This window comes from Luteococcus sediminum, assembly GCF_054783495.1.
On record NZ_BAAGQL010000013.1, the window covers coordinates 167022 to 388589 of the forward strand.

General features: G+C 69.4%; 220 protein-coding genes, 2 tRNA genes, 1 other RNA gene, 2 pseudogenes and 1 riboswitch (2 of these 226 running past the window's edge). Of the genes and pseudogenes, 103 read left to right on the top strand and 122 right to left on the bottom strand.

Features of this window, described 5'->3' with window-relative positions:
• A protein-coding gene (gene gcvT / locus ACYVKA_RS07600) for a glycine cleavage system aminomethyltransferase GcvT (RefSeq protein WP_394274844.1) crosses the window boundary here: on the bottom strand, positions 1 to 1119 show its 5' portion. 21 nt of this gene lie to the left of the window's left edge; only the first 1119 of its 1140 coding nucleotides appear in the window; its start codon is at positions 1117 to 1119; its stop codon lies beyond the left edge, outside the window.
• A gap of 243 nt (positions 1120 to 1362) precedes the next feature.
• Here gcvT and ACYVKA_RS07605 point away from each other — a divergent pair, with 243 nt between their 5' ends.
• From ACYVKA_RS07605 to ACYVKA_RS07625, 5 genes are all read left to right on the top strand, one after another.
• Positions 1363 to 2877 (top strand): leucyl aminopeptidase, encoded by a 1515-nt coding sequence (locus tag ACYVKA_RS07605; RefSeq protein ID WP_460704287.1) that lies wholly within the window; start codon positions 1363 to 1365, stop codon positions 2875 to 2877.
• Positions 2878 to 3025: 148 nt separating this feature from the next.
• The gene (gene sucB, locus ACYVKA_RS07610; RefSeq protein WP_460704289.1) at positions 3026 to 4843 is read left to right on the top strand and encodes a 2-oxoglutarate dehydrogenase, E2 component, dihydrolipoamide succinyltransferase; all 1818 of its coding nucleotides are present in this window, start codon (positions 3026 to 3028) and stop codon (positions 4841 to 4843) included.
• 172 nt (positions 4844 to 5015) lie between these two features.
• Positions 5016 to 5771 carry a DUF4191 domain-containing protein gene (locus tag ACYVKA_RS07615; RefSeq protein WP_460704291.1) on the top strand — a complete coding sequence of 252 codons (756 nt, stop codon included), beginning with the start codon at positions 5016 to 5018 and terminating at the stop codon, positions 5769 to 5771.
• Positions 5772 to 5852: 81 nt separating this feature from the next.
• Positions 5853 to 7667, top strand: a complete 1815-nt coding sequence (locus ACYVKA_RS07620) for an ABC-F family ATP-binding cassette domain-containing protein (protein WP_460704293.1) — start codon at positions 5853 to 5855, stop codon at positions 7665 to 7667.
• Between the two features lie 153 nt (positions 7668 to 7820).
• The gene (locus tag ACYVKA_RS07625) at positions 7821 to 9620 is read left to right on the top strand and encodes a calcineurin-like phosphoesterase C-terminal domain-containing protein (protein ID WP_460704295.1); all 1800 of its coding nucleotides are present in this window, start codon (positions 7821 to 7823) and stop codon (positions 9618 to 9620) included.
• Between the two features lie 56 nt (positions 9621 to 9676).
• Here ACYVKA_RS07625 and ACYVKA_RS07630 read toward each other — a convergent pair whose 3' ends face one another.
• Together ACYVKA_RS07630 and ACYVKA_RS07635 are read right to left on the bottom strand one after the other, a co-directional pair.
• Entirely contained in the window at positions 9677 to 10810 is a 1134-nt protein-coding gene (locus tag ACYVKA_RS07630) for a glycosyltransferase (protein ID WP_394277598.1), read from the bottom strand.
• Between the two features lie 44 nt (positions 10811 to 10854).
• Entirely contained in the window at positions 10855 to 11286 is a 432-nt protein-coding gene (locus tag ACYVKA_RS07635; protein ID WP_460704297.1) for an RDD family protein, read from the bottom strand.
• A gap of 152 nt (positions 11287 to 11438) precedes the next feature.
• Here ACYVKA_RS07635 and glnA point away from each other — a divergent pair, with 152 nt between their 5' ends.
• On the top strand, positions 11439 to 12860 hold the full coding sequence (glnA, locus tag ACYVKA_RS07640; protein WP_460704299.1) for a type I glutamate--ammonia ligase: 1422 nt from the start codon (positions 11439 to 11441) through the stop codon (positions 12858 to 12860).
• 112 nt (positions 12861 to 12972) lie between these two features.
• On the opposite strand, the gene ACYVKA_RS07645 is transcribed toward glnA, so the two are convergent.
• The 3 genes from ACYVKA_RS07645 to ACYVKA_RS07655 are packed head-to-tail and all read right to left on the bottom strand — an operon-like array spanning position 12973 to position 16062.
• Entirely contained in the window at positions 12973 to 13266 is a 294-nt protein-coding gene (locus tag ACYVKA_RS07645; protein ID WP_460704301.1) for a hypothetical protein, read from the bottom strand.
• Complete coding sequence (locus ACYVKA_RS07650) at positions 13256 to 13945, bottom strand: ABC transporter ATP-binding protein (protein WP_394277602.1); 690 nt, start codon at positions 13943 to 13945, stop codon at positions 13256 to 13258. Before ACYVKA_RS07650 ends, ACYVKA_RS07645 begins: the two co-directional genes overlap by 11 nt.
• A 53-nt stretch (positions 13946 to 13998) precedes the next feature.
• On the bottom strand, positions 13999 to 16062 hold the full coding sequence (locus ACYVKA_RS07655) for a hypothetical protein (RefSeq protein ID WP_394277603.1): 2064 nt from the start codon (positions 16060 to 16062) through the stop codon (positions 13999 to 14001).
• Between the two features lie 713 nt (positions 16063 to 16775).
• On the opposite strand from ACYVKA_RS07655, the pseudogene ACYVKA_RS07660 reads away from it, so the two are divergent.
• Positions 16776 to 16901, top strand: a pseudogene (locus tag ACYVKA_RS07660) (hypothetical protein); the annotation flags it as partial.
• Between the two features lie 109 nt (positions 16902 to 17010).
• Here the strand turns inward: ACYVKA_RS07660 and ACYVKA_RS07665 are convergent.
• Positions 17011 to 18024, bottom strand: coding sequence for a LacI family DNA-binding transcriptional regulator (locus ACYVKA_RS07665; protein WP_460704302.1), 1014 nt, complete (start codon positions 18022 to 18024; stop codon positions 17011 to 17013).
• 143 nt (positions 18025 to 18167) lie between these two features.
• Here ACYVKA_RS07665 and ACYVKA_RS07670 point away from each other — a divergent pair, with 143 nt between their 5' ends.
• The 6 genes from ACYVKA_RS07670 (at position 18168) to cobA (ending at position 22275) form a co-directional block, all read left to right on the top strand.
• The gene (locus tag ACYVKA_RS07670) at positions 18168 to 18683 is read left to right on the top strand and encodes a precorrin-2 dehydrogenase/sirohydrochlorin ferrochelatase family protein (protein ID WP_394277605.1); all 516 of its coding nucleotides are present in this window, start codon (positions 18168 to 18170) and stop codon (positions 18681 to 18683) included.
• Between the two features lie 178 nt (positions 18684 to 18861).
• The gene (locus ACYVKA_RS07675; protein WP_460704304.1) at positions 18862 to 19548 is read left to right on the top strand and encodes an energy-coupling factor ABC transporter permease; all 687 of its coding nucleotides are present in this window, start codon (positions 18862 to 18864) and stop codon (positions 19546 to 19548) included.
• The gene (locus ACYVKA_RS07680) at positions 19541 to 19891 is read left to right on the top strand and encodes an energy-coupling factor ABC transporter substrate-binding protein (protein ID WP_460704306.1); all 351 of its coding nucleotides are present in this window, start codon (positions 19541 to 19543) and stop codon (positions 19889 to 19891) included. Before ACYVKA_RS07675 ends, ACYVKA_RS07680 begins: the two co-directional genes overlap by 8 nt.
• The gene (gene cbiQ, locus ACYVKA_RS07685; RefSeq protein WP_460704308.1) at positions 19891 to 20670 is read left to right on the top strand and encodes a cobalt ECF transporter T component CbiQ; all 780 of its coding nucleotides are present in this window, start codon (positions 19891 to 19893) and stop codon (positions 20668 to 20670) included. Before ACYVKA_RS07680 ends, cbiQ begins: the two co-directional genes overlap by 1 nt.
• Positions 20663 to 21505, top strand: coding sequence for an energy-coupling factor ABC transporter ATP-binding protein (locus ACYVKA_RS07690; RefSeq protein ID WP_460704310.1), 843 nt, complete (start codon positions 20663 to 20665; stop codon positions 21503 to 21505). Before cbiQ ends, ACYVKA_RS07690 begins: the two co-directional genes overlap by 8 nt.
• On the top strand, positions 21502 to 22275 hold the full coding sequence (cobA, locus tag ACYVKA_RS07695) for a uroporphyrinogen-III C-methyltransferase (RefSeq protein WP_460704312.1): 774 nt from the start codon (positions 21502 to 21504) through the stop codon (positions 22273 to 22275). Before ACYVKA_RS07690 ends, cobA begins: the two co-directional genes overlap by 4 nt.
• Before the next feature lie 52 nt (positions 22276 to 22327).
• On the opposite strand, the gene ACYVKA_RS07700 is transcribed toward cobA, so the two are convergent.
• The gene (locus ACYVKA_RS07700; protein WP_460704313.1) at positions 22328 to 23434 is read right to left on the bottom strand and encodes a CobW family GTP-binding protein; all 1107 of its coding nucleotides are present in this window, start codon (positions 23432 to 23434) and stop codon (positions 22328 to 22330) included.
• Positions 23434 to 23703, bottom strand: a complete 270-nt coding sequence (locus ACYVKA_RS07705) for a type B 50S ribosomal protein L31 (protein ID WP_460704315.1) — start codon at positions 23701 to 23703, stop codon at positions 23434 to 23436. The genes ACYVKA_RS07700 and ACYVKA_RS07705 overlap by 1 nt, the downstream gene beginning before the upstream one ends.
• Before the next feature lie 126 nt (positions 23704 to 23829).
• On the opposite strand from ACYVKA_RS07705, the gene rpmB reads away from it, so the two are divergent.
• The 6 genes from rpmB (at position 23830) to ACYVKA_RS07735 (ending at position 27425) form a co-directional block, all read left to right on the top strand.
• Positions 23830 to 24066, top strand: a complete 237-nt coding sequence (gene rpmB, locus ACYVKA_RS07710) for a 50S ribosomal protein L28 (protein ID WP_460704317.1) — start codon at positions 23830 to 23832, stop codon at positions 24064 to 24066.
• Positions 24067 to 24095: 29 nt separating this feature from the next.
• Complete coding sequence (gene rpmG / locus ACYVKA_RS07715; RefSeq protein WP_394277613.1) at positions 24096 to 24263, top strand: 50S ribosomal protein L33; 168 nt, start codon at positions 24096 to 24098, stop codon at positions 24261 to 24263.
• Between the two features lies 1 nt (position 24264).
• A complete protein-coding gene (gene rpsN / locus ACYVKA_RS07720; protein ID WP_394277614.1) occupies positions 24265 to 24570 on the top strand; it encodes a 30S ribosomal protein S14 in 306 nt (101 codons plus the stop codon).
• 5 nt (positions 24571 to 24575) lie between these two features.
• Entirely contained in the window at positions 24576 to 24752 is a 177-nt protein-coding gene (rpmF, locus tag ACYVKA_RS07725) for a 50S ribosomal protein L32 (RefSeq protein WP_460704319.1), read from the top strand.
• A gap of 42 nt (positions 24753 to 24794) precedes the next feature.
• Positions 24795 to 25070 (top strand): HU family DNA-binding protein, encoded by a 276-nt coding sequence (locus ACYVKA_RS07730; protein WP_460704321.1) that lies wholly within the window; start codon positions 24795 to 24797, stop codon positions 25068 to 25070.
• Between the two features lie 189 nt (positions 25071 to 25259).
• Entirely contained in the window at positions 25260 to 27425 is a 2166-nt protein-coding gene (locus ACYVKA_RS07735) for a glucose PTS transporter subunit IIA (RefSeq protein WP_460704323.1), read from the top strand.
• Between the two features lie 123 nt (positions 27426 to 27548).
• On the opposite strand, the gene ACYVKA_RS07740 is transcribed toward ACYVKA_RS07735, so the two are convergent.
• The 3 genes from ACYVKA_RS07740 to ACYVKA_RS07750 are packed head-to-tail and all read right to left on the bottom strand — an operon-like array spanning position 27549 to position 31774.
• Positions 27549 to 28019 carry a MarR family winged helix-turn-helix transcriptional regulator gene (locus ACYVKA_RS07740; RefSeq protein WP_460704325.1) on the bottom strand — a complete coding sequence of 157 codons (471 nt, stop codon included), beginning with the start codon at positions 28017 to 28019 and terminating at the stop codon, positions 27549 to 27551.
• 48 nt (positions 28020 to 28067) lie between these two features.
• Positions 28068 to 28820 carry a decaprenylphospho-beta-D-erythro-pentofuranosid-2-ulose 2-reductase gene (locus ACYVKA_RS07745; protein WP_460704327.1) on the bottom strand — a complete coding sequence of 251 codons (753 nt, stop codon included), beginning with the start codon at positions 28818 to 28820 and terminating at the stop codon, positions 28068 to 28070.
• Entirely contained in the window at positions 28817 to 31774 is a 2958-nt protein-coding gene (locus ACYVKA_RS07750) for a bifunctional [glutamine synthetase] adenylyltransferase/[glutamine synthetase]-adenylyl-L-tyrosine phosphorylase (protein ID WP_460704329.1), read from the bottom strand. The genes ACYVKA_RS07745 and ACYVKA_RS07750 overlap by 4 nt, the downstream gene beginning before the upstream one ends.
• A gap of 119 nt (positions 31775 to 31893) precedes the next feature.
• Here ACYVKA_RS07750 and ACYVKA_RS07755 point away from each other — a divergent pair, with 119 nt between their 5' ends.
• Entirely contained in the window at positions 31894 to 32649 is a 756-nt protein-coding gene (locus ACYVKA_RS07755) for a sterol carrier family protein (RefSeq protein WP_460704331.1), read from the top strand.
• Positions 32650 to 32652: 3 nt separating this feature from the next.
• Here the strand turns inward: ACYVKA_RS07755 and ACYVKA_RS07760 are convergent, their stop codons facing one another.
• A complete protein-coding gene (locus ACYVKA_RS07760; RefSeq protein WP_460704333.1) occupies positions 32653 to 33333 on the bottom strand; it encodes a DUF1707 SHOCT-like domain-containing protein in 681 nt (226 codons plus the stop codon).
• Positions 33334 to 33383: 50 nt separating this feature from the next.
• A complete protein-coding gene (locus tag ACYVKA_RS07765; protein ID WP_460704901.1) occupies positions 33384 to 34685 on the bottom strand; it encodes a glutamine synthetase family protein in 1302 nt (433 codons plus the stop codon).
• Positions 34686 to 34810: 125 nt separating this feature from the next.
• Between ACYVKA_RS07765 and ACYVKA_RS07770 the strand changes: the two genes are divergently transcribed.
• A complete protein-coding gene (locus ACYVKA_RS07770) occupies positions 34811 to 35746 on the top strand; it encodes a DUF2510 domain-containing protein (RefSeq protein WP_460704335.1) in 936 nt (311 codons plus the stop codon).
• A 45-nt stretch (positions 35747 to 35791) separates the two neighbouring features.
• Here ACYVKA_RS07770 and ACYVKA_RS07775 read toward each other — a convergent pair whose 3' ends face one another.
• The gene (locus ACYVKA_RS07775; protein WP_394277623.1) at positions 35792 to 36034 is read right to left on the bottom strand and encodes a hypothetical protein; all 243 of its coding nucleotides are present in this window, start codon (positions 36032 to 36034) and stop codon (positions 35792 to 35794) included.
• A gap of 27 nt (positions 36035 to 36061) precedes the next feature.
• On the opposite strand from ACYVKA_RS07775, the gene map reads away from it, so the two are divergent.
• Positions 36062 to 36913, top strand: a complete 852-nt coding sequence (gene map, locus ACYVKA_RS07780; RefSeq protein ID WP_460704337.1) for a type I methionyl aminopeptidase — start codon at positions 36062 to 36064, stop codon at positions 36911 to 36913.
• A 58-nt stretch (positions 36914 to 36971) separates the two neighbouring features.
• Here map and ACYVKA_RS07785 read toward each other — a convergent pair whose 3' ends face one another.
• Entirely contained in the window at positions 36972 to 37367 is a 396-nt protein-coding gene (locus tag ACYVKA_RS07785) for an ArsR/SmtB family transcription factor (protein WP_460704339.1), read from the bottom strand.
• A 161-nt stretch (positions 37368 to 37528) separates the two neighbouring features.
• Between ACYVKA_RS07785 and ACYVKA_RS07790 the strand changes: the two genes are divergently transcribed.
• From ACYVKA_RS07790 to ACYVKA_RS07810, 5 genes are read left to right on the top strand one after another with little or no spacing between them, the layout of a single operon-like run.
• Positions 37529 to 39163 carry an ABC transporter substrate-binding protein gene (locus ACYVKA_RS07790; RefSeq protein WP_460704341.1) on the top strand — a complete coding sequence of 545 codons (1635 nt, stop codon included), beginning with the start codon at positions 37529 to 37531 and terminating at the stop codon, positions 39161 to 39163.
• Positions 39136 to 40191 (top strand): ABC transporter permease, encoded by a 1056-nt coding sequence (locus tag ACYVKA_RS07795; RefSeq protein WP_460704343.1) that lies wholly within the window; start codon positions 39136 to 39138, stop codon positions 40189 to 40191. The genes ACYVKA_RS07790 and ACYVKA_RS07795 overlap by 28 nt, the downstream gene beginning before the upstream one ends.
• Positions 40184 to 41047, top strand: coding sequence for an ABC transporter permease (locus ACYVKA_RS07800; RefSeq protein ID WP_460704345.1), 864 nt, complete (start codon positions 40184 to 40186; stop codon positions 41045 to 41047). The genes ACYVKA_RS07795 and ACYVKA_RS07800 overlap by 8 nt, the downstream gene beginning before the upstream one ends.
• Positions 41044 to 41976 (top strand): ATP-binding cassette domain-containing protein, encoded by a 933-nt coding sequence (locus tag ACYVKA_RS07805; RefSeq protein WP_460704347.1) that lies wholly within the window; start codon positions 41044 to 41046, stop codon positions 41974 to 41976. The genes ACYVKA_RS07800 and ACYVKA_RS07805 overlap by 4 nt, the downstream gene beginning before the upstream one ends.
• A complete protein-coding gene (locus tag ACYVKA_RS07810) occupies positions 41973 to 42590 on the top strand; it encodes an ABC transporter ATP-binding protein (RefSeq protein ID WP_460704349.1) in 618 nt (205 codons plus the stop codon). The genes ACYVKA_RS07805 and ACYVKA_RS07810 overlap by 4 nt, the downstream gene beginning before the upstream one ends.
• A 114-nt stretch (positions 42591 to 42704) precedes the next feature.
• Here ACYVKA_RS07810 and ACYVKA_RS07815 read toward each other — a convergent pair whose 3' ends face one another.
• The 8 genes from ACYVKA_RS07815 to ACYVKA_RS07850 all read right to left on the bottom strand — a co-directional run bounded on the left by ACYVKA_RS07815 (position 42705) and on the right by ACYVKA_RS07850 (position 50119).
• A complete protein-coding gene (locus ACYVKA_RS07815; protein ID WP_460704351.1) occupies positions 42705 to 43577 on the bottom strand; it encodes an urease accessory protein UreD in 873 nt (290 codons plus the stop codon).
• A complete protein-coding gene (ureG, locus tag ACYVKA_RS07820; RefSeq protein WP_460704353.1) occupies positions 43574 to 44194 on the bottom strand; it encodes an urease accessory protein UreG in 621 nt (206 codons plus the stop codon). The genes ACYVKA_RS07815 and ureG overlap by 4 nt, the downstream gene beginning before the upstream one ends.
• An 8-nt stretch (positions 44195 to 44202) precedes the next feature.
• Complete coding sequence (locus tag ACYVKA_RS07825; protein ID WP_460704355.1) at positions 44203 to 44841, bottom strand: urease accessory protein UreF; 639 nt, start codon at positions 44839 to 44841, stop codon at positions 44203 to 44205.
• Entirely contained in the window at positions 44838 to 45308 is a 471-nt protein-coding gene (gene ureE / locus ACYVKA_RS07830) for an urease accessory protein UreE (protein WP_460704357.1), read from the bottom strand. The genes ACYVKA_RS07825 and ureE overlap by 4 nt, the downstream gene beginning before the upstream one ends.
• Positions 45309 to 45387: 79 nt before the next feature.
• Positions 45388 to 47100 (bottom strand): urease subunit alpha, encoded by a 1713-nt coding sequence (gene ureC / locus ACYVKA_RS07835; RefSeq protein ID WP_460704359.1) that lies wholly within the window; start codon positions 47098 to 47100, stop codon positions 45388 to 45390.
• A complete protein-coding gene (locus tag ACYVKA_RS07840; protein WP_460704361.1) occupies positions 47097 to 47789 on the bottom strand; it encodes an urease subunit gamma in 693 nt (230 codons plus the stop codon). Before ACYVKA_RS07840 ends, ureC begins: the two co-directional genes overlap by 4 nt.
• A gap of 79 nt (positions 47790 to 47868) precedes the next feature.
• Positions 47869 to 48966: a DMT family transporter gene (locus tag ACYVKA_RS07845; protein ID WP_460704363.1), complete on the bottom strand. Its 1098-nt coding sequence runs from the start codon at positions 48964 to 48966 to the stop codon at positions 47869 to 47871.
• Positions 48967 to 49198: 232 nt separating this feature from the next.
• Positions 49199 to 50119, bottom strand: coding sequence for a universal stress protein (locus tag ACYVKA_RS07850; RefSeq protein ID WP_460704365.1), 921 nt, complete (start codon positions 50117 to 50119; stop codon positions 49199 to 49201).
• A gap of 596 nt (positions 50120 to 50715) precedes the next feature.
• Between ACYVKA_RS07850 and ACYVKA_RS07855 the strand changes: the two genes are divergently transcribed.
• Complete coding sequence (locus ACYVKA_RS07855; RefSeq protein WP_460704367.1) at positions 50716 to 52914, top strand: multicopper oxidase family protein; 2199 nt, start codon at positions 50716 to 50718, stop codon at positions 52912 to 52914.
• A gap of 125 nt (positions 52915 to 53039) precedes the next feature.
• Here ACYVKA_RS07855 and rnpB read toward each other — a convergent pair.
• The 3 genes from rnpB to ACYVKA_RS07870 form a co-directional block, all read right to left on the bottom strand.
• An RNA gene (gene rnpB / locus ACYVKA_RS07860) (RNase P RNA component class A) lies at positions 53040 to 53444 on the bottom strand.
• Between the two features lie 13 nt (positions 53445 to 53457).
• The gene (locus ACYVKA_RS07865) at positions 53458 to 54936 is read right to left on the bottom strand and encodes an RNB domain-containing ribonuclease (RefSeq protein WP_460704369.1); all 1479 of its coding nucleotides are present in this window, start codon (positions 54934 to 54936) and stop codon (positions 53458 to 53460) included.
• A gap of 34 nt (positions 54937 to 54970) precedes the next feature.
• Complete coding sequence (locus ACYVKA_RS07870; protein WP_460704371.1) at positions 54971 to 55717, bottom strand: zinc ribbon domain-containing protein; 747 nt, start codon at positions 55715 to 55717, stop codon at positions 54971 to 54973.
• Positions 55718 to 55931: 214 nt separating this feature from the next.
• Here ACYVKA_RS07870 and ACYVKA_RS07875 point away from each other — a divergent pair, with 214 nt between their 5' ends.
• Positions 55932 to 57173: a multidrug effflux MFS transporter gene (locus ACYVKA_RS07875; RefSeq protein WP_460704372.1), complete on the top strand. Its 1242-nt coding sequence runs from the start codon at positions 55932 to 55934 to the stop codon at positions 57171 to 57173.
• Between the two features lie 34 nt (positions 57174 to 57207).
• On the opposite strand, the gene ACYVKA_RS07880 is transcribed toward ACYVKA_RS07875, so the two are convergent.
• The 3 genes from ACYVKA_RS07880 to ACYVKA_RS07890 form a co-directional block, all read right to left on the bottom strand.
• Complete coding sequence (locus tag ACYVKA_RS07880; RefSeq protein ID WP_394274708.1) at positions 57208 to 57630, bottom strand: organic hydroperoxide resistance protein; 423 nt, start codon at positions 57628 to 57630, stop codon at positions 57208 to 57210.
• A 108-nt stretch (positions 57631 to 57738) separates the two neighbouring features.
• A complete protein-coding gene (locus ACYVKA_RS07885) occupies positions 57739 to 58299 on the bottom strand; it encodes a histidine phosphatase family protein (RefSeq protein WP_460704374.1) in 561 nt (186 codons plus the stop codon).
• Between the two features lie 40 nt (positions 58300 to 58339).
• The gene (locus ACYVKA_RS07890; RefSeq protein WP_460704376.1) at positions 58340 to 59275 is read right to left on the bottom strand and encodes an acyltransferase domain-containing protein; all 936 of its coding nucleotides are present in this window, start codon (positions 59273 to 59275) and stop codon (positions 58340 to 58342) included.
• 70 nt (positions 59276 to 59345) lie between these two features.
• Here ACYVKA_RS07890 and ACYVKA_RS07895 point away from each other — a divergent pair, with 70 nt between their 5' ends.
• Both ACYVKA_RS07895 and corA read left to right on the top strand, forming a co-directional pair.
• Positions 59346 to 60821, top strand: coding sequence for an aminopeptidase P family protein (locus tag ACYVKA_RS07895; protein ID WP_460704378.1), 1476 nt, complete (start codon positions 59346 to 59348; stop codon positions 60819 to 60821).
• 68 nt (positions 60822 to 60889) lie between these two features.
• A complete protein-coding gene (gene corA / locus ACYVKA_RS07900) occupies positions 60890 to 61927 on the top strand; it encodes a magnesium/cobalt transporter CorA (protein WP_460704380.1) in 1038 nt (345 codons plus the stop codon).
• Positions 61928 to 61992: 65 nt separating this feature from the next.
• On the opposite strand, the gene ACYVKA_RS07905 is transcribed toward corA, so the two are convergent.
• Together ACYVKA_RS07905 and ACYVKA_RS07910 are read right to left on the bottom strand one after the other, a co-directional pair.
• Positions 61993 to 62628 carry an SAM-dependent methyltransferase gene (locus ACYVKA_RS07905; RefSeq protein ID WP_460704382.1) on the bottom strand — a complete coding sequence of 212 codons (636 nt, stop codon included), beginning with the start codon at positions 62626 to 62628 and terminating at the stop codon, positions 61993 to 61995.
• Complete coding sequence (locus ACYVKA_RS07910) at positions 62625 to 63179, bottom strand: YflT domain-containing protein (protein WP_394274702.1); 555 nt, start codon at positions 63177 to 63179, stop codon at positions 62625 to 62627. The genes ACYVKA_RS07905 and ACYVKA_RS07910 overlap by 4 nt, the downstream gene beginning before the upstream one ends.
• Positions 63180 to 63315: 136 nt before the next feature.
• On the opposite strand from ACYVKA_RS07910, the gene ACYVKA_RS07915 reads away from it, so the two are divergent.
• From ACYVKA_RS07915 to ACYVKA_RS07925, 3 genes are read left to right on the top strand one after another with little or no spacing between them, the layout of a single operon-like run.
• Positions 63316 to 63459 carry a hypothetical protein gene (locus ACYVKA_RS07915; protein WP_394274701.1) on the top strand — a complete coding sequence of 48 codons (144 nt, stop codon included), beginning with the start codon at positions 63316 to 63318 and terminating at the stop codon, positions 63457 to 63459.
• A 20-nt stretch (positions 63460 to 63479) separates the two neighbouring features.
• Positions 63480 to 63671 carry a type II toxin-antitoxin system RelE/ParE family toxin gene (locus tag ACYVKA_RS07920; protein ID WP_460704384.1) on the top strand — a complete coding sequence of 64 codons (192 nt, stop codon included), beginning with the start codon at positions 63480 to 63482 and terminating at the stop codon, positions 63669 to 63671.
• A gap of 5 nt (positions 63672 to 63676) precedes the next feature.
• Positions 63677 to 63979 carry a helix-turn-helix transcriptional regulator gene (locus tag ACYVKA_RS07925; protein WP_394274699.1) on the top strand — a complete coding sequence of 101 codons (303 nt, stop codon included), beginning with the start codon at positions 63677 to 63679 and terminating at the stop codon, positions 63977 to 63979.
• A 414-nt stretch (positions 63980 to 64393) separates the two neighbouring features.
• On the opposite strand, the gene ACYVKA_RS07930 is transcribed toward ACYVKA_RS07925, so the two are convergent.
• The 3 genes from ACYVKA_RS07930 to ACYVKA_RS07940 all read right to left on the bottom strand — a co-directional run bounded on the left by ACYVKA_RS07930 (position 64394) and on the right by ACYVKA_RS07940 (position 66538).
• Positions 64394 to 65227, bottom strand: coding sequence for a MerR family transcriptional regulator (locus ACYVKA_RS07930; RefSeq protein WP_460704386.1), 834 nt, complete (start codon positions 65225 to 65227; stop codon positions 64394 to 64396).
• An 81-nt stretch (positions 65228 to 65308) separates the two neighbouring features.
• Positions 65309 to 66223, bottom strand: coding sequence for an HpcH/HpaI aldolase/citrate lyase family protein (locus ACYVKA_RS07935; RefSeq protein ID WP_460704388.1), 915 nt, complete (start codon positions 66221 to 66223; stop codon positions 65309 to 65311).
• Between the two features lie 114 nt (positions 66224 to 66337).
• Positions 66338 to 66538, bottom strand: a complete 201-nt coding sequence (locus tag ACYVKA_RS07940) for a hypothetical protein (protein WP_460704390.1) — start codon at positions 66536 to 66538, stop codon at positions 66338 to 66340.
• A 202-nt stretch (positions 66539 to 66740) separates the two neighbouring features.
• Between ACYVKA_RS07940 and ACYVKA_RS07945 the strand changes: the two genes are divergently transcribed.
• Positions 66741 to 68378, top strand: coding sequence for a phytoene desaturase family protein (locus ACYVKA_RS07945; protein WP_460704392.1), 1638 nt, complete (start codon positions 66741 to 66743; stop codon positions 68376 to 68378).
• A 14-nt stretch (positions 68379 to 68392) separates the two neighbouring features.
• Here the strand turns inward: ACYVKA_RS07945 and ACYVKA_RS07950 are convergent, their stop codons facing one another.
• A complete protein-coding gene (locus tag ACYVKA_RS07950) occupies positions 68393 to 68833 on the bottom strand; it encodes an SRPBCC family protein (protein ID WP_460704394.1) in 441 nt (146 codons plus the stop codon).
• Positions 68834 to 68949: 116 nt separating this feature from the next.
• Here ACYVKA_RS07950 and ACYVKA_RS07955 point away from each other — a divergent pair, with 116 nt between their 5' ends.
• From ACYVKA_RS07955 to ACYVKA_RS07965, 3 genes are all read left to right on the top strand, one after another.
• The gene (locus ACYVKA_RS07955; protein WP_460704396.1) at positions 68950 to 70221 is read left to right on the top strand and encodes a magnesium transporter MgtE N-terminal domain-containing protein; all 1272 of its coding nucleotides are present in this window, start codon (positions 68950 to 68952) and stop codon (positions 70219 to 70221) included.
• A 94-nt stretch (positions 70222 to 70315) separates the two neighbouring features.
• The gene (locus tag ACYVKA_RS07960) at positions 70316 to 70867 is read left to right on the top strand and encodes a DUF1003 domain-containing protein (protein WP_394276964.1); all 552 of its coding nucleotides are present in this window, start codon (positions 70316 to 70318) and stop codon (positions 70865 to 70867) included.
• A 42-nt stretch (positions 70868 to 70909) separates the two neighbouring features.
• Positions 70910 to 72064 (top strand): Mrp/NBP35 family ATP-binding protein, encoded by a 1155-nt coding sequence (locus ACYVKA_RS07965; protein ID WP_394276959.1) that lies wholly within the window; start codon positions 70910 to 70912, stop codon positions 72062 to 72064.
• Between the two features lie 67 nt (positions 72065 to 72131).
• Here ACYVKA_RS07965 and ACYVKA_RS07970 read toward each other — a convergent pair whose 3' ends face one another.
• From ACYVKA_RS07970 to ACYVKA_RS07990, 5 genes are all read right to left on the bottom strand, one after another.
• A complete protein-coding gene (locus tag ACYVKA_RS07970) occupies positions 72132 to 72518 on the bottom strand; it encodes a sec-independent translocase (RefSeq protein WP_460704903.1) in 387 nt (128 codons plus the stop codon).
• 91 nt (positions 72519 to 72609) lie between these two features.
• Positions 72610 to 73563, bottom strand: a complete 954-nt coding sequence (locus ACYVKA_RS07975; RefSeq protein WP_460704398.1) for an anti-sigma factor family protein — start codon at positions 73561 to 73563, stop codon at positions 72610 to 72612.
• A 2-nt stretch (positions 73564 to 73565) separates the two neighbouring features.
• Positions 73566 to 74198: an RNA polymerase sigma factor SigE gene (sigE, locus tag ACYVKA_RS07980; RefSeq protein WP_460704400.1), complete on the bottom strand. Its 633-nt coding sequence runs from the start codon at positions 74196 to 74198 to the stop codon at positions 73566 to 73568.
• A gap of 59 nt (positions 74199 to 74257) precedes the next feature.
• Positions 74258 to 75148, bottom strand: a complete 891-nt coding sequence (gene dapA / locus ACYVKA_RS07985; protein WP_394276956.1) for a 4-hydroxy-tetrahydrodipicolinate synthase — start codon at positions 75146 to 75148, stop codon at positions 74258 to 74260.
• A 3-nt stretch (positions 75149 to 75151) separates the two neighbouring features.
• Positions 75152 to 75373, bottom strand: a complete 222-nt coding sequence (locus tag ACYVKA_RS07990) for a biotin/lipoyl-binding carrier protein (protein WP_460704402.1) — start codon at positions 75371 to 75373, stop codon at positions 75152 to 75154.
• 76 nt (positions 75374 to 75449) lie between these two features.
• Between ACYVKA_RS07990 and ACYVKA_RS07995 the strand changes: the two genes are divergently transcribed.
• The 4 genes from ACYVKA_RS07995 to ACYVKA_RS08010 all read left to right on the top strand — a co-directional run bounded on the left by ACYVKA_RS07995 (position 75450) and on the right by ACYVKA_RS08010 (position 78971).
• Positions 75450 to 76121, top strand: a complete 672-nt coding sequence (locus ACYVKA_RS07995) for an O-methyltransferase (protein ID WP_460704404.1) — start codon at positions 75450 to 75452, stop codon at positions 76119 to 76121.
• 108 nt (positions 76122 to 76229) lie between these two features.
• Entirely contained in the window at positions 76230 to 76520 is a 291-nt protein-coding gene (locus ACYVKA_RS08000) for a hypothetical protein (protein WP_460704406.1), read from the top strand.
• Between the two features lie 91 nt (positions 76521 to 76611).
• Positions 76612 to 77313: an ATP-binding cassette domain-containing protein gene (locus tag ACYVKA_RS08005; protein ID WP_460704408.1), complete on the top strand. Its 702-nt coding sequence runs from the start codon at positions 76612 to 76614 to the stop codon at positions 77311 to 77313.
• 71 nt (positions 77314 to 77384) lie between these two features.
• A complete protein-coding gene (locus tag ACYVKA_RS08010; protein ID WP_460704410.1) occupies positions 77385 to 78971 on the top strand; it encodes a hypothetical protein in 1587 nt (528 codons plus the stop codon).
• A 173-nt stretch (positions 78972 to 79144) separates the two neighbouring features.
• Here ACYVKA_RS08010 and glgC read toward each other — a convergent pair whose 3' ends face one another.
• Complete coding sequence (gene glgC, locus ACYVKA_RS08015; RefSeq protein ID WP_460704412.1) at positions 79145 to 80377, bottom strand: glucose-1-phosphate adenylyltransferase; 1233 nt, start codon at positions 80375 to 80377, stop codon at positions 79145 to 79147.
• A 152-nt stretch (positions 80378 to 80529) separates the two neighbouring features.
• On the opposite strand from glgC, the gene glgA reads away from it, so the two are divergent.
• Entirely contained in the window at positions 80530 to 81741 is a 1212-nt protein-coding gene (gene glgA, locus ACYVKA_RS08020) for a glycogen synthase (RefSeq protein ID WP_460704414.1), read from the top strand.
• A 95-nt stretch (positions 81742 to 81836) separates the two neighbouring features.
• Here the strand turns inward: glgA and ACYVKA_RS08025 are convergent, their stop codons facing one another.
• From ACYVKA_RS08025 to dapE, 4 genes are read right to left on the bottom strand one after another with little or no spacing between them, the layout of a single operon-like run.
• Entirely contained in the window at positions 81837 to 82004 is a 168-nt protein-coding gene (locus tag ACYVKA_RS08025) for a DUF3117 domain-containing protein (RefSeq protein WP_394274756.1), read from the bottom strand.
• Positions 82005 to 82038: 34 nt separating this feature from the next.
• On the bottom strand, positions 82039 to 82380 hold the full coding sequence (locus ACYVKA_RS08030; protein WP_460704416.1) for a DivIVA domain-containing protein: 342 nt from the start codon (positions 82378 to 82380) through the stop codon (positions 82039 to 82041).
• Positions 82381 to 82409: 29 nt separating this feature from the next.
• Positions 82410 to 83183, bottom strand: coding sequence for an LOG family protein (locus ACYVKA_RS08035; RefSeq protein WP_460704418.1), 774 nt, complete (start codon positions 83181 to 83183; stop codon positions 82410 to 82412).
• Positions 83180 to 84295 (bottom strand): succinyl-diaminopimelate desuccinylase, encoded by a 1116-nt coding sequence (dapE, locus tag ACYVKA_RS08040; RefSeq protein ID WP_460704420.1) that lies wholly within the window; start codon positions 84293 to 84295, stop codon positions 83180 to 83182. The genes ACYVKA_RS08035 and dapE overlap by 4 nt, the downstream gene beginning before the upstream one ends.
• Positions 84296 to 84361: 66 nt before the next feature.
• Here dapE and ACYVKA_RS08045 point away from each other — a divergent pair, with 66 nt between their 5' ends.
• On the top strand, positions 84362 to 84988 hold the full coding sequence (locus ACYVKA_RS08045; RefSeq protein ID WP_460704422.1) for an HAD-IA family hydrolase: 627 nt from the start codon (positions 84362 to 84364) through the stop codon (positions 84986 to 84988).
• Between the two features lie 28 nt (positions 84989 to 85016).
• On the opposite strand, the gene trhA is transcribed toward ACYVKA_RS08045, so the two are convergent.
• Positions 85017 to 85691, bottom strand: a complete 675-nt coding sequence (gene trhA / locus ACYVKA_RS08050; RefSeq protein ID WP_460704424.1) for a PAQR family membrane homeostasis protein TrhA — start codon at positions 85689 to 85691, stop codon at positions 85017 to 85019.
• A gap of 58 nt (positions 85692 to 85749) precedes the next feature.
• Here trhA and ACYVKA_RS08055 point away from each other — a divergent pair, with 58 nt between their 5' ends.
• Positions 85750 to 86559, top strand: coding sequence for an isoprenyl transferase (locus tag ACYVKA_RS08055; protein ID WP_394274762.1), 810 nt, complete (start codon positions 85750 to 85752; stop codon positions 86557 to 86559).
• A 24-nt stretch (positions 86560 to 86583) separates the two neighbouring features.
• Here the strand turns inward: ACYVKA_RS08055 and ACYVKA_RS08060 are convergent, their stop codons facing one another.
• The gene (locus tag ACYVKA_RS08060; RefSeq protein WP_460704426.1) at positions 86584 to 88638 is read right to left on the bottom strand and encodes a thioredoxin domain-containing protein; all 2055 of its coding nucleotides are present in this window, start codon (positions 88636 to 88638) and stop codon (positions 86584 to 86586) included.
• Positions 88639 to 88659: 21 nt separating this feature from the next.
• On the bottom strand, positions 88660 to 89469 hold the full coding sequence (locus ACYVKA_RS08065) for an NAD-dependent epimerase/dehydratase family protein (RefSeq protein ID WP_460704428.1): 810 nt from the start codon (positions 89467 to 89469) through the stop codon (positions 88660 to 88662).
• Positions 89470 to 89561: 92 nt separating this feature from the next.
• Between ACYVKA_RS08065 and ACYVKA_RS08070 the strand changes: the two genes are divergently transcribed.
• Positions 89562 to 89753 carry a hypothetical protein gene (locus ACYVKA_RS08070; protein WP_394274767.1) on the top strand — a complete coding sequence of 64 codons (192 nt, stop codon included), beginning with the start codon at positions 89562 to 89564 and terminating at the stop codon, positions 89751 to 89753.
• A gap of 3 nt (positions 89754 to 89756) precedes the next feature.
• On the opposite strand, the gene mca is transcribed toward ACYVKA_RS08070, so the two are convergent.
• Positions 89757 to 90674, bottom strand: coding sequence for a mycothiol conjugate amidase Mca (gene mca / locus ACYVKA_RS08075; protein WP_460704430.1), 918 nt, complete (start codon positions 90672 to 90674; stop codon positions 89757 to 89759).
• Between the two features lie 89 nt (positions 90675 to 90763).
• Here mca and ACYVKA_RS08080 point away from each other — a divergent pair, with 89 nt between their 5' ends.
• Positions 90764 to 91171, top strand: coding sequence for a DUF4307 domain-containing protein (locus ACYVKA_RS08080; RefSeq protein ID WP_460704432.1), 408 nt, complete (start codon positions 90764 to 90766; stop codon positions 91169 to 91171).
• A gap of 62 nt (positions 91172 to 91233) precedes the next feature.
• Positions 91234 to 91740, top strand: a complete 507-nt coding sequence (greA, locus tag ACYVKA_RS08085; RefSeq protein WP_394274770.1) for a transcription elongation factor GreA — start codon at positions 91234 to 91236, stop codon at positions 91738 to 91740.
• A 114-nt stretch (positions 91741 to 91854) separates the two neighbouring features.
• Here the strand turns inward: greA and ACYVKA_RS08090 are convergent, their stop codons facing one another.
• Together ACYVKA_RS08090 and ACYVKA_RS08095 are read right to left on the bottom strand one after the other, a co-directional pair.
• Positions 91855 to 92940 (bottom strand): hypothetical protein, encoded by a 1086-nt coding sequence (locus tag ACYVKA_RS08090; RefSeq protein ID WP_460704434.1) that lies wholly within the window; start codon positions 92938 to 92940, stop codon positions 91855 to 91857.
• 76 nt (positions 92941 to 93016) lie between these two features.
• Positions 93017 to 94333, bottom strand: a complete 1317-nt coding sequence (locus tag ACYVKA_RS08095) for an AI-2E family transporter (protein ID WP_460704436.1) — start codon at positions 94331 to 94333, stop codon at positions 93017 to 93019.
• 85 nt (positions 94334 to 94418) lie between these two features.
• Here ACYVKA_RS08095 and ACYVKA_RS08100 point away from each other — a divergent pair, with 85 nt between their 5' ends.
• From ACYVKA_RS08100 to msrA, 5 genes are all read left to right on the top strand, one after another.
• A complete protein-coding gene (locus ACYVKA_RS08100) occupies positions 94419 to 95681 on the top strand; it encodes an MFS transporter (protein ID WP_460704438.1) in 1263 nt (420 codons plus the stop codon).
• A complete protein-coding gene (locus ACYVKA_RS08105) occupies positions 95678 to 96421 on the top strand; it encodes a uracil-DNA glycosylase (RefSeq protein WP_460704440.1) in 744 nt (247 codons plus the stop codon). Before ACYVKA_RS08100 ends, ACYVKA_RS08105 begins: the two co-directional genes overlap by 4 nt.
• A 25-nt stretch (positions 96422 to 96446) precedes the next feature.
• On the top strand, positions 96447 to 97082 hold the full coding sequence (locus ACYVKA_RS08110; protein ID WP_460704442.1) for a polysaccharide deacetylase family protein: 636 nt from the start codon (positions 96447 to 96449) through the stop codon (positions 97080 to 97082).
• A gap of 9 nt (positions 97083 to 97091) precedes the next feature.
• A complete protein-coding gene (locus ACYVKA_RS08115) occupies positions 97092 to 97229 on the top strand; it encodes a hypothetical protein (RefSeq protein ID WP_460704444.1) in 138 nt (45 codons plus the stop codon).
• Positions 97230 to 97359: 130 nt separating this feature from the next.
• Positions 97360 to 97971 (top strand): peptide-methionine (S)-S-oxide reductase MsrA, encoded by a 612-nt coding sequence (msrA, locus tag ACYVKA_RS08120; protein WP_394277831.1) that lies wholly within the window; start codon positions 97360 to 97362, stop codon positions 97969 to 97971.
• 39 nt (positions 97972 to 98010) lie between these two features.
• Here the strand turns inward: msrA and ACYVKA_RS08125 are convergent, their stop codons facing one another.
• Positions 98011 to 99219 carry a dicarboxylate/amino acid:cation symporter gene (locus tag ACYVKA_RS08125; RefSeq protein WP_460704446.1) on the bottom strand — a complete coding sequence of 403 codons (1209 nt, stop codon included), beginning with the start codon at positions 99217 to 99219 and terminating at the stop codon, positions 98011 to 98013.
• A 57-nt stretch (positions 99220 to 99276) separates the two neighbouring features.
• A complete protein-coding gene (gene mobA, locus ACYVKA_RS08130; RefSeq protein ID WP_460704448.1) occupies positions 99277 to 99879 on the bottom strand; it encodes a molybdenum cofactor guanylyltransferase in 603 nt (200 codons plus the stop codon).
• Positions 99880 to 100053: 174 nt separating this feature from the next.
• Here mobA and ACYVKA_RS08135 point away from each other — a divergent pair, with 174 nt between their 5' ends.
• The 7 genes from ACYVKA_RS08135 to ACYVKA_RS08165 all read left to right on the top strand — a co-directional run bounded on the left by ACYVKA_RS08135 (position 100054) and on the right by ACYVKA_RS08165 (position 111087).
• On the top strand, positions 100054 to 103836 hold the full coding sequence (locus tag ACYVKA_RS08135) for a nitrate reductase subunit alpha (RefSeq protein ID WP_460704450.1): 3783 nt from the start codon (positions 100054 to 100056) through the stop codon (positions 103834 to 103836).
• The gene (gene narH / locus ACYVKA_RS08140; protein ID WP_460704451.1) at positions 103836 to 105488 is read left to right on the top strand and encodes a nitrate reductase subunit beta; all 1653 of its coding nucleotides are present in this window, start codon (positions 103836 to 103838) and stop codon (positions 105486 to 105488) included. Before ACYVKA_RS08135 ends, narH begins: the two co-directional genes overlap by 1 nt.
• 5 nt (positions 105489 to 105493) lie before the next feature.
• Positions 105494 to 106243: a nitrate reductase molybdenum cofactor assembly chaperone gene (narJ, locus tag ACYVKA_RS08145; protein ID WP_460704453.1), complete on the top strand. Its 750-nt coding sequence runs from the start codon at positions 105494 to 105496 to the stop codon at positions 106241 to 106243.
• Positions 106240 to 106998 (top strand): respiratory nitrate reductase subunit gamma, encoded by a 759-nt coding sequence (gene narI, locus ACYVKA_RS08150; RefSeq protein WP_460704455.1) that lies wholly within the window; start codon positions 106240 to 106242, stop codon positions 106996 to 106998. Before narJ ends, narI begins: the two co-directional genes overlap by 4 nt.
• 93 nt (positions 106999 to 107091) lie before the next feature.
• Complete coding sequence (locus ACYVKA_RS08155) at positions 107092 to 108387, top strand: MFS transporter (protein ID WP_460704458.1); 1296 nt, start codon at positions 107092 to 107094, stop codon at positions 108385 to 108387.
• Positions 108384 to 109751 carry an MFS transporter gene (locus tag ACYVKA_RS08160; RefSeq protein ID WP_460704460.1) on the top strand — a complete coding sequence of 456 codons (1368 nt, stop codon included), beginning with the start codon at positions 108384 to 108386 and terminating at the stop codon, positions 109749 to 109751. The genes ACYVKA_RS08155 and ACYVKA_RS08160 overlap by 4 nt, the downstream gene beginning before the upstream one ends.
• Before the next feature lie 109 nt (positions 109752 to 109860).
• A complete protein-coding gene (locus ACYVKA_RS08165; RefSeq protein WP_460704462.1) occupies positions 109861 to 111087 on the top strand; it encodes a molybdopterin molybdotransferase MoeA in 1227 nt (408 codons plus the stop codon).
• A gap of 1 nt (position 111088) precedes the next feature.
• On the opposite strand, the gene ACYVKA_RS08170 is transcribed toward ACYVKA_RS08165, so the two are convergent.
• Genes ACYVKA_RS08170 through moaA form a run of 3 tightly spaced genes read right to left on the bottom strand, consistent with a single transcriptional unit; the run spans position 111089 to position 112825 of the window.
• Positions 111089 to 111571, bottom strand: a complete 483-nt coding sequence (locus tag ACYVKA_RS08170) for a MogA/MoaB family molybdenum cofactor biosynthesis protein (protein WP_460704464.1) — start codon at positions 111569 to 111571, stop codon at positions 111089 to 111091.
• A 1-nt stretch (position 111572) separates the two neighbouring features.
• On the bottom strand, positions 111573 to 111806 hold the full coding sequence (locus ACYVKA_RS08175) for a MoaD/ThiS family protein (protein WP_394277821.1): 234 nt from the start codon (positions 111804 to 111806) through the stop codon (positions 111573 to 111575).
• A 2-nt stretch (positions 111807 to 111808) separates the two neighbouring features.
• Positions 111809 to 112825 carry a GTP 3',8-cyclase MoaA gene (gene moaA / locus ACYVKA_RS08180; protein ID WP_460704466.1) on the bottom strand — a complete coding sequence of 339 codons (1017 nt, stop codon included), beginning with the start codon at positions 112823 to 112825 and terminating at the stop codon, positions 111809 to 111811.
• A gap of 58 nt (positions 112826 to 112883) precedes the next feature.
• On the opposite strand from moaA, the gene ACYVKA_RS08185 reads away from it, so the two are divergent.
• The 6 genes from ACYVKA_RS08185 to meaB all read left to right on the top strand — a co-directional run bounded on the left by ACYVKA_RS08185 (position 112884) and on the right by meaB (position 120249).
• On the top strand, positions 112884 to 113297 hold the full coding sequence (locus tag ACYVKA_RS08185) for a molybdenum cofactor biosynthesis protein MoaE (RefSeq protein WP_394277647.1): 414 nt from the start codon (positions 112884 to 112886) through the stop codon (positions 113295 to 113297).
• A 1-nt stretch (position 113298) separates the two neighbouring features.
• Positions 113299 to 113985: a HesA/MoeB/ThiF family protein gene (locus tag ACYVKA_RS08190; protein ID WP_460704468.1), complete on the top strand. Its 687-nt coding sequence runs from the start codon at positions 113299 to 113301 to the stop codon at positions 113983 to 113985.
• Between the two features lie 120 nt (positions 113986 to 114105).
• On the top strand, positions 114106 to 114537 hold the full coding sequence (locus ACYVKA_RS08195) for a DUF6918 family protein (protein WP_460704470.1): 432 nt from the start codon (positions 114106 to 114108) through the stop codon (positions 114535 to 114537).
• A gap of 164 nt (positions 114538 to 114701) precedes the next feature.
• Positions 114702 to 114942, top strand: a riboswitch (cobalamin riboswitch).
• Between the two features lie 84 nt (positions 114943 to 115026).
• Positions 115027 to 116916: a methylmalonyl-CoA mutase small subunit gene (gene mutA, locus ACYVKA_RS08200; protein WP_460704472.1), complete on the top strand. Its 1890-nt coding sequence runs from the start codon at positions 115027 to 115029 to the stop codon at positions 116914 to 116916.
• A complete protein-coding gene (gene scpA / locus ACYVKA_RS08205; RefSeq protein ID WP_460704474.1) occupies positions 116913 to 119111 on the top strand; it encodes a methylmalonyl-CoA mutase in 2199 nt (732 codons plus the stop codon). The genes mutA and scpA overlap by 4 nt, the downstream gene beginning before the upstream one ends.
• Positions 119112 to 119223: 112 nt before the next feature.
• Complete coding sequence (meaB, locus tag ACYVKA_RS08210) at positions 119224 to 120249, top strand: methylmalonyl Co-A mutase-associated GTPase MeaB (protein WP_394277344.1); 1026 nt, start codon at positions 119224 to 119226, stop codon at positions 120247 to 120249.
• 124 nt (positions 120250 to 120373) lie between these two features.
• Here meaB and ACYVKA_RS08215 read toward each other — a convergent pair whose 3' ends face one another.
• Together ACYVKA_RS08215 and ACYVKA_RS08220 are read right to left on the bottom strand one after the other, a co-directional pair.
• Entirely contained in the window at positions 120374 to 121102 is a 729-nt protein-coding gene (locus tag ACYVKA_RS08215; protein ID WP_460704476.1) for an EcsC family protein, read from the bottom strand.
• Between the two features lie 65 nt (positions 121103 to 121167).
• Positions 121168 to 121512: a hypothetical protein gene (locus ACYVKA_RS08220; protein ID WP_394277342.1), complete on the bottom strand. Its 345-nt coding sequence runs from the start codon at positions 121510 to 121512 to the stop codon at positions 121168 to 121170.
• A 160-nt stretch (positions 121513 to 121672) separates the two neighbouring features.
• On the opposite strand from ACYVKA_RS08220, the gene ACYVKA_RS08225 reads away from it, so the two are divergent.
• On the top strand, positions 121673 to 122686 hold the full coding sequence (locus ACYVKA_RS08225) for a hypothetical protein (protein WP_460704478.1): 1014 nt from the start codon (positions 121673 to 121675) through the stop codon (positions 122684 to 122686).
• Positions 122687 to 122735: 49 nt separating this feature from the next.
• Here the strand turns inward: ACYVKA_RS08225 and ypfJ are convergent, their stop codons facing one another.
• Positions 122736 to 123620: a KPN_02809 family neutral zinc metallopeptidase gene (gene ypfJ, locus ACYVKA_RS08230; RefSeq protein WP_460704480.1), complete on the bottom strand. Its 885-nt coding sequence runs from the start codon at positions 123618 to 123620 to the stop codon at positions 122736 to 122738.
• A 183-nt stretch (positions 123621 to 123803) separates the two neighbouring features.
• Between ypfJ and ACYVKA_RS08235 the strand changes: the two genes are divergently transcribed.
• Positions 123804 to 124499, top strand: a complete 696-nt coding sequence (locus tag ACYVKA_RS08235; protein ID WP_460704482.1) for an NUDIX hydrolase — start codon at positions 123804 to 123806, stop codon at positions 124497 to 124499.
• A gap of 72 nt (positions 124500 to 124571) precedes the next feature.
• Here ACYVKA_RS08235 and ACYVKA_RS08240 read toward each other — a convergent pair whose 3' ends face one another.
• The 9 genes from ACYVKA_RS08240 to mfd all read right to left on the bottom strand — a co-directional run bounded on the left by ACYVKA_RS08240 (position 124572) and on the right by mfd (position 133949).
• Positions 124572 to 125399 (bottom strand): Bax inhibitor-1/YccA family protein, encoded by an 828-nt coding sequence (locus ACYVKA_RS08240; RefSeq protein ID WP_460704484.1) that lies wholly within the window; start codon positions 125397 to 125399, stop codon positions 124572 to 124574.
• Between the two features lie 110 nt (positions 125400 to 125509).
• Positions 125510 to 125583 (bottom strand) — tRNA-Leu (locus ACYVKA_RS08245).
• Positions 125584 to 125597: 14 nt separating this feature from the next.
• Positions 125598 to 126512, bottom strand: a complete 915-nt coding sequence (locus ACYVKA_RS08250; protein ID WP_460704486.1) for a Ppx/GppA phosphatase family protein — start codon at positions 126510 to 126512, stop codon at positions 125598 to 125600.
• Positions 126509 to 127012: a DUF501 domain-containing protein gene (locus ACYVKA_RS08255; protein ID WP_394277336.1), complete on the bottom strand. Its 504-nt coding sequence runs from the start codon at positions 127010 to 127012 to the stop codon at positions 126509 to 126511. Before ACYVKA_RS08255 ends, ACYVKA_RS08250 begins: the two co-directional genes overlap by 4 nt.
• Positions 127009 to 127683, bottom strand: a complete 675-nt coding sequence (locus ACYVKA_RS08260) for an FtsB family cell division protein (protein ID WP_460704488.1) — start codon at positions 127681 to 127683, stop codon at positions 127009 to 127011. Before ACYVKA_RS08260 ends, ACYVKA_RS08255 begins: the two co-directional genes overlap by 4 nt.
• Before the next feature lie 30 nt (positions 127684 to 127713).
• Positions 127714 to 128997, bottom strand: coding sequence for a phosphopyruvate hydratase (eno, locus tag ACYVKA_RS08265; RefSeq protein WP_460704490.1), 1284 nt, complete (start codon positions 128995 to 128997; stop codon positions 127714 to 127716).
• A 43-nt stretch (positions 128998 to 129040) separates the two neighbouring features.
• Positions 129041 to 129697 carry a nucleoside triphosphate pyrophosphohydrolase gene (locus ACYVKA_RS08270; protein WP_460704492.1) on the bottom strand — a complete coding sequence of 219 codons (657 nt, stop codon included), beginning with the start codon at positions 129695 to 129697 and terminating at the stop codon, positions 129041 to 129043.
• 21 nt (positions 129698 to 129718) lie between these two features.
• Positions 129719 to 130243 carry a hypothetical protein gene (locus tag ACYVKA_RS08275; RefSeq protein ID WP_460704494.1) on the bottom strand — a complete coding sequence of 175 codons (525 nt, stop codon included), beginning with the start codon at positions 130241 to 130243 and terminating at the stop codon, positions 129719 to 129721.
• Between the two features lie 109 nt (positions 130244 to 130352).
• Entirely contained in the window at positions 130353 to 133949 is a 3597-nt protein-coding gene (gene mfd / locus ACYVKA_RS08280; protein WP_460704496.1) for a transcription-repair coupling factor, read from the bottom strand.
• Positions 133950 to 134085: 136 nt separating this feature from the next.
• Here mfd and ACYVKA_RS08285 point away from each other — a divergent pair, with 136 nt between their 5' ends.
• On the top strand, positions 134086 to 135450 hold the full coding sequence (locus ACYVKA_RS08285) for a glucose-6-phosphate dehydrogenase (protein ID WP_460704498.1): 1365 nt from the start codon (positions 134086 to 134088) through the stop codon (positions 135448 to 135450).
• 21 nt (positions 135451 to 135471) lie between these two features.
• Here ACYVKA_RS08285 and pth read toward each other — a convergent pair whose 3' ends face one another.
• Entirely contained in the window at positions 135472 to 136068 is a 597-nt protein-coding gene (gene pth / locus ACYVKA_RS08290) for an aminoacyl-tRNA hydrolase (protein ID WP_394277329.1), read from the bottom strand.
• Between the two features lie 31 nt (positions 136069 to 136099).
• Complete coding sequence (locus tag ACYVKA_RS08295) at positions 136100 to 136753, bottom strand: 50S ribosomal protein L25/general stress protein Ctc (protein WP_460704500.1); 654 nt, start codon at positions 136751 to 136753, stop codon at positions 136100 to 136102.
• Between the two features lie 219 nt (positions 136754 to 136972).
• Between ACYVKA_RS08295 and ACYVKA_RS08300 the strand changes: the two genes are divergently transcribed.
• The 3 genes from ACYVKA_RS08300 to ACYVKA_RS08310 all read left to right on the top strand — a co-directional run bounded on the left by ACYVKA_RS08300 (position 136973) and on the right by ACYVKA_RS08310 (position 140595).
• Positions 136973 to 138616, top strand: coding sequence for a DNA repair helicase XPB (locus ACYVKA_RS08300; RefSeq protein ID WP_460704502.1), 1644 nt, complete (start codon positions 136973 to 136975; stop codon positions 138614 to 138616).
• Positions 138617 to 138898: 282 nt separating this feature from the next.
• Positions 138899 to 139651, top strand: coding sequence for an aquaporin Z (aqpZ, locus tag ACYVKA_RS08305; RefSeq protein ID WP_460704504.1), 753 nt, complete (start codon positions 138899 to 138901; stop codon positions 139649 to 139651).
• Between the two features lie 119 nt (positions 139652 to 139770).
• Positions 139771 to 140595 (top strand): DUF72 domain-containing protein, encoded by an 825-nt coding sequence (locus ACYVKA_RS08310; protein WP_460704506.1) that lies wholly within the window; start codon positions 139771 to 139773, stop codon positions 140593 to 140595.
• On the opposite strand, the gene ACYVKA_RS08315 is transcribed toward ACYVKA_RS08310, so the two are convergent.
• A complete protein-coding gene (locus ACYVKA_RS08315) occupies positions 140538 to 141062 on the bottom strand; it encodes an NUDIX domain-containing protein (protein WP_460704508.1) in 525 nt (174 codons plus the stop codon). The genes ACYVKA_RS08310 and ACYVKA_RS08315 overlap by 58 nt on opposite strands.
• 89 nt (positions 141063 to 141151) lie before the next feature.
• On the opposite strand from ACYVKA_RS08315, the gene ACYVKA_RS08320 reads away from it, so the two are divergent.
• On the top strand, positions 141152 to 141736 hold the full coding sequence (locus ACYVKA_RS08320; RefSeq protein ID WP_460704510.1) for a hypothetical protein: 585 nt from the start codon (positions 141152 to 141154) through the stop codon (positions 141734 to 141736).
• Complete coding sequence (locus tag ACYVKA_RS08325; RefSeq protein ID WP_460704512.1) at positions 141720 to 142286, top strand: OmpA family protein; 567 nt, start codon at positions 141720 to 141722, stop codon at positions 142284 to 142286. The genes ACYVKA_RS08320 and ACYVKA_RS08325 overlap by 17 nt, the downstream gene beginning before the upstream one ends.
• A gap of 192 nt (positions 142287 to 142478) precedes the next feature.
• On the opposite strand, the gene ACYVKA_RS08330 is transcribed toward ACYVKA_RS08325, so the two are convergent.
• Positions 142479 to 142661 (bottom strand): hypothetical protein, encoded by a 183-nt coding sequence (locus ACYVKA_RS08330; RefSeq protein WP_460704514.1) that lies wholly within the window; start codon positions 142659 to 142661, stop codon positions 142479 to 142481.
• 127 nt (positions 142662 to 142788) lie between these two features.
• Between ACYVKA_RS08330 and ACYVKA_RS08335 the strand changes: the two genes are divergently transcribed.
• Entirely contained in the window at positions 142789 to 144828 is a 2040-nt protein-coding gene (locus ACYVKA_RS08335; protein ID WP_460704516.1) for a HelD family protein, read from the top strand.
• A gap of 85 nt (positions 144829 to 144913) precedes the next feature.
• Positions 144914 to 146788 (top strand): FG-GAP-like repeat-containing protein, encoded by a 1875-nt coding sequence (locus tag ACYVKA_RS08340; RefSeq protein ID WP_460704518.1) that lies wholly within the window; start codon positions 144914 to 144916, stop codon positions 146786 to 146788.
• A 174-nt stretch (positions 146789 to 146962) separates the two neighbouring features.
• On the opposite strand, the gene ACYVKA_RS08345 is transcribed toward ACYVKA_RS08340, so the two are convergent.
• A complete protein-coding gene (locus ACYVKA_RS08345) occupies positions 146963 to 147346 on the bottom strand; it encodes a GtrA family protein (protein WP_460704520.1) in 384 nt (127 codons plus the stop codon).
• Between the two features lie 25 nt (positions 147347 to 147371).
• Entirely contained in the window at positions 147372 to 148319 is a 948-nt protein-coding gene (locus ACYVKA_RS08350) for a glycosyltransferase family 2 protein (protein WP_460704522.1), read from the bottom strand.
• A 91-nt stretch (positions 148320 to 148410) separates the two neighbouring features.
• On the opposite strand from ACYVKA_RS08350, the gene ACYVKA_RS08355 reads away from it, so the two are divergent.
• Positions 148411 to 150921 (top strand): YfhO family protein, encoded by a 2511-nt coding sequence (locus ACYVKA_RS08355; RefSeq protein ID WP_460704524.1) that lies wholly within the window; start codon positions 148411 to 148413, stop codon positions 150919 to 150921.
• On the opposite strand, the gene ACYVKA_RS08360 is transcribed toward ACYVKA_RS08355, so the two are convergent.
• A complete protein-coding gene (locus tag ACYVKA_RS08360; RefSeq protein WP_460704526.1) occupies positions 150866 to 151591 on the bottom strand; it encodes a copper homeostasis protein CutC in 726 nt (241 codons plus the stop codon). The genes ACYVKA_RS08355 and ACYVKA_RS08360 overlap by 56 nt on opposite strands.
• Positions 151592 to 151932: 341 nt before the next feature.
• Here ACYVKA_RS08360 and ACYVKA_RS08365 point away from each other — a divergent pair, with 341 nt between their 5' ends.
• Together ACYVKA_RS08365 and ACYVKA_RS08370 are read left to right on the top strand one after the other, a co-directional pair.
• Entirely contained in the window at positions 151933 to 152319 is a 387-nt protein-coding gene (locus ACYVKA_RS08365) for an esterase/lipase family protein (protein WP_460704528.1), read from the top strand.
• Entirely contained in the window at positions 152226 to 152684 is a 459-nt protein-coding gene (locus ACYVKA_RS08370) for an alpha/beta hydrolase (RefSeq protein WP_460704530.1), read from the top strand. Before ACYVKA_RS08365 ends, ACYVKA_RS08370 begins: the two co-directional genes overlap by 94 nt.
• Before the next feature lie 120 nt (positions 152685 to 152804).
• On the opposite strand, the gene groL is transcribed toward ACYVKA_RS08370, so the two are convergent.
• The 3 genes from groL to ACYVKA_RS08385 form a co-directional block, all read right to left on the bottom strand.
• Positions 152805 to 154427: a chaperonin GroEL gene (gene groL / locus ACYVKA_RS08375; RefSeq protein WP_394274849.1), complete on the bottom strand. Its 1623-nt coding sequence runs from the start codon at positions 154425 to 154427 to the stop codon at positions 152805 to 152807.
• A gap of 290 nt (positions 154428 to 154717) precedes the next feature.
• On the bottom strand, positions 154718 to 154945 hold the full coding sequence (locus ACYVKA_RS08380; RefSeq protein ID WP_460704532.1) for a CsbD family protein: 228 nt from the start codon (positions 154943 to 154945) through the stop codon (positions 154718 to 154720).
• A 117-nt stretch (positions 154946 to 155062) separates the two neighbouring features.
• Entirely contained in the window at positions 155063 to 155338 is a 276-nt protein-coding gene (locus ACYVKA_RS08385; RefSeq protein WP_460704534.1) for a DUF3263 domain-containing protein, read from the bottom strand.
• Positions 155339 to 155510: 172 nt separating this feature from the next.
• Between ACYVKA_RS08385 and manA the strand changes: the two genes are divergently transcribed.
• The 4 genes from manA to ACYVKA_RS08405 all read left to right on the top strand — a co-directional run bounded on the left by manA (position 155511) and on the right by ACYVKA_RS08405 (position 158036).
• Positions 155511 to 156680: a mannose-6-phosphate isomerase, class I gene (gene manA / locus ACYVKA_RS08390; RefSeq protein WP_460704536.1), complete on the top strand. Its 1170-nt coding sequence runs from the start codon at positions 155511 to 155513 to the stop codon at positions 156678 to 156680.
• Positions 156681 to 156758: 78 nt separating this feature from the next.
• Positions 156759 to 156834: transfer RNA gene (locus ACYVKA_RS08395), tRNA-Thr, on the top strand.
• Between the two features lie 39 nt (positions 156835 to 156873).
• On the top strand, positions 156874 to 157521 hold the full coding sequence (locus tag ACYVKA_RS08400) for a class I SAM-dependent methyltransferase (RefSeq protein WP_460704538.1): 648 nt from the start codon (positions 156874 to 156876) through the stop codon (positions 157519 to 157521).
• Positions 157521 to 158036, top strand: coding sequence for an O-acetyl-ADP-ribose deacetylase (locus ACYVKA_RS08405; RefSeq protein ID WP_460704540.1), 516 nt, complete (start codon positions 157521 to 157523; stop codon positions 158034 to 158036). The genes ACYVKA_RS08400 and ACYVKA_RS08405 overlap by 1 nt, the downstream gene beginning before the upstream one ends.
• A gap of 3 nt (positions 158037 to 158039) precedes the next feature.
• Here ACYVKA_RS08405 and ACYVKA_RS08410 read toward each other — a convergent pair whose 3' ends face one another.
• The 4 genes from ACYVKA_RS08410 to ACYVKA_RS08425 form a co-directional block, all read right to left on the bottom strand.
• A complete protein-coding gene (locus tag ACYVKA_RS08410; protein ID WP_460704905.1) occupies positions 158040 to 158738 on the bottom strand; it encodes a DedA family protein in 699 nt (232 codons plus the stop codon).
• A gap of 120 nt (positions 158739 to 158858) precedes the next feature.
• Positions 158859 to 160148 (bottom strand): glycine C-acetyltransferase, encoded by a 1290-nt coding sequence (locus tag ACYVKA_RS08415; protein ID WP_460704907.1) that lies wholly within the window; start codon positions 160146 to 160148, stop codon positions 158859 to 158861.
• A 15-nt stretch (positions 160149 to 160163) separates the two neighbouring features.
• Positions 160164 to 161189: an L-threonine 3-dehydrogenase gene (gene tdh, locus ACYVKA_RS08420; RefSeq protein ID WP_460704542.1), complete on the bottom strand. Its 1026-nt coding sequence runs from the start codon at positions 161187 to 161189 to the stop codon at positions 160164 to 160166.
• Between the two features lie 110 nt (positions 161190 to 161299).
• Complete coding sequence (locus ACYVKA_RS08425; RefSeq protein WP_460704544.1) at positions 161300 to 161584, bottom strand: putative quinol monooxygenase; 285 nt, start codon at positions 161582 to 161584, stop codon at positions 161300 to 161302.
• A 194-nt stretch (positions 161585 to 161778) separates the two neighbouring features.
• On the opposite strand from ACYVKA_RS08425, the gene ACYVKA_RS08430 reads away from it, so the two are divergent.
• The 6 genes from ACYVKA_RS08430 to ACYVKA_RS08455 all read left to right on the top strand — a co-directional run bounded on the left by ACYVKA_RS08430 (position 161779) and on the right by ACYVKA_RS08455 (position 169743).
• Positions 161779 to 162897 (top strand): ABC transporter ATP-binding protein, encoded by a 1119-nt coding sequence (locus ACYVKA_RS08430; protein ID WP_460704546.1) that lies wholly within the window; start codon positions 161779 to 161781, stop codon positions 162895 to 162897.
• A 142-nt stretch (positions 162898 to 163039) separates the two neighbouring features.
• Positions 163040 to 164218 (top strand): cystathionine gamma-synthase, encoded by a 1179-nt coding sequence (metB, locus tag ACYVKA_RS08435; RefSeq protein WP_460704548.1) that lies wholly within the window; start codon positions 163040 to 163042, stop codon positions 164216 to 164218.
• Positions 164219 to 164266: 48 nt separating this feature from the next.
• On the top strand, positions 164267 to 165655 hold the full coding sequence (locus ACYVKA_RS08440; protein WP_460704550.1) for a DUF4032 domain-containing protein: 1389 nt from the start codon (positions 164267 to 164269) through the stop codon (positions 165653 to 165655).
• Positions 165656 to 165710: 55 nt separating this feature from the next.
• A complete protein-coding gene (cysS, locus tag ACYVKA_RS08445; RefSeq protein ID WP_460704552.1) occupies positions 165711 to 167156 on the top strand; it encodes a cysteine--tRNA ligase in 1446 nt (481 codons plus the stop codon).
• Positions 167156 to 168121, top strand: a complete 966-nt coding sequence (rlmB, locus tag ACYVKA_RS08450) for a 23S rRNA (guanosine(2251)-2'-O)-methyltransferase RlmB (protein WP_394275128.1) — start codon at positions 167156 to 167158, stop codon at positions 168119 to 168121. The genes cysS and rlmB overlap by 1 nt, the downstream gene beginning before the upstream one ends.
• A gap of 173 nt (positions 168122 to 168294) precedes the next feature.
• Complete coding sequence (locus ACYVKA_RS08455; RefSeq protein ID WP_460704554.1) at positions 168295 to 169743, top strand: glycine hydroxymethyltransferase; 1449 nt, start codon at positions 168295 to 168297, stop codon at positions 169741 to 169743.
• A gap of 101 nt (positions 169744 to 169844) precedes the next feature.
• On the opposite strand, the gene ACYVKA_RS08460 is transcribed toward ACYVKA_RS08455, so the two are convergent.
• A complete protein-coding gene (locus tag ACYVKA_RS08460; protein WP_460704556.1) occupies positions 169845 to 171575 on the bottom strand; it encodes a DUF2207 family protein in 1731 nt (576 codons plus the stop codon).
• Between the two features lie 89 nt (positions 171576 to 171664).
• Between ACYVKA_RS08460 and ACYVKA_RS08465 the strand changes: the two genes are divergently transcribed.
• A complete protein-coding gene (locus tag ACYVKA_RS08465) occupies positions 171665 to 172822 on the top strand; it encodes a VanZ family protein (protein ID WP_460704558.1) in 1158 nt (385 codons plus the stop codon).
• A 10-nt stretch (positions 172823 to 172832) separates the two neighbouring features.
• Positions 172833 to 173987, top strand: coding sequence for a neutral zinc metallopeptidase (locus ACYVKA_RS08470; RefSeq protein WP_460704560.1), 1155 nt, complete (start codon positions 172833 to 172835; stop codon positions 173985 to 173987).
• A 50-nt stretch (positions 173988 to 174037) separates the two neighbouring features.
• On the opposite strand, the gene ispF is transcribed toward ACYVKA_RS08470, so the two are convergent.
• From ispF to ACYVKA_RS08485, 3 genes are read right to left on the bottom strand one after another with little or no spacing between them, the layout of a single operon-like run.
• Entirely contained in the window at positions 174038 to 174511 is a 474-nt protein-coding gene (gene ispF / locus ACYVKA_RS08475; protein ID WP_460704562.1) for a 2-C-methyl-D-erythritol 2,4-cyclodiphosphate synthase, read from the bottom strand.
• A complete protein-coding gene (gene ispD, locus ACYVKA_RS08480; RefSeq protein ID WP_394277354.1) occupies positions 174508 to 175212 on the bottom strand; it encodes a 2-C-methyl-D-erythritol 4-phosphate cytidylyltransferase in 705 nt (234 codons plus the stop codon). Before ispD ends, ispF begins: the two co-directional genes overlap by 4 nt.
• Before the next feature lie 14 nt (positions 175213 to 175226).
• Positions 175227 to 175712: a CarD family transcriptional regulator gene (locus ACYVKA_RS08485; protein ID WP_460704564.1), complete on the bottom strand. Its 486-nt coding sequence runs from the start codon at positions 175710 to 175712 to the stop codon at positions 175227 to 175229.
• A gap of 216 nt (positions 175713 to 175928) precedes the next feature.
• Here ACYVKA_RS08485 and ACYVKA_RS08490 point away from each other — a divergent pair, with 216 nt between their 5' ends.
• Positions 175929 to 176465 (top strand): copper chaperone PCu(A)C, encoded by a 537-nt coding sequence (locus ACYVKA_RS08490; RefSeq protein ID WP_460704566.1) that lies wholly within the window; start codon positions 175929 to 175931, stop codon positions 176463 to 176465.
• 77 nt (positions 176466 to 176542) lie between these two features.
• Here ACYVKA_RS08490 and ACYVKA_RS08495 read toward each other — a convergent pair whose 3' ends face one another.
• Together ACYVKA_RS08495 and ACYVKA_RS08500 are read right to left on the bottom strand one after the other, a co-directional pair.
• Positions 176543 to 177220 carry a response regulator gene (locus ACYVKA_RS08495; RefSeq protein ID WP_460704568.1) on the bottom strand — a complete coding sequence of 226 codons (678 nt, stop codon included), beginning with the start codon at positions 177218 to 177220 and terminating at the stop codon, positions 176543 to 176545.
• A complete protein-coding gene (locus tag ACYVKA_RS08500) occupies positions 177217 to 178407 on the bottom strand; it encodes a sensor histidine kinase (protein WP_460704570.1) in 1191 nt (396 codons plus the stop codon). The genes ACYVKA_RS08495 and ACYVKA_RS08500 overlap by 4 nt, the downstream gene beginning before the upstream one ends.
• A gap of 205 nt (positions 178408 to 178612) precedes the next feature.
• Here ACYVKA_RS08500 and phoU point away from each other — a divergent pair, with 205 nt between their 5' ends.
• The gene (gene phoU / locus ACYVKA_RS08505) at positions 178613 to 179278 is read left to right on the top strand and encodes a phosphate signaling complex protein PhoU (RefSeq protein ID WP_394276827.1); all 666 of its coding nucleotides are present in this window, start codon (positions 178613 to 178615) and stop codon (positions 179276 to 179278) included.
• Between the two features lie 142 nt (positions 179279 to 179420).
• Here phoU and ACYVKA_RS08510 read toward each other — a convergent pair whose 3' ends face one another.
• Entirely contained in the window at positions 179421 to 180170 is a 750-nt protein-coding gene (locus ACYVKA_RS08510) for a phosphoglyceromutase (RefSeq protein ID WP_460704571.1), read from the bottom strand.
• 74 nt (positions 180171 to 180244) lie between these two features.
• On the opposite strand from ACYVKA_RS08510, the gene ACYVKA_RS08515 reads away from it, so the two are divergent.
• Positions 180245 to 181054, top strand: coding sequence for an SDR family NAD(P)-dependent oxidoreductase (locus tag ACYVKA_RS08515; protein ID WP_460704574.1), 810 nt, complete (start codon positions 180245 to 180247; stop codon positions 181052 to 181054).
• Positions 181055 to 181057: 3 nt separating this feature from the next.
• On the opposite strand, the gene ACYVKA_RS08520 is transcribed toward ACYVKA_RS08515, so the two are convergent.
• The 25 genes from ACYVKA_RS08520 to ACYVKA_RS08640 form a co-directional block, all read right to left on the bottom strand.
• A complete protein-coding gene (locus ACYVKA_RS08520; RefSeq protein ID WP_460704576.1) occupies positions 181058 to 181927 on the bottom strand; it encodes a carbonic anhydrase in 870 nt (289 codons plus the stop codon).
• Between the two features lie 548 nt (positions 181928 to 182475).
• Positions 182476 to 182835 carry a biotin/lipoyl-containing protein gene (locus ACYVKA_RS08525; RefSeq protein ID WP_394276831.1) on the bottom strand — a complete coding sequence of 120 codons (360 nt, stop codon included), beginning with the start codon at positions 182833 to 182835 and terminating at the stop codon, positions 182476 to 182478.
• A gap of 25 nt (positions 182836 to 182860) precedes the next feature.
• Positions 182861 to 183115: a hypothetical protein gene (locus ACYVKA_RS08530; RefSeq protein ID WP_394276832.1), complete on the bottom strand. Its 255-nt coding sequence runs from the start codon at positions 183113 to 183115 to the stop codon at positions 182861 to 182863.
• A gap of 15 nt (positions 183116 to 183130) precedes the next feature.
• Complete coding sequence (locus ACYVKA_RS08535) at positions 183131 to 184681, bottom strand: acyl-CoA carboxylase subunit beta (RefSeq protein WP_460704578.1); 1551 nt, start codon at positions 184679 to 184681, stop codon at positions 183131 to 183133.
• Between the two features lie 21 nt (positions 184682 to 184702).
• Positions 184703 to 186199 (bottom strand): methylmalonyl-CoA carboxytransferase subunit 5S, encoded by a 1497-nt coding sequence (locus tag ACYVKA_RS08540; RefSeq protein WP_460704580.1) that lies wholly within the window; start codon positions 186197 to 186199, stop codon positions 184703 to 184705.
• 232 nt (positions 186200 to 186431) lie between these two features.
• Entirely contained in the window at positions 186432 to 187457 is a 1026-nt protein-coding gene (fbaA, locus tag ACYVKA_RS08545; protein ID WP_460704582.1) for a class II fructose-bisphosphate aldolase, read from the bottom strand.
• A gap of 102 nt (positions 187458 to 187559) precedes the next feature.
• Positions 187560 to 188132, bottom strand: a complete 573-nt coding sequence (locus ACYVKA_RS08550) for a hypothetical protein (protein WP_394275331.1) — start codon at positions 188130 to 188132, stop codon at positions 187560 to 187562.
• Positions 188133 to 188156: 24 nt separating this feature from the next.
• Positions 188157 to 188885 (bottom strand): GntR family transcriptional regulator, encoded by a 729-nt coding sequence (locus ACYVKA_RS08555; protein ID WP_460704584.1) that lies wholly within the window; start codon positions 188883 to 188885, stop codon positions 188157 to 188159.
• A gap of 114 nt (positions 188886 to 188999) precedes the next feature.
• On the bottom strand, positions 189000 to 189614 hold the full coding sequence (locus tag ACYVKA_RS08560) for a TrmH family RNA methyltransferase (protein WP_460704586.1): 615 nt from the start codon (positions 189612 to 189614) through the stop codon (positions 189000 to 189002).
• 3 nt (positions 189615 to 189617) lie between these two features.
• Positions 189618 to 190274: a LemA family protein gene (locus ACYVKA_RS08565; protein ID WP_460704588.1), complete on the bottom strand. Its 657-nt coding sequence runs from the start codon at positions 190272 to 190274 to the stop codon at positions 189618 to 189620.
• A gap of 22 nt (positions 190275 to 190296) precedes the next feature.
• Positions 190297 to 190836, bottom strand: coding sequence for an orotate phosphoribosyltransferase (pyrE, locus tag ACYVKA_RS08570; RefSeq protein ID WP_460704590.1), 540 nt, complete (start codon positions 190834 to 190836; stop codon positions 190297 to 190299).
• 19 nt (positions 190837 to 190855) lie between these two features.
• Positions 190856 to 191215 (bottom strand): sortase domain-containing protein, encoded by a 360-nt coding sequence (locus ACYVKA_RS08575; RefSeq protein WP_460704909.1) that lies wholly within the window; start codon positions 191213 to 191215, stop codon positions 190856 to 190858.
• A gap of 9 nt (positions 191216 to 191224) precedes the next feature.
• A complete protein-coding gene (locus tag ACYVKA_RS08580) occupies positions 191225 to 191503 on the bottom strand; it encodes a hypothetical protein (RefSeq protein WP_460704592.1) in 279 nt (92 codons plus the stop codon).
• Positions 191500 to 191919, bottom strand: a complete 420-nt coding sequence (locus ACYVKA_RS08585) for a hypothetical protein (protein ID WP_460704593.1) — start codon at positions 191917 to 191919, stop codon at positions 191500 to 191502. Before ACYVKA_RS08585 ends, ACYVKA_RS08580 begins: the two co-directional genes overlap by 4 nt.
• Positions 191916 to 192746 (bottom strand): DUF7507 domain-containing protein, encoded by an 831-nt coding sequence (locus ACYVKA_RS08590; protein ID WP_460704595.1) that lies wholly within the window; start codon positions 192744 to 192746, stop codon positions 191916 to 191918. Before ACYVKA_RS08590 ends, ACYVKA_RS08585 begins: the two co-directional genes overlap by 4 nt.
• Positions 192722 to 193999 carry a hypothetical protein gene (locus ACYVKA_RS08595; RefSeq protein WP_460704597.1) on the bottom strand — a complete coding sequence of 426 codons (1278 nt, stop codon included), beginning with the start codon at positions 193997 to 193999 and terminating at the stop codon, positions 192722 to 192724. Before ACYVKA_RS08595 ends, ACYVKA_RS08590 begins: the two co-directional genes overlap by 25 nt.
• 218 nt (positions 194000 to 194217) lie before the next feature.
• On the bottom strand, positions 194218 to 195021 hold the full coding sequence (locus ACYVKA_RS08600; RefSeq protein WP_394275339.1) for a spermidine synthase: 804 nt from the start codon (positions 195019 to 195021) through the stop codon (positions 194218 to 194220).
• Between the two features lie 65 nt (positions 195022 to 195086).
• A complete protein-coding gene (locus tag ACYVKA_RS08605; protein ID WP_460704599.1) occupies positions 195087 to 195500 on the bottom strand; it encodes a hypothetical protein in 414 nt (137 codons plus the stop codon).
• Positions 195501 to 195567: 67 nt separating this feature from the next.
• Positions 195568 to 198144, bottom strand: a complete 2577-nt coding sequence (gene clpB / locus ACYVKA_RS08610; protein ID WP_460704601.1) for an ATP-dependent chaperone ClpB — start codon at positions 198142 to 198144, stop codon at positions 195568 to 195570.
• A 381-nt stretch (positions 198145 to 198525) separates the two neighbouring features.
• Positions 198526 to 199632 carry a S1C family serine protease gene (locus tag ACYVKA_RS08615; RefSeq protein WP_460704603.1) on the bottom strand — a complete coding sequence of 369 codons (1107 nt, stop codon included), beginning with the start codon at positions 199630 to 199632 and terminating at the stop codon, positions 198526 to 198528.
• Positions 199633 to 199634: 2 nt separating this feature from the next.
• On the bottom strand, positions 199635 to 200456 hold the full coding sequence (gene nadE / locus ACYVKA_RS08620) for an ammonia-dependent NAD(+) synthetase (RefSeq protein WP_460704605.1): 822 nt from the start codon (positions 200454 to 200456) through the stop codon (positions 199635 to 199637).
• 9 nt (positions 200457 to 200465) lie between these two features.
• A complete protein-coding gene (locus tag ACYVKA_RS08625; protein ID WP_460704607.1) occupies positions 200466 to 201416 on the bottom strand; it encodes a sensor histidine kinase in 951 nt (316 codons plus the stop codon).
• 12 nt (positions 201417 to 201428) lie between these two features.
• Positions 201429 to 202265 (bottom strand): hypothetical protein, encoded by an 837-nt coding sequence (locus ACYVKA_RS08630; RefSeq protein ID WP_460704609.1) that lies wholly within the window; start codon positions 202263 to 202265, stop codon positions 201429 to 201431.
• Position 202266: 1 nt separating this feature from the next.
• The gene (locus ACYVKA_RS08635) at positions 202267 to 203178 is read right to left on the bottom strand and encodes an ABC transporter ATP-binding protein (protein WP_460704611.1); all 912 of its coding nucleotides are present in this window, start codon (positions 203176 to 203178) and stop codon (positions 202267 to 202269) included.
• Between the two features lie 67 nt (positions 203179 to 203245).
• A complete protein-coding gene (locus tag ACYVKA_RS08640; protein WP_460704613.1) occupies positions 203246 to 203938 on the bottom strand; it encodes a response regulator transcription factor in 693 nt (230 codons plus the stop codon).
• A 124-nt stretch (positions 203939 to 204062) separates the two neighbouring features.
• Between ACYVKA_RS08640 and ACYVKA_RS08645 the strand changes: the two genes are divergently transcribed.
• Positions 204063 to 205592: an aspartate:alanine exchanger family transporter gene (locus ACYVKA_RS08645; RefSeq protein ID WP_394276334.1), complete on the top strand. Its 1530-nt coding sequence runs from the start codon at positions 204063 to 204065 to the stop codon at positions 205590 to 205592.
• Positions 205593 to 205636: 44 nt separating this feature from the next.
• On the opposite strand, the gene ACYVKA_RS08650 is transcribed toward ACYVKA_RS08645, so the two are convergent.
• The 7 genes from ACYVKA_RS08650 to dnaK all read right to left on the bottom strand — a co-directional run bounded on the left by ACYVKA_RS08650 (position 205637) and on the right by dnaK (position 213419).
• Positions 205637 to 206614, bottom strand: a complete 978-nt coding sequence (locus ACYVKA_RS08650; RefSeq protein ID WP_460704615.1) for an LCP family protein — start codon at positions 206612 to 206614, stop codon at positions 205637 to 205639.
• A 67-nt stretch (positions 206615 to 206681) separates the two neighbouring features.
• Positions 206682 to 207647, bottom strand: coding sequence for a carbohydrate kinase family protein (locus tag ACYVKA_RS08655; protein WP_460704617.1), 966 nt, complete (start codon positions 207645 to 207647; stop codon positions 206682 to 206684).
• A 27-nt stretch (positions 207648 to 207674) separates the two neighbouring features.
• Entirely contained in the window at positions 207675 to 209051 is a 1377-nt protein-coding gene (locus tag ACYVKA_RS08660; RefSeq protein ID WP_460704619.1) for a sugar porter family MFS transporter, read from the bottom strand.
• Positions 209052 to 209207: 156 nt separating this feature from the next.
• Complete coding sequence (locus tag ACYVKA_RS08665) at positions 209208 to 209642, bottom strand: heat shock protein transcriptional repressor HspR (protein WP_460704621.1); 435 nt, start codon at positions 209640 to 209642, stop codon at positions 209208 to 209210.
• A 13-nt stretch (positions 209643 to 209655) separates the two neighbouring features.
• Positions 209656 to 210831, bottom strand: a complete 1176-nt coding sequence (dnaJ, locus tag ACYVKA_RS08670; RefSeq protein ID WP_460704623.1) for a molecular chaperone DnaJ — start codon at positions 210829 to 210831, stop codon at positions 209656 to 209658.
• A 22-nt stretch (positions 210832 to 210853) separates the two neighbouring features.
• Positions 210854 to 211444 carry a nucleotide exchange factor GrpE gene (locus ACYVKA_RS08675; protein ID WP_460704625.1) on the bottom strand — a complete coding sequence of 197 codons (591 nt, stop codon included), beginning with the start codon at positions 211442 to 211444 and terminating at the stop codon, positions 210854 to 210856.
• Positions 211445 to 211574: 130 nt separating this feature from the next.
• Complete coding sequence (gene dnaK, locus ACYVKA_RS08680) at positions 211575 to 213419, bottom strand: molecular chaperone DnaK (protein ID WP_460704627.1); 1845 nt, start codon at positions 213417 to 213419, stop codon at positions 211575 to 211577.
• Between the two features lie 1186 nt (positions 213420 to 214605).
• Between dnaK and ACYVKA_RS08685 the strand changes: the two genes are divergently transcribed.
• The 8 genes and pseudogenes from ACYVKA_RS08685 to ACYVKA_RS08720 all read left to right on the top strand — a co-directional run.
• Entirely contained in the window at positions 214606 to 214770 is a 165-nt protein-coding gene (locus ACYVKA_RS08685; protein WP_460704629.1) for a hypothetical protein, read from the top strand.
• Between the two features lie 67 nt (positions 214771 to 214837).
• Positions 214838 to 216388 carry an FAD-dependent oxidoreductase gene (locus ACYVKA_RS08690; RefSeq protein ID WP_460704631.1) on the top strand — a complete coding sequence of 517 codons (1551 nt, stop codon included), beginning with the start codon at positions 214838 to 214840 and terminating at the stop codon, positions 216386 to 216388.
• A pseudogene (locus tag ACYVKA_RS08695) lies at positions 216276 to 216761 on the top strand (MarR family winged helix-turn-helix transcriptional regulator); the annotation flags it as partial. The gene ACYVKA_RS08690 and the pseudogene ACYVKA_RS08695, both read left to right, overlap by 113 nt.
• 120 nt (positions 216762 to 216881) lie before the next feature.
• Positions 216882 to 217454 carry an isopentenyl-diphosphate Delta-isomerase gene (idi, locus tag ACYVKA_RS08700; protein WP_460704911.1) on the top strand — a complete coding sequence of 191 codons (573 nt, stop codon included), beginning with the start codon at positions 216882 to 216884 and terminating at the stop codon, positions 217452 to 217454.
• Between the two features lie 35 nt (positions 217455 to 217489).
• Complete coding sequence (locus tag ACYVKA_RS08705) at positions 217490 to 218527, top strand: polyprenyl synthetase family protein (RefSeq protein WP_460704633.1); 1038 nt, start codon at positions 217490 to 217492, stop codon at positions 218525 to 218527.
• 28 nt (positions 218528 to 218555) lie between these two features.
• On the top strand, positions 218556 to 220022 hold the full coding sequence (locus tag ACYVKA_RS08710; RefSeq protein ID WP_460704635.1) for a phytoene desaturase family protein: 1467 nt from the start codon (positions 218556 to 218558) through the stop codon (positions 220020 to 220022).
• A complete protein-coding gene (locus tag ACYVKA_RS08715) occupies positions 220019 to 220918 on the top strand; it encodes a phytoene/squalene synthase family protein (RefSeq protein WP_460704637.1) in 900 nt (299 codons plus the stop codon). Before ACYVKA_RS08710 ends, ACYVKA_RS08715 begins: the two co-directional genes overlap by 4 nt.
• Positions 220915 to 221568 carry the 5' portion of a lycopene cyclase family protein gene (locus ACYVKA_RS08720; RefSeq protein WP_460704639.1) on the top strand. The gene runs 474 nt beyond the window's last position, so 654 of the gene's 1128 nt are visible here — the first part of the coding sequence; the start codon lies at positions 220915 to 220917; the stop codon falls past the right edge of the window. The genes ACYVKA_RS08715 and ACYVKA_RS08720 overlap by 4 nt, the downstream gene beginning before the upstream one ends.

The following is a 221568-nucleotide window of genomic DNA, read 5'->3' on the forward strand; positions in this document are numbered from 1 at the left end:
CGTGACGAAGGGCGGCTTGACGATCTTGAACTTCTCCACGCGGTTGCGCACGCGTACACCCACCTCGTCGCCGATCCCGAAGCGGGAGTCCACCAGCGCCAGGCCGATGCCCTGCTTCAGGCTGGGGGCGAAGGTGCCACTGGTGACCACGCCAACCACCTCGTCCTGGTCATCGACGACCTCCATGCCGTGGCGCGGAATGCCGCGACCCACGGCAAGCAGCCCACGCATGCGACGCGCCGGCCCCTCGGCCTTGACCGCGCGCAGGGCATCGGAGCCGAGGAAGGGCTCGGTCTTCTTCCAGCCCACTGCCCAGCCGATGCCGGCCTCGACAGGATTGATCTCGGGGGTGATCTCGTTGCCGTGCAAGGAGTAGCCCATCTCGGTGCGCAGCGTGTCGCGGGCACCCAGACCGCAGGGACGGATCTGGAACTGCTCACCGGCGGCCATCACCTCGTCCCACACCTCGAGGGCACGGTCGGCGGGCACCACCAGCTCGTAGCCGTGCTCGCCGGTGTAGCCGGTGCGGCAGACCGTCATCGACCAGCCGTCGCGCTGGATGGTCTCGAAGGCCATGTAGTCCATGGTGGTGGGAAGCGACATCGCCGTGAGCACCGCTTCGGAGCGAGGGCCCTGCACGGCCAGCACCGCATGCTCGTCGTGCTGGTTGACGACCTCGAGGGGGCCGATGATGTCGGCGCCATCGCCGCTGCGGTCCTGAGCGGCCTGGGCCGAGAGGATGCCAACCACGGTGGAGTTGTTGGCCGCATTCGGGATGAGGAAAACCTCCTCCTCGCTTCGCACGTAGGCGATCATGTCGTCGACCACACCACCGGAGTCGTTGCACAGCATCGTGTACTGCGCCTGCCCGGGGACGAGCTTGTGCAGGTCATTGGTGAGGCACAGGTTCAGGAAGTCCAGTGCCTTGTGCCCGCTCACCACCGCCTTGCCCAAGTGGGAGACATCGAAGATGCCGACCGACTCCCGCACCGCCCGGTGCTCTGCCAGCACGCCGCCACCGGCATATTCCAGGGGCATCGACCATCCGCCGAACTCGGCGAACTTGGCGCCCGCCTCCTCGTGTCGCTCGTGCAGGGGTGAATGAAGCAGTTCGGTCATCTGGCTCCCTCTCGTCGCAGGACGGCGCGGTCGTCCGCATCGTCGCGGGCAGACCCGGTGCCATCACCGTAGCCGACCTGCACATGAGGCTGACAGGCCCCCGTGCACCATCCGGCGGCTGGTCTAGCCTGAAGACAGTCCACCATCGCCCGCAGCCACCACACCGAACAGCCACCTCGACCAACAAGCACCAGAACAGAACAACCAACACCTCCAGACCCAGACACCAGAAAGGCCAGACCTGTGCCCACCCAGCGCCCGTCCAGCACCCTCACCTGCGGAGCCCAGCTGCCCGAGGTCGAACTCGTCCCCCGTGTCCCCCAGGAGGCCGACATCGTCGTGGTCGGCCTGGCGGGAAGCACCGAGGCACCGCTCCTGGTGGGGGCACCCGCTCCGGTCGAGAAGGCCGCCCCCGCACCGCTGCGCGAGATCGCGCAGGACCTGGGCGCCCGTCCCGCCAGCGGCCACACGGCCCTGCTGCCCCGCTTCAGCCAGCAGCTCCTGGTCGTCGGGCTGGGCGGAGAGGAGTTGACCCCGGAGCAGGCCCGCCGCAGCTGTGGCTCGGCCCTGCGCGCCGCGGCAGAGCATGCCGGCGAACGCAGCCTCCACGTCGCCATCAGTCTGGAGACCGCCGAGGCCGAACTGGTGCGCGGCGCCCTGGAAGGGGCCCTGCTGGGCAGCTACGGCTTCACCCCACTGGGCAGTGAGCCGAAGCGTCCAGTGGCCCGCATCAGCCTGGTGACGAGCCTGTCCGGCGCCCCCGCACAGCAGGCGCTGGCCGACGCCCGCGCCATCGCCGGCGCCGTGCTGGTCGCGCGCGAATGGGTCAACACCCCCGCCAACATCCTGTACCCCGAGAGCTTCAGCCAGGACGTGCGTGAACTCGTCAAGGGCACCAAGCTCGATGTCCAGGTGCTCGACGAGAAGCAGCTGGCAAAGGAGGGCTTCGGAGGCATCCTGGCCGTCGGCGGCGGCTCCCAGCGCCCGCCGCGCCTGGTGCGCGTCGACCACCATCCCCGCGGGGCGAAGAACCACCTGGTCCTGGTGGGCAAGGGCATCACCTTCGACACCGGCGGGCTGAACCTCAAGCCCGCCGAGGGCATGTACACCATGAAGTGCGACATGGGCGGGGCCGCCGCCGTGCTGGCCGCCACCGTCGCCATCGCGGAGCTGGGCCTGGACGTCCACGTCACCACCTATGCCCCGATGGCCGAGAACATGCCTTCTGGCAGTTCCTACCGTCCCAGCGACGTGCTGACCATGTACGGCGGCACCACGGTGGAGAACGTCAACTCCGACGCCGAGGGGCGTCTGGTGATGGCCGACGCCCTGGCCCGTTCGCAGGCCGACAAGGCCGACCTGGTGGTGGATGTCGCCACGCTGACGGGCGCCTGCATGGTGGCCCTGGGCAACCGGATCGCCGGCCTGATGGCCTCCGACGACCAGACTGCCGACATGGTCCTCGACGCCGCCGAGACGGCTGGCGAGGAGTTCTGGCAGCTGCCGGTGCCCGAGCACATCCGCAGCTCGCTGGAGTCGAAGGTGGCCGACCTGAAGTCAAGTGGCTCGCGCCTGGGCGGGGCGATGGCTGCGGCAGCCTTCCTGCAGCACTTCGTCGCGGACGACACCGCCTGGGCCCATCTCGACATCGCCGGGCCCGCCTTCAACGACGAGGCCGCCCGCGACTACACCTCCACCGGGGGCACCGGCCATGCCGTGCGCACCCTCGTGGAGCTGGCCCGCGGCCTGCAGGACTGAGTCCTCGCCCCCTGCCGGGGGCGCCCGGAAAGGTGCGCCGAGGGCGAACTGTCCTCGGCCCCACACCCCTCCTCGGGTGCCCCCACCGGGCGCAGGGGGCTAGGCTGGTACACGACAACCCATGGCATTGCAAAGGAGCCCGAACCTCATGGCGACCGAAGTCACACTTCCTGCACTTGGTGAAAGCGTCACCGAGGGCACCATCTCTCGCTGGCTCAAGGCCGTTGGCGACACCGTCGAGGTCGATGAGGCCCTCGTCGAGGTCTCCACCGACAAGGTGGACACCGAGATCCCCTCCCCCGCCGCTGGCGTGGTCCTCGAGATCCGCGTGGCCGAGGACGACGTGGCCGAGGTCGGTGCCGTCCTGGCCGTCATCGGTGAGGAGTCCGAGGCCGGACAGTCCAGCGCCCCGTCGGGTGACCAGCCCGCAGAGCCCGTCGAGGCCGAGGTCCAGGAGCAGCAGCGGGCCAACCAGACCGAGGCCGCCCCCGCCGATCCCTCCGCGGCCGAGGCCCCGGCCGGCGGCAGCACCGACGCAGCCCCCGCTGACGGCGCCGCCGAGGGCACCGAGGTGACCCTGCCCGCCCTGGGCGAGTCCGTCACCGAGGGCACCATCAGCCGCTGGCTGAAGGAGGTCGGTGACACCGTCGAGGCCGACGAGGCGCTCGTCGAGGTGTCCACCGACAAGGTCGACACCGAGATCCCCTCCCCCGCTGCCGGCACCCTGCTGGAGATCCGGGTGAAGGAGGACGACGTGGCCGAGGTCGGCGCCGTGCTGGCCATCATCGGTGACGCCTCCGCCCAGGCCGCCCCCAAGCAGGAGGCCCCGGCCCCTGCCCAGGAGGCCCCGAAGGCCCAGCCCAAGCCGGAGCAGCAGACCTCGCCCGAGCCCACCCAGACCGCGTCCGAGCCGGCCGAGGCCGTCGAGAAGCCGGAGCCGGAGCCCAAGGCCCCCTCGACCCCGGCCCAGCCCGAGGTCGCCGAGCCCGGCACCACCCCGCGCCCCGCCGAGGGCGAGTCGACCCCCTATGTCACCCCGCTGGTGCGCAAGCTCGCGAGCGAGAATGACATCGACCTGTCGACCGTCACCGGCACCGGTGTGGGTGGCCGCATCCGCAAGCAGGACGTCCTGGCTGCCGCCGAGGCCAAGAAGGCCCCGGCTCCTGCCGCTGCTCCTGCCGCCCCGGCTGCTCCTGCCGCCCCGGCAGCTCCTTCCGCGCCGAAGTCGGCCCCCAAGGGCGCCGACCCGAGCAAGCGTGGCACCACGGAGAAGATGAGCCGTCTGCGCCAGACGATCGCCAAGCGCATGACCGAGTCGCTGCAGAGCTCGGCCCAGCTGACGGCGACCGTCGAGGTGGACCTCACCAAGATCTCGCAGCTGCGCAAGGCCCACAAGGAGGACTTCAAGAAGCGCGAGGGTGCTTCGCTGAGCTACCTCCCCTTCATCACGAAGGCCTCCATCGAGGCCCTCAAGCAGTTCCCCTTCATCAATGCCACCATCGAGGGCAATGAGGTGACCTACCACGACGTCGAGCACATCGGCATCGCGGTCGACACCGAGAAGGGCCTGCTGGTTCCCGTGATCAAGGACGCCGGCGACCTGAACATCGCCGGCCTGGCCCGCAAGATCGTCGACCTCGCCGCTCGCACCCGCGACAACAAGGTGAGCCCCGACGAGCTCGCCGGTGGCACCTTCACCATCACCAACTATGGTTCGGCCGGCACCCTGTTCGACACCCCGATCATCAACCTGCCCCAGGTCGCCATCCTGGGCACGGGCGCGCTCGTCAAGCGCCCGATGGTGCTCGACGTCGACGGTTCCGAGGTCATCGCCGTGCGCGACATGATGTACCTCTCGCTGACCTACGACCACCGCCTGATCGACGGCGCCAAGGCTGCTCTCTTCCTGGCTGCCGTCAAGGCACGCCTGGAGGAGGGTGACTTCGCCGGCGAGCTCGGCAACTGATCACAGCAGCACCGGCCCGTCACGGGCCAGGCCGTGGGCCCGCATCCCCTCCACCGGGGTGCGGGCCCACGGCCGTCAGTGCCCGGATGCGCATCGCGCCACCGCCACGGGCTAGGATTGGGCGGCGGTGGCCCGACGGCCCCCACGACCCACGAGATGATCCGGAGCGACGATGGCGAGCGACAAGGCCAAGGAACTGCGGGCCAAGCAGAAGGCCCAGATCCAGGCGGAGAAGGAGCGCAAGAAGAACTCCTCCGACCCCCGCGACTGGAGCCAGCGACGCCAGCTCACCGAGAGCTACCGCCTCACCAGGCAGCAGGACCCCCAGCTGCCGATGGTGTTGGCCGCCGGCTTCGCAGGCCCGCTGCTGCTGGGCATCCTGCTCGGCGTGCTGGTCAAGCCCCTCTGGTTCTGGATCGTGCTCGGCATCCTGGTCGGCATGACCCTGGCCATGTTCCTGTTCACCCGTCGCGTGCGCAGCTCGGTCTACAAGCGCTACGAGGGCCAGCCCGGCTCTGCCGAGGTGGCGCTCAACATGCTGCCCAAGGGCTGGACCTCCACCCCGGCCATCAATGCCACTCGCCAGCTCGACGTGGTGCACCGCGTCGTCGGTCCGGGCGGCCTCATCCTGATTGGCGAGGGCGATCCGAACCGGCTCAAGCAGCTGCTGGTCACCGAGACCAAGCGCCACGAACAGACTGCCTACGGGGTGACCGTCAACACCATCCAGATGGGCGACGGGCCCGGTCAGGTCCCGTTGAACAAGCTGAGCGACCACATCAAGAAGATGCCCAAGAAGCTCAACCAGATGCAGATCGACGACGTCACCAAGCGTCTGCGGGCGATGGACGCCGTCCGTGCACGGATGCCCATCCCGAAGGGCCCGATCCCGCAGCAGACCTCGCGTCGCGCCATGCGCGGCCGCTGAGCAGCCCTACTTCCACGAACGGTCGTCGCCCCGGCGGCGGCCGTTCGTCGTGCCCGCCTTCACCACCACGAGGAGTCCCCGATGGCCGCCACCAACCTGGTCAATGCCGAGAACGTCAGCATCAGCTTCGGCATCCGCCCGATCCTCTCCGATGTCAGCCTGGGCCTGGCCCAGGGCGACGTCATCGGCGTGGTCGGGCGCAATGGCGACGGCAAGTCGACCCTGCTCAAGATCCTCACCGGGGCGCTGGAGCCCGACCGGGGCCGCGTCATCAGGACCGGGTCGGTCTCCATCGGGGTGCTCACCCAGGCCGAGCAGGTGGTCGAGGGCCAGAGCGTACGTGACCTGATCGTCGACGGGGAGCCCGACCACGTGTGGGCGCGTGACAGCTATCGGCGCTCGGTCGTCGAACACCTGCTGGCAGACATCGACCTGGACGCCCAGCTCTCCACGCTGTCGGGCGGCGAGCGACGCCGGGCCGGACTGGTGAGCCTGATGCTGGGCCACCACGACCTGCTGGTCCTGGACGAGCCCACCAACCACCTCGACGTGGAGGCCGTCGCCTGGCTGGCCGACCACCTCAACACCCTGCAGCAGCGCAACATTGCCATGCTGGTGGTCAGCCACGACCGCTGGTTCCTGGACGCCATCTGCAATCACGTGTGGGAGGTGCACGACGCCGTCGTCGACGCCTATGACGGCGGCTATGCGGCCTATGTGCTGGCCCGCGCCGAGCGTGCCCGCCAGGCCGCGGCCAACGAGGCCCGCCGCCAGAACCTGGTGCGCAAGGAGCTCGCCTGGCTGCGCCGCGGCGCTCCCGCCCGCACCTCGAAGCCCAAGTTCCGCATCGAGGCCGCGAACACGCTCATCGAGGACGTGCCGCCGCCGCGCGACCGCCTTGCACTGGAGCAGTTCAGCGTGAGCCGGCTGGGCAAGGACGTCTTCGACCTCGAGGACGTTGTGCTGCGCTTCGGCGACCGCACCCTGCTGGACCACCTGACCTGGTCGATCGGGCCGGGCGAGCGGATCGGCCTGCTGGGCGTCAACGGCGCCGGAAAGACCACCCTGCTCAGCCTGCTCACGCAGGAGCTTGCTCCCAACTCAGGCACGGTGAAGCAGGGCAAGACCCTGCGCATCGGGCATCTGAGCCAGCACGTTGGCGCACTGGACGACCGCGAGACGGTGCTGGAGAGCGTCAACAGGCTCAAGCAGGAGACCAAGCTGGCCACGGGCAAGGATGCCTCCGCGTCCAACCTGCTGCAGGAGTTCGGCTTCACCGGCGACAAGCTGGTCACCCGCATCGGGGAGCTCTCCGGTGGCGAGCGGCGACGCCTTCAGTTCCTGCGACTGCTGCTGGACGAGCCCAATGTGCTACTGCTCGACGAGCCCACCAATGACCTCGACATCGACACCCTGACCGTGATCGAGGACTACCTCGACACCTGGCCCGGCACCTTGATCGTCGTCAGCCACGACCGCTACTTCCTTGAACGCGTCACCGACGTGGTCTACGCCCTCATGGGTGATGGACGCTGTGTCCTGCTGCCCCGCGGGGTGGACGAATACCTTGAGCACCGGCGCACCCGTGAGACGGGTCCGGGCAAGTCGGCGCACATGGCTGCCGGCGCCAGCCCAGAGCAGACGAACACCGATGATGGCGGTGCTCCCAAGGCCTCGGCGGCCGAGGTGCGCCAGGCACGCAAGGACATGGGGCGCATCGAGGGCCAGCTGAAGAAGCTGCGCCAGCGCCAGGAGAGGGTGCACGCGCAGATGGCCGAGGCCGCCGCCGACTACTCCCGGCTGGCCGAGCTGCAGGCCGAACTGCAGGCTGCCGACGACGAGGTGGAGGAGTTGGAGATGGCCTGGCTGGAGGCTGCCGAGCTCGCCGAGGGCTGAGTCGCCACCCCTGCGGGAATGACTCAATCACTGTGCTGGTTGAAAAGCATTCCCCAAGTGGTGGTCTGTTGGCCACTCGGCCGCCACCCCGGCTTCCTAGCGTGGAGGGCGTGCCCGCATCGGGCACCACCCCCCCACCAGGAAGGAATCACCGTGTTCCCCATCACCTCTGCCAAGTCGCGCGCCACCGTGGTCGCTGGCCTCAGCTCGCTCGCCCTCGGAGCCAGCCTCCTGACCACCGCTCCCGCAGCCACCGCCGTGCAGCAGGACGCCGAGACCTACCGCGGCCAGGTGCAGGTGGTGCCCGGCAAGGATCCCAAGGCCCGCGTCCTGCACGGCACCGTCTTCGTCGATGCCGACCGTGACTCGGTCAAGGACCCGGGCGAGAAGGGCTTGGCCAAGGTCTCGGTGTCCAACGGCCACCAGGTGGTCAGGACCGACCGCAATGGCAACTACACCCTGCGCGTCGACGACAACAGCACCGTCTTCGTCACCCAGCCCGCCGGCCACCAGGTGCCGGTCGACGAGGCGAACGTGGCGCAGTTCTTCTACAACCACATGCCCGCCGGTTCGCCCAAGTTGAAGTACGGCGGCATCGCGCCCACCGGCCCCCTGCCCGAGGCCGTCAACTTCGGCATGGTCCAGAGCAAGGCCACCGCCGCCAGCGAGCAGCATTGCCTGATCGGCGGCGACATCCAGACCTACAAGAAGAAGGAGGCCGAGTACGCGGCCAGGGGTGCCTTCGCCGACCTCAACAAGCGCGAGGACTACAAGGCCTGCGGCGCCCTGTTCATCGGTGACATCGTCGGCGACGACCTGAGCCTCTACCCCGGCATCCGCCAGCTCACCGCCAAGCTGAACGGCCCGGCGCGCTTCCTGCCCGGCAACCACGACCTGGACTACGACGCGAAGACCCGCGCCCATGCCTACGACACCTACCGCGCCAACTTCGGCCCCACCCACCATTCCTACGACGTGGGCCGCGTGCACGTCGTCTCACTCGACACCGTCCAGTACCCCGCCGTGGGCCGCAACTACAACGGTGCCTTAGGCAAGGAGCAGCTGGAGTGGCTGCGTCGCGACCTCGCCACTGTGCCGAAGGACAAGCTCATCGTCGTCGCCGGCCACATCCCGCTGCTCACCTACGCCGACCAGGGCAGCGAACAGCACCAGATCGACGAGGTGAAGCAGGTCTACAAGGTGCTGAAGGGCCGCAAGGCGGTGGCCGTCGCGGGTCACACCCACAGCATCGAGAACATGCGCAAGGGTGACTCGATGGCCGGTTGGGAGGACATCTTCAGTGTCTCCGGTCTGCCCTTCCAGCACATCACCTCCGGCGCCATCTCCGGCGACTGGTACACCGGCCAGATGCTGGAGCAGGGCTACCCGATGGCCGTCCAGCGCGATGGCGGCCTTCCTGGCGTGGTGACCCTCGACATCCGGGGCAACCGCTTCACCGAGCGCTTCACCGTGCGCGGCGACAATGGCACCGACCAGATGGCGCTGGGGCTGAACACACCGGCCTACCGCGAGTGGTTCCGCAAGAGCATGCCTGCCAAGGGCAAGCCGAAGGCAGGCAATGCCGCGGCGCTGGCCGATCCACTGAAGGTCTCGAAGGCCGACCTGTCGGGCACCTGGCTGACCACCAACTTCTTCATGGGCTCCACTGGCTCCACGGTCACGGTCAGCATCGACGGCAAGCGCGCCCAGAAGGCGACCCGCACCCAGCCGATGACCGGCGAGGGCCAGTACGTCGGCGCTGAGTACTCCGATCCGGCTGCCGCCCAGCAGCAGCTGCTCCACGGCGGCTCGGTGGCCGACCGGTCGATGCACCTGTGGCGCCAAGGGCTGCCCACGGACCTCGAGGTGGGCAGGCACACCGCCACCGTGCGGGCCACCGATGCGCACGGCCGTGTCTCGACCGAGAAGCTCACCTTCGAGGTGACCGAGTGACCGGCTGACCAACCAGGACGATCCCGGGCAGCTCGGACAAGCCGGCCGGAGTCACCTCAGCGACTGGTGGCCTCGGCGTAGACCTCTCCGAGCTGCTCCGCGATCCGGGCCGGCGCGAAGTTCGCGACGGCGTCGGCGCGGACCATGTCCCGGTCCCAGTCACGGAAGTGCCCCACGAAGCTGCGCAGCGAGGAGGCCAGGGCATCCACGTCGCTGGCCTCGGCGAGCATGCCGACCCCTTCGTGGATGAATCCCTCCGGTCCGCCGGAGCCCTGCGCCGCCAGCACCGGGAGGCCGGAGGCCATCGCCTCGATGTAGACCACGCCGAAGGTCTCCCACTCGCTCAGCATGCAGAAGCCGTCGGCCGCGGCGAACTCCTGGGCCATCTCGGCGCGGGTGCGCTGACCGAGCAGCCGCACCCGCTGCTGCAGTCCGTGCCGGGCGATGGCGGCCTCGAGCTCGGCCCGTTCGGCACCCTCACCCATGATGTCGAGCGTCACCTCCGCACGCTCGGCGAAGGCACGGGCGAAGCCCTCCACCAGCAGGGCCATCCGCTTGCGCGGCAACAGGTTGCCCACGCTGACCAGGCGGATGCCCTGATGCGTACGCGGCGGCACGGTGGTGAAGGTGTCGACATCGACGATGTTGGGCACCACCTTCACCGGCCGGTGGAAGTTGTCCACCAGCACGTCGGCCAGCGCCTGCGAGACCGCGACCACCGCATCGGCGCGGCGGTAGGCCTCCCACGCCTTGCGGCGCAGCACCGGCGGGATGTGGTCGGGGTGGAACTTCGAGTTGTGCTCGGTGGCCACCAGGGCGAAGTCCTCACGACGGGTGGACCTGCCCGCGGCCAGCGCGTACTTGGTGAAGTGGGCGTGCACCACGTCGGGGCGGCCGTGGCGGGAGATGATGCGCCCCAGGGCCAGGTCGAGGGCCCGGTCCAGCACCGCCTGGTCGACCACGTCGGGCACGCGACCCAGCGGGATGCTGACGGTGTGCACGTCGATGCCACCCACCACCTGGTGGCGCACCCCGAAAGGCCTGATCCGACGCACCGAGCGCACGTCGAGGGCGGCGATGGCCACCCGGTGCCCCGCGGCGCGCAGCGCCCTGGCCTGGTCGAGCTCGAAGATCCCCCACAGGGGGGTGCGGGGGCTGGGGATCCCCCGGGCGACGATGACGACGAACACGCTGGCTCCTGGGTGACGGGAATGGGGTCCTTGGGGGATGTGGGTCAGCGGCGGTTCACCACGACGGTGCCCAGGGCGAGGTCGTCGAGGCCGCGCCGCTCAGCCCCGATCACCAGGGCGGGAACCAGGACCACCTTCATGGCGGCCCGGGCAGCCGAGCGCGCCCAGCCGATCGGCTGGTGGTCGAGCCGCACGACGGCGATGCGGCAGATCAGCTGTCCGAAGGAACCCGAGGTGAGTGCGGTGAGCACCGTCTTCTGCAGGAAGTAGAGGGTGATCGGCATGAAGCGTCGCCAGTCGAAGCCGAAGAGCACCGCATCGCCGAAGAGCAGCCGGGTGATGATCATGCAGGCTGCCCAGTCGATCACCAGGGCGGCCAGCCGGTGGCTCCAGGTGGCCAGGGAGCCACGACCGGTCGGGGGCAGGCCAAGGGACTGGCCGGGATGTCCGTCGACGGAAGGTGCGGGCTGGCTCATGGCTCCCAAGCCTAGTCGGCGCGGCAGCGGGCCGGTGTAACACCGCTGTTACGTGACCGGAACCCCCGGGCAATGGCCGGTCGCTAGGCTTCTGCGCATGGCCCGGTCGAGCACCGGGAAGGACGAGTACACCCACCTGCACGGAGGAAATCATGTTCCAAGGTCCCGACGACCTGTTGGCCTACATCAAGGACGAGGGCATCGAGACGGTCGACGTCCGCTTCTGCGACCTGCCGGGCGTGATGCAGCACTTCACCGTGCCTGCTGCCGCCTTCGGCCCCGAGGTCTTCGAGGACGGCCTGGCCTTCGACGGTTCATCGATCACGGGATTCACGCGGATCCACGAGTCGGACATGGCGCTGATGCCCGATCCGACCACCGCCTTCATCGACCCTTTCCGGGTGTCGAAGACCCTGGTGGTGAACTTCTTCGTGCACGACCCGATCACCAAGGAGCCCTTCTCCCGGGACCCCCGCAACATCGCCAAGAAGGCCGAGTCCTACTTCGCCTCCACCGGCCTGGGTGACACGGTCTTCTTCGCTCCCGAGGCCGAGTTCTACGTCTTCGACGACGTCCGCTTCCAGACCAAGACCAATGGCTCCTTCTACGAGATCGACTCCGAGGCCGGCGCCTGGAACACCGGGCGGGTCGAGGAGGGTGGCAACCGCGGCTACAAGGTCAAGCTGAAGGGCGGATACTTCCCGGTCTCCCCCGTCGACCACTTCTGCGAGCTGCGCGACGAGATCGTTGCCCACATGGAGAAGCTGGGCATGCAGACCGAGCGCGCCCACTCCGAGGTCGGCACCGGTGGCCAGGCCGAGATCAACTGGCGCTTCGACACCCTGACCGCCAGCGCGGACAAGGTGATGCTGTTCAAGTACCTGGTGAAGAACACCGCCTGGGTGAATGGCAAGACCGCCACCTTCATGCCCAAGCCGATCTTCGGTGACAACGGTTCCGGCATGCACGTGCACAGCTCGCTGTGGAATGACGGCACCAACCTGTTCTACGACGAGAACGGCTACGGCCAGCTCTCCGATCTGGCCCGCTGGTACATCGGTGGCATCCTGAAGCACGCCCCGTCGCTGCTGGCCTTCACCAACCCGTCGACGAACTCCTACCACCGGCTGGTGCCGGGCTTCGAGGCGCCGGTGAACCTGGTCTACTCGGCCCGCAACCGCTCGGCCTGCATGCGCATTCCGTTGACCGGCAGCAATGCCAAGGCCAAGCGCGTGGAGTTCCGCTGCCCCGACCCGTCGGCCAACCCCTACCTGGCCTTCTCCGCCATGCTGATGGCCGGCCTGGACGGCATCCAGAACCGGATCGAGCCGCCGGAGCCGATCGACAAGGACCTCTACGAGCTGCCGCCCGAGGAGCACGCCCAGGTCGCCCAGGTGCCCGCCTCGTTGGAGGAGGCCCTGAAGAACCTGGAGGATGACCACGAGTACCTGCTGCAGGGCGACGTGTTCACCCCGGACCTGATCGAGACCTGGATCCAGATCAAGCGCGCCGACATCGACGAGATCCGCCAGCGGGTCCACCCCTACGAGTTCGACCTGTACTTCGCCATCTGATCCGCGACGCCATCACGGGCACGAGCCGCCATCACCCACGTGATGGCGGCTCGTTGCGTTGTTGGGTCCCTGTCCGAGACGGATCATCCGCCACGCAGCGCTCGGGCCCCGCTCAGCCGATTCGGCGGGCCTGCAATGCCTGTGCTCCCACGGTGACAGCGGCCGCGGCGCACGTCACGACGAAGGTCAACGGCTGGTATCGGTAACTCGAGGCGAACTGCGTCCAGACTTCTCCGAGCACAAATCCCACCAGGGCGCCATTTAGGACCGACGATGCGACGCTGCGGCCTGCCCGGCTGTTCAGCCAGCCCCTCAACAGGAGGTAGGAAAGACCGGCAGCCGCCGCCGCGACACAGAACAGCACCACTGCCTCCATGGCGGCGCGCATCCAAAAATCACTCATCATGAACCTTTCCCAGAAGACGATCAGAAACTACTGGACAGGACTCCTCGCCTGGCAAGGATTCGAGGTGGAGGCATGTCGTGCAGACATCATGGACCATTGCGCTGTGCGTTGCGATCACGACGGCAGCGCCGTCGTCGGCCAAGGTGCGCAGCAAGTCGAGGACACGAACCGCATTGGCATCATCCAGCGATCCAGTCGGCTCATCGGCGAGCACCAACGTGGGCTTCTTGTTCATCAGTCGAGCCACTGCGACTCGTTGCTGCTCACCGCCGCTCAAGACGTGTACGGGCTCCGAGCCTCGCCCGGCCAGCCCGACCGCTTCCAGCTCACTGGTGTAGGAATCTCGCTGCCAGAACCAGATCCTTCCAGTCCCATAGGAGATGTTCCGATTGACTGTCTCGGATTCAACCAGCCCGTAGTCCTGGAAGAGATAGCCCAGCTCCCGACGTCTTAGACTCCTTTTGGCCCGCTCCTTGATCCCCGAGATCGGCTGACCCTTCCAACTGATGGATCCCGCACTCACGTTGTCAAGGGTTCCGATGCAGTTCAACAGGGTGCTCTTGCCTGAGCCGCTGGGGCCCATGAGAGCAGCCATCTGCCCTGGCTGGACCGTCCAGTTCACAGCAGCCCAGAGGGTTCGCGACCCAAATGTTTTCGAACAGTTGACTATCTCGAGCATTGGTTTCCTTTGGCTTTGCCAGCACTGCATCCACCATGATTGGTCATGGACGATCACCGCCCTCCGGTTCGGAGAATTTCAAGGACATTGCGGCGGAGAAGCGTGAACTCCAAGGCCGCCAGCAGAGCAAGCACCACCACCGTCGAGGTGAAGATCAGCCACGGCACGGATACGGCGTGAGTACCGTAGACATTCAACTGGCCAAGCGTCGCGGACCGGGGGCGCGAAAGCCAGAGGATTCCTAGGCCGCTGCAGATGTCAAGGGTGACGAGCAGAGGAGCCATCGCGACCAGCCCCGCCCCCGCGACGGCCCGAACGAAGATCCTGCGCGAATACTGACTGCAGTACATCGCCGTGGCCGCCAACGTACTGATGACCAGGATCGCCAGGAAGCCGAAGAACTCCACTTGGGCGGCGGCCATCGACGAGGCGATCTCCTTGTCGGTGCGCCGTGTGTCGTAAACCAGGGTAGCGACATCAGATACAGATGATCGCAGCGCTGGGGCCCGGTCCAAGGTGCGTCGGACGTCCTGATCCCGAAAGAGCAAACCATCCCCGGTCAGCGCGAAGTCCGGTCCTGGCACGAGGGCACGCGGATAGACGAGCACCACCGGCGAGACTGCCCTGCGCAAGCCGGCGCCATCGCGCCCCATGAGGACCTGACCGCTCGGGACTTCGACCACATCCACTGGGACACGCTGTGTGTCCCAACCGGGCACCGTGCCCAGGTTCCCTGCTGCAAAGACGGTCGCAGCGTATTCTTCGACATCTCTGCGTGACTTGCTGGGTAGGCCCTTCGGGACCAGGACGGTCATGGCCCGGGGGTTCAAATCCTTGTCAGGATCCAAGAGCCGCCCGTCTTCCAGCATGATCTTGGAGACGCGCAGGAGTGCCGGACTTGCTTCCAAAAGATAACGAACTCCCTCCGTACTCACGTCCAATGGAGATCCTGCGTCACTGCTGACGAAGAACATCGGCGTCACATTGGCCATCAGCAACGATCCGTCTTGGTATAGCGGTTGAATCTGTGATCCGATGGTATTCGCGATCTGCGGATTGTCCGATGCCCCTGCGTTGACTCCATAGCGGCTTGCCGCGACCAAGGGCCCCGGATCAGAAAGGACGGCGCTCAATTCTCGGCGTTGAGCCACACTCACTGACAACGTCGTCACGATGCCAACGCACATGATCACGCTGATCCCCCGAATCACGTAGACCACGGGGATGGCAAGGACTGACACGGTACGTCCCTTGACGGCCTCGAGGACCGTCAACCGACTCAACAGAAACTGCGATGCACTGATCGCCGTCACGCACACAATGACCAAACCGAGGATGAAGACGAGCGCCAGCAAGGTTCCCGGAATCACGAACAGTGGAGGGATTTGGGTTGCTGCCACCCCCGAGGCTGCCAGGACCAAGCCGATTCCCAGCCCCACGATCGACCCAGACCATGCCAGACACTGGTTCATGGCGATGAGAGGCCGACTCTGCCCGTGCAGCACCTGAAGTCCGGCCCGGCGTCCGCTTCGCAGGGTGGCCCCTCCAGCCAACAGGAAGACCAGGAGTGCCGCAGCGACCATCGTGCGACTTCCCAGTGCCAGGGCCCGCCCCCGCCAGAAGGAGAAGTCGTTCCCGGCCTCAAGCTCGATGGCCCAGTTTTTTTGGAGGAAGTACTTCTGGGCTGCCTGCCCCGCTTCCAATGAGCGATCTCCCATGAAGGCCAAATAGGCCACACCCGGCTCGAATTTCTCGATGATCGTGGGATGCTGCTCCAGATCGACTGCACGCATCTGGCAGGGATTGCGCAGGCAGGGATAACCCTGCACTGTCCACTTGGAGAATTCTGAACCTTGGCGAGCTGGAACGCCCGCCACCACGCCCTGCATGTCCGCGGAGGGGCTGCCAGCCACCACGACATCCACATCGTAGGCAGCAGCCCAGTGCCGCATCTCTTCGAGCGGATAGGAAGTACCCACCAGCTCGGGGGGTCGGGCAGCGGCGTTCCATGTCGTGACATCCACTCCAAGGAGAGGGTCGCGGCTGGCATTCCACACGACGGCGCACGCCAAGTAGATGGCGATCAGCGCCGACAGGACCGCAGTAAACCGTCTCATCCCAACCTTTTCCAGGAGATCCCCACTGGGCCGCCACGGGGTCTCATCACTGAGGGAACCGGCTCAATGGAAAGGGTTCAATTATCACTCTGCTACGGGGGTCACCCATACACATTGCGGTGACCCCCGCAGTCATTCTGCACATCGAGCCCGAGGATCGACACCAGTGGCGTGCTGCAAGGCGCGCCCCCCATCCGAGTCAACACTTTCGGTAGAACGACTCCCTTGCACTCGTCACGTCCGCCAAGGACGACTTCGCCCACGTCTCGGTCGAGGGGCCCATGCACTTGGACTGGTGAGTCCTGTGAACCCCAGCCTTTGTATTTCCTGCCGTGGACGAGCCATGGTTCACGCTATGGTGTTTGTAGTTCGACCACACCGAAGTTCCTGCCACGCCATGATCCCAAAAGGACTTGCAGTTGCGGCCGAGCCAGTTGCAGTCACCCGATACGGTGACTGCTGCTGCGGGACCAACCGCAGTGGCCCCCATTGAGAGCGCGACGATGACGGCTCGCGCCAGACCCCTCTTCAGATTCATGGTATTCCCTTCCCTGGTTGGAAAACACGGCGGACGCGGTGTGTTGGTGACAGTACAGGGGGGGTGAGCAGCGTCAACCGATGGCTGGCCTCCGGGCGAGGGGGGACTCGACCAAGCCGCTGATGTCGTGGTGTTCCTGCGCTGGCCGGCCAACACATGGCTAGGGTTCGCCGGCATGCTGCAGGGTGACGTGTTCACCACCGACCTGATCGAGACCTGGGTCGACATCAAGCGCGCCGAGATCGACGAGCTGCGCCAGCGGGTGCACCCCTACGAGTTCGACCTGTACTTCGCCATCTGAGGCACTGCAGGACTCGCAGTACGACGACTGGGGCCGGTCACCGTGTGGTGACCGGCCCCAGTCGTGTCCCTGCGGGCGGTGGCTGGCGTGCCCGGGGGCCTCTCGCTGGCTAGCCCAGGATCTCGCCGGAGGAGCCGCGCACGGCGAGCTCGGGGAAGGGCCCGATCTGGCTGGTGGGCTCGCCGTCCTCCAGCAGGTTGACCAGCGATCGGGCGGCCAAGGCACCGATCTGCTCGGTGTGGCGGCGCAGGGCGCTGATTCCGGGGCGCATCATGCGCAGCGCCGGCGAGTCCTCGAAGCTGGCGATGCACACGTCCGTGCCCACCGTCAGGCCGGCATCGGTGCAGGCGGTGAAGCCGCCGACGGTCATCAGCTCGTTGTCGTAGAGCAGGGCGGTGGGTGCATTGCCGGAGCGGACCAGCCGTTCGCTGGCGTCCATGCCGGTCAACTCGTCGCCGGTGACGACGTGGACCACCTGGGGGATCATGCCGTGGTGACGTGCCCGCGCCTTGAAGGCCTCGGCCCGCCATGAGACGTACTGGAGCTCGGGCGGCCCGGTCACATAGGCGGTGCGCTGGTGGCCGCGCGCGGCGAAGTGGTCAACCAACAACTGTGTGGTGCCCACCTCCTCGACGCCGACGGTGCTGATCTTCTCGGCCACCGGCCCGCCGATGGTGACCCCGGGCATGCCGATCTCGGTGAGGACCCGGGCGCGGGAGTCATCGATGGTGGGGCGCAGCAGCACGACCCCGTCGACGCGACGCTCGGCCCACCAGGTGCGCAGTGTGCGCTCCTCGGCCTCGATCGAGGGCACCACCTGCAGCACGATCGAGAGGTGGTTCTTGTCGAGTTCGCGCTGCATGCCGGCCATGAAACGCATGATGAAGGCCTCGGCATGGTCGTCCCCGACGCCGCGCTGCAGGGTGAGGCCGAAGGAGCCGACCCTCTTGCCAGACAGCGCTGCCGCCGCCGCGCTGCGGGTCCAGCCCAGCTCGACGGCCACCTGCTTGATGCGCTCCCGCGTGGACTCCGAGACCCCGGGGCGATCATTGAGGGCGAAGGAGACGGCTCCCGGCGAGACCCCCGCCTCGCGCGCGATGTCCTTGATGGTTACTCGCTTCACCCAATCGACTATTACGGTTTATCACCCAGGCTTCAACCGCTCGATCCCATCCGAGACGGGATCGGGGAGAAGATCACCCCGAACTATCACCCCTGCGGCCTTGTGCGAGACTGACGGGGAGCGCCAGCGGCAGTGAGGTGAGAATGACAAGCCCAACCACGAGTGACGACGGCCCGCCTGCCCCGGACTGCAGCCAGCCGGTCTACCTGAGCGGGCTGGACCTGCACGGCCGCCGGGTCCTGGTCGTGGGCGCCGGCCGTGTCGCCAGCCGCCGCATCCCCCGCCTCCTCGAGGCCGGCGCCCTGGTCGAGGTAGTCGCTCCGCAGGCCTCCGAGCACGTCGAGGCCCTGGCTCGGCAAGGACGCCTGGCGTGGCACCAGCGGTGCGCCACGGCCCAGGACATCGACGGCGCCTGGTACGTCATGGTGGCCACCGCGGATCCCGAGGCCAACGAGGCCATCTCTGCAGCAGCCCAGCGGGCGCGGATCTTCTGTGTGCGGGCCGACCTCGCCTCCCGCGGGACCGCATGGACCCCGGCCACCACACGGATCGGGGATTTCACCGTCGGCGTGGTGGGCAATCGTGACCCCCACGGCTCGATGGAACTGCGTCGACGCATCGTCGAGGCGCTGGCCGAGACGCCCCCGGATGCCGACTGATCCCCGAAAGATGCAAGACTGGACCACACAACTACACAGCCCGTGACGGGTGCGAGGAAGCCGGACGAGCCGGCACGGTCGCGCCACTGTGTCCGAGACCCAGGTCTCGGGAGTCAGGAACTCCCCCGTCATGGCAGTCACTCAACCGAGACGCGTCATCTCGAGAAAGTTGCCTCCCATGCACATCGCCGAGGGATTCCTGTCCCCCATGCAGTGCGCCGCCTGGTATGCGGTGAGCGCACCCTTCGTCATCCACGGCGCCCGCGCCGTGATCGCCCAGAGTCGCCGGAGTCCGGAGAACCGCATGCTGCTGGCTGCGGCCGGCGCCTTCACCTTCGTCCTGTCGGCCATCAAGCTGCCATCGGTCTCCGGCAGCTCCTCCCACCCCACCGGCACCGGCCTGGGCGCGGTGCTCTTCCGTCCGCCGGTGATGGCCTTCCTCGGCACGGTCGTCCTGCTCTTCCAGGCCCTCCTGCTGGCCCACGGCGGGATCACGACGCTGGGGGCCAATGTCTTCTCCATGGCGGTCGTCGGACCCTGGGTCGGCTACAGCGCCTTCCTGCTGACCCGCCAGCTGGGCGCCAGCTCCGCGGTCGCCGTCTTCATGGCGATGTTCTTCGCCGACATGGCCACGTACTGCACCACCTCACTGCAGCTGGCCCTGGCCTACCCGGACCCGTCCTCCGGGATCGCCGGTGCCCTGGGCAAGTTCCTGGGGGTCTTCGCCATCACCCAGGTCCCCCTGGCCGTCATGGAGGGTCTGCTGGGAGTGGTCATCTTCGGCTTCCTCGGCCGCGTCGCCCCGCAGGACCTCGCCCGACTCGGCATCCGGACCACCACCTCGAAGGAGCTGCAGCATGCCTGAGAGCCCCCGCCGCAAGCCCTGGGTCACGCCGCTGCTGCTGGCTGCCGTCGTGGCCATCTTCGCCCTGAGCATGGCGCTGGCGCCGCGTCCGGCTGGCGACGGCCAGGAGGCCTTCGCCGGCACCGATTCCGTGGTCACCGAGATGCTCGCGGACAACGGAGTCATCCCTTGGTTCGAACCGCTCTTCGAGCCCGGCAGCGGGGAGGTCGAGTCGGGCCTGTTCGCCCTGCAGGCCGGGCTGGGAGGTGGTCTGCTCGGCTACGCGCTCGGCAACCTGCGCGGACGCCACCAGCAGCGCCGGGAGGACCAGAACGCCGCGGCCAGCCGGGAGCCGGCTGCCTGATGCACATCCCCGTCATCGACGACGCCGCCTGGGCCAGCCCCTGGCGGCGTCGTCCCGTCGGCACCAAGATGGCGCTCAGCCTGGCGCTGGTGCTCACCGCCCTGGTCGGCCCGGTCTGGCCGACGGTCCCCCTCGTGGCGCTGACCAGCCTCGCACTGCTGCTGGGGCCGGCCCGGATCAGGGCGAGCGCACTGGCCAGGGTCCTGGCCGCACCCCTGCTGTTCATCGCGTCGGGGGCGGTGACGGTGGCGGTCGGCCTGGGCGCTCCGCCGACGAGCACGACAGTGCTGTGGCGGTGGGGACTGGTGTCGGTGAGCCGAGAGTCGCTCACCCAGTCCGTCGGGTTGCTGGGGCATGGTATTGCCGGAACACTGGCCCTCATGGTGCTGGCCACCACCACCCCGATGGTGGACCTGGTGACGTGGGCCCGACGCTGCCGGGTGCCCGACCCGCTGCTCGAGGTCGCCTCGCTCGTCTACCGCCTGTGCTGGGTGCTGCTGGCCACGGTGGAGGCCATGCACGAGGCGCAGCAGGCCCGTCTGGGCGGCTGCGCCCCCCTGCGCCGCCGGCTCAGGACGACCGGAGAGACGATCGGGCAGGTGATGGTGCGCTCCTGGGACCACGCCCGTCGACTGGAGGACGGGATGGCCGGACGCGGTTACGAGGACTCGCTCACCACCCTGGCCGTCGAACCAGCCCGGACCCGCCCCTTCACCGCCGCCGTCGCGGTGCTGCTGGCCGTCCTGTGGGCCCTGCTGTGGCTGGTGACCCGTGGCTGAGCACGAACCGCTGCTGGCGGCCGAGTCCGTCTCGGCCCGCTTCGACGACCACCCCGTCCTCACCGGCGCCAGCATCACCCTGCCACGGGGCAGCCGCACCGCCCTGCTGGGCGCCAATGGCTCGGGCAAGACGACCCTGCTGCGCTGCCTGTCGGGAGCGCACCGCCCCGACCAGGGGCAAGTGCTGCTGGCAGGGCGTGCACTGCGACACGATCGCACGGGCCTGCGGGAGCACCGCCGCCGGGTCCAGCTGGTGCTGCAGGACCCCGACGACCAGCTCTTCAGCGCCGACGTGGCCCAGGACGTCTCCTTCGGGCCGATGAACCTGGGGCTGGCCGAGGCCGAGGTGCGCTCCCGCGTCGCCGAGGCACTCGACCTGCTTGCCGTCACCCACCTGGCCGCCAGGCCCACCCACCAGCTGTCCTATGGGGAGCGCAAACGGGTGGCGACGGCCGGGGCGGTGGCGATGCGGCCCCAGGTGCTGCTGCTCGACGAGCCCACAGCCGGCCTCGACCCTGCGGGGGTCCACGAGATGCTGGCCGCCCTGGAAAGGCTGCGCGGCGAGGGCGCCACGGTGGTGCTGGCCACGCACGACGTCGACCTCGCGCTGGCCTGGGCCGACGAGGCGGCCGTGGTGGCCGACGGCCGGGTGCGCCAGGGCCCCGTCGCGGAACTGCTCGACGATTCCGAACTGCTGGTCCGCGCCCGGCTGCACCGGCCCTGGCCGCTGGAGCTGGCGGCCCGGCTCGGGCTGCCCGGCCGCCCCCGCCATCTGGACGAGATGGCCGCACTGCTGCAACGATCCGCACAGAACCCAACCGAGGAAGCACCATGACGTCTTCAGCCCCATCCGGCACCCTTGCCCCACTCGAGCCCGGGACGGTCACCCTGGTGGGCGGTGGGCCCGGCGATCCGGGGCTGGTCACCGTCGCGGGCCTCGCGGCGCTGCGCCAGGCCGATGTGGTGCTGGTCGACCACCTGGCTCCCCAGGACAGCCTGGCCGAGGTGAGCGAGTCCTGCGAGGTGGTCTGGGTGGGCAAGCTGCCACGCGGCGAGTTCGTGCCCCAGGAGCGGATCAACGAGCTGCTGGTCGAGCACGCCCGGGCCGGACGCCGCGTGGTCCGCTTCAAGGGAGGCGACAACTTCGTCTTCGGCCGGGGCGGCGAGGAGTGGCAGGCCTGCGCGGCGGCAGGGGTGGCGGTGCGCGTGGTGCCCGGCGTCACCTCCAGCGTCGCAGCCCCAGCCCTGGCGGGGATCCCGGTGACCCACCGCAGCCTGGTGCAGGGCTTCACGGTCGTCAGCGGCCATGTGCCGCCGGGTGACGAGCGTTCCAGCCTCGACTGGCAGGCGCTGGCCCGTACCCGCACCACGCTGGTGGTGCTGATGGGGGTGAAGTACCTGCCCGAGATCATCGAGGCACTGGTGTCAGGCGGCCTCGATTTCCGGACGCCGGCTGCGGTGGTCGCCAGCGCGGGCACCCCCGGGATGCGCACCATCCGGGGGCAGCTGGACGGGATCGTCGCCCTGGCCGCGGACGTGCGCCCCCCGGCGGTGACGGTGATCGGTGAGGTCGCCGGCCTGGAACTGGACGCCGTCGAGGCCTGAGGGGGCGTGCCCGGTCGAGACAGCCCCTGCTCCACTGCCCCGGCCGGCCCGGTCACCCCGCCTGGGGAAGCTCGACCTCCCCGAGCCAGGCCTCCAGCCCGTCGCTTCGTCCTGCCCAGCGGGCCGCGGCGCTGCTCTGCTCGTGCTCGCTGAGCAGCACGTCCCGGAAGGCCCTCTCGATCCGCCCCCGGGTCTCCTGGCAGGTGCCGGTGACCACCAGGCGGGTGCGACGCTCCTGCTCGCACCAGTGGCCCACCTCGCCGATGCTGAGCTGTCCGCCCGAGCCGTCCCAGACGCACACGGCATCGGGGCGTGAGGGCAGCCAGAAGCAGCCGCGGGCCCGCACCGGTCCACTGCCCAGCAGTTCCACCTGGTCGAGCAGCCGTTGGGGATGGAAGGCGCGGGTGCTGTCGAGGACCACGGTCCACACCCCATCACGCTCCTCGTGGCAGCGCACGCGCCGCCGGGAGGGGGCCAGGCGCGCATCGAGTGCCTCGACATCATGGTTCCCGGCCAGCAGTGCCCCCACGTCGAGCCGATGCAGCCCCGTGACGCGGTGCACCTCGGGAGGCAGGACGTGCTCCAGCAGGGAGCTGGCCTGCGGCTGGGCGTGGTCGAGGGTGACGACCGTGTCGGCGGCGTCGAGCTGGGCCGACAGTGCCTCACCCACCGCGCGCGCGTCGTGCTCGGACAGCGCCAGTCCGCGCTCGGCCAACAGGTGGCCGCCCAGCAGGTCGTCGACCAGCGTCTCGGGGTCGACGACGGCGAGGCTGTGCGCCAGCCGGGCCTGCAGGGCCTGCTGGTCGATGGCGTACTGCAGCTGCTGGGCCACCTGTTCGTTCGCGGCACCAACCGGCAGGGTCACCAGGGCACTCGACCACCGTCCCTGCTCCGCGACCCACTGCAGGGTGGGCACCAGGCCCTCGCGCGCCGTGCAGCTGAGGCAGCCGTGGTCGAGTTCGGTGAGGCTGGTGAAGACGACCCCGGTGATGTCGCTGACGGTGCAGCGCACCTCCTGCGGGCCGTCGGCGCCGGCGACGAGCTCGTGGCGCACCTCGACCCCGTCCCCGAGGTCACAGGCCAGGGCCAGGCTGGCGAGGTCGCGCACCGTCGGGTCGATGGTGGCCAGCAGCACCACGGCCAGCGGCCCGCGCCTCATCAGGCACCGCCGGGGCGTGCGTAACGACGGTGGAACTTCTCGATGCGGCCCTCGGTGTCGATCGTGCGGGAGCGCCCGGTCCAGAAGGGGTGGCTGGCGCTGGAGACCTGCACGTCGACGACCGGGTAGGTGCTGCCGTCGCTCCAGGTGATGGTGGGGGCGTCGTCACCCAGCTGGGCGACGATCGTCGAGCGGGTGAGCAGCTGGCTCCCGGCGGAGCGGTCCCGGAAGACGACGGGGCCGTAGGACGGATGGATCTCGGGCTTCATGGCTTCCTTCGTGGGCTGTCTTGACCTTTGTTTGGGAATGATTATCATTTTCTAGTCCACAGTCAAGGCGGGCCCTCGATGGCCCACAGACCAACCACACCCACCGACCAACCCAGGAGGAGAAGGATGCGCGCCAGATGCCAGGTGACCGGGAAGGGGCCCCTCCGGGCCAACCATGTCTCCCACTCCCACCGGCGAACGCCCCGGCGCCAGGAGCCGAACCTGCAGCACAAGAGCTTCTGGGTCCCCACCCTGGGGCGGCGGGTCCGGCTGCGCGTCAGCGCCAAGGGCCTGCGCGTGATCGACGCCCGAGGCATCGACGCCGTGGTCGGCCAGATGCTCAACGAGGGCCAGAAGATCTGACCCCCACCCACACAGACAGGAGGAAGCGCATGGCCAAGAAGTCCGACGTGCGCCCCATCATCAAGCTCCGCAGCACCACAGGAACCGGCTACACCTACGTCACCCGGAAGAACCGACGCAATGACCCCGACCGGCTCAGCCTGCGCAAGTTCGACCCGATCATCCGCCAGCACGTCGAGTTCAAGGAGACCCGCTGACATGGCCAAGAAGTCCAAGATCGCCAAGGACGCCCAGCGTCGCGTCCTCGTGGAACGGTATGCCGAGCGTCGCGCCGAGCTGAAGGCGACGATCGCCAACGCCACCGCCAGCCACGACGAGAAGGCGGCCGCCCGACGGGCCCTGGCCCGGCTCCCCCGGGACTCCTCCCCCGTGCGGCTGCGCAACCGCGATGCCGTCGACGGGCGCCCGCGCGGCTTCCTGCGCAAGGCGGGCATCAGCCGTGTGCGCTTCCGGGAGATGGCGCATGCCGGCGAGCTTCCCGGCATCACGAAGTCGAGCTGGTGATCGCCATGGCCGTCCCCAAGCGCAAGATCTCCCGCGCCAACACCCGCCACCGCCGCGCCCAGTGGAGGGCGAGCGTTCCCGAACTCGTCGAGGTCCGAGTCGACGGCCGCACCGTCCAGGTGCCGCGACGCCTCGTGGCCGCCGCCCACCGAGGACTCGTCGACCCCGACCGGCTCCGCTGACCCGGCGGAGCCGGCCCACCGCCAACCACCACAGGAGAAACCATGACCCATTGCGAGCTCGTCGCCGACATCGCCCAGCACACCGGGCAGAGTGCCGCCGAGGTGGGCCGCATCCTGGCCTGCCTGGCCGATCGCGTCACCGCACACCTCAAGGAGGGCACGAAGGTGCAGGTCAACGGGCTGTTCGTCGCCGAGGCCGCCCCCCGCGAGGAACGACCCGGACGCAATCCCCGCACCGGCGAGCCGATCACGATCCCCGCCCACCGGGCCGTGCGGATCACCGCCTCGTCCACCCTCAGGAGGGCCGTTCGCGCCTGATCCGGGCAGTCCGGCAGCCCCGCTGCCCGAAGCAGACATCGCTGGCCACACAGGCGGAAGCAGACCAGGACCCGTCCTTGGAAAAAGGAGCGGATACTGGTCGCCAGCACCAACAGCTCGGGGTATCTTCAGGGCATTCGTGCCACCGACGGCACGTGGAACTGCACAACTCCGGCAGAAGGCACAACCATGGCAGAAGACACCGCCAGGCGGATCATCGAGGAGGTGGGCGGCGCCGAGAACGTCGCCAGCCTCACCCACTGCGCCACTCGACTCCGCTTCGAACTCCACGACTCCAGCAAGGTCGACACGGCCCGCATGGAACAGATCCCCGGCGTGATGGGCGCAGTCCCGCAGTCAGGCAACCGCTACCAGGTCGTCATGGGCGGCGCCGTCGCCAACGCCTACAGCGACATCATGCAGCTGCCCGAGATGGGCAAGGCAGGCTCTGCCAGCGATGACGACATCAAGGCCGCCGCCCGCGCCGGCGGCGTGCGCGGCAAGAGCGCCGGCGTCGACGCCTTCTTCGAGTTCCTCAGCGACTCCTTCCGCCCGATCCTGGGCGTGCTGCTCGGCGCCTCGCTGATCATCGCCTTCACCGCCGTGCTCGACGCCCTCAAGATCGTCGACTTCCGCGCCGCCGACAAGCCGGCCAGCTGGCTCTTCGTCGACGCGATGTGGAAGAGCGTCTTCTTCTTCCTGCCGATCATGGTGGCCTACAACGGCGCCAAGAAGCTCAAGGTGGACCCGTGGATCGGCGGCGCCATCATGCTCGCGCTGATGACCCCCGAATACCGCCAGGGCCTCTACAACGCCGCCAACACCGTGTGCACCAAGAACCCAACGCTGGGCACCGAGAGCTGCGTGGCGCGGGTCTTCGGCATTCCCCTGCAGCTCAACGACTACAACGGCCAGGTCTTCGTGCCGCTGCTGATGGTCGCCGTGCTGGCCGTGCTCTACCGCTTCCTGCAGAAGATCTTCCCGGCCAACCTGCAGATGGTCTTCGTGCCCTTCTTCTGCCTGCTGATCATGATCCCGCTGACCGCCTTCCTGCTCGGCCCGATCGGCGTCTGGCTCGGCACCGCGATCGGTGGCGGACTGGCGTGGATGAACACCAATGCGCCCTTCATCTTCGCCATCGCGATCCCGATGATCTACCCCTTCCTGGTCCCGCTGGGCCTGCACTGGCCGCTCAACGCCCTCATGCTGATCAACATCCAGGCGCTGGGCTATGACTTCATCCAGGGCCCCATGGGCGCCTGGAACTTCGCCTGCTTCGGCGCCACCGCCGGCGTGCTGGTGCTCGCCATGCGCGACAAGGACGTGGTGATGCGTCAGACCGCCTCGGGCGCGCTGGCGGCCGGCCTGCTGGGCGGCATCTCCGAGCCCTCCCTCTACGGCATCCACCTGCGCTTCAAGCGCATCTACCCCTCGATGCTGATCGGCTGCTTCGTCGGCGGCCTCGTGATCGCCGTCGGCGGACTGCTCGGCATGGCCGACGACGGCATCCGCACCAATGCCTTCGTCTTCACCTCCCTGCTGACCATCCCGGTCTTCAACCCGATGCTGCTCTACGTGATCGCCATTCTCGCGGCCTTCTTCACCGCCATGGCCCTGGTGGTCGTGCGCGGCTACCAGACCAAGGAGGAGCGCGCCGAGGCCCGTGCCCTGCGCGAGGCCGGCGCCTCCGACCCCCTGGCCGCCGCCTCGGGACTGGAGGCCGCCCCCGCACTGGCCACCGCCGGTGCCGGTGCCGGTGCCACCGCCGCCACCGTGACCTCGCCTGAGGCCGTCGCCCCGGCCGCTGGCACTGCCAGCACCGAGGGTGTTGCGGCCGCCGGCCAGTCCGCGCCGGCCAAGCAGCCGAAGCCCGCGATGGTGCCCGGCACCGTCACCGAGGTGGGCGCTCCCCTGGCAGGCCGCGTCATGCCGCTGTCCGAGGTGCCGGATCCCGTCTTCAGCAAGGGCATCGTCGGCCTGGGCGTCGGCATCGACCCGAGCGGTGACACCGTCGTCGCTCCCGCTGCCGGCACCGTGATCGTCGCCCAGAAGACCGGACATGCCTTCGGTCTGCGCCTGGACAGCGGCGTCGAGCTGCTGGTCCACGTCGGCATCGACACCGTCAACCTCGAGGGTCGCGGCTTCGACGTGAAGGCCGCCAAGGGCGACCGTGTGGAGGCCGGGACCCCGCTGGTCACCTTCGACCGCTCCGTCATCGAGGAGGCCGGCTACTCGCTGGTCACCCCCGTGCTGGTGACCAACCACAAGAAGTTCGGCGAGGTGGCCCAGGCCGCCGACGGACAGGTCCAGGTGGGCGACCTGGTGCTGCGCACCACCGCCAAGCCGGCCCAGTGACCCACCGGGGCAACTGAACCGCAGCAAGGACCCGCGACGGCGGGGTGGGAGTCGAGCTCCCGCCCCGCCGTCGTGCATGCCACGTCACAGGAACGGTGTGACGGGCGGCGCCGGGCCCGGCGCTCAGTCGCTCGGGGGTCGGTCCATCCGATCCAGCTCGCGCACCAGCTTGAGGCTGAGCGAGCGAAGCTGCTCGACGTCGGCCTCGTCCCAGCCATCCAGGGCCCGCTCCACCACGCACTGCCGATGCCGGCGCACCGTGCGCAGCAGGGCCTCCCCCTTCCCGGAGAGGCGGGCGCACTGGATCCGGCGGTCGTCGGGAAGGGTTTGTTTCTCCACCAGCCCCAGCTGGGCCAACCGGCTGATGCGGCGCGAGGCCGTCGAGAGCTCGAGGCAGTGGGCCTCGGCCAGCTCCCCGATGCTGAGGGTACGTCCCTCCAGCTGGAAGAGCAGGTCGAGCTGGCCGCTTTCGAGCTGGGATACGGAACGACGTTCACGCCTGCGGGTGCGCAGCACGGCGCTGACCACCTCGCTGATCGCATGACTGACGTCAGGCCGGTCACCGACTCCCGGTGTGGGGCAGGAAGTTGTCACCCGCCCCATTGTGGGTCTTCACCCTTCACACACCAAACAGTTGATCGTTCAGGTACGCAGTGTTCGCCACAAGCGGTGCGGCACCAGGTGCGCCAGTGCCATGGCTGGGCCGAAGAGCGACGGGACGTGCACGACGTCCTTGCCCCGCTCCAGGGCCCCCACCGCCGCCTGGGCCACCTCCTCGGCCTCGACGGTGAAGGCGACCGGATCATTGCCGGCGATCATCCCGGTCGCGACGGCCCCGGGCCGCACCACCAGTACCCGCACCCCACTGCCGGCCAGGGCAACACCGAGGTTCAGGTAGAAGGCATCCATGGCGGACTTGCTGGCGCCGTAGACGAAGTTCGAGCGGCGCACCCGCACCCCGGCCACCGAGCTGAGGGCCACGATCGCACCCCGGCCCTGACGACGCATGGCCGCGGCCAGCGCGACGCCCACCCCCACCGCCGCGGTGGAGTTCACCGTCACCAGGCGTTGCGCGGCTACCACGTCGGTCCACGCCTGTTCCTGGTCGCCCAGGATCCCGAAGGCCACCACGGCATGGCTCACCTCGTGGCGGGCGAAGACCTCGTCGACCAGTGCCTCGTGGGAGCCCAGCGCCTCGGCGTCGAAGTCGACGGTCTCCACCGTGGCAGCCCCGGCGGCCCGCAGCCGATCCGCCACGGCGGCCTCCTCCGCGTCGGCCCCGGGCCGCGGGCGGCGCGCCAGCACCACGTCGGAGCCCGAATGCTCGGCCAGCAGCTCCTCCACGATGGCCAGGCCGATCCCGGACCGACCCCCCAGCAACAACACCGTACTCATGGCTGTCCTCCCCAGAAGAGCTTGTCGACCACCTGGCTGGCATGGCGGGTGGTGCGGCCGTAGTCGTCGAGCAGCATCGAGGCCTGCCCCTTGCGATAGCCCAGCAGGCCGGCGACGGCCGCGACCTCGCGCACGTCGCCCGAGATCTGGTCCTGGGCCCTGCCCCGCACCAGCAGGATCTTGTTGCGCAGCCGGCTGGCCAGGCGCCACGCCTGCTCCAGCGCCACCGCCTCCTCGGCGCTGACCAGTCCTTCCTCGACGCACGCCCTCAGCGCCGCCAGGGTGGAGGTGACGCGCAGAGAGGGCAGCCGGTGGGCGTGCTGCAGCTGCATCAGCTGTACCGTCCACTCCACGTCGGCCAGCCCGCCCGGCCCCATCTTGGTGTTGCGCCTGGGGTCGGTGCCCCGGGGGATCCGCTCGACCTCCATCCGGGCCTTCATGGAACGGATCTCGGTCAGCTGGGAGCGCTGCAGGCCGCCCTCGGGCCAGCGCAGCGGCGCGACCACCTGCAGCAGGGCATCGGTCAGCTCCCGCGAGCCGGCCCCGTGTGAGGCGCGCACCATCGCCTGGGACTCCCAGGTGGAGGCCCACCGCTGGTAGTAGGCGGTGCAGCTGGCCAGGCTGCGCACCATCGGGCCGTTCTTGCCCTCGGGGCGCAGGTCCGGGTCGATCTCGAGTGCCGGGTCGGGGCCGCGCTGGGAGAGCATCCTGCGCACGGCCCCCACCAGGGCGGTGGCCTTCTTCGTCGCGTCCGGGTCGTCGCTGTCGGCCATCACGAAGATGGCATCGCAGTCACTGCCCAGGCCCATCTCCCGGCCACCCCAGCGGCCCATCGCCAGCACGCCGACCTCGGGGGCCTCGATGCTTCGACGGGCCACCTCCAGGGCGGCGTCGATGGTGGCCCCGGCCAGGTCGGACAGGCCCGCGCCGAGTTCGTCGAGGCCGATGATGTCGAGCAGGTCCCCGGCCACCATCCGGAACAGTTCGGTGCGTCGGATGGCGCGCACCGCGGCGATGGCCTCGTCCTCGTGCTCGTGGCGACGCAGGGCCGTGGTCATGGCCGCCAGCACCTCCTCGCGGGTGCGGGGGCGCAGGTCCTTGTCGTGGGCCAGGATCCGCACCCCCTCGGGGGCGCGCAGCAGCAGGTCGACGGCCATCCGGCTCGACGACAGCAGCCGGGCCAGTCGTTCGGCCATGTCGGCCTCGTCGCGCATCGCCCGCAGGTACCAGGGGCTGGAGCCCAGCGATTCGGAGACCTTGCGGAAGCTGAGCAGGCCGTGGTCGGGATTGGGCCCCTGGGCGATCCAGCCGAGCATGGCCGGCATCAGCTGCCGCTGGATCTCCACCGCGCGGGTGCTGCCGGTGGTCAGCGCCTCCATGTGCCGCAGGGCAGCGGCCGGGTCGCTGAAGCCCAGTACCTTGAGCCGGTCGCCGGCCTGTTCGGGGGTCAGGCGCAGCTCGTCGCCGTGCAGGCGGGTGACCGCCGCGAGCAGGGGCGAGTAGAAGACGCGCTCGTGCAGGCGCATCACGCGACGGCTGGTGGAGCGCCAGGCCTTGAGCAGCCCCTCGGCCCCGCCGTCCACGTGGAGGCTGCGCGCCAGCGTCCGCAGTTCCTCCTCGTCGGTGGGCAGCAGGTGCGTGCGCCGCAGCTTGAGCAGCTGCACCCGGTGCTCCAGGGCCCGCTGGAAGCGGTAGGCCTCGTCCAGCTCGGCCCCGTCGCCCCGTCCGATGTAGCCGTGGGCCACCAGCCTGCCGAGCGAGCCAAGGGTGTCGCGGGTGCGCAGCCGGTCGTCGCTGCGCCCGTGCACCAGCTGCAGCAGCTGGACGGAGAACTCCACGTCGCGCAGGCCGCCGGAACCCAGCTTGATCTCACGGTCGGCCTGGTCGGCGGGCAGCAGGCTGATCACGCGCTGGCGCATGGCCTGGGTCTCGGACAGGAAGTTCTCGCGCTCGGCGGCCTGCCAGACCAGGGGCTGGACGATGTCGACGAAGCCCTGCGCCACGTCCAGGTCTCCGGCCATCGGCCGGGCCTTGAGCATGGCCTGGAACTCCCAGTTCTTGGCCCACTTGTCGTAGTAGGCGCGCATCGAGTCAAGGCTGCGCACCAGGGGCCCGGACTTGCCGTCGGGCCGCAGGTTGGCGTCGACCTGCCAGATGGAGCCTGCCGCGGAGTGGGCCGAGCAGATCTGGGCCACCTTGGCGGCCAGCCGGCCGGCGGTCTCGACGGCCTGCGCTGCGGAGGTCTGGTCATCGGCGGGCTCGGCGACGTGGATGACGTCGACATCGCTGATGTAGTTGAGCTCTTGGGCGCCGCACTTGCCCATCGCGACGATCCCGAGCCGGGTGTGCTCGTGCCCGGGCACCTGGGAGCGGGCGATGGCCAGGGCTCCCTCCACCAGGGCGTCGGCCAGGTCGGCGAGTTCCGCTGCCACCTCGTCGACCATTGCGGTGGGTTCGGCACTGTCGAGGTCGCGGGCGGCGATGCGTACCAGGTGGCGACGGTTGGCCATCCGCAGGTGGTTGGCCGCTTCCGGATCTGCTGCCACCAGCAGCACGCCCTGCGGCTCGGCGCCGATCGCACCGAGCACCTGCTCGCGGATCTCCTCGCGGCTCCAGCGCCGCGGGACGGGCAGCAGCTCCTCCAGCACCTCGGGGTGGCGCGCCAGGTGCTGGTTGAGGGCCTGGGAGCCGCCCAGCAGGCTGAACAGACGGCCGCGTGCCGCGGAATCGTCGAGCACGATCCGCAGCAATTGTGGTGCGGCCTCGTCGACGCGGTCCAGGCCGGTCAGCGCCAGGCCCGGGTCGGCCACCCGGCCCAGCTCGGGCAACCAGGCCGCCAGCTCGGTGCTGGCGATGGTGCGGCGTGCGACGAGCTCGGCCAGGTCCCGCTCGGCGCGGTCCACCTCCACGAATCCTCGGCGGGCGAGTTCGCCGGCGCTGGTCACCAGTCTCATCGTGGTCTCCTCGCTGGGTGGGTCTGCAGGCAATGGTGCGAGACTATTGCACCTGCCGGTTCGTCTGGTCGTCATGCCCCGGTCACCGGCTGGAAACCCTGCCCCCCTTGGATTGGAGCATGAGCATCATGGCCTCTCGCACCGACCGCGCCCTGCGCACCACCAGTGAGCTGCTGGTGGCGCAATGCCGGGTGCTGGCCACCAGCAGCTCGCTGCCGGCCACGGGGCACTCCCGTCTGGTGGTGCTGGTCGACGGCCTGCTGGAGGCGCTCGACAAGCCCAGCAATGCCCGCAACCAGTCCTGGTCGGCCCTGCTGGCGAAGCGGGAGGTCACGGCCACCGCCCGCCAGGAGCTGGCCACCGAGCTTCGCACCACCACCCAGCCCGAGGTCCTGCAACGCCTGGCGGCCTCGCGCACGGCCACGCTGGAATCGGCACTGGCCGGGACGGTGCCGATGAGCGTGCACACCGACGACGGGATCTCGCACCTCAACGACCTGCTGCGTGCCGTCCTGGTGGAACTGGTGGTACTGGCCGACATGCACGGTCCCGGGCTGGTGCAGCCCGCCGCACTGCGGGCCTGCGTGCGGGCCCTGTCCCAAGCGCTGGGGGAACGCTTCGCGGGGCAGACCATCGAGGTGCGCATCCCCCCGGCCAGCGCCGTACAGGTGGGCGCCTTCGGAGAGGGCCCCACCCACACCCGCGGCACACCTCCGAATGTGGTGGAGACCGACGAGATCACCTGGCTGCGGCTGGCCACCGGACTGACCTCACTGCCCGCCGCCCTCAACCGGGCCCGCGCCAACGCGTCCGGCTCACACCACCAGGCGCTGCAGCGGATGCTGCCGGTGGTCGACCTGAGCCGACTCGCCTGAGGCTCAGTCCTCGTCGAAGTCCCGGCGGACCACGCCGACGCCGCCCCAGAAGGCGGCCCCGGTGATGGTGACCAGTGGCGCGTCAGGTGCCAGGTCGGCCGGGTTGATCGAGCCCTCGGCTCCGAAGCCACCCATCAGCGGCAGGCCGTGCACCCGCACCCGGACGTCGGGCGGCACGATCACCTCGACGCCACCCATGATGGCGACCGCGATGATGGTGGTCTCGGCCTCGGTGAAGCTGGCCTCGCGCAGGTCGATGCTGACCCCGCCCATGATGGCGACGGCGGTGTGGGTCCCCGCGGCGGCCCATTCGCCGCTGCGCTCGGCGCCCGACATGATGGCGACCGTGGCCGGCACCCCGGCCGTTGCCCCGTGCCCGGTGCGAGCCGGCAGCCGACGCGTGGCGGGCACGGGCAGGCGCCCGGAGGCGATGCCCTGGTCCGCAGGGAGGTCGGCCAGCAGCGCGTCGAGATCGGTGTCATAGGTCGCCTGCCAGACGCGCTCGATGCGCGAGCCGAACTCGTCGACGTCCAGCCGCCCCTCCTGGAAGGCGTCAGCCAGCCGGTCGGCGGTGCGCTGTCGCTCCGCGTCACCGGCCCGCAGCGATGGCTGCGGACCTGGTGAGGTGCTCGGCGACGGGCCTGGTGAGCTGTCTGTCGCGGCGGGATCGCCCATGACGTCCATGGAACCGATGCTAACGAGGAGCCGGTCCACGAGGACTCACGGGTGGGGCATCACAGGCGCGGCAGCAGCGTGGCAAGCTCGTGCGGCGTCACCTGGCGACGGTAGTCGTCGAACTCTGCCCGCTTGTTGCGCAGGAAGAAGTCGAAGACGTGCTCGCCCAGCGTGCTGGCCACCAGTTCGGAGGACTCCATCTCGCGGATCGCGTCCTCCAGGTTGTGCGGCAGGGTCCGCACCCCCAGCGCCCGGCGCTCGCGCGGGGTGAGCTTGTTGACGTCGCCGTCGAGCTCGGCGGGCAGTTCCAGTTCCTGCTCGATGCCCGACAGCCCGGCCGCGAGGATCAGCGCGAAGGCCAGGTAGGGATTGGTGGCCGAGTCGGGCGAGCGCAGCTCGACGCGGGCACTGGAGGCCTTGTCCGGCTTGAACATCGGCACCCGCACCATCGCCGAGGAGTTGTTGCGGCCCCACGAGATGTAGGAGGGTGCCTCACCCTCGCCGGTCAGGCGCTTGTAGGAATTCACCCACTGGTTCGTGACCGCAGTGATCTCGGGCGCGTGGTGCAGCAGGCCGGCGACGAACTGCTTGCCGATACGGCTGAAGTGGTAGGCATCGGAGGCGTCGTAGAAGGCATTGCGGTCGCCCTCGAAGAGGCTGACGTGGGTGTGCATCCCGGAACCGGCGTGCTCGGTGAAGGGCTTGGGCATGAAGGATGCCTCGATGCCCTGGCTGACGGCCACCTCCTTCATCACCACCCGGAAGGTCATGATGTTGTCGGCCATCGTCAGCGCATCGGCATAGCGCAGGTCGATCTCGTGCTGGCCGGGAGCGCCTTCGTGGTGGCTGAACTCGACGCTGATGCCCATCCGCTCCAGCATGTCGATGGCATCGCGCCGGAAGTCGGTGCCGGCACCGAGGGTGGTGTGGTCGAAGTAGCCGCCATGGTCCAGCGGGGTGGGCTCGACGCCCGGGACGATCGGCGGCTTGAACAGGAAGAACTCGATCTCGGGGTGGGTGTAGAAGGTGAAGCCCATGTCCGAGGCCTTGTCCAGGGCCCGCTTGAGCACATGGCGTGGGTCGGCGAAGCTCGGCGACCCGTCGGGCAGCGAGATGTCACAGAACATGCGCGCAGTGTTGCTCTGGGTGCGCCACGGCAGCATCTGGAAGGTCGACGGATCGGGGTGGGCCACCATGTCCGACTCGTAGATGCGCGCATAGCCCTCGATGGCGGAGCCGTCGAAGCCGATCCCCTCGGCGAAGGCCCCCTCCAGCTCGGCGGGGCCGATGGCCACCGACTTCAGCGATCCCAGCACGTCGGTGAACCACAGCCGCACGAAGCGGACGTCGCGTTCCTCCATGGTGCGCAGTACGTACTCTGTCTGCCTGTCCATGGCCCCAGTCTGCCAAGAGCCATGTTTCAGGCGGGTTACAGGGTGCGGGCAGGTCTGCGGGAGCCGTCGGGGCACCGACCTAGACTCGAGGCATGTCGATGCCAGGATGGTACCCGGACCCCGCCGGCAACCAGGGGCACTTCCGCTACTGGGACGGGGCCTCCTGGTCTGCGCAGACCACCACCGATCCCGGCTCGACCCCCGCCCCGGCACCGGTCCAGCACACCGTCCAGGACGCCTCCGGCCGTACCGTCCAGGACGCCTCGGGCAGGGACCGTCGTGGCCTGCTGGCCGTCGTCGCCGCCCTGCTGGTGCTCGGCCTGCTGGTCTGGGCGCTGGTCGCGCGCGACAATGACGGCTTCCAGGCGGTACCGGAGGACACGAACTCCTCCTCTCCCAAGGGGCCGGTCTGGGACGAGACCTCTCCCCCGACCCCCGAACCGTCGGGGATCAGCGAGCCCGCCCCCACCGGTGGCGCGATGGTCGAGTGCCCCACCCAGGGCGGCGGGGTGCGTCCGGTGGATGGTGACCGTCTCACCGGCGGTGGGTTGTCCATCCCGGTCACCGAGGGGTGGAATGACGCGGCCAGCGACTTCTTCGTGCTGCCGTGGACCCACGACCTGCAAGGGCAGACCAAGACCATCTTCGATGCCGGCTCCACCCGCTGGTTCTCCGTGCAGGCCGTGGGCGCGGTCTCGGTGGCCGACGGCTTCGAGGAGCCGCGCAACAGTGCGCGGATGATGATGAGCTGCTTCGCCACCAGCGGCTACTACTCCGGCTTCGTCGCCCGCAAGGACCTGCTCAGCGAGAAGGTCGACGTCGGGGGCAAGCCGGGCTGGCACCTGCGCAGCGAGGTCCGCGTCGACATGCCGGAACTGCCCCAGGTGGAGGGCGACATCATCGACGTGGTGGTGGTCGATGTCGGCTCCCCCGAGTCGCTGGGGGTCTTCATCAGCTCGGCCACCATCGGCGACATCCCGACCATCACCGAGGTGGAACGCTCCATCGAGGAGATGACGCTGGCCTGAGTGCCGCCGTGCGGCGGCCCAGTCCTGGTGGCTCAGTCTCGAGGATCACTCCTCGACGGGGCTGCCGTCGAAGCGCACGCGCTCCTCGTCGTCCTCCTCCTGCTCCTCGGGATCGTTGAAGCGGGGATCGGTCTCCCACAGCTCATTGCGCTCGGCGACGTGGTCCATCGCCTGGGCCGCCTCCTCGCGGGTGGCATAGGGGCCCAGGCGGTCGGCGGCCTTGGCCTCGCCCTCCCCCACGACGCGGTGCTCCACCAGCGACCAGTAGAACTTCTCCTGCTCGGCCATCCTTGCCTCCTGACTAGACTGAATCCCGTGACTGCCATCAAGCCCTTCCCGATCAGCCCCCGTCGCAGCGTGCCCTCGTCGATCGAGCGCCCGGAATACGTGGACCGGCCGGCGCCACAACCGTACATGGGCAGCAATGTGCAGTCGGCAGAGACGATCGAGAAGATGCGCGAGGCCGGCAGGATCGCCTGCGGGGCCATGCACGAGGCGGGCAAGGCGATCGCGCCGGGCGTCACCACCGACGAGCTGGACCGCATCGTGCACGAGTACATCCTCGACCACGGCGCCTACCCTTCGACGCTGGGCTACCGCGGCTATCCCAAGAGCTGTTGCACCAGCGTCAACGAGGTGATCTGCCACGGCATCCCCGACGCGCGCCCACTGGAGGACGGCGACCTGGTCAAGATCGACGTCACCGCCTTCAAGGACGGGGTGCACGGCGACAACTGCTTCACCTTCGGCTGCGGCGAGGTCGACGAGGAGAGCCGTCTGCTCACCGAGCGCACCCAGGAGGCGATGAACCGCGCCATCAAGATGTGCAGGCCGGGTCGCCCCATCAGCGTGATCGGCCGGGTCATCGAGGCCTATGCCCAGCGCTTCGGCTACGGCGTGGTGCGCGACTACACGGGCCATGGCGTGCACACCGCCTTCCACTCCGGCCTGGTCATCCTGCACTATGACGAGCCGCGCCTGGACACGCCGATGGAGGTGGGCATGACCTTCACCATCGAGCCGATGCTCTGCCTGGGCGACTACCGCAGCCACCAGTGGGACGACGGCTGGACCGTCGTGACCAATGACGGCTCCCGGGTGGCGCAGTTCGAGCAGACCATCGCCATCACCCCGACCGGCGCGGAGATCATCACCACGCTGGACTGAGAACGGCACATGCCCACGCTCCACGCCTCGGCGGTGCGTGGGTACCGGCCGGCGGTACTCAGTTGTGCCGCTGGCCGGTCAGGTGGAGCACGGCATGCGCATCCTGGTCGATGAGCCGGTAGAGCACCTGCCGCCCCTGCTTGCGACCCTCCACCCAGCCACTGTCGCGCAGCGTGCGCAGCGCCTGTGAGGCGGCGGTCTGCGTGATGCCTGCCGCCTCTGCCAGGTCGGAGACCCGCGAATAGGGGTGCAGGTGCATGTGGGTGAGCAGGCGCAGGCGGGTGGGGTCCGACAGCAGGGCGAAGCGTTGTGCCCACTCGTCAAGGGACTCCGGGCTGGCCGGGATGTGCTGGTGCGGGGGCAGGTGCTCGCCTGGATCCCCGTGCTCGTGTCGATCCCCGAGCTCGCGCTGGGGAAGGTGGCTGTGCTGGGGCAGGTGGCCCTCAGGGCACATGCGAACCTCCCTTCGTCCGTACTCGCACGTCAATGATACGGTCACTGGATACATTTCCATCCAGACATATATCTGGGTTGACATATTTCGCGGCGGAGCCTCGAGGACGAGCCCCTGGGTGCCATCCCTGCCGCATCCGACACCCGCCGCCGGAGGAAGACATGACCGTGCACACCCTGCGACGCCGCGCCGCCCTGGCAGTGGCCACCCTGGCCGCCCTGGGGGCCTGCTCCCTGCCCACTCCGGCCACCCCGCCGGCGGCACCCAGTTCATCAGGCGCCTCGGCGCAGGGACTCACGCTCGCGGACCCCTTCGGCACCGACTCCTACAACCCCGTGGCCGGTCACGGCGAGCTCGGCGTCTCCCCCATCTACGACGGACTGCTCGCCCTCGACCCCACCAAGCCCGACGAGCTGCCCGGCTTCACCCCAGCCCTGGCCAGCGCCATGCCCCGCCACAACGCGGAGCTCACCCAGTGGACCGTCGCCCTGCGCCCCGGGGTCCGCTTCCACGACGGCACCGACTTCGACGCTTCCGACGTGGTGGCCACCTACCGGGCGGTGCTCGACCCGCGCTCCGGATCCGAGATCGCCTCCGCCTTCGAGATGATCGACGAGGTCACCTCCGCCGCCAAGGACGGCCGGGAAGAGGTCACCTTCCACCTCAAGTACCCCTATGCCGACTTCCCCGCCCGGCTGCTGCTGGCCATCGCCCCGTCCCAGAAGCTCACCCCGGGCCCCGTCACCGAGTCCTCGCTGAACCAGCAGCCCGTCGGGACCGGCCCCTACCGCCTCACGAGCCTGACCCCCGAGCGCGCCGAGCTGACCGCCTTTGCCGACCACTGGCGCGGAACACCCCAGGTCGGCTCGATCACCACGGTGCGCCTCAGCGATGACAGCGCCCGCGTCCTGCGCACCAGGAACGGCGAGTTCGACGGCACCGTCGTGCCACCCGCCCTGGCCGGCAGCTTCAGCGGAGCCGCCGGCCTGCAGGTGGTGCAGGCCCACACCGCCGACTGGCGCGGCGTCTCGCTGCCCGCGGACTCCCCACTCACCCGGGATGCCACGGTGCGGCGTGCCCTCAACCTGGCCGTGGACCGCCAGGCCATGGTGGACACCCTGCTGGCCGGCCACGGCCGTCCCGCCCACACCCCGGTCTCCCCCGTCCACGGCGAGGCCCACGACCCCACCGCCACCTTCGACCACGACCCCGAGGCCGCCCAGCGCCTGCTGGACGAGGCCGGCTGGACGATGGGCCCCGACGGCATCCGCACCAAGGACGGCCAGCCCGCCGCCTTCCCCCTCGCCTATGACCCCACCGACAGCCTGCGCCGCGACCTGGCCACCGCCTTCACCGCCGACATGAAGAAGGTCGGCGTCCACGTGCGCCTGGAAGCCCTCGGCTGGGACAAGATCGAGCCCCGCCTGTCCAGTCTCGGCATCCTGCTGGGTGGTGGCGACAAGCCCTATTCGATCGACACCCAGCTCTTCGCGGCGCTGCACAGCCCGGTGCCCGGCACCTCGATCTACGACAACCCGTCACGGGTGTCCACCCCCGCCATCGACGCAGCCCTGGACCGGGCCCGTCGCACCGCCGACACCAAGACCCGCAACGGGCTCTACCGCACCGTGCAGCAGGAGTACCTCGACGACCCGGCCTACATCATGCTGGTCTTCGCCGACCACACCTATGTGATGCGCGAGGACGACTGGAAGCATGGCCCGCTGACCATCGAGCCCCACACCCACGGCGTCGGCTGGGGCCCCTGGTGGCGGGTCGGTTCGTGGACCCGGTGACCGGCCGGGAACAGGTGACGGGGCAGGACTTCACCCGGGCCCGTCGCAGACGACGTGGCCGCGAGATCGGCCGGCTGGTGCTGCGCCGCCTGCTGGTGGCGGTCCCGCTGCTGGTGGCGATCTCGATGGCGCTGTTCTGGCTGGCCGAGCTCTCCCCCTTCGACCCCCTGGTGGGCTACCTGGGCGACCGCTACCCCACCGCCAGCGACGCCCAGCGCGCCAGCCTCACCGCCAGCCTCGGCCTCGACAAGCCCTGGGGCGTGGCCTGGGCGAGCTGGGCAGGCAGCCTGCTGACCGGCGACCTGGGCCATTCGCGCAGCCTGGCGATGCCGGTGGCGCAGCTGGTGGCCCAACGGCTTCCCTGGACGCTGCTGCTCTCGGCCGCAGGCCTGGTCGTCACCTTCGTCCTGGGCCTGGCCGGGGGCATGGTGGGCACCATGCGTCCGGGATCGATCGCGGACCGCGCGGTCCAGGGGTTGGCCGTGGTCGCCCAGTCCATCCCACCCTTCGTGCTCGGACTGGGGGCCATCGTCGCGGGTGCGCTGGCCACCGGCTGGTTCCCGGCCGGCGGCGCACTGCCCAGCAATGGGCAGGGCGGGCCACTCACACTACTCCACCACCTGGTGCTGCCGGCCCTGGTACTGGGCATCTCCCAGGCACCGTGGCTGGTGCTGGCCATCCGTGACGAGGCCCAGCAGGCGCTGGCCTCGGACGCGGTCCGCGCCGCCGTCGTCCGGGGGCTCCCCTGGCGGCAGGTGGTGCGCGGCCACATCTGGCCGATGACGCTGGCGCCGGTCGTGACCCTGGTCGGGGTCCGGCTGCCCGAGCTGATCGTGGGGGCCGTGCTGGTGGAGGAGATCTTCGCCTGGCCCGGGCTTGCCGCCGCCATGGTCGACTCGGCTCGCACCCTCGACATGCCCCTGCTTGCCTTCCTCACGGTCGCCAGCGCGGCGCTGGTGCTGGCCGGCTCGCTGCTGGCAGACATCGGCCTGCTCCTGCTCGACCCCAGGGTGCGCGCCGATGACTGACCTCGCACTGGAGGCCCCCGCCTCGACTGCCACCGCGCCTCGCCGCAACTGGCTGCCCTCTGCCGCCCTGGCCGTGGTGCTGGCCTGCTATGTCATCCTCACACCGGCGCTGGCCCCGGACGGCTGGCACGAGGTGCGCCTGGACCAGGCCCGCCAGCCACCCTCGGCCAGCCACTGGTTCGGCACCGACAATGCCGGGCGCGACCTGTTCCTGCGGGCCGCTCTGGGCCTGCGCATCAGCCTGCTGGTGGCGAGCCTGTGCGCCGTGCTGTCCACCCTGCTCGGCATGCTGGTGGGGACCCTGGCCGCCGCCTCGGGCGGGTGGCGCGACGGGCTGCTGATGCGGCTGGCCGATGCCACCAATGCACTGCCCCACCTGCTGTTGGGAATCGTCGTAGTGGCCTTCTTCCCCGGCTCCCCGGTGGCGATCATCGCCTCCATCACCCTCACCCACTGGCCGCCGGTGGCCCGCGTCGTACGCTCGGTGACCCTGGCGACGCACCGGATGGACCATGTGGATGCCGCCTACCTTGCCGGGGCGAGCCGCTGGGCCGTGGTGCGCCGGCACCTGTTGCCAGCCGCCGCCGGCCAGGGTGCCGTGGCGATGGTCCTCACCCTGCCGCATGCCATCTGGCACGAGTCCACCCTGTCCTTCCTGGGCTTCGGACTGCCACCGGACCGCCCCTCCCTGGGGACCCTGCTGGAGATCTCGCGCGCCGAGATCTTCCTGGGCGCCTGGTGGACGCTGGTCCTTCCAGCCCTGCTGCTGGTCGCCACCACCCTCGCCGTCGCCGGCCTGGCCACCGTCCTGCGCCAGCGCCTGGCCCCCTCCACGGAAGGACGACTGGACCAATGACCACCACCCCCGAAATGACGGCCCCCGAGACCACGGCCCCCGAAACCACGGCCCCCGAAACCACGGCAACGATCGAAGGACTGACCCTGCGCATCCCCGCCCGCCGCGATGCCCACGGCTCCTGGGTCCACGCGGCCACGCAGGTGGACCTGACGCTGCGTCGGGGCCGGGTGCATGCCCTGGTGGGAGAGTCGGGATGCGGCAAGTCCGTCCTGGCCTCGGTGCTCAGCGGTCTGGTGCCGCCAGGAACTCGTGTACAAGGCCGTGTGGAGGTGGCCGGTGTGGACCTCACCCCGGCGCTGGGACGGCCACATCACACGCTGTGGCGCCAGGTGCGTGGACAGCTGGTCAGCGCCGTCCCGCAGTCGCCGGCGACCGCCTTCACCCCCACCCGCACCGTCGGCTCCCAGCTGGCCGAGGTGCTACGGGCGCTGCGCGACGGTCGCGACGCCGAGTCGCTGGCCGAGCGCGCCGGGCTCCCCCCCTGGGCGCTGGCCGCCTATCCGCACGAACTGTCCGGGGGTCTGGCCGCCCGGGCCGCCCTGGCCACCGCCCTGGCCGGGAGTCCCCAGGTGCTGGTGGCCGACGAGCCGACGGCCGCACTCGACCCGGAACTTCGCGCCTCCGTGCTGTCAACGCTGCGCGAACTGGCCCTGGATGGCATGGCCATCTTGCTCATCACCCATGATCTTTCATCCTTGATCGACATCCAGGCAGCCGATGACCTGTCAGTGATGTACGCCGGACACATCGTGGAGCACGGACCGGCCGCACGGCTGCTCAGCACGCCCCAGGACGACTACACGCGCGCCCTGCTGGCAGCACTGCCGCGCAATGGCCTGCACCCCGTCCCGGGGCATCCGCCAGCCCTGACCGACCTGGACGACCGGGCGGACTTCGCCAGCCGACTGCACGGAGGACGACCATGAGCCTGACGGCACGCGATGTCACAGTGGCCTTCGACGGCCGCACGGTGCTCCACGGGGTGAGCCTGACAGTGGATCCCGGCCAGACGGTGGGGCTGCGCGGGCCCAGCGGTGTGGGCAAGACCACCCTGGCCCGGGCCCTGGCCGGGCTGGTGCCGGTGCAGGATGGCCAGGTCTCCTGCGACGGACGGGCGCCGGCTCCGCGGGGACGTATGGACGGAAACATCGCGATGCTCTTCCAGTCCCCCCGCCGCTCCTGCAGCCCTCGGATGAGGCTGCGCCAGGTGATCGCCGAGACGCTCCCCCGGCGTGCGGATGTCGACGATCAGCTACACCGGCTGGCCGCAGAGGTGGGCCTCACCGACGACCTGCTCGACCGCCTGCCCGACGAGGTGAGCGATGGCCAGTTGCAGCGGGCCGCCCTGGCCCGGGCCCTCGCGGCCCGCCCCCGCTACCTGATCTGCGACGAGGCCACCGCCATGCTCGACTCCGTGACCACCGCACAGGTGGTGCAGGTGCTGCGCCGACGCGCCGCCGACGGGCTGGGGGTGCTGGCCATCAGCCACGACGAGAAACTCCTGTCGGCCTGGGCCGACCGCGTCGTCGAGCTGAACTGAAACCAGCCACCCGCCTGCTGTCCAGGACTGCGGGGCAGCACGGACCCATACAGACGCACGAGGGGCCGGGAGATGACCTCTCCCAGCCCCCCGGACCTCAGGCTGTGCCTCGGCTCAGTAGCGGCGAAGGTCGAGCCTCGCCTGGCCGGTGGTGGCCTTGCGGTCGATCTCGTTGACGTCGAGCACCAGTCGGGTGAGCTCCTGGGTCGAGTCCGCCAGGCCTCGAAGCATCAGCCAGTCGATGCCGTGGCGCCTGCCGGTGGTGACGCCGACCCGCTGAAGGCCCGAGGCATCCACCGCCTCCCTGACCTGGTCCACATAGCCCGGGCTGGCGGTCTGCGGCCCCACCACGAGGGCACTTCCCATGTGGGAACAGCCCTCCAGGTAGCCGACCCCGCTGATCGCCTCACCGATCTGGGAGGGGGTCACCGAGACATTGTCGGTGCACACCCGGTTCCCGTCCTCGCTGAGCACGTCGAGCCGAAGGCGCATGCCGGCATAGGCGAAGTGGGAACCGTCCGGCGCCCAGCCGGGGGTCACCACCTCCCCCACGAAGGCCTGGGCGTCCGGCGCGACCACCAGGCGTGTCACCTGCCGGTAGTTCGCGTCCTTGTAGGCGATGGTCTGCTCCGGCACGTACTCGAAGCGTGCCCCGGCCCCCACCCGGAAATCGGCCAGCTGCACGGCCGGCTCCTTCGGGGTGCGGTAGATGCGGGTGGCCCCCTGTGCGGCCAGCAGCAGGTTCGCGCCAGGACGCACCTCGGCCTTCAGGTGATAGGTCTCACCGAAATAGGCCCCGCCGGGATTGACCACCACATAGGTGACTTGGCCGGAGTCGTCCAGGTGCAGCGCATGCATCAGGCGAAGCACTCCGGAGTGTTCGGTGTGGACCGGGCCGGAGCGCCCGTCGACGGCCGACACCACCAGGTTCAGTGTCCCGGCCACCTCTGGCAGGCGCTCGGCCTTGCGGAAACCCAGCGACGTCATGCCAGGTCGTTCATCAGGACGTCGCGGTTGACCCACTCGACGACCTCGTCGAGGCCCTCGTCGGTCTTCAGGTTGGTGAAGACGAAGGGGTTCTCGCCGCGCACACGGAGGGTGTCCTCGCGCATGACCTCGAGGCTGGCGCCCACATAGGGGGCCAGGTCGGTCTTGTTGATCACGAGCAGGTCGGACTTGATCATGCCGTGTCCGGCCTTGCGCGGGATCTTCTCGCCCTGGGCGACGTCGATCACGTAGATCGAGAAGTCCACCAGTTCCGGGCTGAAGGTGGCCGACAGGTTGTCACCGCCCGACTCGATGAACAGGACCTCGAGATCGGGGTGACGACGCATCATCTCCTCGATGGCCGCGTCGTTCATGGAGGTGTCCTCGCGCACGGCCGTGTGGGGGCAGCCGCCGGTCTCGACGCCGATGATGCGGTCCTCGGGCAGCACACCGTTGGCAGCCAGGATCTTGGCGTCCTCGATGGTGTAGATGTCATTGGTGATGGCCGCCATGGACACGTCCTGGGACATGCGGCGGGTGAGACGCTCGATCAGCTGGGTCTTGCCGGCACCCACGGGGCCGCCGACGCCGATGCGGATGGGTCCATCGTTGCTCATGTCTGCTCCTAACTCATGAACATGCGCGCCCGCAGGCGCTCATGCTGCATCTGGGCGATCTCGAGGCCGGGTGCGACCGTGCCAAGATCATTCTTGTCAAGGGTGGGAAGGGTGGCGAGCACCTGGTCGATCCAGCCGTGGGCAGCCGTCAGCACCAGCTGTCCCTGGGACTGGCCGATCGGGATGCCGCGCACCGCATTCTGGGTGAGGTTCGTGACGGTACCGGTCAGGTGGCCCACCACGGTGTCCTCCATCGGCACGTCGAAGTGCCGGGCGATGCGGGCATACTCCAGTGCCGGATGCGCCAGCTCTGCCGACGGCGCAGGCAGACCGAGTGCCTCGACGCCGATCTTGCGCAGTCGCATCGCGATGGCGTGGTCGGCCGCCCTCATCTGGCTGGGCACGGTGCAGGCGATGGCTCGATCGGCCAGGTCCTGCTCGTCCATGCCCTCGTGGGCCAGTCGGATCAACAGCGCATCGGTGAAGGTGAGCTGGTTGGCCACGTAGACGCGCAGCCAGTTCGAGAAGCTGTCGGCGTCGGTGATCTCACTGCGCGACATGTACTGCTCGAAACCGAAGGAGTGGCTGAATCCGCCCGTCGGCAGGGCGGAGTCACTGATCTGCAGCAGCAGCGACAGCGATCTCAATGTGTGTGCTCACTGTGACGGAAGGGCACCGGCATGATGCGCTCCTGGCGGTCGTACTCGACGCCGGCCTGCTGCAGGTAGGCCTCGACGGTGTGGTCGTACTGCACCACCATCACTTCGGCGCCGTACTCGGAGTCCGCGGTGAAGAACTGTGCCTGCAGGTGACGATTGCCCAGGGTGTGGGCGGTGACCGCCATCTCGTGGATGCTCCTGGCCCGGATGACCAGCACGTCGGTGGCCTCCACTCGCACCACGACGGCATTGCCGTCCTGGAGGGAGAGGATGTCCCCGTCCTTGAGGTCCGGCGATCCCGTGGGCAGCCGAAGTCCGACCTCGGTGCCGTGGTCGGTGCGCAGGCGCTGGATGCGCTTGACCAGCTGGGCACTGGGCATGGTGATGGTCTCGACGTGGGTGTCCGCGGGCAACGGCGACTCGTGCACGTTCCCGTGGATCTTGGTGATCAACATCGTGTCTCCTGTGATGGGCAGGGGGGTGGCGGGGGGAGGCGACCCGTTTGGGCCGCCTCCCCCCGCCACCTTGTGGGGATCAGAACAGGAAGTAGCGCTGAGCCAGGGCCACGCGCTCGGCGGGCTCGGAGGTCAGCACCTCCCCGTCGATCGAGACCTCGTAGGTCTGCGCGTCGACGGAGATCTCCGGCGTCTCGCAGTTCAGCTTGAGGTCGGACTTCGTGAGGTCACGGATCCCGTGGACGGCATAGGCCTGCTTGGTCAGGCCCAGCTCCTCGGGAACACCGGCCTCCTTGGCCGCCTTCGAGATGAACACCAGGCTGCCCTCACCACGGGCCCGACCGTGCGCGCCGAAGGCATTGCGCAGGGTCCGCGGCTGCGGGGTGGGGATGGAGCCGTTGGAGTCACCCATGACCGACATGGCGATCATGCCGCCCTTGATGACCACCTCGGGCTTGGCGCCGAAGAACTTCGGCTCCCACAGCACCAGGTCGGCGAACTTGCCGACCTCGACCGAGCCAACCTCGTCGCCGATGCCGTGCGCGATCGCCGGGTTGATCGTGTACTTGGCGATGTAGCGCTTGATGCGGTTGTTGTCGTTGAACTCCGAGTCGCCCTCCAGCGCACCGCGCTGGGCCTTCATCGAGTCGGCCACCTGCCAGGTGCGGGTGATGACCTCACCGACGCGACCCATGGCCTGCGAGTCGGACGACGTGATGGCGAAGACGCCCTTGTCGTGCAGGACGTCCTCGGCGGCGATCGTCTCGGCACGGATCCGGGAGTCGGCGAAGGCGACGTCCTCGGGAATGGCCGGGTTGAGGTGGTGGCACACCATCAACATGTCCATGTGCTCGGCGATCGTGTTCTGCGTGTACGGCAGCGTCGGGTTCGTCGAGGCGGGCAGGACGTTCGGCAGGCCGGCCACCTTGATGATGTCGGGGGCGTGACCGCCGCCGGCACCCTCGGTGTGGAAGGTGTGGATGACCCGCCCGTCGATGGCCTTGATCGTCTCGTCCACGAAGCCGAACTCGTTGAGGGTGTCGGTGTGGATCGCGACCTGGATGTCGTACTCGTCGGCCACCTTCAGCGAGGTGTCGATCGAGGAACGGGTCGAGCCCCAGTCCTCGTGCACCTTGAGGCCGCAGGCGCCGGCCTTGATCTGCTCCGAGACCGAGTCCAGCGTGGAGCCGTGGCCCTTGCCGAGGATGCCGATGTTCATCGGGAAGTCGTCGGTGGACTGCAGCATCCGCTTGATGTGCCACTCACCGGGCGTGATCGTGGTGGCCTTGGTGCCCTCGGCGGGGCCGGTGCCACCACCGATCATCGTGGTCAGGCCGGAGGCCAGCGCGGTGCCGAACTGGTCGGTGGAGATGAAGTGGACGTGGGTGTCGATGCCGCCGGCGGTGAGGATCTTGCCCTCGCCCGAGATGATCTCGGTGGCGACACCGATGGTGAAGTCCACGCCCTCCTGGACGTCGGGGTTGCCGGCATTGCCGATGGCCATGATGCGGCCGTCACGGATGGCGACGTCGGCCTTGTAGATGCCGGTGTAGTCGATGATCATCGCGTTGGTGATGACGGTGTCGGGAATGTCGGCATCGCGGCAGGTGCGCGAGTTCTGGCCCATGCCGTCACGGATGACCTTGCCGCCGCCGAAGACGGACTCGTCGCCGTAGACGGCCCTGTCCTCCTCGATCACGGCGAACAGGTCGGTGTCACCCAGACGGACGGCGTCGCCCGTGGTGGGTCCGAACAGATCGACATACTGACGGCGATCAAGCTTCTGGCTCATGATGCGTCCTCCTTGCTGGCCCTGGCCTCGTCGACCGAGCAGTCGTAATCGCTGCGGAAGCCGTAGATGTTGCGGTTGCCACCGAAGGCGACCAGGGTGATGGTCTTCTGGTCACCCGGCTCGAAACGGGCAGCCGTTCCGGCGGGGATGTCGAGGCGGAAGCCGACCGTCTTGGCGCGGTCGAACTCCAGGGCCTCGTTGACCTCGGCGAAGTGGTAGTGCGAACCCACCTGGACGGGGCGGTCTCCCGTGTTCTTGACCTCGAGGCTGATCGTCTCGCGGCCCTCGTTGATGATGACGGGCTCGTTGTTGAGGATGATCTCGCCGGGGCGAGCACCCGGGCCACGCGTCTTGCGCTCGGCGCTGGCCAGGTGACGGGCATCGTCGCGGCGGATCGGGTCGTGCACCGAGACGAGCTTGGTGCCGTCGGGGAAGGTGGCCTCCACCTGGATGACATCGATCAGCTCGGCGACACCCTCCATGACATCGGCCTGGGTGAGGATGCCGGTGCCCGCGGTCATGAGGTCGGCGACGGTGCGGCCGTCACGCGCTCCCTCCAGCAGCTCGGCGGTGATGTAGGCCACGGCCTCGGGATGGTTGAGCTTGACGCCGCGCTCGAGGCGACGGCGAGCGACGTCAGCTGCCACGAAGATCAGCAGCTTCTCTTGTTCTCGCGGTGTGATCCGCACTGTTCCTCCTTGGATTATTGGAGCCTGGTGGTGCTGCCGAAGGGTCGGGATGGGTGGATCCCATCCCGACCCTTCGTGCTCACGGGGTGGTTGTGGGGGCGGACTCGCCCTTGATCTTGCGCATCAGGGCCTGGATCAGGCCGTTCTGGTAGGCCACGGCTGCCAGCACCAGGACCACGCCCAGCCACTGCAGCAGCGAGGGCTGCTCACCGAACATCAGCGGGGCGATGAAGGCGACCGTGGAGATCGGGCTCAGCAGCAGCAGGCCCGCCACGATGGTGGTGTCGAGGCGCACCGAGCCGATTTGCACGAAGGTCCACGCGACGGCCTGGCCGACCACGGCCAGCACCAGCATCCAGAACCAGTTCGTCATGGTGATCGGGTCACCCACGATCGGGGCCGAGACGGGCAGGTTGGCATCGATGACCAGCTTGCCGTTGGTCATGACGCCATTGGTGAAGTCCAGGCCACGGCCCGAGACGAGGGCCCAGATGCTGGGGGCGACCAGCTGGGCCAGGCAGGTGAGCAGCATCGGCTGCACGATGCGGCCGGGGTTCACCGTCGAGGCCTTGCGGCTGGCGTAGAGGTAGATGCCGTAGCAGACACCCGAAGTCATGCCCAGGATCGTACCGAGAATGGCGATCGGCACCCCGTAGACGTGGGTGGCGGCAGTCGGGTCCACCTCGGGCTTGTCGAAGACACCACCGCTGAGCACCACGCCGAAGATCATGATCGGCACCAGGACGAAGTAGCTCTTCGGCACCTTGTACTTGTCGAAGACCGCCGCGAGGGCGGGCAGGATGATGACCTGCAGGTTCAGCAGGATCGAGGCGATGCCCGAGCCGACGAAGAAGATCGAGTAGTTCCAGGCGGTGAAATCGATGCCGAGGAAGATTCCGGACAGGATCGAGAGGGTGACACCTGTGCGGTTGAGGGAACCGGAGCGAGCGCGCTCACGCAGCGCGAAGGGCAGCAACACGATGGCTGCCAGCCCGACGCGCAGGATGGCCGAGGTGGCCGGTTCGAAATTGGCCAGCTTCACCCAGGGGGCGGTGAAGGCCAACGCGGCAATGCCGATCAGCAGGATGACCGCAGCCTTGCCTGCTCCGATCTGCTTCCCGGGCGCAGCACCGGGCACGGCCGCGGCCGTGCCCGCGTTGGTCGAGTCGTGTTTCATTGGCGAGTACCTATTCTTTGCGTCCAGGCATCCTGCGGGCAGGATGATTGTTCCAGGGGTTGGCGATTTTCGAAATACAGAAAGGCAATTCCTCCCGAAAAGAGCACCACGAATTCTTCAAATGACGAGTGGGCTGAATTCCGGGACGGGAAACTGGGGCATGGCACCGGACCTGGCATTCTGGTCCGGTCTCTCCCCGGGGCCATGAGGAGGTCTCTTCCGACCGGCCCCGTCAGTGCGCTGCCGGGACCACTCGTCCCGCGTGGTCATTCCACCCGGCATCGGCCCGGGCGACGACCACGGGGCACTTGCTCCCCCGCAGCACGCTGCGCGTGGTGGAGCCCAGCCGCAGGCCGGTGAAGCCACCCCGGCCGCGCGAACCCATCACGAGCAGGCCGGCCCTTTCGGATGCCTCGACCAGAGCCCTGTCAGGGCTGGTCCGGGGCGTGAGGATGGTGACCTCGACATCGGGATATTCGGCGCGCCTGTTGTCCACCAGCTGCTCTGCGATGTCTCGCGCCTCCTGCTCGGTGCGCGGCGCGTTGCTGCCGGCCTTGTCACCCCACGCCAGGATGACGGTGAGCCCGACCCCGCGAAGAGAGGCAGCCTGGAAGGCCCGCGCCTTGGCGAGACGACCCCACTGGGAGTCGTCGATCCCAAGCACCACGGGACCTTCGTCGTTCTCGTGCGCGTCCTCGGGGATCACCGCGACGCTGCCCTGGGCATCCATCACGACGTGTTCTGCAGTGCCGCCGAGCAGCTGGCGCAGGCCACCGCTTCCATGCCCGTGGGATCCCACGATCACCTGGTCGGCATCGGCTGCCGCAGTGGCCAGCACCTCGGCCGGGTGCCCGAGCACGACGGCAGTCTCCACCGAGAGCTCGGGGTGGCTGGCAGCCAGGGACTGCACGTGGGCCACCAGGTCGCGCTCTGCAGCCAGGTGGGGCTGGTCCTTGTGCCCGAGCTCGGCGGCGATCTCCTCCTGCTTGGAAGCCGAGGGAATGGGGGACTCCGGGATGCAGTGGAGGATCAGCAGAGGGGCCTTGACGGTCCTCTGGGACAGTCGATGAGCAGCCCAGCTCACGGCCTTGGCTGCGGCCGGGGACCCATCGGAACCGACGACCCAGCGGCCTTGACTCTCGAATTTCTGCACGATGCCTGTATTCCTCACTCGACTCGTTGGCTCCGGGTGCGTCCTCGTCCTCGACAACGCGTCCGGCATCCAATGGCGGAAGTGGTGCCACTGGTGCGTTCTGCACTTGCGGCGCCTGCGGGCTCCGGGATTACTAACAATCGTAGTGGAGAAAAAATCTCTGTCAATTGCGAAATGGTTTTCCTCCAGAACCACCCCCCGCCATCGCAGCCCGCGACCCGTGCATCCGCGTGAGAAAGTGCACTTTCGCAGCGCATGAAACCCTCTGATTGACCCCGGAGGGAACCCATTTGGCGGCCTCCTTTCCCTTGCCCGCTTGAGATTGCGACCTCCTGCCTGCTCATCTGGGGTCTGCAATGACCGGGAAGCCAGCGGCTTCAACACACATCAATCCCCGGCGAAGATGAAGGCAACTTGTGGCAACCCGTGGCCCTCCATGGCTACCGCATGCTGGCGTGTGGGCGCGACGGATGGCGTTCATTGTTGAATGATCATCGACCGCTTCTCCGGAGAGCGACACCTTCTTGGCACACGGCATACTCGTCGCCGGAGGGCGAGAGGCGCCAGCCACCTGTTCGGGGGAAGGTTGATCCACCATGTCCTTGTCGCGTCGAACCTTCCTGCAGGCCACCGTGGCCGGAGGGCTCACCCTGTGGGCCACCGATGGCGCTGGGTGCCCGTGGGCCGTCGCTGCGGCACTGCCCGGGGGTAGCCTTCCGGCCACCGAGATCCCCCAGTTCCGCGAGCCCCTGTTCGTGCCCCAGATCCTGGAGGCGTGGTCGCGCACCTGGACCCCCTACGGCGCCACCGACGTCTACGAACTTGCCATCCGCCAGGTGACCCAGCAGGTGCTCCCCCAGGGTATGCCGAGAACCCAGGTGTGGGCCTATGGTCCCAGCGACGAGGGCGACGAGGCCTTCCACGCCCCCGGCCACACGATCGTCTCACGGTCCGGAGAGGCGGTGCGCATCACCTGGACCAACCAGTTGGTCGACGCCCGGGGCAACTACCGCCCCCACCTGTTCACCGTCGACCCAACCCTGCACTGGGCCAATCCGGCCCGTGAACCCTCCGCCGGCGGCATGGTGCGCTCCACCGACACCAAGCCCGACTTCACCGGGCGCCGCTACGTGCCGCCGGCCGAGTACCGCGACCCGACCACGCAGTACACCAGCTACACCGGACCGGTGCCCACCGTCACCCACCTGCACGGGGCCGTCGGCGTCAAGGACCACTCCGACGGCTACTCCGAGGCCTGGTACCTGCCGGCGGCCCGCAACATCCCCGCCGGCCTGGCACGCCACGGCCGCTGGTGGCCCTTCCTGGCCGACAAGGCGCGACGAGACCACGGCGTCACCTGGAGCGAGGGCAGGCAGGTGTCCACCTATCCCAACAACAACCGGGTGAGCACGCTGTGGTTCCACGACCACGCGCTGGGCCTGACCCGACTCAACGTCTATGCCGGCCCGGCCAACTTCTACCTGGTCCAGGGATCGGACGACGATGCCCTGGACCGGCGCACCGGCAGACCCGCCATCGCCCCCTACCTCAACCAGTGGAATGTGTGGACCAGGAGCCCGTCGCGGCCGGGCCAGGACCTCTGCCTGGCCATCCAGGACCGCTCCTTCAACCGCGACGGATCACTCTTCTACCCCGATTCACGATCCTTCTTCGACGGCTACGACGGCCCGCTCTATCCCGAGGCACCGCAGATCCCGCCGAACTGGGTGCCGGAGTTCTTCGGCAACACGTTGCTGGTCAACGGCCGCACTTGGCCCTTCCACCGCGTCGAGCAACGCCGCTACCGCCTGCGCGTGCTCAATGGCTGCGGTTCGCGCACCCTCTACCTGGACTTCCGCCACATCCCCGGCATCGAGGTCTGGCTGATCGGCAATGACGGCGGGCTGCTGGACGCTGCGGTGAACATCTCCAGGCTGCCCGGCTGGCGCGCCAACCGAGTCGTACTGGCGCCGGCCGAGCGCCTCGAGCTGTTGGTGGACTTCACCGCCGTGCCCACCGGCCGTCACCTTCTTCACAATGTGGGCCCCGATGCCTTCTTCCCCGGTGGCCGCCCCGCCGAACCCGGTGAGGAGCCCCGGGTCAGGCTCTACCCGATGAGCGAGCGCGAAGTCGTCTTCCCGCCTGCCGATCCCGAGACCACCGGCCGGGTGATGGTCTTCGACGTGGGGCCGGCCACGAGCCCGGACCTGTCGACCCCCGGTCGCCACCTGTGGCTGCGTCCGCAGCCTGCTCTTCCTGCCCCGGTGCGCACCCGTCGGCTGTCCACGACGATGAGTTTCCACCACGTCGCCCCCAGCCCGGCCCCCTTCGCCTCGCACACCATGCTGGGCACCCTGAGCGGCAGGCCCGGGGGCGTGATGCGGGTGACCGCCACCATGTGGGGCGACCCGGTCACCGAGAACCCCGACGTGGGTGATGTCGAGGACTGGGAGATCTACAACCTGGTGCAGGACGCCCCGGTCCCCCACCCGGTGCACATCCACGAGACGACCTTCCAGGTGATGGAGCGCCGGATGATCGACTACGACTGGGAGACCGGCCGGATGACCATGGGGCCACGGGTGCCGCTCGAACCGGGCGAGAGTGGCCGCAAGGACATCGTCTTCGTCCACCCGGGCGAGATGATCCGGCTGCGGATGCGCTTCACCACTGCCGGGCAGTACATGTGGCACTGCCACCTGCTGGAGCACGAGGACAACGAGATGATGCGCCCCTTCCGCGTCGGCCCCTGGCAGGACGGGCAGCCCGAGGACCTTCCGACGCACCACGGCTGAGCAGTCCCCGTCCACAAACCACATCCAGGAGCCGGCTCATTGCCGCTGCGGCACCAACGGCGCCTGTCGATGTGGTTTGTGGACGGCTGGGCGACATGGCCCGGCCTGGCGCGGCACGGATGATGGGGACGAGTCCGCCTGTAAGCCGGGTTCTGTACCCCTTGCGGGGCGGTGACCATCCATCTGCGACGCCTGTTGCCAGACGCCTTCGGTGCTCGCGCACCGTGCGACCTACCCGGACGCTCGGGCGGGCAGCCCTCGATCACGTCCGCAGCCGTGCAGGCACGGCCTTCTTGGTCTTGCTCCGGGTGGGGTTTGCCTGGCCAGCCCAGTCACCTGGGCTGCCGGTGGTCTCTTGCACCGCCGTTTCACCCTTACCAACGGTTGCCCGCTGGCGGTCTGTTCTCTGTGGCACTGTCCCGCGGATCACTCCGGGTCGGTGTTGCCGACCACCCTGCCCTGTGGAGCCCGGACTTTCCTCAACACCTCGCCCTCAAGGGGCTTGGTGCAGCGGTCACCCGGCGAACTCGTCCGACCAGAAGTCTACGACGCTGCGGGACGAAAGCTCACCACGCCCTTGAGCAGGTCCATCGAATCCACCTCGACTTCCAGCTCCTGGCCCAGGGCGACACCCGGCATCTGGAAGCGCGCCTCGACGGCCGGATCGGCGATGGAGATGGTGCCCTGGTCCTTCTTGGGATCGTGGTCGACCACCACGCCCTCCAGCCGGCGGCCGGTGTGGGAGCCGAGCACGAGGGCCTCGGTGAGGTCGACGATGCCGCGCTCGAACTTCTTGGCCCGCGAGTCGCTCTCGCGCATCTCGTCGGGCAGGCTCGCCAGGGCATCGGTCACCCACTGCGGGATCGGGGTCTGGTTGCACAGGTGCACGCAGATCTCGCCCACATAGCGGTCCACCAGGCGACGCAAGGGCGCGGTGCAGTGGGCGTAGTGGGCGGCCAGGGCATTGTGCTTCAGCTCATCACCCGCGGGCACCTCGCCGTCCTTGCCGGGCTGGCCGAGCACGGTGTAGGCCGCACCGCGGAAGAGCCGGGTGCAGCTGGTCATCATCGCCAGATGGGTGGGCCGGGTCACATCGAGGGAGCGCACGAAGTCGGGATAGCCCATGTCGGCGGGCCAGTCGATGCGCAGTCCGCGGGCGATGCCGCGCAGGCGCTGCACGTCGCGCTCCTGGGCCGGGGGCAGGGTGCGCAGCACGCCGGTGCCGGCCTCCAGCATGATCCCCGCCGCCGCCATGCCGGTGAGCAACGAGATCTGGGCATTCCAGCCCTCGACGGGCAGCGGGGATCGGAACTCGGTGTGCCAGCCGTCCTGGTCGCTGACGATCTCCTGCTCGGGCAGGTTCAGCGAGACACCGCCGCGCCCGACCTCCTGCTGCTCGCGCAGGCGGCCGATCTCGCGCAGCAGCCCCACCCACTGGGGCGCGGTGCCCGCATCGAGCTGGGCCTGCACCGCTGCGTAGGTGAGCTGTTCGCGGCTGCGCACCAGCGCCCGTTGCACCCCCGCCGAACGCTGGGCGCCCGAGTCGTCCAGCTCGATGCGCCACAGCAGCGCGGGCCGGGGACGACCGTCGGCCAGCAGGCTGGCGGCCCCCTCGCTCAGCACGGCGGGGTGCAGGGGTGCCCGCTCGGCAGGGGCGTAGAAGGTCTGGCCGCGACGGTGCGCCTCCAGGTCCACCGCGCCACCGGGTTCCACCCAGGCAGCGACGTCGGCGATGGCATACCAGACGAGGAATCCGTCGGACAGGCGTTCCAAGCACATGGCCTGGTCGAGGTCCTTGGAGCCCTCGGGGTCAATGGTGACGAAGTCGAGGTCGGTGCGGTCGACGCGCTCCCCCAGCTGCCAACGGGGCTCGTCGACGCCCTGGGCCGCGGCCTGCTCTGCCGCCGCGAGCACCTCCGGGGCGAAGTCGTCGGGGACCTCCAGCTCGGCGCGCAGGGCGGCGATGCCGGCCCGGATCGGTTCGGGCGCCTGGGCCCTGGCAGTGATCTGGCGTGCTGGCATCGTCGCTCCTTCTCGTCGGACTGACCCGGCCGGGTCAGCTGGGCAGCAGGGAGGCCTTGGTGCGCACGAGGATGCGGTCGCACTCCTCGCAACGCAGCACTTCCTCGGGCTTCGCCGCGGCATAGCGGCGCAGGTCGGCGGCATTGGCCTCGAGCTGGCAGCCGGTGCAGCGACGGCCCTGGAGCTCGGCGGCGCCGGTCCCTAGGCGCTCGGTGATGCGCTGGTAGGTCTTGAGCAGCGCCTCGGGCAGCAGGCGGGCGGTGGCCTCGCGCTCGCCCTTGCGCTCGGTGAGTTCGGCATCGATGGTGGCCATCGTCTGGTCGCGGTGGGCCATCAGTTCGCGGATCTCGGACTCCAGCTCCTTGCGCTCGGTGTCGATGCGCTTGACCTCGGCGGCGTGGTCCTCCACCAGCTGCATGGCGTCGAGCTGGTCGTCCTCGAGCTTGCGGATGCGTCCACCGAGGTGGTCGATCTCCTCCACCAGGCCGCGCAGCGCCTTGGGGTCGGCGACGGAACCGTCGTCGACGCGCTTCTGGTTGCGGACCATCCGGTCGCGGGCCGGGTTCAGGTCGTCCTCGATCCGCTTCTGGTCGCCCTCGGCGTCGGAGAGCCTGGTCTGTGCGGCCACCTGGGCCTCGACGAGGGTGGCCCGCTGGCCCATCAGCTGCTTGATGGTGGCCAGTTCGGGGATGGTGCGACGACGATGCTCCAGCTGGCTGACCTGGAGGTCGATGGCGGCAAGGTCGAGCAACCGCAGCTGGTCAGCCGGTTCGGCAAGCATGTCTTCTCCTCGTGGTGCGCGGGCGAGCCGCTGGTTCTCGGGGCGGCACCCCTGGCACTGCCCGTGGACGAAGCCTACCCACTGCTGGCCCCGCCACCCCACAGCCAAGGCGTGACGGGCGGCAGGTGGCCGGGCGCTCTCAGCGTCCCCATGGGTGACCGGTCGGTAGGGTTCAGTGCCCGCCGGTGCGGGAAAGACGACCCCGAGGATGACCATGAGCACTGCCCCGCCGCACGACGCCACACCCGGGGAGTCCCTGACACGCCGCCAGTACCGCACCCTGGTGCTGGTGCTCGGCACCATGGGTGCACTGGGCCCGATGACCATCGACACCTACCTGCCGGCCCTGCCCCACCTGGCCGAGACGCTCGACGCGTCCACCAGCCAGGCGCAGCTCACCCTGAGCGCGATGATGCTGGGAATGGGACTCGGCCAGCTCGCGTGGGGGCCGCTCTCGGACGCCATCGGGCGACGCAAGCCCCTGCTGGTGGGCCTGGGCACGCACGTCGTGGCCAGTGTCGTGTGCGGCCTCGCCCCGTCGATCGGGGTCCTGCTGGCCGGACGACTCCTGCAGGGCCTGGCCTGCGCGGCCGTTGGCGTCGCCTCCCAGGCGATCGTGCGCGACCTCTTTCGTGGCATGAAGGCCGCCGAACTGCTCAGCCGCCTGGCTCTGGTCACCGGGCTGGCACCGATCCTGGCCCCGCTGATCGGTTCCGGGCTGCTCACCTTCACCACGTGGCGTGGCGTCTTCGTGGTGCTGGGCGTCATCGCCCTGTTGGTGCTCTTCCTGGTGCGCTCCCAGCTGCCGGAGTCGCTCCCGAGCGAACGGCGGATCCCGGGTAGCCTCTCGTCCAGCCTTGCCGCCTACCGCCAGGTGCTCAGCGACCCGGGATTCGTGGCGGTGGCGCTGACCGGAGCCATGGCCTTCACCTGCCTGTTCGCCTATGTCTCCGGCTCGGCCTTCGTGATGCAGGGCATCTTCGGGCTGAGCCCCCAGCTGTTCGGGGTGGTCTTCGCCTCGATGTCGGTGGGCCTCAGCCTCGCAGCCCAGGCCAACCCGCGCGTGGTGCGACGCATCGGTCCGGTGCGCGCCCTCACCCTGGGGCTGGCGACGATCGTGCTGGCCGCCGCGCTGATGCTGGCCCTGGCCCAGTGGCAGGTCGGTGGGCTGGCCGGCTTCCTGGCGCCGATGTTCCTGGTGATGTGCGGGCTCGGCCTGTCGCTGCCCAATGCGCCGGCGGTCGCACTGCACCGCCATGGGGCCCGAGCCGGCACGGCCGCAGCCCTGCTGGGCGCCTCGCAGTTCGCCATGGGTGGCGTCGTGACGCCGTTGGTGGGCGCCCTGGAGGACGGCACCTCGCGGCCGATCCCGATGGTGATCCTGGCCGCCGGGCTCGTCGGGTTGGCGACCATGCTGCTGGCCGGGCGCCGGCTGCGCGCCGAGAGCTATGACTAGTCCTGCCTGGCCCCCGGCGCGCGGCGTCGGGTGATCAGTCGTCGACGACAGTGACGGTGACGTCGATGTTGCCGCGGGTGGCATTGCTGTAGGGGCACACCTGGTGCGCCTTGTCGGCCAGGGCCTGCGCCTGGTCATGGGGCAGGTCGGGGATGACGACCTCGAGCTCGACGCTCAGCCCGAAGCCGCCGCCGTCGAGCTGGCCGATGCCGACCCGGGACCCGACGCTGGACTCGCCCAGGTCGGCCTTGGCCTCGCGCGCGACCATCTGCAGCGCGGAGTGGAAGCAGGCCGCGTAGCCGGCCGCGAAGAGCAGCTCGGGGTTGGGAGCGCCGCCGGCGCCGCCCATCTCGCGGGGGATGGCGAGGTCGGTGTCGACCAGGCCGTCGGTGGTGCGGACGTGGCCGTTGCGGCCGGCGCCGGTGGCGAGTGCCTCGGCGGTGTAGATGGCTGACATGGTCTTCCTCCTGTGGTGACTGGGATGCCGACCCTGCGCCCTCGCGGGCGCCGGGTGGCGATGTCTGGCACAACAGCCGGGACAGCCGCCCCATTCCCGGCTCGCGCGTCAGGCATTCCAGCGCACGATCGCCGGCGACTCCTTCTCGTAGCCGAGCACGCTGACCGCGCCGGTCTGCAGCGGAAAGGACTGGCCGCGGGCGACGTCGATGCCCAGCCAGCACAGGGCCAGGACGCGCGAGGCGTGGCCGTGGCTGAAGCAGATCGCCCGGTCCACACCGGAGTCCTGCACCCGCTGCACCACCGTGGTGAGCCGGTCGATCACCTGGGTGCGGGTCTCCCCGCCCGGGATCGGGTGCGTCCAGATGCGCCAGCCCGGAACCTGCTCGCGGATCTGGTTGCTGGTCATCCCCTCGTAGTCGCCGTAGAACCACTCGGCCAGATTCTCGTCGACCTCGGGCTGCTCGAAGCCCGCCAGCTCGGCGGTTCGCCGGGCCCGCAGCCGGGGGCTGGTGAGCACCAGTCCGAAGTCGCTCGGGTCGAGGCGCTCGCGCAGCCGGCTGGCCTCCTCAACCCCGTGCTCGGTCAGGTCCAGGTCGGTGACGGAGGTGTGCTGGCCGGACCTGCTCCAGGCCGTCTCACCATGGCGTACGAGATAGAGCTCAGTCATGCTCCTCACCCTGCCAGCCCTCGCCACACAGCGCGAGGCCTCAGGCGGCGGGCTCACTCAGCTCAGAGCTGATCACCGGCAGACGGCCCGAGGCCAGAACCACGTGCTCGCCGTCGCGCCAGTGCGCCAGCAAGGCCTCCTGCACCCGATTGTGGGCCTCCAGCGTGGCCCACTGCTGGGCCAGTGGCCGCTCGTCGGGCTCGATGTCGAAGCCGAAGTAGAGGCCGTCGCGATCGCACTCGGTGACCTTCCAGACCGCGAAGCGGCGCGCGAAGTCCACCACATTGCCCTCGCCCAGGCGCCAGGCGATGCCCGGGTCGAGCAGCCAGGAGGTGCAGGTGAACCAGTCGATCGGGCCCACTTCCGGGTAGTGTTCCTCGAAGAGCAGGGTCGCCTGCCGCAGCGAGTCGTCGACCAGCTCGGGGTGCAGCGGCCCGCTCGGGTCGATGTGGATGGCCAGGGCCGGGACTTCGGTCTCGAGGATCCCCACGTCGCTGGTGGTCAGCTCGAACTGCAGGCGTCCGAGCTTGAGGAAGCGGCCGGCCCAGACCATCGCCATCCACTGCAGGTTGTGCAGGCCGGTGGAGCCGTTGACCTGCCGGTCCTTGTGGACCTGCCAGCCGAGGTCGGCCAGCGTGGCGTCGATGACCTCGGACGCGATCTGCCGCCGCGCCAGGGCCTCCCGCACGCCGGGAGCGGCCAGCACCAATGCCAGCACGGCAAGCACGCCCCGACCGAGACGGTGCTGCTCGTCGACGGCTTCGAAGACCCCTGCCGAACGCTCGGAATGGCCGATGACCCCCACCAGCCGTTCGACCAAGAGCTCGACGCGCGCCAGGTCGGTCTCGTCGGTGGCGACCTCTGCGGCCCAGGAGAGCACGGCCGGACGGTCCTCGTCCTGCACCCCGAGCCGGGCGAGGTCCTCGTCACGGAGCCGGCTGAGCAGGCTGGCGGTCGGCTCGGTACGCGAGGTCATGGGCGCAAGCCTAGAATGCCTCTGGCATCCCGGCCGACCGTCCGACCGGGGCCGGACGAACGGAGATGACATGAGTGACGAACAGCCCAGGCTTCCCAACCGCCAGACCCCCTTCTCGGAGGCCTTCGTCGACTTCATCCCCCGCGACTGGGCCCCCTATGACAGCACCCTTCCCGAACGGCTGCCCGCGAGCGAGGCCGCCGTGACCCGTCGCGAGGAACTCTCCAAGGCCTTCCCCGGCGAGCGGATCGTCGTGCCCGCCGGCGGGCTCAAGGTGCGCAGCAATGACTGCGACTACGTCTTCCGTCCCCACTCGGCCTTCGCCTGGCTGACCGGCCTGGGCAGCGACCGCGAACCCGACGCCGTGCTCGTGCTGGAGCCCACCGACCTGGGCCACGACTCGACCCTCTACTTCAAGCCCCGCGCCCCGCGCACCGATCCCGAGTTCTACGCCGACGCCCGCTATGGCGAGATGTGGGTGGGCCAGCGCGAGAGCCTCAAGGAGATGCGCGCCATGACCGGGCTGGACTGCGCACCGGTCTCCGAGCTCGACGCCGCGCTGGGAAAGAATGCCGACAGCACCCGGATCCGGGTGCTGCGCGCCGCCGACGAGCAGGTGGCCAGCCGTGTTGACGAGCTGCGCACCCAGCAGCAGGACCAGCTGCAGGACGACCAGGAGCTGGAGACCCACCTGTCGACGATACGCCTGGTCAAGGACGACTTCGAGCAGGGACAGATGCGCGAGGCCTGCCAGGCCACCGCGCGCGGCTTCGAGGCCGTCGTGCGCGACCTGCCCGAGGCGGTGCGCCGCGGCCGCGGCGAGCGCTGGGTGGAGGGCGTCTTCGGCCTGCACGCCCGCCACCACGGCAATGGGGTGGGCTATGACTCGATCGCCGCCAGCGGGGACCATGCCAACACGCTGCACTGGATCCGCAATGACGGCGACCTGCGCGAGGGCGACCTGCTGCTGCTGGACGCCGGCGTCGAGCTCGACAGCCTCTACACCGCCGACGTCACCCGCACCCTGCCGGTCAGCGGCCGCTTCTCGCCCGAGCAGCGCAAGGTCTACGAGGCGGTGCTGGAGGCCCAGGAGGCGGGCATCGCCGCCGCACAGCCCGGGGCGCGCTTCTCCGACGTGCACGCCGCCGCGATCGCGGTGGTGGCCCGCCACCTGCACGAGTGGGGGCTGCTGCCCGTCACGCCCGAGGAATCGCTGTCGGCCGAGGGCGGCCAGCACCGCCGCTGGATGGTGCACGGCACCAGCCACCACCTGGGCATCGACGTGCACGACTGCGCCCAGGCGCTGCGTGAGGACTACCGCGACGGCATCCTCAAGCCGGGCATGGTGATCACCGTCGAGCCCGGCATCTACCTCAAGGCCACCGACCTGCTGGTGCCCGAACAGATGCGCGGCATCGGCGTGCGGATCGAGGACGACATCCTGATCACCGCCGACGGCAACGAGAACCTCTCCGCGATGCTGCCGCGCACTGCCGACGAGGTCGAGGCCTGGATGGCTCCCTTGCTCGCCGGGGAGGGCCGGTGACGGGTGACCAGCGTCGCCTGCGCCCGGCGCTTCGCCCGGTCGTCCCCCGCCCGTCGGCCAGGAGCACCATGGCGACCGCGCGTCGCACGAACGGCCGTCGCTGGGCCACCACGCCCGACTCGGTGCAGGCCTGGGGCTGGTACGTGGACGGCCGCAAGGAGGAGGTGGACAGCCTCCACCTGGCCACCGAGAGCGCCAAGATGGGCGAGGGTTTCGTCTGGCTGGGGCTCAAGGACCCCACCGACGAGGACATGGCCAGCTTCGCGCGCCAGTTCGAGCTGCACCCGCTGGCCATCGAGGATGCAGTCGAGGGCCACTCCCGCAGCAAGCTGGAGCAGTTCGACGACACGCTGTTCTGCGTCATCTCCACCGTCGCCTATGTTGATCATGAAACGGTCACCGAAACCAGCGAGATCGTCTCCACCGGCCAGATCATGATCTTCGTCGGCGAGAACTTCCTGCTCACCGTGCGTCGCGGCGACAACACCCCGCTGCGCAGCCTGCGCCGCGAGCTGGAGACCGCGCCCGAGGATCTCGGGGTGGGGCCCGCCTACGTCTTCTACAAGATCCTCGACCGGGTGGTCGACGAGTACATGGCCGTGGTGAGCGAGTTCGAGATCGACATCGACGAGGTGGAGGAGGACATCTTCTCCCGCCAAGGCACCAAGGAGGTGGACCGGGTCTACAACCTCAAGCGTGAACTGATCGAGTTCAAGCGCTCCGTGGTGCCGCTGGCCGCACCGCTGCAGGCGCTGAGCACCCGCAACTACCCGGTGATCCCCGACGAGACCCGGGCCTACTTCCGCGAGGTGGCCGACCACCACACGGACTCGCGAGAGGCGATCGCCTCCTTCGACGAGGTGCTGTCCACCATCCTGCAGGCCGGCATGGCGCGGATCTCCCTGGAGGACAACCGCGACATGCGGCGGCTGTCGGCGATCCTGGGGATCCTGGCCGTCCCGACCACCATGGGTGCGGTCTACGGCATGAACTTCGACAACATGCCCGAACTGCACTACGACTACGCCTACTACGTCGTCCTCACGGTGATGGTGGTGGGGATGCTGGCCAGTTACCTCGTCTTCCGCCGCCGCCACTGGATCTGAGTGGCCACTGGACCTGAGTGGCCACTGGACCTGAGTGGCCACTGGACCCGGGCCACGCGGGACGGTCAGTCGCGTCGGCGCTGGCCCAGCACCTGAAGCACCGAACTGAGTCCCTGGTGCGCCATGCCCTCGAAGATCCGCCGCTCGGTGATCTTGATGTCAAGATCAAGCCCGGGCCAGTCGGCCTCCACCTTGGGGCGGGTCATCAGCAGGTCCTCGTCGGTGGGTCCGCCGGTGCCCATCGCGGGCTGGGCGGGAGTGTAGACCTCCATCAGGAGCTTGCCCTGGGGCGCCAGCTGCCCGGTCAGCACCCTGGCCACCTCCGCACGCAGCCCGGGCGGGAGGTGGCAGAAGATGACCACGATCCCGTCCCAGGGGCCCTCAGCGGCGGGCGTGTGGATCCACTCGGCCAGGTCGGCCACCTGGGCGTCGAGGTTGACCTTGCGCTCCGCGGCCAGGGCGCGGGCCTTGGCCACGCCCACCTCGGAGATGTCGACGGTGGTGACCCGGTGGCCCTGCTGGGCCAGCCACACGCCATTGCGTCCCTCGCCGTCGCCCAGCACCAGCAGGCGGCTGCCCCGTCGCAGCATCACCTCGGCGGTGACCAGGAAGTCATTGGGGCGATAGCCGAACAGGTTGTTCGGGTGGTCGTAGCGGTCGTCCCAGAGCCGTCGCAGCTCGTCCCCGGACAGCGGGCTCATCGACGACCTTCCTGGTCGCCGCCCTGCTGGCTGGTCGGGGTGGGCGGCCAGACCGTCGGGCTCGGGGGCTGGAGCGGCTGCTGGCCCAGCGCCTCGCGGGCCTGGTTGACCACCGTCGACTCGCCCAGCACCTCGTAGCGAGTGGCGACGATCGCCTGCACCGAGGAGAAGTCCCGCTTGCCGCCCTGGGTGGCATAGCCCATCCCGGCGGTGAGCACGCCCAGGCCGACGCCCATCAGCACGCCGAGCAGGAGTGCCTGCCCGCCGGGGATGGTGGTGACCAGCAGCATCATCAGCAGGCCGAAGAAGAGCCCGGTGCCCAGCCCGCTGAGCGCTCCCCCGGCCAGTACGCGGCCCAGGGTGAGGCGTCCGAGCACGCGCTCCACCTGCTTGAGGTCGGTGCCCACGATGCACAGGTTCTCCACCGGGAACTGCTTGTCCGCCAGCAGGTCCACGGCTCGCTGCGCCTCGGCGTAGGTGGGGTAGATGGCCACCGACATGGGGTACTTCAAGGGCATGACGGTCGAGGAGGCCTGCATGGAGGAAGACATGCACCGATCCTACCGGCGGCCACGAGGCGGCTGGCTTCGTCCAACTCTCGGGTGCCCCACTGTGTGCATGGACAGCCTCGCCCATCGCAGGACACAGAGCCCTGACGCGCCGCCCAGAACCTGCATGGTCTGAACTGTGCGCATGTGGACCGTGGAGCTGGACCCGATCCGGGGCTGGCTCCTGTCCCTCGACCAGCGCTCCTACGAGCAGGTGATGGCGGACCTCGAACTCCTCGCCGAGCACGGACCCCAGCTCGGGCCCCCATTGTGGACACGGTAACGGCATCGCGGCACCGCAACATGAAGGAACTCCGGCCGGGGTCCTCCGGCCGTTCCGAACTCCGCGTCCTGTTCGCGTTCGATCCTGAGCGCCAGGCGATCCTGCTGGTCGCCGGTGACAAGGCCGGCAACTGGCAACGCTGGTACTCCAAGAACATCCCGATCGCCGACGACCTGTTCGACGACCACATCCGACGACTCAAGGGACGGTGACCACAATGACCACGCTCGACGACATGCTCGCGCTACGACCTGTCAGCGCGGAGGCGGTTGAGGCGCACAAGAAGCAGATGATGGCCGAGGTTCGCGCCTACCGCCTGCGGGAACTGCGCGAGCAGGCCGGGTACACCCAGGCCGAACTGGCCCAGCGGATCGGCGTCGGCCAGCGCCAGGTCTCCAAGATTGAGAACGGCGACATCGAGAATGCCAAGGTGGGCACCATCCGCGGCTATCTCGAAGCGGTTGGCGGAACCCTGGCCCTCGAATATGTGATGGGTGACCATCGGGTCCAGGTCGCCTGACGCACCAATCTGGTGGCCGGGTGGTTCACTTCTGGCATGGCTGTGACTGACGACAGGATCGAATCCTGTGCCCCTGCCAGCGACGTCCTGGACGAGGTCGTGACCCGGCACCTGGAGGCGCCCCTCGCCTGGGATCCAGCTTGGACCGTCACCAACGAGGACACCGCCAACACGAAGGGCCTGATGACGACGCAGCGTGAGGGCGGCAGCGGCCAGATCCTGTTCACCACACGGTCCGGTCGTCTCACCAGCTTCGTGTGGGCATTCGACCCCACTTCCGTCGAGAAGCCCGTCGTCCATCGAGAAGCCACTGGGCACGTCGGAGAGCGACTGGGCAGCTGCTGCACCACGTGCGCAGTCACCTTGGGACGTGCACGGTGCAGGCGGGCTGCCGGGTGCCTCATCTCCCCACTCTCAGGACGGGTCCTCGACGGACTCCGAAGCCAGCGGGAGCAATCCCGCGCCCAGCTGCATGCGTCCGTCTGGCAGGCCGCGGCGCCAGTGGATCCCGTGGGTGGTCAGGCCCTTCGTCGCCAGGTGGTCATCGACCAGCACCCACAGGTCGGCCTCGTCGACCAGCTGCGGGTCGACGACGGCGCTGACGGCCAGCTGCTCGGCAGCCAGCACAACCTCATCCAGACCGGCAAGGTCCGCCAGCGACTCACTGTCGAGCATCACGCCGATCACGCCGGGCTCCCGGCCGTCGTAGACCTGCACCAGGTCCTCGGGCTCTGATCCGACCCGTTCCAGCCGGAGCGCGTGCAGCCGCGACACGGCGGCGCCGATCTCGTGCTCGTGGTGCACGGTGCACCGCACACCCCACAGCGTCCGTTCGGGCATGGGCTCCAGCCGGGCGGTGCGCGCCACCTGCCGTGCGGCATCCTCGAGCCCATCCAGACGCCGCTGCACCTGCGCGAGCCGCTTTGCGGCCAGGCGGTGCTCCTCGTCCAGTTCAGCGGCGCGCTCCTGGAGCAGTCCCACCAGTGCGTCGCGGCGAAGACCGGGGTCCAGCAGGGCGCGCACCCGTGCCAGGTCGAGGCCCTCGGCTCGCAGCCGGGCGATCTGGCGGATGCGCTCCACCTGGGTCGGCACATAGCGCCGTCGGCCACTGGCCGGGTCGGTGCTGGCCGGCACCAGCAGGTCCACCTCCTCCCAGTGGCGCAGCATCCTGGGGCTGACTCCCGCGGCGCGAGCAGCTTCGCCGATCTCGAGGAGGTCCGGGTTCATGTTCATGTCTGTGGCGCCCATGCCCAGATCCGACACCTTCACACCGTGTCAGGAGCAAGCCCCGGTTCTCCGGCCCCGGAGCGGGTGCCTCCGTGACCCGGGTCAGCGGGCCTTGGCGAGCGTTGCCCGGGCCACGGCCAGCCCGGCGCCGTCGACCATCTCGTCATCGACGACGATCGCACCGACCGCTCCCCCGGCCTCGGCCGTGGCGTGCTCGTAGGCCTCGACGATCCGACGCGCCCGCTCCACGTCGGCCGCGGGCGGGCTGAAGACCTCGTTGCCGGCCTCCACCTGCGAGGGGTGCAGCACCCACTTGCCGTCGTAGCCGAGCGCGGCGGAACTGCGGGCCGAGGTGCGGAAGCCCGCCAGGTCCCGGATCCCGACGAAGGGGCCGTCGATGGCCTGCAGCCCGTGGGCCCGGGCCGCCACCAGGATGGTCATCTGCACGTGGTGGAAGGCGTCCCCCACGTAGCCGGGCGGCTGGGAGCCGACGTTCAGGGTGGCCATCCCCATGGCGGCCATGAAGTCGCCCGGGCCGTAGACCAGCGTCTCGGTGCGGGCACTGGCGGCGGCGATCTCGGCGACGTGGAGCAGCCCGCGGGCCTCCTCGATCTGCAGCTCCACACCAATCCGCCCCACCGGCAGCCCGGCCGCCTGCTCGGCCTGGCTGAGCACCAGGTCCAGCGCCTTCACCTGGGCGGCCTCGGTCACCTTGGGCAGCACGATGCAGTCCACGCGGGCGCCGGCACCGCCCACCACCTCCAGCACGTCCTGGGTGGTCCATGGCGTGGACCAGTCGTTGACGCGGTAGGTGACGGTGGGGGCCCGCCAGCCCTCGGGCGCGTTCAGCGCGTCGACGATGCGGCGGCGGGACTCCTGCTTCACCGGCGGGGCGACCGCGTCCTCCAGATCCAGGAAGACGGCGTCGACGTCCTGGCTGCGGCTCTTGGCAATGAAGCGGTCACTGGAGCCGGGGACGGCGAGGACGGTGCGACGGGCGCGCGGCTGGGTGGTCACGGCCCCAGCATAGTCAGCCCCCGGCCCTGCGGGGGGTCCTTCCCGCGGGACGCAGCACGGCCGGCCCCCCGAGGGCCCGGCCGTGGTGTGATGCCGGTGCTGGTGTGCCGCGGCCTACGTGGCGCCGCCCAGGTCGTCCTCGTCGCTGGGCACGCCGGACCGGTCGGCGGCGTCCTGCGAGGAGTCCTCCGGCATACCCTGCGGCACCTGCTGGGCCACGTCGGCCGGGGGCACGCCGTCATCCGTGCCGGGGACCGAGTCGGCGCCCTGCTGCGGCGTCATCATGGAGTTCTCCGAGATCTGGCCTTCACTCATCTGGTGCTCCTCTGCTGTGGCCCGCGGCCGGGGCCGCGGGACGTAGACCGGATGCCCGACGACGTCGGCCATCCACTGCCATTGAAGTAGCTTGCCACCCGCCGGGGCATGGTCCGTAGGGGTGTCCTGCTACTGCGGCGGCGGCCCGAGCGCCCGCCCCAGGGGGGTGGGACGGCCCAGCGAGCAGACCTAGGGTGGGGCCATGGAGCGCACGCGGATCAGCAGCTGGGCAGGCCAGGGACGGGCACGACGGGCGGACGCGGTGGTGGTGGGCGGTGGCCACCACGGCCTGGTGGCGGCCACCGTGCTGGCCGACGCGGGCTGGCAGGTCGAGCTCTTCGAGGCCCGCGACCAGGTGGGCGGGGCGGTGGCCTCCCGGCAGGTCGACGGCTGGGTGCTGGACGAGTTCAGCGCCTGCCACCCGCTGGCCGTCGCCTCCCCGGTGCTGCGGGCCCTGGAGCTGGAGCAGCACGGCCTGGCCTGGCAGCACGCCCCGCGCCCGCTGGCGCACGTCGGCCAGAGGCAGCAGCGCGACGGTACGGCCCTGCAGGACGATCCGCAGGCGACGGCGGACGGCTTCGCGGACCCGCGGGACGCCCGGCAGTGGCTGCGCATGGTGGAGCAGTACCACCAGGTGAAGCAACCCCTGCTGGATGCCCTGTTGACGCAGTGGCCCCCCACCACCAGCGCGCTGCGCACCCTGCGTGCGCTGGGCGGGGCGGAGGTGCTGGACTTCGTCCGAATGGCCCTGCTGCCGGTGGACCGGATGGGCACCGAGCTGTTCCGCGGACCCGAGGGGCGGGACCTGCTGGCAGGCAACGCGATGCACGCCGACATCCCGCCGCAGGCGCCGGGCAGCGGCCTGTTCGGCTGGCTGATGACCATGCTCGCCCAGGACGTGGGCTTCCCCTCCCCGCGCGGTGGCACCGCCCAGCTCGCCCTGGCCCTGCGGGCGCGTGCGGAGCAGGCGGGCGTGGTGGTGCACACCCAGGAGCCGGTGGAGGCGATCCTCACCACCGGCGGGCGTGCCACCGGCGTGCGCACCGCCGCCGGCCGCACCGTCCGCGCGCGGCGGGCCGTGGTGGCCGACACCAGCGCCCCGTCGCTCTACCGCCACCTGCTGGACCCCGACGCCGTCCCGGCCGGCCTGTCGGCCCGGTTGGAGCGCTTCGCCTGGGACCTGCCCACCATCAAGCTGAACTACCGGCTGTCCGCCCCGATGCCGTGGACGGCCTCGGCGGCGCACGGCGCCGGCGTGGTGCACGTGGGACTGGACCACGTCGGGGTGGGCCGCTGGTCGGCGGACCTGGATGCCGGGGTGGCGCCGGAGCACGTCTTCGCCCTGGTGGGCCAGATGGCCACCATCGACCCCGGCCGGGCACCCGCCGGGGGCGAGTCCTTGTGGCTCTACACCCACGCCCCCCGCGGCCACGCGGACAACGAGACCGCCAGCCAGGTGGCCAGCCGGGCGGAGGCGATGCTGGACGGCTTCGCCCCCGGCTGGCGCGACGCCGTGGTGGACCGGTGGACCCAGTTCCCGGCCGACCTGCACGACAGCAACGACAACCTGGGCGACGGGGCCGTGGGTGGCGGCACCATGCAGCTGTTCCAGCAGGCCGTCTGGCGTCCGGTCACCGGTTTCGGCGGCCCCGGCACCCACCTGGCCGGGCTCTACCTGGCCTCCGCGGCCACCCACCCAGGCGGCGGCGTGCACGGTGGCGCGGGATACCTGGCTGCCCGGGCCGCGCTGCGGGAGCAGTCCTGGTGGGGCCGTCCCGCGCGCCGGCTGCGGCTGGCCGGGCTGCACCGGCTCTACCAGGACCCGCCCGCCCTGCACTGACGCCGCCGGGCGGATCAGGGCCGGGTGCGCCGCTCCGCCAGCAGCGCCAGGCGGCGCAGCGTCTCCCGGTTGCGGACCACCGTGGCCGCCTGCCGCACCCGCTCGGGGACCAGCTTGGCCGGGCCGCTGACCACGTCCTCGCGCATCCGCACCAGGGTCTGCTCGCCGCGCGGCTCCACGCTGATCTCCACCTCGGCGGAGCCGAACGGGCGGTCCTTGGGCACCAGCCGCACGAACCGGCCCACCTCCACCTGCTTGACCACCGTCTTGTCATTGAGCAGCACCGGCCACACGCCCGCCGAGTGGTGCAGCTCCGCCCCCACCTGGGGCCAGTTCTGGCTCGCCGCCCGCATCCGGCTGGCGCCGACCACCCACAGCGGGTAGGTCCATCCGTCCGCCAGCACCTGCCACACCCGGTCCGCCGGGGCGTCCACCAGTCGCTCGACCGTCTCCATGTCTGCTTCCTCTCCTCGATGGCTTCCTGCTCCCATCCAAGCCAGCCTGCGGCCGCGGCCCCACACCCCTGGGCGCGGGGTCCTGCCCCCGCTTGTCAGCCCGGTAGATTGGGGACGTGAGTGTCTCGTCGTCAGCCGTGTTCATCTCGCGCATCCGCGGCCTGCCGGTGCTCGACGCCCGCGGCGACCAGACCGGCCGGGTGCGCGACGTGGTCATCCAGCTGCGCACCCAGGGCCGTGCCCCGCGCGTCAAGGGCCTGGTGGTGGAACTCTTCGCCCGCCGCAGGATCTTCGTGCCGATGGTGCGCGTGCACGCCATCGACGCAAGCCAGGTGGTGATCGAGGGGCAGGTCGACACCCGCCGCTTCAGCAAGCGCGAGGCCGAGACGCTGGTCATCGACGAACTCTTCGATCGCGCCGTGCCCCGGCCTGAGGGACGACGCGCCGCCATCTACGACGTCTCGATGCGCCCCACCCGCGCCCGCGAGTGGGAGGTGGACGACGTGGCCCTGCGTGAGCTGCCCGCCGCCGGGCGCTTCGCCCTGGGCAAGCGGGGCGCCACCACGATCGTCGAGTGGCGCGAGATCCCCAACCTGGTGCTGAACTCGAAGCAGGTCAATGACCACCTGCTGGCCCAGATGGCCGACATGCGTCCTGCCGACGTCGCGCGTGAGCTGCACGACATGAGTGCCGACCGGCGTGCCGAGGTGATCGAGGCGCTGGACGACGACCAGCTGGCCGATGCCCTGGAGGAGTTGCCCGAGGACGAGCAGGTCGAGGTGCTCAGTGCCCTGGACCACGAGCGTGCCGCCGACATCCTCGAGGAGATGAACCCCGACGACGCCGCCGACCTGATCAAGGAACTGCCGGCCGAGATGGCCGAGGACCTGCTGCAGCGCATGGAGCCCGAAGAGGCCGCCGACGTGCGCGGCCTGATGATCTACGCCGACCTGACCGCCGGCGGCATGATGACCCCCGAGCCGGTCGTCCTGGGCCCCGACGCAACCGTCGCCGAGGCGCTGGCGCGGGTGCGCGACGAGGAGCTCACCCCCGCCCTGGCGTCGATGGTCTTCATCTGCCGTCCCCCGCTGGACACTCCCAGCGGCCGCTTCCTGGGCATGGTGCACACCCAGCGGCTGCTGCGCGAGGCCCCCTCGCTGATGGTCTCTGGCATGGTGGACGACAGCCTCGAGCCGCTGGGCCCGCACAGTGGCCTGGCCGAGGTGAGCCGCTACTTCGCCACCTACAACCTGGTGGTGGCGCCGGTGGTCAATGACGAGAACCAGCTGGTCGGCGCCGTCGCGGTGGACGACCTGGTGGACCACATGCTGCCCGAGGACTGGCGTGGCACGCAGATGGACGGGGAGGACGAGGAGAGCCGTGCCTGAGCAGCGCGAACGTCCCCATGGCTCCGGGCAGCGCGAGCGTGGCGCCGGCACCCAGCGCGAACGGCTCAACACCCCCGGTGAGCGCAGGCGCTCGCTGCTGCCCAAGGTGGAGCTCGACCCCGACTCCTTCGGCCGCTTCGCCGAGTGGGTGGCCCGCTTCATGGGCACCGCCAAGTTCCTGGTCTGGATGACGGTGGTGGTGATCACCTGGGTGGCCCTCAACGTGGTGAGCATCTGGCACCACAAGTGGGACCCCTATCCGTTCATCCTGCTCAACCTGTTCTTCTCCACCCAGGCCTCCTATTCGGCGCCGCTGATCCTGCTGGCGCAGAACCGCCAGGAGGCCCGCGACCGGGTGACGATGGAGGAGGACCGCCGCGTCGCCGCGCAGAGCCGTGCCGACATGGACTTCCTGGCCCGCGAGATCGCCTCGCTGCGGATGAATGTCGGTGAGATGGCCACCCGCGACTACATCCGTGGCGAGCTGCGCTCCAGCCTGCGCGAGTTGCTGGCCGAGCTGGAGTCCGAGGAGCCCGTCGAGGGCGATGACGACGGGCGCCGGTCGTGGCTGCGCGAGAACCGCACCCGCGAGAACCGCTCCCGTGAGGGCAAGGGGCGTGAGCGCCGGGACGGCCGCGAGTCCTGAGACGATTTGCAAAGGAGTCGGCCAAGGAAAAGACTCGAACCCATGACTGACGAGAACCCGCTGCTCGGCCAGGTGCGCGCGGCGCTGCACACCGTTGACGATCCCGAGATCCACCGCCCGATCACCGAACTGGGCATGGTCGACGAGGTGACCTGTGACGAGGCAGGAAATGTGCGCATCCGCGTCCTGCTCACCATCCAGGGATGCCCCCTGCAGAACACCATCAATGCCGACGTGACCAGGGCGGTCGGCGCCGTCGAGGGCGTGAAGTCGGTCTCGGTGGAGCTCGGCGTGATGGACGACGAGCAGCGTGCAGCCCTCAAGACGATGCTGCGCGGCGGCCAGCCCGAGCGCCAGATCCCCTTCGCCCAGCCCGGCAACCTCACCCAGGTGATCGCCGTGGCCTCCGGCAAGGGCGGCGTCGGCAAGAGTTCCGTGACGGTGAACCTGGCCGCTGCCCTGGCGAGCCTGGGCAAGAGTGTCGGCATCCTCGACGCCGACATCTACGGCCACTCCGTGCCCGACATGCTGGGCCTGGGCGAGGCCCGCCCCACCCCGGTGGAGGACATGATCATGCCCGTGCCCAGCATGGGCATGAAGGTGATCAGCGTCGGCATGCTCAAGCCAGACCGCGAGGCCGTCATCGCCTGGCGCGGCCCGATCCTGGACCGTGCGCTGACCCAGCTGCTGGCCGATGTCTACTGGGGCGACCTGGACTTCCTCATCCTCGACCTGCCGCCCGGCACCGGCGACGTGGCGATGAGCCTGGGCCAGAAGATCCCCAATTCCGAGGTGGTCGTGGTCACCACCCCGCAGCAGGCTGCCAGCGAGGTGGCCGAGCGGGCCGGCACGATGGCCGCGATCATGCAGCAGAAGGTGATCGGCGTGGTGGAGAACATGAGCCACCTGGAGGTCACCAGCCCCAGCGACGGCCACACCTTCCGCGTCGACCTGTTCGGCACCGGCGGTGGCCAGAAGGCGGCCGACGCGCTCAGCGAGCGCCTGGGCTACGAGGTGCCGCTGCTGGCCCAGATCCCGATCGAGCAGCAGCTGCGCGAGGGTGGCGACTCCGGCGCCCCGATCGTCCTGAACGATCCCGAGGCCCCCTCGGCGAAGGCCCTGATGGCGCTGGCGCAGACGATCGCCGGCCGCAAGCGCGGCCTGTCGGGCATGCACCTGGGCGTCAGCCCCGCCTGATCGCGCTCCGGGACAGCCCGGACGGGGACCGAGCCTGTCGAGGAGCACTCGACAGGCTCGGTCCGGTCTAGGTGGCCTCGAGGTCGACCGGCGTGGGGACCTCGCCGGAGGCCACCTCCTCGTGGCGGCTGGCCTCGAACTCGTGGCGCAGGTCCTCGCCCATCATCTGGGCGTCCTTGATGTTGCCGTCCAGATCGCTGCGCACTTCGGACAGGTCGGAGCGGATCTCGTCGATGTCGCCCTGCAGGTCCTCCAGCAGGTGCTTCTGCACGAAGGTCTTGGGGTTGAGGTCGCGGATGTCCAGGTTGGCGTACTCGGGGCCGAGCTCGGCACGCAGCTGGTCCTGGGCGTTGTTGGCGATGCCCCGCAGGAAGAAGACCACCCGGGCGGCCTTGCGGGTCAGCTCCGGGATCTTCTCCGGCCCGAACATGATGACGGCGAGGATCACCACCATCAGAACTTCGGGGAGGCCGATGTTGTTCACGCCGCCAGCCTAGCGAGCCGCAAGTCGGTCACGAAAAAGCGACGGGCGCTGGCTGCCGCGCTCAGCGGCCACGTTCCCCCACCAGACTGCGCAGGCCCAGCACCAGCTGGTCATCGATGTCGCCGGTGACCGGGGCCTGGCGGGGCAGTTCCTGTTCTGCCTGCACCGCAAGGGCCTCGTCGCCGTGGGCCAGCACCAGGCAGTGGACCCACTGGCCCGACTGCCACAGGTGGTCGCAGCCCTGGCGTCCCGCCTCGGCCACCAGCACCCCGCGCTGCTGCACCAGGACCAGCGCCTCTCGACGGTCGGCGAAGGTGCTGCGGATCGTGGTGGGCTGGTCGTCCAGGTGCTCGCGCAGCACCAGGGGCAGGCCGGCCAGTTGCTCGGGGCAGTCGGCGCGCGGCGGGCACGGTGCGTGGTCCTCTGCGCCGGGCGAGCCGACCAGGGCTGTCTGGGCCGTGAAGACCGCGGGCATCTCCTCGATGTCCACCGATGTCCACCCCGCCGCCATCTCGTCCAGCACGGCCCGGTGGGCCGCGCTCTCGACGTGCGGCAGCCCCAGGCTCGCCACCCGCGAGGCGTCCGGATCGGAGATCCCGGTGAGCTCCGGCGCCGAGAGCATGGCGGCCCCCACCGCCCCCGCGACGCCCAGGCTGGCGGCCGCGGCCCCCATCAGCACCCGCTGGCGCACCTGGCGACGGCGGCTCGGCAGCTGGCCGTCGCCCTCGGGGCGCAACCACAGCTGGTCCGTGGCCTGCTCACCGGCAATGGCCACCAGCCGGTCGGCCAGCCCGCTCGGGGCGGACGCGGGACCGGAACTGCGGGCCGCGATCCCCAGCAGGGCACGAGTCTGGGTCATCTCGGCGAGCTCGCTGCGACACTGCTCACAGCCCACGAGGTGACCGGCGACCGCTTCGCGCTCACCGGTCCCCAGCGCCTGGTCGGCATAGGCGGCCAGCTGGCGACGGGCCCGGCGGCAGTCGAGCTCGTCGTGGAACCTGATCCCCCTGATCATGCTCACCCCTGGCCAGCCCCGAGCAGTTCGTCATGGGCACGGTCGACGCCCAGGTAGCGCTCCCGGTCGGCGGTGGGGCGACGGTGGGCCAGGGCGACGCGCAGTTGGGCGCGCCCTCGGCTGATCCGGCTGCGCACGGTGCCGAGCTTCACGTCGAGCACCTGCGCGATCTCCTCGTAGCTGAGGCCCTCGATGTCGCACAGCACGACGCAGACCCGGTACTCGGGTGCGAGGGCGGCCAGGGCGGCGGTGACATCGGCGTCCATGCTGGCGTCGTCGTAGATCTGGCCCGGGGAGGCCAGTTCACCCGCCACGAGCTCGCTGGCCTCGGCCATCGGCTGCATGCGGATCTTCTGGCGGCGACGGGCCTGGTCCAGGAAGAGGTTGGTGGTGATGCGGTGGATCCAGCCCTCCAGCGTCCCGGGGGTGAAGGAGCTGATGGAGCGGAAGACGCGCACGAAGACGTCCTGGGTGAGGTCCTCGGCATCATGCAGGTTGCCGGTCAGGCGCAGCGCCAGCCGGTAGACCTGGTCGGAGTGGTCGCGGACCAGCTCTTCCCAGGTGGGCGGGGTCCACTGCACGGGGGCAGCAGCGGGCCGCTCCTCGAGGGGGGCCTGGCGCGTCTTGCGAAACATCGACATCCTCTCGTCACACGGGGCAACGATCGGCCAGCGCCGATCGTTCCCGTGGCGCGTCACAGGTCTGCGGCGTCCAGCAGGGCGGCGAAGGTCCGCACCTCGTCCTCGGTGGGCTGCGGCAGCGGGGCGCGCACGCCACCGACGTCGAAGCCCTGGTGGGCCAGGCCGGCCTTGACCAGCATCACGCCCTGGGTGGCGAAGACACCGCAGTAGACGCCCAGCAGCGACTGGTGCAGGGCCAGCGCACGCTCCACGTCGCCGGAGACGAAGGCCGCGACCATCTCGCGGGTACGGGTGCCGGTGAAGTGGGTGGAGGTGCCCACGACGCCCACGCCGCCCACTGCGAGCAGGGGAAGCGTCATCGCGTCATCGCCCGAGTAGTAGGCCAGCGTGGAGCCGGCGATCACCCTGGAACTGGAGGCCAGGTCGCCCTTGGCGTCCTTGACGGCGACGATCCGGGGGTGCTCGGCCATGGCCAGCAGGGTCTGCTCCTCGATGGGCACGCCCGCCCGGTGCGGGATGTCATAGGCCATCAGCGGCAGCTCGGTGGCATCGGCAACGGACAGGAAGTGCTGCAGGATGCCCCGCTGGGGAGGACGCAGGTAGTAGGGCGTGACGACCAGCAGGCCGTCGGCGCCGGCATCGGCGGCCTGGCGGGCCAGCTCGATGGTGTGACGGGTGTCGGAGCTGCCGACGCCGGCCAGCACCTGGGCCCGGTCACCGACCTCTTCCACGACGGCAGCCACCAGGGCGGCCTTCTCCTGCTCGGTGGTGGTGGGCGACTCGCCCGTGGTGCCGTTGATGACCAGCGCGTCATTGGACTGTTCGTCGACCAGGCGGGCGGCCAGCTGGCGGGCCCGGGCGATGTCCACCGCGCCGTCGGCGTCCATCGGGGTGACCATTGCGGTCAGGACTCGTCCGAAGACGGGCATCAGGGGATCATCCATGGTTCAGCTCTCCTCGATCATCACCAGCGGGTCGCCGTCGTGGACGACGTCACCGGCCTGCACGACCACCTCGGTGACCTTGCCCTCGACCTCCGCGAGCACGGGGATCTCCATCTTCATCGACTCCAGCACCACCACCGGTTGCGTGCTGGCGACCACATCGCCCACTGCGACCTCGACGGACAGGACATTGCCGACGATCTCGGCATTCACGGCGTGGCTCATGCACCGAGTCTAGTGCCCCGTGCATCCCTCCACCTGCACCTGAGGCTTGCCCGCCGCAAAAGCTCCATTGGATAGGATGTGGCGCGTGAGCCAGCCCAACCAGACACCGCATTCCTCCGCCGCCCTGGACGCCCGTTCCCTGGGCTTCGCCGAGGACTTCGTCGCCCCCGGCGAGACCCTGCGTGATGCCCGTGAGCAGGCCGTCGCCCTCGGCCTCGAGACCATCAGCAATGGCGCCGCCACCGCGCTGCGCTTCCTGACCCGCCTGGTCGGCGCCAAGGCCGTCGTCGAGGTCGGCACCGGCACCGGCGTCTCCGGCCTGGCGATCTTCGAGGGCATGGGCTCCGAGGGCATCATCACCAGCATCGACCCCGAGCCGGAGCGCCAGGCCGCGGCCCGCCGCGAGTTCCAGGGCGCCAAGATCCCCAGCAACCGCTTCCGCCTGATCGCCGGCATCCCGCTCGAGGTGCTGCCCAAGCTGCGCGACGGCGCCTACGACATGGTCTTCGTCAACGGCGACAAGCTGGAATACGGCGAGTACGTCGGCCAGGCGCTGCGCCTGCTGCGCCACGGCGGCATCGTCGTGATCAACAATGCGCTGTGGAAGAACCTGGTGGCCGACCCGTCCAATGACGACGACGAGACGCTGATCATCCGCGAGGCCCTGTCGGCCGTCGCGGAGACCGAGGAGTTCACCCCGCTGCTGCTGCCGCTCGGCGACGGCCTGCTGGCCGCCATCAAGGCCTGACGGGCAGAAATCCTTGTCTGCAAGGCCTTGACAGAATTGCACAGGGGGGGACGCTGGGGATGGGCCGCAATGTGGCGGCCCATCTCCAACCAGTCGAGGGGAACAAGGATGTTCAAGAACACTCACAAGGTTGGGGCGGGAGCCGCTGCCGTCGCCCTCGCACTCGGCGGAATGCTGGTCACGCCCCGCACAGCCATGGCCGTCCCCTATGGCTGCCACTACGAGATGAGCAACCGCGACGCGATCGGCACCTGCGACCGAGGCTCCGGGACCTTTCGGATCCGTCTGGATTGCAGCAATGCCCCAGACCGCACCTCCGTGTGGGCCCGCCCGGGTCAGTACGTCTCGGTTCGCTGCCTAGCCGGCAAGCCTTATGGGGTGTCCTTCGAGACGCGGTGACCGACCGGGACGGCAGCGGGGCATCGACTGCCATCAGCCGATGCCCCGCAACCATTCTAGCCCCAATCGTCTGATGGAACCGAGGAGTACGATGACCCTTCGGATTGACAACGTCACGATCGCCTATCGTCGGCGCATCGCCGTGTCGGCGGTGAGCTGGCGGCTGGATGCGGGGCTGCACGCCCTCCTGGGCCCAAATGGTGCCGGCAAGAGTTCACTTCTCCGGGCCGTCGCCACCCTGCAGCCCGTCAGCACGGGCCTGATCGAGTTCGATGGGCACTCCGGTCCGGGGATTCGCCAGCACCTGGGCTACTGCCCCCAAGAGAACTTGGGCAAGTCTTCATTCACCGTCAGAGAGCACCTCCTGTATATGTGCTGGTTGCGCCGTATCCCCCATGGAGCTGCAGCGAGCGAAGCCGAGCGTGTCATGGAGCTGATCGACCTGAGCGACCGGGCATCGGAGCGCATCTCCAAGCTCTCCGGTGGAATGCGCAGGCGCGTGGCGATCGGATCGGCACTCGTGGGCGACCCGGGCCTGGTCCTTCTGGACGAGCCCTCAGCCGGTCTCGACATGGCCCAGCGGGATGCACTGTCGCGCATTCTCCAAGGAGTCGCCCGGCAATCAGTGGTCATAGTGTCCACCCACTTGGTTGAGGACGTGATTCACCACGCGGACAGTCTTGCCGTGATGGACCAAGGAGAATTCCTCTTTGCCGATGACTTCAACCAGTTCGCCACCAGTCGTGAGCTGGGACCAGTTCGTGATCGCTATCTGGAACTGGTGGGCCGATGAAACACGGCGTGGTCTTGTGGATTAGACACAACCACCTCCCCCAGGCGCTCGCGGTCAGCACCCTTGGTGCCGTGGCCGTCCGTGCCGCACTATTCGTAATCAACAGCGACGGCGGCGGCGTGGATGTCGCACCGCTCTGGCTGGGGACAGCCATGACCCTCCCCCTGCTGTTCACTTTTTCCTGCGAGGATTCGCAAGACGTGGTCGCTCCACGCCCTCTGCTCTGGCGTCGGGCAGCATTGCTTGCACTGACCTTGGGCGCAACGGCTCTGGGCGCGTGGCTTCTCACGCCCGCCAGTGCTGACGGATTGGGCCCTATGGCCACCTGGCGCAACTGTTGCGCCTTGCTTGGGCTGGGACTCATCGGTCTCGGGCTGGTCGGCAGTACCGCCTTGTGGCTATTGCCATTGACCGCTTCACTCACCTCGATGATGTTCGCGTGGCCGCAGTATCCGGGGCCGTTGCACGGCATGGTGGGCTTCCTGCGAGCTCCCGTGGATCCACCTTTTTCCAGTGGGTCATGGAACTTGAGCATCCCGATGAGCGCAGCCTTGGCGGTGGCAGGCATGTTGGTGCACACGTCAGGCACCCGTGTGGCAGTGCACGACGGGCCGGCCCTGGCGAGGTTCGGATCACTCACAACAATCCATGGCGAGGCCACTGCCAGCACTCTGGCACAAGGGTTGGGGCGAGTAAGCCGATCCCGTCCCCTCACAGTCATCGCCGGCTTCGTGTGCACGTGGACACTGCTTGCGTCTGTTGGCAAGTGGGGTGGTAGCCCCCGCCTGCTGCTCGGCAACGAGGTGCCCTCAGGAGCTTTCATCCACGCACCTCTCGGCGCCCTGGTGGGTGTCGTCATCGGTCAGACTCGATGGCGCACCGGGGTGGCCGTCTGGCAACAACTCTCCGTCCGACCTCGATGGTCGCTTCTGCTGCAGGAGTGCCGGCGGTCCATCATGGCAACGACCACGGCCCTCGGGGTGCCGATCGGTGCCCTTGCGCTGTTGAGCACCGCAACGCTCGCCACTCAGTCGGGCGTGGCTGTGGCCTTGAGCGAGCTCGCGGGCGGAATGACGCCGACGCTCTTGGTTCTTCTGGAGGCGGGGCTGCTCTGCGTGCTCGGGACCGTGGCTGGTTGGTTCATGCGGGGCATCTGGATCCCCGCTCTGGTGATGGTGCTGGCTTTGGCCGCAATGATCCCGGCACCGCGTGTTCCGGTACAGGATGTCGACCGGATCTGGGCGGCGAGCTACGCGAGTACGGTTTGCTCTCCTGTCCCAGACCTGGATGTCACTGTGTGCACGACTCCGCCGCTGCGCGGCTACTTGCCCGCCGCCGTGCAGTCGGTGGCCGACATCTACCAAAGGGCCCCTCGACGAGAGGCCCTCCCCACCCGTGTCCTGCTCACCGACCGCGGCCCTATGGGAGTGAGTGCGCCGCACAGTATGGATCCAACAGTGTCCGTGCGACGGTCCCATGGGTTGCAGCCGCCTCGCGAACTTGGACCAACCACTGCGGAGTCGCTGACCTACTCCACCTTGGCGTGGTGCCCTGGCGCGAACATTGGTGACCTGATGATGTTGTGGGGCCAAGACGATTGGACCGCGAGCCCAACGATGTCACGGACCATCCAGGCCCTGGAGGAGTGCCGCGGGTAGGAGCGGCCCCTCTCGCCGTGGGCACCGGCCTGCTGGCCGCCATCAAGGCCTGACGGCAGGCCACGCCGGCCGGAACCGTCCGCCGGTCATGACAGCGACTGGGGCCGCATCCCCGAGGGGATGCGGGCCCAGTCAGTCGTCCGGGTGCTCGGGGCTCGCCCGATGGGGCGTGGTCACCACTCGATGCCGGGAACGATCAGTCCCTTGCCGACCACCGTGATGCCGCCGTCACTGACGGTGAAGCCGCGCGCACGGTCATGGTCGTGGTTGACGCCGATCTCCACCCCGTCGGGAACGACCACGTTCTTGTCGAGGATCGCGTTGTGCACCACGGCATTGCGGCCGATGCGCACACCACTCATCAGGATCGAGCTGTCCACGCGCGCCCACTTCTCGATGTGCACATCAGGGCTCATCACCGTGCGGTCGACGTCGCCGCCCGAGATGATGCAGCCGGGCGAGACGATCGAGTCCTCGGCATTGCCGCGCATCGTGAACTTGGCACCGGGCGCCTGCACATGGGTGGTCCAGATGGGCCAGTGCTTGTTGTACAGGTTGAACTGCGGCACGACGCTGACCAGGTCCATGTGGGACTCGTGGTAGGCGTCGATGGTGCCCACGTCACGCCAGTAGCTGCGGTCCTCGTCGGTGGCGCCGGGGACGACATTGTCCTTGAAGTCGTAGACCTGCGCCTCGCCCTTGGCGACGAAGGCGGGGATGATGTCGCCGCCCATGTCGTGGCCGGCATTGGGGTCCTTGGCATCGGACTCGAGGGCCTCCACCAGCGCCTTGGTGGTGAAGATGTAGTTGCCCATCGAGGCGAAGGACTCCTCCGGGGAGTCGGGCAGGCCGGGCGGGTCGCCCGGCTTCTCCAGGAACTGCTTGATCTTGCCCTTCTCGTCGGCGTCGATGATCCCAAAGGCGCTGGCCTCGTGGCGCGGCACACGGATGCCGGCGACGGTCGCCTCCAGCCCGGAGTCGATGTGCGCCTGCAGCATCTGGCTGACGTCCATCCGGTAGATGTTGTCGGCCCCGAAGACGACGATGTAGTCGGGTTCCTCGTCACGGATGAGGTTCATCGACTGGTAGATGGCGTCGGCACTGCCCTGGTACCACTGCGGCCCGAGTCGCTGCTGGGCGGGCACCGGGGTCACGTAGTTGCCGAGCATCGTCGACATCCGCCAGGTGAGAGAGATGTGACGGTCGAGCGAGTGCGACTTGTACTGCGTCAGCACGCAGATCTGGCGAAGCTCGGAGTTGGCGAGGTTCGACAGCACGAAGTCGATCAGGCGGTAGGTTCCCCCGAAGGGGACGGCCGGCTTCGCGCGGTCTGCGGTCAGCGGCATGAGTCGCTTGCCCTCGCCACCGGCGAGGACCATGGAGAGCACCTTTGGTCTTGTGGACATGCCATGAACCTATGGCTCGGCAAGGTCCACTGACAAGGCATGTCCATCACTTGATCCCGTGCTTTCGGATCGATGTCACCAAGTGTTCCCCACCGCGGTCAGTTGCCGGCCCGGGCATTGTGGTGGCACCACCCCTGTGCCATTCTCAGCTCATGCGTGTATCCATCCTCACCCGCGAATACCCACCCTCGATCTACGGGGGTGCTGGGGTGCACGTCGCCCAGCTCGTCCCCCAGCTGCGCAGGTTCGTCGACGTCGACGTCCAGTGCATGGGCGAGCCCCGCGACGGCGCCACCGCCCACCAGGAGAACTTCCCGCCCGGCGCCAATGCGGCCCTGCGCGTCTTCGGTGCCGACCTGTCGATGGTCGACGCGATCGATCCCGCCACCGACGTGGTGCACTCCCACACCTGGTATGCCAACCTGGCCGGCCACCTGGCGGGGCTCTTCCTCGACCGCCCACACGTGGTCAGTGCGCACTCGCTGGAGCCGGACCGGCCGTGGAAGGCCGAGCAGCTCGGCGGCGGCTACGCCCTGAGCTCCTGGGCCGAGCGCACCGCCTATGAGGGCGCCGACGCGGTCATCGCGGTGAGCGAGGGCATGAAGAAGGGCATCCTCAAGTCCTACCCGCAGCTGGAGGCCGACAAGATCCACGTCGTGCTCAACGGCATCGACCCCGAGGAGTTCAAGCCCGACCACGGCACCGACGTGTGCGAGCAGATCGGCATGGACCCCGGCAAGCCGTCGGTGGTCTTCGTCGGGCGCATCACCCGGCAGAAGGGGCTGGTGCACCTGGTGCGGGCGGCCAAGCACCTGGACCCCGAGACCCAGGTGATCCTGCTGGCCGGCGCCCCGGACACCCCCGAGATTGCCGAGGAGTTCAACCTCGCCTTCGCCGAGGTCAAGCAGAGCCGCGGCGGCGGCGTGGTGTGGGTGCAGGAGATGTTGCCCCGCGCCAGTGTGCGCCAGGTGATGAGCAATGCCACCGTCTTCGCCTGCCCGTCGATCTACGAGCCGCTGGGCATCGTGAACCTCGAGGCGATGGCCACCGAGACCGCCGTCGTCGCCAGCGCCGTGGGCGGCATCCCCGAGGTGGTCGTCGACGGCGAGACCGGATACTTGGTGGACTATGACCCGGCCAGGGCCGGCGACGAGGACTTCATCGCCACCTTCGAGAAGACCTTCGCCGAGCGGATCAACGAGCTGACCCGCGATCCGGAGCTGGTCCGCCGTTTCGGCCAGGCCGGCCGCCAGCGCTGCATCGACCACTTCAGCTGGCGGACCATCGCCCAGCAGACCGTCGAGGTCTACCGCGCCGCCATCGAGCGCCACGCCGCGCGCAGCACGTCGGCGCCCCCCGCCTGAGGCCCGCACAGGCCAACGGCGTGCCCTCCCCTGCCGGGGATGGCACGCCGTTTGGGGACGCCTGCGGCGCCACCGCGGACCGTCGTTGGCCGTGGTCAGCCGACGATCTCCTGCAGGCACTTGAGCAGGTCACCGGCCTCGGTTGCGTTGAGTTCGACCACCAGACGGCCTCCGCCGTCAACCGGAACACGCATCACGATGCCACGGCCTTCCTTGGTGACCTCCATGGGACCATCACCAGTGCGGGGCTTCATTGCAGCCATTGCGCTTCCTCATCTCCTCGACGTTTTGTTCCCATTATTCCGCATCGGGCGCGTCATTCCCCATTCCGACCCTGCGTGGCCGGCTGACGAGCTCCTCCTCGACGTCTGCCACGGCCGTGACGGGCCGCTGCACCGGCTGCTCGTCGAGCTGGTCGGCCACCCGGGCCAACAGGCGGTCCACCTCGGCCATCGAATAGCCGCGCGGCACCACGGCGAAGCGGACCTCGCGCAGGTCCTCGGCCCCCAGGGGCCCGGTGGGCAGGTCGTCGACCAGGCGCTCGTCATCCAGTGCAGGCATCTGGCCCCACCGTCCAGAGGCGACGACGGCCGTCGCGCCGAGGATGAGCACCACCACTGCCACCAGGAACCAGACCATGGCATCCATGGTGTCATGGCCGGCTGGGCTCAGGCGCGCTCGGCGCCCTCGCCCAGGATGTGTCGCAGCGCCTCCTGCTCGTCGTCGGTGACCAGGAACATGTCCAGGTCGGCCGGGGCAAGGTAGCCGTCGGCCAGCGCGCGTTCCCGCAGCCAGTCGACCAGGCCTCCCCAGTAGTCACGACCGAAGAGCACCACGGGGAAGTGGCGCACCTTGCCGGTCTGGGAAAGGGTCAGGGCCTCGAAGAGCTCGTCGAAGGTGCCGAAGCCGCCCGGCATCACGATGAAGCCCTGGGCGTACTTGAGGAACATCACCTTGCGGGCGAAGAAGTAGCGGAAGTTGATCCCCAGGTTCACGTGGCGGTTCATGCTGGCCTCGTAGGGCAGTTCGATGCCCAGCCCCACCGAGACACCGCCGGCCAGGTCGGCACCCCGATTGGCGGCCTCCATGATGCCGGGCCCACCACCGGTGACCACGGCACGCCCCCGGCGGGTCAGCTCCGCACCGAGGCGCTCGGCCGCCTGGTACATGGGGTGGGCGGGGCTGGTGCGGGCCGATCCGAAGATGCTGACCGCCGGGCCGATCTCGGCCAGGGCGTCGAAGCCCTCGACGAATTCCGACTGGATGCGCATGATCCGCCACGGATCGGTGTGGCGCCAGCCCTCGGTCTGGTCGGCGAGCAGCCGCTCGTCGGTGGTGGCGCCGGCGTGCTGGTCTCCGCGACGCACCACGGCACCCTGGATGCGCTCCCCGCCGGGGCCGGGAGCATTGTCGACGGGGTGCTTCACACGATGGGGACTCACTGCTCCTCCTGGGTGGTGGACGGTGCCGGCTGGGCGGCGGGCAGGGGTGCGAGCCAGCGGCGCAGCGCCGCGGCACAGGTCTCGAGGTCCTCGACGGGGCAGAACTCGTCGTCGGTGTGGGCCTTGTTGGGATCGGCCGGGCCGAAGTTCACGGCGGGCACGCCCAGCTCGCTGAAACGCGCCACGTCGGTCCAGCCGTACTTGGGGCCCGGCTCGCCCCCGACGGCGGCCAGGAACTCCTTGGCGGCGGGCAGGTGCAGCCCGGGGCGCGCCGCCGGGGACAGGTCGACCCAGTCCAGCTCGTGGCCCTCGAACAGGTCGGTCATCAGCGCCTGGGCCTCGGCCAGGCTCTTGTCGGGCGCGAAGCGGTAGTTGATGTGGACCCGGCAGCTGTCGGGGACAACATTGCCGGCCACTCCCCCCTCGACCTGCACGGCATTGAGTCCCTCGCGGTAGGTGAGGCCCTCGACGTCGATCTCGCGCTGCTCGAAGCCGGCGATGCGCTCCAGCACCTCGCGCAGGTCGTGGATGGCGTTGTGCCCCATCCAGCCGCGGGCACTGTGGGCGGCGGTGCCGTGGGTGGTGATCCAGAAGCGCAGGGTCCCCTGGCAGCCACCCTCGACCAGTGCACTGGTGGGTTCCATCAGGATCGCGAAGTCGCCCCGGAGCAGGTCTGGCTGGGCGTCGGCGACGATGCCCAGACCGTTGAGCGGTGCCGCGACCTCCTCGTTCTCGTAGAAGACCCAGGTGAGGTCGTGCCGCGGCTCGTCGAGCTCGGCCGCCAGTTGCAGGGCGACGGCCACCCCGCCCTTCATGTCACAGGTGCCGCGGCCGACGATGCGCTCCTGGCCGTCGATGACGGCGCGCTGGCTGGGCAGGTTGCCGGCCACCGGCACGGTGTCGAGGTGTCCGGCCACCACGACCCGCTGGTCGCGGCCCAGCTGGGTGCGGGCCACGACATTGTTGCCGATCCGCGCCACCTGCAGGTGGGGCTGGGCACGCAGGGCGCTCTCCACCGCATCGGCCAGTTCGGCCTCGTTGCCGCTGACCGACTCGATGTCGACGATGGCCTGCAGCAGCTCGGGCAGGGGCCGGGAGAGATCCAGGGTCATGCCCGTGAGCCTAGTGGGGGCTGGCAAGCACGGGCAGGGGCCGAGTGGGGCCCTAGTCTTGGTCGCATGTACCGGCACCTGTTCTGGGACCTCGGCGGCACGCTGGTGGACACCTATCCCGCCCTCGACGACGCCTTCGCCGCCGTGGTGCGCGAGCACGGGCACCAGGTGGAACTGATCGAGGTCGCCCGGCTGACGCGTCGCTCGACGGGCGAGGCGGTGCGCACCCTGTCGCAACGCTACGACATCGCGCCAGAGCGGTTCGAGCAGGCCAATGCGGCACTCAAGAAGCGGTGGGAGACCGATCCTGCCCCGGCAATGCCCGGCGCCCACGAGCTGATGGCGCGGGTGCATGCCGCGGGTGGGCTCAACCTGGTGGTGACCCATCGCGACCGGGCCAGCGCGACCGACCTGGTCCAGGGGCTGGGCCTCGAGGTCGACGACCTGGTCTCGACCACTGACGGGCACCCGCGCAAGCCCGATCCCGAGATGTACCGGGTGCTGCTGGAGCGCCACGGGCTCGACGTGGCCGAGTGCCTGGCGGTCGGTGACCGTCCGATCGACGCGGAGGCCGCCCACCGGGCCGGGATGCATGCGGTGGTGCTGGAGGATCCCGAGATGCCCGTCGACGACGACGCGGAGCACCAGGTCTCGCGGCTCGAGGAGCTGGCGGGACTGCTCGGGCTCGATTGAGCGCGCCGCACAGGCCGCCGCCAGGCGCTCAGCCGAACAGCACCAGGCAGATCGCCAGGTAGTGGCACAGGGCGGCCAGCACGGTGCACAGGTGGAAGACCTCGTGGAAGCCGAAGGTCTCGGGCCAGGGATTGGGCCGTCGCAGGCCGTAGGCGATGGCTCCGATCGAGTAGATGATGCCGCCGGCGGCGATCAGCGCCACCACCGCCGGGCCGCCGATGTGCCAGAACTGGCCCATCCAGCCCAGTGCGGCCCAGCCCATGACCAGGTAGAGCGCCACGTAGAGCCAGCGCGGGGCAGCGATCCAGAAGACGCGGAAGAGCACGCCCACCAGGGCGCAGGACCAGATGAGGGCCAGCAGCAGGCGCAGGCTGCGGCCGTGCAGCATGCCGACCGCCATCGGGGTGTAGCTGCCGGCGATGAAGACGAAGATGTTGGCGTGGTCCACCCGGCGGAAGACCGCATGCACCCGAGGTGACCAGCTGCCGCGGTGGTAGAAGGCCGAGTTGCCGAACAGCAGCACGGCACTGAGCGCGTAGACCGCGCAGGCCAGCCGCTCGTCGCGCTGCGGTGCCAGGGCGACCAGCAGGATTCCGGCCACCAGCATGACGGGGGCGAAACCCTGGTGCAGCCAGCCTCGCAGCCGTGGCTTGGTGGCTGCGTGGGGTGTGGTGAGAGCGGCTTCACGCTCCGGTATGTGCATATAACCTACGGTAGCGTAGGTTGGTGGAGTGGCCGACCACTGCGACTAGGCTGAAGCCATGAACAGGCTGGACCGTCTCTCCGAGACCCTCGACCGGATGCACCCGTCAGGCCTGCTGTACAGCACCTACGAGACGCGCCTGCTGCAGGAGATCGACGCCGACAACCTGCCGCGCCACGTCGCCGTGCTGGCCGACGGGAATCGTCGCTGGGCGCGGATGAATGCCCCCGACCAGCCGCTGGTCGCCGGCTACCAGGCCGGCGCTGACAAGCTCACCGACTTCGTCGGCTGGTGTGACGAGGCCGGCATCCAGGTGGTGACGCTGTGGGTGCTGAGCACCGACAACCTCTCCCGCAGCGCCGACGAGGAACTGCTTCCCCTGCTCCAGGTGATCGAGGACCTGGTGGTGGAGCTGGCCGCCGACGGCCGCTGGAGGGTCCAGGCGATGGGCGACATGGCGTTGCTGCCCACCACGATGGCCAAGGCCCTGGACGGCGCCCGCCAGCGCAGCGCCGGCAACCGCGGAATGCTGGTCAACGTCGCCATCGCCTACGGCGGGCGCCACGAGCTGCGCGACGCGGTGCGCTCCCTGTTGCGCGAACAGGCAGCCAAGGGACGCAGCCTCGACGAGGTGGCCGAGAGCCTGGAGATCGACCAGATCGGCGAGCACCTCTACACCAAGGGCCAGCCCGACCCCGACTTGATCATCCGCACCTCGGGCGAGCAGCGCCTGTCGGGCTTCCTGATGTGGCAGAGCGCCCACAGCGAGTTCTACTTCTGCGAGGCCCTGTGGCCCGACTTCCGCCGTGTCGACTTCCTGCGCGCACTGCGCTCCTTCAGCCAGCGGGAACGACGCTTCGGCAAGTGAGCTGCCCGGTCCCGCACGCGGCCCTCAACAGCGGCTCCACAGCGGCGTCTTGAGTTCGGCGTAGTCGCTGGTGGGCTCGAAGCAGACCTCTCCGCGGCAGACATAGGTGGTGGCGCGGCCGTCGCGGGCGGTGCGCTGGTCGAACAGGCCTCCGAAGCCCTCAGTGCCCTCCCGGCCCACCACGATCGCCGAGCCGGCCGGGGCCATCCGCCAGGCAGCAGTGGCCAGGCGGTCGATGCCCTCGCCCTCGGGGACCACGACGACCACCTGCGCCGGCTTCAGGCCGCGACGGGCCTCGTCCAGCACCAAGGCGTCAGCCAGGCTCCAGCCGGCAAAACGCGGCTGGGAGGCCACCAGCGGCCAGGTCGTGCGGGCGGCCCGGTCGGCACGCGCTTCAAGGTCCGTGCGCTGGGCCATCAGGCCCACCAGGCGCAGGGCCGCGACCATCGAGCTGGTGCCCGAAGGGGTGGCATTGTCGGTGATGTCACGGGGCTGGTTGAACAGCTCGTCGCTGGCCCGGGCGTCGAAGAATCCGCCGTCCTCGGCGCTGAACAACCGGTCGGCACGTTCCACGAGCCACACCGCACGCTCCAGCCACTGCGCCTCGCCGGTCGCGCCAGCCAGCCGGGCCAGGCCCAGCGCCAACGCCCCGTGGTCCTCGGTGACGGCAGGCGAGTTCCCGGCCAGCCCGTCGCGCGAGGTGCGCACGAAGCGGTCGCCCTGCTCGTCGACGTGCACCGCCCAGACGTGCTCCGCCGCGGCGCGGGCCAGCTCCAGCCACTCCGGCTCACCGAAGGTCATCGCGGCATTGACCAGGGAGTCGATGGCCAGGCCATTCCAGGCGGCCACCACCTTGTCGTCGCGTTGCGGGGCGAAACGGTTCTCCCGCTCGGCACGCAGCTTGTCCAGCACCGACGTGAGGCGGGCCTGGTCGGGCGAGCCGTGCAGCTGCAGCGTCGACAGGCCGTGCTCGAAGGTGCCGGCCTCGTGGACGTGGAAAACCTGGCGGGCCCAGGCGCCGTCGGCCTCGCCCAGGGCGTCGACCAGCAGCTCGGGATTCCACACGTAGTAGATGCCCTCGGCCACCATGCCTCGGATGTCGACCGAGTCGGCGTCCAGGCTGGCGGCGAAGGCGCCACCCGGGCGCCCCTCGACGGGCTCGGTGCGCATCTCGCGCTGCAGCCACTCGACGGTGGAGTAGATGACGTGCTCGAAGACCTCGCGCTTGTAGCCGTCGTGGTCGGCAGTGCGGCGCCAGCAGCGCACATAGCTGCCGAGCAGCAGGGCGTTGTCGTAGAGCATCTTCTCGAAGTGCGGCACCACCCAGCCCGGATCGACGGCATAACGGTGGAAACCGCCGCCGACCCGGTCGAAGAGGCCGCCGCGGGCCATCATCTCGCAGGTGAGCTGGGCAATGTCGAGGCTGGCCGGGTCACCCTTGACCAGCAGCGCGTCCAGCACCATCGCCGGCGGGAACTTCGGCGCACCGCCGAAGCCGCCGTGGATCATGTCGTAGTCCTTGCCGAGCAGCTCCAGCGTCTCGCGGGCGCCGGGCACCTCGTCGCTGGCCTGCACCGGCTTCAGGGCGCGCAGCTGCTCGGTGATGCTGGCGGCCGAGGCAACCACCTCGTCGCGGCGCTCGCCCCAGGCACCGGCCAGCGCCTCGAGCACCTGCAGGAAACTCGGCTGCCCGCCCGCCGGCTGCGGCGGGAAGTAGGTGCCGGCGAAGAAGGGCTGGCCCTCGGGGGTCAGGAAGACCGTCATCGGCCAGCCGCCCTGTCCGGTGAGCGCCTGGGTGGCATTCATCAGCACGGCGTCGACGTCGGGCGACTCCTCACGGTCCACCTTGACATTCACGAAGTGCTCGTTCATGTAGGCAGCCAAGGCGGCGTCGTCGAAGCTCTCGTGGGCCATCACATGGCACCAGTGGCAGGCGGCATAGCCGGTGCTCACCAGCAGCGGCAGGTCGCGCTCGCGGGCGACTGCGAAGGCGTTCGGTCCCCACGGGAACCAGTCCACCTCCTGGTGGGCGTGCTGCAGCAGATAGGGGCTGGTGGACTCGGCAAGACGATTCGGCACGCCGCCAGCCTAGCCGTCGGCTCAGGAACCCTCGGGCCACTGCGCGGGGGCGGGCTCGCCACCCTCCACCACCTGCTCCTGCTGGCCCTGCCCGTCACCCCAGGAGTCCTGGGGCCGGTAACCCAGCTCCAGCATGGTGTTGGTCATCGACCAGCGGCGGTTCGGGTTGTCGCTGATGGCGTAGTAGACGCCGTGGCGCACCTGTGCCTCGATGGCCCGCCGCACCACCTGCACGGCGTCGTCCTCGCTCAGCCACATGGCGTGCAGGATGTCGTCCTCGGCGGCCGAAGGATCATCGCTCATCCAGCCGATGCGCAGGGCGATGAAGTCAATGCCGTACTCGTCGTGGTAGAAGCGACCCAGGATCTCGCCGAATGCCTTGCTGACGCCGTAGAAGGAGTCGGCACGCGGGGTCTGGTGCGGATAGACGGGCCACTGGCCGTCGCGGTCGTAGCCGCCCATGGCGTGGTTGGAGGAGGCGTGGACCACGCGGCGCACCCCGGCCAGGCGGGCGGCCTCGAGCACGGTGCGGGTCCCGATGATGTTGGCCTCCAGCACGTCCTCCCAGCTGGACTCCGGGGAGGAGGCGCCAGCCAGGTGGACGACGCTGTCGACACCCTCCATCAGCGAGCTCATCTCCTCCACGCTGCCCAGGTCGGCCTGGCGCAGCTCGCGCTCCTGGCGCTCGGTGCGCGGGGTGCGGCCGTGCATGACCACATCGTAGTCATCCTGGAAGGCCTCGCTGAGCACGATGCCGATGTTGCCGGTGGCACCGGTGATGAGCACCCGGCGGCGGTTGGTCTGGTCGGGGGTCTGGGGGTTGGTCACCATGGCCCCATCCTCTTCAGGCGCGCAGGGTGCTTCAAGCCCTTGCGCTGTCGGCGCACGGTGTGCCCGCCACCGCCGGGCGTATCCTTCGGGGCATGACCCCCATGCTCGGCAGCGGAATGTTCACCCTGGTCGTCTTCGTCGCCATCGCGGCCTTCATCATCCTGGGCGCCCTCAGCCTGAACCGGCACTCCCGGCGGATCGACGCGTCGATCCCCTTCGAGGCAGACCTGACCGACGAGGGCCGCGCCGCCCAGGAACGCGAGTCCCGGATGACGCGCGGCTGACCCTCAGATGCTCCAGGTGTCGCTGGTGTCGATCGGCGGCTCGCCGCGCAGGCCGGCGAACAGGTCGCTCTCGGGGTGGGCGGTACCCACGGTGGAGAAGACCAGCTCGAAGTCCTCGGTGGGCCAGGCACGCTTCTGTGTCTCGGTCGGCACGGCGAACCACGGCCCGTCGGGGTCGATCTGGGTGGCATGTGCCCGCAGCGCCGCATCCCGCACCTCGAAGTGGTCGGCGCACGGCACGAAGGTGGTGATGCGCTTCTCGAAGTCGAGGTCGTCCCAGGCCGCCAGGCGCTCGGCATAGGGAGAGTCCATCCCCTGCTCGTGCATCGCCGCGTCGAGGGCGGCGAAGCGCAGCCGGTGGAAGCTCATGTGGTAATAGACCTTGCTCACCTGCCAGGGCTCGCCCGCACCGGGCCAGGCGTGCTCGTCGGCGGCGGCCTTCACCGCGGCCATCGTCACCCGGTGGCACTGGATGTGGTCCGGATGCGGGTAGCCGCCGTTCTCGTCATAGGTGGTGACCACGTGCGGCCGGAACTCGCGGATCAGCTCCACCAGCGGCTCGGCCGCCACCTCAGGGTCCTCCAGGGCGAAGCAGCCCTCCGGCAGCGGCGGCAGCGGATCACCCTCGGGCAGCCCCGAGTCGATGAAACCCAGCCAGCGCTGCTCGACGCCCAGCACCTCGCGGGCGGCCTCCATCTCCAGCGCGCGGATCGCCGCGATGTTCTCATGCACCTCGGGACGGTCCATCTTGGGGTTGAGCACGCTGCCACGCTCACCGCCGGTGCAGGTGACCACCATCACCTCGGCACCCTCGGCCACATAGCGGGCCGTCGTCGCGGCCCCCTTGCTGGATTCGTCGTCGGGATGGGCGTGCACGTGCATCAGGCGCAGGCCGGTGCTGGGCTTGGGGGCGTCGGACATGGCCACCATTGTGCACAATCGGGCATCCCCGGCGCGCGCCTGTCCGCGAGCTGGGGACCACGTCCGCCATGGAGGGCACAATGGGGGTCGTGAGCCAGTTGACCGACGCAGACCGAGCGCGCATCGCGGCGCGCTATCCCACCGCCCAGGGGCGACGCCCGCTCTACCTCGCACTCGTCACCGTGATGACCGTCCTGCTCGGTGGCTGGATGGTCTGGGCCGGCCTGCATGGTGCCACCAAGCCCGTCGAGGCCGACCTGACCGCCTTCCACGACGGCGGCGAGCACGCGATCCACGCCGACCTGCGGGTGCAGCGTCGTGACCCGTCCCAGGCCGCCATCTGCACCATCAAGGCCACCGCCCAGGAAGGGGCCCGGGTGGGCGAGCTGGACGCCGAGATCCCCCCGGGCACCGAGAAGATCACCCACCAGCGGGTCACCGTGAAGACCGTGAACAAGGCGGTCAGCGTCAACGTGGAGCACTGCCGGCTGGCCTGAGCGATCCGCGGCCCGCGCGGGACTTCCTTGGGTGGTCGCAGGCCCGATGATAGGTTCAGGGGATGACCGAGAATGCAACCGACACCGTCTGGCTCACCCGGGAGGCGTACGACAAGCTCTCCGACGAGCTGGAGTACCTCAAGGGTGATGGCCGCACCGAGGTGAGTGAGAAGATCGCCGGTGCCCGCGAGGAGGGCGACCTGTCCGAGAACGGCGGCTACCACGCCGCCCGCGAGGAGCAGGGACAGATGGAGGCGCGCATCGTCCAGCTCGAGGACATCCTGCGCCGCGCCGAGGTCGGCGAGGCCCCCGCCACCGGCGAGGCCGGGCCCGGCAGCCAGGTGACCGTGGCCTACTTCGGCGACGAGGACGACACCGACACCTTCCTGGTCGGTTCGCGCGAGGTGCTGGGACTGGACGACTCCGTTGACATCCAGGTCTTCAGCCCCCAGTCGCCGCTGGGTGCCGCCGTGATCGGCAAGAAGCAGGGCGAGACCACCACGTACACGGCCCCCACTGGCAAGGACATCGAGATCACCGTGCTGAAGGTGGCGACCTTCCAGGGCTGACCCCTTCCACGAGACGGTTGCAGCAGCGCGTCCCCCACCCGGCCGGGGTGGGGGACGCGCTGCTGTCAGGTGCGGTTGTCTCTGTCCCCGGGCCCGCTGGTCCCGCGCCGCAGATCAGTCGACGATCTCGCCCTCCAGCACCTCCTCGTCACCGTCCTGCGCGGCTCCGGAGGTCGGTGCAGGATCCGGCTGCCGCGGCGACTCGTCTGGACTCGGGTCCCCGGGAGACGGCTCCTCGGCCGGGCCCGATGTGCCGCTGGCCGTCGTGATGGTGGCCTGCGCCAGCACCAGGTCGAGAGCGAGGCGTCCGGTGCCCTGGCCAGCCACCAGGCTGGTGGAGCCCGACGGGTGGCCCGTCGGCCACACGATGCGTGCCATCCGGCTGGTCACGTCCACGCGAACATCGGCATCCAGGTCCAGGGCCAGCTGCAGGCTGCCCGACTCGACGTGGACCGAGGAAGGTCGAAGTCCGAAACCACCCTGGAGCACCACATGGCAGGCCTGCACCCGCGCGTCGCGCATCTGCTCCAGCCCGGAGAGCCTCAGGCCCGCGGCACTGGCGCGCAGCCGTCCGATCCGTGCCAGACCCTCGGTGGCCAGGCCCCCGCCGGTCAGGTCGACGTCCACCTCGACCCCGGCCGGCACCCGCACCACCAGCTCCTTGGCCACCCCGGTGCTGCCCATCGCCGCCTGCGCCAGGCCGGCCAGGTCGAGCCCTGCACTGCCGCGCAGCTTCTGGCCGGCCGCGGCCTTCAGCATCGAGAACTTGTCCAGTGAAGGCACCAGGTCGCCCTCGGCCTCCACCTCCACCCGGTTCCCGGTGCGCTGCAACGTGTGCTCGCCACGCACCACCACCTTCGCCAGCCCGGGCTCGGCCACCAGCCGCACCCACCGTCCGCGGGCACGCACGACGACGTGGTCGACCGGCTGGGGCCCGCCGGGATTGGCGGCGGCACCCGGGGCCTGTCCCGCGTGCTGACGAGCTGCCTGCCCGAGCCCCATCGCGGCGCTCTGGGCCAGGTCACCGGCCGCTCCGGCCAGGCCGCGGGCAATGCCCGCCCAGCTGGTCGTCCCCTGGGACTGCGTACCCGCCGCAGTGCCCGCCGTGGGCTGGCGCAGCTCGTCGAGCAGCCGGCCGGCCCGGCCGACGTCGATGCGTCCATCGGCCAGGGCCTGGAGGATCTCGGTCTGTGTCTGCATACCTGTGAACCTATGCCGACGCCCGCCCAGACCGAAGTCGGGGCGGGCGTGGCAGGGGACGATTCAGGGGTCCTGGTCAGGAATGCGGAGGCTCCTGCCGGGTGCCGTCGACGGAGCTCGCGCGGTCCACGACGGCCCGCGCGAGCTCGTCGACCGGGCCGGGCTCCTCATCCGCTCCGGTGGACTCGTCCAGCTCGCGTCGCACGCCCTCGACGCCGGGCACCTCATCATCGGCCGGGGGCGCCTCGGCCTCGCCCTGCTGGGCGACCAGGGCCCGGACGAAGGCATTGCCGAAGGCCAGCACCGGCACCGCGAACAGGGCACCGACGATGCCCCCGATGATGCTGCCCATGGCCAGCCCGTAGAGCACCATCAGCGGGTGCAGGCTGACGGCCTTGCCCAGCAGGAAGGGCTGCAGCACGTGGGCCTCCAGCTGCATCACCAGCACGAAGACGGCCAGCATGATCAGGGCCTTCACCCAGCCCAGCGTGAGCAGCACCACGCTGGTGGCCACCAGGCCGGCCACGAAGGCACCCAGCAGCGGGACGAAAGCGGTGATGAAGGTCAGGGCACCGATGGCCAGGAAGAGGTTCGAGCCCACCAGGGCGGCACCGATGCCGGCGCCCAGACCATCGACGAAGGCCACGATCACGGCGGCACGCACATAGGAGACCAAGGAGACCCATCCGCGCAGGCAGGCGTCCGCCACGCGGGCGCGGGAGCCGCGCGGGACGAACTTGAGCCCGGCGGTGGCGATGGCCGGTCCCTCGAAGAGGAAGTAGAACAGCGCGAACAGGGCCAGCGCGAGGCCGGCGATGAAGTGACCCACCTGGGTTCCCGCAGCAGCCGCCAGCCCGGCGCCAGCAGACTGCTGGGTCTTGGCCCACTCGGTGACGCTCGTGGTCCACTGGTCGATCTGGGCCTGGTGGATCTGCAGCGGCCCGTCGCCGAGCCAGTTCATGAACTGGGCATAGCTGGCCACCGAGGCGTCGGCCAGCTCGCTGGACTGGCTGGCGATCTGGGTGCCAACCAGGGTGAAGATGGCCGCGATCAGCCCAACCAGCAACAACAGGCTGGCGGCCGCCGCCAGACCCCGGCCGGCGCCCTTGCGTCGCAACCACTCCTTGACGGGCCACAGCGCGGCGGTCAGCAGTACCGCCACGACCAGGGGGATCACCACCTCGGACAGGGCCGACATGATGTACCACAGGCCGTAGATGCCGGCGGCGATCACCAGCAGGCGCCAGAACCAGCCGGCGGCCAGACGGATGCCGTGCGGCACCTCGCTGGGTTCACTGGCCTGGACGAGCACGGCCCGGGGCAGGCCGTCGTCGGGCATGGCGATGGGCTGGGGGAGCCGGCGGCGCAGGGAGTCGGACAGTCGGATTGCCATGCAAGACCTTTCGGGGATGGGACAGCGGGGAGCTGCGTTGGCAGGGTCCGAGGACCTGGGCTGTGAGCAAGGCTAACCTGTGCGCGTGAAGAGCCCCACCCAGACACCCGACGCGCCCGCGCGCCGCACCCGCTTCACCCTGCCCCGCCCGGGGCAGGGGACGGGGCTGCCGCGTGACGTGACGGTGCTCTCGGTGATCGCCTTCTGCGTCTCGGTCGGTTTCGGCGTGATGGTGCCGGTGCTGCCGGTCTTCGCTCGCAGCTTCCAGGTGACCAATTTCATGGTGGGGCTGGTGATCAGTGCCTTCGCCCTGATGCGGCTGGCGACCAGCCCGGCGGTGCCACCGCTGGTGGAGCGGCTCGGGGAGCGCACGGTCCTCGGCGTGGGCATGTTCGTGGTGGCCGCCTCCTCGGCCGCCGCGGGCCTGGCGACGAGCTTCTGGGCGTTGCTGCTGATGCGCGGTCTGGGCGGCATCGGCTCGGCCATGTTCACGGTCAGTGCCATGAGCCTGCTGCTGCGCATCGTCGAACCGCACCAGCGCGGCCGCGCCAGCGCCCTCTACTCGGGTGGCTTCCTGCTGGGCGGCATGGCGGGCCCGGCGATCGGCGGCATGTTCGCCGCGATCTCGCTCACCGCGCCCTTCTTCGTCTACGCCGCCACCTTGAGTGTGGCGGGCATCGTCGCGCTGTGCCTGCTCAGCCGTCCGCCGAAGCGGGACACGACCGTGGTCAAGCAGGTGATGCCGCTGTCCGAGGCGCTGGCCGACGTGCGCTACCGGGCGGCCTGCCTGACCAACTTCGCCCAGGGCTGGCAGTCCTTCGGCGTGCGCAGCTCGCTGGTGCCGGTGCTGGTGGTGGAGGGGCTGCACCATTCCCCCTCGGCCACCGGCGTCATCTTCGCGCTGGCCGCGGTGGCCCAGACGGCCGTGCTCGGCCCGGTGGGGCGTGCCGTCGACACCGTCGGGCGTCGCCCGCTGATGGTGCTGGCCGGCCTGTGCACCGGCCTGGCGGCGCTGGCGATGCCCTGGTCGGGACCCATCGCCGATGCGCTGGGCCTTCCCGGCCCGGGGGCCCTGTGGGTGCTCACCCTTGCCCTGTGCCTCTACGGGGTGGGCTCGGCAGCCCACTCCACCGCCCCCACCGCCCTGGTCGGCGACGTCACCGGCGGCCGGGGCGGTGCCCCGGTGGCCACCTTCTCGATGATGAGCGACCTGGGCGCCATCATCGGCCCGCTGGCGGCCGGAGCCATCGCCGACGCCGCGGGGCTCTCGCCCGCCTTCGCCGTCGGCGGCGCCCTGCTGCTGGCCGGTGCCCTGTACTCGCTGCGCATCCCCCGGGAGGACCGATGACCGACCAGACCGCCAGGCCCCACCGCCACGAGCCACGCAACCACGAGCCCCGCCAGCACGAGCCCCGGCCGCTGGCCGAGATCGTCGCCCCCGACTGGGCCGAGGCCCTGGCCCCGGTGGAGGACCAGGTGCACCAGATGGGCCGCTTCCTGCGCGAGGAGCTCGCCGCGGGGCGCAGCTACCTGCCCGCCGGCGAGCGGGTGCTGCGCGCCTTCAGCCGCCCGTTGGCCGACGTGCGGGTGCTGGTGGTGGGCCAGGACCCCTACCCCACCCCCGGGCATGCAGTGGGGCTGAGCTTCAGCGTCGATCCCGAGGTGCGTCCGGTGCCGCGCAGCCTGCAGAACATCTACAAGGAGCTGCACGACGACCTGGGCATCGCCCCGGCCCCCGACGGCGACCTGTCACCGTGGTTCGAGCAGGGCGTGCTGCTGCTCAACCGCGTGCTCACGGTGCGGCCGGGGGCCGCCGGGTCCCATCGCGGCGAGGGCTGGGAGGCGGTGACCCAGTGCGCCATCGAGGCCCTGGCCGCCCGCGGCGGGCCCCTGGTGGCGATCCTGTGGGGCCGCGACGCGCAGTCGCTGGCGCCGATGCTCGGCCAGGTGCCGGTGATCGCCAGCCCGCACCCGTCGCCGCTGTCGGCACGCTCGGGCTTCTTCGGCTCACGTCCCTTCAGCCGGTGCAACCAGCTGCTGGTCGAGCAGGGGGCCGAGCCGATCGACTGGCGGCTGGGGCCCCGCTGACCCGCGTCATCCCTAGCATGGCTTGGTGATCCGTCGCCTGCTCTCCCCCACCCTGCTCGCCTGCACCGTCGCCCTGGCCGGTGGTGCCGCCAGCACCCCGACTTACTCCTCGGGCGCCGGTGGCACCACTTCGCCCAGCGCCACCGGATCCACGCCTGCGAGCTCGCCGACGCCCACCCCGAGCGCCACCACCGAACCCGACTGCCGCAAGCTCAAGTGCATCGCCCTCACCTATGACGACGGCCCCAGCACCCTGACGCCGCAGCTGCTCAAGGCCTTCACCGACCGCAAGGCCACCGCGACCTTGTTCATGCTGGGCAATGCCGCCGAAACCTACCCGGAGACGGTGCGCAAGGCCCACCAGCAGGGCTTCGAGATCACCAACCACACCTACGACCACAAGCCGATCAGCGGGCTCTCCGACGAGAAGGTGGCCTGGGAGGTGGCGCAGACCAACAAGGCGCTGGCGAGGATCACCGGCCAGACCCCGACGCTGATGCGCCCGCCCTATGCGGCCCGCACCTCCCGCACCGACAGGGTGGTGGGCAGGAATGGGCTGGCCGTCGTGGTGTGGAACAACTCACCGGAGGACTGGGTGGCCAGCAACCAGTCCGCTGAGGCCATCACGCGGCTCACCCTGCAGCGCTCCAGCCGCAACTAGATCATCCTGATGCACGACATCCACCCATGGACCGTCGAGGCGGCGCCGGCCATCATCGACGGCCTGCACGAGCAGGGCTACACCCTGGTGACGGTCAGCCAGCTGCTGGGCAGCACCACGCCCGGCGCCGTCTACCCCAAGGCCTGAGCCACTGGGGGCGGGCACACGCCAGCCCGGCACTCCAAACCACGTCCAGGAGCCATGTCGGCGCAGATGCTGCACCGTGGCCTGTTCTCAGTGTGGTTTGTGGACACCGGCCGCGAGCTAGCCTTGGCCCATGTTCTTCGAGCGCCCCCGTCCCCAGGTCGTCGACAATCCCATCTCGCCGCTGGTGATGCCCTGCCACCACCGCATCTTCGGTGACCCGCTGGACCGCGACTTTCCCGGCAGCGAGGTGGCCTACTTCGCGATGGGCTGCTTCTGGGGCGCGGAGAAGCTCTTCTGGCAGCTCGACGGGGTGCTGTCGACGGCGGCCGGCTACATGGGCGGACAGATCACCCACCCCACCTATGAGCAGACCTGCACCGGGCAGAGCGGCCATGCCGAGACGGTGCGCGTCGTCTTCGACCCCAGCCGGATCAGCTATGACCAGCTGCTGGCGGTCTTCTGGGAGAACCACGACCCCACCCAGGGCGACCGCCAGGGCAATGACGTTGGCAGCCAGTACCGCTCGGCCGTCTTCACCACCAGCGACGAGCAGCAGCAGGTCGCCGAGCGCTCCCGGGACTCCTTCCAGCAGGGGCTCACCAATGCCGGTTACGGGGCGATCACCACGACCGTGGAGCCGGCACCCGAGTGGTACTGGGCTGAGGAGTACCACCAGCAGTACCTGGACCGGGTCCCGAATGGCTACTGTCCGGTGCACGCGACGGGTGTGACCTGCAACTGAGGCTGGCCCCGGCCCGGCCCTGTCGTGCCGGGGCCGGGCTCAGCCCGCGACCACCGGTGCCTCGCGGCTGGGCATCCCGCCGTCGCGCTCGACGAGCGTGTCGACGATGGTGGCGATGGCGGCGTCGCCGGTGACATTGGTTGCGGTGCCGAAGGAGTCGATGGCGATGTAGGTGGCGATCATCAGGCCCACCTGCGCCTCGTTGAAGCCGAGCTGGCTGGTGAGCAGCGCGGTGGCGGTCATGATCGCGCCACCGGGGACGCCGGGGGCGGCCACCATCATGATGCCCAGCAGCATGATGAAGCCGACGATGGTGCCGGTGTGGATGGGCATGCCGTAGATGATCATGACGGCCAGGCTGAAGCAGGTGATCTTGATCGTCGAACCGGCCAGGTGGATGGTGGCGCACAGCGGGATGACGAAGCTGGCCACCGGCTCCGAGACGCCCGAGGCGATGGTCTGGCGCAGGGTGACGGGGATCGTCGCCGCCGAGGAGGAAGTGCCCAGCGCGGTGGCGTAGGCGGGCAGCAGGGTCTTGAGCATCCTCAGCGGGTTGCGGTGGGCGAGGGCGCCGGCCACGCCGTACTGCAGCAGCAGGAGCACGATCGTCAGCGATAAGACCATGACGATGACGCCCAGGAAGGTGGTGATGACATTCCACACCTCGCCGGCGGCGGTCATGTTGCAGAAGATGCCGAAGATGTAGAGCGGCAGAAGCGGGATGACGGTCTTGACGATGACCAGCTCGATGACCTCGCGGAACTCCACCAGCCCGCGCTGCACCACATCACCCTTGATGACCGTGAGCGCCACGCCGACCACGAAGGCCAGCAGCAGGGCCGACATGACGCCCATCACCGGCGGCATCTCCACCTTGAAGAAAGGGGTGAACAGCGCATCCTCGGGATTGCTCAGTCCGGGGACCTTCTTGCCCTCCAGCACCCTGGGCAGCACGGCCATCGAGACGACATAGCCCACGAAGCCGGCAAAGAGGGTGGAGCCGTAGGCCAATGCGGTCGTGACGGCCAGCCACTTGCCCGCCCCGGCGCCGAGCTCACTGATCGCCGGGGCGATCAGGCCCAGGATGATCAGCGGAATCACGAAGCCCAGGTAGTTGCCGAACAGGCCATTGATGGTGACGAAGACCCTCACCAAGGGCGCAGGGAAGAACAACCCGCAGGCGATGCCCAGGACGATGGCGATGAGGATCTTGGTGAGCAGCCCGAGGCGCCGTTGCGTGGTCTTCATGGCCGAAGACTAGGCGCACCGGGGCCACCGTGGGCAGACTTGCTCGACCTGTGGTCGTCAGCCGAGGTCCACACCGGCGCCGCGGGCCTGCTCGGGGGTGTCGACATCGGCCAGCAGTTCCGATGTGAGCTGTGGTCCGCGCGCCTCCAGCCCCGAGAAGAAGGCGCGGACCGACAGGTCCCGCCCCTGGCCATGGAGGGCCGCGCGGGAGCGCAGTTCGGCCAGCGGGTGCACCGAGCAGAGGTTCTGCGCCCAACCCTCGTCGTCGACGGGCACCACGCTGTGGGCCGCCCCGTGCTCGGCCAGGTGGTCGACGAGCTGGGCGGCCAATTCTGGGGCTCGGGGCAGGTCACAGGCCAGCAGCAGCACGGGGGTGGCATCGTCGAGCCCGGCCAGTGCAAGGGTTCCGGCGATGATGCCGGCCACCGGCCCACCACCGGGTGGGTCCTCCAGGGCGAGGATGAGGTCGGGGGCGGGCTCGAACCAGTCGCCGGCCCGGTCTGCCGGCGCGACGACGACGACCTGGGTGCAGCCGGCGGCACGAGCGGCGTCGATGCTGCGCTGCAAGAGGCTGGCGCCGTCCAGCAGAAGGGCCTGCTTGGCCCGTCCCATCCGGCGCGAGGCGCCTCCGGCGAGGATGATGGCGGCGGGGCTCGGCATGCCGGCCACCCTATCCGCCAGCAACCCGCGCCGACCCTTGAAAGTTGCACCATCGAGGGGCACTGAATAACCCACCCAGTAGGAATTTCGCACCAGATTCGTCACGAATTAATTAGCCATGGATCTGCCGGACAAAACTACGCATCGTCGTCATCTCCATGGTTGGATAAGGGCATGACTGACACCGCGCGCACCGACGGGGCAGCCGCCAATGCCCTGCTGAAGATGGGCCGCTTCTTCACCAAGTGGGACGAGACCGACGACGGCCGGGCCGTCTTCCGCGAGGGCGGCCGACAGGGCGACGTCTTCTACCGCGACCGCTGGAGCCACGACAAGGTGGTCCGCTCCACCCACGGCGTGAACTGCACCGGTTCCTGCTCGTGGAAGGTCTACGTCAAGGACGGCATCATCACCTGGGAGTCGCAGCAGACCGACTACCCCACCACCGGCAATGACCGTCCCGAGTACGAGCCCCGTGGCTGCCCCCGCGGCGCGGCCTTCAGCTGGTACACCTACTCCCCCACCCGCGTGCGCTATCCCTACATCCGGGCCTCGCTGCTCGAGATGTACCGCGAGGCGAAGCAGCGCCTGGGTGATCCCGTCGAGGCCTTCCGTGAGGTCTCCACCACCCCCGAGAAGCGCCGCCGCTACCAGAGCGGGCGCGGCAAGGGCGGTCTGGTGCGCGTCAGCTGGGAGGAAGCGCTCGAGATCAGCGCCGCCAGCTATGTCAACACCATCAAGAACTACGGCCCCGACCGGATTGTCTCCTTCAGCCCGATCCCGGCGATGAGCCAGGTCAGCCACGCCATCGGCACCCGCTTCACCCACCTGCTGGGCGGCGCGATGACCTCCTTCTACGACTGGTACGCCGATCTCCCGGTGGCCAGCCCCCAGGTCTTCGGCGACCAGACCGACGTGCCCGAGTCGGGCGACTGGTGGGACGCCACCTACCTGATGATGTGGGGCTCCAACGTCCCGGTCACGCGCACCCCGGACGCCCACTGGATGGCCGAGGTGCGCTACCGCGGCACCAAGGTGGTCACGGTGGCCCCCGACTACGCCGACAACGTCAAGTTCGCCGACGAGTGGCTGCCCGCCCAGGCCGGCACCGACGCGGCCCTGGCGATGAGCATGGGCCACGTCATCCTCAAGGAGAACTACGTCGACCGGCAGGTCCCCTTCTTCACCGACTACGTCACCCAGTACACCGACCTGTCGATGCTGGTGCGCCTGGAGCAGACCGAGCTGCAGCAGCCCGACGTCCCCGGCGCCGGCTCCGGCGGCGCGCACGCGGTGGGCACCACCGCCCCGGCCCACACCGTCACCACCGCCAGCAAGTTCCTGCTCGCCAGCGACCTGCCCCAGCACGCCGACCAGCCCGATGCCAACTTCAAGACGGTCCTGTGGGATTCGGCCTCCGGCGCCCCGGCCGTCCCCAAGGGGTCGCTGGGCTTCCGCCACAACGAGGCCGACCAGGGCGAGTGGAACCTGGAGCTGGGCGACCTGCGCCCCGCGCTGAGCGTCATCGACGTGGAGGGCCACGGCGTCGCCGAGATCTCCCTGCCCTGCTTCGAGGACCCGCGCGGCGCCGGCTCGGTCATCCGCCGCGGCGTGCCCACCATCGAGATCGAGGGCCAGCAGTACTGCACCGTGCTCGACCTGATGCTGGCCCAGTACGGCGTGGGCCGCGAGGGCCTGCCGGGGCAGTGGGCCGCCGGCTATGACGACGCCAGCACCCCCTACACCCCGGCCTGGCAGGAGGAGATCACCAGCGTGCCCGCCGAGAGCTGCATCAAGATCGCCCGCGAGTTCGCCAAGAACTCCGAGGAGTCCGAGGGCCGCACCATGATCATCATCGGTGCCGGCATCTGCCACTGGTACCACGCGGACGTCACCTACCGCTCGATCATGGCGCTGCTCATGCTCACCGGCTGCATCGGCCGCAATGGCGGAGGCTGGGCCCACTACGTCGGCCAGGAGAAGTGCCGCCCCATGACGGGCTGGTTCAACATGGCCAATGCCTTGGACTGGAGCCGCCCGCCGCGCACCATGATCGGCACCGGTTACTGGTACATGCACACCGACCAGTGGCGCACCGACGGATTCAGCGCCGACGCGATCACCTCGCCGCTGAGCACCGGCAAGCTCGACGGCCTGCACGCCGCCGACGCCATGGCCACCGCCGCAGCACTGGGCTGGATGCCGATGTACCCGCAGTTCGACCGAAACCCGCTCGACCTGGCCGACGAGGCACAGGCCGCCGTGGACGCCGGCGAGGCCGCCACCGTCCAGGAATGGGTGGCCCGCGAGCTCAAGGAGGGCCGCCTGCACTCGGCGATCGAGGACATCGACGCCCCCGAGAACTGGCCCCGCAACCTGATCCTGTGGCGCTCCAACCTGTTCGGCAGCTCCGCCAAGGGCGAGGAGTACTTCCTCAAGCACCTGCTGGGCACCCACAACAACGTGATGGAGAACGGTCACGGCGCCGGGGTCGAGCACCGCCCCCGCCAGGTGCGCTTCCGCGAACAGGCCCCCGAGGGCAAGCTCGACCTGCTGATCACCAGCGACTTCCGCATGACCAGCTCCACGCTGCTCAGCGACATCGTCTTCCCGGCCGCCACCTGGTACGAGAAGTACGACATCTCCTCGACCGACATGCACCCCTATGTGCACGCCTTCACCCCGGCCATCGACCCGCCGTGGGAGGCCCGCAGCGACTTCGAGACCTTCAAGGCCCTGGCCCAGGCCATCAGCAAGCTGGCTCGCAAGCACCTGGGCACCCGCAAGGACATCGTCGCCGTGCCCATGCAGCACGACACCCCCGGCGAGCTCGCCCAGCCCGGCGGGCACGTCCCCGACTGGCGTGGCACCGACCTGCCGGCCGTCCCCGGCAAGAACATGCCGAACCTGATGGTGGTGGAGCGCGACTACACCGCCATCGCCGACAAGCTGCTCAGCGTCGGCCCGCTGGCCGACCGCTTGGGCTTCACCACCAAGAACATCACCTATGACGTCAAGCACGCGGTGGACCGGCTGGCCGGGCTGCACGGCGTCTTCGACTCCGGCCCAGCCGCGGGACGCCCCGCGATCGACACCGATGCCCGGATGGCCGAGGCCATCCTCACCTTCAGCGGCACCACCAACGGTGAGCTCGCCACCCAGGGCTTCAAGACCCTGGAGAAGCGCACCGGTGTGAAGCTGGCCGACCTGTCCGAGGGCTCGGAGGAGAAGATCATCACCTTCGCCCAGACCCAGAGCTCCCCGCAGCCGGTGATCACCTCGCCGGAGTGGTCGGGCTCCGAGACCGGCGGCCGACGCTATGCCGCCTTCACCATCAACACCGAGCGGCTGAAGCCCTGGCACACGCTCAGTGGCCGGATGCACTTCTTCCTGGACCACGACTGGATGATCGACGCCGGTGAGCAGCTGCCCATCTACCGCCCGCCGCTGGACATGCGCCGTGCCTACGGCGAGCCGGAGGTCGGCGAGCGCGGCGAGAAGGCGATCACGCTGCGCTACCTGACGGTGCACAACAAGTGGTCCATCCACTCCGAGTACCAGGACAACCTGTTCATGCTCTCGCTGGGACGAGGCGGCCCCCAGGCCTGGCTCAGCGTCGAGGACGCCAAGGCGATCGACGTCAAGGACAACGAGTGGGTGGAGTGCACCAATGCCAATGGTGTCTTCGTCGCCCGCGCCGTGGTCAGCCACAAGCTGCCGCCGGGCATCGCCTACGTCCAGCACGCCCAGGAGCGCACCATCGACGTCCCCAAGAGCGAGGCCACCGGCCGTCGCGGCGGAATCCACAACTCGGTGACGCGCATCCTGCTCAAGCCCACCCACCTGATCGGCGGCTATGCCCACCAGGCCTATGCCTTCAACTACATCGGCCCCACCGGTGTGAACCGCGACATCATCTCCACCATCCGCAAGCGCTCCCAGGAGGTCCAGTACTGATGCGAGTCATGGCACAGGTTGCGATGGTGATGAACCTCGACAAGTGCATCGGCTGCCACACCTGTTCGGTCACCTGCAAGCAGGCATGGACCAACCGGGCCGGCACCGAGTACGTCTGGTTCAACAATGTCGAGACGCGCCCAGGACAGGGCTACCCGCGTCGCTACGAGGACCAGGACAAGTGGCAGGGCGGCTGGGTGCGCACCCCCAGCGGCGGCCTGAAGCTCCGCTCGGGCGGGCGCTTCAAGAAGCTGCTGAGCATCTTCGCCTCCCCGGTCCAGCCCGGGCTCGACGACTACTACGAGCCGTGGACCTATGACTACGAGACGCTCACCAATGCCCCGCTGGGTGACGACTTCCCGGTGGCCCGGCCCAAGAGCCTGATCACCGGCAAGGACACCAAGATCACCTACTCGGCCAACTGGGACGACGCCCTGGGCGGCACCCACGAGTCGGGCCACGCCGACCCGGTGATCGAGAAGCTCCGCAAGGAGAGTCAGGACAAGATCAAGTTCGAGTACGAGAAGAGCTTCATGTTCTTCCTGCCTCGCATCTGTGAGCACTGCCTGAACCCCTCCTGCATGGCCTCCTGCCCCTCCGGCGCGCTCTACAAGCGCTCCGAGGACGGCATCGTGCTGGTGGACCAGGACCGCTGCCGCGGCTGGCGCCACTGCATCACCGGCTGCCCCTACAAGAAGATCTACTTCAACCACCGCTCCGGCAAGGCCGAGAAGTGCACGATGTGCTACCCGCGCGTCGAGGCGGGCCTGCCGACGGTCTGCTCCGAGACCTGCGTGGGCCGGCTGCGCTACATCGGCATCATCCTCTACGACGCGGACAAGGTGACCCAGGCCGCCGCCACCGCCAACGAGCAGGACCTCTACCAGGCCCAGCTCGACGTGATGCTGGACCCGCAGGACCCGGCAGTGCTGGCCGCGGCCCGCGATGCCGGCATCCCCGCTGACTGGATCACCGCAGCGCAGAAGTCGCCGGTCTACGCGCTGATCAAGCACTTCAAGGTGGCCCTGCCGCTGCACCCGGAGTACCGCACCATGCCGATGGTCTGGTACATCCCGCCGCTGTCGCCCGTGGTCGACCTGCTCCAGGAGCAGGGACACGACGCCGAGGCCGCCGGCAACCTGTTCGGCGCCATCGACGCGCTGCGCATCCCGGTGGAGTACCTGGCCGAGCTGTTCACCGCCGGTGACACCCAGGTGGTCACCGATGTGCTGCAGAAGCTCGCAGCCATGCGCTCCTACATGCGCGGCGTCACGCTGCACCGCGAGCGGGATGCCGAGCTGGCCGCGGCCGTCGGCATGACGCCCGAGGCGATGGAGCAGATGTACCGCCTGCTGGCGATCGCCAAGTACGACGAGCGCTATGTGATCCCCAAGGCCCACACCGAACAGGCCCACAACCTGGAGGAGATGGGCTGCTCGCTCGACTTCGAGGGCGGGCCCGGCATGAACGAGGAGGGCCCCTTCGGCTCCAGCTCGCGCGGGCCGGTGCCGGTGGCGATCGAGACGTACCAGTCGATCAAGGCACGCCAGGAGGCTGCCGAGGCCGACCAGGCCCCGCCGCCGCTGATGCCCTCGGCCGACGGCATGCCCGGGATCGACTACTCCAAGCTGGACAGGGACCCGCGGGGATGACGGCCATGCTCACCGGGCAGGACTCCCGCCAGGTCTGCTACCAGGCGGCCTCGCTGCTGCTCACCTATCCCGACGAGGCACTGCTGGGCAGGCTGCCCCTGCTGCGGCAGGCGGTCGACGAAACGGGTTGGGGCGGGTACTTCGCCGCCGTCCTCGACCACCTGGGCAGTGCCCCGCTGGTGGAGGCGCAGAGCTTCCACGTGGCCGAGTTCGACACCTCGCGCCGCCATGCGCTGCACCTGAGCTACTGGACCGACGGCGACACCCGTCGTCGCGGTGAGGTGCTGGCCGGGATCAAGCAGGTCTACCGCGACTCCGGCCTGCTGGTGGACCTCAACGGGGAACTGCCCGACCACCTGCCCCTGGTGCTCGAGTTCGCCGCCGTCGGCGACCCCGAGCGGGGCTTCGAGCTGCTGCAGCGCTACCGACCCAGCCTGGAGCTGCTGCGCCTGCAGATGGAGCGTGACAGCCTGCCCCACACGGGGATCCTGCAAGCCCTGTGCGCCACCCTCCCGGGACCCTCGCCCACCAGCCGCGCCGAGGTGCAGGCCATGGTCGATGCGGCCATGCCCACCGAGGACGTCGGCCTCGACGGCTACGGTGCCGGGCCCGACAAGCCGCTGCAACCGGCAGCCGGCCCCATGCACTCGACGGCCGAGTCCGTCGAGACGCCACGCCTGCGTTCCGGGCTCCAGCCCGCCACCCGCCCAGGAATCCTCGGCCGCCTGTTCGGCTCGTCAAAGGAAGACCGATGAACACTTTTCTGTGGGGCATGCTCCCCTATGGCTGCCTGACGGTGCTGGTGCTCGGCACCATCTACCGCTACCGCAATGACCAGTTCGGCTGGACGACGCGCAGCTCGCAGCTCTACGAGAGCACGCTGCTCAAGATCGCCTCGCCGCTGTTCCACTTCGGCATCATCTTCGTCTTCTTCGGCCACGTGATGGGCCTGGTGATCCCCAAGAGCTGGACCGACGCCGTCGGGATCAGCCAGCACGCCTACCACCTGGTGGCCATGGTGGGTGGCCTGGCGGCGGGCGTCGCCACCCTGATCGGCCTGGCCATGCTGGTCTACCGTCGCCGCACCAACCGGTCGGTCTTCAACGCGACCACCACCAATGACAAGATCATGTACGTCTTCCTGGCGTCGGCCATCGTGCTGGGAACCTACGCCACCCTCTTCGGGGCACACGCCCCCGACGGCACCGAGCACAACTACCGCGAGACCGTCTCGCCCTGGTTCCGCTCGCTGTTCGTCCTGCAGCCCGATGTCGAGGCGATGACCCGCGCGACGCTGCCCTTCCACCTGCACGTGATCGGCGCCATGCTGCTGTTCGCCATCTGGCCCTTCACCCGCCTGGTGCACGCCTTCACCGCACCCCTGCACTACCTCTTCCGTCCCTACATCGTCTACCGCAGCCGCACCGGCGCCCCGACCCCGTCGAGCACCGGCAACCGTCGCGGCTGGGACCCGATCGGCACCACGGATCGTGATCGCAGCAAGCGCTGACCTTCTGTTCCAGAACCAACCAGAGCTCAATCGCGTTCGGGCGCCGGCCTCACTGTCGGCGCCCGAACCGTCGCAGTTGCCAGGAGGCCGCTGATGTCAACCACTGTCCGCGCCACCACGGATCGACAGGACGGGGAGGTACCCGGTTCGACAGCCGTCCTGACGCTGTCCACCATTGCCTTCACCGTGATGTTTGCCGTGTGGCTCATGTTCGGGATCCTGGGCAAACCGATCCAGAAGGAGTTCGGGCTCACCGACGTGCAGCTGTCCTGGATCAGCGCCGTGGCCATCCTCAATGGATCCATCTGGCGCCTGCCCGCAGGCATGATCACCGACCGGGTCGGCGGGCGCAAGGTGATCTCGGTCATCCTTGCCTTCTCCGCCATCGCCTCCTTCGCGGTGGCCTTCGCGAACAGCTACCACATGCTGCTCGTCCTGGCCTTCCTGGTGGGCTTCGCCGGCAATTCCTTCTCGGTGGGCGTGGCCTGGAACTCCGCCTGGTTCAGCAACCGTCGCAAGGGATTCGCACTCGGGCTGTTCGGCGCGGGCAATGTGGGCGCCTCGGTGACTAAGTTCATCGGCCCCCCGCTGATCGCAGGCACTGCCGGGATGACCTGGTTCGGGGTGGTCCAAGGCGGCTGGCGACTGATTCCGGTGATCTATTCGGCCCTGCTCGTGCTGCTGCTCGTGTTGGTGCTGGTGGGCACTCCTCGCGAGGACAGGATGCCCGGCGCCACCAAGACCACCGCCGAGATGCTCGAGCCGCTCAAGGAGCTGCGCGTGTGGCGCTTCAGCCTCTACTACGTCGCCGTCTTCGGCGCCTACGTGGCCCTGTCCGCCTGGCTGCCCAAGTACTACATGGACAATTTCGGCATCTCCCTCACCAGGGCCGGACTGCTCACGGCCCTGTTCATCTTCCCTGCTTCCCTGCTGCGCCCGGTCGGTGGCTGGTTCAGTGACACCTTCGGCCCGCGCAAGGCGATGTACCTCACCTTCACGGTGATGCTGATCGCTTCCGGGTTGTTGTCCCTGCCGAACTTCCTGGGCGTGGTCAGCTTCACCGTCGTCGTCTTTGCCCTCGGTTGCGCCATGGGCATCGGCAAGGCCGCCGTCTACAAGCACATTCCGGACTACTTCCCCGACAATGTCGGCTCCGTGGGGGGCCTCGTGGGCATGCTCGGCGGCCTGGGTGGCTTCTTCCTGCCGCCGCTGTTCGCCTACGCCCAGCAGTGGACCGGAGCCCCCACCAGCACCTTCGTGGTGCTGTTCGTCCTGATCCTGGTCTGCATGCTGTGGATGCACCTGACCATCCACGCGATGCTCCAGAACCAGACCCCACACCTGTCCGAGCACTTCGAGAACCCGACCAGCACCAAGGAGACCCCATGAGTTCCACCGCTGACAGCCGCACTGGCGGCGAATGGCTCCAGAACTGGAATCCTGAGGATGAAGCCACCTGGGACAAGCCCCTGGCCTGGCGCACCCTGTGGATCACCACCTTCGCCCTGACGCTGTGCTTCATTGCCTGGTTCCTGCCCAGCGCCCTGGTCCCCAAGCTCAATTCGATCGGGTTCAGCTTCACCAAGGGCCAGCTTTACTGGCTGGCCGCCATGCCCGGCCTGTCCGCCGGACTCACCCGGCTGGTCTGGATGACGCTTCCGCCCATCCTGGGCACCCGCAAGATGGTGGCCGTCACGACCGCCCTGCTGGCGATCCCGGTGGTCGGCTGGGGGCTGGCGGTGCAGAACTCGTCCACCTCCTATGGCGTGATGCTGCTGCTGGCCTTCCTGGCCGGCATCGGCGGCGGAGCCTTCTCCGGCTTCATGCCGTCGACCTCGTACTTCTTCCCCAAGCGGATGTCCGGCACTGCCCTGGGGCTGCAGGCCGGCATCGGCAACTTCGGTGTCTCGCTGGTGCAGCTGCTCACCCCGGTCTTCGTCGGGATGGGGGCACTGGCCGTGGTCGGCGGTCCCCAGCAGCTCAAGACCAAGACCGGCGCTGTCACCGAGGTCTGGTACCAGAATGCGGCCTTCGTCTGGATCCCGTTCATCATCATCGGCGCGGTGGTGGCCTGGATGCTGCTGAAGTCTGTGCCGATCAAGGCCAACATCAAGCAGCAGTTCGACATCTTCTCCAACCAGGACACCTGGTGGATGACACTGCTCTACATCATGACCTTCGGCACCTTTGCCGGTCTGTCGGCCCAGTTCGGCCTGCTGATGAACCAGCTCTACGGTGCCACTGGCACGGCAGCCGAGGTGGCCGGCTATGTTCCGGTCGACGCCGTGAAGTACGTCTTCCTCGGCCCGCTCGTCGGCGCTGGCGCCCGGGTGCTCTTCTCCCCGCTGACCGACAAGATGGGCGGCGCCATCTGGACCATGGTCTCCGGCATCGGGCTCATCGCCTCGATCGCGTGGACCATGACCGCCCTCAACCCGGACCACACGTCGGCTGCCACCATGCAGGCGGACTTCAAGACCTTCCTGTGGGGCATGCTCGCGATCTTCCTCTTCTCGGGCATCGGCAATGCGTCCACCTTCAAGCAGATGCCGATGATCTTCGAGCCGCGCCAAGCAGGTGGCGTGATCGGCTGGACCGCCGCGATCGCCGCCTTCGGCCCCTTCCTGTTCGGTGTCGGCCTGACCCTGATGTCCGCCTTCACCTTCTACGCGATCGGCCTGGCCTTCGCGGTCCTGTGCGTGGTGATCACCTGGGTGCGCTATGCACGCCCGGGTGCCCCCAAGCCCAGCTGACCTCGGTCCGACACCTGCACTGCCCTCGCTCCCGGTCAAGGAGCGAGGGCAGTTGCGTGTTCGTCCAGACCGCCCCGGACCCTTCCCGGCAACCATCTAGGCTGGTCACATGCCTCTCGCCGATCCGCACGCTGCCATGGACATCGAGCAGCACCGGCAACGGGTGAGTGCCCTGGCCACTGCCCTGCCCACCGTCGAACTGCCGTTGCTGGAATGCGCGGGGCTGCGGCTGGCCAGCGACGTGCAGGCGCGCGTGGGCGTGCCGGCCTTCGACTCCTCCGCGATGGACGGCTTCGCACTGCGACTCGATGACCTGGGGACGCTGCCCTGTTGCCTGCCGGTGCACGGGGAGATCCCGGCAGGCCACCGGCCAGTGGCTCCCCCACCCGGTGCCGCGGTGCGGATCATGACCGGGGCCAGGGTGCCCACGGAATGCGACGTGGTGGTGCCGGTGGAGGCAACCGACGCGCGGCCGGGCGAGGGGCCGGTGCCCCAGCAGGTCACCATCGACTCGTGGGACGGGCGGCTCCACATCCGTCCGTCCGGTGAGGACCTGCCAGCTGGCGCCACGGTGCTGAGGGCAGGAACGCTGCTCGATGCCACCCACCTTGCCGCTGCAGCTGCGACGGGGCATGAGGTGCTCCCGGCCCGGCGCCGCGCCCGAGTCCTGGTGGTGACCACGGGCGACGAGCTGGCCGCCCCGGGCAGTGCCCTGGGGTGCGCCCAGATCCCCGACTCGAACTCGGTCCTGGTGGCGGCCACCGTGCCCCAGCTCGGGGGTCAGGTGCTCGCGGTCCGACATGCTGGCGACACCGTTGGCCAGCTCGACGAGGCCCTGGCCAGCTGCCCGGAAGCCCCAGACCTGGTTGTCACCACGGGTGGGGTCTCGGTCGGCTCCCACGACGTCCTGCAGTCCTGGGCCGCCCACTCGCCCAGCGCACGCGTCGAGCTGGGCCATGTGGCCATCCAGCCCGGCCGGCCCCAGGGCTGGGGGCACGTCAGGATCCAGGGTCGCATGGTGCCCCTGGTGGCCCTGCCCGGAAATCCCGTGGCGGTGCACGTGGGGCTCCACCTGTTCGTGCGGGCAGTCCTCGACCGGCTTGCCGGGATCGACGACTCCCGCCGCGTGGTACAGGTCGCGGCCGACGAGGACTTCGCCACCAGGCCCGGTCGCACCCGTATCGTCGACGTGGTCCTGGACGGTGGCCGTGCCCGCAGTGCACCTGGTGGCCATGGCTCGCACCGGATCGGCACCCTGCACCGGGCCGATGGTCTGGCCGTGGTCACCGGTCCCATTGCCCGGGGTGAGCGGGTGCCGGTACTGCTGACCCGATGAGTCAGTCCCGGCTGGCTCCGGCGAGGTCGCGCAGCAGGTGCGGCAGCAGCTCGTCGAGCACCCCGGCGGCATCGCGCGCCCCCCCGCGGGAACTGGGGGCGTTGATCACCAGCACCCGGCCGTGGGGCGCCGTCACCAGCCCCCCGACCGCCCGCGAGAGCAGGCTGACACTGGTCTTGGCCGCACCGCGGCGCCGGATCTCCTCACTGATGCCGGGCAGCTCGTCCAGGCCCAGCTCGCGCGTCACGTCGGGCACGACGTCGCCGGGACGGATGCCCGTGCCGCCGGTGGTGAGGACCACGTCGGACTGGGCGACGGCATCGGCCAGCGCCTTGCGTACCTGGTCCTCGCCAGCAGCCACGACCTGCTGCTGCACGGTGCACCCGAGCCTCTCCAGGGCTTCGGCGAGGATCGGTCCGGCCCGGTTCTCGTCGGGGTCGGTGACGGCGCGGTCGGAGACGACCAGGATGTGTGCCCGGGTCACCTCAGCCCCCGGTGAAGGGGGGCAGGACGTCGACGACGGCGGCCTGCTCGGGCCACGGGTCATCTGCTGCAAGGCTCCGGCCGTCGGCCAGGAAGGAGCAGCGCGGCAGCACCTGGGCGACGCCCGGGCGCAGGCCCACCAGCACCTGGGCGACGCTGCCCTGCTGGGCGGCGTCCACCTCCTCCTGCGTGACGCCGGCGGCCTGGGCCGCTCCGGCGAACCACCTGATCTGCATGGTCATCCTCCGATCGCATTCATTGCTCGTGCGGGTTGCTCGAAGTCCTCGCCGAAGCCGCCGGCATCGCTGCCGTGGGCGCGAGGCTTGGTCCACATGCCTCCGGCCCACAGGGCCGCCAGCTCGGCATCACTGGCACCGCTGCGCAGGGGGCCGCGCAGGTCGGTCTCCGTGTGTGAGAACAGGCAGGAGCGCAGCTGGCCGTCGGCGCTGATCCGAGTGCGGTCGCAGTCGCCGCAGAAGGGCTCGGTGACCGAGGCGACGATGCCGACGCTGCCCAGCAGGCGGCCGTCGTCGAACACCTCCCAGCGCTGGGCCGGGGCGGGGCCGCGGCCGGGGATCTCGCGCAGCTGGTAGCGCTGTTCGATCATGGCCCGGATCATCGTCGCGCTGATCAGGTTCTCGCGCGCCCAGTCGCGGGTGGCACCGATGGGCATCTGCTCGATGATGCGCAGCTCGGAGCCGTGGTCGAGGCAGAAGTCGAGCAGGTCGAGCAGCTGGTGGTCGTTGACGCCCGCCATCAGCACGGAGTTGATCTTGACCGGCCCCAGCCCGGCGGCGACGGCGGCACGGATCCCGTCCAGGACGCGGTCCAGGCCGTCACGGCGGGTCATCCGGCGGAAGGTCTCGGCGTGCACGGTGTCGAGCGAGATGTTCACCCGGTGCAGGCCTGCCATGGCCAGTTCCTCGGCCCGCTCGGCCAGCCCGACGGCATTGGTGGTCAGGGCGATCTCGGTCTCGGGGTGGGCGAGGGCGATGCCGCGCACGACCTCGGCCAGGTCGGGCCGGGTGAGCGGTTCGCCCCCGGTCAGCCTGATCTTGGTGATGCCGCAGTGCTCGATGCCGACGTGGGCCAGTCGCACCAGCTCGTCGGCGGTCAGGATCGTGGTGCGCGGCAACCAGCTGATGCCGGTCTCGGGCAGGCAGTAGGTGCAGCGCAGGTTGCACACGTCGGTCACCGACAGTCGCAGGTCCCGTGCCGTGCGACCGAAGCGGTCGACGAGCGCTGCGGAGGTCATGCCCGACATTCTACGGCCCACTCCGTGGAATCTCACCATGCACAGTAGGCTCGCACCCATGCATGCAGCAGTCAGCACGACTCCACTGGACGTCGACGCCGCGCGGGCCGGCGTCACCGGTTCCAAGGACGGTGCCTGCGTCCTCTTCGAGGGGGTGGTGCGCGACCACGACCACGGGCGGGGCGTCACCGCACTCGCCTACAGCGCGCACCCCGACGCGGCCAAGGCCCTCGAGGCCGTGGTGCGCGAGGTGGAGCAGGAGTTCGGCGTGACTGCCTGGGCAGAGCACCGCGTCGGCGACCTGGTGGTGGGCGACGTCGCCCTGGTCGCCGCCTGCGCCAGCGCCCACCGAGCCGAGGCCTTCGCCGCCTGCGGGGCGCTGGTCGACCGGATCAAGGTGCGGGTTCCGGTGTGGAAGCACCAGCAGTTCACCGACGGCAGCACCGAGTGGGTCGGGCTCGGTGAGTGCTGAGATGACGCTCGAGGGACAGTGGAACCGCCAGCGGCGGATCATCGGCACAGAGGGCCAGCAGCGGCTGGCCGAGGCCCGTGTGCTCGTCGTGGGCTGCGGAGGCCTGGGCGCCGGAGCGATCCCGGCGCTGACCGCTTCGGGGATCGGGCACCTGACGCTGCTCGACGACGACGTGGTGGAGGCCTCCAACCTGAACCGCCAGACCCTGTTCACCGCCGACCAGCTCGGTGGCTCCAAGGTGGAGCTGGCGGCCGAGCGGATGCGACGCCTCTCCCCCGGCGCCGAGGTGACTGCCCTGGCCCACCGGCTCACCGCCGAGGACGTGGAACTGGTGGCAGGCCATGACGTGGTGGTCGACTGCACCGACCGGGCCGCTTCGCGCCAGGCCATCTCGCAGGCCTGCCGTGCCGCGGGGGTGCCCTGGGTGTGGGCGGCCATCGATGCCTGGACGGCGGTGCTCAGCGTCTTCGCCCCCGGCCAGGTGCAGTGGGAGCAGGTGGTGCCACACCCCACCGAGGCACCGGAGCCGCTGGACATCATGGGCGCCACCCCGGCCCTCGCAGGAGCCTGGCAGGCGGCCGAGACGGTCAAGCTGCTGCTGGGGCAGGGACGCAGCCTGGTGAACCGGCTGGCCGTGGTGGACCTGCTGGCTGGCGACGTGCGTTTCGTCGAGCTCTCGCCCGCCTGATCCGGGCGATCAGGCGGGGGGTCGCGGGGCGCCTCGTCACGGCTCCAGCTGCAAGAATGCACCTGTCCGCCCGTGGCCCCAGGGCTCCAGCCCGGCCACAGACCGAGCGAAAGGCTTGCCATGAGCTTCACCGATTCCCTGCTGGACCCCGCCAAGCGACCCCAGGTGGTGCAGTCGCTGTCCACCGTGATCGACCAGGAGGTCGAGTCGAAGAGCGGCCTGGGCGGCATGGCCCTCAAGACCGCCTTCGCGAGCGCGAAGAAGATGAAGGAGGGCATCGTCCCCAAGGCCACCGACGCGATGCTGCCCGAGATCGCCGCTGCCCTGGCCCCCTACTGGGAGGCCAAGGGCGACCAGGACTTCGGCAGCTACCTGTCGAGCCGCTCCTCCGAGGTGGCCGACGCGCTGCTGGCCCTCGCCGACGCCAAGGCGTCCTCGCCCGACAATGCCGCCCTGGCCAAGGTCTACAAGCCGATCCGCGGCAAGGCCAAGGGCTATGTCGAGGAGGCCCTGCCCCGGCTGGCCGCAGCCCTGACGCCCTACGTCGCCTGAGCCACTGCCCGGCGCGACGAACGGCCCCGGTCCCCCTCGCGGGAACCGGGGCCGTCCGGCATCTGGGTTGGTCACCGCCTCGTGATCAATTTCACAAATTGGGACCTGTGGTTCGACCACATCCAGAAATCATGGACCCCTCTTGCCCGCGCAGACCTTGCCCCGGCTAGTCTGGGAGTGCTGGTTCGGCCTGCTCCGGCAGGTCGTCGCAAGAGGGAATCCGGTGGAATTCCGGAACTGTCCCGCAGCGGTGAATGGGAACGACGCCACCCGTCGGGCCCGCGAGTGATCGCGGACCTGACGTCAAGCACTGGGCCTGGCCTGGGAAGCGGTGGCCGAGGAAGGCACTCCTCCGGGAGTGAGAGGCCCATGAGTCCGAAGACCTGCCAGCGGGCACCGCACCAGCCAGGTGCGAGGCGTCACAGGCCGAGGAGCACAACGTCAGGTCGTCCGCACGGGCGACGACACCCTCATCGGAGCAGGAGTCCCATGACAACGATCGAGCCGGACGCCCGCGTCGGCGCTGGTGAGCTGAAGCTCGCCGGCGACTTCGCGAAGCCGGACATGGACCAGTGGCAGGCAGCTGTCGCCAAGGTCCTCAACCGCGGGCGACCCGAAGACAAGCAACTCAGTGGCGAGCAGTCGGTCTCGCGCCTGCGCACCAGCCTGGTGGACGGCATCGAGATCGAGCCGATCTACACCCTGGCCGACGCACCCGAGAAGCTCGGCGCTCCCGGCGTCGCTCCCTTCACGCGTGGCACCACCGTCCGCAACGGCGACATGGATGCCTGGGACGTGCGCGCCCTCCACGAGGACGGCAATGCGGAGTACACCCGCAAGGCCGTGCTGGCCGACCTGGAGCGCGGTGTCACCAGCCTGTGGCTGCGCCTGGACCCCGACGCCATCGCCGCCAAGGACCTGACCGACGACCTGGCCGACGTGATGCTGGAACTGGTCAAGGTCGAGGTCTCCAGCCGCACCGACCAGGAGGCCGCCGCCGAGGCCCTGCTGGGCGTCTACGAGGGCAGCGACAAGCCCAAGGACCACCTCAGCCTGAACCTGGGCCTCGACCCGATCGGCCTGGCCGCCCTCAACGGTGGCACCCCCGACCTGTCGAAGCTGGCCGGTTGGGTCAAGCGCCTCGAGGGCATGCCCAAGAGCCGCGCGATCGTGGTCGACTCCACCATCTGGCACAACGCCGGCGCCGGTGACGTCCACGAGCTGGCCTATGCGCTGGCCACCGGCGTCGAGTACGTCCGCGCCCTGGCCAGCCAGGGCGTCAGCGTCGACGAGGCCTTCGAGACGATCAACTTCCGTGTCTCGGCCACCACCGACCAGTTCGCCACCATCGCCCGCCTGCGTGCGCTGCGCACCTGCTGGTCGCGCATCGGCGAGGCCTTCGGCGTGACGGAGGCCAAGCGCGGCGCCCGCCAGCAGGCGGTCACCTCGTGGCGCGAGATCACCCGTGACGACCCCTATGTCAACATGCTGCGCGGCACGATCAGCACCTTCGGTGCCGCCATCGGTGGCGCCGAGGCGATCACCGTGTTGCCCTTCGACACCGCCTGGGGCCTGCCCGGTGACTTCAGCCGCCGCATCGCCCGCAACACCCAGATCGTGCTGGCGGAGGAGTCCAACATCGGCCGCGTCAACGACCCGGCCGGCGGCTCCTGGTACGTCGAGACGCTGACCACCAAGCTCGCCGAGGCCGCCTGGAAGGTGCTGGGCACCATCGAGGCAGCCGGTGGCATGGCGAAGGCCGTCGTCGACGGTCTCGCGATGAAGGAGCTGGAGCCGGTCATCGCCGAGCGCACCAAGCGCCTGGCCACCCGCAAGCAGCCGATCACCGGTGTCTCGGAGTTCCCGAACCACACCGAGTCCGCGATCAAGTTCACGCCTCGCCCCGAGGCCCCCGCACGTGCCGGCATCGAGTGGCACCGTGACTCGGAGGTCTTCGAGGGCCTGCGTGACGCCGCGATCGACAACCCTGACGCCAAGGTCTTCCTGGCCTGCTTGGGGACCCGTCGTGACTTCGGCGCCCGCGAGGGCTTCGCGTCGAACTTCTTCCACGTGGCGGGTCTGACGACCCCCCAGGCGGAGGGAACCGACGTGGACCAGATCGTGGCGGCCTTCAAGGAGTCGGGCAGCACCATCGCCTGCCTGTGCTCCAGCGCCAAGGTCTATGCAGACCTGGGCCTGCCCGTCGCCAAGGCCCTGAAGGAGGCCGGAGCCACCACGGTGATGCTCGCCGGCAACCTGAAGGAACTGGGTGACGACGCCGCACAGGCCGAGGGCGTCATCGACGACACCATTGCCATGGGCAAGGACGTCGTCGCCACCCTCGGCACCATCCTCGAGACGTTGGGAGCCTCCAAGTGAGCAACCAGCCCGAACAGATCCGTTTCGACTCCGTCGAGCTCGGCACCCAGGCCATCCCGGCCGACGCCGCCGAGCAGTTCGACAAGCTGCTGGCCGAGGTCTCCGAGTCCGTGGAGCGCTGGACCACGCCGGAGCTGATCCCCGTCGAGCAGTCCTACGACGAGAAGGCCTACGACGGCATGGACTTCCTGGAGACCATGCCCGGCCTGCCGCCCTTCCTGCGCGGCCCGTACGCGACGATGTACACCTCGCGTCCGTGGACCATCCGCCAGTACGCCGGATTCTCCACCGCGCAGGAGTCCAATGCCTTCTACCGCCGCAACCTCGCGGCCGGCCAGAAGGGCCTGTCGATCGCCTTCGACCTCGCCACCCACCGCGGCTACGACTCCGACCACCCGCGGGTGACCGGTGACGTGGGCATGGCCGGCGTGGCCGTCGACTCGATCCTCGACATGCGCCAGCTCTTCGACGGAATCCCGCTCGACCAGATGTCGGTCTCCATGACGATGAACGGCGCGGTGCTGCCGGTGCTCGCCCTCTACGTGGTGGCGGCCGAGGAGCAGGGCGTCAAGCCCGAGCAGCTGCAGGGAACGATCCAGAACGACATCCTCAAGGAGTTCATGGTTCGTAACACCTACATCTACCCGCCGCTGCCGTCGATGCGGATCATCGCCGACATCTTCGCCTTCACCAGCGCGAACATGCCGAAGTTCAACTCGATCTCGATCTCCGGCTACCACATGCAGGAGGCCGGCGCGACGGCCGACATCGAGATGGCCTACACCCTGGCCGATGGCGTGGAGTACATCCGCGCCGGCGAGTCCGTGGGTCTGGGCGTGGACCAGTTCGCTCCCCGCCTGAGCTTCTTCTGGGCAATCGGCATGAACTTCTTCATGGAGGTCGCCAAGATGCGCGCCGCGCGCATCCTGTGGGCCCGCCTGGTCAAGCAGTTCGACCCGAAGAACCCCAAGTCGATGAGCCTGCGTACCCACTCGCAGACCTCCGGCTGGTCGCTGACCGCGCAGGACGTGTACAACAATGTGATCCGCACCGGTGTGGAGGCCATGGCCGCCACCCAGGGCCACACGCAGTCGCTGCACACCAATGCGCTCGACGAGGCCATCGCCCTGCCGACCGACTTCAGCGCACGCATCGCCCGCAACACCCAGCTGTTCATCCAGCAGGAGTCGGGCACCACGCGCGTCATCGACCCGTGGGCCGGTTCGGCCTATGTGGAGAAGCTCACCCAGGAGCTCGCAGAGAAGGCCTGGGCGCTGATCCAGGAGGTCGAGGAGGCCGGCGGCATGGCCAAGGCCATCGAGCAGGGCATCCCGAAGATGCGCATCGAGGAGGCCGCAGCCCGCGCCCAGGCGCGCATCGACTCCGGCCGCCAGCCGGTGCTGGGCGTCAACAAGTACCAGCTGGACAACCCCGAGCCGCTCGAGGTCCTCAAGGTCGACAACGCCCACGTGCGCGCCGAGCAGATCGCCAAGCTGCAGAAGCTGCGTGCCGAGCGCGACGAGGCCGCCTGCCAGGCAGCCCTCGAGAAGGTCACCTGGGCCGCGGAGAACCCCGACCCGACCGATCCCGAGCGCAACCTGCTCAAGGTGTCCATCGACGCCATGCGCGCCCAGGCCAGCCTGGGTGAGCTGTCGGACGCGCTGGAGAAGGTCTTCGGCCGCTACACCGCCCAGATCCGCACCATCAGCGGTGTCTACTCCAAGGAGTCGGAGGGTTCGAGCCAGATGGACGAGGCACGCAAGGCCGTCGAGGCCTTCGAGGAGGCCGAGGGTCGCCGTCCTCGCATCATGATCGCGAAGATGGGCCAGGACGGTCACGACCGAGGCCAGAAGGTGATCGCCACGGCCTTCGCCGACCTCGGTTTCGACGTGGACGTGGGCCCGCTCTTCCAGACCCCCGAGGAGGCTGCTGCCCAGGCCAATGAGGCCGATGTGCACGTGGTCGGCGTCTCCTCGCTGGCAGCCGGACACCTGACGCTGGTGCCCGCGCTGCGCGCCGAGCTCGACAAGCTCGGCCGGTCCGACATCCTGATCGTGGTCGGCGGCGTGATCCCCGAGGGTGACTTCGAGGAGCTGCGCCAGGGTGGTGCCATCGACATCTACCCGCCCGGCACGAACATCCCGGATGCTGCCACGCGCCTGCTCAAGGCACTGCGTGAGCAGATGGATGCCTGATCGGGCCGTCGCCTGATCGTCGTCGGGCGGCCCGAGGAGTCCTCGGGCCGCCCGACGCCCGTCTTCACATCCAGACCAATCCCTGACCGACACCCGAGACGAAGGAAGTCCGATGGCACGCAAGTTCGACGTCCCCGCCCTGGTCGAGGGGGTGCTGGCCGGCAACCGGGGTGCGATCGCGCAGTCCATCACCCTGGTGGAGTCGCGCCTGCCAACACACCGGCCGCTGGCCCGCCAGCTGCTCACCGAGCTGGCCAAGACCCCGACCCAGGCGGTCCGTGTGGGCCTGTCCGGCGTCCCCGGCGCGGGCAAGTCGACCTTCGTGAACTCCATGGGCCAGATGCTCATCGAGAAGGGCCACCGGGTGGCCGTGCTGGCCGTCGACCCGTCCTCCTCGCGCACCGGCGGCTCCGTGCTGGGCGACCGCACCCGCATGGGCGAGCTGACCCAGCACCCCGAGGCCTTCGTGCGCCCCTCCCCCAGCGCCAACCACCTGGGCGGCGTCGCCCGCGCCACCCGCGAGGCGATGCTGGTGCTGGAGGCTGCGGGCTATGACGTGGTGATCGTCGAGACCGTCGGCGTCGGCCAGTCGGAGGTGGCCGTCAGCGGCATGGTGGACACCTTCCTGATGCTGCAGCTGGCCCGCTCCGGCGACCAGCTGCAGGGCATCAAGCGCGGCATCCTGGAGATCACCGACGTGATCGCGGTGAACAAGGCCGACGGCGACAATGCCGGCGAGGCGCGGGTGACGGCGCGGGAGCTGTCGATCGCAATGAAGCTGGTCACCCAGCAGTCCAATGACCGCCGCGTCCCGGTGCTCACCTGCAGCGCGCTGGAGCGCATCGGCCTGGAAGAGGTCTGGCAGGCGGTGCTGGACCACCGGGCCTGGCTGGACGAGCACGAAGGGCTGGAGAACCACCGCGCCCAGCAGCAGGTGGTGTGGATGCACTCGCAGATCGAGGCGACCCTGCTCGACTCCACCAAGTCCTCGGCGCACCTGCGCGAGCTGCGCGACCGCCTGGAGGACGACGTCCGCGCTGGTCGCACCAGTGCCATCGAGGCCTCCGGTGACTTCCTGCGCGACTTCGCCGGCCAGGTCCCCTCGATGGACTGGGCGCAGGGACGCAATATTCTGTGACGCCAACGGGGCAAGGCGCCCCGCAACCGGCAGGGGCCCCGAACCGTGTGGTTCGGGGCCCCTGCCGGTGTGTGGATGGGTGTGGGGTACTGCAGGTCGTGGCGACCGGAGGAGGCCGATGGACTCAGCCGTTGGCCCTGGCCGCAGCAGCCCGCGGGAACTCCTTGAGGGCCTGCTCGCCGATCTGGTTCATCATGTAGCCGTCGAGCACGCCACCGACGGCGCCGCCGATCACCGGGACGCCCTTGCCGAGCTTGGCGAGGGTACCGGTGCCCATGGTCTTGAGCAGGCGGAAACCGATGGCCTTGTTGACCATCATCATGGCCGGGCGGGGAAGGTTCTTCAGCGCCAGCGAGGTGATCTTGCCGCTCATCGGGGCGACACCGGCCTTGTTGAGCACGTCCTCGGCGTGGGAGCCGGTGAGCGTCAGCAGGATGGCCGAACGGATGTTGTCCTGGGTGATGTCGTAGCCGCGCAGCTTCGCCACTGCGGCGGTCATGCGGGTGGCCTGCACGTAGAAGCCGAACAGGTTGGCCGGGATGGCGACGGGCATCGTCAGGAAGCCGCCCAGACTGGTGGCCAGGCCAGCCGCCGCGCCCGAGGTGACATGGCTGCGCACCACCTTGTTGACGGCCTTGTCGACATTGCCGCCAGCCTCGGCCAGCGCGTCGTCGGCGACCTGCGCTGCCGAGTCGAAGGGCTTGCGGCCATCGATGCCGATGGCGAGGATCTTCTCGATCATCTGGGTGATCGCGTTGTCGTCGGCCGCCGGGTCATTGGCCTGGTCCAGCGCGCTGCGCGCGGTGGTGATGTCACTCTTCTTGCTTCCCTTGATGAGGTCGAAGAAACCCATCTCGGTCTCCTGTCGGGTCGATGGTCGTCGGACTGGTGGAGGGGCACTGGCCCGCCGGGGTGGGTTCAGATGCGGTCGTCGCGCACCTGGACGTCACGCTCGGCAGCGGCACGGCGCTGGTCCTCGTCCACGACGATGCCACGCGCCTCCAGGTCGTTCTTGTACTGGTTGCGCACGCTGCGGCCGGTGCGCAGCGGCAGGCCAATGCCCCAGCCCAGCAGCAGTCCACCGATGCCGGCCAGGCCGACGGAGTAGTAGATGAGCCTGGTCGGGTCGATGGTGTTGGGGTTGTAGCTGCGCACCGTCGCGAGCAGCTTGCCCATGTCCCAGATGGTGCGGGTCAGCATGACACCAGCGGCCACGAGTGCGGCGATGCCGAGCAGGATGAACAGCCACTTGAGAAACTTCATGTTCGGAACAGTACTGAACCGCGACGGGGCCGGGTGTGCTCCAAGGACCACTTTCGCCCACAGCGTGCACGCTCGGCTGGGGCACATCCACACCGCGGTGGCACCAGGATCCTCCCGTGGTCGCAGGCCCCTGGCCCACCCCCACGGGTAGTCTTGACCGGTGCCTGCGATGCGACCAGATCCCCGGGCGAGTCACCGTTGGCTCGCCGGTGCGGTCGTTCTCGCCCTCGGCCCGCTGGCCGCCTGTTCCCAGCAGCAGCCGACGGCCCCCAGCCCCAGCGCCCCGGTCAGCAGCAGCGCAGCGCCGAGCCGCAGTTCCGCCACCAGCAGTGCCGCCCCGACACCCAGCCCCACCCCGGCCCCCGACCTGAGGCGGCCAGGAGCGGCCCGTCGCGCCGTCGGCGAGCTGCTCCTGGCCAGTGGTGGGCTGCCGGTGATCAAGCTGGATGTCACCTCCACCGAGGCCACCCTCAGCGCCCTGAAGGGCAACAAGGTGGTGGCCTGGCGCTGGGCCAAGGGCAAGGTGCTGGCCGTCGAGAGCGACATCCAGTACATCCGGCAAGCGCCCTTCTCGCCCGATGACTACGCACTGGATGATCTGGGGGGCCTCTTCGACCAGGCCGCCCGCATCTCCGGTTCCCGGCAGGACCAGGAGCTGCAGCTGGTGGAGTACGGCTCCGGCCAGGTGCTGATGACCGTCACCACCCGTCCGGAGTCCGCCACCGTCTTCTTCCGCCCCGACGGCACTCCGATCAACCAGCTCGACTTCACCTCCGCCGAGGGCTTCACCGAGGCGCTGCGCGACGTCACCGAGGGCCAGCAGGAGGTCAGTGGCCTCGGCTGGAGCGCCGACGGAGGCCTGTGGGCCGACCACGCCGCCAAGGAGGACACCATCACGCGCGTCACCCGCCAGGCCCGCGTCCCGGCCTGGACCGCCGACCGTCGCGGCAACAGCGAGAGCCCCACCTTCCGCCCGGGGGTGGTCGATCCCGAGGTGCTGGCCCGTCTGGTGCGCGAGCTGCCGCAACAGACCCGCCAGCCGGGGGCGGCAGTCTCCTTCGAGATCACCCGCAGCGAGCACCTGGCGATGCCCCTGGTGCGCTGGAAGGTCGGCAGCACCGAGCGCACCACCACACTGGGCGGGACAGACGTGACGGGCACCCCCGGCACCTGAGTGCCGACGATGCCCGTCGCAGGTCCTGCAGCGGCCGGGCCGCCCGCGCTCAGCCCTCCAGCTGGTCGGTGGTCATGACGCTCTGGCAGGTGTTCGGGTCGCCGGTGCTGAATCCCTGGCCGACCCAGTACTGGCGCATCTGCGCCGAGCCGTGGGTCCAGCTCTCCGGGGTCACCTGGCCAGCGGTCGACTCTTGGATGCGGTCGTCGCCGACGGCAGCGGCGGCGTCGATGACGCGGTTCAGGTCGTCCTGGGTGACTCCGGAGATGATGCCCTGCGGGTCCTGGGAGACGGCCTTGAACCAGACGCCGGCGTAGCAGTCGGCCTGCAGCTCCAGACGCACCTGGGGCGAGCTGGGGCCGGTCTGGTTGCCGGCTGCCTGTACGCGGCCGAGGTCGCCGGTCAGGTTGGAGATGTGGTGGCCGTACTCGTGGGCGAGGATGTAGGCCTCGGCCGCGTCGCCGCCCTGGGCGCCGAGTTGCTGCAGCAGCTGGTCGGCGAAGGCGGTGTCGATGTAGACCTTCTTGTCTGCCGGGCAGTAGAAGGGGCCCACCTCGCTGCTCGCGGCGCCACAGGCGGTGTTCACCCGCCCGCTGAAGGGCACCGTCGAGGCGGGCTGGTAGGCGCCCTGCTGGAACTGGCCCTGCCAGAAGCCCTGGATGGAGTTCACATAGGCCACCCAGCGGCACTCGCGGTCGTTCTTGATGTCGGCGCCGGTCTGGCAGTGTGCGTAGGCGTTCGAGTTGGACTGGGTGGTCCCGGTGTCGGCCGAGACCCCGCTCAGCACGCTGCCGGGGTTGAAGCCGAAGATCAGGCCCAGGATCATCACGATCAGGCCCAGGCCGCCGCCCAGGGCGACACCTCCACCACGACCGCCCCCGCCCCCAGGGGTCAGCTGCGACGGGTCGAGCTGGGCATTCTGGTTGAACTCCATCGTCTGGCCTTCCTCACGACTCACCCCATCCGGACATGGGCGTCCGACCGGCCCCCACAGGTTATCCGACACCCCCGCCGTGGCGTGCGACGGCATCGCTGAGGGCGTAGCCAGCGCCGTTGAGCGGGGGTGGCGGCCGTCGTGGAAGTGGGTGCTGCCACAGCGAGGTGTCATGATGGAGCAATGCGCATCATCGCCATCGGCTCCCCCGGTACCGGGGAACTGGTGCGCCTGCACGTCGACCACGGCCAGCACCCCCACCAGCAGTTGTGGCGTCGCGGCCTGGTGGTCACCGAGCTCCTCAGTGCCCGGATGGAGGACGGCGAGGTGGTGCTCACGCTGCGCGTCCACGAGCGCACCCCGTCCTCACGGCCCCCGCGGATCAAGCACCGGGGCATCGATCCCACCCTGGCCATCGGCCCCGAGGAGCGGCCCGTCAACCACCAGCGGATCGCCGCCTATGCGGTGGTGCGCTCCACGCGCGGCGTGCTGGGCACCGAGTGCAGCAACAAGACGGCCGTGCCCGGGTTGTGGCAGCTGCCCGGCGGCGGCCTCGACCCGGGCGAGGCCCCTGCCGAGGCGCTGATGCGCGAGGTGAACGAGGAGACCGGGCAGAAGGTGCGGATCAACCGGCTGATCGACCTGCAGAGCGACCACTGGGTGGGACGTGCCCCCAATGGTGTGCTGGAGGACTTCCACGCCCTGCGCATCATCTACACCGCCACCTGCCTGGAGCCGACCACGCCGAATGTGATCGACATCGACGGCACCACCGCCCGCGCCGCCTGGGTGCCGGTGCGCAGCTGGCGCTCCCTGCCCTGGACCTCAGGGGCCCGTTCCCTGCTCGACAAGCACCTGGACAGCGTCCCCACCTGGTGACCTCCCGAGAACGACACGGTGCCCGTCTCCCCTTGGGGAGACGGGCACCGGTTTGTTCGAGCCGTCAGGCGATCAGCGGCGGAAGTAGTCCAGGATCCGCAGGATCTCGATGTAGAGCCAGACCATCGTGACCGTCAGGCCGAAGGCGGCGCGCCAGGACTCGCTGGCCGGGGCGTTCATCGCGATGCCCCGCTCGATGTCGTCGAAGTCGATCACCAGGTTGAACACGGCCAGGCCGGCACCCAGCAGGGCGACGACCAGGCCCAGGGCGCCGGTACGGACGCCCATGGTGAAACCGAGCAGGGCCAGCACGAAGTTGACCAGCATCACGCCGGCGAAGGCGGCCGTGGCGATGAAGACCATCCGGCGGAAGCGGCTGCCCACACGGACGTTGAAGTACTTGTAGGCGGCCAGGGTCGCGCCGGCGGCGGCGAAGGTGCCCAGAACGGCATCCTTCACGATCCCCGCCGAGGCGGCCTCGAAGTACTGGGAGAAGGCGCCGACGAAGACCCCCTCCACCACGGCGTAGAAGAGCACCATGCCCGGATTGAGCTTCTTGCGCCCAGCCACCATGAAGACCGTGACCATGCCCACCAGGGCGCTGAGGACCAGCGCCGGCATCAGCAGGCCCGCAGGCAGGAAGAGGAAGCTGGCCACCGCGGAGGCCATCAGGGTCAGCATCGTGATGCCGGTCTTGCCGATCACGTCGTCAAGGGTCATCGAGGGCTCGGCCAGGCCGGTGCCCGAGGCCTGCCCGTACTGGGGCTGACCGTAGGGCGTCTGCCCGTACTGGGGCTGCCCGGGAGCCGGGAAACCGGGCTGGGCATAGCCCTGCTGGTAGCCGCTCTGCGGCGCACGGGCGGTGAAGGCGTCACGCTGGGAAAGAATGGGATTGGCCATGGTGGCGTCAGGTCCTCCTGCTAGGGGGTTGCACTCATCCTAGTCAATGCGCGCGCACGGCCCTGGATTCCCGTCCACGCCCCTGATCGGCCCCTGAGACGCGCCCTGAGCACCCCCGATGGGATTCGAACCCACACTGTGGCGGGTTTAAGCCGCCTGCCTCTGCCGGTTGGGCTACGGGGGCCCGACGGCCCGATTCTAGGCCAGCAGCCCCACGGCCAGGGCGTCCAGGATGTCGGACTCGCTGACCACCATCGCGGGCTGCACCCGCTGGGCCACGCTCGCCACGATCAGGGCCCCCGCACAGCTCACCTCGGCCCGCTTCGCCGGCAGGCAGGTCTCGGCCTCCACCTGCCGCCACGGGGTGCTGAGCAGCCAGTCGGCCGCCGACGACAGCTGCTCGCGTGACAGGTCGGAACGGTGCACCAGCTCACGCTGGTACTCGCCCAGGCCCTGCGTGATCGCCGACAGGCTGGTGGCGGTCCCGGCCACCCCGATGAAGCTGCGGATGGCGTCGAAGTCGATGCCGCTGGCATCCAGCAAGCCATCGACGTGCGCGCGCGCCGCGACGATCTGGTCCGGCGTCGGCGGGTCGTCGTGCAGGAAGCGCTCGCGCAGCCGCACCGAGCCGATGTCGAGGCTGGTCGAGTGCTGCACGTCGGCGTCGGTGCCGCCCTGCACCAGCTCGGTGGAGCCGCCTCCGCAGTCCACGACCAGGACCGGACCGACGGACGGCTCGACCCCGGCCAGGGCGCCGGCGAAGCTGAGCCTCGCCTCCTCGTCGCCGCTGATCACCTCGGGCAGCACACCGACGCGGCTCTTGATGCCCTCGAAGAAGAGCTCCCGGTTGCGGGCGTCACGGGCGGCAGAGGTGGCCACGAAGCGCACCCGCTCCACCCCCAGCTGCTGCATCACCGCGGCGAATCGGTCGACGGCCCCGAAGGTGCGCTCCAGGGCATCGGGGTGGAACTCGCCGGTGGCGTCCACGCCCTGCCCCAGGCGCACCAGCTCGAGCCGGCGGTCCAGCTCCACCGTGCGGCCCTCGGCATCACGCTCGAGCACCAATAGGCGGATCGAATTGGTGCCGCAGTCGACGGCGGCGACGCGGGTCATCCCTGGCCCTCGAGAAGGCACGGGCGCTGCCAGAACTCGCCCAGCGCCTCCAGCGCCTCGTCGCCCAGCGGGTTCACCCCGGTGCCGGCGGCCAGGGCATGGCCCACCAGGACGTGCAGGCACTTCACGCGGGTCGGCATCCCGCCGGCGCTGATGCCGTCGATCTCGGGCACCTCGCCCAGGCTGGCACGGTCGGCCAGGTAGGCCTCGTGCGCGGCGCGGTAGGCCGCGGCCAGCTCCTCGTCGGAGGCGAGCCGCTCGGTCATCTCGGCCATCAGGCCCGAGGCCTCCAGCGTCGAGCAGCCCGAGGTGGCCCGGGGGCAGGTGAGGTAGTAGGTGGTCGGGAAGGGGGTGCCCTCGGGCAGCCGCGGTTCGGTTGCCACCACCCCGGGCTTGCCACAGGGGCAGCGCCAGGCCACGCCCGCCACGCCGCGCGGCATCCGCCCCAGCTGCTCGTGGATGGTCTGCTCGTCGGCCGGGGTCATCGGTTCCAGGTTCATCGCTGTCGCTTCGTTGAAGTGGGTGTGGGTTCTGGGGTGGAGGCGGGGTCGGTGACCACCGGCTCCGGGGAGGCCTGGGCGCCCAGCGGCTCGTCGGCCGCGCCCAGCGAACCGGCCATCCGGTCCCACCAGGCGGTGGCGTGCTCCCCCTGGGGAACGGTGCTGGTGGACTGGATGCTCACCGATCCGCCCATCGGCCTGCCATTGGCATCGACCACGCGGTAGCCCACCTCACCGGGAACCACCCAGCCGAGCCGCTGGCGGGCCTGCGCCTCGACGAAGTCCTCTTCCTTCCAGCGCTCCACCTCGTCGGACAGCTGCGCATTGGCGCGGGTGCGTTCGGCGATCTGCTGCTGGGCCACCGCCAGCTCGCGCTCCTGGCGCAGGTAGACCCGCAGGCTGGAGGCATAGCTCAGCAGCAGGATCACGGCGACGACCATCAGCACGATCGCCCGGCGGGTGAACCCGACACCACGCATCAACCGGGGGCGGTGGCCCTGGTCCTGGCCGGGAGCGCTGTCCGGACGGGTCAGCCGGCGGGTGCCGCGGGTGCCACGCTCCGAGGGCCGGGCCACCGTGCGGGAGCGCGGCGAGTCGGACTTCCGGGCAGACGCAACGGCCCGGGCACGCGGAGTACCGCGGCCCGGACCGTTGTGTGTGGGCTTGTTCATTCAGCCATTGTTGCAGGCGCTGCCGACAGCTCAGGCCTTGAAGCGCGGGAAGGCCGAGGCGCCCGCGTACACCGCGGCATCGTCCAGGTCCTCCTCGATGCGCAGCAGCTGGTTGTACTTGGCCACGCGCTCCGAACGGGCCGGGGCGCCCGACTTGATCTGGCCACAGCCCAGGGCGACGGCCAGGTCGGCGATGGTGACATCCTCGGTCTCACCCGAACGGTGCGACATCATCGAGCGGAAGCCGGCGCGGTGGGCCATGGTGACGGCGTCGATGGTCTCGGTGAGCGAACCGATCTGGTTCACCTTCACCAGCAGCGCATTGCCCGCACCCTCGTCGATGCCCTTCTGCAGGCGCTCGACATTGGTGACGAACAGGTCGTCACCGACCAGCTGGACCTTGCTGCCGAGGGCCTCGGTGATCTTCTTCCAGCCCTCCCAGTCGTCCTCGTTCAGCGGGTCCTCGATGGAGACCATCGGGAAGGACTCGACGAGCTCGGCGTAGTAGGCGATCATCTCGTCGGCCGACTTCTTGCCGCCCTCGAAGCTGTAGGTGCCGTCCTCGTTGTAGAACTCGCTCGCGGCGACGTCCAGGGCCAGGGCGATCTCCTTGCCGGGCTCGAAGCCAGCCTTCTTGATGGCCTCGACGATGAGCTCCAGCGCGGCGCGGTTGCTCTCCAGGTTGGGGGCGAAGCCGCCCTCGTCGCCCAGGCCGGTGGCCAGGCCCTTCTCCTTCAGCACCGACTTCAGGGCGTGGTAGACCTGAGCACCCTGCTGCAGGGCCTCGGCGAAGCTGGAGGCGCCGATGGGGGCGATCATGAACTCCTGGATGTCGACATTGCTGTCGGCGTGCGAGCCACCGTTGAGGATGTTCATCATCGGGACGGGCAGCACATTGGCGGTGGGGCCGCCCAGGTAGCGGTACAGGGGCAGCTCGGCCGACTCGGCGGCGGCGTGCGCCACGGCCAGGGAGACGCCGAGGATGGCATTGGCGCCCAGCTTGGCCTTGTTGTCGGTGCCATCCAGCTCCAGCATGGCCAGGTCCAGCAGGCGCTGCTCGCTGGCCTCGAAACCGAGGATCTCCTCGCCGATGGTCTCGATGACGTTCTCGACGGCCTTCAGGACACCCTTGCCGTCGTAGCGGCCCTTGTCGCCGTCACGCAGCTCGACGGCCTCGAAGGCACCGGTCGAGGCGCCAGAGGGAACAGCGGCGCGACCCTCCGAGCCGTCGTCCAGGACGACCTGGACCTCGACCGTGGGGTTGCCGCGCGAGTCCAGGATCTCCCGGGCGTCAATGAATTCGATGGTTGCCATCTGATCTTGCCTTTCGAACAGTGGATGTTCTTGCACCCCCAGCCTAGCGGCCGGGGTGGCTTGTTGGGCCGCTGGCGGGCACCGCCTGTTCAGCCTCCAGCACACGGGACTCCAGAACGCGCAGCGCCTCGCGCCCCGCCTGGTCTGCATCGACGCCGCTGGCATGGGCCCTTTGCACCAGCATCATCAACTGTTCACCCAGCTCGGCAGCGTTGATGGGCTCATCGGCCATGGGGACGTCCACGCCGTGGCTGCGCGCCCTGGAGGTCACCTTCGTGGCACGTGCCAGGACCGACAGGTGCTCCGCGATCCCCTCCAGGCTGGAGCTGCGTCCCTTCTCGGCACGCTTGCGGGCCTCCCAGGAGGCGTTGATGTCGTCGGGGACTTCCTGCCGGTCGTCGAAGACATGGGGATGGCGGCGCACCAGCTTCGCGGTGATCTGCCCCGCCACGTCGTCCAGTGTGAACCGGCCCTGTTCTGCGGCGATCTCGGCATGGAAGACCACCTGCAGCAGCAGGTCGCCCAGCTCCTCGAGCAGGTCGGCATCATCGCCGGACTCGATGGCGTCGAGCACCTCACCGGTCTCCTCCACCAAGTAGGTGGCCAGGCTGCGATGGGTCTGCTCGCGATCCCACGGGCAGCCGGCCCGCAACTGGTGCATCACCTGCACCAGCTCGGCCAGCGGCGGAGTGGAGGGCATCGCTGCGGGAACCGTGCGGGCTCAGCGACCGGCGACGATCTCGCCCTGGCCGATGTCCTGGACGCTCAGCGAGCCCGAGGCGCCGGTGAAGCTGCCGCGGGAGGCGTCCCAGTTGCCGAAGCGCGGGTTCACCTTCACGTCCAGGCCCTTGACAGCCTGCGCTACCTTCTGCTGGCCCAGCTCCTGGTTGATCGCCGCGTAGTCGGCGAAGGCGTTGACGGCGGTGGCGCACTGCGGGTCGGCCAGCAGCTGCTCGCCCTGCAGCTTGGCCAGGGCCTCGCTGCGCATCGCCGGGGTGATCGCGGTGCGGGTCTGCTCGGCGATCGCCTGGCCGATGGAGCCCACCAGCAGCATCCGGGCCACCTCGCCGTGCACGGCGGCGGCATCCTGCTTGATGACGCGGGCGCAGCCGTCGGCGGCGGAGTCCACCTGGCCCATCGCCACGCGGTCCCCGTCCACCTCGAAGGCGGTGCCGCCATTGGGCGTCGAGCAACCGGCGACCAGGGCCAGTGCTGCCATCGGGAGCGCCATGCGAGCGAGCTTCATCCGTCGTCCTTCCAGAGCTGGTGCCGGGCCGGCAGGTGTGGCCCAGTGTGGATTCTAGCCACAGCCGCCCCGCCGGCCGGGAGCGGGCCGTCCCACGTGGGTCGCGGGCCTACTGGTGCGTGGCGTCCAGCTCGGGCAGCGGTGTCGCCCCGAAGATGTCGACCACCACGCGGGTCGCCCACTCCAGCAGCTCGTGGCCGATCACATTGCTGCCCACCACGGGGGCGGTGGTGGGGCGCGGGATGAGCACGAAACCGGCCTGGCGCTTGATCACGCTGCCCGGGTGCAGGCGGTTGAGCCGCAGCTCGCGCGACTCGGGCACGTCGAAGGGGCTGAAGCGGATGTTGTTGCCCTGTCCCACCACCTCGGTGACCCCAGCACTTCGGCACAGCAGCCGGAAGCGTGCCACCTCGAGCAGCACCTGGGTGGGCCCGGGCAGCGGGCCGTAGCGGTCCAGCAGCTCGTCGCGCACCTCGACGATGTCCTCCACGCTGCGCACCTCGGCCAGTCGCTTGTACATCTCCAGCCGCAGCCGCTCCGAACCCACGTAGTCGTCGGGCAGGTTGGCGTCGACCGGCAGCTCGATGCGCATCGCCGGCTCGGCCTCAGAACTGGAATCGCCCCGGTAGTCGGCCACCGCCTCGCCGACCAGGCGGATGTAGAGGTCGAAGCCGACGTCAGCGATGTGCCCGGACTGCTCCCCGCCCAGCAGGTTGCCCGCGCCGCGGATCTCCAGGTCGCGCATGGCGATCTTCATGCCGGCACCCAGGTCGGTGTTGGCGGCCATCGTCGCCAACCGGTCGTGCGCGGTCTCGGTCAGCGGCTTGTCCGGCGGGTACAGGAAGTAGGCATAGCCGCGCTCCCGGCCACGCCCGACGCGACCGCGCAGCTGGTGCAACTGCGACAGGCCCATCAGGTCGGCGCGTTCGATCAGCAAGGTGTTGGCGGTGGAGATGTCGATGCCGGCCTCGACGATGGTGGTGCTCACCAGCACGTCGGCGCGGCGCTCCCAGAAGTCCTGCATGACGCCCTCGAGCTGGCTCTCGCTCATCTGCCCGTGGGCGGTGACGATGCGCGCCTCGGGCACCAGCTCGCGCAGCTTCGCGGCGGTCTTGTCGATGGACTGCACCCGGTTGTGCACGTAGAAGACCTGCCCCTCGCGGGCCAGCTCGCGGCGCACCGCCGCCACCACCTGGGCCTGGTCATAGGGGCCGGCGAAGGTGAGCACCGGATGGCGCTCCTCCGGCGGGGTGGCGATGACGCTCATCTCGCGGATTCCGGTGATGGCCATCTCCAGGGTGCGCGGGATCGGGGTGGCGCTCATCGCCAGCACGTCGACGTTCAGCCTGAGCTTCTTGAGCGACTCCTTGTGCTCGACGCCGAAGCGCTGCTCCTCGTCGATGACCACCAGGCCCAGGTCCTTGAACTGCACCTCCCCACCGAAGAGCCGGTGGGTGCCCACGACGATGTCGATCTTGCCCGAGGCGACCCCGTCGATCACCTCGCGCGCCTCCTTGTCGCTCTGGAAGCGCGAGAGCTGCGCCACCCGCACCGGGAAGCCGGCATAACGCTCGGAGAAGGTGTTGTAGTGCTGGGTGACCAACAGCGTGGTGGGCACCAGGACGGCCACCTGCTTGCCGTCCTGCACCGCCTTGAAGGCGGCCCGCACCGCGATCTCGGTCTTGCCGTAGCCCACGTCGCCACAGATCAGCCGGTCCATCGGGACCACCTGCTCCATGTCGTGCTTCACCTCGTTGATGCATGCCAGCTGGTCTGGCGTCTCGACATGGGCGAAGGCGTCCTCGAGTTCCCGCTGCCACGCCGTGTCGGGGCTGAAGGCATGGCCGCGGGTGGCCTGGCGGGCGGCATAGAGCTTGATCAGTTCGGCGGCGATCTGCTTGACCGCCTTGCGGGCACGGCTCTTGCGCTTGTTCCAGTCGGAGCCGCCCATCTTGTCCAGGGTGGGCGCCTCGCCGCCGACATAGCGCGTGACCAGGTCGAGCTGGTCCATCGGCACGAAGAGACGGTCGCCGGGCTGGCCACGCTTGCTGGCTGCGTACTCGATCACCAGGTACTCGCGGGTGGAGCCGGCCACGGTGCGCGAGACCATCTCCACATAGCGGCCCACGCCGTGCTGCTCGTGCACCACGGCGTCGCCGGCCTTCAGCTCCAGGGGGCTGATCTGGTTCTTGCGGCGGCTCGGCATCTTGCGCTCGGCGCGGCCCACGCTGCTCTTGCCCGCCAGGTCGCCGGCGGTGAAGACGGCCAGGCCCAGCCCCGGCACCACGAAGCCGTGGCGCTGGGTGGAGGTGACGATGGTGACGGTGCCCTTCTCGGGCTCTGCTGCCAGCGCATCGACCACGTGCGAGCCGATCTCCCGCTCGCCGAGCACCTCGTGCAGCCGGCTGGCCAGGCCCTTGCCCTCGACGCTGAGCACCACCGCGCTGCCGGCCGTCACGGCCCGGCGGATCTCTTCGACGGCCCCCTCGGTGTCGCCACGGTGGTTCTCGGTCACCTTCCAGTCCAGCTGGCGGCCCGCCACACCGGCATGCTCCAGGTGCTGCAGGTCGATCACCTGCCCGTCCTCGGTCTCCACCGGATCCTGCCCGGCCGGGCCCGACGAGAAGCCCGACAGGCTCCACCAGGACTGCCCGCGCGAGAGGGCATGGGCCCTCACGTCGGCCAGCTCCCAGTAGGCGCTGGCCCCCAGGTCCACCGGCGCCGCTCCCCCGCCCGCCGCCGCGGCCCAGGATGCCTTGAGGAATTCCTGGCTGGTCTGGGTCAGGTCGTGGGCGCGGGTACGCACCAGCTCGGGGTCGCTGACCAGCACCACGCAGTCGGCCGGCAGCACGTCGAGCAGCAGCTCCAGGCCGTCCACCAGCACCGGGGTCAGGGCCTCCATGCCCTCCACCGCCTGCCCCTCGGAGATCTTCTCCAGCATCTCGGCCAGCTCGGGGTGCTGCGGCAGCAGGGTGCGGGCCCGCTCGCGGACCGTTTCGTCGAGCAGCAGCTCGCGGCAGGGATCGGCCACCACCTCGGGCAGGGCGCCGGGCATCGACCGCTGGTCGGCGACGGTGAAGTGACGGATCTCGTCCACCTCGTCACCGAAGAAGTCGATGCGCACCGGATGCTCCAGGGTGGGCGGGAAGATGTCGACGATGCCGCCACGCACCGCGAACTCACCGCGGCGCTCCACCAGGTCCACCTGGCTGTAGGCGGCCCCGACCAGGTCGTCGACCAACTGTGAGGTGTCGTACTCCTGGCCGGTGACCACGCGCACCGGCCTCAGCTCGGCCAGCCCCTTCACCTGTGGCTGAAGCACCGACCGCACCGGCGCCACCACGATCGACGGCATCGGGGCGGTGTCCTTGCCGGCCAGGCGGCGCAGCACCGCCAGTCGCCGTCCGACGGTGTCGCTGCGCGGGCTCAGGCGCTCGTGCGGCAGGGTCTCCCAGGCCGGGAAGTAGGCCACCTGGTCGCTGCCCGTCCAGCTCTCCAGCTCCGCGGTCAGCTGCTCGGCCTCGCGATAGGTGCTGGTGACCACCAGCACAGTGCGTCCCAGCTGCCGCTGCAGGGTGGCGGCCAGCGCCGCCCGGGCGGATGCGGGGGCGACGAGGTCGAGGCTGCTGGTGCCCGATGACTCGGCGATGACGCGCGAGAGGACGGGATCGTGGGAGAGCAGGTCGGACAGGCCGGTCAAAGTCACCTGACAAATCTAGCCGCCGCCACCGACAAGACCTCTGTGCTGCACTCCGAGGTGCTGCCGAGCCGCCGTGCCGCCGAGGGCGAACACCGCGCCGACAGGCCCGCCAGCCGTGACCGGGGGCCCTAGGCTCGACCAGGTGAGCACTCCCGCAACCCTCGTCATCCTGGGCGCCTCGGGCGACCTGACCCACCGACTGCTGCTGCCCGGCCTGGGCACGCTGCTCAAGCAGCGCGACCGGCCCGAACTGACCCTCGTCGGCGCCGCCATGGAGGACCTGGACGACCAGCAGTGGCGCGAGGTCGTCTCCGAGGCCCTCACTGAGGCCGGCTGCCCCGACTCGCGCCGCGACCGCCTGGTGTCTGCCACCCGCTACCAGAAGCTCGACGTCACCGACCCGGCAGCCCTCCAGGCACTGCTCGACTCACTGCCCAGCGACCCCGTCCTCTACTTCGCGCTGCCGCCCGAGATCACCATGAAGGCCTGCGCCGCGCTGAAGGAGGTGAACCGTCCCGATAACCTGCGCCTGGCGCTGGAGAAGCCCTTCGGGCGCGACGCCCAGACGGCCCACGAGCTGAACCTGCTGCTGGCCGACCTCGTGCCCGAGAAGCAGGTCTTCCGGGTCGACCACTTCCTGGGCAAGGCAACCGTGCTGAACCTGCTGGGCCTGCGTTTCGCCAACCGGCTGTTCGAACCCGTCTGGGATGCCCAGAACATCGAGAGCGTCTCGATCATCACCGACGAGGTCCTCGCCCTCGAGGGGCGGGCCGGCTACTACGACCGGGCCGGCGCCATGAAGGACATGGTCCAGAGCCACCTGTTGCTGGTGATGGCGATGGTCGCGATGGAGGAACCTGCCCGCATCGACGAGCTCGAACTGCGCGACCTGATGGCCCACGTGCTGCGCGCCACCGAGCTGTGGGACGGCAACCCCGCCACCAGCTCCCGCCGCGCCCGCTACACCGCCGGAACCATCGCCGGACGCGAGGTGCCCGACTACCGCGACGAGCCCGGCGTCGATCCCGCCAATGACACCGAGACCCTGGTGGAGATGACGGTGCGGATCAAGACCTCGCGGTGGAACGACGTGCCGATCCGGCTGCGCAGCGGCAAGGCCCTGGGCGACGCGCGCAATGCCATCACCATCGTGCTCAAGCCGGTCGGCCACGTACCGGAGGGCTTCACCAACCAGCCCAGCCCGAATGTGATCAGCATCGGCATGAAGCCGGAGAACATCGCGGTCGGGATCACCACCAATGGCGAGGGCGACGCCCTGGACCTGGAAGACTCGGTGCTGTTCACCGAGATGGGCAGCAGCGCGGTGCGTCCCTATGGGGAAATCCTGGAGGGCATCCTGGAGGGCGACCCGCTGCTCAGCGTGCGCGGCGACATCGCAGAAGAGTGCTGGAGGATCGTCCAGCCCGTGGTGGACGCGTGGAAGCGCGGCGAGGTACCGATGGACACCTACCGGGCGGGATCGTCTGGCCCCAGCAACTGGCGCTGAGGCCCGGCCCGCGCCGCGGGCTCAGGAGTTGAAGCGGTTCTGCGTCGCCGCAAGCCCGTCGGAGACCAGCATCTCCACGGCGTCGGCGGCGCGCTGCACGTCGACGGCCAGCTCCTCGCGCAGCGCAGTGGGGATGGGGGCCAGCACGTAGTCGGCCGGCGACTGCCGGCCCTGCGGGCGCCCGATGCCGAAGCGCACCCGGTGGTAGTCGCCACTGCCCAAGTGGCTTCGCAGGCTCTTGAGGCCGTTGTGACCGTTGTCGCCGCCCCCGGTCTTGAGGCGCAGCTGCCCCGCCGTCAGGTCGAGTTCGTCGTGGATGGCCACCACGTGGTCGACGTCGACCTTGTGGAAGGCGGCCAGCTTCTGCACGGCCTGGCCGGACTCGTTCATGAAGGTGCGTGGCTTGACCAGGACGATCCGCTCACTGCCACCCGGCGTGCCGATGCCTGCCGTGCCCATGCGGGTCTCGGCGACATCGGCGCGCATCCTGCTGGGAGCCGACCAAGTGGCCCGCGCACGGCGGGCCAACTGGTCGACGACCATGAACCCGACATTGTGCCGGGTGTTGGAGTAGGTGGGGCCGGGATTTCCCAGCCCCACCACCAGCCACGTGCTCACGCGGCACACTCCGTCTCGCGGTGACGCAAGGTCACTCGCTCTCGCCCTCGGAGGAGCCACCACCGGTGGTCTCGCCCTCCTCGGTGGCCTCCACCAGGTCGCCCTCGGCCTCCTCGCCCTCGGCGGAGGACTCGGTGTCGAGCTCGGCGGCCTCGTTGATGCCGACGATCAGGGTCTCGGGCTCACCATTGAAGGTGGAACCCTCGGGCAGGGTGATGTCGGCAACGGTGATCTGCGTGCCGGCCTCCAGGCCCTCGATCGAGACCTCGATCTGCTCGGGGATCTTCGTGGCGTCAGCCTCGATGGGCAGCGAGGTCAGGTCCTGGTTCACCAGGGTTTCGGAAGCGGCCTCGCCCAGCAGGACGACAGGGACCTCGACGGTGACCTTCTCGCCGCGCTTCACAATGAGCAGGTCGACGTGCTCCAGGAAACCGGTCAGGACGTCGCGCTGCACCTGCTTGGGCAGGGCCAGACGCTTCTGCTCACCCGGGACGTCGAGGGTCAGCAGGACATTGGCCTGGCGCAGGGCCAGCAGGGTCTGGTGGCCGGGCAGGGCCAGGTGCAGCGGGTCAGTGCCGTGGCCGTACAGGACGGCGGGCACCTTGTCGGCGCGGCGGATGCGGCGGGCAGCGCCCTTGCCGAACTCGGTGCGGATCTCTGCGGGAATCAGGATTTCGTCTGCCATGGTGGTCTCCTCAACCTCGACTGGCTCGAACTACGCGGACTGCAGCCAGACAGGGAGGACACGATCGTCCAGATCCACCACGTCGATAACGGACCGATGGTCCCTCGCCAGGCAACCCCGTGATCCTACGTGAGCAACGGCCGGCCACCAAAACGCGCCGACGTGCCCGCCCCGTCGAGGGCCCTTGCGGTGTGGGGGTGCGAGGCATACTGGCAGGCGATGAACACTCCCGGATGCCTGATCGTCCAGTCCGACCGCACGATGCTGCTGGAGGTGGACCACCCCGACGCCGCTGCCTGCCGCATCGAGATCGCCCCCTTCGCCGAGCTCGAGCGCGCACCTGAGCACGTGCACACCTATCGGCTCACCCCGCTGGGGCTGTGGAATGCGCGCGCCGCCGGCCACGATGCCGAACAGGTGGTGGACGTGCTGATGCGCCACTCCCGCTACCCGATCGCCTCCTCGTTGCTGGTCGACATCGCCGAGACCATGGGCCGCTACGGCCGCCTGCGCATCGAGAAGCACCCGGTGCACGGGCTGGTGCTGGTCTCCACCGACCGCGCGGTGCTCACCGAGGTACTGCGCTCGGCCAAGGTCAAGGGGCTGGTCGGTTCCCGTATCGATGACGACACCGTCGTGGTGCACCCCTCTGAACGGGGCAACCTGAAGCAGGTGCTGCTCAAGCTCGGCTGGCCCGCAGAGGACCTCGCCGGCTATGTCGACGGGGAGCGCCATGCGATCGAGTTGGACACCACCGGCTGGGAACTGCGGCCCTACCAGCACCAAGCGGCCGAGTCCTTCTACAACGGCGGTTCCGGCGTGGTCGTGCTGCCCTGCGGCGCGGGCAAGACGATCGTCGGGGCCGATGCGATGAGCCTGGCTGGGGCCACCACCCTGATCCTGGTGACCAACACCGTCAGCGCCCGACAGTGGCGCGACGAGCTGATCCGTCGCACCAGCCTCACCGAGGACGAGATCGGCGAGTACTCGGGCGCGAAGAAGGAGGTTCGCCCGGTCACCATCGCCACCTACCAGGTCATCACCTCCAAGCGGAAGGGGGTGCACCCGCACCTGGAGCTCTTCGACGCCCGCGACTGGGGGCTGGTGATCTACGACGAGGTGCACCTGCTGCCCGCCCCGGTCTTCCGGATGACCGCCGACCTGCAGGCCCGCCGTCGCCTGGGTCTGACCGCCACGCTGGTGCGGGAGGACGGCCGCGAGGGGGACGTCTTCAGCCTGATCGGCCCCAAACGCTATGACGCGCCCTGGAAGGAGCTCGAGGCGCAGGGGTGGATCGCCCCGGCCGACTGCGTCGAGGTACGGGTGACCCTGTCCGACCGGGAGCGGATGGCGGTGGCGACCGCCGAACCGGACGTGCGCTACCGGCTCGCCGCCACCAGCGAGGCCAAGACCCAGGTGGTGCTGGACCTGGTGGAGCGCCACCGGGGCCAGCCCACCCTGGTGATCGGCCAGTACGTCGACCAGCTGGAGGAGCTGGCCGAGCGCCTGGGGGCAGAGCTGATCACCGGCGCCACCAGCAACAAGCAGCGCGAGGACATCTACAACCGCTTCCGCAGTGGTGAGATCGACCTGCTCGTGGTGAGCAAGGTGGCCAACTTCTCGATCGACCTGCCGAGCGCCGAGGTGGCCATCCAGGTCTCGGGTGCCTTCGGCTCGCGGCAGGAGGAGGCCCAGCGTCTGGGACGGCTGCTGCGCCCCAAGGACGGTCGCACCGCCCGCTTCTACGCCGTGGTCAGCCGCGACACCCCCGATGCCGAGTTCGCCCAGCACCGCCAGCGCTTCCTGGCCGAACAGGGCTATGCCTACCGGATCATCGACGCGGATGACTTGGCCGGGGATTGAGTCGCTCGCGGAAACAGACGTTCTGCGTCATTTGACGGTTCAAGACACAGCGGCGTGCAGGATTTCGTCTGTTTCCGCGGGCCACGGGCGTTCCTGAGATGTTCGCCGGAAGTTCTTGTGCGACGTAGGGGTGGATTGGCACGGCCAAGGGGCGGGGCGCTGTTACCGTGGTTGAAAGCTCGATTTCTCGAGGTGATGGGAAATCAGTCGGGTCAATGGCGTTCCGCGGGCAGGTTTTGTTTCGACGGTCACCGTCCCAGGCGGCCTGACAAGGGGTAGTAGATGAACGTTCCCATGAAGTCCCGCCTCGTCGCCGAATTCCTCGGCACCCTGTGGCTCGTGCTCGGTGGCTGTGGCTCGGCCGTTCTGGCCGCCAAGGTCCTGTCCGACGACCCCACCCCCGTCAACATGGGCATCGGGTTCGCCGGTGTCGCCCTGGCCTTCGGCCTGACCGTGATGACCGGCGCCTACGCCTTCGGCCACCTGTCGGGCGGCCACTTCAACCCGGCCGTCACGCTGGGCCTGTTCGCCGCCAAGCGCGTCGAGGCCAAGGTCGTGCTGCCCTACATCGTCACCCAGGTCATCGGCGGCATCGTCGGTGCCGGCATCCTGTACCTGATCGCCTCCGGCAAGGACGGCTTCTCCGCCTCCGCCTCTGGCTTCGCCTCCAATGGCTACGGCGCCCACTCCCCCGCGGGCTTCTCGCTGCTGGCCTGCCTGGTGTGCGAGGTCGTGCTGACCGCGATCTTCCTGGCCATCATCCTGGGCTCGACCGACGACCGCGCCCCGAAGGGCTTCGCCCCGATCGCCATCGGCCTGGGCCTGACCCTGATCCACCTGGTCTCCATCCCCGTCACCAACACCTCGGTGAACCCGGCCCGTTCGCTGGCCGTCGCCGTCTTCCAGGGTGGCTGGGCGCTGGGCCAGGTCTGGCTCTTCTGGGTGGCACCGATCATCGGTGCCGTCATCGCCGGCGCCCTGTACAAGGGCCTGACCGACGAGGGCGTCGCCCGGCCCGCGCAGGCCGAGGCCTGATCGCCCCGCACGACCCGGTCCACGAAGGCCCGTCCCCACGGGGACGGGCCTTCGTCGTGCCCAGGCCTTCGTCGTGCCCAGCCCCGACGAACCGGTGCTTGGCATGGCAGGGTGGGCCCATGGACGCCACGCCGCACCCCTGGATCGGCACCTCGGGCTGGAACTACGACGACTGGAGCCCCGAGGTCTACCCGCCAGGCCTGCCGAAGGTCCGGCGGCGCGATGTCTACGCCACCCACTTCGACACGGTGGAACTCAATGCCAGCTTCTACCACTGGCCCCGCGAGACGAGCTTCCAGCTGTGGCACGACGCCCTGCCCGACGGCTTCAGGATGACGGTCAAGGCACCCAAGGCCCTCACCCACACCGGCCGCCTGCGCACCGTCGACGAATGGAGCGAGCGCCTGGCCACCGACTGGGCACGTCTGGGCGAACGGGCCGGGCTCTTCCTGGTGCAGCTGGCCCCCAGCCACGTCGCCGAACTCGACGTACTGGACTCCTTCCTGACGGCACTGCCGCCGTCGATGCGCGTGGCCATGGAGCTGCGCCATCCTTCGTGGCAGACCGAGGAGATGCTCGAGGTGCTGCGGGCCCACGGAGCCGCCTATGTGGTGATGCACGGCCCGAAACTGCCGAGCAACCTGTGGGCCACTGCCGACTTCTGCTACCTGCGCTTCCACGGGCCCGATCCGGCCCGGATGTACGTCGGTGAGTACGGCGACCGGGCCATGCAACGGTGGGCCGAGCCCTGCCGCCGGTGGATGGCCGAGGGGCGCGAGGTGTGGGCCTACTTCAACAACGACTACCAGGCCAATGGGGTCCGTGACGCCCGCCGGCTGCGCTCACTGCTCGGCGGGCACGCTCCCGGTGATGGGGGTAGCGGGGATCAGCCGACGGCTGGGACCGTCGACTCCTCGACCTCGCCCAGTTCCCAGCAGTCCTGAGGATCGCGGCGCACCAACTCCTGCACCTGTGCGGGCCAGACGGTCATCGCCGCCAACTCGCCGGGGCCGAACCAGCCCCAGCCGCCCATCCGCTGCTGCTCGGTGGCGGTGAATCCGGTGGTGTCGACGTCGAAGGGCTCGGGGACGTCGAGGCGGTAGAAGAGTTCGTCCTGCACCAGCACCCGGTCGCTGTAGCCGTGGCTGACCACCCGGTGGGCGATCGGACCGGCCAGCCGCGACTCCTCGACGAGGTGGCCGGTCTCCTCGGCCAGTTCCCGGGCCGCGGCGGCCCGGGGCTCCTCCCCCTCGTCGATGCCGCCTCCCGGCAGCACCCACCAGGCCGAACCGGGCACCCCGGGATCGCTGTCGGCCATCAGCAGCACGCGCTCACCGCAGCAGACCAGCACCCGGGCGCCATGACGGCGCTTGGTCCTGCGCCCGTCGGGCGCGATCCAGGTCGTCTCCATGAGGCCAACCTACGCCGGACAACACACGGACAACACCGATGTGTCCCCACCCCTGTTGCCGGCCGCGGACAGGTACTTGGCTGGGATCCATGCGATCCCACACCAGGACATCGGCCGTCCTGTCTGCGGCACTGCTCGTCACCAGCCTGCTCGCCGGCTGCTCCGGCCCCGAACCCGCCAGCCCCCCAACCTTCGAGTCCCCCGCCGCCTCGTCACCCGCGACCCAGCCCTCGGCCACGCCCCTGCCCCAGGACCCGCCTGTCGCCACCCGCCGGGCAGTCAACGACGGGATCAACTTCACCCTCGACCTCTACCCGCTGCGCCGCCAGGGCCAGTCGGTGCTGCTGACCGCCCGGCTCACCGCCACCGACGTCCCCGCAGGCGGGGCCGAGATCGGTGACGGGTGGTCACTGCTCGGGACCGTCCACGACACCACCAATCCCAACCACGGCCTCGACAACGGCTTCAAGCTCGTCGAGGCCACCGGCACGGTGGTGCACCTGCCGGCCCGCATCGATGGCGTCGACACCTGCACTGGGGAGCACCACAGCGTCTGGCAGAAGGGCGACGTGCAGTGGGTCAGCTGCCTGTTCGCCATCCCGAAGGCCGAGAGTCGGACCATGACGGTGCAGGTGCAGAACTTCGGGGGCTATGCCGATGTCCCGCTGCACTGAGTCGTGGGCCGGCACGGGTTTCCTGGCCATGGGGCTGCTGCTCACCAGTGTCCTTGCGGTCCCGGCCAGTGCCCGGACGACGGGCCCAGAACCGCTGCCCCGCCCGGACGAGTACCCCACCGCACCGCTGGTGCCGCGCAGCTTCCCGCTGGTGCCGGTCACCGGGGACCGCCAGGGGGTCGCCGAGAGCGCCATCTCGCCTCGCCGCATCGACGTGCGCATCGCCGCCGACGTCGCCTTCGGCAAGGACTCCGACGAGCTCACCCCGGCCGCGCGCCGGCGCATCGCCCAGGTCGCCGCCTCCTTGGCCTCTCGTGCACCGGGCAGAGCGCGGATCGAGGGCCACACCGACGACCTCGGCAGCGCCGAACACGGGCTCGACCTGTCGCGCCGCAGGGCCGAGGCCGTGCGTCGGGAACTCGGCCAGGCGCTGGAAGGCCACCACACGACGGTGGTCGGCCGCGGAGAGGACCGGCCGATCGTGCCGAACACCGACGAGCAGAGCCGCTCGCGCAACCGGCGCGTCGAACTGCTGTGGGAGCCCCGGTGAGGCGCCGGTGCGCAGGCGGTCGGCCATGAAACTCATCTGCACCGGGGCCACCCGCCAGAAGTCGGGCTCGTGGCCGCCCTTGACGAACAGCGTCTCGGGCGTCGGCTCCAGGTTGTCCTCCAGCCATCGGTTGGCGTCGATGTAGAAGTCGTTGACTCCACAGGCCAGGTGGATCGGCAGGCCCTCGAGCCGTCAGATGCGGCCGCTGAGGGTGTTGGTCTCGTAGTCTGCCTCGTCGTCGAAGGCGTCCGGGTGCGGGCAGTGCTCGAAGTCCTCGTAGAAGGCCGTGGCCATCGAGGCCACCGCCTTCGCCTTGCCCCGCAACTCCTCGGCGGCCAGTCGCAGTGCGCCGTAGCCACCCATCGACCAGCCCATCAGCGCCAGCCTGGTGACGTCCAGCCCGAACCGGCCGCGCGACGGGAGCGCTCCGTGGCTCTTCAGGCTCCGGCCAGCAGGCAGGGCATAGGCTTCTCCTCTGCCCAGACCACGACCGGAGGACCCCATGAGCACCCATCACGACGACCCGGCGCTGGCAGCCGAGCGCGCGCACTTGACCCGTTCGCACGAGGCCCTGCGGCGGATGCGCGAGCAGACCGCCGACTGGCAGCAGGCCGCCGGGGGCGATTCAGTGAGCACCGCCGCGCTGAAGCGGACCCTCCACCGCCGGATGGAGAGCCTGGAGCAGGACCCGGACACCCCGCTCTTCTTCGGCCGACTCGACTACGCCACGGTGCTGGGGGCCGAGCTGGACGAGGCCTGCCATGTCGGGCGGCGCCACGTCACCGGCGAGGTGGGCGGTGCTCCGCTGGTGATCGACTGGCGTGCCCCGCTGAGCCTGCCCTTCTACCGGGCCCACGCCGCCGATCCGATGGGGGTGGCCAAGCGCCGGCGCTTCGGCTTCCAGCACGGCGAGATGACCGCCTACGAGGACGAGGACTTCACCACCGGCAAGGCCCTGCAGGCGGGGGAGGTCTCGGCGTTGCTGGAGGCCGAGATCGAGCGGCCCCGCACCGGTCCGATGCGCGACATCGTCGCCACCATCCAGCCCGACCAGGACCTCCTGGTGCGCACCGGGCTGGCGATGTCGATGGCCATCCAAGGGGCCCCGGGCACCGGGAAGACGGCCGTCGGACTGCATCGCGCCGCCTACCTGCTCTACGCCTTCCGGGAGACCCTGACCCGCCAGGGCGTTCTGGTGCTGGGGCCCACTGCGAACTTCCTGCGCCACATCGGCGAGGTGCTGCCAGCCCTGGGTGAGATCGACGTGCAGCAGGAGACCATCGACTCGCTGGTCGCCGGGGCCACGGGCCTGGAGGCGAGCGCCGTCGACGAGACGTCCCGAGCGGTGCTGCTGGGCGATGCACGGATGGCGGAGCTCTGTGCGCGCGCCGTCTGGGGCCATGTCAGTGAGCCCGAGCGGACCCTGGAGGTGGCGATGGGCGCCCGGGTGTGGCGGGTGCCACCGCACCACCTGACGGCTGCGGTGGCACAGCTGCGCAGCCGGGGTGTGCGCTACCTGGCCGGACGCGCGATGCTGCCGCAGCGCCTGGCCCACCAGGTGTTGCTGCGCATGGAGGTGAGCGGGGCGGTCACCGACGACCGGGTGCAGAGGCAGGTGGCGCGCAGCAAGGACGTCAAGGCGATGACCAATGAGCTGTGGCCGGCCCTGACCGTGCCGAAGCTGACCCACCAGCTGCTCACCGATCCCGAGCTGCTGGCCTGCTGCGCCGAGGGGCTGTTCACCGAGCAGGAACAGGAGCTCCTGCTGGCACCGCGCCGCACGCGTTCACCGCGCCAGCACCGGTGGAGTGCCGCCGAGGTGGTGCTCGCCGACGAGGTGGCCGACCTGCTCAACCGCACCCGGAGCCTCGGCCACGTGATCATCGACGAGGCCCAGGATCTGTCCGCGATGCAGCTGCGGGCCGTGGGTCGACGCGCCACCACCGGCTCGGTGACCCTGTTGGGCGACCTGGCCCAGGCCACCACCGCCTGGGCCAGCAGCAGCTGGGCCGGTTCCCTGGCACACCTGGGTCACCCGGAGGCGACGGTGCAGGAGCTCGTGGAGGGCTTCCGCGTGCCGGGCCTGGTGCTGGAGCTGGCCTCGCGGCTGCTGCCGACGATCGCCCCGCAGCTGTCCGCGCCGCGGTCGGTGCGCCACAACCGCGGGATGCTCGAGTTCCGGCGGGTCGACGACCTGGGTGTTGCCGTCGTGGAGCAGGCCCGTGCGCTGTCCGCGAGGGAGGGGACCTTGGGCATCATCGTCGCCGACAGCCGCGCCGAGAAAGCGGTCGACACCTTGGTCAGGGCCGGCGTGCTGGCCAGCCCGTCAGGCACCGACGAGCCCTCGCGGCTGGGGGTGGTGCCGGCCCGGCTGGCCAAGGGGCTCGAGTTCGACCATGTGCTGCTGGTCGAGCCGGCCGAAGTGGTGGCCGCCGAGGCCGACCGCCTGACGGGTCTTCGCCGTCTCTACGTCTGCCTGACTCGCTGCGTCAGCTCCCTGGTGGTACTGCACCGAGAGGCCCTACCTGACGAATTGGCCTGACTCCTGCACGGGCTAGCCCTCGGCGTGCGACGCTTGGCGCGACAACCGTCAACCCCTGTGTCAAACCATCACCGGAGGAAGTCTCGTGTCACAGTCCACATCCCCCACGGCCCATCGGCGCGGCCTAGCCCGCAAGGTTCTCACCCTGGCCCTCGGCGCCACCCTGGCAGGCACGGCGGCGCCACTGACTGCCCTGGCCGAGCCGGGCCCGCAGGCCTTCGTCTGCGACGAGGTCGGTGAGGTCAAGGCCGAGCGCGTCGGCAGCACCTGGCGCCTGGCCGAGGCCGGCGTGCTGTCCGTCGTCGAGGACGGGCTGGCCTGCCGGGCCGCCACCAGCGACGCCCAGGGCAACCTGTCCAGCAGTGGCGAGGCCGTCTTCGAGGTCAGCGTCGACACCGAGGAGCTGCTCGACCAGGCCGATGCAACCCTGGCCTCGCGCACGCAGCCCGAGGTCCGGGCGCAGGCCTCCGCCAACCCGGCCGGTTATGGCCCCGTGACCTCCTTCCCGTACCAGAAGGAGATGGCCGGCTACCTGGCGGGACGTTCGGGCAATGTGGCCGTGGCCTGGCGCAAGAGCGGCAGCTCGACGATCCACAGCTACTACAAGGGCCGTGCTACCAATGTGACGGCCAGCATCGTCAAGGTGCAGATCATGGCCACGGTGATGTACCAGGCCCAGCAGAAGGGGCGCGGCCTCACCGCCTGGGAGAAGTCGCAGATGGTGCCGATGATCCGGGTCTCGGACAATGACGCCGCCACCAACCTGTGGCGCCACGTGGGTGAGGCACCCGCCGTGCAGGCGGTCAACGACCGGATGGGCCTGCGCAGCACCGTCAACAACAGCGCTTGGGGCCTGACCGTCACCAGCGCCCCCGACAATGTGGTGCTGGTGGACCACTTCGCGCGCAAGAACCCGGTGCTGAACGACTCGATGCGCGCCTACGGCCTCTCGCTGATGCGCGGCGCCACCACCTGGGGCGTCAACCAGGGGCCCGGAACCGACATTGCCGTCAAGAACGGCTGGCTGCCGCGCACCGACGGCTGGCACGTCAATTCCATCGGATACAACCACCACACCCCCGGCGCCTACACGGCCGCGGTCCTGACGCACTCGGCCACGGGCAGCCTGGAGACGCAGAAGGCCACCATCGCCGGCGCCTCGCGGATCATGTACAAGCACCGCAATGACTCCGCCCCCTCCCCGGCTTCCCGAGTCGTACGAGGTGACTTCACCGGTGATGGCCGTGCTGACCTGTTCGGTGTGAAGGGCGACAGGCTCTTCCTCTTCCGCGCAGGCACCGACCGTCGCCTCACGGCTCCGGTGCAGGTGGGTGGTGTCGGCTGGTCCCGTTTCACCTGGCTCGGTTCGCCCGGCGACGTGACCCGTGACGGCATCACCGACCTGCTGGCCCGTGACATCGACGGCAACCTGCACCTGTACCGCGGCACCGGCAAGGGCACGCTGGGCTATGTGCGCCAGGTGGGGGTGCGCTGGAATGGCATCACCGCCTTCGCCACCGTCGGTGACTTCGACGGGGACGGTACCCCTGACCTGGTGGCTCGGGCCGCCAATGGCGACCTGCACCGCTACCGACTGCCCGCCACCGGCGGTGCCCGCGACGTGGGAGTGGTGGGGCAGCGTTGGGGCGGGATGCGCGCCCTGCTGGGCACCTCCGGGATCAACGGCGATGCCCGCGGCGACCTGCTGGCCATCCGTCACGACGGCAAGATGTTCGCCTACACCTCCACCGGGCGGTCCTTCGCCAATGGCCGCGAGGTGGGCCACGGCTGGCGTCCGAGTCTGGTGGCACTGCCCGGTGACCTGACCGGCGACGGCTACGAGGACATCGTGTACCAGACGACCTCCGCCTTGGCCACCTACCCGGTGCTGCGTGACGGGCGGGTGGGCACAGCTCACAACAACCCGACCACGGCGGCCGGGTTCAGGCTGCTCGGCTGATCCGGGACTGTCTGGACTGAGCTGTTCCCCGATGCAGCGGGGGCACGTCCACGCCGGGACGTGCCCTCGCTGCCCATGGCCCTCGCTGCTCGTGGCCGCCGTTTTGCGGCCCCTTGCGTGTGGCTTGTACCGCCAGACCCCTGCGGAACCGGGGGCGAGGATAGTGAGGCCGGCTCAGGCCTCCCGTGCTGGGTCGTTCATCCCTCGGGTCAGCACCAGCGTGGTGACGGCGAAGGTGAAGGGGATGGCCAGGATCCCCATCGCGAGGGTGGCATAGCGTTCGTCGACGCCGAGCCGCTCCACCAGGAGCACCGAGCCGAACGTCGTGAAGGCCAGGTTCACCAGGGTGGAGGCGGGGAAGGCGAGCAGCCGACGCCAGGTGGGTCGGACCCGGTAGGTGAACCAGCAGTTCATCAGGAAGCTGAACAGCACCGAGAGCACCCAGGCCAGCAGGTGGGCGGCCAAGTAGACCATGAGGAGCAGGGCCAGGCGGTAGCACAGGTAGTAGACGGCGGTATTGGCCACGCCCACCATCCCGAAGCGGACCAGGCGGGCCACGGACGGGCCCCATTTGGCACGAAGTTCACTCACTTCGGCCCCGCAGTGCCCTGCTGTCGTGCTCGACGACGTAATGGGGGCGCGCCTTCACCTCGGAATAGATCCGGCCGATGTACTCCCCGATCAGGCCCAGGCTGAGCAGCTGCAGCCCGCCGAACATGGTCACCACCGCAATGGTGGTGATGTAGCCGGGTGCCTGGACACCTTCCCTGCCCCAGTCAACCAGCAATGCGACCAGGTACAGCAACGCCACCGCGACGGCTGCGGCCCCGACTGCGGTCATCTGGCGCAACGGGCGGTCGTTGAAGCTGATCACGCCGTCCACGCCATAGTTGACCAGCGACCTGAACGACCACGAGGACTCGCCCTCGGCGCGGCCCACATTGGAGTAGGTGATCGTCCGGCTCGGGAATCCGATCCACGCGAACAGTCCCTTGCTGAAACGGTTGCGCTCGCTCATCGCCAGCAGGGCGTCCACGGCAGGACGCGAGAGCGCGCGGAAATCACCCTCGCCGTCCTGCAGGGTCACGTCGATCATCGAGTTGACCACGCGGTAGTAGGCCTTGCTGAGCTGGGTGCGCAGCCACGGGTCACCGGCCCGGTCACGTCGCGCGATGACCTGGCCGACAGCCTCCTGGCGAATGGGTTCGAACAACTGCGGGATCAGTGACGGCGGGTGTTGCAGGTCGGCATCCATGACGACCACCACATCACCGCGGGCCGCCCGCAGGCCCGCCAGCATCGCGGCCTCCTTGCCGAAATTGCGCGAGAATGACAGCACGTGGATGCGGGCGTCGCGCTCGGCCAGTGCCCATGCCACCTCGAAGGTGTTGTCGGGGCTGCCGTCATTGACCAGCACCACATCCAGATCGCCGTCGATCTGCCGGCCCAGGGTCGCGAGCTCCTCGTACAGGCGCGGAAGATTCGCGGCCTCCCCATAACAGGGAACCACGATGGAGAGCAAGAAGGTCACCGTCCAACCCTATTGGGGCCAGGTGGCACGCCCCTGGGGCGCGCCGCAGGAACTGACCAAGGATCCCTGCTGCGTTCACTACATTCGACACATGACCGCTGATCCCGCCGTGCGACGATCCCGGCTCGGACTGGCGCCGATGCTGGCACCCGGAGTGCTTGCGGCCGTGCTCACCGGTCTGTTGCACCTTGTCGTCATGTGGCGCAGCGGGATCTGGCCCTTGGGCAAGTCGTCGCGTGGTCTGAGTGACTACGGCTCGCAGTACCTGGCCTTCCACCAGACCTTGGGGCGGGTTCTGCGGGGCAGTGACCTGGTGGGGTGGGGCTTCAACTGGACCGCCGGCGGCGGTGTGGCCTTCCTGCCCGACTATGCCACCTATCTCGCCAGCCCCCTCAACCTGGCCCTGGTCTTCGCTCCACCCCACCGGATCGAAACCGCGCTCACCATCCTCACCCTGGCCAAGATCTGCCTGTCCGCGGCCACCATGGCCCTGTTGCTCAAGCACCTGGCACCACGGGCTGCGATCTGGCCCATCCCGCTGCTGGCAACCGCCTATGCCAGTTCCAGCTGGGTCTTCGACATCTCGATCTACACCCCCATGTGGCTGGATGGTCTGGCAACCTTCCCCTTGCTGTGCCTGGCTGCGTGCTGGACGGCCGCCGTCCGGCACCGGCTGGCCTCGATCGCACTGGTGGCCCTGTCGTGGTGGTCCAATTTCTACACCGCCTACATGGCAAGCCTGGGGGCAGCGCTCTTCCTGCTCATCTGGCTGGCTGCCACGAGCCGCACGTGGTTGGGCGCCCTGCGGGCAGTGGCCCGTTTCGCCGTGGTCGGCATCATCGGGGTCCTGTGCACCGGCGTGCTGCTGGTCCCCACCGCGCTGGCCGTCTCCAGGGGGGTTCCCTTTGGCCTCGACCACTTCGACCTGATCGAAACCTCCTTGTTCGTGGCCAAGCTCTTCCCCCTGGGCGAGGGAGTCCAGGCCACCCCCGCCATCTGCGCCGGCTCCTTGGTCCTCGTGCTGGCCTCGACGCTACTCTTTCCCCGCGGGCTGCCCGTGCGCGAAGCACTTGCCTGGCCGCTCGGCGTGGCTGCCGCGCTCCTCTCCATGCGTCTGGAAACCACCGTGTGGGCCTGGAACATCTTCGACTTCCCCAACGGCAATCCCTACCGGTTCAGTTTCACCGTGGTCGGCCTGCTGGTGGTCACGGCGTGGGTGGCAGTGCAGCGGGGCAGTCTGCGTGCACAGACGTCCACCCTGGCGTGGCCCCGGGTTGAGTCCATGACGGCGGCTGCCGTCGTGGTCGTCGGCTTGCTGGCCGTGGCCTCGGGGGCGGAACCGATCCAGCACTTCTCGCAGGCCAGCCACTACTGGGTGTGGCCCAGCGCCACGATCGTGCTCACCCTGGTGGCCAGTGTGCTGACCCATCGCGGTGCCCGCGCGGCGGTGGTCACGGTGGTCATCGTCCTGGGGGCGGGGGAAGTGGTCGCCTCGGCACAACACATCGATCGCGAGATTCGCAATTTCCTCGGCGCATCACCACTGTTCGACCACCGGGCCAGCGCAGCGCTGGGTCGGGCACAGGCAGCCACCAGTGCAGCCCAGTGGCCCACTCATCGCGTCTCGGGCGCACGTCCCGGTGGAGCAACGCCGTGGACCGCACTCAACGAGCCCGAGCAGCTCGGCTACCCGGGCCTTTCCTACTACAGCTCGAACATGCCGTTGTCCGTGGCCACGACGTGGAAGGGCCTTGGCATGACCGCCACGGCCAATGGGCGCATGATCACCGCCGCCCAGGACCCTGCGATGGCAGCCCTCGCGGCGGTGGCGATCGAGGCCAATTCCGTCGACATGGACGACACGGTCCAGCGCAAGGCCTTCCCCATGGTCCGTCTCGCCCCGGCCCCCAGCCATCCGGTGGGGGGCCTTGCCCAGGCCTTCTCCAACCGCAACCTGTTGGTGGAAGAGCCCATCCTCCATCCTGCGATTGCTGGCCGGGACGGCCGGCCCTTCAAGACACCCTTGGTGATCGCTGCGCGCCACAGTGCCGATCTGACGGTCAGCTGCCCCGCCGGTATGACCTTGCAGGTCCAGCTGGCAGGGCGTTTCGCGGCGCTCACCTGGCAGGACGATGCCACGGGAGAGCAGCGTCAGGTGAAGACCGACGGCAACCAGATCATCACCGTCCAGCCCGGGCGCACCACGGTGCAGGTCAAGGCCATCAGACCGATCACCCTGCATCCGGGAGACCTGGCCTGCCTGGACCTGGCCGAGCTGGAGAGACAGGTCGACGCCACCCAGGTGCCGGCAATCACGGCGTCACCTGGCCGCATGGCAGCACGATTTGCCACTCCCGTCAGCGGGGAGGTCGTGCTCGCGACCGCCGCCCAGGAGGGATGGAGCTGCCACGCGGACGACCAGCCGGCCCCCACGGCCTCACGGGCGGGGTTGCTCACGGTCCCGGTCGAGAACGCGTCGGTGGTCGAGTGCCGCTACCGCACGCCAGGGCTCACAGCAGGACTCCTGTGCAGTGGCCTCGGCCTGGTCATGGCCGTGGGCTTCGTGGTCCTGCCGAATCTTTGGCGAGTTCGTCGTCGATGAGCTCCCGCCAGGTGCGCACCAGCGGAGCGTCCACATAGGCCTTGTACTGGCCCAGTGGGCGCGCCGCCTTGCCGATGTGGAAGGAACGCACGCCGGCCCGCGCCAGCCAGGGGACGTGTTCGGGGTGCAGCCCGCCGCCTGCCATCACCAGCGACGCAAGGCTGGGGTCCGCGGTGCACCGGGCCAGCAGCTCGTCGAGCCCGTGCTCGACGCCTCGAGCTGATCCGGCAGTGAGCACCTGGTCGAGCCGAGGCAGTCGGGGCAGCACCCGCCAGGCCTTGTCGGCGTCAAGCACCTGGTCGACGGCCCGGTGGAAGGTCCATGGGCAGTCGGCGGTCTCGGCGAGCGCGACGCAGACCTCGGTGTCCACCTCGTCATAGCCGTTGAGGAAGCCGAAGACCACCCCGTCGGCGCCCGCGTCGCGATAGGCGTTCACCAGGCCCTGCAGCCGGACGAACTCCCCGCCGTCAGTACCGAAACCGGGCCGCAGCCGCACCATGGGCCGCAGCTCCACACCGGTGGCGGCACGCACCTTCTCCACCATGGCCGGCTCGGGTGACATGCCGCCGTCGTCGAGGGTGCCGAGCAGTTCGATGCGGTCCGCACCACCATCCTCGGCGCGACGGGCATCGGCGTCGTGCAGGCAGATCACTTCGAGCAGTGCGGGCATGGCTTCATCGTGCCCGGCCCGGCCCTGAACGTCGAGCCCCTCAGCGGGCCCCGTAGTGCGACGGTTCCTGTCACGGTGGGCGTGACATGGCTTTGGAGGCTGGTGGTGCCGCGAGGACGAGTCCTAGCCTCAGCACCGCCGGCACCGTGCCGGCCATCCACCACAGGAGCACTTCATGCGCAGCACTCGTTGGGGCGGCCTCGTCGCCGCCCTGGCCCGTGCCACCGGACTGGCCAGCACCCCGGCCCCGCCCGGGCCGTCGACCTTCCCACCCCGGACCAGCCAGGTGGACTGGCAGCACCCCACTCCCCGGTGGCTTCCCAGCCCACGGGCAGGGCCCGGTGCACCGGCTGTGGACCACCGCCTCGATCGCCGCGAGCACCCGTCCTGGAATGGTGCCGCAGGGCGCCAACGACTTCTCCTGCCGGCCGCGCCCCGGTGAGAACCCGGTCGTGCTCGTGCCGGGCACCGGCGAGGACACCTTCGCCAACTGGAGCTGGATGTCGTCGATGCTGAGCCGCGACGGCTGGTGCGTCTACACCTTCACCCACAACCCGTCGACGGGCCCGGCAGGCCGGCTGCAGGAGTCGTCGGCCTTCTCCGGCGACATCCGCAGCTCGGCAGCAGTGCTGGCGTGGTGGACACCGTCCGGGAGCGCACCGGCGCCGAGAAGGTGGACCTGGTGGGCCACTCACAGGGTGGCGGACCGCTACCGCGGGCCTACCTGAAGTGGTACGGCGGCACCGCGAAGGTGGGACACCTGGTGGGCATCACCCCGTCGAACCATGGCACGACGGCCGGCGGTCTGGCCCAGCTGCTGCGCGACACCAATGCCGCCACCAATGGCTACCTGTTCGACCATGCGAAGCGGCACAACATGATGGCCACGCCGCAGCAGCTGGCCGGCTCCAGCTTCCTCACAGAACTCAATGCCGGGGGCCTCACCCAGCCGGGCGTGCGCTACACGGTGATCGCCTCGCGGCACGACGCCACCATCACGCCGTGCACGAACTCCTTCATCCGCGAACCCGGTGTGGTCAACCAGACCCTGCAGGACTTCTGCCCGGCCGACACGCCCGGGCGGTGCCGGTGAACTGCACCCGGGTGCCGGCCCTGGGCTGAGCAGTCGGGCTCCCGGACAGGCCGAAGGGCGGCTCCCCTGGTGGGGAGCCGCCCTTCGGACGTGGTGCGACTGTGCGTCAGCAGGGCTGGATCAGAAGCCCATGCCGCCCATCTCGTCGCCACCGGGCATGGCCGGGGCAGCCTTCTCGGGCTGGTCGGCGATGACGGCCTCGGTGGTGAGGAAGAGCGCCGCGATGGAGGCGGCGTTCTGCAGGGCAGAGCGGGTCACCTTGGCCGGGTCGATGATGCCCGCCTCGACCATCTTCACGTACTCGCCGGTGGCCGCGTTGAGGCCCTCGCCGACGGGCAGGTTGGCGACCTTCTCGACGATGACGCCACCCTCGAGGCCGGCGTTCAGCGCGATCTGGCGCAGCGGGGCCTGGGCGGCCTGCAGCACGATCTGGGCGCCGGTGGCCTCGTCACCCTCGAGCTGGTCGAGCTTGACGTTCTTGGCGGCCTGGATCAGCGCCACGCCACCGCCGGGGATGATGCCCTCCTCGACCGCAGCCTTGGCATTGCGGACGGCGTCCTCGATGCGATGCTTGCGCTCCTTGAGCTCCACCTCGGTGGCCGCGCCGACCTTGATGACGGCGACGCCGCCGGCCAGCTTGGCGAGGCGCTCCTGCAGCTTCTCGCGGTCGTAGTCGGAGTCGGAGTTCTCGATCTCCTTGCGGATCTGCGAGACGCGACCGGCGATCTGGTCGGCATCGCCGGCGCCGTCGACGATGATCGTCTCGTCCTTGGTGATGCGCACGCTGCGGGCCTGGCCCAGCAGCTCCAGGCCGGCGGTCTCCAGGGAGAGGCCCACCTCGGAGCTGATGACGGTGCCACCGGTGAGGATGGCGATGTCGGCCAGCATGGCCTTGCGGCGGTCGCCGAAGCCGGGGGCCTTGACGGCCACGGACTTGAAGGTGCCACGGATCTTGTTGACGATCAGGCCGGCCAGGGCCTCGCCGTCGGTGTCCTCCGCGATGACCAGCAGCGGACGGCTGGACTGCATGACCTTCTCGAGGACGGGCAGCAGCTCCTTGAGCGAGGAGACCTTGCCGTCGACCAGCAGGACGTAGGGGTTCTCCAGCTCCGCGACCATCGACTCGGTGTCGGTGACGAAGTAGGGGCTGATGTAGCCCTTGTCGAAGCGCATGCCCTCGGTGAGCTCGAGGTCGAGGCCGAAGGTGTTCGACTCCTCGACGGTGATGACGCCTTCCTTGCCGACCTTGTCCATCGCCTCGGCGATGATCTCTCCGACGGTGGTGTCGGCGGCGGAGATCGACGCGGTGGCGGAGATCTGCTCCTTGGTCTCGACGTCGATCGCCATGGTGCCCAGCTCGTCGCTGATGGCCTTCACGGCGGCCTCGATGCCCTTCTTCAGGCTCATCGGGTTGGCCCCGGCGGTCACATTGCGCAGGCCCTCACGGACCATTGCCTGGGCCAGCACGGTGGCGGTGGTGGTGCCGTCGCCAGCGACGTCGTCGGTCTTCTTGGCGACCTCCTTGACGAGCTCGGCACCGATCTTCTCGAAGGGATCCTCGAGCTCGATCTCCTTGGCGATGGACACGCCGTCATTGGTGATGGTGGGGGCGCCCCACTTCTTCTCCAGGACGACATTGCGGCCCTTGGGGCCGAGGGTGACCTTGACCGCGTCGGCGAGCGTGTTCATGCCACGCTCGAGCCCGCGGCGGGCCTCGATGTTGAATTCGATCAGCTTTGCCATGGTCTTTCGGGAGTCCTCCCGCGTCAGGGGCCGTGGGCCCCGGGTGTGTGTCAAATGTCTGGGTCGAGGTCATCGGATGCCCGCGACGGACGGCCCCTGGGGCCTCATCGTCGACCTCTGGTTGGCACTCGGTCGAGCCGAGTGCCAAGTCCATTTTTAGCACTCGCCACCCACGAGTGCAAAGATCTCGCGCCCTGTCACGGCTTTGTGGCGGTGCCCACCGACCAGACACGGCGATGCCCGGCCCCTGCGGGGGCCGGGCATCGCCGCAGCGTGTAGAGCTGGCTACGTCAGTTGTTCTGGTCGCCGACGATGTCGTTGGCCTTGCCCTTGACCTCGTCAACCTTCTGGTCGACCTTGTCCTTGGCCTGCTCGACCTTCTGGCCGGCCTTGCCGTCGAACTCCTGGGCAGCGCCCTCGGTCTGCAGACGCTCGTTGTCGGTGGCATCCCCGGCGGCCTGCTTGGCCTTTCCGGCGATCTGGTCCTTGGCGTTCTCGAGCTTGTCACCGATACCCATGGAATCCTCCTCCTTGCGTCCCTTCGGACGCTACGGCGTGCGTTTGACCCAACGCTATCCCGCAACCGCCTGCCCAGGAAGGACTTCCGCGGCCGGCGAAATCCGTCGCCTGATGTCTCACCGCACCAGGGGTGCCGCAGAACGGGCCAGGCGGCGCTGCTCGCGAAGGCGGCGCAGGCGCCGCACGAGCAGCGGCTGGTGGGCCAGCGCGGCGGGATGGTCGAGCAGCTGGTTCAGCACCTGGGTGTAGCGCGGCAGGGACATGTCGAAACGATCACGAACCTCCTGCTCACGTTGTGCCTGGTCGAGCCGGGAGGCGTCCTGTTCGAAGTCGAGGATGGCCTGCTGCCACTCCTCCAGGGGTTTGTCGGGCAGGGCAATGGGTTGGGACATGGGCTCGATCCTAGGCGCCGCCACCGACAACCGCAGTCAGCGGCGACCAGCAGCCACCATCCTGAGGAAGGACCAAGCAGAGCCCTTGGCAACTCGGCGCGAAGGACCCCCCACCTGTCAGACTGGGACGCGCAGCATCCCGACCCTCCTCCCACCAGAAGGATCCGCACCCATGCAACCGATGGCTGGAACCATCCAGAACTACGTCTGGGGATCAACCACCGCGATCGCCGAGATCCTGGGTCACGAGCAGACCGGTGAACCCCAGGCCGAGTACTGGCTCGGGGCACATCGCAGCGCTCCGTCGGTCGTCGCCGGACAGCGACTGGACACCTTGGTGGCCGAGCATCCCGAAGTGGTCGGCCAGGCCAGTGTCGAGCGTTTCGGGCCGGTGCTGCCCTACCTGTTGAAGATCCTCGCGGCGAACCAGCCCCTCTCGCTGCAGGCACATCCCTCGCGGGAACAGGCCGAGACCGGTTTCGCCCGGGAGAATGCCGCGGGCGTGGAACTCACCGACCCGACGCGCACCTACAAGGACGACTGGCCCAAGCCGGAGCTGATGCTCGCCCTGACCCCCTTCGACGCCCTGTGCGGCTTCCGCGAGCCGCTGCGCACCGCGGAGCTCTTCGAGCAGCTCGGCATCGCCCAGCTCGACCAGATGGTCGCTCCCCTGCGCCTGCGGCGTGGGGCGGCGGGGCTCGCCGAGGTCTTCCTGGACGCCCTGGGCCGCGACGAGGCCCACCAAGGCCTGGTGGACGAGACGGTGGCCCGCTGCCTGGTGCACGCCACCGAGGAGGGCGAGTTCGGCGACTTCTGCCGCACCGCGGTGATGCTCGACGAGTTCTACCCGGGCGACAGCTCGATCCTGGCGGCACTGATGATGAACCGCTTCACGATGCAGCCCGGCGACGGGGTCTACCTGCCTGCCGGCAACATGCACGCCTACCTCAAGGGCACCGGCATCGAGATCATGGCCAATTCCGACAATGTGCTGCGCGGCGGGCTGACCACCAAGCACATCGACGTCGACGAGCTGGTCGCCGTGGTGGACTTCGACGCCGCCCCGGTGGAGCTGGTGCGCGGCGAGCAGCAGGCACCGGGCCTGCTGCACTTCCCGACGCCCGCCCCCGAGTTCTCGCTGTGGCAGGTGCAGCCCGCCGAGGGTGTCGACGTCGAGCTGCCGGCCACCGATGCCGGTCGCGTGCTGCTGGTGGTCGACGGGGAGGTCCGTGACGCGAAGGGCACTCGCCTGGGCAAGGGCGAGTCGGCCTTCATCACCGCCGGGGAGGCCGTCACGCTGTCCGGCTGTGGCACCTGCTTCCTGGCGGCCCCGGGCCTCTGAGACGGGCTCGCCGAACCGGGCAGCTTGTCCTGACTGGCCGCCCACCGGCACAATTGAGCGGTCGGCCACGGTCGGCACGCCTCCGTAGCTCAGTAGGTAGAGCGCCTCTCTTGTAAAGAGGATGTCGCGGGTTCGACTCCTGTCGGGGGCTCCATGACGATCCGCCCTGTGCACTGCGTGACAGGATGGACGGGTGACTGATCCCACCACCACTTCCCAGCCCTCCCCCACCGGTGTCGAGCCGGGCACCTGGGAGCGCATCGTCGCCCAGAACCCCGAGCACCCGCGCAACTACGCCGAGCGCTTCCGCCGGATGGCCGCCGAGGGTGCCGACCTGTTGGGCGAGGCCCGTTTCGTCGACGCGATGGCCCCGCGCGGGGCGCGCATCTTGGATGCCGGTTGCGGCCCGGGCCGGCACGCCAGCTGGCTCTCCGAGCGTGGTCACGACGTGGTGGGCGTCGACCTGGACCCCACGTTGATCGAGATCGCCGGCCAGGAGGCCCCCGGGCCGCGCTATGTGGTGCAGGACCTGACGCTGCTCGACCTGCCCGCCCAGGGCATCAGCGAGCCCTTCGACGTGATCCTGTGCGCCGGCAATGCGATCGCATTCCCGGCCCCGTCGAGCCGTCCGCGGATCCTGGCCAACCTGGCCCGGCACCTGGCCCCCGAGGGGCGGTGCGTGATCGGTTTCGGTGCCGGCCGCGGCTACGAGTTCTCCGACTTCCTCAACCAGGCGGCCGCGGGCGGGCTGGAGCTGCAGCTGGGCCTGTCCACCTGGGACCTGAAGCCCTTCCGTGAGGACTCGGACTTCCTGGTGGCCGTCTTCGGCAAGGCCCGGTGATGGCCACCACCTTGGAGGTGGTGCGCGGCGACATCACCTCGCTGGCGGTGGACGTGGTGGTCAATGCCGCCAACTCCGGCCTGCTGGGCGGGGGTGGCGTCGACGGCGCGATCCACCGCGCCGGCGGGCCCGAGGTGCTGGCGGCCTGCCGCGAGCTGCGACGCACGAGCCTGGTCGACGGCCTGCCTGCCGGCCAGGCGGTGGCCACCACGGCGGGACGAATGCCGGCCCGGTGGGTGGTGCACACCGTCGGGCCCGTCTTCAGCAGCCGCGAGGACCGCTCGGACACGCTGGCCTCCTGCTACCGGGAATCGCTGCGGATTGCCGACGAGCTCGGTGCGCGCAGCATCGCCTTCCCCACCATCTCGGCCGGCGTCTACGGCTGGCCGATGGACGATGCGACGCGGATCGCGGTCCACACGGTGCGTGCCACGTCGACGCGGGTGGAGCGGGTGCTCCTGGTGGCCTTCAACGAGCAGGCGGAGCGGGGCTACCGGGTGGCGCTGACCGGCTGAGGCTCAGCGGGCCTTCTTGGACTGCGACCAGAAGGTGGAGCCGAAGATGAAGACGACCAGGGCGATGGCCACGTAGTTGGCGTACTTGGCGTACTCCTTGAGCAGCACGACGGCGGGCTCGCCCACGCTCCACCCGAACCAGAAGTAACCGAGCAGCCAGCAGGTGCTGGCGACGAAGTCGAGCGCCATGAACTTCTTCCAGCTCATGCCGGTGGAGCCGGCCAGGACGAAGATCACCTGCATCAGCGGCAGCGGGATCGGCACGTAGGCGACGAACATGCCCAGCCAGCCGAGCTTGCGGGCCCAGCCCTCGGCGCGCGCATAGTTCTTGGCGGCCCGCTTCGACTGGCCGGCCCAGACCTCGATCATGCCGCGGCCCCAGAGCTTGCCGGCCCACCAGAAGACCCAGTCGAACTTGATGCTCATCAGCGATCCGAGCGCCAGGTAGAACCACCAGTGGGGCGCGAGTCCCTGGCTGGCCAGGGCGCCCATCGCCGCCGTGCCGGAGCGTGACCCGGTCAGGGCGACGAGCAGGGGCGGGTTGAGCCCGAGCAGCCATCCGCGCAGCGGCAGCATCGCCAGTCCGAAGAGCCCCATGAAGGCGATCCAGGCCATGCACGCCTTGTCGGCGCGGCCGGGTTCGTGCTTCCACGGCAGGCCCTCGTTGTCCCACCAGGCCTTCGCGTCGTCGGCGGTGGCCATCGTCACGGGCGCTGCACCCACGGCGGGCTCGTCGGTGGCGTCCGGCGCGGGGCGTGCCCGCCAGGGGTCGGGGCTGCTGGTCACCGCGCCAGCGTACCCGCCCCCTGGCCGTCGGCAGCCTCAGCCGACCTCGGCGCGCGCCTTCTCGAAGGCGGCGACGGCGGCCTCCAGGTCCTCGCGGCTGAGGCGGGCCGACATCTGCGTGCGGATGCGCGCCTTGCCCTTGGGCACCACCGGGTAGCTGAAGGCCCGCACATAGATGCCCTCGGCCAGGATGATGTCGGCCATGGCGGCGGCCTTGACCGCGTCACCGATCATGACCGGCACGATCGCGTGGTCGCTCTCGGGGATCTCGAAGCCGCGACGGGTCATCTCCTCGCGGAACCAGCGGGTGTTCTCGTTGAGCTGCTCGCGCAGGCTGTCCGACTGCTCCAGCAGCTCGATGGTGGCCAGCGTCGCACCCGCGATGGAGGGGGCCAGCGAATTGCTGAACAGGTAGGGCCGGCTCTTCTGGCGCAGCATCTCGACCACCTCGGAGCGGGCGCAGGTGTAGCCGCCGGAGGCCCCACCCAGGGCCTTGCCGAGGGTGCCGGTGATGATGTCCACACGGTCCTGCACGCCGTAGCGCTCCGGGGTGCCGGCGCCGTGCGTGCCGACGAAGCCCACGGCGTGGGAGTCGTCGACCATCACCAGCGCGTCGTACTTGTCGGCCAGGTCACAGATCTCGTCCAGCGGCGCCAGGTAGCCGTCCATGGAGAAGACGCCGTCGGTGGCGATCACGCGACGCCGGCAGTCCTGCGAGGCCTTGAGCTGCTCCTCCAGGTCGGCCATGTCACGGTTGCGGTAGCGCAGGCGACGGGCCTTGCTCAGTCGCACGCCGTCGATGATCGAGGCGTGGTTGAGCTCGTCGGAGATGATCGCGTCCTGCTCGCCGAAGAGGACCTCGAAGAGGCCGCCGTTGGCGTCGAAGCAGGAGGAGTAGAGGATCGTGTCCCATTCCCCCTCGCCCTGGGAGCTCTCGGGCGCGGGGGGATCGAAGGGGGGTCGTCCCCCCTCGCCCTGGGAGCTCTCGGGCGCGGGGGGATCGAAGGGGGGTCGTCCCCCCTCGCCCTGGGTGACAGGATGCAGGAAGCCGGTGATCTTGCTCTCCAGCTCGGTGTGCAGGTCCTGGGTGCCGCAGATGAAGCGCACGCTGGCCATGCCGAAGCCCCAGCGGTCCAGGGCGTCCTTGGCGGCCTGGACCAGTGCCGGGTCGTCGGCCAACCCCAGGTAGTTGTTGGCGCACAGGTTGACGACCCGTCGTCCCTGCACGTCGATGTGGGCGCTCTGGGCGCTCGACAGTGGCACCTCCACCTTGTAGAGGCCCTGTTCCTTCAGCTCGGCCAGTTCGGCGGCCAGCTCGGTGGTGATCGTCCTGCTCACGGCTCAGCTCCAGTCCATCACGACCTTGCCACCGCGGCCGTTGCCCGCGATGGTGAAGGCCTCTCGGTATTCGGTGTAGGGCAGGCGGTCGGTGATCACACCGGAGATGTCCAGCCCGGATTCCAGCAGCACGGTCATGGCATACCAGGTCTCGAAGATCTGGCGGCCGGTGACGCCCTGCAGGGTCAGCATGTTGAAGATGATCTTGCTGAAGTCGATCTCGGTGGGTCGCGCGGGGGTGCCCAACAGGGCGATGCGACCTCCGTGGGTCATGTTGTCGATCATGTCGGACAGGGCCCGCCCCGAGCCCGACATCTCCAGGCCGATGTCGAAGCCCTCGCGCATCTTCGCGCTGTCGAAGATCGACGACAGCGGCGTCTGGGCGGGGTTGACGGCGTGGACCAGCCCCAGCGAACGCGCCAGCTCCAGACGCTCCTCCGACAGGTCGCTGATCACCACGTGCCGGGCCCCGGAGAACTGCGCCACCAGCGCGGCCATGATCCCGATCGGGCCGGCACCGCTGACCAGCACGTCCTCGCCCAGGGCCGGGAACTGTAGTGCGGTGTGCACGGCATTGCCGAAGGGGTCGAAGATCGCTGCGACGTCGGGGTCGACGTCGACGCGGTGCTCCCACACATTGCCGGCCGGCATGGCGAAGTACTCACTGAAACAACCGGGCACCATGTAGCCGATGCCCTGGGTGTTGCGGCACAGGTGCCGCTTGCCGGCCAGGCAGGCGCGGCAGCGGCCGCACACATAGTGGCCCTCGCCGCTGACGAACATGCCGACCTTGAGGTCCTCGACGGCGCTGCCGAGCTCGACGATCTCGCCGCAGAACTCGTGGCCGATCGTCAAGGGGGTGGGCACGACCCGCTGTGCCCACGGGTCCCAGTGGTCGATGTGAAGGTCCGTGCCACAGATCCCGGTGCGCAGCACCTTGATCAGCACCTCATTGGGCCCGATCGTGGGCTCCGGCACGTCGACGAGCTCGAGCCCGGGCTCGGGCCTGACCTTCACCAGCGCCTTCATCACTTCTCCTCACGCCATCGTGGGACCGCAGGACATTCGGTCGTGCCCCCGATGCTAACCAAGTCCTTCGCCTGCGCGCGGGTGGGGCGCAAGGAACGGGGGCGCCGTGATCAGAGCGTGGTGAAGCGGTGCGTGGTGCGCGGCTCGGCCATCAGGTGGCTGACCGCCTCGCGCCAGGCCAGGAAGTGCGCTTGGGTCTTGTGCGACTCGACGTCCTCGAGGCTGCGGTAGTGCTCCACGAGGCAGAAGCGGGTGGGATCGGCGAGGCCCTGGACGAGTTCGAAGTGTTCCACGCCGGGCTCCTGGCGACTGGCCTCGGCATTGCGCTGGCTTGCGGCGATGAACTCGTCGACGCCTTCGGGAGTGGTGTGGACAAGGCAGTGGGTGATGATCATGTGGCCCCTGTCTGGGTGGTGGTGTGGACCCATCATCGCACCGGCCACAGCGGCTCTTCAGCCCAGAATCGGGGACCACTCTTCACCTGCTGTTCATCATGTGCAACCCTTGGAGACGTGGACAGAAGGCCGTCCACGATTTTTCCACTACGGATCGTCGGGCACGTACCTGCCCGTGGAGAGGAAGTGTGGCAATGGCCACCGTCAGTTTCAGGGACGCTTCGCGCGTCTACCCGGGCGCCGACCGCCCCGCCGTCAACAAGCTCAACCTCGAGATCGGCGACGGCGAGTTCATGGTGCTCGTCGGCCCCTCCGGCTGTGGCAAGTCCACCAGCCTGCGCATGCTCGCCGGACTCGAAGAGGTCAATGCCGGCAGCATCCACATCGGTGACCGCGATGTCACCGACCTGCCGCCCAAGGACCGCGACATCGCGATGGTCTTCCAGAACTACGCGCTGTACCCGCACATGACGGTCGCGGACAACATGGGCTTCGCCCTCAAGATGCAGAACGTCCCCAAGGAGGAGCGCAACCAGCGCGTCCTGGAGGCCGCCAAGCTGCTCGGCCTGGAGGACTTCCTGGCCCGCAAGCCGAAGGCCCTCTCGGGTGGCCAGCGCCAGCGTGTGGCCATGGGCCGCGCGATCGTGCGCAACCCGCAGGTCTTCCTGATGGACGAGCCGCTGTCGAACCTGGATGCGAAGCTGCGCGTGCAGACCCGTACCCAGATCGCGGCCCTGCAGAGCCGTCTGGGCGTCACCACCGTCTACGTGACCCACGACCAGGTCGAGGCCATGACGATGGGTGACCGCGTCGCCGTCATGAAGGACGGCGTCCTGCAGCAGGTCGACACCCCGCTGGCCCTCTACGACACCCCCGCCAACCTCTTCGTCGCCGGCTTCATCGGTTCGCCGGCCATGAACCTGACCACCGGTCGCGTCGTCGACGGTGGCGTGCAGGTGGGCGACTACGTGGTGCCCGTGGCCCGTGAGACCCTCGCCAAGGCCCCGAACGAGCAGACATTGACCATCGGCATCCGCCCGGAGAACTTCACCATCGCCCCCGACAACAACGGCATCCCCGTCGAGGTCGCCGTGGTCGAGGAGCTCGGCGCCGACGGCTACATCTACGGCGTGCTGGCCCACCTGCCCGACGACGAGAAGCTGACCGCCAGCCAGATCGTGGCCCGTATCAGCGGTCGCGTGCAGCCCCAGCGCGGCAGCACGGTGCGCCTGGCCGTCTCGCCCGAGAGCGTGCACGTGTTCAGCAATGAGACGCAGGAGCGCCTCTCGCCGGGGACCAACAGCGCCCGCTGATCCCGCCGCAGCACCCCTTGCGGACCCCGCCACCTGTCCGGTGGCGGGGTCCGTCACGTCTCACGAATTCACTGCCGGAACAGGCACTCTAGCTGGACTCCTAGGCTGGAGTGACACCCTGACCCCCACCCAGGAGACCATCGTGAGCCAGCAAGACCACAGCCTCGGCCGCACAACCCGTGGGCTTCGCACCGGGCTGGGACGAGACAGCTCGCACCGGGCGGTGGTCCCTCCGGTGCACCTGTCGACCAACTATGTCTTCGACGGTCTCGACGGGCGCGGCGACTACGACTACTCGCGCAGCGGCAACCCGACCCGCGACCTGCTGGCCGAGGCACTGACCACTCTGGAGGGTGGCGCCGGCGCCGTGGTGACCAACAGCGGCATGGCGGCGGTCACCCTGGTGGTCAACACCGTCGTCGGGGGTGGCGGCCGGGTCGTGGCACCCCACGACTGCTACGGCGGCACCTGGCGCCAGCTGATGTGGCTGGCGGACAAGGGCGTCCTGGAGGTGGACTTCGTCGACCTCACCGAGCCCGAGAGCGCCCGGCAGGCACTGTCGCGCCCCGCCGACCTGGTGCTGGTGGAGACCCCCTCCAATCCGCTGCTGCGCCTCACCGACATCGCACTCGTGGCGGAGCTGGGCCATGCCGCCGGGGCGGTGGTGGCCGTCGACAACACCTTCTGCTCCCCTGCCCTGCAGCTGCCGCTCGACCTGGGTGCCGACCTGGTGCTGCACTCCACGACGAAATTCCTCAACGGCCACTCCGACGTGGTGGGCGGTGCGGTGATTGCGCGCAGCCCGGAGCACGCAGAGCAGCTGCGCGGCTGGGGCAACTGCCTGGGACTGACCGCCGGCGCCCTGGACTCCTACCTGGTGCTGCGCGGCCTTCGCACCCTGGATGCCCGGATCAGGGTGCACGAGGAGAACACCCGCGCCATGGTGGAAGTGCTCACCAGCCACCCGGCGGTCTCGGCCGTGCACCATCCGTCGCTGCCGTCACATCCCGGGCACGAGCTGGCCCGTCGCCAACAGTACGGCGGCTTCGGTTCGCTGCTCAGCTTCGAGCTGCACGGAGGACTCGCGGCCGTCAAGCGCTTCAGCGACGGCCTGCAGCTGCTGCTGCTGGCCGAGAGCCTGGGCGGGGTGGAGACGCTGGTCTGTCATCCGGCCACCATGACCCATGCCTCGATGCCGCCCGAGGTGCAGCAGGCAGCCGGGCTGAGCGAGTCACTGTTGCGGCTGAGCATCGGGATCGAGGGCGCCGACGACCTGGTGGCCGACCTGCGGGCAGCACTCGACCGCGCCCACGCTGCCTGACTCACGCCCACTGCCCCGGATTGTCAGCACGGATGGCACCATGGTGGGGTGCCCCGATTCCTGTCCGCCAAACCTGACGCCCGGCTGATCCCCCTGCCATGGTCGACCCCCCTCGCCAGCTGGCCGGCCGAACAACTCGTCGCGCTCCCCCGCGGCATCTCGCGCCACGTCGTGCGCTTCATCCGCGTCGACGACCAGGTCTATGCCGCCAAGGAGGTCATCGAGCACCTGGCCATCCACGAGTACCGGATGCTTCACGACCTGATGCGCCTGGGCACTCCCTCGGTGGAGCCGCTGGGCGTGGTGACCGGCCGCGTCTCCGAGAACGGGACCCCGCTGGACCCGGTGCTGATCACACGCCACCTGCAGTTCTCGCTGCCCTACCGCTCCCTGTTCAGCTCCGGCGTGCGCCAGGACACCGTGATGCGCCTGATCGATGCGCTCGTGGTCCTGCTCGCCCGGCTGCACCTGCTGGGCTTCCTGTGGGGCGACGTCTCGCTGTCCAATGTGCTCTTTCGTCGCGACGCCGGCGAGTTCGCCGCCTACCTGGTGGATGCCGAGACCGGTGAGCTGCACGACAAGCTGACCAATGGCCAGCGCGAGCACGACCTGCAGATCGCGCGCACGAACCTGTTCGGCGAGTTCTGCGACCTGGAGGCCGGCGGCCTGCTCGACGAGTCGCTCGACCCGCTGAGCCTGGTGGACAACATCGAGAACCGCTACCGCGAGCTGTGGACCGAACTGACCGGCGTCGAGGAGTTCGGTGGCAATGAGCTGCACCGCATCGAGTCGCGGGTGCGGCGCCTCAACGCCCTGGGCTTCGACGTCGCCGAACTGGACATCGTCACCTCGCCCAGCGGCGACACCGTGAGGATCCAGCCCAAGGTGGTCGATGCCGGGCACCACTCGCGGCGCCTGCTGCGCCTGACCGGGCTGGACACCGAGGAGAACCAGGCACGCCGCCTGCTCAACGACCTGGACACCTACCGGGCCCGCACGAACCAGCAACACGTCGACGAGGCCCAGGTCGCCCACCAGTGGCTCACCCAGTGCTTCGAACCCGCCGTCACCACGATCCCGCCGGAGCTGGCGGGCAAGCGCGACCCGGCCCAGTTCTTCCATGAGGTGCTCGACTACCGCTGGTATGCCAGCCAGCGCAGTGGCTACGAGGTCTCCATCACCGACGCCGCGCACGGCTACATCAATGACATCCTGCGCAACCTGCCCGACGAGGCGCTGGCCGGCGACCCGACCGAATCCGGCCAGCGGGTGCTGGCCAATCCTTTCGACCCCTCGCAGGGATATGCCGACGACAACGACGAGGCCCCCTATGACCCGTGGGAGGAGGGGATCGAGGACGATGAGGAACCGCCGCTCAACGGCTTCGACATCTTCGCCCTGCGGGCCAAGGCCAGGGCGGGGCTCGACGAGGCCTGAGGGGCCACGAACTGCATCAGCGGCCGCGCGGGTGGGGGTCGACTAGACTGCGGGGGTGAACTTTCGCCTCTACGACAGCGCCTCGCGCCAGCTGACCGACTTCGTGCCCCTCGTGCCGGGCAAGGTGTCGATCTACCACTGCGGCCTGACCGTGCAGAGTTCCCCGCACCTGGGCCACATCCGCAAGGAGGTCGTCTTCGACGTCCTGCGTCGCTGGCTGGCCTTCAGCGGCTACGAGGTGACGATCGTCGCCAATGTGACCGACATCGACGACAAGATTTTGGCCAAGAGCGCCGAGGCCGGCGTCGAGTGGTGGGCCCACGCCTACCACTACGAGAACGAGTTGCACGCCGCCTACCGTTCGCTGGGCTGCCTGCCACCCACCTACGAGCCGCGCGCCACCGGGCACATCCCCGAGATGGTGGAGCTGATCGCCGAGCTCATCGAGAAGGGCCACGCCTACCCGGCCCCCGATGAGTCGGGTGATGTCTACTTCGATGTCAAGAGCTGGCCCGCCTACGGCAGCCTCAGCCACCAGACGGCCGACGACATGGCCGCGGCCGAGGACTCGGACCCGCGCGGCAAGCGCGACCCGCGCGACTTCGCCCTCTGGAAGGGTTGGAAGCAGGGCGAGCCGACCACCGCGTCGTGGCCCTCCCCGTGGGGCCGGGGCCGCCCCGGCTGGCACATCGAGTGCTCCGCCATGGCCGGCAAGTACCTGGGTGATGCCTTCGACATCCACGGTGGCGGGCTGGACCTGCGCTTCCCGCACCACGAGAACGAGCTGGCCCAGTCCACTGCGGCCGGGCGCCCCTTCGCCAAGTACTGGATGCACAATGCCTGGGTCACCATGGCCGGCGAGAAGATGAGCAAGTCGCTGGGCAACACCGCGCAGGTCACCGAAGTGACCAGGCAGTACAACCCACGCGCCGTGCGCTTCTTCCTGCTGGCACCGCACTACCGCAGCATGATCGAGTTCTCGCCTGCCGACGAGGACTCGCGCGGCTCGCTGGTGGAGGCCGAGAAGGCGATCGAACGGATCGACTCCTTCCTGGAGCGCGCCGAGCCCTTCCAGACCGAGGGCCACGAGGATGCCGACCCGATGGCCCTCATCGGCGCCGACTTCATCGCCGCGATGGACGAGGACCTGGGCACCCCGAAGGCCGTCGCGATCCTCTTCGACCGGATCACCCAGGGCAACAAGGCCATCGCGGCCCAGGACGCCGCTGCCGTGGGCGAACACCTGCGCGCGGTGCGAATGATGCTGCAGGTCTTCGGACTGGCGCCGGATGCCCCCGAGTGGGCACACCTGGCCACCGAGGGCGGCTCCAACCTGGAGCCCGTCGTCGACTCCCTGGTGCAGAACCTGCTGGCACAACGCGCCGAGGCCCGCGCCACCAAGGACTGGGCGACGGCCGACGCGATCCGCGACACCCTGGCCGCAACCGGCCTCAAGATCACTGACACCCCTGAGGGTGCCCGTTGGGAACTGGAGAACTGATGGCAGGCAATTCGTCACGCCGAGGCGCGACCACGAAGGGCAAGGGCAAGACCGTCGGTTCGGGCGGGCGGGTCCGCAAGGGCCTGCAGGGCCGCGGCCCGACACCGAAGGCCGAGGACCGTCCCTACCACAAGGCCTACAAGGGCAATGTGAAGCCGGGCACCACCAAGGAGCAGCTGGCCCGTCGCCAAGGCGGACGCAGCGCCTCGGGCAAACCGGCCGGCAAGGTCGGTGCCGAGTGGGTGGTGGGCCGCAACCCGGTCTTCGAGGCCCTGCAGGCCGGGATGCCGGTCAAGAGCCTCTACGTCGCCGAAGGCGCCGAGCGCGACTCGCGTCTGGCCGACGTGCTGAAGCTGGCCGCCGAGAACTCGCTTCCGCTGCTGCAGATCACCCGCAATGAGCTGGACCGGCTCACCGGCGGGGCCGTCCACCAGGGCCTGGCGCTGCAGCTGCCCAGCTACGAGTACGCCCACCCCGACGACCTGATGGCCGACTCGCTGGACGGCGAGACCGCCCCGCTGGTCGTCTTCTGCGACGGCATCACCGACCCGCACAACCTCGGCGCGATCATCCGCTCGGCGGCCGCCTTCGGTGCCGACGGCGTGCTGATCCCCGAGCGTCGCAGTGCGTCGATGACGGCGGTGGCGTGGAAGAGCTCGGCCGGTGCGGCTGCCCGCATCCCGGTGGCGATGGCCACCAACCTGAACCGCGCGATCGACTCCTACTCCAAGGCCGGCTTCACCATTGTGGGCCTGGCCGGTGAGGGTGACGTCGAGATCGGCGGAATCCCCGGCGTCGACGGCCCCCTGGTGGTGGTCGTCGGGTCCGAAGGCGACGGGTTGGCGCGCCTGACCCGCGACAAGTGCGACCACCTGGTGAGCATCCCGATCGCCTCGGCCGTCGAGAGCCTCAATGCCTCGGTCGCCACCTCGATCGCGCTCTACGAGATCAGCCGCTGCCGCTGAGGCACTGACTCCCACGCTCATGTGTTGGGGTCCGGTCCTGCAGGACCGGACCCCAACACATGAGCGGAGATGCGGAGCACAGGGACCGTTGAAGGCCACCCTTCGACCGATGCCCGGAGCGAGGCACTACATTGGAGGGCAAGCCATCCGACAAGCCCCGCAGGAGTGCAACCGTGACCAGTGATGTCACCACCAACGAGGCGATCAGCAGCGCCTACCGGACCATCCTCGACGTGATCGGCACGGTGGAGCCCCGCATCGCCGACGCCACGCGCCAGGAGCTCGCCGACCAGCGTTCCAGCCTCAAGCTGATCGCCAGCGAGAACTACGCCACCCTGCCGACCCTGATGACCATGGGTACCTGGTTCAGCGACAAGTACGCCGAGGGCACCGCCGGGCACCGCTTCTACGCCGGCTGCCAGAACGTCGACACCGTCGAGAGCGTCGCCGCCGAGCACGCCCGCGAGCTCTTCGGCGCCGAGTACGCCTACGTGCAGCCCCACTCCGGCATCGACGCCAACCTGGTGGCCTACTGGGCCATCCTGAACAAGCGCATCGAGAGCCCCGAGCTGGAGCGCCTGGGAGCCAAGACCGTCAACGACCTGTCCGAGCAGGACTGGGAGACGCTGCGAAAGACCTTCGCTGAGCAGCGCGTGATGGGCATGAGCCTGGACGCCGGCGGCCACCTGACCCACGGCTTCCGCCACAACATCTCCGGCAAGATGTTCCACCAGCGCGCCTACGGCACCGATCCCGAGACCCAGCTGATCGACTACGACAAGCTGCGCGCCGACGCCAAGGAGTTCAAGCCGCTGATCCTGATCGCCGGCTACTCCGCCTACCCGCGCCGGGTGAACTTCGCCACGATGCGCGAGATCGCCGACGAGGTGGGCGCCACCCTGTTCGTCGACATGGCCCACTTCGCGGGTCTGGTGGCCGGCAAGGTCTTCACCGGCGAGGAGAACCCCGTCCCCTACGCCGACGTGGTGGCCTCCACCACCCACAAGAGCCTGCGCGGCCCCCGTGGCGGCTTCGTGCTGAGCACCAAGGAGTACGCCGACAGCATCGACAAGGGCTGCCCGATGGTGCTCGGTGGCCCGCTGAGCCACATGATGGCGGCCAAGGCCGTCGCCTTCGCCCAGGCCCGTCAGGAGTCCTTCCAGGCCTACGCCCAGGACGTCGCCGACAATGCCAAGACCCTCGCCGAGGGCCTGATGAAACGCGGCGCCAAGCTGGTCACCGGCGGCACCGACAACCACCTGGTGCTGCTCGACGTCACCAGCTTCGGCCTGACCGGCCGCCAGGCCGAGTCGGCCCTGCTGGATGCCGGCGTGGTCACCAACCGCAACTCGGTGCCCAGCGACCCCAACGGCGCCTGGTACACCTCCGGTGTCCGCCTGGGCACCCCGGCGCTGACCAGCCGCGGTTTCGGTGCCGACGAGTTCGACACCGTTGCCGAGCTGATCGTCGACGTGCTGAACAACACCACCCCGGTGACTGCCAGCACCGGCAAGCCGGGCAAGGCCAAGTACACCCTGGCCGACGGTGTGGCCGACCGCACCAAGGCTGCTTCCGCCGAGATGCTGGACAAGTTCCCGCTCTACCCCGGCCTGGAGCTGTGACCCCGGCCTGAAGCACTGGCACCACTGCAACGAACGGCGCCCCCGGAGGATCTCCTCCGGGGGCGGCGTTCATCTGTGCCAGGACCTGCCGTCTGGGCGGCTCAGCGTCCGAAGAGCTTGCCCTGCACGGTGACGACGAAGGCCTCCAGCGAGTCAGGCAGGTCGCGCAGGTGCCAGTCGCCGGGAGCGCGGTACCAGCCCAGCTCGTCGCCGTCGGGGGTGGGGTCGTCGTCGGCGTCCACCATGGCCTGGATCCAGCGCTCTCGTCCCCCGAGCACCACCGCATAGGGCAGGACGCGCGAGACCTCGGCGAGTTCCTGGCCGTGCGGCAGCTGGTGAGTGGGCTGGGTCTGCAGGGTCACCGCGAGGGCCTGCAGGCCGTTGAGCAGGGCCGTGCCCTTGGCGGTGCGGCGCGGCATCTCCTGGCCGACCAGCAACAGTCCGAGGGCAAGCGCGGTCAGCGCGAAGCCGACCAGGCCGAAGGTGGTCAGGGCGACCAGGGCGATGGTGGCGACGATGGCCACGGCCAGCGCGATCCAGCCCAGCATGGTCCAACGATTGCGGGTGTGCTCGGGGCTGCGCTCGAACCAGCCGTGGGCCACCACGTCGTCGTAGAGATCGTGCTGCACCTGCTCCACCACGGGGGCGACGGCCTTGTCGATGGCCGAGACCTGCACCCCTGCGGCGTCGGGCGGACAGACGGCATCGCGCAGGCAGGACTCGAAGCTGCGCAACTCCCCGCGGCCGCCCTCGAGGCGCTCGAAGGTCCAGTCCAGGGGCTGGTGGGCTCGCTCGCGGGGCAGCTCGACGATCCGCAGCCAGCCGCGCACCGCCAGGTCGAGCAGGGTGGCGGTGATGTCGACGGGGTCGACGCGCTCGTCGGCGACGGTGCCGAGGTGGCCGGGGCGCACCTCGTCGACCACGGTGAAACGGCTCTGCCCGTCGCCGACGGGGGTGAAGTGCGCCACCGGGACGATCCGGCCGTCACCAGCATCGGCGCCGGTGCGGCGGTGCAGCAGCCACAGCAGGGCACCGCCGAGCAGCAGCGGCAGGAGGCTGGCCAGCAGGGTGGTGCGGTTGACGCTGAAGGCGCGGTCGAGCGACCAGCGGTGGTCAAGCTCGGAGGTGGCCGCGACGACGCCGGCGGGCACGGCGAAGGTGAGCTCCACCACGTCACCGGCGGCGCGGGGTCCGTCGGTGAAGGAGGGCTGCGGCGCGTCGTGGGTGCCGCCGCCGAAGGTGGTGCAGGGGCTCAGGCGCTGCGCCGGGCCCGACTGGCAGGTGACGTAGCTGATGGTGCCGGGGGCGCGGACCTCGCCGGTGACCTCCTGCACCGGCACCGACAGCCCCTGCAGGAAGTTCCAGCTGAACTCGGTGCGGGCCGGCTCCCCGGCCACCTCAGGGGCCCGGTGGGTGGCGCCGGTGACGACATAGTCGAGGACGACGGTCTCGGCGCCGCCGGTGTTGATGCTGACGGTGGTGGCCTCCTCCTGCTGGCTGGTGCTGGTGCCCAGAGGCGCTGGCGTGCTGGCCCCGGTGGTGGCCTTGATGCCGCTGACCTGCATCGGGTAGTAGGTGCCGTCCGGATCAGCCTCGCGGCGGGTGGGCAGTTGCTGGGTCAGCGTGGCCGGGGCCTTGTCGGCGAAGTCGAGCAGCTGGTGCACCGCCAGGCTTCCGTCGGCACGCAGTTCCGCCCGGACGTCGACCCGTGTGCCTGCGGACGGCTCCTCGGCGCGGGCGGGAAGGGTCGGGGACAGTCCCAGTGCCAGGGCTGCGACCGCCGCGGCGAGTGCTGCGATACGGCGGGGGCGGTGGTGGGGGTGGCGGGCCACGGCATTTCCCTTCGGAGTCGAGTGGCCCAGAACGTGCCCGGGCCGGCTCCCAGTTTCCCACACCGGCTGCATACTGAGAGTCTGGACAGGTGCTCCACAACGCGATCCTCTCCTTGGCAGCCGGTGGCCTGCTCAGCCTGCTGGCCTTCGTCCCCGTGGTGGTCTGGCAGCACCGCCGCTATGGCGAGGTGGCCGAGATCCGCCTGGGACTGATCGGGGCCCTGCTGGTGTACTGCTCGGCTCTGTTCGCCTACACGATGTTCCCGCTGCCCAACCCGGACACGGTCACCGAGGCCTGGTGCGCCAGCCGCCAGCACCTGAACACCGATCCCCGGGAGCTGGTGCGACGGGTCCGCGCCGCACACCAGGGGGTCGGCTGGCGCCAGGCGTTGGTGGACCATCGTGTGCTGGAGCTGCTGCTCAACGTGGCCCTGTTCGTCCCCCTGGGCTGGTTCTGCCGCCGCTTCGGCGGGTGGCGGGTGCTGCCGACCCTGGCCACCGGACTGCTTGTCTCGCTGGCCATCGAGGTGACCCAGTACACCGGTTTGTGGGGCATCTTCCGGTGCGCCTACCGGATGAGTGACGCGGTGGACCTGGTCACCAACACCACCGGGACGGCCGTCGGCATCCTGCTGGCGGCATTGACTCCGCGTTTCTTCCCCCGGGCCGAGGTGCTGGAGGCCAACGCGCACCGTGCCCGGCCGGTCAATGCCCGGCGGCGGTGGCTGGGGCAGGTGCTCGACGGAGCCTGCTTCGTGCTGTTGCAACTGGTGGGCTTCGTCTCGGTGGCGATGGTGGAGTTCGCGCTCGGACACAGCTCGACCCAGGTGCTGGCCGGCGCCGAGCGCATCCTGATGCTGGTCACCTGGCCGCTGGCACTGGCCTGCTGCCTGGTCGCCGCCACCGGCGACGGATCCTCCCCGGGGCAGCGCACCACCTTCCTGCGGCCTGTGCGCGGCCAGGACCGCCCTGCGCGCTGGCGACGGCTGGTGCGCCCCTTCGTCGTCTTCTTCCCCGTGGCGGTGCTGGTCTTCGGGCAGCCGACGGAGCTGGGCCGGTGGGTGGGGCTGGCCTGGGGTCTGGTGGCACTGGTGTGGACCGGCATCGACCCCCACGGGTTGAGCGCCCGGGCCGTCGGCCTGCGCTTCGCCGACGCCCGCCGCCAGGGCCTGACGAGGACCACCACGAGCGCCTGGGCATTCGCGGCCGCACGCGGCCGTCGAGAGGGCCATGGAGGCAGCGGCTAGGCTCGCTCGCGTGACGCAACAGCAGTGGCCAGGTTCCCCGTGGGGGCCCCGACAGTCCTCCGGTTGGCAACAGACCCCCTTCGGGCAGGTCCAGTACAGCCGTGGGCCGGTTCCGCGCGGCCAGGTGGTCTTCGGTCGTCCGCGCCGGCGCCGCAGCCTGCTGGGGACGCTGGTGCGGGCCATGTTCCTGCTGGCGGTGATGGGCTTCCTGGGCCTGCTGGCGCTCGGCTGGCTGCTGGGCCAGGTGGTGCAGACCGTCCCGAGCACCGTGCCCGACCCACAGACGCGCGTCACGGCGGCACCGCAGGATCCCGCCACGCGGGCTCCTGCCCCGCAGACCACCCCCGCCCCGCCGGGTGAGTACCAGAACGACGACTACCAGGTGCCGCCGGTGGCCCAGAACCCTCCGGGCCTGCCGCAGCCAGAGACCTATGAGGAGGCCAGCCAGCTGCTGCAGGCCAATCCGCTGTACTCCACCAGCGTCCCGCGCCCGGTGCGCTGTGAGATGGCCGACATCGACATCGAGCGTGCGTCACGACGCGAGCTGTCGGCCCACCTCAACGAGATGATGGGCTGCCTGATGCGCGTCTGGGAGGGGCCTCTGGACCAGGCCGGGTTCACCGCGGTGCGTCCCAGCGTGACGGTCTACTCGTCGTCGGTGACCACCAAGTGCGGCAAGCTCCCCCGCCGCAATGCCGTCTACTGCGGCGCCGACCAGCAGGTCTACTTCGCCACCGACCTGCCCCAGGTGGTTCCCGCGCGTCTGCGCGACTCGCGCTTCATCACCGAAGCGGTGGTGGCCCACGAGTTCGGCCACGCCGTGCAGGCCCGCAGCGCCGTCCTTGCCTCCGAGCTGGCCTGGGAGGAGCGGTCCAGCAAGAGCGTGGGGCTCGAGTACAGCCGGCGCCTGGAGGTGCAGGCCGACTGCTTCGCCGGCCAGTTCCTCGGCTCGGTGCAGCAGTCGACCCGGATGACCGACCAGGAGCTCGACAATGTCGGGCGGTTGTTCTACTCGATCGGCGACGACGTGCTCACCGGGCGCCGAGGTTACGAGGGCAACCACGGCTCTGGCCAGAGTCGGCTGGAGTGGACCCGCAAGGGCCTGGAGTCCACCAGTGTGGGCGCCTGCAACAGCTTCGCCGCCCCGTCCTCGCAGGTGCGCTGACTCCCCCATCGCCGAGACACCCGGCCCCGACGGGCCGGGACACTCGACGGTCAGTCGCGGATGACCAGCGCGCTCGCCATGGCGGCGACGCCCTCACCCCGGCCGGTCAGGCCCAGTCCGTCGGTGGTGGTGCCGGACAGGCTCACCGGGGCGCCCACGGCGCGGCTCATCACCTCTTCGGCCTCGGCGCGACGGGCCGCCAGCAGGGGCCGGTTGCCGATCACCTGCACCGAGACATTGCCGATCTCGAAGCCGGCCTCGCGCACCCGGCGCGCCGTCTCCGCCAGGAAGGCCTCACCCGAGGCTCCCGCCCACTGCGGCTGTGAGGTGCCGTAGTTGGATCCGAGGTCCCCCAGGCCCGCCGCCCCCAGCAGGGCGTCACAGACAGCATGGCAGGCGACGTCGCCGTCGGAGTGCCCCGACAGGCCCGCAGGCTCGTCGGGGAAGTGCAGGCCAGCACAGTGCATCTCGACGCCCTCGACGAGCTGGTGGACGTCGACGCCGATCCCGGTGCGAAAGGTCATGGCAACTCCTGCTCGAGGCTGTGGGGACTACGGGTGGCGGCGACTGCCCGCGCCACCACCAGGTCGAAGGGTTCGGTCACTTTGAGGGACTCGCGAGAACCGGGCACCAGGTGGACCGGGTGGCCCACGGCCTCGCAGACCGAGGCGTCGTCGGTGACCTCCAGCCCGCGTCGCTCCACCTCGGCGTGGGCGGCACGCAAGGTCTCCAGGTCGAAACCCTGAGGGGTCTGAACGGCTGCCAGTGCGGAACGGTCGACGACGCGGGAGTCCTCGCCGGTGCGCTGGCGGATCGTGTCCACCACGGCCACGACCGGCACCACACAGACGTGGCCCGCGCGGACCGACTCGACCACGCCCCGGGCCACGTCCACCGGGACGAAGGGGCGGGCCGCGTCGTGCACCAGCACGACGCCTTGGGAGCCTGCCGCGGCCAGGCCGCGAGCCACCGAGTCCTGCCGTCGGGCCCCGCCCACCACCAGGTCGACGGGGATGGACGTGCCGTCCAGGGCGCGGCGGAAGTCGGGGAGCAGCGCCTCGGCAACCACCACCACGGCACGCTCACATCCCCCGGCAGCCAGCGCGTCGACGGACCAGCGCACCAGGGCGCGGCCGTCGATCTCCACCAGGGCCTTGGGTACCGGCCCGCCGAGCCGGGAACCAGAACCGGCCGCCACCACGAGGGCGACGACCGGTGTGTTCATGGTCTGGATCCTAGTCAGCTGGCCAGCACCTCGTCGAGCATGACCTCCGCGCGGTCCTCCTCGACCTTCTCGGCCAGGGCCAGCTCCGAGACCAGGATCTGGCGCGCCTTGGCCAGCATCCGCTTCTCGCCGGCCGACAGGCCGCGGTCCTTCTCGCGGCGCCACAGGTCGCGGACGACCTCGGACACCTTCATCACGTTGCCGCTGTGCAGCTTCTCGAGGTTCGCCTTGTAGCGGCGCGACCAGTTGGTCGGCTCCTCGGTGTGCGGTGCACGCAGTACGGAGAAGACCTTCTCGAGCCCTGCCTCGTCCACGACGTCCCGGACACCCACGAGGTCGAGGTTGCATGCGGGCACCCTCACCACCAGGTCGGTCTGGCCCAGGATCTTGAGCACTAGGTACTGGCGATCCTCGCCCTTGATCTTGCGGGTCTCGATATCTTCGATGACTGCAGCCCCATGATTGGGGTACACCACCGTCTCACCGACAGTAAAAGTCATGTTCCTGCAACCCCTTTCGCCTGTCCCATCCTAGCATGGGAGGACCGTCGAGGACTTGCGCTCCACGGCATCGACGATGTAATGGAATGCAACCCGAATCCTTGACTTCACCACTGATCTGTGCGGTTGCGTGCCACTTGGGAGGGGGAAGCAGGCGCGCGGGACCGAAAGTGGCTAGTCTGATCGCATCCGGACACCGAAAAGGAACCTCTGACGATGAGCATGCTTGCCAACGCCGCCCGACTTCGCCCCGTCGCCGTCGCGTCCATCCTGGTGCTGGGCCTCGGTCTGGGTGGGTGCGCGAACTACGAGACGCTGGAGCCCTACCAGCCCGCCTCGGGCGTGCAGACCGAGGTGCCCGCCGACGGCACGGGAGTGAAGGTCCGCAATCTCATGGTGCGCGCCGCCGGAGGCAAGATGGAGCTGGCCGGCAGCCTGGTCTCGTCCAAGCAGGACGACACCCTGCGCTCCCTGACGGGCACTGCCCTCAAGGAGAACAACGAGCCCGCCGGTGAGCTGACCATGGACGTGCCCGAGACCAAGATCCCTGCCGGACAGGCCGTGAACCTCGGCGAGGAGCACATCGCCGTGACCGGTGACGTCAAGCCCGGCGGCATGACGCAGATGACCCTTGACTTCGCCAAGGCCGGCAAGGTGACCCTCATGGTGCCCGTGGTCGACGCCGAGGCCGCCGGCATCCCGATGGAGGAGGCCGGCAGCTCGGCCAGCCCCAGCGCGACACCGGGGAACTGACAACCCCCCACCCCCCGACCACATGACGTCGCCTCCTCACCCATCGACGGGTGAGGAGGCGACGTCGTCCTAAGGCCTCAGCCCTCCAACTTGTATCCCAAACCCCGCACGGTCACCAGCAGCACCGGATTGGACGGGTCGCTCTCGATCTTGGCGCGCAGCCGCTTGACGTGGACGTCGAGGGTCTTGGTGTCCCCCACGTAGTCGGCGCCCCAGACCCGGTCGATCAGCTGGCCACGGGTCATCACCCGGCCGGAATTGCGCAGCAGCAGCTCCAGCAGCTCGAACTCCTTGAGCGCCAGGCGGATCGGCTCACCGTCGACGGTCACCTCGTGGCGCTCGACGTCCATCCTCACACCGCGGGCCTCGATCAGCTCGGGCAGCAGCTCCTGGTCACTGCCGCGGCGCAGCACCGCACGGATCCGTGCCACCAGCTCGCGGTGGCTGAAGGGCTTGGTCACGTAGTCGTCGGCCCCCAATTCCAGGCCCACCACCTTGTCGATCTCCGCATCGCGGGCGGTCACCATGATGATGGGCACATTGCTGCGGGTGCGCAGCTGGCGGCAGACCTCGGTGCCGGGCATGCCCGGCATCATCAGGTCCAGCAGCACGATGTCGGCGCCGGTGCGCTCGAACTCCGCGACACCGGCGGCGCCGTCGGGCGCCTCGGAGACCTCGAAGCCCTCCTTGCGGAGCATGAAGCCGGTGGCCTCCCGGTAGGACTCCTCGTCCTCGATGATCAACACACGAGTCATGACTGCCTTTCGGGCCGATTGTTGGTGGTTGCTGGGTGGTCCAGGAGCGCCTCGTCGAGCACGGGCAGGCGCAGGGTGAAGGTGGATCCCTGACCGAGTCGACTCCACACGTCGACCGAGCCGCCGTGGACGGCCGCGATGTGCTTGACGATGCTCAGGCCGAGCCCGGTGCCGCCGTTCTCGCGGCTGCGGCCGTAGTCGACGCGGTAGAAGCGCTCGAAGATGCGTTGTTGGTCCTCGACGCTGATGCCGATGCCATTGTCGGCGACGCTCACCTCGACGAAGTGGTCGCCCCCGTCGTCGACCAGGCTGGTGGTCACCGAGACGCGGGCCCGTTGGTCGGAGTAGATGATCGCATTGGTCACCAGGTTGGCGACGGCGTCGACGATCTGGCGGCGGTCCCCCAGCACTGCGACATCCTCGTCGCCGGTGCGCACCAGGTTCACCTCGCGCTTGGCCGACAACTCCGCGGAGCGGGCCAGGGCGTCACCGATGACCTGCGACAGCTGCAGCGGCTCTGCCCGAAGCATCGGGTCGTCGGCCTGCAGCCGCGACAGGTCGATGATCTGGGCGACCAGCTCGGACAGTCGCGAGGACTCGCGTTGCATCCGCGCAGCGAAGCGCACCACCGCCTCCGGTTCGTCGGCCGCCTGCTCGATGGCTTCCGAGAGCAGGGCGATCGCGCCGATGGGGGTCTTGAGCTCGTGACCGACATTGGCGACGAAGTCGCGGCGCGTCTCGTCGACCCGCAGCAGCGGCGTGCGGTCCTCCGAGAGCACCAGCACCGTCTGCTCCCCCAGTGGGGCCACCCTGACGTTCAGGTGCAGCGAGGGGGCGCCAATCCCCCGGGAGACCTCGGTGTCAAAGATCCGCGGTTCCTGCTCCCGGCGCACCTCCCGGATGGCGTCGAGGACCTGGGGGACCAGCACCCGGCTGGCCCGGCACAGCCCGTGGGAACGGGCTTGCGGATTGCTGTGCAGCACCTCGTCATGGGGCCCCATCACCATCGCCGCGGAGCGCAGCAGGCCGATCACCTCCACCACCTGCGGTTCCAGCTGGGTGGGCTGTGTGGGCTGGGGCTGCTCGACCTCGGCGAGCTGGCGCTGGCTGCGCACCACCATCACCGTACCCAGCACTGCCAGCAGGGCTCCCACCACCGCTCCGCCCACAGCCGACAAGATCACCATCACGCCTCCAGCATATGGCCCCCACCACGGGCGATACCCCCGCCGGGGGGCTTCCTGGGACCGAGCGTTCCCCCACAGTTCACCTGCCGGACACCCCCGTGCCGCTCGCCGTCCCCCACCAGTCCCTAGCCTCATCACGACGTCTGTGCCCCCGAAATGGCAGGATGTCTGCCAGGACCCTCGTTCCAGATCAGGAAGGCCCCCCATGCGCGAGACGTACCGCGAAGAACTCGATGATGTCACCAACAAGCTGGTGAGCATGAGCAGCAATGTGCGCACCGCCGTGCGGGATGCCACCGAGGCCCTGCTCCAGGCTGACCTGCGCATGGCGGAGCGGGTGATCGCCGACGACGCCCGCCTGGACGCCATGCACGAGGAGATCGAGGAACAGTGCTTCCAGCTCCTGGCCCGCCAGGCGCCCGTGGCCGGTGAGCTGCGCATCGTCGTCTCGGCCATGCGGATGATCTTCGAGCTGGCCCGCATGGGCGACCTGGCTGCCCACGTCGCCAAGATCGCCCGGCTGCGCTACCCCGAGCATGCGGTGCCCGAGGCCCTGGTGGCGAACTTCGCCCGCATGTCCGAGGTGGCCGACATGATGGTGGGCCAGGCGGGACGCACCCTGGCCGAGCGCGATGTGGCCGAGGCCACCAAGCTGGCCGCGAAGGACGAGGAGATGGACCAGCTGCGCCGCGAGCAGTTCAAGGTCCTGCTGGCCGACGACTGGCAGTACGGCGTCGAGGCCGCCGTGGATGCCGCCCTGCTGGGTCGCTATTACGAGCGCATCGCCGACCACGCCGTCTCCATGGGCCGCCGCATCATCTACGTCATCACCGGCGACGTGCCCGAGGGCGACGAGTGGCCGGTCGCCTGATCCTGTCCGGCACCTGATCCGGGCACACTGGTCGCATCCGACCACGCTGGCCGCCCACCCGACGACAGGAGGGGCTCGCACCATGTGGCGCGAGCCCCTCCTGTCTGTCCGGCCCCGTGCGAGGGGACCATTCAGGCCATGATCACTTCTTGCCCTGGTTCTTGACCGCCTCGATGGAAGCCTTCGCGGCCTCGGGGTCCAAGTACTTGCCACCCTTGGTGACGGGGGTGAAGTCCTCGTCGAGCTCGTAGTACAGCGGGATGCCGGTGGGGATGTTCAGCCCGGCGATGTCCTCGTCGCTGATGCCGTCGAGGTGCTTGACCAGCGCGCGCAGCGAGTTGCCGTGGGCGGTGACCAGCACGGTCCTGCCGGCAGCCAGGTCGGGCTTGATGTTGCTCTCCCAGTACGGGAGCATGCGGCCCACGACATCCTTGAGGCACTCGGTCTGCGGACGCTCCGACTCGGGGATGTCGGCATAGCGCGGGTCGTTGAACTGCGAGTACTCGGCGTCCTTGTCCAGCACGGGCGGCGGGGTGTCGTAGCTGCGCCGCCAGGCCATGAACTGCTCCTCGCCGTACTTGGACAGCGTCTCGGCCTTGTCCAGGCCCTGCAGTCCGCCGTAGTGGCGCTCATTCAGGCGCCAGCTGCGCTCCACGGGGATCCAGTGGCGGTCGCAGCCGTCGAGGGCCAGGTAGGCGGTGTGGATGGCGCGACGCAGCAGCGAGGTGTGCAGCTTCTCGGGCAGCAGGTCCTCGGCCTTGAGCAGCTCGGCGGCCTTCTTGGCCTCGCCGACGCCCTTCTCGTTGATGTCGACGTCCACCCAGCCGGTGAACAGGTTCTTCTGGTTCCATTCACTCTCGCCGTGGCGGAGCAGGATCAGCTTGTAGGTCATGGGGCGATCCTATCGGCGCCCACCCCCGTGCGAGAAGGCTGGCCCGAGACCGTCGAGGGTGACAGGATCGATCCATGGACGATCAGCTTCCCACTACTTCTCCCTTCGACGGCGAACCCGCCGAGCACGGCGGCCAGCGCGCGCTGGTCACCGGCGCCAGCTCTGGCATCGGGGCCGCCACCGCACGGCGCCTGGCCCACGAGGGCTACGAGGTCGTCCTCGTGGCCCGGCGCCGCGAGCGCCTGGTCGCGCTCGCCGAGGAGATCGGCGAGTGGTCCAAGGCCCCGGTCAGCATCGAACAGTGCGACATCACCGATCCCGAGCAGGTCACCGGTCTGCGTGACGCTGTCGGGGGTGGGCTGCACCTGCTGGTGAACAATGCCGGCGGCGCCGTGGGCCAGGAAGCCCTGGCCGAGGCCGACTTCGAGGCCTGGGAGACGATGTTCGCCAGCAATGTCTTCGGCACTGCGCGGGTCACCCAGGCGCTGCTGCCCGCCCTGGAGGCCGCCCATGGCACCATCGTCTTCGTCACCTCCACCGCAGCCGAGGCCCCCTACGAGGGCGGTGCCGGCTACTGTGGCGCCAAGTCGGCCGAGCGGGCGATGGTGGGCTCCCTGCGCCTGGAGATCGTGGACCGTCCCGTGCGGGTGTGTGAGGTCTCCCCCGGCATGGTGCACACCGAGGAGTTCAGCCTCACCCGCTTCCACGGTGACCAGGCCAAGGCGGATGCCGTCTATGCCGGGGTTGCCGAGCCGCTGGTGGCCGACGACATCGCAGACTGCATCACCTGGATGGCCACCCGGCCCACGCACGTCAACATCGATCGTCTCGTCGTGCGTCCGCGGGCCCAGGCGGCCAACCACAAGGTGCACCGGGAGGGCTGAGGATCAGGGCGTCTCGTCCTGCTCCAGTTCCCGGCCATTGAGGGGCTGGACAGGACGGGCGTTCTCGCCGGTGAGCTTCTCCAGCCGCTCGATGTCCTTGGCGGCGAGGGTGACCGGCTCGTCGAGCAGCACCCACTGCACCCCCTCGGTGCACGGCGGCGTGGTCAGCGAACCCTCGTAGGCGCTGTGCGCCAGGTCCGAGGGCAGCATGGCGCGCAGGTCCACCTGACCGCCGGGACGGGTCACGCCGGGTGCTTCCGGCAGCTGGCCCGAGAGCCACGACCAGGCCTGCGGGCTGCTCTTGCCCGAGGTGACCAGCACCCCAAGCACCAGCAACCTGCCCTTGGCATCGGAGTGGACCAGGTGCAGTTCACCGTCTGCGGGCTTGGAACCCACCAGGTGCTCGCTGGGGGTGTGCAGGTGGAACTGCACCAGCTTGTACTGCTGGCCACCCCGCACGAGCGTCTGGGGCTGGGCCACGGTGGCCTGCAGGGCGTGGCCGGTGTTCTCCAGCACCATCTGGCCCCCGGCATAGTCCAGCGACAGCGAGGGCAGGTCCTCTGCCTTCTGGCGGACGAGGTCCACCGGGGACTGCTTCGTTCCGGTGGCGCAGGTCTCCCACGCCGGGTTCAGGCTGCCCCAGTGCGCGGGCCCATGCGCGCCCTCATAGGCGAACTCGTGGGCCGCCGACGCCGACCCCGATGCAGAGGGGGTGGCCGGTGAGGAGGCCGCGGCGGACGGTGTTGGTGTGGCCGTGGCGACCGGGGCACCCACGCTGGGGCTGGCGGCCTCCTGGGGAGCTGATGCCGGGGCGCAGCCCGCCATCGAGGTGGCGAGACCCACCAGCAGCAGGCCGGTCACGGGGGAGGACAAGAAGGGGATCCTGGACATCACTTCTCCGTTGGAAAGAACCGAATGGGGATGCCCCATTTCTAAGCTGCAAAGGGTTTTTGGTCAAGCCAGGGGCCCCTCGCCCTCTGGTGCCCACACCTGCGGGGCGCTGGTCGACCCGTGGAATGCGGCAGGGGCGGGGCCTGATGGCCTCGCCCCTGCCGCTTGCATTTCGTGGCCACCCCGGAGGGCAGCCACTACATCCCCCACTTGGATGTAGAACCCCAACCTCCGCAACCGGTGTTGGTTGACTAGAACGTACGTCATAGAAAGTCGGATTGGACGCTTGCACGGAAGTGGTTCAGCAGGCCCTCAGGAAACTCTTCCCCGGCGACCCCTGGAGCAACCAGACGTCTTCCCCCATTGGCATTGCCGCCACACCCGCTCCGATGGCAGTCGGCACTCCGCCGGTCGTGCGGTACCGGACGGGCGATGCTCGCCAGACGGCCCTGGAGGCCTCCAGGACGTCCAGACACGCAACAGGGGCACCCCGCGCGGGCTGGGGTGCCCCTGTTGAGGGCTGCACGTGCTCAGGCGAGCTCGATCAGGGCCTGTCCACCCTGCACGGCATCGCCCGCGGCAACGAGGATCTGGCCGACCGTGCCGTCGGCCGGCGCGGTGATCTCGGTCTCCATCTTCATGGCCTCCAGCACCACCAGAACCTGTCCGGCGGTGATGGCGTCGCCCTCCTTCACCTGGATGCGGGCCACGGAACCGGCCAGCGGGGCGACGACGGCATTGGAGCTCGCCGCCGGCATCTTGGCGGTCTGCGGGGCCGCGGAGCCACCCCCACCACCGATCACGATCTGGCCGAGCTGGGGCTTCTGCTCCTCCTCGACCTCGACATCGATCACGTATTCCTGACCGTTGACGGTCACCTTCAGCTTCATGTGATTCTCTCTCGGTTGGTCGCGGTCACTTGACCTGGCGGTTGTGGAGGCGCCCGCGAGACTCGTGGGACCAGCTCTGGCTGCTGCGCAGACGAACGGCCTTGACCTTCGCCTTGTGCCCCAGGAAGGCTGCGACGGCCGCCGAAATGGCCACCATCACGTCCTCGGGAATCTTCTGGTTGGCCTTCAGGTCGGCCACCTCGCCCTCCAGCGCCGTGAGGCGCTCGGAGAGCTCGGTGACCAGCGCCTGGAGGTCAGCAGTGCTGACATCGGTTGGCATGTGTGCTTCCCCCGATCAGGCCGGCTCGAGGCCGTGCTTCTTGGCCGGACGCAGCTGGCGCTTGGTGGCCAGGACCTCCAGCGTGAGGGCGATCTGGCGACGGGTGTCGGCCGGGTCGATGATGTCGTCCACCTGGCCACGGGCGGCGGCCATGTACGGCGTGGAGAAGGTCTCGCGGTACTCCTCGACCAGCTCCTTGCGGCGGGCCTCGGGATCCTCGGCCTCGGCGATCTCACGACGGAAGACGACCGCGGCAGCGCCCTCGGCACCCATCACGGCGATCTCGGCGCTCGGCCAGGCGAAGACCTTGTCGGCACCCAGGTCCTTGGAACACATGGCCAGGTAGGAGCCGCCATAGGCCTTGCGCATCACCACGGTGATCTTCGGGACCGTGGCCGCGGAGTAGGCGTACAGCATCTTCGCGCCGTGACGGATGATGCCGCCACGCTCCTGGGCCACACCCGGCAGGAAGCCGGGCACGTCCACCAGGTTCACCACGGGGATGTTGAAGGCATTGCAGAAGCGGATGAAGGTGCTGCCCTTGTCGGAGCTGTCGATGTCGAGCACGCCCGACATCACCGACGGGTTGTTGGCGATGAAGCCGACCGTGCGCCCCACCACGCGACCGAAGCCGACCACGAGGTTCTGGGCCCAGCCGGCGCGCACCTCGAGGAAGTCACCGCGGTCGACGATCTCGCGGATCACCTCGCGCACGTCATAGCCCTTGTTGCCCTCGTCGGGGACGATCTTGCGCAGCTTCTCGTTGGGCTCCACGTTCTCGTCGGGATCGACGATCGGGGCGTCCTCGGCATTGTTCTGCGGCAGGAAGCTGAGCAGCTTCTTGGCGATCAGGATCGCCTGCTCGTCGTCGTCGGCCACGAAGGAGACCACGCCGGAGGCCATCTGGGCATCGGCGCCGCCCAGCTCGTCCTGCGTGACGTCCTCACCGGTGACCTGCTTGATCACACCGGGGCCCGTGATGAACATGTGGGCCTTGCGGGTCTGGATGATGAAGTCGGTCAGGGCCGGGCTGTAGACCGCGCCACCGGCACAGGGGCCGGCGATGATCGAGATCTGCGGCACGACGCCCGAGAGCAGGACGTTCTGGTAGAAGACCTTGCCGTAGCCCGACAGCGAGTCGATGCCCTCCTGGACCCGGGCACCACCCGAGTCGTTGATGAAGACGAAGGGCGTGCCCGTGCTCAGCGAGCGATTGAGCGCCTCGGCGACCTTGGTGTTGTGCACCTCACCGGCCGACCCACCGGCGACGGTGAAGTCCTGGCTGGCGAAGTGGATGGGACGGCCCAGGACCGCGCCGGCGCCGGTGACGACACCATCGGCGGGCATGTCCGCCTTGTCCATGCCGAAGAAGGTGGTGCGGTTCTTGCGGAAGGCACCGTCCTCCAGCAGGGTGCCCTCGTCGAGGAGGGCGTCCACGCGCTCGCGGGCGGTCATCGCGCCCTTGGCGTGCTGCTTCTCGATCCGCTTCTCGCCACCGCCGGCCTGGACGCGTGCGCGTTCGGCCTGCAGGTGTTCGAGGCGGTCTGCCATTGTGTGCTTAGCCATGTCTGTGTGCTCCTTGCGCGATCAGGCCGGCTCGACCTTGACGCTGTGCGAGCGCCCGTCGAAGGTGACGTTGTACTGGATGGGGCCGCTGATGGCCTTCGCCTTGCCGGCGGCCACGTCGGCCTCCTGCTTCAGCTGGGCCTCGGTCTTGCCGACATTCTTCGGCCCGTCCTGACGGGAGGCGAAGAACTTCGGCGCCACACCGGGGAACATCGCGTTGGTGAGGACGTCCTCCTCGGTCCCGTTGAAACCGGGCAGGGCCTGGGCATCGGACTCGAGCTTCTCCCACTCGGGCTCCAGCAGGTCTGCGGGACGCTGGGTGATCGGCTCCTTCTTGGTCTGCGCCTTGGCGAGCTCGATGACCTCCTCATTGCGCTCGCCGATGCACTCGCCGTAGTAGCCGAGCATCAGGTCGGCGAACTCGCCGGTCATCACCTTGTAGCGGCCCATCAGGACGTTGAAGACGGCCTGGGTGCCGACGATCTGGCTCGACGGGGTGACCAGCGGCGGGTAGCCGGCGTCCTTCTTGACCAGCGGCACCTCCTCCATGACCTCCTTGATGCGGTCGCCCGCACCCTGGGCCTTGAGCTGGCTCTCCATGTTGGACAGCATGCCGCCGGGGATCTGGCTGCGGAAGATGTCGGTGTCGACGAGGGTGGCCGACTCGAACTCCTTGTACTTCGGACGGATCTTCGAGAAGTGATCGCGGATCCTGATCAGCCGGTCCATGTCGAGGTCGGTGGTGTACTCGGTGCCCTCGAGCATCTCGACGAGGCTCTCGGTGGGGTTGTGGCCCGGGCCGAGCGACATCGAGCTGATGGCGGTGTCGACCACGTCGGCACCGGCCTCGATGGCCTTCATCAGGGTCACCAGGGTGACGCCGGTGGTGGAGTGGCAGTGGACGTTGATCTGGGTGTCCTCGCCGTAGGTCTCCTTGATGCCCCGGATGATGTCATAGGCGGGCTGCGGCTTGAGCAGGGCGGCCATGTCCTTGAAGGCGATGGAGTCGGCGCCCATGTCCAGCAGCTGGCCGGCCAGCTTCACGTAGCCCTCGGTGGTGTGCAGCGGACTGATCGTGTAGCAGATGGTTCCCTGGGCGTGCTTGCCGGTCTCCTTGACGGCCTGCATGGCCTGGGCCATGTTGCGGGGATCGTTCAGGGCATCGAAGACGCGGAAGACGTCCATGCCGTTCTCGGCGGACTTCTCGACGAACTTCTCGACGACCATGTCCTCGTAGTGACGGTAGCCCAGCAGGTTCTGGCCACGCAGCAGCATCTGCAGCCGGCTGTTCGGCAGCAGCTTGCGGAAGGTGCGCAGACGCTCCCACGGGTCTTCATTGAGGAATCGGATGCAGGAATCGAAGGTGGCACCGCCCCAGCACTCGACGGACCAGTAGCCGGCTGCGTCGATGTCGGCACACGCCTCGACCATGTCTTCCATGGCCATGCGGGTGGCCATCAGGCTCTGATGCGCGTCGCGGAGGGCGACCTCGGTAACGCCAATTTGTCGCGGACTCATGTCTTCATCCTCCCATGTCGAGGGTCTCCGCCCAAGCCCGGGGTCCCCCCTAAGGAGGCCGCCAAAGTCTTCATGTCAAGGCATTATGGAGGTCAGACCACATTTCCGACGGACAAGGCACAATGCCTTGTGAAGAAGATCACAAGATGCCCGCCGGCTCCGGACGGACCGACGGCCGCCCTCCCATGCGGGGAGGGCGGCCGTCGGGACAGAGCCTTGAGATCCTGGAGGATCAGGCCGTGTGGGTGCCTGCCGAGCGCAGCTGCTGGCAGGCCTCCACGATGCGCTTGGCCATGCCGGCCTCGGCGCTCTTGCCCCAGGCGCGGGGGTCGTACTGCTTCTTGTTGCCGATCTCGCCGTCGATCTTGAGCACGCCGTCGTAGTTCTTCATCATGTGATCCACGACGGGGCGGGTGAAGGCGTACTGGGTGTCGGTGTCGATGTTCATCTTCACGACGCCGAAGTCCACGGCATCGCTGATCTCCTGCTCGGTGGAGCCGGAGCCGCCGTGGAAGACCAGCGCGAAGGGCTTCTCCCGGCCGTACTTGGCGCCGACGGCCTCCTGGATGTCCTTGAGGATCTCGGGGCGCAGCTTCACGTTGCCCGGCTTGTAGACGCCGTGCACATTGCCGAAGGTGAAGGCCGTCAGGTACTCGCCCTTCTCGCCCAGGCCGAGGACCTCGGCGGTGCGCATGGCGTCCTCGACCGAGGTGTACAGCTTGTCGTTGATCTCACCGACGACACCGTCCTCCTCGCCGCCGACGGCGCCGATCTCGATCTCGAGGATCTGGTGGTTGGCCTTGGTCTTGGCCAGCAGCTCCTCGGCGATCTGGAGGTTGCGCTCCACGTCGTCCAGGGCCGAGCCGTCCCACATGTGGGAGTTGAAGATCGGGTCCTGGCCCTTGGCCACGCGCTCGGCCGACAGGTCGATCAGGGGACGCACGAAACCGTCGAGCTTGTTCTCGGGGCAGTGGTCGGTGTGCAGGGCGACGTTGATGGGATAGTTCTTGGCAACCTCACGGGCGAAGTCAGCCAGGGCCACGGCGCCGGTGACCATGTTCTTGATGGTGGGGCCCGAGACGTACTCGGCGCCGCCGGTGGAGACCTGCAGGATGCCGTCGGAGCCGGCCTCGGTGAAGCCCTGGAGGGCGGCGTGGACGGTCTGCGAGGACGTGACGTTGATGGCGGGGTAGGCGAACTTGCCGGCCTTGGCCCGCTCGATCATCTCGGCGTAGACATCGGGAGTTGCGATGGGCATGACTGCCTCTTTCCTGTGTTGTCGATGTTGCTCACCCCCCATTCTGCCAAGGATGCGGACCAAGCGCAGCCCTCGGGGTCCGGCGGCGGCCCGGGCTCGCGCTCAGCGCAACCGGTCGAGGCCGGCCAGGTCGAGCCCGACGCGCCCCCCGGAGGTGGCCCGGAGGCCGGCATCGATCGTGCCCGGCAGCGCGTCGAGGAAGCTCAGCGGCAGCTGCCAGTCGACGGCCGGGTCGGCGTCGGCCACGATGCGCGGCCCCACACCGAGCTTGCTGCCGCGGCTGCGCATCCCCCGCACCTGGTCCCAGCGCAGGTCCTGCGAGGAGCCGTCGAGCCCGTGCAGGCGCACGCCGTGGCGGCCTGCCTCCAGGGCAGGCCCGCGTCCGATGCGGGCCAGTGCCCGCCGCGCCCCCAGCAGCCGCACCAGGGTTGCCACGATGAGCACCAGGCTCACCCCGTAGCCGGCCACCAGCAGCCAGGGCGATCCCCACTCCTGGCGCTGCTTCCACCAGATCGCAGTCCAGATGGCCGCCCCCAACAGGGTCCAGATGACCCGGTTGCGCAGGAGCGCCCCCAGCTCGGCCACGCGATGGGCCATCGGGACCGCATTGAAACTGACCACGAAGCTGTCCAGCACAGGACGGACCCGCTGGTCGGGGCTGAGGGCTCGATCCATGCCCCCCATGCTAGGCGGCACCGTTCAGAGGCTCTCGTCGCGCGGGCGCAGCGTGGAGTGGATGCGGTAACGGTCGCCCCGGTACCAACTGGTGGCGTACTCCACCACCACCTCGTCGGCATAGGTGAGCCGTTCCTGCACCAGCAGGGGTGCCCGCCGGGCGATGCCGAGGATCCGCGCACGGTGGGCATCGGCCGCCTCGGCCCGCACCGTCTGCTCGCCCCGGCTGGCGACGATCCCGTAACGGCTGGCCATCAGGTCGTAGACGGTGTTGAGGCGGTGATCGAGCAGGTCGGGGAAGAGGTGGCAGGGATACCAGCCCACCTCATGGGCCATCGGGGTGTCGTCGGCCAGCCGCAGGCGCTCCAGGCGGACCACGTCGCTTCCCGGCTCCACCTCCAGCACCTCGGCGACGTGCTCGTCGGCCGGCTCGCAGACGGCGGACAGCACCTGGGTGCGCGGCTGCAGGCCTCGCGATCGCATCTCCCGGCTGAAGCTCATCAGGTGCAGCCGGCTGTTGACCCTCGGGCCCGTCACATAGGTGCCCTTGCCCTGGGTGCGTTCCAGCCGCCCCTCCTCCACCAGGTCGGCGATCGCCTGGCGCACCGTGACCCGGCTCACCCCCAGCTCGGTGACCAGCTGCCGCTCGGAGGCCAGTGCGTCGCCGGCGTGCAGCTCGTCCTCGATGCGCCGCTTGAGGATCTCGCGCACCTGCGCGCGCTTGGTGGTGATCGGCCCCTCGTCAGTCTGCATCGGATTCTCCTCGCGCTGGTCGGCCCTGCTACCCGAGGACCATGGAACCACCGTGCACAGTGGTCCCACAACCATACCAGTGCGGCCCCCAGCGTCATGGCAAAGGGCCTGACCTCAGGCGTGCTGCAGAGCCCAGTGGTACATGGCGATCGCCGCCGCAGCGCCGGCATTGATCGAACGCGTCGAGCCGTACTGGGTGATGGCCACCAACTGCGAGCAGGCCCGCACCATCTCGTCGGTCAGCCCGGGGCCTTCGGAGCCGAAGACCAGGCAGCAGCGCTCGGGCAACCTGGCCGACTCCAGCGGGACGGAGCCGGGCAGGTTGTCCACGCCCACCGGGACCACCTCGTGCCGGGCGAGCCAGACGGCCAGTGACTGCTCGTCGGGATGGTGCACCACGTGCAGGTAGCGGTCGGTGACCATCGCCCCGCGGCGGTTCCAGCGCCGCCGCCCCACGATGTGCACCGCCTCGACATTGAAGGCATTGGCGGTGCGCACCATGGAGCCGATGTTGAAGTCGTGCTCCCAGTTCTGGATCGCGACGTGCAGCGGATGCCGGCGGGTGTCCAGCTCCTCGACGATCGCCTCCAGGCGCCAGTAACGGAAGCCGTCGACCACATTGCGCCGATCACCTGCGGCGAGCAGTTCCGGATCGAACCGCTCGTCCTCGGGCCAGGGCTGCGGATGGGGGCCCACCCCCGTGGTGGGGGCGGTCGGGTCGTCACTCAAGGATCAGGCCTGCGGTGGCAGCTCGCGGTGCTGCTCGGCCCCGGGCACGGACTTCTCGTCCCGGTAGCTGATCTCGCCGAAATTCACCTCGGGGCTGCGGCGCACCGCATCGTTGACCTCGAAATAGGTGGCCTTCTCGAAGTGGAACATGTTGGCGACCATGTTGCTGGGCACCGACTCGACCTTGGTGTTGTAGGCGCGCACGTTGGCATTGTAGAAACGCCGCCCGGCGGCGATCCGGTCCTCGGTCTCGGCAAGCTGGCGCTGCAGCTCGAGGAAGTTCTCGTTGCTGCGCAGTTCCGGGTAGGCCTCGACGCTGACCATCAGGTTGCGCACGGCGCCGGTGAGCTCCTGCTCCACGGCCGCCCGCTGCGGATCGGCCTCGGTGCCCGTGCCCTGGCTCATCTGCACCGCCCGGCTGCGCAGCTGGGTGATCTCCTCCAGCGTGTTGCGCTCGTGCGCAGCATAGGCGCGCACCGTCTCGATCAGGTTGGGCAGCAGCTCGTAGCGCCGGTTCAGCTCCACGTCGACCTGGCGCCAGGACTCCTGGATGGCATTGCGCTGGCGCACGAAGGAGTTGTACGGGGCGATGAACAGCACCCCGCCCAGCACCAGCAGGCCGAGCACGAGGGCCAGCAGGATCCAGATGAGTGATGTCATGGCTTCTCCTTGGGGTCGGGGCTCACAGGCCCAGGTCGTCGAGGCCGATGGCGAAGCGGTACTCCAGGCCCGCCGCTTCGATGGCCTCCTTGGCACCCGTGCCACGGTCGACGATGCAGGCCACACCCACCACCTCGGCTCCGGCCTCGCGCACCGCCTCGACGGCGCTCAGGGCCGAGCCGCCGGTGGTGGAGGTGTCCTCGACCACCAGCACGCGGCGGCCCTTCACCTCGGTGCCCTCGATCTGGCGCTGCATGCCATGGGTCTTGGCATTCTTGCGCACCACGAACATGTCCAGGCGCTGGCCGGCATGGGCGGCGTCGTGCATCATCGCCCCGGCAACCGGGTCGGCACCCAGGGTGAGGCCACCCACGGCGTCGAAGTCCCAGTCGGCCACCAGTTCGCGCATCACGCTGCCGACCAGGGGCGCGGCGGCGCCGTCCAGGGTCACGCGGCGCATGTCGACGTAGTAGTCGGCCTCCCTGCCACTGGCCAGGGTCACCTTGCCGTGGACGACGGCCAGGTTCTTGACGTGCTCGACGAGTTCTTCGCGGTGGGTCATGGTGCCAGCCTAGTGGTGACTACTTCTTCTTCGTCTCGACCAGGTGCGCAAAGGCCACCGAACGGTCGGGCGAGTGGAGGAGGTCCTGGCAGGTGGTCAGCGTCATGATGGCCTTGGTGGGCTCCTCGCCCGGCTTGCCGGGCACCGGATCGAGCACCCAGCCGCCGTCGACATCGGCCACGGTGAGCTCCGATGGTGCGGTGTCGAGCTGGTAGGTGTGGATCGCGTCGCGGGTCTCGACGACGACCGTGGCGCCCTTCTGCAACTCCAGCAGGCGCCGGAAGGGTTCGCCGTGGGTGACGCGGTGGGCGGCCACGGCGAAGTTGCCGACCTGGCCCGGCGCGGCGGTGTCGTCGTACCAGCCGACGCCCCTGGCCAGCGCCTGCTCCTAGGTGCCCACCCGGATCGGCCACTCGTAGGCGGCGCCCAGGTCGGGGATGCGCAGCAGGGCGACGGCCTCGCCAGGCAGCTGCTTGCCGGGCTTGGCACTGGCCGCCGGCGCGGACCACTGCTGCTTCAGCGTCGCGGTCGAGTCCTGGGCGGCCTTGCGGGAGGTGACGTTGGTGCCGTAGAACTGCCAACCGGCCCAGGCGAGGACGCCCAGGCCGGCCAGAAGCAGCAGCACGCCGAGCCAGGTGATGGCCCCACACGAGCGGGAACTGCTCACTGCTTGAGCTCTCCCGCTTGGACGTTGAGCACGCAGCGGTCGGCCTTGGCGAGCACCGTGGCCTTGCCGGTCAGCTCGGTCTTCTTGCCCGGCTCTGCGTCCTTGGCAGTCACCATGGTGGCGCCCAGCGGATTGCCGGAATCGTTCTTCAGCCAGATGACCATGATCGCGTAGTCACGGGCTTGCTTGGTGGAATTGGTCAGGGCGAGCTTGACGTCGGCGACGGCACCGGCCGCCTTGCCCTTGAAGCCGGGGATGGCGGGCAGCGTCGCCGAGACGGCGGGGGTGGCCGGGGTGACGCTCTTCTCGACGGTGGTTTCGGTCTTGCTGCAGCCGCCCAGGACACTGCCCAGGACGACGGCACCGACTGCGAGGATCACTGAGAGGCGGGGGATGGACCTTTGGGGGATGGTCACTTATTCTCCTTCTTCTTCCTTGTGGTGATCAGGATGACGCCCGAGGCCACCAGCAGCAAGCCGACAAGCAGGTGCCACGGCTGGACACTCGAGCCGGTGCGCGCGATCCACGCACCCGGGTGCCTGGCCGGAGGCTCCGGGGTGGGCTCGACCGGCGGGGTCGGGCTCGGGCCCGGGGCGGGCTCCACCGGAGTGGAGGCTGTCGGGACGGTGGCCGTACCGGTCGTGTCGTCGATCTGCGGGCCGGTCGCGGTGGCCACGTTGACCACCGATCCGGCGGCGGCCTCGGTCACCACGTGGCTGCCGGTGCAGGTGATCGACTCGCCCGGGGCCAGCGGTCCGGTGGCATTCGGGCTGCAGTCGAGCCGCTCCACCATCGGGTCGCTGATGCCGACCTCGTCCAGGGTCACGTCGCCGGCATTGGTCACCACGATCGAGTAGTTGATCCGCTCCCCCGGCTGGCCGAGGCCGTCGCCGTTGGTGTCATCGAGCTGGGCCGTCTTGGAGACGGTGACCCGCTCGTCGGCCTTCGTCGGGGTGGTGACGGTTCCGGTGGCCGGGGAGTCCACCTGCGCTGAGGTGGCGGTGGCCACGTTCACCAGCGAACCGCTGCGCGCCTCGGCCTCGGTCACCACGTGGCTGCCGGTGCAGACCCGCTGGGCGCCCGCGGCGAGCGGACCCTCCTGCGCACAGGACAGCTCGTCCAGCATCGGGTCGCTGATGCTCACCTCGTCGAGGGTGACGTCGACGATGGCGCGCATCTGGGTGACGTCCCGGGCGCAGCCGGGGGCCAGCTGGTCGGTCACCGAGATCCTGGTGATCGGCACCGACCGGAGTTGTAGATGGTCAGTCGGAAGCTCGGCGTGCTGCCGGGAGCATAGGCGGCGTCCTGTTCACCATTGGCGGCGGTCTTGGTGATCTTGATGTCGGCCACCGGCACCGAGACGATCTCGTTGGTGAGCAGGAAGGAGTCGCCAGTGGTGCGCACTGACAGGGGGAGGGTGCTGTCGCCTGCCACCAGGTTGGGCAGGCTTGCCGTGGTGGCATTGACCGAGGCGTTGTAGAAGGTGCGGGTGCCCACCGCGTAGTGGGGCACCGCCCCGTCGGCCCGGCCGACGAAGTAGTTCCCGGTCCTGTTCGTTACGGGGTTGAGCAGTTCGGTCATCGGCGAGGTGGTGTCGGAATAGGAGATGGTGTCGCCGGCGATGGTGGCATCACCCTCGAAGGCGACGGTGCCGAGCTTGGCGCCGGTGCCCTGCGGTTGCAGTCCGGTCAGCGTGATGTTGGTGGCCGGGTCGCCACTGAACTTGCGCTCGTACCCGTCGTAGAGGTAAATCATGCGGCGCTGTGAGGCATCGGGCTGGGCGGTTTCGTAGCTGCCGAAGTCGTAGACCATCTGCAGTGCCCAGCCGCCGTAGCAGCCATAACCCTGGGGGGTCCAGACATTGCCCACCGTGATCGTCTTGACAGTGCCGTCTCCCGTCACTGCGGCGAAGGCGGAAGTGATGTCGGCATTGGCCGAGTAGTAGTGGGCCCGGGTGGCACCAAGGGCGGCCTGGCTCAGGTCCTCGGTGTAACCGCTGGAGGCTGCCGTGCTGGTCTGACCGTTGACGGTGTAGGTGACCCGCTGCGTCGACGGCGAGGAGGACAACGGGCTGGGCGGCAGGGTCGCCTGACGGCTCGTGTCGGAGCTGCAGGTGGTGCCGGCGATGCCCTTGGTGGTGCCGGTGTTGCCCGACCAGACGAGCTTGGCCGCCACGACCGTGGCCCCGTCGGGGATGGTGTAGGTGGCGGAGCCGGAGTTCACGGTGCTGGCGTTGGCGTCGGTATCGGTGTAGCGCAGGGTGTAGAAGTCGTTGGCATCGTCGGCATAGGTGGAGCCGGTGAACAGGGTCAGGGGTGAACGTCCGTAGACGCTGTTGGTGGTGGCCGTCAGCACGCCATTGCCGACGAGGATGAAGTCGCCGTGCACGTCATGGGTGCCGGTGCGGGTCATCGGGTCGACGGTGAGCGCCTCGGCATCCCCGGCGGGTGCGACCAGGGCGGCGGGGACAGCCAGAAGGAAGCACAGCAGCGCCACCAGATGGCGGGCCCTGGGGGGTCTTCAGCACGTACCTACTCCACTACTCCCCCGAGCAGTTTTCTCAGCCCACACAGCGCAGACCATGACGATCATCCGTCACAGTGTGACCGCAAGTGGGGGTTTGCTGCAAGCGAACAGGCCGCGCGTCTTTTCAGCAGTTGAGCATCCCCAAGTTGGTCATACGACCATCTGTCGTAGCGGCGGGGGGTGGCTGCTCACTCGAAGAAGTGCCGCCCCGACGGGGGGCCGGGCGAGGGCTCGCCGGCCCCATGGAAGGGCTGGGCACCCCCCACCATCCGCTCCAGGTGCTCCCCGTGGACCAGCCGGTAGGGGAAGACGGCCCCGGCCGAGATTCGCTGGAGCTGGTCGACCGGGAGCGCCACCTGGCTGGCCGCGATCACCACATTGCCGAAGCGACGGCCCTTGAGCGTCGCGCTCTCGGCCCCGATCATCACCTCGCCGAAGTAGCCGGCCATCCCCGCCAGCACCCGGCGGGTCCAGGAGAAGGGGTGGGTGTCGGTGACATTGAGCAGTAGCAGACCGTCGGAGTGCAGCACCCGGCGCACATCGGCGAAGAAATCCACGCTCACCAGGCCGCCCGGAACGCGGGCCCCGGCGAAGGCGTCCACGACGACGACGTCGGCATAGTCCTCGCGCATCGCGGCGATGCCGCTGGCCCCGTCGACCGGGCGGACCTTGATGCCGCTGTTGCGTGGCAGCGGGATCTTCTCGCGCACCTCCGCGGTGAGCTCGGCGTCGGGCTCCAGCACGATCTGCGGGCTGGTGGGGCGGGTGTGGGCGACATAGCGGGCCAGCGTCATCGCCGCTCCCCCGACGTGCACCACGCGCAGCCGTTCGCCGGGCTCGGCGTGGGCGTCGACCTGGTCGGCCAGCCGCTGCATGTAGTCGAACTCGAGGCGCGTGGGATCGCTGGGATCAACCCAGGACTGGTCGGCGCCGCCGATGCGCACCACCCAGGCGCCGGGGGTGTGGGGGTCGGGGATGACGCGTTCACTCACCCCGTGAGCCTATCGAGCCCCCGAGGGGTGGCCCGAAAGGAAGCGCGCAACTTCGCGGCCGGGGCTCAGCGCACCCAGCAGGGGGCCCGCCAGCCCTCGCCGTCCTGCGTCGAGGCGACGATGATGCCGTCCTGGTAGTAGTTGCGCACGCCGTGCTCCTCCTTGGGCTCGGCATCCGGGTGCGACTCGACGATCTGGGCATCGGTCACCCGGCAGTTCTCCAGCGCCGAGGAGGGCGTGGCCGACGGCGTGGCAGAGGGCGAGGGGCTGGGCGAGGTGCTCGCCTGGCTGGCCGTGGCGGCAGGGCTGGTCGCCGTGGTGGGGCTGGGCTGTGGGCTCGCGGGCACCGACTGGCTCGCCGGGGCGGCGGGCAGGGTCTGGTCGGCCTGCGCCACCTGGGAGATGGCGATGCCGCCGCCCACCAGGCCGAGCGCGATCACCGGGGCGGTCAGCCAGCGCAGGCGTCGATCTGTATGCATGTGGCCATAGTAGGTGACGGCGGCCCGGATCGTGTGATCCGGGCCGCCGTGCCGCACGGGCGCTGAATCAGGTGATGTGCAGCGCGTCGCCGCTCTCGTCGACGTCGAAGCGCACGGTGTCGCCATCGGCGATCTCGCCCGAGAGCATCTTGCGCGCCATCTGGTCCTCCACCGTGGTCTGCACCAGGCGGCGCAGCGGACGCGCGCCGTAGACCGGGTCGAAGCCGGTGCGGGCCAGCCACGCCTTGCCCTCGTCGCTCACCTCGATGGCGATGCGACGCTCGGCCAGGCGCTTGTTGATCTTGGCCAGGTTGGTCTCGACGATGTGGGTCAGGTCGGCCTCGGTCAGGGGGTCGAACATCACCACCTCGTCCAGGCGGTTCAGGAATTCCGGACGGAAGGCCTGCCGCACCACGCCCATCACGGCCTCACGCTTGGCCTCGGCATCCATTTCGCGGTCGGCGAGGAACTGGCTGCCCAGGTTGCTGGTGAGGATCAGGATCGTGTTGCGGAAGTCCACCGTACGGCCCTGCCCGTCGGTCAGGCGGCCGTCGTCGAGCACCTGCAGCAGGATGTTGAACAGGTCCGGGTGCGCCTTCTCCACCTCGTCCAGCAGCACCACGCTGTAGGGGCGGCGACGCACCGCCTCGGTGAGCTGGCCGCCCTCCTCGTAGCCCACGTAGCCGGGAGGCGCACCGACCAGGCGGCTGACCGAGTGCTTCTCCGAGTACTCGGACATGTCGATGCGGACCATGGCCGTCTCGTCGTCGAACAGGAAGTCGGCCAGGCTCTTGGCCAGCTCGGTCTTGCCGACGCCGGTGGGGCCGAGGAAGAGGAAGCTGCCGGTGGGCCGGTTCGGGTCACTGATCCCGGCACGGCTGCGCCGCACGGCATCGGCGACGGCCGTGACGGCCTTCTTCTGGCCGATCAATCGCTTGCCGATGTGCTCTTCCATGTGGAGCAGCTTGTCGGACTCGCCCTGCAGCATCTTGCCGACGGGGACACCGGTCCAGGCGCTGACCACCTCGGCGATGTCGCTGCTGCCGACCTCCTCGGAGACCATCCGGCTCGCCTCGGCCTCGGCCTCGCTGGCCAGCTGCAGCTCCTTCTCCAGGGCCGGGATGCGGCCGTAGGAGATCTCGGCGGCCTTGGCCAGGTCGCCCTCGCGCTGGAAGCGCTCGGCCTCGCCGCGCAGGTGGTCGATCTCGGTCTTGAGGTCGCCGACGCGGTTCAGTCCGGCCTTCTCCGCCTCCCAGCGCTGCTCGAGCCCGCGCAGCTCCTCCTGGGCATCGGCCAGTTCCTGGTTGAGCCGCTCGAGGCGGGCGACGCTGGCGGCGTCGGTCTCCTTCTCGACGGCGAACTGCTCCATCTTCATCCGGTCCACCTGACGGCGCAGCACGTCGATCTCCTCCGGGGAGGAGTCGATCTCCATCCGCAGCCGACTGGCGGCCTCGTCAATCAGGTCGATGGCCTTGTCGGGCAGCTGCCGGTTGGTGATGTAGCGGTGGGACAGGCTGGCGGCGGCCACCAGGGCGCCGTCGGTGATGCGCACCTTGTGATGGGCCTCGTAGCGCTCGCGCAGGCCACGCAGGATCGCGATGGTGTCCTCGACGGTGGGCTCACCGACGTAGACCTGCTGGAAGCGCCGCTCCAGGGCCGGGTCCTTCTCAATGTGCTCGCGGTACTCGTCGAGCGTGGTGGCGCCGATCATGCGCAGCTCACCGCGGGCCAGCATGGGCTTGAGCATGTTGCCCGCGTCCATGGCACCCTCGCCGCCAGCACCGGCCCCGACGACGGTGTGCAGCTCGTCGATGAAGGTGATGATCTGCCCCTCGGACTCCTGGATCTCCTTCAACACGGCCTTCAGACGCTCCTCGAACTCGCCACGGTACTTCGCGCCCGCCACCATGCTCGACAGGTCGAGGCTGACGACCCGGCGGCCCTTGAGGGAGTCGGGGACGTCGCCGGCCACCACGCGCTGCGCCAGGCCCTCGACGACGGCGGTCTTGCCGACGCCGGGCTCACCGATCAACACCGGGTTGTTCTTGGTGCGACGGGCCAGCACCTGCACCACCCGGCGGATCTCCTGGTCCCGGCCGATGACCGGATCCAGCTTGCCCTCGCGGGCACGCTCGGTCAGGTCAATGGAGTACTTGCCCAGCGCCGACTCGCCACCCTCGGCCTCCGGGCTGGTGATGCGGCGGTCGCCGCGGGAGTCTGCGAAGGCGGAGCTGATCTTCTCGGCGGTGGCACCGGCGTCGAGCAGGATCTTCTGCGCGTCGGAGGTGATGGCCGCCAGGGCGACCAGCAGGTGCTCGGTGCTGACGTAGGAGTCACCGAGCTCGTCGGCGCGCAGCTCTGCCTCGGCGAAGACGCGGGCGAAGGGACCCGACAGCTGCGGCTGGGCGACTGAATTGCCCTGGCTGGAGGGCAGCTTGGCGATCGCGGCCTGGGCACGCTGGTCAACCTGGTCGGCGTCCACGCCCACGGCGGCCAGCAGCGGCGCGACGGAGTTCTCCGGGACCATCAGCAGGGCGTGCAGCAGGTGGACGGTCTCGGCATTGGGATTGCCCGCCGCGAGGGCGGAGCGCAGTGCGGCCGAGACGGCGTCCCGGCTCATCGTGGTGAGCTTCTCGGTGTCCATGTCTCCTCTTTCGAAAGTCGTGTCCTGGAAGCAAGTCCGAGACCACTCCTCGACTGGGGTCCAGACTTGAGTACATCTGACTCAACTCGCTACGGGGCCAGTCTATTCCACCTTGAGCCCAATGGACTCAACTTTGTTTGTGACCATGCCCTGGGACGCTCTGACTCCCAGATCGCTGCCCCTGCTCGCTCGGGTTCCCCACACACGCTCGAGTTCCAACCCGAGCGGGGCCAGTGGCTCAAGCCATGGGTCCCAGTGGCAGCCTCGGTGGCGGCTGGAAGCAGGCTCGCCACTACGCGCGCCCAAGGGGCGCTGGGCCCGTGCTGGAGCAAGCGCCCAGCAGCTCTACCACGTGCGCAGTGGCGGCGGTGGAAGAGCTGCTCAGGGACGTGCACCCAAGGTCACATCGACGTCCTGCTGCTTGCCTGCCCGTGCGATGGTCAGCGTCACCTTCGTTCCTACGGCCCGCTCACGCACCTGGGCGATCAGGCTCAGCGCGGAGTCGACGGGCTCGCCGTCGATGGCGATCACCCCGTCGCGCGGCTTGATGCCGGCCGTCGCCGCCGCACTGCCCGAGGCCACCTGGGTGATGCCGGCGGCCCACTTGCGGTCACCGTCGGCCTGCACGACGGCATCGGTCACCATGACGCCCAGGTTGGAGTGACGCACCCGGCCATTGGTGGTGATCTGGTCCACCACCGACTCCATTTGGTCGGTGGTGATGGCGAAGCTGATGCCGATGTTGCCCTGCCCCTGGCCCAGGGTGGCGATCGACGAGTTGATGCCCACCAGGCGACCCTGGGCATCCACCAGCGCGCCGCCCGAGTTTCCGGGATTGACCGCGGCACTGGTCTGGATGGCATTGGTCACCACCGGCTCCCCTCCCCCGGAGCTCGGGTCCTGGTCTCCCGCGGTGACCGGGCGGTTCAGCGCACTGACGATGCCCGTGGTCACGGTGCCGGCCAGCCCGAGCGGATTGCCCACGGCCATCACCGGGGCACCCACCACCAGCCCGTTGGAGCTGGCCACCTCGAGCGGGGCAAGGTCGGCGGGCGGGTCGACCACCTGCAGCACGGCCAGGTCACTGGCGGCGTCGCTTCCCACCACCCGGGCGTCGAAGACCCGCTCGTCATGCAAGGTCACCAGGATCTGACCTCCCTGGGCGGCCGAGGCGATCACGTGGTGGTTGGTGACCACCTGCCCCTTGGCATCGAGCACCACGCCGGAGCCCGACGACGAACCCCGGTTCGAGGTCACCGAGATGGCCACCACGCTCGGGGAGACCTTCTTGGCCACCTGCACCCAGTCCACCCCGTCGGAGGCCGTCGCGATGGGCGCGGACGAGGCGCCGGACGCAGGCTGTGTCGACAACCGGGCCGAGGGCTGCGTCGCGGGGCTCGAGGAATCGCTGGCCTGCGTCGTGCCGGGTGAACAGGCGCCCAGCGTCAGGGCACCAGCCAGTGCCAGGGCGGTGAGGGATCGACGCATGCTCATCGCCACCACTGGTCGGCGGGAGTGACGGGCGTGGTGCGCTTGTGGCGGCTGCGCAACCACTTCTGCTCGATCTTCTCGGCCGCCTCGTCGTCGACCTGCTCGCCCTGCAGGTAGGCGTCGATCTGGTCATAGGTCAGGCCCAGCTCGTCCTCGTCGGTGCGCAGCGGCTTCCCGTCGAGCAGGTCTGCCGTGGGCACCTTCTGCCACAGGGCCTCTGGGGCCCCCAGGTGCTGCAGCAGCTGCCGGTTCTGGCCCTTGTCGAGGCCGTGGAGGGGCAGGATGTCGGCGCCGCCGTCACCGAACTTGGTGAAGAAGCCGGTCACCGACTCGGCGCCGTGGTCGGTACCGATCACCAGCAGGTTGCGTTCGCCGGCGATGGCGTACTGGGCGACCATGCGCAACCGGGCCTTCACATTGCCCTTGTTGAAGTCGCTGATCTGCATCCCGGTGCCGGCCTCGAAGGCGGCCTCCATGCCGTCGGTGGCGGACTTGATGTTGATCGTCACCTCGGTGGAGGCGGCCACCCAGTCCATCGCCGCGGCGGCATCGGCCTCGTCGGCCTGCACGCCGTGGGGCAGGCGGACGGCGACGAAGTCGGCCTCGACGCCCTGGCTCCGCAGCCGGTCGACGGCCATCTGGGCGAGTCGTCCGGCCAGGGTGGAGTCGAGGCCCCCCGAGATGCCCAGCACGAAGCCGGCCGTGTGGGTGGCCTGGAGGTAGTCGCACAGGAACTGAACCCGTCGCTCCACCTCGGCTGCCGGGTCGATGCTGGGCTGGACACCCATCTCGCCGATGATCGTCTTCTGCAGGTCGCGCATGGGCCAAGCCTATGCGGCCCCACCGACAGTCCGGGCCTGCTGCGCCAGGGACAGTTCGACGACGATCCTCAGCTCCTGCCCGTCCAGCTCGGCGCGCACCGTGCCGTGCATCTGCGCCACGAGCTCCTTGACGATCGACAGCCCCAGGCCGGCATGGGGTCCGGTGCGGGCCCGGTCGGCCCGGTAGAAGCGTTCGAAGATCAACTCGACCTCCTCGGGCCGAGCATCGGCGGCGCCATTGGCCACCACCAGCACCGCCCGGCCATTGGCCCCCTCCAGACGGACGCGCAGTCCGTCGGTGGAGTGGGTCAGGGCATTGGAGACCAAGTTGCGCACCACCCGGGACAGGGCCGTCTCCTCCCCCTGCACCACCAGTGGGCGCGAAGGCAGGACGAGGTCGGGCTCGATGCCACGTTCCTGCAGCGGCACGTAGAAGCCGAGCAGCGCATCCGTGACCACCTGCGTGGCATCCACCGGGCCGAGCTCCAGGTGGTGGTCGGTCGAGTCCAGCACGCTCAGCTCGAAGAAGTCGTCCACCAGGCGCCCCAGGTCATCGACGCGCCCCAGCACCGTTCCCAGCCTGGCCGGCGAGGTGTCGGCCGCCAGGCCGTCGCGCTGCAGCAGCTGCAGGTAGCCGCGGATGGCGATCAGCGGCGTCTTCAGGTCGTGCGAGAGGTCGGCGATCTCGCGCCTCAGCCGGGCCTCCCTGGCCCGACCCTCGGCCGCGACGCGCCGGTACTGGTCGATGGAGCCGTCCACCTCGGCCGCCAGGTGCTCCAGCTCGTCGTCGCGCACCACGACGGCCAGGGGTTCGGACGAGCCCGCCTCCCGGTGTTGCTCCAGCTGTTCGCGCACCCGGCGGATCTCACTACGCAGGCCCCGGTGGCGCTGCAGCAGCCAGGCCGCGACCAGCGCCATCACGGCGGCCGCGGCCCAGCCCAGCAAGGAGTCATTGCCCATGGGGCGAGTCTGTCAGCCCAGTTCGCGGCGGCGCAGCCACGCCACGCCCGCACCGAGGGTCAGGACCGTGCCCACCACCACCATCGTCCACGCGTGGCCGATGATCTGCTTCTCGGCCCAGGAGCGGGAGAAGCGGTTGATGTGCCACATCGGGTTGGCCCCCAGCAGCAGGTCCCCCAGCCGCGACGGATGGGACTGCAGCACCGCGCCCAGCACGATCGCCCCCATCACCAGGGCGAAGAGCACCGCCAGCGCCACCACCCGGGAGCGCGAGACCAGGGCCACCACCGCCACCGTCAGCATCAGCACCATCAGCTGCAGGTAGAGCAGCCCGCAGTGGCCGGCCCAGCGCCACAGCTGGTCGGTGGTCATCGACGCCCCGGTCACCCTGAGCGTGATGGCCAGCGTGAGCGCATTGTGCAGCACCCACAGGACGGCGGTCACCAGGACCGACAGGACCACCTTGGAGAGGAAGAGCATGGTCTGCGACTGTCCCTGGGCCACGGCGACCTTCGTGATCCCATTGGCGTCGTCGGCAGTGATGACCACCATGCCGGTGATGGCAACGGCAAAGAGCGTCACGGCGGTGAAGCAGGTGGCCGTGGTCACGAGCTCCCAGAAACGGGGGTGGGCTGGGTCGGCGTAGGTGAAGCCCATGAAGCCGTCCACCAGCGCGATTCCGTCCTTCGTCTGCCCGGTGGGACCACCGAAGGCGAAGCTGGTCTGGTCATCACCGCTCGCGAACAGGGAGAACAGGCCGATCACGGCGAGGAAGACCACGACGGTCACGTGCAGGAAACGGGAGCGGACGAAGCGGTAGGCGTCGGCACGCAGGATGTTGGCGAACATGTCAGGCCCCCTTCACGAGGTCGGAGAAGTAGTCCTCGAGGCTGGCACCCCGCACCTCGAGCTGGTGCACCTGCACCCCGGCACGGACCAGGGCGGAGTTGATGGTGGCCGCCTCGTCGAGGTGGCTGTCGAGCAGCAGCTGGTGCCCGTCGGTGATGCGGTAGCCGGTGACGCGCAGTTCCTCCTCCAGGACGGTCGCGGCACGGGCGGCGTCGTCGACGCCGATCCGCAGGCTGCGCCGGCACTGGTCGTGGAGTTCGCGGGCGGTCAGCTGGCGCACCAGCCGTCCCTGGTGGATGAAGCCGTAGCGGGTGGCGAACAGGTCGAGTTCGGCCAGCAGGTGGCTGGACAGCAGGATCGTGGTGCCCTCCTGCTGGGCCCGGCGCACCAGCTCCTCACGGATGCGCGCCATCCAGGTGGGGTCGAGGCCGTTGACCGGCTCGTCGAGGATGAGCAGCTCGGGGCGTCCGAGCAGGGCGACGGCCAGGCCGAGCCGCTGCCGCATGCCGAGCGAGAACTGGCGGGCCTTCTTGCTGCCGGTCCCCTCCAGTCCCACCTGTTCGAGAGCCTCGTCCACCCACTGTCGTCCGGCCAGTCCGCGCTGGATGCGCAGGGCCTCGAGGTTCTGGCGTGCCGTCAGGTCCATGCTCAGCGCCGGGGCCTCGATCAGTGCCCCGATCCTGGGGCGTTGCCGGTTGGCGGCAGCTCCCGAGCTGCCGAACAGTTCCAGCGAGCCGCTGCTCGGCCGTGCCAGGCCGGTGAGCAGCCGGATCAGGGTCGTCTTGCCCGCACCGTTCTGCCCCACCAGGCCGTAGATCTCCCCGTGCGGGATCTCGAGGGACACGTCGTCGAGGGCCCGCACCTTCCCATAGCTCTTGGTCAACCCGTGGGTTGCCACCACCATCTGCGTCATGACCACGAGCCTCGGCGACGAGTGTCAAGGATCTGTGAAGACCGGTGCCAAGACTTCCCCAAGACCCTCACGGCTGGCGCATGGTGTAGCCGATGCCCCAGACGGTGTGGATCGGGTCGGCGTCGCAGGCCTGGCGCAGCTTGCGTCGCAGGTTGCTCATGTGGGCATTGACGGTGCGCTCGTCGTAGCCGATGCTCTCGCCCCAGACCTCGGCGTAGAGGTGTGCCTTGGCGTGGACGATGCGGGGCTGGCGCACCAGGACCGTCAGCAGCCCGAACTCGGTCGCGGTCAGTTGCAGTTCCTGCCCGCCGGCCGTGGCGGTGTGCGCTGCCTCGTCGAGCTGGACCGGCCCGACGCTGTGCAGGTGTGCCACGGGTGCCCCCAGGCTGCTGCGGCGCAGCGCCACCTCGCACCGCGCCACCACCTCGTCGATGTCGAAGGGCTTGGTGACGTAGTCGTCGGCGCCCAGCTGCAGCAGGTCGATCTTGGTGCGGGTGGTCTCCCGGGCACTGATGATGATCACCGGCACCTGGCTGTGCTCCCTGATGCCCCGCAGCACCTCGTCGCCGCTCTTGAAGGGCAGCATCAGGTCCAGCAGCACCAGGTCCGGCTGCTGCTGCAGGGCCAGGCGCAGCCCGTCGGGGCCGGTGAAGGCCTGGAGCACCTCCATGCCCCGCTCCTGGAGGATCTCGGCCAGCAGCCGGTTGGAGTCCCGGTCGTCCTCCACCACCAGCACGCTCGCCGCCCTGTCGTCTGCCACGTCCACCATCCTGCCCTTCGTTGGCCCCCACCTGGTGAGTGGGAGGACAATGGCGTGTCCCCACTCCTGCGATCCCGGAGCCTGCGTGTTCGACTTCCTGGCCACCCATTCCCTGTTGACCTTGATGGTGGTGCTGTCCGCCGGCGCACTGCTCGGCCAGATCCGCTTCGGTCCGCTGCAGTTCGGCGCGGCCGGGGCCCTGTTCATGGGCCTGGTGATCGGTTCCTTCGACCCGCGCCTGGCCGACGGGCTGGGGCCGGTGAAGAGCCTGGGCGTCGTGCTCTTCTGCTACACGGTGGGGCTTGCCGCCGGATCCACCTTCGTCAGTGACCTGCGTCGCCAGTGGTCGCTGATGCTCACCGGCGTGGTGGGGCTGGTGGCGATGGCCGTGGCGGGCGCGGGCCTGGCGCCCCTGCTGGGCCTGAGCCCGGCACACCTGGCGGGCTCCTATGCCGGTGTGCTCACCTCGCCGGCCATCGACGCGGCGATCTCCGCGACGGGAGGCTCCGGCGACACCCTGGTGGGCTATGCCCTGGCCTATCCGACCGGTGTCGTGCTCGGCATGGTACTGGTGGCGCTGGTGGTCAACCGCCGCTGGCCGGGCACCCGCGACGTCCCGTCAATGGCCGAGGCCGGCATCGTCGCCCACACGGTGCACGTGACCCGTCGCACCGCCCTGGAGGACGTGCCGGGCTGGAAGAGCCAGGCGGTGAAGTTCTCCTACCTGGAGCGCGATGGCGACATCCGGGTGGCCCGCGGGCAGGGAGACCTGCTGGACGACGACCGGGTGCTGGTGATCGGGATGCCCGCCGACGTGGAGCGGGCCACCGCCCACCTGGGTCGCCGCAGCGAGGACGGCGAGCTCACGCACCACCGCCGCGACGTCGACTTCCGTCGCTTCCTGGTGAGCTCACCGGCCGTCGTGGGCCGCACCATCGGGGAGCTCAACGTGCTGGGCGACCTGCACGGCGTCATCACCCGGGTGCGCCGGGGCGACCTGGACATCCTGGCCCGCGACGACCTGGTGCTGCAGCCCGGCGACCGGGTGCTGGCCGTGGTGCCGACCGGCCACATCGACGAGGCGGTGGACTTCTTCGGCGACTCGGAGCGACGCGTCAGCCAGGTGGACGCCCTGACGATGGGGCTGGGCATCAGCCTGGGGCTGCTGGCGGGAACGGTGGCGGTGCCGCTGCCCGGCGGGATCACCTTTGCCCTGGGGGCCGCGGCCGGACCGCTGGTCGTGGGCATGGTGCTGGGGACCCTGCACCGCACCGGCCCCTTCCGCTGGGACCTGCCCGGCCCGGTGAATGCGACCCTGCGACAGCTGGGCCTGATGATCTTCCTCGCCGCCGTGGGCCTGGCGTCGGGAAGGGCCTTCATCTCACAGGCATTGACAGTCACAGGAATGAAGATCATCATTCTCTCGGGGGTGATCCTGCTCCTTGGTTCGGTGACCGTCCTGGCGGGCGCGCGTCTGGTCGGCCTGTCCGCCCAGCGGGCCAGCGGCGCCCTGGCCGGTTTCGTCGGGCAGCCCGCCATCCTGGGCTTCGCCAACAGCCGGGCCAACGACGAACGCATCGATAGTGCCTACGGGGCCCTGTTCGCGCTCGGCACCGTCGTCAAGATCCTGCTGGTCCAGCTCGTCGCCCACTGAGCCGTCAGGTCAGCTGCCGGGGGCGTACCCGGTGCCGTGGGCCTTCACATAGCCCGAGAGGTCACCGGCGGCCAGCCCCCTGGCCAGTTCTGCGGTGCGCTGCTCGTCGACGATGTCGACCGCTGCTCCACCGACGGTGTCGAAGCGGCTGATCGGCACCAGCAGCGAGGTGACGTCAGTGGTGTCGATGCTGCGCAGTAGCGCTGCCAGGGCCGGGACCTGGCGCGGGTCCAGGCCGGTGATCTTGACGTTCGTGGCCAGCTTGCCCGCCATGTCGCGAAGGCCTGGGGACTGGCCTTGTCCGCGGCCTGCAGCCCGCGCACCATGCCAGTCACCAGCGCCCGGTGCCGTTCGGCGCGGTCGAGGTCACCCAGCGGCAGGCTCTTGCGCTCTCGGGCGTAGACCAGCGCGTCGGTGTTCTCGAGCGTGAGCCGGCCGGTGTGGAAGTCCAGCACCCTGCCAGTGGAGTTGATCTTGACCGTCGAGGCGTGCTTGTTGTCCACCGTGATGCCCTTCATCCACCGGGTCAGGGCGATGAAGTTGGTGAAGTTGGCCTGCACGGTGATGGGGATGTGGATCCCTCCCAGCAGCTGGCTGACGGTGCACACCAGCTGTGGCGTGCCGCCCTGGGCGAAGGCTGCGTTGATCTTGCCCTTGCCCATGCCGGGAATGGCGACATGGGAGTCACGGGCGATGGAGACCAGCGAAAGATGATGCCGATCGGCCGAGAACTGGGCCAGGACGATCGCATCTGAGTTGCCCGACAGGGAGGTCTTCTGCCGCGAATCGGTCCCGAAGAGCAGCATCGTCACCGCCCCCGGCGGCAGCGGGTCGACGAGCGCGGCGGAGCTGCCGGCCGAGGTCGGCGCGGGGGTGGGCGAGGCAGCCCGGGCGGACGTGCCAGCAGCACCCCAGGACCCGGAGGTGGGTCCTGCGGCGCTGCTGGCACCGTCCCTGCTGCATCCGGCGGCCAGCGCCACCAGCGCGATCGTGCTGCCGAGAAGACTCCTGCGCGTGGTCACCCGTCGATGCAAGCACCCCGATCCCTGCCAGGACGGGATTTCAGCCCGTGTCCCGGCAGGTTGGCGGTCAGCTGGCCAGCGACGGGTCCTTCTCGTGGGCGACGGCCAGCTCCTCGCGCGTCGGGGCGTGCGCACCGGCATGGCTCACAGTCAGGCCGGAGGTGCTGACGGCCCGGTGCAGGGCCGGCTGCACCTGGTCCCAGGTGGCCCGGCCCAGTGCCTCGGATGCCTCCCGGGTGCCCAGCAGGCCGGCGTCGAGCAGGCCCGAGAGCAGTCCGCCCATGAAGGAGTCACCGGCCCCGACGGTGTCTGCCAGCTTCACCGTCATCTGGTCGACGTGCAGCATGTCGCGGTTGTGCGCCAGCAGCGCATAGGCACCCCACGGTCCGCGGGTGACCACCACCAGCGACGGCCCCATCGTCGCCCACCGGCGCATGACGTCCTCGACCGGCGTTCCGGGGAAGAGCCATTCGAGGTCCTCGTCGGAGGCCTTGACCACGTCGGCCAGCCCCACGAGCTCCTCGATGCGCAGCTGCACCTCCACCGGGGAGCCCATCAGGGCGGGGCGGATGTTGGGGTCATAGCTGATCGTGCCGTGCTCACGGACGGCACGCACGGCCTCGACCACCTGGGAACCACCCGGCTCCAGGGTGGCGGCGATGGAACCGGTGTGCAGGTGCGCCACCCGGTCCAGCCCGTCGAGGGCCGGCAGCGCCCAGTCGAGGTCGAACTCGTAGTCGGCGCGCCCTTCGGCATCCAGGTGGGCGTAGGCGACCGAGGTCTTCTCGGCACCATTGCTGCCCGGTGCGACGGCGACGCCGTGCTCGACAGCGTGCGCCTCGATGCGGTGACCGCGCTCGTCGGCGCCCCACCAGGCGCCGATGGTGGCGGGATGGTCGAGGCGGGACAGGACGCAGGCGACGTTGAGGGGGCTGCCGCCGACGTGCTCGCCGGTCACCTCGCCCTCGCGCATCACGACGTCGACCAGGGCCTCACCGAGGCACAGGACCTGTGCGGGAACTTCAGTGTTCATGGAGCGATCCTTCCAGAGTGGGGACGATCAGGCGCGGCTGAGGCCGAGCTTGGCCTCCATCTCCTCCAGCGGCACGCCCTTGGTCTCGGGCATCACCTTGAGCACCCAGAAGAGCTGGCCGACCATGAAGACCAGGAAGATCGAGAAGGCGACACCGCCGCCCAGGGCGTCGATGATCGGCGGGAAGAGGGTGCTGGTGAGCCAGGCGAAGACCCAGTGGGTCAGCGATCCGAGCGACTGGCCACGGCCGCGGATGCGGTTGGGGAAGATCTCGGAGATGAAGACCCAGATCACCGAGCCCTGGCCGAAGGCGTGGGCGGCGATGAAGCCGAGCAGGCCCACCAGCACGAGGATCGACGAGGTGGAGTTGAAGGCGCCGCCCTTGGCGTTCTCGTAGTAGAACATGACGCCGGCGAGGAAGCCGAGGCTGACCAGGTAGCCGATGGAGCCGACCAGCATCAGCTTGCGCCGGCCCATCTTGTCGATGACGGTCAGGGCAGTCATCGTGGCCACGAGGTTCATCAAGCCGACGGCCACGCTCATCAGGTAGGCGGAGTTGGCGCTGGCGCCGGCCTTCTGCATCACGGTGGGTGCGTAGTAGAGGATCGCGTTGATGCCCGACATCTGGTTGAACATGGCGATGGTGAAGGCGAGCAGGATCACCTTGCTGTTGCCGCGGGTGAAGAACTTGGCCTGCTTGTCGTTGTTGCGAGCGGCCTCGGCGAGAGAGTCGTCGATCTCGCGCACCTGCAGGGCGGCCTCCTCTGGCGTCTCGGTGAGGCGTCCGATGATCTCCTTGGCCTCGGCGTCGCGGCCATTGGCCTTCAACCAGCGCGGGGTCTCGGGGACGGTGAAGAGCATCAGCAGGAAGATCGCGGCGGGGATGGCCATGACGCCGAACATCCAGCGCCAGTCGACCGTCGGGTCGTTGACCACGGTGCGCACGATCCAGTTGGACAGGTAGGCCACCAGGATGCCGAGCACGATGTTGAACTGCACCAGGCCGACGAGGCGACCGCGCACCTTCGCAGGGGCGATCTCTGCGGTGTAGATGGGGGCACAGACGCTGGCGGCGCCGACGCCGATGCCGCCCAGGAAGCGGAAGAGGCTCAGCACCCACACCTCGTGGGCGAAGGCCGAGCCCAGCGCCCCCAGGACGTAGAGGATGCCGATGGCAAAGAGCAGCTTCTTGCGGCCGAAGCGGTCGGCCGGGTAGCCGGCAGTGGCGGCGCCCAGAATGGTGCCGAGCAGGGCCACACCGACAACGGCACCCAGCTCGGTCGAGGACAGGGAGAAGTAGGCCTTGAGGGCGTCTGTGGTGCCCGAGATGACGGCGGTGTCGAATCCGAAGATCAGGCCGCCGAGGGAGGCGACCAGCGCGCTACGCGTGACGAGAGCTTTCATACTCCTGACGCTACGCAGCGGTCAGATGACCCACTGGGAAACCAATGCCCGAACATCCATCAATCATGTGACGGTGGAGGTTGATTGGAACGTTCCTGTGATCCATATCACGAAGAATCGGACATTTCCGGGCAGTGGCATCCGTCGCAGCCGTGCTCACCGACCAGCCGTCAGGGCCAGTGGACGGGCCCGGCCTTGGCGCCCCAGGTAGACGGCGCCGGAGGCCTCGGCGGTGAAGACCCGGCCACCCATCACGGGACCCCGCTCGGCACGGGTGCGGGCCAGCTCCTCCTGCAGGTCGTCGACCTGCTGGCGCAGCCGGTCCAGCTCGCCCTCCATCTCGAGGATGCGCTGGATGCCCGACAGGTTGATGCCCTCCTCCTGGGAGAGGTGCTGCACCAGGCGCAGCCGGGCGACGTCGCGGGGGCTGTAGCGACGGCCCCGGCCACGTGAGCGGTGCGGCACCACCAGGCCCATGCGGTCATAGCTGCGCAGGGTCTGCGGGTGCATGCCCGCCAGGTTCGCCGCCACGCTGATGGTGAAGATCGGGGCGTCCCGATCGACCACCTGCGGATGGTTGTGCTGGCTCATGGTCCACCTCGCCTCAGTTGGCGTTGCCGAACAGTGCGGCACGCGGGTCACCCGCGCCCGCCTTGGCGTCGTAGTCACGCAGGGCCTGCTTGGCTGGCTCGTCGAGCTGGGAGGGCACCTGCACCTCGACGGTCACCAGCTGGTCGCCGGTGCTGCCGTCCTTGCGATGGACGCCCTTGCCCCGCACCCGGAAGGTGCGCCCATTGGGGGTCCCGGCAGGGATGCGCAGCTTCACCCGGCCGCCCTTCAAGGTCGGGACCTCGATCTCGGCACCCAGCGCGGCCTCGGCGAAGCTCACCGGGGCGGTGAGAGTCACGTGGTCGTCCTTGCGTCCGAAGACCGGATGGGGTCGGACGTGGATGAGCACGTAGAGGTCACCGGCGGGGCCACCGTTCTCCCCGGCCGAGCCCTTGCCCTTGATCCGGATGCGCTGCCCATCGGTCACGCCGGCAGGGATGCGCACCTGCATGGTGCGCTGGGATCGTCCGCGGCCCGAGCCGTGGCAGACCTCGCAGGGGTCCTTGACCACCAGGCCGCGGCCGTGGCACTCGTGGCAGGTCTGGGTGGCCCCGAAGACCCCGCCGCTGGTGGTGGTCTCGACGCCAGAGCCCTGGCAGGTGGGGCACGCCTCGGGGACGGTCCCGGCCTTGGCGCCGGTGCCGCGGCAGGCGGCGCAGGCCTCGTCGGAGACCATCTGCACGCCCACGGTGGTGCCGTCGACCGAATCGGTGAAGCTGATGCTGACCTCGCCCTCGACGTCGGCTCCGCGACGGGAACCCCGCGCCGAGCTGCGGCGCGACTGGTTGGAGGCCTGGGCGAAGATGTCGCCGAAGAGGTCACCCAGCCCGCCGCCCTGGGCATTGCGGAAGAGGTCATCGACCGACTGGCCGCCGGGACGGTAGGCCTGGCCCCCGCCCGGGAAGCCACCACCGGGGAAGCGGAAGCCCCCGCCGCCGAAGAGGCTGCGTGCCTCGTCGTACTCCTTGCGCTTGGCAGGATCGGACAGCACCGAGTTGGCCTCGGAGACGTCCTTGAAACGCTGCTCTGCCTTCGCATTGCCGGGGTTCTGGTCGGGGTGGTTCTCCCGGGCCAGCTTGCGGAAGGCCTTCTTGATCTCCTCCGGCTTGGCGTCCTTGGAGACGCCCAGCACCTTGTAGTAGTCCTTGTCGGCCCAGTCCTTCATGCTCATGGCGTCTCCTCCCCCTTCCGGGTCAGTTCTTGGTCTCGTCCGAGGCGGTGCCCGCCTCGGGATCGGGCTCGCTGTAGCCGACGCGGGCCGGGCGCAGCACGTGGCCGTTCATCCGGTAGCCACGCTGGATCACCTGCGAGATCACGGTGCTGGTGGCGCCCGGCAAGGGCTGCTGCATCAGCGCCTCGTGCAGGGTGGGGTCGAAGTCCTCACCGACGGCGCCGAAGGCCTCCAGTCCGTGACGCTCGGCCAGCTTGGCCAGCTCGTCGGCGACCATCTTGAAGCCGCCGGTCAGCTCCCCGTGCTCCTCGGCCATCTGGATGCTGTCGAGCACGGGCATCAGGTCACGCACGACCGCCTCGCCGCCGGCCTGGCGCGCCACCTGGCGGTCGCGGTCGACGCGACGCTTGTAGTTGACGTACTCGGCCTGCAGCCGCTGCAGGTCCAGGGTGCGCTCGCCCAGCTGCTGCTCCAGTTCCTCTTCGCGGCTCTGGACGGCGCCCTCGACGGAGGGCTCTGCCTGCTCCGCGGCGGCCAGCGCCTCGTCGATCTCGGCGCGGGTCTCGTCGCTGAGATCCTCCTGGTTGGGCTCGGGAATGCCGTTCTCGCTCATGGTTCTCCTCGTCACAGACTGTTGGTCTTGGAAATGGGGTCCTGTGCGGACGTGTTGATCTTGGTTCCGCGGAGGGCCCGGGATCTCTCCCGGGCCAACCGTGGAATCAGGATTCACTGATCAGTGGTGATCAGTTGTCCTTCTTCTCCTCGTCGACGATCTCGGCGTCCACCACGTCGTCGTCCGACTGGGCCTGCTCGCCCTCGGCATCCCCGGCCGGGGCCTCGGAGCCCTGCTGGGCCTGGGCGGCGGCGTACATGGCCTGGCCCATGGCGGAGGCCTTGGTGTTCAGGTCCTCCATCGCGGCCTTGACCTCGTCATCGTTGTCGGTGCCCTTGAGGGCCTCCTTCAGCTTGTCGAGGGACTCCTGGACGGGAGCCTTGACGTCCTCGCCGATGTTCTCGGCATTGTCGGCCAGCAGCTTCTCGGTGCGGAAGGCCAGGGCGTCGGCCTCATTGCGCATCTCGACGGCCTCGCGACGCTTCTTGTCGGCCTCGGCATTGGCCTCGGCGTCCTTCATCATGCGCTCGATGTCCTCCTTGCCCAGCGCCGAACCACCGGTGACGGTCATGGACTGCTCCTTGCCGGTGGCCATGTCCTTGGCGTGCACGTGGACGATGCCGTTGGCGTCGATGTCGAAGGTGACCTCGACCTGCGGCACGCCACGCGGGGCGGGCATCAGGCCGGTCAGCTCGAAGTTGCCGAGCGACTTGTTGTCGCGGGCGAACTCGCGCTCACCCTGGTAGACCTGCACCATCACCGAGGGCTGGTTGTCCTCGGCCGTGGTGAAGACCTCCGAGCGCTTGGTGGGGATGGTGGTGTTGCGCTCGATGATCTTGGTCATCACGCCGCCCTTGGTCTCGATGCCCAGGCTCAGCGGGGTGACGTCGAGCAGCAGCACGTCCTTCACCTCGCCCTTGAGCACACCGGCCTGCAGGGAGGCACCCAGGGCCACGACCTCATCGGGATTCACGCCCTTGTTGGGCTCCTTGCCGGCCAGCTCCTTGACGAGCTCGGCGACGGCGGGCATACGGGTGGAGCCGCCGACCAGGATGACCTGGTCGATCTTGTCGACCGAGGTGTTGGCGTCCTTGATCACGGCATTGAAGGGCACCTTGCAGCGGTCCAGCAGGTCCTGGGTCATGCGCTGGAACTCGGAGCGGGTGAGCTTCTCGTCCAGGTGCAGCGGGCCCTCGGCACCGGCGGTGATGTAGGGCAGGTTGATGCTGGTCTCCTGCGAGGAGGACAGCTCGATCTTGGCGCGCTCGGCGGCCTCCTGCAGACGCTGCTTGGCCATCTTGTCCTGGCTCAGGTCGACGCCGTTCTTGTTCTTGAACTGCGTGACCAGCCAGTCGACGATCCGCTGGTCCCAGTCGTCGCCGCCGAGGCGGTTGTCACCCTTGGTGGCCTTCACCTCGAAGACACCGTCTGCGATCTCCAGCAGCGAGACGTCGAAGGTGCCGCCACCCAGGTCGAAGACCAGGACGGTCTGCTCATCCTTGTCCATGCCGTAGGCCAGCGCCGCGGCGGTGGGCTCGTTGATGATGCGGTCCACGCTCAGGCCCGCGATCTCACCGGCCTCCTTGGTGGCCTGGCGCTCGGCGTCCGAGAAGTAGGCCGGGACGGTGATGACGGCATTGGTGACGGGCTCACCGAGGTAGGCCTCGGCGTCGCGCTTCAGCTTCTGCAGCACGAAGGCGCTGATCTGCTGGGGCTTGTAGTCCTTCTCGTCCACCTTGATGCTCCAGTCGGTGCCCATGTGGCGCTTGACGGAGCGAATGGTGCGGTCGACGTTGGTGACGGCCTGGCGCTTGGCGACCTCGCCCACCAGGACCTCACCGGTCTTGGAGAAGGCGACCACCGACGGGGTGGTGCGAGCGCCTTCGGCGTTGGGGATGACAGTGGGGTCGCCGCCCTCGAGGACTGCGACGACGGAGTTGGTGGTGCCGAGGTCGATACCGACTGCACGAGCCATGGTGATTCCTCCTGATTGGTCTTGCCTGTGTTCGATGCGGGCGAGCTGCTGGGCAGCTCTTGAATGATTCTCCAGGCCCTCGGTGTTGCCCTTGAGCCTTGCGGACTCAACTCTAGGGGATGAGTCGGATCGACTCAAGTCGAAGTTGAGCGCGATCGACTCAACCCAGGGTTGGATCAGGGTTGGGCTGCGACCGGTCAGGGGTTGGACTCCCGTCGCTCCACCGGCGAGACGGTCACATGGCCATCGCGAGCGCACAGTCCGGGCACTCTCCGACAGCCCAGAGCATCGCCAAGGAGGCACGGTGCGTCGTGGCACCGGCGCACAGTGAGGGCGAAGGGCGCTGGTCCAGGTGCCCCTCGCCAGGGGGCGCGTGCCGGGGCGAGGGACTCCGCCACCGGGGCAGGCAACGGCGTTGCCCCCTCACCGACGGCCGAGGTGCTCCCCGATCACCCGTGCGGTGTGGACGGGATCCGTCAGAGGGAACATGTGGCCACCCTCCACAATGCGAATGGCGGCCCCCAGGTCACGGGCCAGGTCCACCTGTTCCTGATGACGGGGATCGCTGCCCGACGTCACGACGAGCACATCCGCATGGGGGCGTAACTCCCTACCGTCGACCCGCAGACGCCTCGCGGCATCAGCCAAGGACAGGGGCGAACCATCAGGAGGTGCCATGCCCACGGCAGCGAATGACCGCCGGCGAAGCGTTCCGGCCAACCAGAGATTGACTCGCGGCAGCACGGCCAGGCTTCGAAGCAGCCCCACGGACACAGGTCGGAGGGGACGGGGTCGTCGGGGGTCACTGGGTGCGAGGAGGACAAGGGGGACACCGGGCCGGGCCCAGGCCAGCGCAGCAATGGCCCCGTGCGAATGAGCCAGTGCCACCTCCTCGCGCGGCACAAGGTAGCCAACGGCCCTCACCAGCGGGGCATAGTCCTGGCCGGTCATGGGAAAACCCGGATACAGCCGAACCCGGTCAGCTTGTCGCATGGACGAAGCCTCTCACGCTGGGCGATCCCAGCGGTGGCAAAGGTTCAGCACGCACCGTCGGTGTTTTCGTGGTCACGATCCGTCGCGACCCAACACCCGCGAACCTGCGTCACTGGCGGCGTGGACATCCCCGTCGAGGCCATCACGGCATGCGCACCAGACTCCGGCGTGCTGGCACAGGTCGCGCGCCTCCATGCCTTCGGCCCCGGCCGCCGTCATGCTCGGCATCCTCACCGGCCTGCAGCGACGCGCCACCGGCGGTTTCGTCGCGCCCACCATGAGCCACCCCACCTGGTCGCTCGGCATACCCTGCCTGCTGCCCGGCACCTCGGACCTGGCGAGCAGGGTGCTGAGCTGAGCGTCAGGGACTCCACCGCACCCAGCCCTCGTGACCTGTCGGCTGGTGGGATCAGTAGGCTCGAGCCATGATGACCCCCCTCGCACGGCCCCGCCAGATCCCCGGCCATGATCGTCGAGCCGAACGACACCCCGGTCCCACCGGACGCGGACGCGCCGACGATCGCAGCGCGATCGTGGTCGGCGGCGGCATCGCCGGGCTGAGCGCCGCCACCCAGCTCGCCGAGCGGGGCGTCTCGGTGACACTGCTGGAACGAGAGCACCAGCTCGGCGGCAGGGCCTCGTCGTGGCCGGTGGAGGTGGCTGGCCAGCGCACGACGATGAGCCGCGGCTTCCACGCCTTCTTCCGGCAGTACTACCAGTTGCGCGACCTGTTGCGCCGGGCCGATCCGACACTGTCGTGCCTGCGCCCCGTCGAGGACTACCCCTTGCAGATGAAGGATGGCCCACGGGACTCCTTCGCCCGCGTGCCCCGCACGCCACCGCTCAACCTGGCGGGTTTCGTGGCCAGCTCCCCCAGCTTCCCCGTGGCGGCCCTGCGCCAGGTGGACCTGGACGCCGCCCTGGAGTTGCTCGACGTCCGCTTCCCCGAGACCTTCCACGAGCTGGATGGTGTGAGTGCGGCCGAGGTGCTGGACCGGCTGAACTTCCCCCACACCGCCCGCCACCTGGCGCTGGAGGTCTTCGCCCGAAGCTTCTTCGCCGACCCCCGCGAGTTCAGCGGCGCTGAACTGGTGGCGATGTTCCACACCTACTTCGTCGGATCAGCCGAGGGACTGCTCTTCGACGTCGCGGCCGACGACTTCACCACTGCGCTGTGGAACCCCCTGGCCGCACACCTCGCCGGGGTGGGCGTCACGCTGCGCACCGGCAGCCGCGTTGAGTCGATCACCGACCGGGCCGATCGTGGCGTCGTCGTGCACACCGACGGCGCAGAGCTCAATGCCGACGCGGTGGTGCTGGCCACCGACACCCGCCCCCTGCAGGCCATCATCGCGGCCAGCACGGGCCTCGACGAGTCCTGGCGCGAGCAGGTGGCGGCCCTGCGCACCAGCCCGCCCTTCGTCGTCTGGCGGCGCTGGTATGGTCGCCGGCCCGCCGCGAACAGTCCCGATTTCCTGGGCACCAGTGGATTCGGGCCGCTGGACAATGTCTCGATGATGCACCAGATGGAGCATTCCGCCCGCGTCTGGGCCGACGAGCACCAAGGTGCGGTGGTGGAACTCCACGCCTATGCCATCGGCGCGGACACAGACCACGAGGTGCTGCGCGCAGAGCTGGCCCGCCAGCAGGACGACCTGCATCCGGAACTGGCCGGGGCACCGGTGCTGGGCGAACAGTGGCTGGTGCGCGAGGACTGCCCGCTGGTGGGCACCTCCCCATGGGCCGACCGACCGGGCGTGGACACTCCGTCGCCCCGCGTCGTACTGGCCGGCGACGGGATCCGGTGTGACCACCCGGTGGCGCTGATGGAGAGGGCCGCCACCACAGGCGTGCTGGCGGCCAATGCGCTGCTGGACGGGTGGGGTGCGTCCGGCTCGCCGGTGTGGACCGCTCCCACCTCGGCACGCCTGCCCGGGGTGGGGGCAGCGCGTCGCTTGGTCCGCCGCCTTCCCTGAGTATCAAGATCCGGATACCGTGGGGCTCGTGACGACACCCCCCACCGACAGGTCCCCTGGCACCGAGGCGACCGCCCAAGGCTCCGGTCCTGCCCTCCAGGGCCTCGACGGGCTCAACCCGGAGGCCCTGGTGCGCTCGTCGACCTACTGCACACTGGTGCACGCCGTCCAGGCCCTGGAGTGTCAGGTCTCGCCGGGCCTTGCTGGCGTTCCGCTCACCAGCCTGCAGTACCTGGTGCTGGGGCAGGCGCTGTCCGCCCCGGCCTCCACCCCCGCCGAGCTGTCGCGCCGGTGCGGCCTGAGCCCCCAACACGTCCACGGCCTCCTCGACACCCTGGAGGAGCGCGGCCTGTGCCACCGCCACGGGGAACGCGGCAGGGGCCGGACCACCGGCGTGGTGGTCACCGAGTCCGGCCTGGAGGCCCTGGTGGCCGGATGGCCCGTCGTCCACGAGGTGGGCCGGAAACGCCTGTCACCGGCCCAGCACCGCCAACTGCGCAGCCTCGTGCGCCAGTTCCAGGGTGAGCATCAGATCGATCCCGAGGACGTGGTGGTGCTCGCCGACGACCAGGGCCGCGACGCCGGCACCGCCCCGCGGGCCACCGTCCACGACCACGACACCCCCCTGCACCGTGCCTTCTCCACCCATCTGCGAGACCCGGAGGGACGTGTCCTGCTGACCCGCCGTGCCCTGCACAAGCGAACCTGGCCGGGGGTGTGGACCAACTCGGCCTGCGGCCACCTGTTGCCGGGCGAGAGCCCCCAGCAGGCGGCGCTGCGCCGGGTGCGCGACGAGCTGGGTGTGGCCCCTACCGGTTTGCGGATGGTCTTGCCTGACTTCGCCTACCGGGCCACCGACGCGTCCGGGATCGTCGAGAACGAGCTCTGCCCGGTGATGGTCGGCCAGATCGACCCGCAGGCGCTGGCCCCGGACCCGGACGAGATCTGTGAGCACGTCTGGATCGACTGGGACGAACTCCGCCGCACCGCCGCCAGCTCACCCTTCCTGCTCAGCCCCTGGTCGGTGCTGCAGGTGCAGGCGATGGGCGATGATCCATGGGCGTGAGCGAACCGAGCGGTGCCACGAGCCACACTCACACCTTGACATTGGTCGAGTCCCGCATCGACGAGGTGCTGACCGGACTCGACGCGCTGTGGCGCGAGGTGGCCGGTCGCCGGGCCGATGTGCTCGGCGACGACGACCTGAGCCGCCTGGTGCTGGCCGCCAACCGCGGCGGCAAACGGGTGCGTCCCGAGATGGCGCACTGGGGATGGGTGGCCAGTGGCGCGCCCGGGGCAGCGCACCGCCAGGTGGTGGAGCTCGGGGCGGCGGTCGAGCTGCTGCACCTGTTCGCACTGCTGCACGACGACGTGATGGACCGCTCGGAGCTGCGGCGAGGCCATCCGACATGCCACGTCGTGGCGCGGGAGGCACATCGACGCAGCGCGGCCACCGGGGACCCCGAGCTGTTCGGGGATGCCGTGGCGGTGCTCGCCGGTGATCTGGTGCACGCCGAGGCCGACCACCTCGTCGCCGCCCTGCCCGCGCCGGTGCGCGAGGCCTGGCGGGTGATGATGGTGGAACTCGTGCTGGGGCAGCGTCGTGACCTCACCGGGGCGGCCCTGCGTCGCCGCGACCTGGACCACGCCCTGGAGGTGGCCAGGCTGAAGACAGGCGCCTACACCGTGGCGGGGCCGCTGCGGATGGGGGCCCTGCTGGGCGGGGCGGAGCAGCCGCTGCTCGACGTGCTGGACCGTTGGGCCAGACACGCCGGCGCCGCCTTCGGCCTGCGCGACGACGTGCTGGGCCTGTGGGGTGACCCGCGGCACACCGGCAAGTCCGTCGAGGACGACCTGACGGCCGGCAAGGCCACCGTCCTGCTAGCATTGGCCGAACAGCGGCTGGACGAGCGTGGCCGCGGCCTGCTGGCCCGCACCGGCACCGGCACCCTCACCGAGGACGAACTGGCGCGCCTGCGCGAGCAGATGACCCGCGCAGGCATCCGCGAGATGGCCGAGGACCTGATCGGTGAGCAGGTCACCCGGGCCGGTGACGTCCTGGCGGCATCGACACTGCCGGCCCGGGCCGTCGACGGACTGACCACAACCCTGCAGCGTCTGGCCTGGCGCCAGGCATGACCACCCCAATCCACCACTTGGAGCATCCATGAGCCACGTCGTCGTCATCGGAGCCGGACTGTCCGGACTCTCCGCCGCCTGCCATCTGGTCGGACAGGGCCACCGCGTCACCGTCGTGGAACGCGAACCGGGTCCCGGGGGCCGCGGGCTGCGGGTGGAACAGGACGGTTTCACCTTTGACCTCGGACCCACGGTGATGACCATGCCGGAGCTGCTCGACGAGCCGCTGCGACGGATTGGTTCGTCCCAGCAGCAGGCGGTGCCGATGCGCCGACTCGACCCGGCCTACCGGGGAATCTTCGCCGACGGCTCCGAGCTGCTGGTGCGCGACAGCGTCGAACGGACGGCAGCAGAGGTGGAGGCCTTCGCCGGGCCGGACGACGCACAGGCCGTACGTGAACTGGCCGTCTTCCTGCGGGAGCTGTACGAGCTGGAGATGCCGAACTTCATCGACACCAACTACGACACCCCGCTCGACCTGTTCCGCAACCCCGTCGCGGGTCTCAAGCTGTTGCGGATGGGTGCCTTCGGCCGGCTGAAGGACGTCGTCAACTCCCGCGTCGACGACGACCGCCTGCGCCGGATGCTCAGCTTCCAGGCGCTCTACGCCGGGCTCAGCCCGGTCGAGGCGCTGGGCGTCTACTCGGTGATCACCTACATGGACACCATGCACGGGGTCTTCCTGCCCGACGGGGGCATGGGTGCCATCCCCGAGGGCATGGCCCGTGAGCTGGCCAAGCACGCCACCATCAGCTACCAGACCACCGTCACCGCCATCCTGCGCCGCCACGATGGGCAGGTGGTGGGCGTCGAGACCACCGAGGGCCAGATCAGCGCCGACGCGGTGGTCTGCACCCTCGACCTGCCGGTCGCCTACGAGAGACTGCTGCCCGACCTGCCCAAGCCCCGGTCGCTGGCCCGCCCGGTCTATTCCCCATCCGCGCTGCTGTGGCACGTCGGCGTCCGCGGGGACCTGCCCCTCGGCGCGGCCCACCACAACATCCACTTCGGCCAGGCATGGGAAGAATGCTTCACCGACCTGCAGTCCGGGCGGATCATGCGCGACCCGGCCCGCCTGGTGACCATCTCGTCGCTGGGGGAACCCCAGCTGGCGCCCGAAGGCATGCACACCCTCTACGTGCTCGAACCCGTCCCCAACCTCGACGGCAACGTCGACTGGACGGCCGAGGCCGCACCCGCCCGCGAACGCCTGCTGGCCTTCCTGCGCAGCAACGGATACCCGACCGACATCGTCACCGAGAAGATGGTCACCCCGCTCGACTGGCGCGAGATGGGCATGGCCGCCGGCACCCCCTTCGGCCTGGCCCACCTGTTCCGCCAGACCGGACCCTTCCGCCCCGCCAACCACGACAAGCGCGTGCCCGGGCTGTTCTTCGCCGGCTCCTCGACCGTGCCCGGCGTCGGTGTCCCGATGGTGCTCATCAGCGGCAAGCTCGCCGCGCAACGCGTCGGCGACTGGCTGGGGGTCCGGTGAGCGCGGCCGACCCGGGCGCCCTGCGCGAGGGCTACCGCCAGTGCGCCCGCATCACCTGGCAGCACGGCACCACCTACTATTGGGGGGCCGCGCTGCTGCCCCGTGCCCAGCGCCGCCACGTGCACGCCGTCTACACACTGTGCCGGATGGCCGACGACATCGTCGACGCGCCGCGCACCACCACCGACGCCGAGCGCGTCCCGGCCACCCGCGCCGCGCTGCAGACCTTCCGTGACGAGTTCGCCGCCGCCGTCGCCGATCCCTCGCACGCCCGGCCGGTGCTCGCCGCGGCGGCGACCAGCGTGAACGCCGCGGGCATCCCGATGGAGTGCTTCGACCGCTTCTTCGGCGCGATGGCGATGGACCTGGAGGTCACCGGGTACGAGACCTGGGACGACCTCGTCGCCTACATGGACGGCTCGGCGGCGGTGATCGGCGAGATGATGCTGCCCGTGCTGCGCCCCACCTCGCCAGCCGCCCTGGAACCGGCCCGGGCGCTGGGTTTCGCCTTCCAGCTCACGAACTTCCTGCGCGACGTCGACGAGGACCTCGACCGGGGACGGGTCTACATCCCGCAAGAAGACCTGCGCCGTTTCGGCGCCGACCCCACCCGTCGCGTCGCCGACGGGTGGTGGCGCGACCTGATGGCCTTCGAGATTGAACGCAACCGCGAGCTCTACCGGCAGGCGTGGGACGGGCTGCAGTACCTGCCGGGGCCGTCGGCGCGCTGCGTCGGGGTCGCGCACCGGCTCTACAGCGAGATCTGCGACCTCATCAAGGCCAACGGCTACGACGTCTCCGGTGGCCGCGTGCGGGTGCCCACCGCCCGCAAGGCGCGGATGGCGCTGGCGGGTCTGGTGCGGGTGCCCGAACCAGCCCCCAGCCTGGGGCGATGAGCGCCGACGTCGCCGTCGTCGGCCTCGGCCCGGCGGGACGGGCACTGGCCTGGCGGCTGCTCGCCCACGGAGCGTCGCTGGTCGCGCTCGACCCGCACCCCGACCGCAGCTGGCAACCCACCTACGGCGGCTGGGCCCACCAGCTGCCCGACTGGCTGCCGGACGACGTGGTGGGCGCCAGCGCCACGACGACCGACCTCGTGGCGCGAGGACGGCACACGTTGGCCGGCACCTACGCCGTCCTCGACAACGACGCGCTGCAGGCCACCCTTGCCCTCGATGGCGCCGACGTGCAGCAACGCGCTGTTGCCGACGACGAGTTGCCCGGCCTGGCCCGTGTGGTGGTCGACTGCCGCGGCAACACCCGCGCGTTGGCCGAGGGCCGCACCCCAGTCCAGGAGACGTACGGGCTGGCCCTCCCCGCGTCGGTGGGTGCCCGGCTGCTGGGTGGGGCCGACGCGGTGCTGATGGACTGGCGACCTTTCGACGGGTCGGCCTCGTGGGGGCGTCGCGCGGCGAGTTTCTGCTACCTCGTCCCGCTTTCTGACGGGCGACTGCTGGCCGAGGAGACCTGCCTGGCCGGACGACCCCCGGTGCCGCAACGCGAGTTGGCCCGTAGGCTGCGGACGCGGCTGCGCAGCCATGGCATC

Excerpts from the sequence above, each read along its gene's own strand:
- ACYVKA_RS07880 (WP_394274708.1), bottom strand. The coding sequence starts at position 57,630 with ATGTCAGCCATCTACACCGCCGAGGCACTCGCCACCGGCGCCGGCCGC.
- ACYVKA_RS08615 (WP_460704603.1), bottom strand. The coding sequence starts at position 199,632 with ATGCGTCGATCCCTCACCGCCCTGGCACTGGCTGGTGCCCTGACGCTG.
- ACYVKA_RS07870 (WP_460704371.1), bottom strand. The coding sequence starts at position 55,717 with ATGCTTGCCGAACCGGCTGACCAGCTGCGGTTGCTCGACCTTGCCGCC.
- ACYVKA_RS08235 (WP_460704482.1), top strand. The coding sequence starts at position 123,804 with ATGCGCATCATCGCCATCGGCTCCCCCGGTACCGGGGAACTGGTGCGC.
- ACYVKA_RS08025 (WP_394274756.1), bottom strand. The coding sequence starts at position 82,004 with ATGGCTGCAATGAAGCCCCGCACTGGTGATGGTCCCATGGAGGTCACC.
- ACYVKA_RS08240 (WP_460704484.1), bottom strand. The coding sequence starts at position 125,399 with ATGGCCAATCCCATTCTTTCCCAGCGTGACGCCTTCACCGCCCGTGCG.
- ACYVKA_RS07670 (WP_394277605.1), top strand. The coding sequence starts at position 18,168 with ATGACAAGCCCAACCACGAGTGACGACGGCCCGCCTGCCCCGGACTGC.
- rpmF (WP_460704319.1), top strand. The coding sequence starts at position 24,576 with ATGGCCGTCCCCAAGCGCAAGATCTCCCGCGCCAACACCCGCCACCGC.
- ACYVKA_RS08000 (WP_460704406.1), top strand. The coding sequence starts at position 76,230 with ATGTTCAAGAACACTCACAAGGTTGGGGCGGGAGCCGCTGCCGTCGCC.
- ACYVKA_RS08255 (WP_394277336.1), bottom strand. The coding sequence starts at position 127,012 with ATGAACCTGGAACCGATGACCCCGGCCGACGAGCAGACCATCCACGAG.
- glgC (WP_460704412.1), bottom strand. The coding sequence starts at position 80,377 with ATGTCCACAAGACCAAAGGTGCTCTCCATGGTCCTCGCCGGTGGCGAG.
- ACYVKA_RS07650 (WP_394277602.1), bottom strand. The coding sequence starts at position 13,945 with ATGCTCGAGATAGTCAACTGTTCGAAAACATTTGGGTCGCGAACCCTC.
- ACYVKA_RS07700 (WP_460704313.1), bottom strand. The coding sequence starts at position 23,434 with ATGAGGCGCGGGCCGCTGGCCGTGGTGCTGCTGGCCACCATCGACCCG.
- ACYVKA_RS08525 (WP_394276831.1), bottom strand. The coding sequence starts at position 182,835 with ATGAAGCTGAAGGTGACCGTCAACGGTCAGGAATACGTGATCGATGTC.
- ACYVKA_RS08325 (WP_460704512.1), top strand. The coding sequence starts at position 141,720 with ATGTCCCGCTGCACTGAGTCGTGGGCCGGCACGGGTTTCCTGGCCATG.
- mca (WP_460704430.1), bottom strand. The coding sequence starts at position 90,674 with ATGTCCGACGCCCCCAAGCCCAGCACCGGCCTGCGCCTGATGCACGTG.
- ACYVKA_RS07875 (WP_460704372.1), top strand. The coding sequence starts at position 55,932 with ATGAGCACTGCCCCGCCGCACGACGCCACACCCGGGGAGTCCCTGACA.
- ACYVKA_RS08655 (WP_460704617.1), bottom strand. The coding sequence starts at position 207,647 with ATGAACACTGAAGTTCCCGCACAGGTCCTGTGCCTCGGTGAGGCCCTG.
- narH (WP_460704451.1), top strand. The coding sequence starts at position 103,836 with ATGCGAGTCATGGCACAGGTTGCGATGGTGATGAACCTCGACAAGTGC.
- ACYVKA_RS07865 (WP_460704369.1), bottom strand. The coding sequence starts at position 54,936 with ATGCCAGCACGCCAGATCACTGCCAGGGCCCAGGCGCCCGAACCGATC.
- ACYVKA_RS08675 (WP_460704625.1), bottom strand. The coding sequence starts at position 211,444 with ATGAGCGAGAACGGCATTCCCGAGCCCAACCAGGAGGATCTCAGCGAC.
- msrA (WP_394277831.1), top strand. The coding sequence starts at position 97,360 with ATGTTCTTCGAGCGCCCCCGTCCCCAGGTCGTCGACAATCCCATCTCG.
- ACYVKA_RS08360 (WP_460704526.1), bottom strand. The coding sequence starts at position 151,591 with ATGCCCGCACTGCTCGAAGTGATCTGCCTGCACGACGCCGATGCCCGT.
- ACYVKA_RS08385 (WP_460704534.1), bottom strand. The coding sequence starts at position 155,338 with ATGTCCCAACCCATTGCCCTGCCCGACAAACCCCTGGAGGAGTGGCAG.
- ACYVKA_RS08160 (WP_460704460.1), top strand. The coding sequence starts at position 108,384 with ATGAGTTCCACCGCTGACAGCCGCACTGGCGGCGAATGGCTCCAGAAC.
- ACYVKA_RS08635 (WP_460704611.1), bottom strand. The coding sequence starts at position 203,178 with ATGACGCAGATGGTGGTGGCAACCCACGGGTTGACCAAGAGCTATGGG.
- ACYVKA_RS07645 (WP_460704301.1), bottom strand. The coding sequence starts at position 13,266 with ATGATGAGTGATTTTTGGATGCGCGCCGCCATGGAGGCAGTGGTGCTG.
- ACYVKA_RS07770 (WP_460704335.1), top strand. The coding sequence starts at position 34,811 with ATGTCGATGCCAGGATGGTACCCGGACCCCGCCGGCAACCAGGGGCAC.
- ACYVKA_RS07970 (WP_460704903.1), bottom strand. The coding sequence starts at position 72,518 with ATGGTGGTGATCCTCGCCGTCATCATGTTCGGGCCGGAGAAGATCCCG.
- ACYVKA_RS08430 (WP_460704546.1), top strand. The coding sequence starts at position 161,779 with ATGGCCACCGTCAGTTTCAGGGACGCTTCGCGCGTCTACCCGGGCGCC.
- trhA (WP_460704424.1), bottom strand. The coding sequence starts at position 85,691 with ATGCACATACCGGAGCGTGAAGCCGCTCTCACCACACCCCACGCAGCC.
- ACYVKA_RS07705 (WP_460704315.1), bottom strand. The coding sequence starts at position 23,703 with ATGAAGCCCGAGATCCATCCGTCCTACGGCCCCGTCGTCTTCCGGGAC.
- ACYVKA_RS08685 (WP_460704629.1), top strand. The coding sequence starts at position 214,606 with ATGCCTTCGGCCCCGGCCGCCGTCATGCTCGGCATCCTCACCGGCCTG.
- tdh (WP_460704542.1), bottom strand. The coding sequence starts at position 161,189 with ATGAAGGCGCTGGTGAAGGTCAGGCCCGAGCCCGGGCTCGAGCTCGTC.
- ypfJ (WP_460704480.1), bottom strand. The coding sequence starts at position 123,620 with ATGGAGTTCAACCAGAATGCCCAGCTCGACCCGTCGCAGCTGACCCCT.
- ACYVKA_RS08535 (WP_460704578.1), bottom strand. The coding sequence starts at position 184,681 with ATGGCTAAGCACACAATGGCAGACCGCCTCGAACACCTGCAGGCCGAA.
- ACYVKA_RS08270 (WP_460704492.1), bottom strand. The coding sequence starts at position 129,697 with ATGCCCTCCACTCCGCCGCTGGCCGAGCTGGTGCAGGTGATGCACCAG.
- ACYVKA_RS08165 (WP_460704462.1), top strand. The coding sequence starts at position 109,861 with ATGCCTCTCGCCGATCCGCACGCTGCCATGGACATCGAGCAGCACCGG.
- ACYVKA_RS07765 (WP_460704901.1), bottom strand. The coding sequence starts at position 34,685 with ATGGAGGAACGCGACGTCCGCTTCGTGCGGCTGTGGTTCACCGACGTG.
- rpmG (WP_394277613.1), top strand. The coding sequence starts at position 24,096 with ATGGCCAAGAAGTCCGACGTGCGCCCCATCATCAAGCTCCGCAGCACC.
- mutA (WP_460704472.1), top strand. The coding sequence starts at position 115,027 with ATGACAACGATCGAGCCGGACGCCCGCGTCGGCGCTGGTGAGCTGAAG.
- ACYVKA_RS08555 (WP_460704584.1), bottom strand. The coding sequence starts at position 188,885 with ATGCAGACTGACGAGGGGCCGATCACCACCAAGCGCGCGCAGGTGCGC.
- ACYVKA_RS07910 (WP_394274702.1), bottom strand. The coding sequence starts at position 63,179 with ATGTCTTCCTCCATGCAGGCCTCCTCGACCGTCATGCCCTTGAAGTAC.
- ACYVKA_RS07845 (WP_460704363.1), bottom strand. The coding sequence starts at position 48,966 with ATGAAACACGACTCGACCAACGCGGGCACGGCCGCGGCCGTGCCCGGT.
- ACYVKA_RS07655 (WP_394277603.1), bottom strand. The coding sequence starts at position 16,062 with ATGAGACGGTTTACTGCGGTCCTGTCGGCGCTGATCGCCATCTACTTG.
- ACYVKA_RS07735 (WP_460704323.1), top strand. The coding sequence starts at position 25,260 with ATGGCAGAAGACACCGCCAGGCGGATCATCGAGGAGGTGGGCGGCGCC.
- ACYVKA_RS07890 (WP_460704376.1), bottom strand. The coding sequence starts at position 59,275 with ATGACCTCGCGTACCGAGCCGACCGCCAGCCTGCTCAGCCGGCTCCGT.
- ACYVKA_RS07790 (WP_460704341.1), top strand. The coding sequence starts at position 37,529 with ATGACCGTGCACACCCTGCGACGCCGCGCCGCCCTGGCAGTGGCCACC.
- ACYVKA_RS08410 (WP_460704905.1), bottom strand. The coding sequence starts at position 158,738 with ATGGCCACCGCCGACGACGCGAAGGCCTGGTGGGACAACGAGGGCCTG.
- ACYVKA_RS08155 (WP_460704458.1), top strand. The coding sequence starts at position 107,092 with ATGTCAACCACTGTCCGCGCCACCACGGATCGACAGGACGGGGAGGTA.
- ispD (WP_394277354.1), bottom strand. The coding sequence starts at position 175,212 with ATGAACACACCGGTCGTCGCCCTCGTGGTGGCGGCCGGTTCTGGTTCC.
- ACYVKA_RS07930 (WP_460704386.1), bottom strand. The coding sequence starts at position 65,227 with ATGGGCGCCACAGACATGAACATGAACCCGGACCTCCTCGAGATCGGC.
- ACYVKA_RS08220 (WP_394277342.1), bottom strand. The coding sequence starts at position 121,512 with ATGAAGTTTCTCAAGTGGCTGTTCATCCTGCTCGGCATCGCCGCACTC.
- ACYVKA_RS08055 (WP_394274762.1), top strand. The coding sequence starts at position 85,750 with ATGAACAGGCTGGACCGTCTCTCCGAGACCCTCGACCGGATGCACCCG.
- narI (WP_460704455.1), top strand. The coding sequence starts at position 106,240 with ATGAACACTTTTCTGTGGGGCATGCTCCCCTATGGCTGCCTGACGGTG.
- ACYVKA_RS08320 (WP_460704510.1), top strand. The coding sequence starts at position 141,152 with ATGCGATCCCACACCAGGACATCGGCCGTCCTGTCTGCGGCACTGCTC.
- ACYVKA_RS08115 (WP_460704444.1), top strand. The coding sequence starts at position 97,092 with ATGCACGACATCCACCCATGGACCGTCGAGGCGGCGCCGGCCATCATC.
- ACYVKA_RS07945 (WP_460704392.1), top strand. The coding sequence starts at position 66,741 with ATGGAGCGCACGCGGATCAGCAGCTGGGCAGGCCAGGGACGGGCACGA.
- ACYVKA_RS07815 (WP_460704351.1), bottom strand. The coding sequence starts at position 43,577 with ATGACGTCGCTGGGTTTCCGCAAGGCCGAGCGCCTGCCAGAGGTGGCC.
- ACYVKA_RS08665 (WP_460704621.1), bottom strand. The coding sequence starts at position 209,642 with ATGAGCCAGCACAACCATCCGCAGGTGGTCGATCGGGACGCCCCGATC.
- ACYVKA_RS08295 (WP_460704500.1), bottom strand. The coding sequence starts at position 136,753 with ATGGCAGACGAAATCCTGATTCCCGCAGAGATCCGCACCGAGTTCGGC.
- ACYVKA_RS08355 (WP_460704524.1), top strand. The coding sequence starts at position 148,411 with ATGACCGCTGATCCCGCCGTGCGACGATCCCGGCTCGGACTGGCGCCG.
- ACYVKA_RS08530 (WP_394276832.1), bottom strand. The coding sequence starts at position 183,115 with ATGCCAACCGATGTCAGCACTGCTGACCTCCAGGCGCTGGTCACCGAG.
- ACYVKA_RS08310 (WP_460704506.1), top strand. The coding sequence starts at position 139,771 with ATGGACGCCACGCCGCACCCCTGGATCGGCACCTCGGGCTGGAACTAC.
- ACYVKA_RS07755 (WP_460704331.1), top strand. The coding sequence starts at position 31,894 with ATGAGCATCATGGCCTCTCGCACCGACCGCGCCCTGCGCACCACCAGT.
- ACYVKA_RS07965 (WP_394276959.1), top strand. The coding sequence starts at position 70,910 with ATGACTGACGAGAACCCGCTGCTCGGCCAGGTGCGCGCGGCGCTGCAC.
- manA (WP_460704536.1), top strand. The coding sequence starts at position 155,511 with ATGCAACCGATGGCTGGAACCATCCAGAACTACGTCTGGGGATCAACC.
- ACYVKA_RS08005 (WP_460704408.1), top strand. The coding sequence starts at position 76,612 with ATGACCCTTCGGATTGACAACGTCACGATCGCCTATCGTCGGCGCATC.
- greA (WP_394274770.1), top strand. The coding sequence starts at position 91,234 with ATGACCGAGAATGCAACCGACACCGTCTGGCTCACCCGGGAGGCGTAC.
- ACYVKA_RS08515 (WP_460704574.1), top strand. The coding sequence starts at position 180,245 with ATGGACGATCAGCTTCCCACTACTTCTCCCTTCGACGGCGAACCCGCC.
- cobA (WP_460704312.1), top strand. The coding sequence starts at position 21,502 with ATGACGTCTTCAGCCCCATCCGGCACCCTTGCCCCACTCGAGCCCGGG.
- ACYVKA_RS07745 (WP_460704327.1), bottom strand. The coding sequence starts at position 28,820 with ATGAGTACGGTGTTGTTGCTGGGGGGTCGGTCCGGGATCGGCCTGGCC.
- ACYVKA_RS08540 (WP_460704580.1), bottom strand. The coding sequence starts at position 186,199 with ATGAGTCCGCGACAAATTGGCGTTACCGAGGTCGCCCTCCGCGACGCG.
- dnaK (WP_460704627.1), bottom strand. The coding sequence starts at position 213,419 with ATGGCTCGTGCAGTCGGTATCGACCTCGGCACCACCAACTCCGTCGTC.
- ACYVKA_RS07805 (WP_460704347.1), top strand. The coding sequence starts at position 41,044 with ATGACCACCACCCCCGAAATGACGGCCCCCGAGACCACGGCCCCCGAA.
- ACYVKA_RS08065 (WP_460704428.1), bottom strand. The coding sequence starts at position 89,469 with ATGGTGACCAACCCCCAGACCCCCGACCAGACCAACCGCCGCCGGGTG.
- ACYVKA_RS07615 (WP_460704291.1), top strand. The coding sequence starts at position 5,016 with ATGGCGAGCGACAAGGCCAAGGAACTGCGGGCCAAGCAGAAGGCCCAG.
- ACYVKA_RS08630 (WP_460704609.1), bottom strand. The coding sequence starts at position 202,265 with ATGTTCGCCAACATCCTGCGTGCCGACGCCTACCGCTTCGTCCGCTCC.
- ACYVKA_RS07680 (WP_460704306.1), top strand. The coding sequence starts at position 19,541 with ATGCCTGAGAGCCCCCGCCGCAAGCCCTGGGTCACGCCGCTGCTGCTG.
- rpsN (WP_394277614.1), top strand. The coding sequence starts at position 24,265 with ATGGCCAAGAAGTCCAAGATCGCCAAGGACGCCCAGCGTCGCGTCCTC.
- ACYVKA_RS08335 (WP_460704516.1), top strand. The coding sequence starts at position 142,789 with ATGAGCACCCATCACGACGACCCGGCGCTGGCAGCCGAGCGCGCGCAC.
- ACYVKA_RS08105 (WP_460704440.1), top strand. The coding sequence starts at position 95,678 with ATGACCGACCAGACCGCCAGGCCCCACCGCCACGAGCCACGCAACCAC.
- ACYVKA_RS07750 (WP_460704329.1), bottom strand. The coding sequence starts at position 31,774 with ATGAGACTGGTGACCAGCGCCGGCGAACTCGCCCGCCGAGGATTCGTG.
- groL (WP_394274849.1), bottom strand. The coding sequence starts at position 154,427 with ATGGCAAAGCTGATCGAATTCAACATCGAGGCCCGCCGCGGGCTCGAG.
- ACYVKA_RS07760 (WP_460704333.1), bottom strand. The coding sequence starts at position 33,333 with ATGGACGTCATGGGCGATCCCGCCGCGACAGACAGCTCACCAGGCCCG.
- dapA (WP_394276956.1), bottom strand. The coding sequence starts at position 75,148 with ATGGATGATCCCCTGATGCCCGTCTTCGGACGAGTCCTGACCGCAATG.
- ACYVKA_RS08275 (WP_460704494.1), bottom strand. The coding sequence starts at position 130,243 with ATGAAGCTCGCTCGCATGGCGCTCCCGATGGCAGCACTGGCCCTGGTC.
- rlmB (WP_394275128.1), top strand. The coding sequence starts at position 167,156 with ATGGCAGGCAATTCGTCACGCCGAGGCGCGACCACGAAGGGCAAGGGC.
- ACYVKA_RS08710 (WP_460704635.1), top strand. The coding sequence starts at position 218,556 with ATGAGCCACGTCGTCGTCATCGGAGCCGGACTGTCCGGACTCTCCGCC.
- ispF (WP_460704562.1), bottom strand. The coding sequence starts at position 174,511 with ATGACCTTTCGCACCGGGATCGGCGTCGACGTCCACCAGCTCGTCGAG.
- clpB (WP_460704601.1), bottom strand. The coding sequence starts at position 198,144 with ATGGACACCGAGAAGCTCACCACGATGAGCCGGGACGCCGTCTCGGCC.
- ACYVKA_RS07785 (WP_460704339.1), bottom strand. The coding sequence starts at position 37,367 with ATGTGCCCTGAGGGCCACCTGCCCCAGCACAGCCACCTTCCCCAGCGC.
- ACYVKA_RS08300 (WP_460704502.1), top strand. The coding sequence starts at position 136,973 with ATGAACACTCCCGGATGCCTGATCGTCCAGTCCGACCGCACGATGCTG.
- ACYVKA_RS07810 (WP_460704349.1), top strand. The coding sequence starts at position 41,973 with ATGAGCCTGACGGCACGCGATGTCACAGTGGCCTTCGACGGCCGCACG.
- glgA (WP_460704414.1), top strand. The coding sequence starts at position 80,530 with ATGCGTGTATCCATCCTCACCCGCGAATACCCACCCTCGATCTACGGG.
- ACYVKA_RS07905 (WP_460704382.1), bottom strand. The coding sequence starts at position 62,628 with ATGAGCCCGCTGTCCGGGGACGAGCTGCGACGGCTCTGGGACGACCGC.
- ACYVKA_RS08380 (WP_460704532.1), bottom strand. The coding sequence starts at position 154,945 with ATGGGTATCGGTGACAAGCTCGAGAACGCCAAGGACCAGATCGCCGGA.
- ACYVKA_RS07995 (WP_460704404.1), top strand. The coding sequence starts at position 75,450 with ATGTGGCGCGTGAGCCAGCCCAACCAGACACCGCATTCCTCCGCCGCC.
- ACYVKA_RS08185 (WP_394277647.1), top strand. The coding sequence starts at position 112,884 with ATGCATGCAGCAGTCAGCACGACTCCACTGGACGTCGACGCCGCGCGG.
- mobA (WP_460704448.1), bottom strand. The coding sequence starts at position 99,879 with ATGCCGAGCCCCGCCGCCATCATCCTCGCCGGAGGCGCCTCGCGCCGG.
- nadE (WP_460704605.1), bottom strand. The coding sequence starts at position 200,456 with ATGCGCGACCTGCAGAAGACGATCATCGGCGAGATGGGTGTCCAGCCC.
- ACYVKA_RS07950 (WP_460704394.1), bottom strand. The coding sequence starts at position 68,833 with ATGGAGACGGTCGAGCGACTGGTGGACGCCCCGGCGGACCGGGTGTGG.
- ACYVKA_RS08315 (WP_460704508.1), bottom strand. The coding sequence starts at position 141,062 with ATGGAGACGACCTGGATCGCGCCCGACGGGCGCAGGACCAAGCGCCGT.
- narJ (WP_460704453.1), top strand. The coding sequence starts at position 105,494 with ATGCTCACCGGGCAGGACTCCCGCCAGGTCTGCTACCAGGCGGCCTCG.
- fbaA (WP_460704582.1), bottom strand. The coding sequence starts at position 187,457 with ATGCCCATCGCAACTCCCGATGTCTACGCCGAGATGATCGAGCGGGCC.
- ACYVKA_RS07920 (WP_460704384.1), top strand. The coding sequence starts at position 63,480 with ATGAAGGAACTCCGGCCGGGGTCCTCCGGCCGTTCCGAACTCCGCGTC.
- dnaJ (WP_460704623.1), bottom strand. The coding sequence starts at position 210,831 with ATGAGCATGAAGGACTGGGCCGACAAGGACTACTACAAGGTGCTGGGC.
- ACYVKA_RS08500 (WP_460704570.1), bottom strand. The coding sequence starts at position 178,407 with ATGGTGATCTTGTCGGCTGTGGGCGGAGCGGTGGTGGGAGCCCTGCTG.
- phoU (WP_394276827.1), top strand. The coding sequence starts at position 178,613 with ATGCGCGAGACGTACCGCGAAGAACTCGATGATGTCACCAACAAGCTG.
- ACYVKA_RS08425 (WP_460704544.1), bottom strand. The coding sequence starts at position 161,584 with ATGATCATCACCCACTGCCTTGTCCACACCACTCCCGAAGGCGTCGAC.
- ACYVKA_RS08175 (WP_394277821.1), bottom strand. The coding sequence starts at position 111,806 with ATGCAGATCAGGTGGTTCGCCGGAGCGGCCCAGGCCGCCGGCGTCACG.
- ACYVKA_RS08070 (WP_394274767.1), top strand. The coding sequence starts at position 89,562 with ATGACCCCCATGCTCGGCAGCGGAATGTTCACCCTGGTCGTCTTCGTC.
- ACYVKA_RS08030 (WP_460704416.1), bottom strand. The coding sequence starts at position 82,380 with ATGGTCTGGTTCCTGGTGGCAGTGGTGGTGCTCATCCTCGGCGCGACG.
- ACYVKA_RS08495 (WP_460704568.1), bottom strand. The coding sequence starts at position 177,220 with ATGACTCGTGTGTTGATCATCGAGGACGAGGAGTCCTACCGGGAGGCC.
- ACYVKA_RS07675 (WP_460704304.1), top strand. The coding sequence starts at position 18,862 with ATGCACATCGCCGAGGGATTCCTGTCCCCCATGCAGTGCGCCGCCTGG.
- ACYVKA_RS07635 (WP_460704297.1), bottom strand. The coding sequence starts at position 11,286 with ATGAGCCAGCCCGCACCTTCCGTCGACGGACATCCCGGCCAGTCCCTT.
- ACYVKA_RS07990 (WP_460704402.1), bottom strand. The coding sequence starts at position 75,373 with ATGAGCCACGCCGTGAATGCCGAGATCGTCGGCAATGTCCTGTCCGTC.
- aqpZ (WP_460704504.1), top strand. The coding sequence starts at position 138,899 with ATGAACGTTCCCATGAAGTCCCGCCTCGTCGCCGAATTCCTCGGCACC.
- ACYVKA_RS07940 (WP_460704390.1), bottom strand. The coding sequence starts at position 66,538 with ATGAGTGAAGGCCAGATCTCGGAGAACTCCATGATGACGCCGCAGCAG.
- ACYVKA_RS08195 (WP_460704470.1), top strand. The coding sequence starts at position 114,106 with ATGAGCTTCACCGATTCCCTGCTGGACCCCGCCAAGCGACCCCAGGTG.
- cbiQ (WP_460704308.1), top strand. The coding sequence starts at position 19,891 with ATGCACATCCCCGTCATCGACGACGCCGCCTGGGCCAGCCCCTGGCGG.
- ACYVKA_RS08125 (WP_460704446.1), bottom strand. The coding sequence starts at position 99,219 with ATGAAGACCACGCAACGGCGCCTCGGGCTGCTCACCAAGATCCTCATC.
- ACYVKA_RS08045 (WP_460704422.1), top strand. The coding sequence starts at position 84,362 with ATGTACCGGCACCTGTTCTGGGACCTCGGCGGCACGCTGGTGGACACC.
- ACYVKA_RS08260 (WP_460704488.1), bottom strand. The coding sequence starts at position 127,683 with ATGAACAAGCCCACACACAACGGTCCGGGCCGCGGTACTCCGCGTGCC.
- ACYVKA_RS08645 (WP_394276334.1), top strand. The coding sequence starts at position 204,063 with ATGGTGGTGCTGTCCGCCGGCGCACTGCTCGGCCAGATCCGCTTCGGT.
- ACYVKA_RS08625 (WP_460704607.1), bottom strand. The coding sequence starts at position 201,416 with ATGGGCAATGACTCCTTGCTGGGCTGGGCCGCGGCCGCCGTGATGGCG.
- pyrE (WP_460704590.1), bottom strand. The coding sequence starts at position 190,836 with ATGACCCACCGCGAAGAACTCGTCGAGCACGTCAAGAACCTGGCCGTC.
- rpmB (WP_460704317.1), top strand. The coding sequence starts at position 23,830 with ATGCGCGCCAGATGCCAGGTGACCGGGAAGGGGCCCCTCCGGGCCAAC.
- sigE (WP_460704400.1), bottom strand. The coding sequence starts at position 74,198 with ATGTTTCGCAAGACGCGCCAGGCCCCCCTCGAGGAGCGGCCCGCTGCT.
- ureG (WP_460704353.1), bottom strand. The coding sequence starts at position 44,194 with ATGAGCAACGATGGACCCATCCGCATCGGCGTCGGCGGCCCCGTGGGT.
- ACYVKA_RS07855 (WP_460704367.1), top strand. The coding sequence starts at position 50,716 with ATGTCCTTGTCGCGTCGAACCTTCCTGCAGGCCACCGTGGCCGGAGGG.
- ACYVKA_RS08605 (WP_460704599.1), bottom strand. The coding sequence starts at position 195,500 with ATGCATACAGATCGACGCCTGCGCTGGCTGACCGCCCCGGTGATCGCG.
- ACYVKA_RS08660 (WP_460704619.1), bottom strand. The coding sequence starts at position 209,051 with ATGAAAGCTCTCGTCACGCGTAGCGCGCTGGTCGCCTCCCTCGGCGGC.
- ACYVKA_RS08090 (WP_460704434.1), bottom strand. The coding sequence starts at position 92,940 with ATGCAGACACAGACCGAGATCCTCCAGGCCCTGGCCGATGGACGCATC.
- ACYVKA_RS07620 (WP_460704293.1), top strand. The coding sequence starts at position 5,853 with ATGGCCGCCACCAACCTGGTCAATGCCGAGAACGTCAGCATCAGCTTC.
- ACYVKA_RS07800 (WP_460704345.1), top strand. The coding sequence starts at position 40,184 with ATGACTGACCTCGCACTGGAGGCCCCCGCCTCGACTGCCACCGCGCCT.
- ACYVKA_RS08690 (WP_460704631.1), top strand. The coding sequence starts at position 214,838 with ATGATGACCCCCCTCGCACGGCCCCGCCAGATCCCCGGCCATGATCGT.
- ACYVKA_RS08095 (WP_460704436.1), bottom strand. The coding sequence starts at position 94,333 with ATGGCAATCCGACTGTCCGACTCCCTGCGCCGCCGGCTCCCCCAGCCC.
- ureC (WP_460704359.1), bottom strand. The coding sequence starts at position 47,100 with ATGAGCCAGAAGCTTGATCGCCGTCAGTATGTCGATCTGTTCGGACCC.
- meaB (WP_394277344.1), top strand. The coding sequence starts at position 119,224 with ATGGCACGCAAGTTCGACGTCCCCGCCCTGGTCGAGGGGGTGCTGGCC.
- ACYVKA_RS08510 (WP_460704571.1), bottom strand. The coding sequence starts at position 180,170 with ATGACCTACAAGCTGATCCTGCTCCGCCACGGCGAGAGTGAATGGAAC.
- ureE (WP_460704357.1), bottom strand. The coding sequence starts at position 45,308 with ATGTTGATCACCAAGATCCACGGGAACGTGCACGAGTCGCCGTTGCCC.
- ACYVKA_RS07925 (WP_394274699.1), top strand. The coding sequence starts at position 63,677 with ATGACCACGCTCGACGACATGCTCGCGCTACGACCTGTCAGCGCGGAG.
- moaA (WP_460704466.1), bottom strand. The coding sequence starts at position 112,825 with ATGACCTCCGCAGCGCTCGTCGACCGCTTCGGTCGCACGGCACGGGAC.
- ACYVKA_RS07895 (WP_460704378.1), top strand. The coding sequence starts at position 59,346 with ATGAGTGACGAACAGCCCAGGCTTCCCAACCGCCAGACCCCCTTCTCG.
- ACYVKA_RS08250 (WP_460704486.1), bottom strand. The coding sequence starts at position 126,512 with ATGACCCGCGTCGCCGCCGTCGACTGCGGCACCAATTCGATCCGCCTA.
- ACYVKA_RS08135 (WP_460704450.1), top strand. The coding sequence starts at position 100,054 with ATGACTGACACCGCGCGCACCGACGGGGCAGCCGCCAATGCCCTGCTG.
- corA (WP_460704380.1), top strand. The coding sequence starts at position 60,890 with ATGGCGACCGCGCGTCGCACGAACGGCCGTCGCTGGGCCACCACGCCC.
- ACYVKA_RS07975 (WP_460704398.1), bottom strand. The coding sequence starts at position 73,563 with ATGATCAGGGGGATCAGGTTCCACGACGAGCTCGACTGCCGCCGGGCC.
- ACYVKA_RS08490 (WP_460704566.1), top strand. The coding sequence starts at position 175,929 with ATGAGCATGCTTGCCAACGCCGCCCGACTTCGCCCCGTCGCCGTCGCG.
- ACYVKA_RS07775 (WP_394277623.1), bottom strand. The coding sequence starts at position 36,034 with ATGGCCGAGCAGGAGAAGTTCTACTGGTCGCTGGTGGAGCACCGCGTC.
- ACYVKA_RS08565 (WP_460704588.1), bottom strand. The coding sequence starts at position 190,274 with ATGACATCACTCATCTGGATCCTGCTGGCCCTCGTGCTCGGCCTGCTG.
- ACYVKA_RS08405 (WP_460704540.1), top strand. The coding sequence starts at position 157,521 with ATGGCCACCACCTTGGAGGTGGTGCGCGGCGACATCACCTCGCTGGCG.
- ACYVKA_RS08485 (WP_460704564.1), bottom strand. The coding sequence starts at position 175,712 with ATGACTTTTACTGTCGGTGAGACGGTGGTGTACCCCAATCATGGGGCT.
- sucB (WP_460704289.1), top strand. The coding sequence starts at position 3,026 with ATGGCGACCGAAGTCACACTTCCTGCACTTGGTGAAAGCGTCACCGAG.
- glnA (WP_460704299.1), top strand. The coding sequence starts at position 11,439 with ATGTTCCAAGGTCCCGACGACCTGTTGGCCTACATCAAGGACGAGGGC.
- eno (WP_460704490.1), bottom strand. The coding sequence starts at position 128,997 with ATGGCAACCATCGAATTCATTGACGCCCGGGAGATCCTGGACTCGCGC.
- ACYVKA_RS08215 (WP_460704476.1), bottom strand. The coding sequence starts at position 121,102 with ATGGGTTTCTTCGACCTCATCAAGGGAAGCAAGAAGAGTGACATCACC.
- dapE (WP_460704420.1), bottom strand. The coding sequence starts at position 84,295 with ATGACCCTGGATCTCTCCCGGCCCCTGCCCGAGCTGCTGCAGGCCATC.
- ACYVKA_RS07885 (WP_460704374.1), bottom strand. The coding sequence starts at position 58,299 with ATGACTGAGCTCTATCTCGTACGCCATGGTGAGACGGCCTGGAGCAGG.
- ACYVKA_RS08190 (WP_460704468.1), top strand. The coding sequence starts at position 113,299 with ATGACGCTCGAGGGACAGTGGAACCGCCAGCGGCGGATCATCGGCACA.
- ACYVKA_RS08330 (WP_460704514.1), bottom strand. The coding sequence starts at position 142,661 with ATGGGCTGGTCGATGGGTGGCTACGGCGCACTGCGACTGGCCGCCGAG.
- ACYVKA_RS08550 (WP_394275331.1), bottom strand. The coding sequence starts at position 188,132 with ATGGATCGAGCCCTCAGCCCCGACCAGCGGGTCCGTCCTGTGCTGGAC.
- ACYVKA_RS07730 (WP_460704321.1), top strand. The coding sequence starts at position 24,795 with ATGACCCATTGCGAGCTCGTCGCCGACATCGCCCAGCACACCGGGCAG.